This window comes from Photobacterium frigidiphilum (genome assembly GCF_003025615.1).
Classification (GTDB): Bacteria; Pseudomonadota; Gammaproteobacteria; order Enterobacterales; family Vibrionaceae; genus Photobacterium; species Photobacterium frigidiphilum.
The window spans coordinates 1-230,686 of the sequence record NZ_PYMJ01000006.1 but is presented as its reverse complement, the minus strand read 5'-3'; the positions used below and the strand labels follow the sequence as shown (position 1 = coordinate 230,686).

Genomic DNA, 230,686 nt, shown 5'->3' with positions numbered 1-230,686 from the left:
ATCTATTGGTCCTCTTTTTGCTATCGCTGGTGGATTCATAGCTGACAAATTTTTAGGTTCATACCGCTCTTTAACAATCAGTTATTTCGGATTTGCTCTAGGTTACACATTATTAGTATTAGGTGCTTCAACCAGTAATGTACCAATGAGCCTTGTTGGTATTGCACTCGCGAGTTACGCTCGTGGCCTTATGTCTCCTTCATACCCTAGTCTATTTAAGCGTACATTTAAAACTCAAGAAGAATTCGAAAATGGTTACCCAGTAAACTATTCAGTTAATAACATAGGTGCACTTTTTGGACAGTACCTATTCCCAATGTTCGTTCTCGCTATTGGGTTTAATGGCAGCTTTATGTTGTCAGCTTCTATGGCATTCTTTGCATTCATCATTTTAATTGTTTCTCATAAGCCTTTATTAACGGTTGGTGCTGAAATAGATCAACAACCTGTTAGCCCTAAAAATTGGCTTCTATTCAGCCTTGTTTCTCTTGGTATGATTGGTCTTGTTTTCTTCATGTTCTCAAACATGGATATTGGACAAAACATTGTTTATGCGATAGGCGCAGCTGCAATTTTATACTTCATTTCTTTAATGGTTAAAGCGAATAAAGCTGACGCGTTAAAGATGGGTACAATATTGATCATGACTGTACTAACAACAGCATTCTTTGTTTACTATGGCCAGATGATGACATCGATGACCATGGTAACAATCAATACTATGCGTGGTGATCTATTCGGATTTATCCCAATTGCACCTGAAGCGTCAATGGCAATGAACCCACTATGGTGTATTCTTGGTGGCCCCGTTATTGCGATGACTTTTACTTCTTTAGAAAAGCGTAATATCAACTTTTCAACGGCAACAAAGGTTGGCTTCGCCTTTATTCTAACCGCTATCGCATTTGGTATTCTTACCGTTGCTGTAATGTCTGTTGGCCCTGAAGCTGTTATTCGTCCTGAAGTATTCTTAGCAATTCACTTCTTCCAAGCGTTTGCTGAAGTAATTGTGGGCAGTATGGTTGTCGCTTTCATCCTCTCTGTTGCACCTAAGCATATTGAAAACTTCTCGGTAAGCTTATTCTCTGTCGCAATTGCATTAAGTGGTATCGTTGGTGCGGTATTCTCTACATCGATTGCGCTAGAAAAAGGTCAGGCGATTACACAAGAAATCGTACAAACAGTGTATGGTGACTACTTCAGCCTGCTTACCATGCTAGCTGTCGTGATGGTACTAGTGGCATTTTTTGCCTCTTTCATCATCCGTAAGATGCTAGAGAAAAGTGCAGAAGCTGAAAAAATGGTACTGTCTGAAGCTTAACAATCTAGGTTACTTTCAAAGTAATACGTCTTGTTGTTTCTTTTCGTATTAAAGATATTTTGTATTATAAGCCTCCAATTCGGAGGCTTTTTTAATGGGAGCATTATAATATACCCTATCTTGACCAACCCTCTTCGCTCAGCCTTTAAAACTTACTTGTTTATCCCCGTAGTAGCGCCTAATATATCGTTCTTAAATAAACGGGGTCTTATACCCAGAAATCTCTCATATCCGTTTATTATCTGCTGAAGTTTGAATACCAATACATCTACTGATGTCATTCATTAAAAGCATCATAAGTCGTGTGCATTTAGCAACCACGGCACTTCAACACAATGGACATTTAGCTATGCGCGCTTTTGTATTACGAGCCAGATCTGCCCCTACCAATAGTCAACTGCTATTAGAATCAGTCGGTCAAGAAGCCCACACTGAAATTTTGGCTCATACCTTGATGAACGCTATATTTGTGGCTCAATCGCACCGTGACGATGTTATTGTTCATTTAGTATTAGAAAGCACGCAAGATTTCTCTCGCACGATTAGCTTTACTTCAAGTGAAATTACTAACGTTGGTGGTTTCCACGAACAAGCCTTACTCACGAAAATTGCGAGAGCATTAGATTTGTCGCAAGGCATGTCTAAAGAGCAAGAACGTAAAGTTGAACCTGGTATTACCGTTCGTACCGTGAGCTTCGAAAGACTAGTTCAAGAATTAGCGGAAGATTACCAACTATTCATGATGGATAAAAAAGGCACTAATATTCGTGAGCAAGAATTCGAAGGCAATCCTTGCTTCTTATTAACCGACCATATTCCTATGCCCAAGAAAAGCTTTAACAGCTTAAAGCGCCTTGGTGCAACAAAGATCAGCCTTGGGCCTAAGATGCTGTTTGCATCGCAATGTGTGGTACTGATCCACAATGAATTAGATATTAATATGTAATGCTAGGGCGTGTTGACGTTTCAAATTCTAGCCTGTGAAATCTGAAAACGTCAACACACCCTAATGAACGGCATGTCTTGTCGTTCATATTTTGCTTTCACATATAAAACGCAGTTACACTTAATATACCTTCGTTATCTCTAGAAGCAGGGTTCATTAATATGCGTATTTTGGTTCTGCTCATTACCTTTTTGACTATTTTGTCTTGTTCTAGTACACCAAGACCAGCGATAAACTATTCAGCAACCCAACAAAGCTGTATGCACAAGCTAATCCAATTTAAGCAAACAGTTAAAACACAAGGTGTTCAAGATGCACAACTCTTCTGGAGCCCCGATTACCCTTCACTTGCTTTTGATCGCTTTAGCGTAGCATTAATCCCTCAGCTAACATCCGATCAAAGTAAAGCACAATGGTTAAACCATGTATCTCGACAAGCTGAGATCCAACGTAAAATCGAATACAAAAATGCATTAAACAAAGACGCAATCGATTTTGAAAACCAAGAAAACTGCGCCAAACAATTAACAACATCATTAGCCGAGAACAACCAGTTCTGGTCGCAACTACAGCAACACCCGCCAATTATCACGTCTAATTACCAAAACTGGCAGCGTATCATCGGTCTTTACCCTGTTAGTAAGCTTTTCGCGACCCCTTCTATTCATACAGAAAAAAAGCGTATATTAAGTGGGTTTATTGAGACTGTAGACGATGTCACTATCTCTTATGCTATGCCTGATAAACCAAGATTAACGCAGCAAGAAATACAAAGCTGGTTTGCACAAACAACGGCTCGTACTGATCTTCACTGGCCCTTGCTAACAGATGATCAACTCACCCAATTATTAGCTTTTTACACCCCTGAATTTCGTGTTGAATCGGTATCTCTTGATGATAAGCCCGGCTTAGTAACATATGTTTCAGATGATCAGGCAGCCGTTAATACCAACAAACCGATTGTTTATGTCGACCATAGCTTCACGCAGTTTCATGGAAGAATATTGATCCAATTGAATTACAGCCTCTGGTTTTCAAACCGTACGGCTAAATCCTCTTTGGACCCCTATGCGGGTAAATTTGATGGTGTACTATTCAGACTAACGCTGGATGAGCAAGGAAAGCCCTACATTCTCGATAGCATCCATCATTGTGGTTGTTACCATATGGTTTTTGCATTAAATGAAGAATTACAGTTTGCACCAACAAGTGCCAAGATTGAGTCCCCCACGAGCCTCCATATATACCGACCGAAAAATTCAGATATATTAAAAATCAGCTTATCAAATGGAGAGCACATGATTAACGATGTGCACTGGGGAGAAAGTAGCCCTTTCACTCGCCATTTAACCTCACTCAATTATCAAACATTACGTAGCTTACCAACGCCAAATGGACAAAACAAAAGCCTGTTTGATCAGAATGGAATGTTATTGAGCAGTGAACGATTAGAACGCTTCTACTTATGGCCATTTGGTGTGGCATCGCCAGGAACAACCCGCCAAATAGGTCAGCATGCTGTCACCTTTATTGGTGAAAGGCACTTTGATGATGCAAATATATTCGACACGCTATTTCTGAATCCGTAATGTTTTGAGTGTTTCACATGCCTATTAAATAGACTGGCATTCTATTTATAGTCATACCAAGTGTCTTGCAAACAATGCATAACTGAATTCGTTACATTTTATTTGCTATTTTCATCCCACTTTTGATAGAAATGATTACCATTTAATACAAAATACAATAAATAATCTAACCACATGTATTTATTGATAAATACAATAGTAATGTTATATACCAAAACAAAATTTCAAACAATGAGTCTATCTCTACACCCTCCTCAACATACTCACTAACAACAATCTTATCTCAAATAAAATACATTAAATAACAACAGTATAATTGTAAATCACACTGGAAGCGCTGACTGCAAAGTTTGAATTGAAGGCAAAAAAAGCTCCGTTCTGGGAAACGGAGCCATAAATGAAACTATCCTATACAACCGTAATAATTATATGCACAAAGTTTCATTTGTGCCTACATTTTAATACACACGTTAACTTTCGCAATTAAGCGCACGGTGAACTGTTATGACTAAGAAAGCCAATTTTAAAAAGAACGGTATTTATTGGGAATTGTATGAAAGCCCAGATGAAATCGTAAAATTTCTTGATTCTGATTCTGAGTTTGCGCAAACCGCAATGAAGATATCGTTAACCCATGCCTATTTACGTGTTAATGATGTGGCAGAGCTCGATAGAGATGCATTTGATATCTTAGATAACAAAAAGAAATTTCTTCTACTGAAAGAAATGAATCAAGAGCAAACAGACGAATTATCCCGATTTGTGATGGGGCATTTTTATCATTATATCTCCTAGAAAAAACACTTATGCGTAATGCAGTTCACTTAACGTGAGCAGCATTACGTGATGATGCCGATCGAAATTACATGAATAGATTATACCCTCTCAGGTTTAAACCTTGTGTACAGGGTAAACGGTGCTCTGAGGCACCGTATTCGCTTTAATCAATCATGTTCTAATATCTTACTGGGAACAAGTTCAAGATCTTGATGCTCTTTATACTTTTCATCTAATAAATCTAATTCTCTTTTCATTTCACATATCTCTTTTTCCATATAAGAGATATTACGTTTCAACATTTTACGTTCCATCATTCGCTCCTTAAACGATCAAGATAATACTTTAGGGTTAGGCTATCAAAATCTAAAAATAATTAAAGTGCGAATAACGACATTCACATTATTTTTCATCACGCAAAAACGCACTATTCAGGTTACATTAAGAATTGCTAGGAAACTTTTATCACTGATATTAAACGCAGTATGAAATTAACAAGACGAACCGAGATAATAAGTTCTCTATTCCAAATGAACTCAAGATACACTTACCAATTAGCTTACAATATAACTTCATTATGAATGATATTTTATAAATCACGCACACTTGATCGCCATAAACATGACGAAACATAATTGAAAAGTGGTAGAAAAATGACGATTATCGCTATCACCTACAAAATATATATAAAAAAATAATATTTTGCCATGAGTCGTAACTTTTCATATTATCATAAAATATTTTATGATAATTTGCGTGTCTTCTTTTCCATGCAATCAATCTAAGTATTATATGAATCAGCCTAAAAATATAATGTTACTGATACTATGCCTATTGGTAGGCCTTATCTTAGATATGGTTTGGGTAAAGAAAAACATTAATCAAACGACAATAAATACAATTCAAAACCTTGATATCGCTATTGATTCTTACCTCAATAAAATCAAAACAGATCTAACATTAGTTGATTCAAATACAACCCCTTGCGATAAAAAGAACAGAAAAGGATTAGAACAATTAAATTTCGACTCGCCAGTAATACAAGAAATCACCTATATAGAGAATGATATTTTTCTCTGCAGTGACCGTATTAAAAAATCAAATGTAAAAATAGAAAACAGTCACTTAGCAAAATTTGAAGAACAGAGTGGATACGTCATTTATAGAGCAACAAGTCAAAGAAGACGTATTGATGCATTATTTTTCATGGTACCAACACCTAACGGTTGGTACCGTATTATGCTTGATAGCCGCTATATTGATTATTGGATCAAGCAGTATACGAATAAAAACCAACTTTCTGGTTGTTTAAGTAATACTAAGGACGACTTCGTATGCTTGAATTCGTCGTTACCATTCAGTGATATCATTTTTAGCGAGCAGATACGATCAGAAAAATACTCTTATGTATTAACAGTTGGATATACTGAAGCATCATTTAGAAATGCTATTTTCAGGCAGTTACCTTATGCCGCTACCATTATCATTATACTATCGATATTAATTATATTATTACTTCATGTATCAGTGAATTTCCGACGTTCAATTAAGTCAGATATTCATCGTGGGATTAGAAACAAAGAATTTTACGCTTATTATCAACCGATTGTGAATTCTAAAAATGGCCATTGGATCGGTGCTGAATTACTTGTGCGCTGGCTACACCCCAAACATGGTGTAATTTCACCAGCTGAATTTATTCACACAGCTGAAAGCACGGGGCTAATAAATGCGATTACACTTCATCTGCTAGAACGTGCTGCTTATGAAAAAACGCAGATTCAAGCAGAAAATAATAATACTTATATATCGATCAATGTAACTGCATCGATGATTATTAATCCTCGATATGTCACTGAGTTAGTTAGTATTATTTCAAAGTACCCTAGTCTTCAGCACAATGTGGTTTTTGAATTTACAGAACGGGAAACATTTTCACCCACTGAATTAGTCGAGCTTAAACTTGGTATGCAACGCCTACGTGAAGTTGGGATTAGATGGGCACTTGACGACTTTGGTACAGGTTACGCGGGTTTATCAACACTGCAAAGTTTACGCTTTGACATCTTGAAAATTGACCGTACCTTTGTAGCTTCTTCTGTTACAGATGCAGTGACTCACTCTATATTAGATAATATTGCTGAAATGGGACATACATTACACTGTACGATGGTTGCTGAAGGTGTAGAAACTGCCGAACAAGCAGAATATGTGGATGATTTAGGTATTAAAGCCAGCCAAGGGTACTTTTACGCCAAACCGATGCCGTTTGACGATTATTTAAGTAAGCTCAGTAAGTCAGTGTCTACATCTCGGTCTGAAGTATTAAAGGCAAATGCACAATAGCGTATTTAATTCCTACTTCCCCCTACCTCACCTCAAAAAACCATGTTCTAATAGTCACTCATTTACGAAAAGAGACATATCAAGTACATGGAAACATCAAATTTGATTTCATATGACGACGTTATTGACGCAGCTTACGACATCTTTCTAGAGATGGCATCTGAGAGCTTAGAACCAGTAGACGTGATCTTATTCACCGCACAATTTGATGACCGTGGAGCAGCCGAAGCCGTTGAAACACGCGATGATTGGGGCAGCCACGTTGGTTTTGACGTTGATAAAGAATTGTACGCTGAAGTGCGTATTGGTTTAGTTAACGAAGAAAATGATCAGCTTGATGACGTATTCGCTCGTATGCTAATTAGTCGTGATCCTGAACACAAGTTCTGCCATATCTTATGGAAGCGTGATTAATACATCACAGCTAAATACAAAAAAGGCGATGCATTTCTCATTAGAAAACTCTAACTTAGAAAGCATCGCCTTTTTAGTGCCGTATCGCTAACGATCTAAACCATTAGTTGTATATTCCAATCGTTATACCAAAACGGGTGTATCTTGCTGACTACTACGTTTCACCCAAATCAGGCTCATTACAACCAGTATCGACATTACCGTCATTACAGATCCAACACTGAATTGATCATCTGCACGCATGAAAGATGCCGACAGCGTCGCAATACCTGCTCCTAAGTTTTGTAAACCACCTAGAATTGCCCCAGCCGTTCCAGCATGTTGTGGAAATGGTTGAATAGCTGCCGTCGTTGCCGCAGGAAACAAAATACCTGCGCCAATGAAGTATATAAATGCCCCACCAATTAACGAGCTGACTGTTACTAGCCCCGCCATACCAGGAATAAGTACAGTGACTGACCCTAAAATAATGGCTAACATGCCTAAATACATTACGCGGCTATTACCAATACGCTTAACTAACGCCGAAGACATCCAAGAACCCGCTAAATATCCCGGTAAAGGCAATACAAATAACCAACTTACCGTCTTTGAATCTAGCTTAAGTACACTGCCTAACAATACGCCTGCCGCTGCTTCAAAAACAGCGATGCCTGCAAAGGTAGCAATAAGGCAAAGTACATAACCTTGGAATCGACGATTACTCAACACATAACGGTAACTTACGAGTACACGCTCATTACGACGCTTTTCAACCGGAAGGGTTTCCGTAAACATAAACATCATCGCTAATGTCACGATAGCACCAAACACTAACAAGAATATGTAACTTGCCGACCAATCAAACATTGATGACAAATAACCGCCTAATACTGGTGCAATAAGGGGAGAAAATATAACCCCCATGCTGACAAGACTATTGGCTTTATGTAAATCTTCACCATCATAGCAATCACGCGTTACTGTACGGCACATTGCACCGCTACAACCTGTACCAGCGCCTTGAATAAAGCTGGCTAATAAGAACAATTCAAAACTTGGAGCTAACAATGCGCCAATGGTACCGATTAAAAAGATCACCATACCAACAATAATGACAGGTCGGCGACCAATACGGTCTGATAGCGGACCATAAACAAACTGAGACAATCCGTACGGGATTAAATAAGCCGCCATTACCGCTTGTAAATAAGAAGACTGAACACCAAAATCGTGTGCCATTGCAGGAATTGCAGGCACATACATTGTTTGAGTCATTTGGCCAGCAGCAGCCAAAACAATAATTAAAAATAGTAACTTTGCCATTTGGCTAGAAGAAGATTGCTGAGTCACAACCTGCGCCCTCAAAAAAAACAACAGAATAAAAAACAAGTGAGCATTCGGATGAATAATTCACTAATAGTATGAAAAGCCACGAACAAACAGGATAACAATAACTAAGACTAATTCTGGGTTAATGTATAGCGTCTAGCTCTGTCTTAAGTGCGGTGATAGTAATGGCGAATAGCCAATCAGGCAAGAAAATAGCGTGGTATTAAGCACTAAACTTTATCATGATTTGCATTAGAAAAAGTAATGAATAAATAGTGCCGATTTTATTTATTTTTCGCATACAAAAAAAGCCTCGAAAAACGAGGCTTTTGCTGAAGAACTATTTATCACAACGCCATGCATAACAATTACACAGAGCGCTTAATAGTTAATCAATCAAAATGAAAGCGATGCTTGCCGTGGCTAGCTTTCGTTTTCAGATAACTTTCATTACCGTCTTTTACGTGGGCTTTAGTGCCAACCACTTCAGTAATGATAATGCCGTTTTCTTCGAGCTCTCGAATCTTCTTCGGGTTGTTTGTTACCAAGCGAATTTCATTAAGACCCAATGCTTTAAGTATTAGAGCCGCTTCTGTAAAATCACGGAGATCGTCGCCAAAGCCAAGGTGATTATTCGCTTCATAAGTATTCATACCCTTACTTTGCAGTTCATAAGCATCAATCTTATTATATAACCCAATACCACGCCCTTCTTGACGTAAATAAAGAATCACCCCACCCATTTCACCCATTTTTTCAATGGTTTCATCTAACTGTTCACCACAGTCACAACGTGAAGAGTGGAAAACATCACCGGTTAAACACTCTGAATGCATACGTACCAATGGTACTTCCGGTTTCGTATCTGCAGCTTGGAAAATAACGGCTACATGCTCTTTACCAGATTCAAGACCATTGAAAGAAAGCAAATCAGCCGGAATGTTACTCTTCTGGCCAACTTTAAAAGGCACTCGTGCTCTTATATTTACCATGTTGTTCCTAAGTACGTCTTAATGCCTTTAGGGTCTAAAATTCAAAAACTATTACAACGAACATTGCGTGAGCGTTATGTTTGAACGTATACCCTATAGACTGATAATCTTTACAAAATACTCATGTGTCGCGCTTCATCTCAGCATAGATATAACTAAACGATAGTACGACAGATGAATATTCCTCTGCTTGTTGCTAGATAATATCTAAAATATTCACACTTAAAAAGTATAGTAAGAGTAAGGGTATTATTTTTTGACTACCTTAAGCCGCCTTACCTCACCTTATTTTGTTATATTATAACAAAACCAAACAAAAGGCATTATGCAACCTATTGCTAAGTGGGTAACTTTTTTTACTGACTCAAACCATAACGCTTTTCTAATAAAGGGTGTAAAAAAGCACAGGCCGACAGAATTGTAAAACCTATCACACCCAGCATAATTGCAGACATTCTCATCCAATCATCCCCCATCATCAACCGTTCTGACAACATTTGATAGGTCGCTTGCATCCAGATTATAACTGACACGCTAAGTGCAACTTGGGTGAATCTTGCTGCCCATCGTTGCTGAATCGATAATAACAATGGAAAAACAACCAAACCAATACACAAGACAACATTACCATTGCGTAAAAAATGCGCAGCTAACAACCAAAGACTCAATACTATGGGTAATAGTAAAAAGGAAAGTTTTAATGAACGCACAATATTCTCCACGTTAAGTTAAGCAACCCATAAGTTGTAATATGTATACACCTTAATTTTTATAACTTCGAGTAATTCGCATTTAAGTTTTAGCTTTGTGTTTGCTCTATCACTTCAGCCATAGATATAAGCTTATCGAGAATACGCTCACCATCTGCTCGTAAACCATTATGTTCATATTCATTCGTCATCCATGCTTTTGCATTGGGCATTAAAGCCAATGTTTCACGCGAATAATCAAACTCTACATACATATCTTCAACATAAACCGCAGCAGTAACTGGTACGGTATTCTTTGCTAATTGCTCAATATCATACAACTGCGGCCAATCTGCTTTCGCGGCTAACAAATTCGCCGCAACTTTTAATGGCTTGAGTGTTTCGAGTTGTTCGAACATCCACGGGTATACCATTTCACCAGTAAAGCAGAAATCTGCACCAGAAACATAATTGCATTGCGGATAGTGTTCACGAACACGGTGTGCAGACCACTGTGATGCATCTTGCTGACAATAAATCGATTCATGCAAAACGGCATAGATCGGGTTAGTCAGGTATGACTGCTCAGCTAACATCGCGGTTAAGAAACTGTAACTCAGTTCAGGTTGACTATTTACGTCAACAAAGGCATCTTCCAGCAAGTAATACATGGCTAACGCACCACCACTGCGACCAAGATTGATACCAATCAATTGGAATTGCTCTACAGTAAAACGCTGACCGTTAGGCAGTATAACTTCATTATTCAGCAAGTAATCGGCAATACGGTTACACATACCTTGTGCTGCAGGAAACGCATGGAAGAACTGTTGGGTTTTATCCAATACACGTTGATACGTTGCTTGATACACATCATCAGCATGACGCGTCATCGACGGAATACCGCCCGTAAGATAAGCACGAGACAAACTCTGCGGATAATAAGACAAATAATGTAACGCACAGAAGCCACCAAAACTCTGCCCTAGCAACGCCCACTGTTGAATACCCAACTGCTCGCGAATCGCTTCAGCGTCACGCACAATATTATCAGCACGGAATTGGCTCAAGTACGTGACTTGTTGCTCCGGTGTTTTACAGGCTAAAGTTTGATGGCTGATCACCGTACTTAATCCCGTACCACGTTGATCCAACAATAAAATACGGTATTGTTTTAAAGCACGCTTAAACCAGCCGCTGTTGCTATCTGGACGTGGAGCTGGGAAACCAGGGCCACCTTGCAAGTAAACAAGCCACGGTAAATCAGTATCTTGCTTATCTTTCGCGACAACCTCTCGTGCAAACACGCGGATTGTTTCACCATCTTGATCTGCATAATCCAGTGGTAACTCAAATTGGTGCTGGCGATAAAACAAATCATCAACATAAAAACATGCTTGCATCGGCTTCCTCCATGAAGAAAGTAAACTTAAATAACAGATGGTTATACTACAAACTCCCCCAGTACATTGCCAGCGTGCTGTTGCATTTAACAATATCTAACACACTTAATATTTGCCTACTTGAATCAAAAAAGCATCACACTTATGCGAGGTTATTATTATGCCAAGCCGATGCCGTTTTCAGATCTCGCCAATTACTGTACAAAGCAGATTCCGATTCAATTTCGTTAAGCGTCATTCAAATTTGCAATGTTTGTTTGATTATTTATCGCAACACACTCTCAGATAACGGCGTATAGTCACTTCATCGGCAGGTTACACACCGCGTCGAAGTCACAATAACCCACTTGTTATTATGACGGGAGATGATGTTCCTCCTTTAACTGCCTTACTGAAGTTTACCCTTCTTATAAGGATGATGACGTCTAACAACATTGGCATAGAATGGCCAGAGGAAGCTTTTTCATGGATCCCTACATCCATAGAAAGCTGCAGTTGTTAGATCGTAATTATCCTCTACCGTTCTCTGCCCTTTATTTAAAGCACAATCATTCAGTTTATACGGTTCAAATCGTTCGCCTTTATTAGACGCGATTTCACAATAACTACGAATTGAACGGTACAACGCTAGAACAGCAAATGAGGCAGAGTAATGCAATATTCAGCAGAAGTTCAAAACATGTGTCCTATCTCTCGCGGACCGCAACATGCGTCTTCCCCTATTCCTGTAGAAGGTCGCTGGGTTAGCCCGAAAGATGTTATTGCTATTTCCGGCGTTAGCCACGGTGTGGGCACATGTGCACCACAACAAGGCGCAGCAAAACTTACTCTTAATGTTAAAGATGGCATCATTGAAGAAGCATTGATTGAAACTATCGGCTGCTCTGGTATGACTCACTCTGCTGCGATGGCATCTGAAATAATTACCGGTAAAACCATCCTTGAAGCCTTAAATACAGACCTTGTCTGTGATGCGATTAACGTGGCAATGCGTGAGATTTTCTTACAGTACGTATACGGCCGTACGCAAACGGCTTTCTCACTTGATGGCCTACCAATCGGCGCAGGTCTTGAAGACTTAGGTAAAGGGCTACGTAGCCAAATTGGTACTCACTACGGTACGCGTGAAAAAGGCCCTCGTTACATGGAAATGGCAGAAGGTTATGTCACTAAGTTAGCACTGGATGACAACGATGAAATCATTGGTTATTCATTCGTTAACCTTGGAAAAATGATGGAATTTATCGGCAAAGGAACATCAGCTAAAGAAGCGATGGAACAAGCCAGCGGTCAATACGGTCGTTTCGACGAAACGGTTCGCACTATCGACCCTCGCCACCAATAAACGCTGTCATACCACGACTTACGCATCACACGCTATTACGCTGAATTTTGAGGATACCATCATGGCTCTATTTGAAAGTTACGACCGTCGCATCGACCAAATCACTCCAGTACTTGAACAATACGGTTTCGCGTCATTTGAAGAAGCACTTGAATATTGTAAAGAACGTAACGTTAACCCATATGACATTGTAAAAGAAACACAACCTATCGCATTTGAAAATGCTTCTTGGGCTTACGTATTAGGTGCAGCTATCGCACTAAAAGAAGAAGCTAAAAATGCAGCTGAAGCAGCAGACTATATTGGTCAAGGCTTGCAAGCCTTCTGTATTCCAGGCTCTGTTGCCGATCAACGTCAAGTTGGTTTAGGTCATGGCCGTTTAGCCGCACGTTTATTGAATAACGATACTCAGTGCTTTTGTTTCCTAGCGGGTCACGAATCTTATGCTGCAGCTGAAGGCGCAATCAAAATCGCAATGAATGCAAACAAAGTACGTCATCACCCTCTTCGCGTAATACTTAATGGTTTAGGCAAAGATGCTGCGTATATGATTGCCCGTATTAATGGCTTTAATTACATCCAAACTCAATTCAACTACGAAACAGGTGAATTGGATGTAGTATCAGAACGTCGCTTCTCAACAAGCCAGCGTGGTGAAATTAATTGCTACGGTGCAGACGATGTACGTGAAGGTGTTGCGATTATGCACCGTGAAGAGGTTGATATCTCAATCACTGGTAATTCAACCAACCCTACTCGTTTCCAGCACCCTGTTGCTGGTACATATAAAAAAGAACGTCTAGAAGCGAATAAAACGTATTTCTCTGTTGCATCAGGTGGTGGTACTGGTCGTACTCTTCACCCTGATAATGTTGCAGCAGGTCCAGCTTCTTACGGTATGACAGACACAATGGGTCGTATGCACTCTGACGCCCAATTTGCTGGCTCATCATCTGTACCTGCCCACGTAGAAATGATGGGGCTTATTGGTATGGGGAATAATCCAATGGTCGGCGCAACTGTTGCCGTTGCCGTTGCGATAGAACAAGCAAAATGATCAGATACTTATTTTAATTGTATAAAATCAAACACTAAATTCATATTTAGATAGCTTGAGTTAGGTGCGGATTTAACCAACTGCACCTTTAATTGCGCAACTTAATTGGTTATTTTGTAAAAAACCTCTAGAATTGCCCGAGTTTGATCACTTGCTCTGGCTTCATTTCAAGAAATTAAGCCACCAGGTTAGTCCCATTCAGTCTTACAGCAGGTTGTTGCTGTAATCGGCGCAGTAAAGGAAACATGATGATTCAAGTTGTAGGTCACAAAAACCCAGATAGTGATAGCATCTGTTCAGCTCTTGTAGGTGAAGCACTTCTTAAAGCTCGTGGTTTAGAAGCAAAAGCCGTTCGTCAAGGCGAGCTTAACCGTGAAACTCAGCACATCCTGAAAACTGCTGGTGTTGAGCAGCCAGAAATGTGTACTGGTGTTGCCGGTCAAAAAGTATGGTTAGTAGACTACACCGATCTTGCGCAAGCACCGGACGATATCGCAGAAGCTGAAATCGTAGGTATTGTTGACCACCACCGTTTGGGTGATGTGATGACAGTTAATCCATTAGAAGCATGGATTTGGCCTGTTGGTTGCACATGTACAATCATGTTTAACCTATTCAAGATGGAAGGTACTGAAATCACGAAGCCACTTGCAACATTAATGATGTCTGCAATTCTAAGTGACACAGTAGGTTTCGCCTCTCCAACATGTACTCAGAAAGATCGTGATGCAATTGCAGAGCTAACACCACTTGCTGGTGTTGAAGATCTTGACCTGTTCATCAAAGAGCTTCTAATCGCAAAAACTGACATTGAAGGTCTAACCGCTTCAGAGTTAGTTGAAAAAGATCTTAAAGCATACCCATTCAATAACCGTAATGTTGTTGTTGGTCAAATTGAGCTAGCAACACTTGAACAAGTTGACAGCATGATTGATGAGCTAAACGCAGATCTTCAACGTCGTTGTGACGAAGAAGGTTTAGCAATGGCAGCTCTAATGCTTACAGACATCACAACAAGTACGACACGCTTACTATTTAAAGGTGAGTGGAATGCGACATTAGACACATTCGCAGACAATGGCGTACTTACAATGGAAAATACGCTAAGCCGTAAGAAACAAGGCTGGCCTTGGCTACAAAAAGTACTTTCGTAATTTAGCTAAAGTATTAATTAATTCGAGTAGGGTAAAGTATTACTGTTTTATCCTCTCTAAAATAAAAACACAGCATTCGCTGTGTTTTTATTTATCACTTTTCAACGTTGTTTTTTCATTTAAAATATCGGCAAAGTGCTCTAAAAATTGACGCCCTATTACTTTCCCTTCTAGATAATCAACTTCTAGATCATCTTCACTACTCAGCAATGCACGACTTTTTAAGCTACTTTCAGGTGCAATTTGAATGACCTTCAAACCTTCAGGAAGATTAACTAAAAACGCATTTAAATCATTATATGTATAATAGTAACGCCTTAGCATATCCATCACTTCCGCACTTTTACTTTTTCCTGCCATTGATAAAAACCGTTCAATATTATTTGAAGCAAACAATGACCAATAAGGTGATTTGCTTTCATGAATAAGCTTTTCTTTATCGCTGCTCGTCGTATTTATCTTTTCTCTATCATTGAGTTGGTCAAATTTATTCATCATATCGAATACGCTCATATTACGATAATGACTATCTTCATTATTAACGCGAGTTTCTTTCCATGATTCAAATCGCAGGGTTAAATCGCTATGTATATTTTTAATTTTATCCATTGGTTCATTAAGGCTTAGCTTCTCAATATACTGCGGAAGTGTTGCTTCTATTCTTTCTCGCCAATCATCAAATACACCAGGTGACTTTTCAGCACTACCGTCTGAACTGGTTTGTATCAGATCTTCATTAATCGGCTCTGTTCTTATCACAACAACTAACTCAGCCCCTTGCCTCCACGCTTCTTTCACCGGTACAGCAGCAGCAACACCACCATCAACCCATTCAAGATCATTGATATTCACTGGCTGATTATAAAGAACCGGAATAGCACAAGTAGCACGTAATACTTCTCGCCAGTTTTCTTGATACATAGGAAGGTAAATATCTTGAAGGGTATCTTTACGCGTTGCACATGCATAAGCATTACGGTGAATTAATGTCTTACGTGCTTGCTGAAAATCAAGAGGAGTATCGCCACCCGGTGAAATAGCTTGTAACGCCCAATCAAGATTTAGTGGCTTTTGTTGGCTAAGGTATTTATAAAGGTTAAAAAATTCATCATTCGTCGTGTAATTAACAATGAAGTTATAACTGTAGTTAGGCTGGCGACTAAGAAAAGAAGATACCGTCAAGGCGCCAGCAGATGTGCCAATATACAGTTCAAAAGGGTCAAAACCGGCTTCCAAAAATGCATCAAACACACCCGCAGTGAATACTCCTCTTTGACCTCCACCTTGAACAACTAAAGCAATTTTCTTTCGACGCGACTGAGCAATCTGCGTCGAAAATTCGTTAATAGTATGTAAATCAATAGAGCTCAAGCTAAACGGCAGATGATTCGACATATTCCCTCTACAAAAAACTCACCAGAAATCATTGTAGTAAGAATATCATTCCATGTTTAACGTAAACGGAACGACAAACACAAAACATTAACTATTATTAATAAGTTACATATTTATCGCACAATATTACGCGCCAATTGCGGTTAATCCAAACCCAATCAGAATAGCAAAAACCACACCCGTTGTAATAAGTGCAAATTTTAGATCAGCTTCCATATCCCACATCCTTTTCGAACCAACTAGTTAACATATTATTAACTATAGTTTAGGGTGACTTCAAGATCCTTATCAATTTATAAGCACGTTTTTAAGATAGCTGTCACAATTAAACCCACAATTCTAAAGGATATAGGGAAAATGTATGAAACCATCAACGATTAGTACCTTAGTGTTAGGTATCATCGCATTTTTTTCCTCCCAAGTAGCCGCAGAGTACCCTGTACATATCACACCTTTTGTTGGTTATACATTTTCTGGTGATGTAACGGATGAAAATGGCATAAATATTCAGCCTGAAAACGACCTTCATTTTGCACTATCTGTTGAAACCGATGTTGACCCAGGAAGAGTTGGCTTATTTATTAGCTACTTACCCACAGAGACACAAGATTTTAAAAATGATACCTCTTTTACATACCTTCATTTTCAAAGCTCTCTCCGTTTCGAACTAATCCCTAGAATTGACACCTACTTTGGAGCCAGTTTAGGAGGTACTTTCGTAGATGCCGACTGGTCTGATAACAGTCTTTTATTCTCTGCTGGTCTGTTTGGTGGTGCCGAATACAAATTGCATAAAAATGCAAAAATTGTTTTTGAAACTCGATGGTTAGCAAACTTTGTAGATAGCAATACATCTTCAATCTGTACCCTGCCAACGGGTGATGAAACCTGTAAAATTCACGTAGACTCGAAGCTATTAAGTCAATTTCAAACAAATCTAGGACTTAGTTTTACCTTCTAAAAGGCAGGGCTAAAAGTTATGTAATATGGCTGATATTTTGCAAATCAGCCGCTACCTGCTAGTTTTCGCTTATTTTGCAGTCATTTTTACAACCATTATAAAATAAAATAAAACACTGCAAAATGAGCGATAGACAGTGATTAACTTCAATTATCAACCCGCCAACCGCCCTATTCAACAATCATTAGAGTAAAAAACCAAACGTTAACACCTTTATGGCAGGTTGTTAACAAAGGCACACTCTATTGATTTACATATTATCTCTGGTTAATCTCAACTCATCAGCGTGGCTTATCAAACCAGATGTCACGACTTAGGATTCTGATTTAGAGAATAAATCTCTAAGAATATTTAGTTTCATAGTGATTAAGTACATAAGGAGATGTTTATGAAGCGAGAACAATGGGGCTCTCGTCCCGGTTTTATCTTGGCAGCGGTTGGTTCAGCCATTGGCCTAGGTAACATTTGGCGATTCCCATACATGGCTTACGAGAATGGCGGCGGCGCATTTTTTATTCCTTACCTTTTCGCCATGATTTCAGCCGGTATTCCATTTATGATTATGGAATTCGCTTTAGGTCATAAACTTCGTGGTGCTGCACCTCGTGCTTTTTCTAAGCTAGGTGTAAAACTTGAGTGGCTTGGTTGGTTCCAAGTATTTATTGCTGCGGTTATTGCTGTTTATTATGTCGCAATTATCGGTTGGGCAATTTCATATTTAGGGTACTCGTTCACACAAAGTTGGGGGGCCGATACTAATGCCTTCTTCTTTAGTGAATACCTACAGCTAGGTGAAAATTCACCAAGTAAGCTAGGCAATTTGCAAATGCACATTGTTCTACCAATGGTATTAGCTTGGGGTATCACTTTTGCAGCAATCTTTACCGGTATTAAAGGCGGTATCGAACGCGCAAGTAAAATAATGATGCCTCTTCTATTCCTTATGGTTATAGGCTTAATTACACGTGTTGTTTTCCTACCTGGCGCACTAGACGGTGTTAACTACCTATTCGAACCAGACTTTAGCAAGATCACAGACCCTACGGTTTGGTCAGCAGCATATGGACAGATATTCTTCACGTTGAGTGTCGGTTTTGCCATCATGATTGCTTACTCAAGTTACTTGCCAGAGAAATCTGACATTAATAACAACGCATTCATGACTGTACTGATTAACTGTGGTTTCTCTATTACTTCTGGTGTGCTTATTTTCGCAGTATTGGGCTATATGGCTCAAGACCAAGCGAAACCAATAACGGAAGTTGTAACAGCAGGTGTAGGTTTAGCGTTTGTTACTATTCCAGCGGCTATTAACCTACTACCAGCACCGTATATTCTTGGACCACTATTCTTCTTGGCGCTTGTTGTTGCCGGTTTGAGTTCACATATCTCAATCATTGAAGCAGTAACGTCAGCCGTTATTGACAAGCTGAACTGGTCACGTAAGAAAGCAGCTTCTGTTGTTTGTGGTGTAGGTTTTGCCGTATCAATGGCATTTGCAACGAATGGCGGTCTACTGCTACTTGACCTAGTTGATTACTTCATTAACAACGTTGCACTACTTGCAAGCTGTCTAGTTGAACTTATCGTTATCGGTTGGTTGCTTAAGATTTCAGATATTCGCGATTACGCCAATGATATCTCTGACTTTAGCATTGGTAAGTGGTTCGAAATTTGTATCCGCTTCATCAGCCCAATAATGCTTGCGGTAATTCTTGCAACGAATCTTTGGAAAACATTCAACGAAGGTTACGGTGGTTATGAAATGTCTGACCTACTGATGCTGGGTTGGGGTTTGGTTGCTGCAATGTTTGTTGTCGCGGTTATCATCAACGTAACATCTAAATCACCAAGCCAACAGGAGGGTTAATTATGACTACAGGTGCAATTATAATGATGCTGTTTGGTTTTGGTATCACATGGGGCGGCGCAGCATACTGCATCTCCATTGCGATGAAAAAGAATCAAGAGTAATTCAGACATACGTAACAGCTAGAAAATAAATAAATGCCAATCAATTCGTTGATTGGCATTTTTGTTTTATCTTCACGTTACGCCCTCTTCTTTCTATTTCAATAATCAAGTTTGTTACTAGAATTTTAAGACAACATTAGTGCACAAGGAAGTAAGATGATAAGTCACATAGATCATATCGTTCTAACCGTTTCTGATATTGAAGTCACGTTGGGTTTCTACCGTCGAGTGCTACTTATGGAGGAAATAGCCTTCGGCAATGGACGCAAAGCACTAAAGTTTGGCGCTCAAAAAATCAATCTGCAAACACTAGGCCAAGAGCCAAGAAATAGAGCCCAAGTCGGCTCTGGTGATTTGTGCCTTATTACACAGTGGAACTTAAAAGAAGTAATTACTCACCTAATGAGTGAGAATGTAAAAATAGTAGAAGGTCCAGTAAGCAAATCAGGCGCTGTAGGAGAAATTGAGTCAGTATACTTTTTGGATCCAGATGAAAATTTGATAGAAATAAGCGTTTACAAGTAGTAGATAACAATCCGTTTTACTGACTCATCAAACGTCTGTTAATTCCCTCCATCATTTGGTCAGTGGTGGCCAAATTTTTTAATAACACTTCAATAATAACAACCCTAGGAAGAGCTAGAGTTGTTATTATTAGTAGAACAGTTAACACTGTGCCTATTATTTTCTATCCCTGTTGGTAGCTTTCTGCTGAAGCACCCTCAACATGTTCTGGCATTTTCTGTTCTTCTTCGACTTCAAGCTCAAGTTTATGCATGGCCTGAATTTCCATCACAGTAAGATGTGAGTAGTCTTCACGCATATAGCCAACGGTTTTATATAGCATATAAGAAGTTAACAGCAGAATCGGCAATGCAAAAATTAATATTGCTGATTGCATTGACTGTACGGGGGCATTAACCGTAATGAAGATTGTCGGTAATGCAACAATAATTAAGCACCAAAATATTTTTAAGTATGTAGACGGATTATTATTTTCATCGAGTTCTTTCTGAGTATTACATGCAACGGCAAATACAGAGCCATCAAGCGTCGTAACCAACAACAAGAACGTTGAAATAATGAACACCACTAGAATTACAGATGAAAGAGGTAAGGTATCAAGCGCCTTAACAATTGCTTCACTAGCTTGACCTTCAGAGACCATCTTGCCAATTTCAACTTTCCCGTCAAGCTGAGTCTTCATCATAAAAGAGCCAACAATCGAGAAAAGTGCTGCAATACCAGCAGTACCACCACCAATCATACAGATAATAACTTCACGGATAGTACGGCCTTTAGATACCTTAGTAACAAAGACACACATCAGCGGGATGAAGATCATCCAGTACGCCCAGAAATACGCAGTCCAAGACTGGGGGAACTTGGCCTGATTTATCGCATCAGTATACAAACTCATTTTAATAAAGTTCTGAGCCCAAATTGCAATGGACGAACTTGTATTTTCAAGGATGAATTGAGTCGGACCAAAAATCAAAATATATAATGCTAAAGCAACAACAAAATAAGTACCATTATTACTTATTTTCTGCATCCCTTTCTCTATACCAAAGAAAGAACTCGCTATTAATAACGCAGCCACAATAACAAGCATTGATAATTTCAAAGTTAAACTATCCGAAATGCCAAAAAGTAAAGAAACGGCAGCAGATATAATGGGAACCCCAAGAGACAACACTATGATCAATCCAAAAATTAATGCAATTGGATACATAACATCAATGACACGACCGACAATCTTTGCTGTCGTCTTATTTTTGATCATCGACATCACGACATCACTAATTTTGAGTGAGCGGTTTTTTCTGATATAGAAAGAATACATAACCGGAATTGCTGTAATAGCGTAGATAGCCCAAGCAATGATCCCCCAGTGATGAAGGCTATAGGTAACCGCCCATTCAGCCGCAGTGACCGAGCCAGCTTCAATCGCGAAAGGTGGTGTCTTGATATAATAAGACCACTCGAGGAAGGCCCAGTAAACTGTCCCAGAGCCCACTCCGGCTAATGCCATCATAGCAATATAAGAAAATGTAGAGAATTCAGGTTTCTCATTTCCCATCCGGATGTGACCATATTTACTAAATACAAAAAAGGCAGCAAGAATAACAAGCCCAAATGCGTACCAAAGAATTGGGGTACCAAAATTATATGCAATCAGTGTAAATATATTACCAGCAATCTTGATTGCTTGATCAGGGTTAGTTAAAAAGAATATTGATATTACAGATACAATAGCTAGTGAAGTAATGATACTGAATCTGTCAAAGTTACTACTTCCTGTCGTACTTTTCATCACGTCTTGTCCCATTTATTAGTAAAATCACTTCCACATTGTTTCAGTTGAAATATATGGAAGCGTAATTTCCATTGCTAACTAGAGTTATTGTTATAATTATTCGAAAATATAATGGCCTATCGCATTTTCACGGATAACATCCCAGTCCATCTCAATACCAAGCCCAGGTTTTTCTGGAGCATGAACATAACCATCTTTGTCTGTTCTAATAACGTTTTTGGAACCTAGCTCGAAGTTCTCGTATGGGTAAGCCTGTTCAAAAAATCGGCAGTTATTATGAGCCAATGCTACATGTAAATTGGCCGCCTGAGTAATGGTGTAACCCCAGCTTTGTATCTCTAAGTTTTTGCCATGAGCTTCGGCAAGCGCAAAACACTTGTTCAATGGCGTAATGCCACCACAAACCGTTGCATCCTGACGAACGTCAGACCATAGGTTATTTGCCAGAGCAAAAGCAACTTCCTGAAGAGTCAGAAGGCAATTACCATGACTAGAGATTTCCAGATTGGTTTCTTTAACAAGGCGCTGATAGCTTGCATAGTCATAATCAGATACAGGCGCTTCATACCATGCCCAATTGTACTCATCCAGCAATTTCGCCATATTCAACGCTTCTTGCTGATTGTAGAAAGTCGCGGTATCGAGCATCAGCGCAATTCCAGAATCTTGGTAACGTTCCTGTATGGCTTTAACCAACTTAAGATCTTTTTCATAGACACAATAGCAATGCAGCTTGATGGCCTTAAAACCATGGTCGATACAACCATCAATGAACGGGAAGTACTCTTCCACAGTATCAAACATGGGCGTAGAGGCATAAGAAAGCATTTTGTTACGTGCACCACCAAGCATCATGTACAACGGCATACCTGCTTTCTTTCCTTTGATGTCCCAGGCAGCAATATCAATTGGAGATTTAGCTATCAAGCCACCCCATGAGCAACGATTCATCAGCCAGGTATTGATTTCCTCGGTCATCAGAGCATTCTTGCCAATCAGCCCCGGAACAATGGTTCGCATCGCCTCTAAGATGCAGCGGTCGTAATCATTTTCGGTGTAGCTGATAGTCGCACCAACACCTTCTAAACCATCTTCGGTGATCAGACGAACAATGTTGTTAGTGTACAATAGTGGTTCTTGGTTATCGGCCCACGGCAGGCTCTCAGCATTACGATCTGCAACCGCGTATATTTCAACTCGCTTAATGATGGACTCTTTCATTACCTTTCCTCGGTTATAGTTTGCTGCCATTGGCAATCATTTCCTTGCGAACCTCATCAACAGAGATGTCGCGAATTCGAGTATTTTCATTGATAGCTTTTACTGCTGCGATTCCCGCTGCATGCCCGTACTCAAAACATTGTGCAGTAACGCGCGCAGAGGCAAGCGCTTCATGTTCAGCACTGAGGCACCTGCCAGCAACAATGATGTTTTCACCAACAACAGGAACTAACGTGTTAAACGGTACGTCATAATAATCATCAATCAACCAATGCAACTTCGGTTTGTCGCCTGAATGCAACTCAATTGGCCAAGGTGTTCGACAGATACTGTCCCCCCGCTTGCGGCAGTTGACGACATCGTCATTGCTAAGCATTTCAACTCCCACGATAGAGCGAGTTTGACGAATACCGACCTCAATACCTGTATCTACAACGTAAGAGGTCTCGCATCCTGGTACATAATTGTTGAGGAACTTTGCGTAACCACGAACCTGACGGCGACCAAAGACTTCGGCTTCGGTGAAATCTTTAGGATCGATAACGTTCAACATCCGGCCATCCTGTCCCGCCAGACGCGTTGCATTAACCATCAGCTCACCCGGACGAGTCGTCGGGAAAATCCAGATTTTATGGCGAGGAAGATCGTATTCACCTTTTTGGTTCGCCGACAGAATATTCTCTGTAACTTTCGGCGGGCAAATAGTGTCATCACCATAGTATTCAAGGTATTTATCCATATCGACACCAGCAATACGAAAGAACATGGTAGGGTTTTGGATACGACCATCATCGCCAAAATAATGATCCATCCCTGCCCGAGCAATGACTGCGGCATCACCAGATGCATCCACAATCATCTTGGTAAGGATCACGCTCTGACCAGCGTTTGATTCAATCACAACCCCTTCAAATGTATCACCATCCATAATCACACCTGTAACGGCAGTATGAAATAAGGTGGTAACGCCAGCATGCTCAAGGAAATCATCCGCAACTTCACGCCATATCAAAGGGTCATGAGTCACAGTATAGGTTTTGCCATAGCGCTGAGGCCCAGTCACTCCGCCTTTGTCAGCCAGTGCCTGACGAAAGCGCTCGGTAAAACCAAAAACAACCTGCTCGGGCTGTGTATCAGGGTCGTCACTTGCCATATACATTCCACAGATGGTACCTGATAGCCCCGCCACTGCCGCGCCACCACAGAATCCGTATTTTTCAATCAGCCAAGTGTTCTTGCCCATGCGTCCCGCAGTTTCCGCAGCTGCTACACCTGCAGCGCCACCTCCAATCACCAGGACATCAACTTCAGCCAATACCGGCAAATCCGGAACAGCCTCAAAGCGGCGAACAATTTTCCAATCTTTCATTACTACCTCACTAATAGACAACTAATAGATAACTGATAGTCATCTGATATATCAGCTGTGTGTCTTGAATATATTCTTGATCTTTGTGTGATACAATGGCAATTGTCCTGATCGTGAGATCGCTCACTAAAATATTGCCTGAAGGAATAAGACAACAATGACTATGGGTTCGGTAAATAAGACAGAGGTTGCATACAATCAATTAGAACGTATGATTATTTTTCGTGAACTGGAGCCTGGAAGCATGGTCAGCGAAAAACAACTCGCTGAAAGCTTAGGTCTTGGCAGAACACCAGTAAGGGAAGCGTTGCAGAGATTGTCTTATGAACGGATGGCAGAAATTCACCCTCGTCGCGGGATTCAAATTCCAGCAATATCTATAGAAAGCCAACTTAAAATCCTAGAAGTCCGCCGAGATATTGAAGCGCTGTGTGTTAGCTATGCTGCATCTCGTGCAACGGTACAAGAAAAGCAACAAATGCTCGAACTGGCGTCGAGTCTGGAAGAGTGTGCAAAAAATAAAGATGATTACACATATGCAGGGCTTCTAAAGCAAATCCATACATTATTAGTAAAAGCAGCAAGCAATGAATATCTGCAGCTTGCGATGGCTCCACTACAAGGATTATCACGTCGGTTCTGGTTTGCCTACAAAAATGATACGTCTGATCTAACTGAAGCTTCATCCTTACACGCGACAGTACTAAGAGCAGTAAGCCACACTGATACAGAAGAAGCTGTGGCAGCATCACATCGACTGAATGACTACTTGACCGATATGGCATTTCGAAGCCTGACCGTCAGGAAGTAGTTATTTGCAAGCCAGTCTGTTTAATATTGGTTTTAATAAACCCGCTATAAGCGGCAGGGTTTTCATTGCTCATCAGCATTGAAAATAAGATAGATACGATCTTATGTTGTTGCTGCATAGCCGTCCATATAGACAGTTGGGACTATAAAACACCAATTTTATACGCGACGAGAGGCTTTCGATAGCTCTACTCTACCCAACCCGTTCAGATATGGTCAAATCATCCTTTTGTCAGTTCAGGGGGAATACCGCTCATTTTTTTAGCGTTCCCTCTAATTTTTGAAGCGATACCCTGACCCATTCCACCACTAAAGTAGAAAATGACAACCCACTTCACTAGCTCACCTAACGTCTGTTGTTTCCTCCCAACAGTTTGTATCAGTATCAAAGCTTAGGGAAATCTTTGTTAGAAAATTAATAAAGCCGATAGCTTCTTTCGATAACACGGTATTTTTGCGAGTGAGAATGTAGTAAGCCTTATGATGCCTTACATGAAGCTCAGGAAAGGGAAGAATCAAATCATTTCGCTCAAGATGTTCTTTAACGAGTTCATAACCACAAAGAGCAACACCAAGCCCTGCCATAGCCATGGACATCACTGCATCTGACTCACCGGCTACATGTCCTTTCTTTATATCTATACCCTGTACTGGATGGTGCTTATGCCAATATTGCCAGTCGGTTGTATCCCTTTCATGAATAAGTACAGCTTTAGATAAATCAGAGGTAGTTACAAGATTATGTTCTTTGGCGTATTGTGGAGAACATACAGGAACATAATTTAATCCAAGCAGAAATTGCGCATCAAAACCATCCCAACTACCTTCACCCCATTTTATTGCTAATTCAGTTTCCGGTAGAAAATCTAGATGATGAGTCGTTAATACCTGCCTAACTAATACATAATTATGTTTATTTAGAAACTCGATTAAGTATTTACTAATAAATAATCGGCTAAATACAGGTTCAGTTTCAATATTTAAATTATAGCTATTAGAGTTTTCATTAAACTCATCAACAATATTTAGTAATGCATTAAATGGCATATTTATTTTCTCATATAAACGCTCTCCATCCTCAGTCATTACAACTTTTCTTGAGCTTCTAAAAAAAAGTTTGGTTTTTAATAATGATTCTAACTTTGATACTTGTTGGCTTATGGCTGGTTGAGTGAGATGTAACTCACGACTTGCCAATGTAAAACTTTGCTTATCCGCAACAGCTTTAAAGGCCATAAACCAGGAAAGATGCGGGACACGAGATACATACTTATTGCTAACTGGGTCATTCATAACGAAACGTTATAGATCTATAATATTATGTTGGTTGATGATACGTAACAGGTGGTTAAAAATCCACACCGAAGAATAAAAAGACTTAATCCATAACGTGTGTTTATTTGAGGTGTGAAATGTTAGATAACTCTGTGGTGCTACAACAGGATGAAATTCCTGCTGCAAAAAATGATAAAACGCTCATATCAATTAGTTTAGTATTTGTCTTCATTACAATTGCTTTGTTAATGATGTATCCAGACAGTTCTCAGGTAATGGCAAAGTCAATGTTCCATGGCTTAACCAGTAATATTGGCTCAATGGTTCAATTATTTGGGTTCATTGCGGTTTGTGTTGTTCTGTATGTTGGCACGAGTAGATTTGGAACAATTAAATTAGGAGAGGGAACGCCAGAATATTCAGATATGAGTTGGCTGTTTATGTTTATATGTGCAGGGTTAGGTTCCGCAACCATGTACTGGGCATTTATGGAGTGGGCTTATTACTACAATAATACTGGTTTAAATATTTCAGGACATACCAATGAATCTTTAAGGACGAGTCTGTCTTATGTTTTCTTTCATTGGGGAATAACACCATGGGCAATTTATGCTCTAGCTTCAATTACTATGGCTTATCATTTCCATGTAAATAAAGCGAAAGGTTTAAATCTGTCATCACTCGTTTCTTCTATCCTCAATTTAGATGAAAATAGTAACGTGAGCCGTATTATTGGCCGCACCTTAGACCTGACATTTTTATTTGCCACCTTTGGCGGTCTGATCCTAACCACTACCATTACCATTGGAACAGTCTCAACCGGATTTGCTTCGTTATTTGGTATTGAAAATACCTTCCTTCTCAAAGCGGTATTATTGGCATTTGTAACTCTTACCTTTACCTTAAGTTCTTACATCGGTATCAGCGAAGGTTTACAAAAAATCGCTCACATGGCCTGTGGTATGACATTCGTATTCGGTCTGGTTGTGCTATTTTTGGGTGACACTACATTTATTATCGATTTCTTCGTTAACTCTCTGGGACTCAGCTTGTCAAACTTTGTTGAAATGAGTTTGTTCACCGATGTCACTAATAATGGCACCTTCAACAAAGATTGGACAGTGTTCTACTGGTTGTATTGGATTACATATACTCCTGGCGTATCTATTTTCGTTACCCGTATTTCTAAAGGACGTACTATTCGTCAGGTCGTCTTCGGCTTAATTGCAGGTGGCTGTGTTGGTTGCTGGTTCTTCTTTGGTAGCTTGAGTGGTTATGCCGTTGATATGTTTAATTCAGGAGCCATTAATGTTCCTGAAATTTTAACGTCAACGAGTGGTGACTTAGCTATTGCTCAATTAATTAGCAATTTACCTATGGGAACTTTCCTTTCCATATTCTATTTCTTGTTGATGATGGTATTTCTTGCCTCTCATCTTGATGCCACGGCTTATACCGTTGCAGCAGTGAGCACAAAAGATTTACAACAAGGACAAGATCCTGAACGTTCTCTACGTCTTTTCTGGTGCATAATGTTGAGTCTGCTACCGCTTGCTATGCTTTATATCAATGCATCCCTATCGACTTTAAAAACAGCTGTAACTCTAACAGCAGCACCTTTTATCGTAGTCTTGATTCTTTGTATTTTTGGGTTAAAGAAATTCTTATCAAACCATAACTTTGGGAAATAAAATGAAAATCACCGATATTGAAGTTATTCACCTTCGCGTTCCTCGTGAGAATGAGGTTTGTACTTGGGGGGAAGATGCCGTCATTGTTAAAGTAATTACTGATAGCGGAATTGTCGGGATTGGAGAAGCAGATTCATCACCATCGGTGATAAAGGCTTGTATCGAGACACCGAACTCAAACTTATATTGTTATGGCCTTAAGTCATTGTTACTTGGCGAAAATCCTCTGGAAATAGAGCGCTTATGGAATAAAATGTATTGGGGATCGAACTACATGGGACGCCGTGGTGCAGGTATACATGCTATTAGTGCGATTGATATCGCGCTGTGGGATATTGCTGGCCAATATTACAATGTACCTACCCATACCCTACTTGGGGGAAAATACCGAGAGAAAATTCAAGCATACGGCACTTTCATTCCTGCTGATCGCCCTGAAGATAACCGTGAAATTGCTCTGAAGTTAGTACAACAAGGTTTTACTAGTATTAAATTCGGTGGTGGTGTTTTTGGTGATAATCCTGACGTTGATTATGAGATTGTTCGTCATGTTCGAGAAGCAGTAGGTGATGAAATTGAAGTACAAATTGACTTGGCTTCAAAGTGGGGAACTTGTGGTCATGCGTTAGAAATGTGTCGCAGGTTAGAAAAATTTAATCTCAACTGGATTGAGGAGCCAGTATTAGCTGATAACTTAAGTAGCTATGCCAAGTTATCATCGAAAGTATCGCAGAAAATCGCAGGTGGAGAGTCTTTAACCACGCGTTACGAGTTCAGTGATTTCCTCGAAAAATCTCATGTTGATATTGTACAGCCCGACATCACACGTTGTGGTGGTATCACTGAGATGAAAAAGATCTACGATTTGGCGCAAATGCATGGTACTCGTTTGATTCCACATGGTTTCAGTACTGGAATTTTACTATCTGCATCGGTTCACTTTCTTGCAGCTTGTGAACACGGCACCATGATGGAATATTCACAGAGTGATAGCCCATTATTTACAGATTTAGTCACTAATAAATTACCGTTTGAAAATGGATATGTATCTGTATCTGATATGCCTGGTCTCGGTATTGAACTCAACGAAGATCTAGTCGCTAAATACTTAGTTAATTAGCATCTAATTTAGCATTACTGAAAATAAGAACAGCCGCTTGTTAAGTAACGAGCGGTTTTGTTGCGATATCTTTCGTGTTTAACTCGAGCTGGTGAATATGTTCAGCATTCACTTGAATCAGACTACTGTTCTCTCCATCGTGAAATGATGAATAAGTGAACCATAGTTTTAGCACCAACGTAATCGATGATTCAACCTTCAAGTATTAAAACCTCTAAGACTTCGAGCATTACTATTGATGAATTGAGCATTTCGTCAACATTTCTTATGTTTTGTTCAGACATAATCAATCAAAACCACCAGCACTCATAATTATTGTATGTAAGCAGTTTAAGCGAGAAGTGGTAAGTACAACACAGTAGGCGTCTACAAGTTTTGCGATACACGCAGAATACTGTGTCCAGCTTCGTTAGCCATTCCTAAATGATAATTGGGATTAGACATGATAAATATACCAAATAAAGGACCCATCGAAATCGACTTAGGCCAGAGCACATTATAATCCAACAACGTTACGAAGCTGCTGGTGCCTTCAATGACTTACTTATTGCCGTCTGGTTTTTGATTGGTAGCTTTTTTTTCCTTTATGACAATCTTGTTACAGATGGCACATGGCTATTCATTGCTGGTAGTGCTCAACTTTTGACCAAACCAATAATCAAACTTGCCAGTTTGATACATGTCAACCGAACGCGAAAAAAATGGCTTAATTGCAAATAACTTGATAAGTAATTCTACCCTCGGGCAGTAATGATAATGGAGTATCAAATGTATAAAGGATCTTGTCTATGTGGCGCTGCTAAATTTGAAGTTTCAGGTGCTCTTGAAACAACAGATGCTTGCCATTGTAATCAGTGTCGAAAATGGACTGGGCACTTTTTAGCTAGTGCTGAGGTGTCGCGTGATTCATTATCAATTTATGGTTCTGAAAACTTATCTTGGCATCACTCATCAGAAAAAGTTAGACGAGGATTTTGTTCTAAGTGTGGTTCATCTTTGTTCTTTGATCCCCTTGATACAGACAAACACCATTGGATAGGCATATCTCTAGGGGCATTTGATACGCCAACAGGAACAAATCTTGGGCAGCATATCTTTGTTGCAGAAAAGGGAGATTACTATGAGATCACAGATGGTCTTCCTCAAAATGATCACTAAAAAAATCATCCAGACAAACATCAAGTTGACACATTTTACTCCGCAGTTTTAGTATGGAATTCAATGCGCTTGGTGAGTTAGCCGTAGCGCAATTTATATTCGGCGTTATAAGCACAAGGAGTTAGCTTTAGTGGAAAATTCAACAATAAAACTTGTTCCTCCATCAATGGAACGAGCCCATTCAATGCTTGAGGCAATCATTGAAAGTGAACACGAATTACGTCAGTTTCTTCCATGGGTAGATTATGCTCTTACTGAATCTGACTCAATAACAAATACCCAAGAGGCTATTAAGAATTTTGAAAATTTCACTGGCGAGCTTCGATATTCAATAATACGGAAATCAGATGACTATTTCCTAGGGGCTGTAGGTTTAATTATCAGAGATAAATCTGTTCCGTTTTTTGAAATTGGCTACTGGCTAAGAACAAGTGAAACAGGAAAAGGTTATGTGTCCGAAGCTATAGCTTTGCTTGAAAAATACGCTTTCGATGAATGTGGAGCAAACCGTGTTGAAATAACAGCGGCCTCAACAAATCTAAATAGCCGTTCTGTCGCTGAGCGATGTGGCTATCAACTCGATGCGAAGCTCGTGAATGCACGCCGTTTACCATCAGGAGAACTATCCGATACTATCGTATATTCAAAGACTGACTTATAACAATCAAGATAATGCGTTTTACTCGCAGTAGTTAGGTGTTGGTGATACTACCCCACCCCTTAATACGGGAAAGGTTTGACATACACTAACAACCAACACAGTCTTTGGATGTAATGACGATATTAATAATTAGATAAGGTACTAAATGGACAATTTACAATTATTAATTTCAATTATAGCGCTGTTTGTTTCAGGTTTAGCGTTATTTATTGGTTCCAAGAATTATTGTCGGTTGAAAGAGCTTGATGATAAGAACGAATACAAAGACAAGCGCATTTTGTCTCAAGAGTGTTTAGGTGAAGTTAAAGAGTTAATTGAAAGAATAACTTTAGAAACTGAAGAGTTATTTGTTCGTCGTAATAATTTTGATTTGCTTGATTCTCAATATATTGGTTCTTATGGCTTCCAGAAGGCACTTAACGAGTTTGATGGACACATTCGAGTAGTGCAGACACAACTCACTAAAACAAAAACAATTTATGGAAACCTGAGTAACTATGTAAAGCTTGATGATAAAGAAGCCTTTGATGAATGCTTAAATGCCAAAAATGAAATGAAAAACATATATTTAATCTATGTTAAGCATTACTCAAAAGCTAAGTCTCAGGTTGATTGTATTGAGCGACTGGCTAAGTTTCAAAAATAAAATTCGCAATAAAATCAATGCGTTAATTTTTTGAGGGTTATATGAAGAACATCGTACTATTGGCAGCAGTTTTATCACTACCCGTACAGGCAAGTTGCTTTGTCATTGGTGATCTTAAAGGGTACTCGGTAAGACAGAATGATAAGTTCATAATTGACAAAGACGGCATATCGTCGCAAAAATTTATTGTTGAAATAAACGGTGAACAAAGTAGCGTATCCCCAAACAATATGAACTGTTTTCAAGCTGGCTCTTTGACACTAATCTGTGCTGATATTCGTGACAGTGGTGAATCAACCATTGAAACTTGGGCAATATACCCTACTCATAAAAAAGCAGTTTATACAAAATCAATTAATGGTTTTAATGAATTTAATGGTGCCAATATGTTTGTTGGTACAATTAAGGGGACTTGTAACTAAACAGTTCAAATGTATAGAACTGTTTTGTATACACTAACAGCCTTCGTTCAAAGGGCTGCTAGCGTAGTCACTATCAATTTTTTAGTGTCATTCTCAATGCCCTTGCCGTTTTCATAATTAGTGATAGGTTGTGGCTATCCTGCTCTGCGCCTATTTCTAATATCGCAGTACCTTTTAATACTTTCTTAGAAGAGATACTCAATCCGTTAGGTGAAATTAAGTGTTCTTTGGCAATTCTCCACCCTATCCAGCTTTCGCTTATACCTACTTCTCTTCCTGTGTACATTCTCATTAGCCGTTTACATTCCGGTGGTATCTCTTGACCTCCATCCCATCGCGTGATGGTTTAAAACATAATGCGCACCTAGGGTATTAGACTCATTTAGAAGTGTCACATTGTTGAATCATCAGAGTCTATGAAATGTGATGCCTTGCAAGTTTACTCATTATAGAAGTGACAAAAATTAAGTAGATTCAGGATGAATGAATCATTCTGATAAAGAATCGTTTTCTTTATCACAATCATCTCGTTACAATTGGTACATAAAAACAAACATTGATCAATCAAGGATAGGCAATGAAGTTATCTGCTGTAATTCTTTCACTCGTACTTCTTCCAACAACGGCACTAGCATCAACAACTAGCTGTGAAAGCGACAAATACCACCAGTATGTCGATGCATCATTAAGCTGGTATCAGAGTTTGGTTGATTTGAGTATTAAACAAGATGAAAGCCTTAAAGAAGTGGGTGACTGGTTTTTAGCTGGTCGAAAGCATCACTTTGAATTAAATCGTGAAGCGGTTGATTGGTACTTAGAAAACGATAAAACCAAACTTGACCTTACCCAATCGGTTGAATCTTGGTTACAGCTAACTCAGCAAGACGTTAAAAAACTGTCAACACAACAAGATGAGCTTGGTCGTTATGCAAAAAAAGCATTTGATGACCGCCAAAGTACGCCTCATAAGAAAAACTATGAGCTACGCAGTGCCTTTGCTGACTTACTGACCCACCCTGTCAATATTGATAAGCCTCTGAATGCTTACAATGAAGAAATGACGAAAATTGCAGCTATCGAGTGTAATTAGCACGATTAGTCGTTACGTTATTTAATTGCTGAAATATAAAAACCCGCGACTTCGTTGTCGCGGGTTTTTTATTTACTCATATATACCCAACCTTAAGCTGTTCGTTTCAGCGAGAATCCTGCACCTTGAGGTGACTTGGGTATATAAGCATTAATTATCATTAACATCTTAATTATTCAGCTATGTTTTTGATATAATGTTAAATTTGTCATTTAACATTATATTGACATAGCGTATTCTTGCTTTGCGTATAAGAGCAGCACAAAGTAAAATTCAACTTGCATACTCTGTATGCCATATAAAAATATACGTTATATACCTTTTTATTTAACAGCATTGTTTTTCACAGGAGTGGTAATGAAGCCTCTTTCTATGGGTCTGCTTCTCGCAATGACCTCGACATCAGTTTGGGCTAATCCTTTAGCTCAGTGGGAGCAAGGATTCAGCGGCGATATTTCATTGCTTACGGGTTTTAGCAACACTAAATCACAATTCAATACCGATATTAAATCAACACCCTCTCTAGAAAGTTCTGGTGAATCTGATACTAAAGCACTTATCGCCCCGCTAGGTGCGATTCAATATACCTTCGCTTCAGATAAACAAGTTTTCATGGGTACTAGCCGATCTGATTTGGCATTAGGTCGTTTCCACATTGAGGCAGGTTACCGTCAATTATTCGAGGGTAATGGCATGGTGAGCTTAAGCTATGTACCTGGCATTATTGGGACTGAAACATGGGAAGACCCTTTTTTAGTAAATGAAAATCGAACTAAAACAGACACAAAAATTAAAGGGTTCCGTTTTCAATACAAAAATATACTGGGTTCTAACTTCTCAATGGAGACTTCTGTAGGGCAGCAAGAAATTGATTCTGAAAAAAGTGGTCAAAAACAAAACTTATCAGAAACAGAAATAGCCTCATTAGATCGTGAAGGAGACATCATTTATTTAGAGGGGGCTTACCGCCAATCTATCGCTCGAGGGCGATTCTTACGTGGTGCGTTAAACTATACCCGATTTGATGCTGATGGCGACGCGATGTCATATGATACCTATGGTGCACAGCTTAGTATTATACAGATGTTACCTAGCTCTAGCCTCGCACTAACGTTTGGCTATAAAAATGCACAATACGAAGCAGAGAACCCTGTATTTGATGAAAAGCAAAAAGATGACCTTTGGAGTGTCTTTTTAGCGTATGAATACAATGAGCCTTTTGGTTGGACAAATTGGGGACTAGTATCATTGATTGGTTATAACACAACAGACTCCAATATCAATTTCTACAACGAAGACACCCTAATGGCCACTGTGGGTATCAACTATAAATTTTAATATCAAAACATCAAAATAGTTAATTGGTGTAACTATATCGATGATCTTGAAGGTTTTTATGTGAACAGTTAGTAGCAAACATAGAAATATTTCGAGACATCGATGCCAATTTCTATTAAATTAGCATCAATTTGCCGAAGTTAATCAAAAGTAACAAGTCATTATGGCAGTGGATAATAGAAAAGCCGATGCGACTTTAGAGTCATTACATCGCATTTTTACGGTGCCGGAAGCACCTGAATCAACCCTAGGGCTGATCGAGCAAAAAATCTCACAAAACCTAAATGAATTTTTGGGTACGCATATTGCCGCGCGCGAAAAGCCGCTTATAGAGATTGAAAAGGATTTCTCATCTGCTGACATTCCAGAAAATCCTAGTTTTGTATCCGATCACACTCAATTTTTGCTGACTAAGCTTGTTGCTCAGTCGGTTCATACGTCTGCGCCAAGCTTTATTGGCCACATGACGTCTGCCCTACCGTATTTTTTGATGCCGCTATCAAAAATTATGATCGGTCTAAACCAGAACTTGGTGAAGATTGAAACCTCAAAAGCATTCACTCCCCTAGAACGCCAAGTTTTAGGCATGATGCACAACTTAATCTTCAATGAAGAGACAAGTTTCTATCAGCAGTGGATGCACAGTGCAAACCATTCATTGGGGGCTTTTTGTTCTGGCGGCACAATTGCCAATATTACCGCACTTTGGGTAGCACGAAACAATGTGTTAAAGCCAGATGGTGAATTTAAAGGCGTGGCAAATGAAGGTCTATTCCGTGCAATGAAGCATTACGGATATGATGACCTTGCAATACTTGTCTCTGAACGTGGTCACTATTCACTAAAAAAAGCAGCTGATGTCTTAGGTATTGGCCGTGATTGTCTTATTCCAATAAAAACGGATGACAATAACCGAATCCGAGTTGATGATCTAACTGCTACCCTCCAATCCTTAAAAGAAAACAACATTAAACCATTCGCTATTATTGGTGTGGCTGGCACAACTGAAACGGGAAATATTGATCCGCTAGACGAGTTAGCCGATATTGCACAAGCGCATGATTGTCATTTCCATGTCGATGCTGCTTGGGGCGGTGCGACCTTAATGTCGAACAAATACCGCTCTTTATTGAAAGGCATCGAGCGAGCAGATTCGATTACTATTGATGCGCACAAGCAACTGTACGTACCAATGGGGGCAGGCATGGTTATCTTCAAAAACCCAGCTTTGATGACATCAATTGAACATCACGCTGAATATATTCTTCGTAAAGGCTCTAAAGATTTGGGTAGCCATACTTTAGAAGGTTCACGTAGTGGTATGGCAATGCTACTGTTTGCAAGCTTGAATATTATTAGCCGACAAGGCTATGAAATGTTGATCAACAACAGTATTGATAAAGCAAAACATTTCGCAAATATGATTAAGCAAGAACCCGATTTTGAGCTAATTACCGAACCGGAATTATGCTTGCTCACCTATCGATATGTTCCCGCAGAAACGCAGCAAGCACTAACGATTGCGAATGCCGAAGATAAACATCTATTACATGATGCACTTAATGACCTTACGAAATTTATTCAAAAGCGTCAGCGTGAATCTGGTAAATCTTTTGTGTCACGTACGCGTTTAACACCTGAAAAGTGGGACCACAAAATTACAACCGTTTTCAGAGTTGTACTGGCGAACCCACTAACGACGGATAACATTTTGCAAGATGTTTTAATCGAGCAAAAAGAACTCGCGAAAGAAAGTGTACATAGCCTGCCACGTTTGTTGACTTTAACTAAACGTATTTTGGCAAATAACTAGCTATCAATTATACCCTGCGACCTCAAATATAAACCTCAAACAGTCTGAAAATTTCAGGCTGTTTTGGATATTACACTCTCAATTCTAATCAAATTCCCCCATCAACAGTCTGCATTATTTATCGATATATAATGCTATATTTCAATAATGTCATAACCGTAACATTTCGAATTATTTAGCTGTTACCATAATAATACGCATGTTAATGAATCGATATTTTGTGTAACTGCACCGTAAAGTTCATCGTAAAAAAATCAAAATCACAGCAGCATCATTTGGATTATCTATTAATGCTCTAAAAACATACAGTTAGTATTTATTCCTAAATTCAACAAAAGTTGATTGAAATCAACTAAAGTGCAGTTAAATCGCCATGAAAAAGCCGACACATAGAATGTGTCGGCTTAAATAAAGGCTCGTTTAAATGACTTTTTAGCCAGCCATTTTAACGTTCATTTTCGTGAATTTAATCGCCAGCAAACATGTAACCTTCACCATGAACGGTAACAAAAATTTGTGGATTTTTCGGGTCAACTTCCATTTTCGAACGCATTCTTCGAATCAGAACATCGATAGTTCTATCATTAGGAGCCTCTACACGATGGCTCAACATATTCAGAATTCGTTCACGACTTAATACAACATTTTGGTGCGAAGAAAACGCTACTAAAAGCTCATATTCAGCTTTAGTTAACTTCACTGGCTGACCGTTATGAGTCAATGCTCGTCTGTTAATATCAAATTGCCAATCACTGAAACGAATGATGTTATCTTCATGTATTTCAACTAACGTTTCACTGCGCGCTTTTTCGACTAACCCCATGCGCCATAATAAGTTTTTCACTCTTACAAGCAGTTCTCTTAGCTCGAACGGTTTCGTCACATAATCGTCGGCACCCATCTCTAAGCCCACGATACGATCGATGCTATCGGTACGACCAGTGACTAGAATAATACCCACCTCTGAGCGGCTTCTTAGTTCACGTGTAAGCAGTAAACCATTCTCACCAGGCAAGTTAATATCGAGCATAATGAGATCGATATTTTCGACCATCATTATCTCTCGCATCTGCTCGCCATTCTCTGCTTGGCTTACTTGGTAACCCTCGTTCTCAAAATACCCAACAAGTTTGGTTCGGGTAACAATTTCATCTTCTACAACAAGTACGTGATGACTCATTTTTATCTCTTTTATTGTGTTTTTATCGCCTGATAAAACGTTAGCACATCCCATTGCCATTCACAATTTTTCATAAACCGATGCTTACTGTTAATTCTTGCCGTTAACCTTATTCACATCGTGGACTTATTATCACCCCATAAAAATTTAACTACCTCCGTACTACGGAGGCAATTCTTTATTCATGGAATATTCCACATATGAAAAAACTTTGGCAAAAGTTGATAAAACCAAGCAGCAAGTATTCGATTCTTGCGTTGGTATTAGTCGGTATCGGTATCACGCTAGCGGGTACATTCACTGTACACAAAGGTTTTGAGTTTGCTTCAACCACAGAATTCTGTACCTCTTGTCATACCATGCAAGGCAACTACGAAGAGTATAAACAAACTGTTCACTTTAAAAATGCCTCTGGTGTACGTGCTGAATGTGTTGATTGCCACCAACCAAAAGACTTGCCAGGTAAACTATTCCGTAAGATGGAAGGCGCAAAAGATCTCTACCACCACTTCATTTCTAAGAAAGTGGATACGCCTGAAAAATTCGAAGACAACCGCTTAGAGATGGCACAAGCTGTTTGGGCTCGAATGAAAGGTCAAAACTCAAAAACATGTAAGAGCTGCCACGCTTACGAGTCGATGGATCACTCAAAACAATCGGCTAAAGCAGCGTTTGAAATGAACAAAGCAGCCGCTGACGATATGAACTGCATTGAGTGTCACAAAGGTATTGCCCACGAGTTACCTAACATGGCTGGTGGCTTCCAAAAAGATTTCGAAGAACTACAAACAACAGCTAAATCTCAAGGTGCTGCTGCTGAAAATCTTTACTCTTTGGGTGAAAAAGACCTTTTCGCTACCAACAGTGCTGACGCTAAACCAGAAGGTAAGTTATTACCGGCTTCTGAAGTTATCGTTCTTGAACGTAAAGACGACATGCTGAAAGTACAAATTGACGGCTGGTTAGAAAAAGCAGGCAAAGGTCGTGTACTAACTGAATACATGGGTAAACGTGTCTTTAAAGCAACTATTCGTGGCGACGTAAAAGCGGGTGAAAAGTTACTTGAAGAGCAAACTGACGTTTCAACCGATATTGTTTGGCAACACGTTTCTGTTGAAGCATGGATCAGCTCTGATGACATGATCGATAGCATTCAACCTATCTGGAATTACGCAGAAGACATGTATGGCTCAACCTGCAATGCATGCCATGCTGCTCCGGACCCTGCCCATTTTACTGCAAATGGCTGGATCTCAGGCCTTAATGCTATGAGTGCTTATTACCGTCTAACTAAAACAGAAGAGCGTACTTTACTGAAGTACCTTCAAAATCACGGTAAAGACACAGGCGGCGCTGGCGCCCACTAATTCCTAAGAGGCGGGTTAATACTTTTAGCCCGCGTTATTACACAGAATTTCAAATTTAAGGATCTCGTCGATGACGACTCAAATTCTAAATAAAGGTGTTTCACGCCGCCGCTTTTTATCTGGTCTGGTTACAGTCAGTGCAGCATCAGTTGTAGGAACAAGCTTACTTGCACCACGTAAAGCAATGGCAGCAACCGATAGCAAAGCCACGTTCACAGGCAATGTGCTGTCAGGCTCTCACTGGGGTGCATTCCGCGCCAAAGTTGTTGACGGTGTTTGGGTAGATACTGTTCCGTTCGAAAAAGATTTACACCCTACCCCTATGATTAACGGTGTACGCGAGGTTGTTTACAACCCTGCTCGTGTTAAATACCCAATGGTTCGTATTGATTGGCTAAAACATGGTTACAAGTCTGACACTACGCAACGTGGTGATAACCGTTTTGTACGTGTGCCATGGAGTCAAGCACTTGATTTCTTCTACCACGAACTAGAGCGTGTACAAAATAACTATGGTCCTAGCGCACTTTACGCAGGTCATACAGGTTGGCAGTCAGTCGGTAAGCTTCACTCTGCTGGCACTATGATGATGCGTGCTATTGGCCTACACGGCACTTACCTTGGCAAAATGGGTGACTACTCAACAGGTGCAGCACAGGTTATTCTTCCGTACGTTGCTGGTGCAATGGAAGTATACGAGCAGCAAACATCTTGGCCTTTGGTTCTTGAAAACTCAGACACAATTGTTATCTGGGGTTCAGATCCAATCAAGAACCTTCAAGTAGGTTGGTTAGTTCCAGACCACAGCCCATACGCTTATTACCAAGAACTGGCTGAGAAAGTAAAGAACAAAGAAATCAAAGTAATTTACGTTGATCCTGTTCGTTCTGAAACTCAGAAGTTTGTTGGTGGCGAGCAAATCGCTGTTAACCCGCAAACTGATCTACCGTTGATGTTAGCTATCGCGCATACCTTGTATACCGAGAACCTATACAACAAAGATTTCATTGCTGATTACACGACTGGCTTCAAAAAGTTTGTCCCTTACCTAACAGGTGAGAGCGATGGCGTTGAAAAAACACCAGAGTGGGCTGAAAAAATCTGTGGCATTAAAGCAGATGAAATTCGTGCACTTGCTCGTCAAATGGCATCTGGTCGTACTCAGATCATTGGTGGCTGGTGTCTACAGCGCATGCAACACGGCGAGCAATACGCGTGGATGCTAGTGGTAGTTGCTGCAATGCTAGGCCAAATCGGCTTACCTGGTGGTGGCTTCGGTTTCGGCTGGCACTACAACGATGCTGGTTCTATCACGTCTAATGGTCCATTAATGTCGGGCTTTAGTGGCGTAACAGGCGTTGACCCTATCCACAACGGTTCATACAAAGGCTACTCTACCTATATTCCAGTAGCACGTTTCGTAGACTGTATCGAGAATCCTGGCGAAACAATCCAGTGGAATGGTCACGAAGTTAAATTCCCTGAAATGAAGATGGCTATCTTCTGTGGTAACAACCCTTTCCACCACCATCAAGATCGTAACAAGATGATCAAAGCATGGCGTAAACTGGAAACGGTTGTATCAATAGAGCACCAATGGACCGCGACTTGTCGTTTTGCAGATATCGTTTTACCTGCAACAACAACGCATGAACGCCATGACATCGAACAATACGGTAACCACTCTAATGCAGGCATTATTGCCCTGCCTAAAGTCGTTGAGCCTATGTTTGAAGCGAAAGATGACTTCGATATTTTCCGTGAACTATGTCGTCGCTTTGATCGTGAAGAAGCATTCACTGGCGGTAAGACACAAATGGAATGGATTGAAGAAATCTATAACGGTGCACGTTTACAAGGCCGTGGCCTTGGCGTTCGTATGCCTAACTTCAAGAAATTCTGGGATGAAGAAGGTTTCATTGAGTTCCCTGAAGGTGCTGAATGGGTACGCCACGAATCATTCCGTAAAGAACCTGATCTAGAGCCTCTAGGTACCGCTTCAGGTCTTATTGAAATCTATTGTAAGACAATTGCTGACATGGGTTACGACGACTGTCAGGGTCACCCAATGTGGTTTGAAAAAAATGAGCGTAGCCACGGTGGGCCTCAATCAAACAAGTTCCCACTGAACATGCAAAGCACGCACCCTAACCACCGCTTGCACTCTCAGCTATGTTCATCAACAGAGCTTCGTGCAAGTTATTCAGTTGCAGATCGTGAGCCTGTTTACATCAGTGCTATCGACGCTAAAGCGCGTGGCATTCAATCTGGTGATGTTGTTCGTGTATTCAACGACCGTGGTGAAGTACTAGCAGGCGCAGTAGTGACTGAAGACTTTAAATCAGGTGTTTGTCGTATTCATGAAGGCGCATGGTATAGCCCTCTTGAAGGTGGTAAACCAGGCACGATCTGTACATATGGCGATCCAAACGTGCTAACTCAAGATGTTGGCTCATCAAAGCTTGCACAGGCAACAACAGCTGCATCGGCTCAAGTAGATATCGAAAAATACACTGGAAAACTTCCATCGGTAACAGGCTTTAATGGCCCTGTAGAAGTCACTGATATTAACCCTCTATTCCCAGCAATGGATTTAGAGTAATAAAACAATAAGCAACCAAGCGAATACTTGATGTGCGCATTGTTTTAGTGAACTGAATGATAGCCGCCTTAAATTTAGGCGGCTAATCAAAAATAATAAAAAGATAGGCGATCTGAAGCAATAACCTCACCTTTCTTTAAACAAAATAAAACCTATTCACATATAATCATTACAAATCTATGTTTTATGTGAATATGTTTTAAGTGTCTGGAGTGACCATGCAAGAATTTATTGCTTTCAACGAACAACGTGCTGAAATTTACTGGTGGATGTCTTCACTTTTGGCTCGCGAGTTGACGAATGAAGATGTAACCGAGTACCACGGTGACGAAATGTTCACTTTCTTGTCTGGTTTAGGAATGACACCTGAGCTTAAAGAACCTGTTGAAGCATTTCGCAATGCAATCAACACGCTAAAAACACGTGAAGATGCACAGCTTGAATTAGCAGCTGATTTCTGTGGTCTATTTCTGAGCACACCTAAATCAGGCGCATTACCTTATGCATCAATATATGTTGGTGAATCTGGTTTATTGAACGATAAACCCGCTCAAGATATGAATGCATTAATGGAAGAATACGGTATTGCACAACGTAAAGAATTCAACGAACCTGCAGATCATATTGCAGTAGAGTTAGACTTTATGGGCAATCTTATTATCCAAGCAAACCAAGAGTTGGATGAAGAAAAACGTGAAGCGTTGATGCAAGCGCAATTAGCCTTTGTTAATGACATGCTATTGAACTGGATTCCAGCATTTGCCCAATCGTGTAAAGCACGTGATGACTTCGGGTTTTATACTGCATCTGTTAACTTACTTGTTGCTTTCTGCCAACTCGACGCTGCTTTCCTGTTAGGGGAAGAATAGAACTAATCAATAATAATCGGTGTGCATGCATGTTGGTAGCTACATGATAATGCCACTGAAACACTATCTCCTTGCCGGTATTTAATACCGGCTTTTTTTTAAGTGTTCAGCTTTTAAACAGCCTTCATGACAGTCTTCTGACATAACTCCCCCTTCCGACATTTAACGTATACCTCATACTAAATAACAAGAGATATAAACATGTCTAGAATTATGGTGAAAGAACCTCTATTTAAATCCTTATTTGCAAAACTGCTTCTATCTTTTTCAATACTTGGCTTTATCGCAAGCGTACAAGTGAATGCGAGTGAAGTAATGGCTTCACCTGCTGTTGAACAGCAAAAACTGGCTAATCGTATTGGCGTAATTCAGCAAGAGTTAGCTGATATAAGAACACAAACCATGCAATCAAACCCAGCTCTTGTTGAACAGGTAAAAACATTCGAAGCAACGTTTGAAAAGAAAGCGAAAGAAATCAATTATCAACCAGAAGCTTTCCTTAAAACTGCACAAGAAATTCAGCAGCAAGTGCGAGATGAAAATACGACAGACGAACAACGTGCTGAGCTAATAAAATCATTCGCCAAAGAAAAACAAGCATTAGCTAAACAACGTGAATCTATCATGGCTGATCCTGAGCTTAGTAAACTCGAAATCGCACTACAGAAAGATACGCTCTCTGCAATGAAAAAACAGGACCCAAAAACAGAGACTCTCTTAAAAGAGCTCGACACTTTATTCACCCAATTTAGAAGCTAAGTCGACAAGCTAGACTAGTTCCCCCTAAGTTAGCGAGAAAGCGAGCAATAAAAAAACCTGTGGAAATCTGAGTAACTCATCAGACTTCCACAGGTTTTTTTGTATTACCTTTGTTGTATTACCACTATTTCGGCAATTACATTTCTACGGCTTCATTTACGCTAAGCTGCTTCATGCCTTTCACTATCTTCGCAAACCAAGCCACAATCGCTGCTAAGGCAATAACTGCACCAATAAATGGCAGTATATTCAGTACTGTATGAAGTACATTACTATGAACCCAATACTCAGCACCCGCTACCATACCCGTTGTAGTCGCCGCCGTTACACCCAAAACAACAAAAAATGTGAAGAACAAAAAGAAGCTTCGAATAATGGTGTAATAATGGCTGTAAGCCACTTCATCAGTACCTTTATTCAACTGATAGCCAGAATAAATAATGGCAACAATACCAGAGATTAGTAATGTGAAAGGTGTTAAAAAGCTTGCGATATAAGCAAACCATAAACCGTTTTTATTAGCCATAATATTGATCCGATATAAGCGTAAAGGTTGACGTAATTATCACACGTATTCGGGAGACATCAAGTTTCTCATTGGTATCTGATGATCATGATCAAGCGTTTAAAAAGCCTGTCTGTTATTGTCCGCAATAACACCCTATACAAACAAAGGCCTGAACCTCGGTTCAAGCCTTTTGCTTATTAACTGTACCAAGGTACTGTACTTTTAAACGTACTTTACTTATACCAAAGCATTGATATACCTTATAACTCTTCTGTTGGCGCTGTTACTTCGCTACCATCTTTAACGCGCTTATGACCTTCTGTTAAGTGAACAAAATCAACTAGGTCATCGCTGCTTACTTGGAATGCTTTACCAAAGCCTTTTACAAATAAACCTTGAGTCGGTTCAAGACGGAACATTTTAAAATCTTCTAATCCACTTAAGCCATCAACAATTTCTCCAAAACGCGCTGTTAGGCCCGCAACGGCTTCTTGCCAACGCGCTGTTTCACGTTCAACGATCACAACATTCGCTTCAAAAGTTAAGCGTTTACGTGCATAAATTGTTTTCGATGTCGCTTCATCTTCAATCATCATTAAAGATACTTTCGGATTTTCAAGCAAGTTACGTGCGTGTTTCGCAATTTGGCTAATCAACACATAATAACCATCATCTAATAATGCAAACGGGGCATAACTCACGTTTGGGTTACCATTCGCATCGACTGTCGCGAGCTGAATGGTTTGGCACGATTCACGAAATTCTTTAATTTCTGGACCTAAACGGTTTTGAAGGCGTTCTTGTTTTACCTGACTCATTTTTACTTTCTCCGTTTATACCTGTTTAGTCGGTATTTTAGGGTTATTTTTTAATATGATGACAGTACTTATAACTGTTGTTTATAAGTACTGTTTATAAGCTTTTTTATAAATACTGTGTTTTAAGTTGCTGGAATTTTTCAATTTGTTCTGGGAATAATTTACGGTGCTTGTCGCGCCCTAGATACACTTTAAATACACACTCGCCCGTTTTAGCAAAGAAGCCAATAAAATAACTTTCTTGCCCCATAAATGTTTTGCTGACTAAACCAATCTGAGCGACAAGATCTAAACGCAAGTGACCGTGCAATTCGCCGTCTTTACCCATCAAGTTATAATAACCACGCGCTTCCTTACCTTTAGGAAACGGTGCCTTCACCTCAAAAATTGAACCCATTGAGTGCACAATTGTTGTAACAGGGCCCCATGAAGGTAAATCTTCTAGAATGCTTTTCGCGACCTCACCAGGGAGTGTTGCGACGAACTCATCAGGGAAAGCGAATACAACTTCACCTTCGGTAACTTCTAATTTTTCGGCAATCGCACCAGCATGTAATTTTGGATCGTCAGCCAATACTGCCGCTACTTTTTCTTTCATTATTTCTAGTGAGTATGTTGAAAACACGGTGTTTCTCCATATTTATAAATGCGTTAATTAGCTTTTTAATTTTTATCTATGAAGGCGCTAGAAACGCTTCATGCCGCCGCTTGTGCGGGTAAAAAACTTTTGTAACACTTCAATCATTGCCTGAGCCAACGACACCGACCAGAATTGCCCTGCTAACGTTAGCGATAAATACTCATTATCGACATCAACCAACCCATGACTTTCCCACTTTTTAAACAAGGGTAAACAATAGTCATAAACATCAATATTCATGTACTGTGCTGGAATCTGGTTTACCATCACTTGCTGTGCAAGAGCCTTTCTAAGTAACGATGCAGACAATACCCCACGGTCAAAACTCGCTTTAATTTCTGCGTGTAGTGCAGCTAAAGGTGCAGACTTAGTCATCATCATTAAAGGCATCTCACCTTTACTTACAGACGCCATATACGTATCTAAGTTCCGATGCTGCATGAAACCATAACCACTAACATTGCCACCGGCCCCTGCACCTAAAGGTAAAACTTCTGCAGAGGTTTTAGCTAAGCTGTTGTAAACACTACGTTCACGATTATCTCTTGCCCAATGATTCACACTCAAACGACGCATATGGTGTTTGGCCATAAAATTTACACCATGTTCAAACATCGTCGCTTTTGTTGGGGTATCAGCAGGCTCTGGTAATCGACCATTCTCAACCAACCCCTTCATCGGTGTACCACCCATTTCGATGAGTTGATACAGATCGACACCATGCGCACCACTGTCTAAAAAGTCATTCAAATCTTGTTGCCACACCGTTAAGTCTTGGTACGGCAATCCATACAATAGATCGATAACGATAGGTGCTGATTCGCTTGAACTGAGCGCTAGAATTCTCTCTAATACCACGTCTTTATCATCTAAGCGCTTTGCTTTACGTCGTACTTGCGTATCGAAGCTTTGCACACCAAATGAAAAACGATTGAAGCCACCTTCTAGTGCTGAATCAAACATTTCATCAGTAAAGCGATTAATTCGCCCTTCCAACGTTAGTTCACAATCTGTTGTTAATGGGAAATGTTGACGAATCATTTGCCCTAAACGCTTAATTTGCGCAGCCGTTAAATCTGTTGGGGTGCCACCACCAATATATACCGCATGAAATGGTGCTGCTTGTGTCCAAGCTTGGCGTGCTTTCAGTTCAAGCTCTACCATCAACGCAGCAAAATAATCATCAATTAAACTTTGGCTCGATGCGTATTGGAAAAAATTACAATACGTACAGCGCACACGACAAAAAGGAATATGCACGTATAAACAACGCTTCCCCGATTGGCTTGGTGTTGTACTTAAAATTGCTTGCGCTATAGGCTGCTGTTCGCTCTCTGCAACCATTGATGTCATACCACCAGCATGCGCTGATCGTTTTTGACGAAATGCAAACCTCAGTGGATCAGGCGTATTTTCCCCGACAATATCAACACTCATGCTTTCAACATGTATTTTATCAATACTACGCAATTGTTCTTTATTCATAGATTTATGTGCTGGTTTAACCAACCACTCCTCGTATCGGTACTCTCACCAAAAATAGTGTGAGTTAAGTCATAAGGTGAGCACTTATCACTTAGCTAATGAGTCAACTTCAACGCTGTTTACTTTCTTTATGCATACTTTCTTATTAACTGACGATTCATGTGCATTTTTGTCATTTATCCAGATAACCAATCACACCGTGAATCCATTAAAGCAGTTGCATTCACAGACAGGTTGTTTACACGTAAAGCATTGAAATTATTACCTTTACCACAAAACAAACAGAAATGAAATGATAATCAGTCTTATTTGGTAGGCATCATATTCACCATCAAATGAGATTGCAAATGATAATTGATATTATTCGCTTTTAGTGGATAATAAGACTCATTCTTGATAGCGTGTTTATCTCAACATCTTTATTAACCCAAGTTCCGACGCTTTGGCGTTTATGGAAATATTACTTTTTCGAGCAGGTGATCTGTGTGAATACCAAGCGATACGTCATTGCGGGGGCTACATCCATTCTTTTTCATGGCATTTTGCTTTCTGCAATTCCAAATAAAAACGCAATGGCAATGCCTGTCGGGGCTGAATCTATTCGTGTATCTCTAAATTTGGTTTCATCACCTCAAGTTGCAGCCTCGCAACCGATCAAGCAAGACGTAATCAAACAAGCGGTACAAAAAACGCCGCCTAAAAAGGTATTGGAACCCGTAGAAACGAAAACAAAAAAACTGGTAAAAAAATCGGACAATAAACCGAAAGTAATTAAAAAAGTGAAACCTACCCCTCCTACAGAGAAGAGCACACCTAAAAAAGTGGTAGAGAAAAAAACACCTAAGAAAACCGAAACCGTAAAAAAAGCTCCAGCTAAAATCATCGACAAACCTACTTCAGAGGTTACAAAAACAGAACAGCAGGCAACAAAAAGTGAAGTATCGTCTGGGGCTAATTCGCCAGCGTTGGTATCAAAACCAACATTTGCAACACGTCCTAGCCCTGTGAAGTATCCGCGTTTAGCTAAACGCCGTGGTGTTCAGGGGGAAGTTATGGTTGAGGTATGGATAGATCAAACTGGCCGTCAAATTAAACAAACCTTACTCGCCTCTTCAGGCACAAGCATGCTGGATAAAGCCGCATTAGATGCCATCAAAAAATGGCAATTCTCTTCTCATATCGTCGATGGACAAGCAATTGCCCACCGAGTACAGATTCCTGTTCGTTTTCAGTTGGATTAAATAATGGACACCATCAATACTTTACAAAACCAATTTGGGCTAATGACATGGCCTCTTCTTATCTGTTCTGCGTTAACCATCATGATTTTGTTGGAAAGGTGCGTACAGGTACTCTTGTGTACCGGCGTGGGGAAAACAAAAATTAATGCCCTACTTGCCAAACAATATCGCGATGATGATAGTGGATTAGATGAGCTTGCCTCTGAATTAAAACAGCAGCGCCCTTTGTTATATAAAGGAGTAGCAATGCTAATTTCACACCGCCATTTTGATAAACCGCTTCGTGAAGATGCCGCTGGGATTTGGTTACAACAAAAGCGTACACAATTACGCTCAGGCTTACGTCTACTCTCACTGATTGGTGTTATCACCCCTTTACTCGGTTTATTAGGCACAGTATTGGGTTTAATCGAAATGTTTAAAGGCATTGCCGCCACAACAGGTTCAGTTACACCAAGCGATCTTGCTGATGGACTTGGGCTCGCCATGCGAACAACAGCTGCTGGTTTGATTATTGCCTTACCTGCAATAACAGGCGCTCAACTTCTAGGTTTATGGGCAGATCAGGTAACAGCAAAATTAGAACATACCTTAAACCATTGTAACCTTTGGCTTGAGGGGTTAGATCTTGACCCTGCTTGCAATAACCATTCAAAAAAAACGGGTGTAGAGCCATCAGCGGCCAACATAAACACATCGCCAACTAACATCAACACCTCTCTTTCCAGAACAGAGACAGCCTTATGATCAGCGTAAGCCATACATATAGAAATGATGATGAGCTTAAGCCCGACCTCACCCCTTTACTCGATATTATTTTCATCGTTATGGTTTTTCTGTTGCTCACTGCCAGTGTGAAATTGAAAGCACTCGATGTCGAATTACCGAAAACAGAAACACAGATACTACAAACAGCAGAAGCCGACCCTATCACGATCAATCTTGTCGCCAAAGAACCGTACTGGGCACTGCAAGGTCAATCATTTAAGACTTGGGATAGCTTTACCATTGCACTATTAAAACAAGTAAAAGATGGGCCTACACAGCCTGTCGTTATTGGTGCAGATAAAAATGCATCAGTAGAACAGATGCTCAAGCTATTAGCCTTCTTGCAACAACATGAAATTAAAGCCACACAACTATTGATGGAAGATAACGCGTAATGGAAAAGAGCATGAACAGAAAAATGAACAAGATGAAACTCGCTGTCTTAGCTAGCGCATTGGTTTTCTCTAGCAGTTCATCATGGGCAAGTGAACGCATTATTAGTGCTGGGGCTGCAATTACTGAAATCATCTATGCACTGAATGCTGAAAGCCAGCTGGTTGCTGTGGATCTAACCAGTAAAACGCTGGTTAAAGGCGCTTATCCATTAGTGGGTTATCACCGACAGTTGTCCGCAGAAAGCTTAATGTCTTTAACACCAGATCGCATTATTGGTTCAAATGAAATGGGGCCAAGCAGTACGTTAAAACTGCTTAAGCAAGGTGGAATTGATGTTGATGTCGTCAACTCGGGCGAGACAGTAAAAGACCTATTAGAACGTATTGATGAGGTCGCAGCTTTAACCAATAAAACACCAGTTGCAGCGTCATTAAAAGCTGAAGTAAGCAAAAAAGTAGAAGCGATACAAGCACACCTACTCACACAAAGCACACCTAAAAAAGTATTGTTCTTAATGATTCATGATGGACGCCCAGCGAATGTTGCCGGGCGTAATACGACAGCAGACACCGTGATCAGATTAGCCGGTGCAATTAATCCTGCCGCGAGTACCGTTGAAGCATACAAGCCAATCTCTGCCGAAGCGATGGTACAGATGCAACCAGACATTATTTTATTAAGTGGCCGAACATTAAGTTCAATTGGCACAATCGATGACTTGCTGAAAAAAATGCCTCTACTTGCAGCTACACCAGCAGGTAAAAACAAAGCATTGGCGACTATCGATGGTACTGCGCTAATTGGTGGTTTAGGTCTGAAGAGTATTGATGAAGCTGAACGTTTAAATAAAGTTTTCTATCAAGATTAAGTAAAGGTTACACATCACATGCAATCAAGACGTATGCAACTTCAGCGCTTACCCATTGAAACACTCTTACCTTTAGGTATTGGGTTATTATTTTTTGCGATAACTTCTTCAATTGTTATCGGTCCGATGGACATCAGTTTCATCGACAGTATTAAAGCATTGATACCGTGGGAAACAGATTTGCCCGTAAACATACAACTAGTGGTTAATCAAATTCGCTTACCACGCACATTATTAGCCATTGCCATAGGTGCTATTTTGGCACTATGTGGTGCCGTTATGCAGGGGTTGTTTAGAAACCCTTTGGCTGATCCTGGCATTATTGGGGTTTCAGGCGGTGCGGCATTAGGTGCGGCAATTGCAGTTGTTTTCTTTGCGCCTCTTGTTGTCAATTACCCACTTATTTTGACACTTGGTACTGTGCCTGTATTCGCTTTCATAGGCGGCGCATTAAGCACATTCTTTGTTTATTACCTTGGAACAGATAAGAACGGTACATCAGTCACCATTATGCTGCTTGCGGGTGTTGCAATTGGGGCACTTTCTGGTGCCGCCCTTGGTTTTATGAATTTCATCGCCGATGATCAAGCATTACGCGATTTATCATTATGGTCGATGGGATCATTAGCAGGTGCAACATGGCCTGGCATTACCTTAGCATTCACTACTTTAGCTATTTTGCTATGGCTATTTTGTCGCGACGCGAATGCACTGAATGCCTTTCTACTCGGTGAAGCTGAAGCCAAACATATGGGAGTGAATGTACAGATGCTTAAACGCCGCCTTATTTTATTATGTGCAGCCGGCGTTGGCGTTACTGTTTCTCTGACTGGCATCATTGGTTTTGTAGGTCTGGTTATTCCCCATTTAGGCCGAATGCTTTCAGGACCAAATCACAAAACATTACTTCCCATATCTGCATTATTAGGCGCTTTGATTCTATTGATTGCAGATATGATTGCGCGTGTAGTGCTCGCGCCTTTAGAGCTTCCTGTCGGTATTGTTACTGCCATTTTAGGTGCTCCATTTTTTATCCTCTTACTTGTTAAGCAAAAAGGTAGAATGTCATGAAATTTGCCTCGCAACCTAATAACCTAGAGCCATTAGTAAACAATCAAGCTGATAAGAAAAAAGTGGCCATTCGCGCCCAAGGTTTAAACCTCATCTTAGGAGGAAAAACCCTGCTTGATAACTTTGACATTGATATTCATGCGGGTGAAGTTACGGCATTACTTGGGCCAAATGGCGCAGGGAAAAGTAGCCTATTAAAAGTGTTGTGCGGTGAAATAGAAGCCACAGGAAACATCGAATTTTTTGGACAAAACAGAAAACAATGGTCAGCTAAAACACTCGCAAAACACCTAGGTATATTACCCCAGCACAGCACGCTAAATTTTGCTTTTTTAGCTCATGAAGTCGTTGAGCTTGGTGGATTGCCACTAGAGTTAAGTAATATACAAACACAACAGATTACTCAAGAAAAAATGGCGCTTGTCGACGTCTGTGCTTTAAGCCACCGCCTATACCCCTCCCTATCAGGCGGAGAAAAACAACGAGTGCATTTTGCCCGTATTCTTACTCAACTGAGCCAAGCAGGAGAGCAGTGTGTTTTAATGCTTGATGAGCCCACTTCTGCACTCGATTTAGCCCATCAACATAGAACCTTACAAGTCGCAAAAGAATTAGCCAGTAATGGGGCGGCGGTTATTATTGTCTTACACGACTTAAACCTTGCAGCGCAATATGCTGATCGCTTAGTTATCGTTAATCACGGATTAATACAAGTCGATGGAACACCGTGGCAAGCATTACAACCGAATATTATTGAACGAGTATACGGTTGGCCTGTGCATATATCCCCCCACCCAACAGGCGATTTCCCTGTCATTTTGTCGCATTAAGCCGCAAATATAAAAACGGAAATATCATACATCATATATTTAAGTTACCTCACGGTGCTCGTTTCAGCGACAGTGAGGTAACTTAGGTATTTTAGGCTTACATTTCAGATCGCCGCTATTGATCGTTACCGACAGTAAACAGCATATATACAAATAAACTCATAATGGGCATTTATAAAATAACGGTTATTACCATGCATACCTGTTGAAATTGCATTAATTTTGTTGATACCTATCAAGTAATTTATTCTTGAGAGCCAGAAAAGTTGCACTGTGCGCTACACTCAGTAAAATGTGAGCGCAAGCGATTAAATAATGTAACATACAAATTTTATGATGAAGCCGCGAGTTTTAATATGCGGCTTTTTTACGTTTAAGTACCAAATTGAATAAATAGACAGGTGTCCTCTTGCTACTTATTCAATTTGGTACTGCTCAAGTAGCATTCAGATCTCTGACTACAATTATTAGAAGAATAAATATGGCAACGATTAAAGATGTTGCACGTATGGCTGGTGTGTCGACCACAACTGTCTCTCACGTGATAAACAAAACCCGCTTTGTGGCAGAAGCAACTCAGAAAAAAGTATTGGCTGCAGTAGATGACCTTAACTACGCACCAAGTGCTGTCGCACGAAGCTTGAAATGTAACACAACAAGAACCATCGGAATGTTGGTTACAAAGTCAACTAACCCATTTTTCGCAGAAGTGATTCATGGTGTTGAAGAGTATTGCTATGGCGCTGGTTACACGCTGATTCTTTGTAATACTGAAGGTAATCTTGTTAAGCAACGAGATTACCTACGCATGCTTGCTGAAAAGCGTGTAGATGGCTTGCTCGTAATGTGTTCAGATCTTGATCAAGATCTACTTGATTTACTTGCTCGGAAAAGTGATTTACCAATGGTAATCATGGATTGGGGCCCAGAAAGTCCGCTAACAGATAAGATTCAAGACAATGCTGAACAAGGTGGCTATGTAGCGACCAAGCACTTTATTGATAATGGTCACGAAAAGATTGGCTGCCTGTCAGGTCATAGCGAAAAATCTACGTGTCGTGAACGCTTAAAAGGCTTCAATAAAGCAATGGCTGAAGCAAACATCACTGTTAATAACAACTGGATTATTGATGGTGATTTTGAGTGCGAGTCTGCCGTTGAAGCCGCAAATCAGTACATCGCAATGAAAGATCGTCCAACTGCTATTTTTTGTTTCAACGACATCATGGCAATGGCGTTAATAAGTACATTTGAACAAGCTGGAGTGCGTGTACCAGATGACATTTCTGTTATTGGTTACGATAATATTGACTTAGCGCCGTATTTTTCACCACCATTAACGACGATCCACCAACCAAAACGACGTTTAGGTAAGACTGCCATTGAGATCTTGATGGAACGAGTGAAAGATAAAAATCATGAACGTCGTGTTTTTGAAATGAACCCAGAATTGGTGATTCGTAAGTCTGTCAAAGACTTAAATTAAAATAAACCACACAAAAAACAGTGATACTTGATTCATAATAAACCGATAAGTTAATACTTGTCGGTTTTTTTTTAATTAAAATAATCTCTATAAAAAGAAGGTTACAATCTGAATCAAGTGCTTTTTGTTCATAAAAATGAAATAATGTACTGAAGCAACATCACATTTACGAAGTTTCCAAACCGGAACAAACGGGAACAAATTTACTATCTACGTTACAATCGTTATGTCACGAAACAAGGCAAACTATTCGAAAGAATAGGACGCAAAGCTTCCGACCTAAAAGGTATTATTTATGTCTTAAATAATAAACCTCATGGTAGCGGGGTTGCCGATGGATTAAAAAAAGTTTTGTCATAAATTTTACATACTTTTGACACAAATTATCTGTAGTTTGATAATTTGGATTCCTCGCTCTGATGTTAGGTGACTCATGGCATATCACCGAGAAGAAGCATGGATAAACCAGTACTAAAAGACGCACTAAAAATATTTGATTGTTTTGAGAGTGTTAAATCACGCTCAATGTTTGGTGGCTTTGGCATTTTTGCGGGTGAAACAATGTTTGCTCTTGTAGTAAACGATAAACTTCACCTTCGTGCGAATGCTGATAATGAAGAAGAATTTAAAAAATCGGGGCTAGAACCATACGTTTATAAAAAGCGTGGGTTTCCGGTTGTCACTAAACACTACGCCATTCCTGATGAGTGGTGGAATGATACAACCAAAATAATTTTGCAAGCTCAAGGGTCTTTGACCGCTGCTGAAAAAGATAAAGAGGCCAAAAGTAACACTGGTCCGAATCGTATTAAAGACCTTCCAAACTTACGTTTAGCTAATGAACGTATGTTAAAAAAAGCAGGCATATGTACGATTGACGATCTTTTTGATGCAGGGGCGCTTAGAGCGTATCAAGCTTTGCAAGATAATCATCAGAATTCATTAAGTATTGAATTATTATGGGCATTAGAAGGGGCAATAAGTGGGCAACACTGGTCTGTTATTACAGAGCAGCGCCGTACTGAATTGTTATCTGCATTGTCTTAATCTAGATATACTTTATCGAATGAAATTAAAAGAGGCGTTTACGCCTCTTTTTTATGGCTATAACGTAGTATTTGTCTCATCTAATCATTCCCTCTCCAACCTAGTACACTAGCGCACAAGCATGATGTTTTATATCAAACACTGTCCATTTTTCAATGTGTGGAAAATCCAGTGAACATCACATTTAAGACGACATTATTTACGTCAAAATTAAGTCAATAAATCACAAACATTGAAGCGACTCACAAAGCTGCTCATAAAAGCAGCTACAGGTTTTCATTCAGCACAGATACTTGTAAAATTACTGCGCATTCTATCAGAATGAATCTGAAGCTTAGGTTAATGACATTACATATACAACCAGCGCTGACACTCAAAATGGTTCATCAACAACACTGAGAAACGCAATGTCTTGTGCAAACCCTTTTACAGGGCAAGAAAGTCACATGTTTAAAGATAAGTTTTGTAAGTGGCCAAAGCTGCTACGCTTTCTTGTTTTTATCAGCCTAATACCGCCTTTAGGTATGTTCTATCTGGTATACAGTAACCTTGCTCCTGCCTACCTGTTAAATGAAACACTTACGATTGTAGGTTCCTTTAATCTTATATTGCTTACTTGGGGTTTATTACTAAAGATTAGAGCGAAGAAATATTGGTATCGAAGTTACCATATTGGAAAAACAATGCTTTTAGCATTAATTCCAATTTTAGCGTGTGGTTATCTACTTGCGACCGATCAAAACGCGCCTCGTGTTGCTCAGCAAGTTAAAACCCAATATGTAGAAATTTCCATCAACTAAACGTTTTTTAAGATATTTTTAGCATTTATTGAAATATTTTCGTAGGGTTCTCGGTCTTTGTTGTTAGTTTGGTATAAAAACCATATTTACAACTTTGATAAGGGCCACTAGTGCGTATTTCAACCAAGAAAAATTACTCATTTCTCATCAAGCCACTACTTTGGCTTCAAAAGCGTCATTATGGTGAAGTCTTAAACCCAGCCCTACTTTGGGGGCGCAAGCCTGCACTCTTTTGGCTCGTCGCGGGTTTCTTCGGCGTTCTAGATCGTAAATCATCCCCTATTACTCCCGTTATCCGTTCATTAGTCTGCGTGCGTGTTTCACAATTGAATGACTGCACCTTCTGTGTTGATGTCAACGGAATGAAACTTGCTGAACGCTGTGATTCGGTTGATAAAATCAAAGCGTTAGCACAGTGGCGACACAGCGATCAATTTTCTGAGCAAGAACGTATAGTGCTTACTTATGTTGAAGCGATGACGATCACAGGTCAGAAAGTTACTGAAGAAATGCTTAACGACTTAAAGCTGTCGTTTGATGAAGATACTATTGTTGAATTAACAGCCTTGGTAGCTTTTCAAAATCTATCCGCAAAATTTAATACTGCACTCGATGTACCTGCACAAGGTTTTTGCTCACTACCAATACAAATGGATGATAGCAACACACCGTCAACGTCGACACAAACTGAACGTGACTCAAACAGCTGAGGTGTTTCATGGATAGAAAAAAAGTCGTACTGCTTGTCACATTAATGATCCTTATCGGGCTTTGGTTTGCATTTGATCTAAGCCAATACTTCACTCTTGAACAAGCTAAGGCACAGCAATTAGCGCTACAAGATACAATTGCCGAAAAGCCATTTTTATCAAGTCTCGTTTACTTTGCGGTTTACATTCTTGTCACTGCCCTATCGTTACCGGGTGCTGCAATAATGACGCTACTTGGTGCCGCTCTGTTTGGTTTTTGGTGGAGCCTATTATTAATCTCTTTCGCGAGTACTATCGGCGCAACGTTAGCCTTTTTATTCAGTCGTTTTATATTACGCGATTGGGTACAAGCTAAATTCGGTAACAGAATTGCCCCAATCAATGCAGGCATTGAAAAAGATGGTCCTTTTTATCTTTTCACACTGCGTTTAATTCCTGTGTTCCCATTCTTTTTGGTGAACTTACTTATGGGGTTAACACCCATTAGTACACGTATGTTCTATTTAGTCAGTCAACTCGGCATGCTGGCAGGCACTGCGGTGTACATTAATGCGGGTACACAGCTTGGTGAAATTGAATCACTAAGCGGGATTATTTCAGCCCCTGTTTTAGTGTCTCTTGCTCTTCTGGGCCTTTTTCCTTTAATAGCGAAATTCATTATGAATATCATTACTCAACGTCGTGTATACGCCAATTGGAAACGTCCTGAAAAATTCGACCAAAATATGGTGGTGATTGGTGCAGGCGCAGGTGGTTTAGTGAGTTCTTATATTGCTGCGGCTGTTAAAGCTGAAGTTACGCTTATTGAACGCCATAAAATGGGGGGAGATTGCCTCAATACAGGGTGTGTACCTTCCAAAGCCATTATTCGTGCAGCCCATACCATGGCAGAGATTTCTCGAGCTCATGAGTTTGGTATTACTACCGATAAGCCTCAGGTTAACTTTGAAAAAGTGATGTCACGTATTCATAACGTGATCGATAAAATTGAACCGCATGACTCTGTAGAGCGTTACTCTTCATTGGGGGTTAACTGCATTTCGGGTGAAGCTCAGATTCTGTCACCGTGGGAAGTTGAGGTTAACGGTCAACGTATTACAACGCGTAACATTGTGATCGCGACAGGTGCTCGTCCACTTGTTCCAGGTATCCCTGGCTTACAAGATGTTAATTATTTAACGTCTGATTCTATCTGGTCGTTAAAAGTACAACCGAAGAAGTTACTTGTATTAGGTGGTGGCCCTATTGGTTGCGAACTTGCCCAAAGCTTTAGCCGTTTAGGCAGTGACGTTACCTTGGTTGAAATGGCAGAGCAACTGCTCATTCGTGAAGATACCGACGCATCTCTGCTCGTTAAAGAGAGCATGCACAAAGATGGGGTTGATATTAAACTCAACCACAAAGCCACACGCTTTGAATCTATTGCAGCAGAAGACGGAACACGTATTCAACGGGCGTACCTAGAATACAATGGTGAAGAAGTTATCGTTGAATTTGATGCTGTAATGTTGGCGTTAGGTCGTGTAGCAAACGTTCAAGGGTTTGGTCTTGAAGAACTTGGTATTACAACCACGCAACGTGGCACTGTTGATGTTAATGATTATCTACAGACTAAATACCCTAACATTTACGCTGTAGGCGATGTAGCAGGGCCTTTCCAGCTAACGCATGCCGCAGCTCACCAAGCATGGTACGCTGCTGTTAATGGGTTATTTGGGCAGTTTAAGAAATTTAAAGCCGATTATTCTGTATTGCCGGCAGCAACTTATACGGCACCTGAAGTCGCTCGGGTGGGTATTAATGAAAAAGAAGCTGAAAACCTCAATATTGAATTTGACGTAACACGCTATGGTATCGATGATCTTGACCGCGCCATTACTGATGGTGAAGATTATGGCTTTGTAAAAGTGATTACGCCTAAAGGTAAAGATAAGATTTTAGGCGTCACGATTGTAGGCAATAATGCGGGTGAACTATTAGCTGAATTTACCCTAGCCATGCGCCACGGGCTGGGCTTGAACAAAATACTCGGTACTATTCACCCTTACCCTACGATGAGTGAAGCCAATAAATATACTGCCGGCGTTTGGAAACAAGCCAATGCGCCACAGACATTGCTCGCTTGGGTAAAGAAATACCATACTTGGATGCGTAATGATAAAAGCCAAAAAATAACGCAACCGACAGCACCAAACACACAAGCTAAGCTCGAAGAAGAGCAGCATTAAGCGAATAAGGATATTCTGAAAAATGAAAAAACTAACAACAGCTTTGGGGTTAACGTTCGCGTTAGCCTCTGGCTTTTTTGCATCGAACTTTGCATATGCTGAACAGCAAACAAGTACCTATTCATCAGAAATAGTAAAAAAGTGGCAGCAAATACAAAGTAAAGCCGACGGACAAACAGTCTACTTTAACGCGTGGGGTGGAAGCCAAGAAATAAATGCCTACTTGCGCTGGGCAGCCAAAGAACTAAAGTCTCGTTACAACGTCACGCTAAAACATGTCAAAGTCGCTGATATTGCTGAAACAACACAACGTTTAGTAGCAGAAAAAACAGCAGGAAAAAATAGTGACGGCAGCGTCGATATGGTATGGATTAATGGTGAAAATTTCCGTTCAATGAAGCTCGGCAATCTACTTTATGGTCCTTTTGTGGAGCAACTGCCTAACTGGGAGTTAGTTGATAAACGACTTCCCGTTTTTAAAGACTTTACCGAATCGACTGATGGGCTTGAAGCTCCTTGGGGGGTTGGGCAGCTTGTCTTTATTCACGATAAGCAAACGTTAAATAATCCACCGCAAAGTTTTGCTGAACTATTAAGCCTTGCTAAAGCATTTCCCGGTAAGGTGAGTTACCCTCAACCACCAGAATTTCACGGTAGTAGTTTCTTAAAAGCCGCTTTAATTGAATTAACTGACAACAAGCCAGCGCTCTATCAACCGCTAGATATTCAAAAAGATAAAATTCTTTTTGATAACGTTACTGCCCCTTTATGGCAATATCTTGATCAACTTCACCCTGTTGCTTGGCAGCAAGGTAAACGCTTCCCATCAGGCACGACTGAAACGATCCAATTACTTGATGATAGACAATTATTGCTCGCACTCACATTCAACCCTAATGCGGCAAATGCAGCCATTGAACACGGTACACTCACAGAAACCGCTCAAGCTTATGCTTTCAAGCAAGGAGCATTGTCTAATATTCACTTTTTAGCGGTACCTTGGAATTCATCAGCTAAAGAAGGTGCACAAGTTGCCATTAACTTTTTATTAAGTCCAGAAGCTCAAACGCGTAAAGCTGATACCAGCATATGGGGCGATCCATCGGTATTAAAAGAAGAGTCGCTTGAAAATGGAAGCCATGGGTTTTCACTGTTTCAACCCATTGCTGAACCCCACCCAAGTTGGTTAACAGCCATAGAGCAAGAATGGCAACGCCGTTACGGTCACTAATAAAATCGAGGTGTCAGAACATAACGTTCGGCACCTCAAATTCACTATAATGAAAGGGTAATAAATCGGTTTATGCTGTCTTTTTCTCTGTATAACATTGTTGCTAGTAAGGCTTCGGAAAACACATGATTCGTTTGCTGTACTTAGTGACAATATTTATTTGCGCTTTACCTTTAATACCCGGTGTATTGGGTATTGTACTGCCTGCTTTTTCTTGGTTACCTGCCCTTGGTTTAAACACACCGAACTTTTCTGCTTTTAATACTGCTTTTCAATGGTCGGGGCTTTCTCAGTCAATTTTTTTAACGCTGTTTACGGGTATTGGCAGTACTGTACTCGCGATAACGCTTTGCTTTTTTATTCTTCGGGCTAATTGGAATAGCCCTCGCTGGCAACGTATCGAGCACTTAATTGCCCCTATGCTGGCATTACCTCATGTCGCATTTGCTATTGGCTTTGCTTTTACCTTTGCGCCTACAGGCTGGCTATTCAGATTACTCGAAAGTATCGGTATAGATACATCGTCGGCTTTTACCCTTATTCAAGATCCTTACGGCATAGGGCTATTATTCGCGCTCGCGATAAAAGAGACCCCTTTTTTACTCTTAATGAGTGTGTCTGTTTTACACCAAATACGTGTTAATCAATTGCAAGCCGTCGCAGCAGGCTTAGGTTATAACCATAATGAAAGCTGGTTAAAAGTCGTATTACCGCAATGGCTTCCTAAGATGCGTATGCCTATTTACGCCGTATTGGCGTACGGGTTATCAGTTGTCGATATTGCGTTAATTCTTGGCCCTACACGCCCCCCTACACTCGCAGTTTTAGTTTGGCAGTGGTTTAACGAACCTGATTTACTTTTAATTACCCGAGCAGCCGTCGGTGCGTTACTTCTTCTTACTGTTTCTTTCAGTGTTTTAGCACTTGCACGTACTATTGAGTGGTTTGCATTTGATATAAAACGTGAATGGCAGATTTCTGGCGCTTTTCGCCCTCAGGCTACAACTCCCCTCACGACCAAAAGCAATAAAAGAAAGAGACACACAGGCATAAGTGGACGACTGCATTGGCCATTTTTCATTGTACCGATTGTGGTTGTTCCCGTTTTACTGCTTTGGTCTTTTGCTCAACGCTGGCGTTTTCCTGATCCACTACCAAGTCGGTACAGTGCACGCTTTTGGCTACAAGAAAGTAATACACTGATTGAACTCGCCACCAGCAGTGCAATGCTGGCTTGTATTAGTGCTTGTCTGGCTTTGATTTTAGCCATTGGTTGTCTTGAATACCGGCAAAAGTATCAACGTGGGCTGCCTACGTGGTTAATTGCTTTACCAATGGTTATTCCTCAACTCTCTATTTTATTTGGTATGCAAATATCAACCTATTTCATTTCAGGTCAATACTATTGGTTTTGGGTAATATGGAGCCACGTGCTATTTGCTTTCCCGTATTTATACCTGTCTTTAGATGGCCCATGGCGCAGCTATGATATCCGGCTCGATCAATCAGCCCGTAGCTTAGGCATGAATGCATGGGCGACGTGGTGGAAAGTAAAACGCCCTCTCATGATGCCTGCTATTTGGTTAGCTATCGCTGTCGGCATGAGCGTAAGTCTTGCGCAATACCTGCCAACACAAATTTTAGGTGCTGGACGTATTTCTACCTTAACCACTGAAGCTGTCGCTTTAGCCAGTGGGCAAGATCGTCGCGTCAGTGCTGTTTACGGTTTACTTCAAGGGTTATTACCTTTGATTTTCTTCACTTTGGCACTGATTGCCAGTCGTTATTCGGGTAACTTTTCCCGTCGTACACAATCGATTAAACGACAAACACGGAGTACCAACACGGATGACCTTATCTGTGGAAAACCTCACTATAAATAACGCTAATATACCGCTTATTTCTTCTATCAACTTCAATGTTAATAACGGTGAAGTGATGACATTAATGGGGCCAAGCGGCTGCGGTAAATCTAGCTTATTAAGTGCTATAGCTGGTCATTTAAGTCCAGTATTCACCTTAGAAGGTCAAATACAGCTTAATAATACGATCATGAATGATCTTGAACCCGACCAGCGTCAAATTGGGATCTTATTTCAAGATGATTTGCTATTTCCTCATCTAAACGTGTGGGAAAATTTAGCCTTTGGACTACCCCGAACGATCACAGGATCAAACAGAAAGAACGAAGCAATTCAGACTCTGACACGCATAGGATTACACGATATCGCCTTTAACATGCCTAACGAAATATCGGGAGGACAACGCGCAAGAATCAGTTTAATGCGAACATTACTAGCAAAGCCAAAAGCGGTTTTGTTAGATGAACCCTTTAGTAAACTCGATAAAGCCTTACGCATTGAATTCAGGCTTTTTGTTTTTGAGCAAATTAAGAAGCAGAATATTCCCGCATTAATGGTGACACATGACGATGACGATATCCCTGAAAATGGACTGGTTTTACGCTGGCCATGGAACGACAATGATCGAGGGTTAGCCAATGCTTGATCGCTATGCTGTTAAAGTTATTCGTTGGCCGCTTAAAACACTGGCAGCCCTACCCGATAAACTCGGGATTACAGCTAACCAAGTAACGTTAACCGGCTTTTTAATTGGCTTACTTGCCTTACCATCCCTTATGCTGCAAGAGTATTATTGGGCACTTACATTCATCGTTATCAATCGAATATTTGATGGTTTAGACGGTGCTATTGCACGTCGGCAAGGCATTACAGATTGCGGTGGGTTTCTCGATATTACATTAGATTTTCTATTTTATTCGATGGTGCCATTTGGCTTTGTATTAGCAGACCCCAGTGCAAACGCCGTTGCTGGTGCGTTCTTGATATTTTCGTTTATTGGTACTGGCTCAAGTTTTCTATCTTTTGCCATAATGGCTGGAAAGCGAAACATCGAAAGCCCTATTTATAAGCAAAAATCTTTGTACTACATCGGAGGATTAACGGAAGGCACAGAAACCATTGCCTGCTTTGTACTGTTCTGCTTATTCCCACAATACTTTGCAATCATCGCATGGGTGTACGGCACATTATGCTGGATCACAACGGCTACACGTATCTGGGCGGGTTATCACACCTTGAAAGATACACCTGAAATAGAAGTTAATTAATAATAATCAAACCAAGTAACTAATTAACTAATAAATTAAAATGGCAAGGCAGAATGATTACTCGCTAGAGTATAAGATCATCCACCTTGCCGTTTTATAATTATGTATTCTTTCAATGCTGCAAGCGTATAGACCAAATAGGAAACAAAGTAGATTAGAAGCCTTCTAGAACCACTTTACCGATTGACTTACCTGATTCTATGTAAGCATGCGCTTTTATAAGGTTTTCAGCATTTATCTTGCCAAAATTCTGCCCTAGAGTTGTGACTAACTCACCATCATCAATCAATGAAGAGACTGCGTTTAATAACTGGCGCTGCTTATCCATATCAGCCGTTTGGAACATTGAACGTGTAAACATTAACTCCCAGTGAAGTGATAACGACTTACGCTTCAACTTCATAATGTCTATCGGTTCTTGGGGATCATCGATCAGTGCCAATTGCCCTTGAGGTGCAAGTGCTTCGACAATCTCATCAAAATGTTTATCTGTGTGTGTAAGACTAATGACATGCGTAACATCGCTGATTCCAATGCGTGCCAGCTCTTCTGTGAGTGATTTCGAATGGTTGATTACATAATCAGCGCCAAGGCTTGTTACCCATGCTTGGCTTTCTTTACGTGAAGCAGTACCAATCACTGTCGCATTCGTTAACTTAACCGCTAATTGCGTTAAAATTGAACCTACACCACCAGATGCACCCACGATCAGTAGACGAGTGTCTGTCGATTTATTTGCTTCATTGGAAGATTGGTCTGAAGCCGCATGGTTAATCACGTTAAATCCAAGGAGATCAAACCCAAGGCGATCAAACAGCAGCTCCCAAGCCGTAATTGCCGTTAACGGTAAGGCTGCGGCTTCTGTATTAGATAATGTTAATGGCTGCTTACCTACAATGCGTTCATCCACAAGATGGTATTCAGCATTGGTACCTTGACGCGTAATATCACCGGCATACCATACTTTATCACCCACCTTATAGTGCTCTACATCATCACCAATCGCGACAATTTCACCGACAGCATCCCAACCTAAAATTTTATGTTCACCTTCATTCGGTTGAGCATTACGACGAATTTTAGTATCGACAGGGTTAACCGAGATCGCATTAACGTTAACCAATACATCTCGCCCTGTTGCCGTCGGCATCGGTAACTCGATATCTAATAGTGCATCTGGTTGATCAATGGCTTTCGCTTCTAAGTATCCGATGGCTTTCATGGCTATTCTCTTTAATGTTTGAGGGCTATACCCAAGTTACCTCATGGTGCTCATTTCAGCGACCTGCATCTTGAGGTGCCTTAGGTATATATTATTGTTAAAGCAATAATAGAAGAGAATGACCTAATTAAAAACAGTATAATGATTTAAACTTTTTCAAAATAATATTGATAATAGGTGTCTACCATGAATACAGCAGACCTTGAGCTTTTTGTGCGAACCGCCGATATCGGTAATATTACTGCCGCTGCAGTGCAGCTCAACATTAGCCCAGCGGCAGCGAGTGCCGCCCTCAAACGACTTGAAAAACAATTGGGCACCGAACTCTTTATTCGTTCGACACGTCAGTTACGTATTACCGCTGAAGGTGAGCGTTTTTTACTTCATTGCCGCCAAGCACTGAATTCGCTGGATGATGCCAAAGCATCAATTTCGGAAATGAAGGGAGAAATAGCGGGTGAAGTGCGTTTATCTGTTTCTTCTGATTTAGGCCGTAATCTTATTTTACCGTGGTTAGACGAAGTCATGGATAACAACCCTAAACTCAGTTTTCAACTCAGTATTGGTGATTCGCTGGCTGACTTCTATATGGATAAAGTCGATGTTGCCCTACGTTATGGGCAGCCTGAAGATTCAACAATGGTCGCGTTTAAATTAGCCACAGTCGACCGTGTAATTTGCGCTTCACCTGACTATATTGCGGCATATGGCTCACCGAATAAACCTGAAGATTTACTGCAACATAATTGTTTGTTGTATCAACTAGGCAGCAAAACGTATAACCAGTGGGAGCTGTTAAGTAAAAACAGTGACGATACGATCTCGAACACTGATGTGTAGCGCGGCTAGCGATATGAACAAGAAACTCTAGGAAAATGAGCATTTATTTTTTTGCTCAATTACCTAGAGTTTTACAGCCTAATGATTAAATAGGTTGAAAAGATATGTTAGCGGAAGAACCTGAAGAAGATGTAGGTTTAACAGCAATCCATTTTTCAGACCCATCGACCGTGGCATTATTTATACATATCGTCCCTAATGGGATCTTAGTTAAGTCAATACTAGCCTTCAGATTAGCAGCAGTATCACTTGGTGGTAACCCAGGAGTATTCCAATATTCGAAAACCCCTTGAATTATATTTGTGTTAGCATTTAAAGGAATCAGAGTAGGATCACCATTCGGTTCGTAACCAATTGGCTCATCGAAACCTTCAAAAGTCCCATCAACACGATGATAGCAATGTGATTCTTTACCATCAGGACCTGCATTCGCGTATCTAACAGCATTTCTAGCATTGCCATTGTTTATGTGTTTATTGTCGCATCGCCACCTTTTACAGCCATTAGCCATATAAATATCGTCAAAAACACCGGGGGATACATACCCGTTCCCGCTAAAAAAGTTATCCAATACAACGACATCTACGCCACCAGAGCCAACCACACCTTGCTGCTGGTTTGCTAGAATCTGATTCCCTAAAACCGATATATGATCTATTGGCTTTCCTACTGCTCCGACCTCATGACCAATCCAAATGCCACGTTTATTGTGATTTATTTTTAATCCGGAGATGATTTTTTTTGATGTATTCCTACCTGATTTTTCAATGTAGATTGCTGCTTCAGTGTTATTACAAACTTCACCACTTAAAAAGCTCAAGTTCGATGCACCATTATCCCTAATCCCGTACGTGTTCATCTGAAAGTTTAATCGAGTAAATGTGATGTATTCGCAGTAGTTATCAACAAAAAGGCCGCTTACATTTCCAGCTCCACGAAGATTATCAAAATCATAACTACGCTCAACAAAAGTTAATTTACCAAGGTAAATACCATTAACCCGGCAATTATTTGAAAGTATGTCGGAGACTTCTATATTCTCAAACTCTCCAGTATGGTTAACGTCATCACCATTTAGGTAAGGATTTACTACATCACAACGAACTAAAAGCCCTGAACCCAACAAGTTATCATTGGTTGGGGATTGGTTTTTTTTATTGCCATCAACAGTAAACCCTTTCCACTTAACGTTCGCTATTTTTCTAACCTGATATTGTGCATAAAAGTCCAACACTGGGGCGTTTAGACCATCTTTAGCTTTAAAGTGGCAACTGGTATCCATTGAAGCAAATGCACGTCCTTTTACTGTGTCGCCAATAAGGTATTTGCGGCCACCAGCAACGTTTCCATAAAACTGCTTATCTTCGAAAAAATTCAAACAAGCTTGTACTGCTGCATGATCTTCATGAACAAGATCGCCGTAAGCACCTGTCATTTCTGGAGTAAGCATATTACCTAATAACGGTTTTAAAACGGCAAACAAACTTGGTGATGCTGAAATTTGAATGGAAAAATCTGAGGCTTCAGGGTTTTGAGTAATTTCCCAATCACAAACGACATCGGTGTTATAGAAATATGTTCTAACTTTATTCCCTTCTATAAAAGATGGGTATCTTGTCATTTCGTCAACTGAATGTAACTCAACCTTTTGATAACGAAACGTTACAAGAGCACCTTCAACTTGAGCTGATAGGTTTGTTAAATTAGAAACAGTTCCACTAGAAATTGGATCCATCAAGCATGGGTTGCCGTCAACAACAATATGAGTTATTGGCATACCGTCAACGGTATCTTCTTTCGCTGGTATTTCAGAACCATTTTCTATATTTTCCCCATGAAGATATGGAAATACTCGCGCGTTGTATCCTAGAGACTGCTCTAATTGCTTTCTGGATCTGGCTAACAATTGCAAATAACTAAATGCTTTCTCAAGGTGGTCATCATTCTCAGGGTCAAACGCTATCCCCTGAGACGTAAGCATATTCTGAAACTCAGCTATAACATGGTTAAACCAATCGGCGCCTGGGTAACTAGGGACGTTGTTCTCGCCTGTTTCAGTAAACCAACCAGGCGCACCAGATATTGGCTTACTGCCTGGGCGTTTCGTATCTTGACTGCCATTTTGTAAAGGATGCATTGCTAAACTCCAATTTTCAAACTTGTTTAAACGCCATTTAAAGTGCTTTTATTACTCGTTGGCGTAATAGAATTCGTAATACAAACCACCTAGCTTGTAACGATTTAAAGTACATTCAAGAACACCAGCATCAGAGGTTAAAAGCGGCGTCAAAACATTATCAAGACACGTCATGTAAGCACCTGGAATGCCATACACTGTAACGCGTAGAATGTAGCGGTATTTCTGCTCCCATAATGGGTAAGTACAAGAGCGTAAACAGTGGTGAGGAAACGTCTCATCAACCTCAACGGTAAACCCCAAATCTTCGGCTAACTTTTGGATATTCCAAGACTGCAAGCCACCCTTACGGCGATACTTTTCTATCACTGCAAAACGACGATACTCAAAGTTCGAATTAGGCTCTGCTACGCACTCAGGAAGCCCTAAATATTCTTCCCATTCTGCAAGCGTTTGATAAAGCGTTTCTGGGCGCATTTCGAGCAATAAATTGTTCGCATTATCTTCAGCTTGAACGAGCCTTGGTGCGTAACCTTGAGCGTATTTATATAAGTCAGAATCTGGTGCTCTTTGCCACAAAATACCCTTCGGCATTTGTGCCATTATCGAGCCTGTCCATGCTTCTACATCGTGCCCCATGTAATCACCCCTAAAGCATGAAGCTCACTAGATAGAGCAGGAACATTGGCACTAAGATCAAGAACGTAATCATCCACGCCAGGCGTTGAACCAATAGCGGTACGAACAGAACTTAGTTTTAGAGTTGAACCAGGGCTAAGCGTCTTAAAATAACCTTCAATACTGGTCTTAACGCTTTGTCTTAAATCGGAGCTGTCTGGGGATATGGTGATACCCAAATCCGTCTCTTTTAATTGAAGAGGAATATAGACAGCTTCAATGCCACCTGGTCGGCCAACGTCAGTACCTGTTGCAGGGTCTGGGTGGCGATAAATGTAATCAGTCATTGCCACTTGGTCGGTATAAGTTGGAATGATATCGGCGCGTTCGTCATAGACGAATGCATAGCCCACAGTGGCAGGTCCTTGATATAAGTCGATACACCAAGCACGAGTAACGCCTGATACTTCACGGCACCAAGCCACATAATCATGAAGCGCTCCACCCATTGGCGGGTTGCGCTTACGAAACAGCAAACGTTCAAGAACCTGTGCTACTGGCTCTATATCCGCACCGCCTGAAATCTCACCTGTAATACCGTTTGGTTGAATGCCTGGAACAGTAGAAACCAAAGTAAGTGTTTGGCCTGAATCTAAGTTACCTGCAACGCCAGCGTCTTCTGCTTCAACCTGAACAACCACGGTGCCACCAGACGGCGCATTTGATAGCGTCACTCGATACAAGCGGCCATCAGAATGCGTCATCACAGTGTCAACGGGAATAGGTACGTCACCAGTAAACGTTACGGGGCCAAAAGCATTGCTCGCAAGCTTTTGAAGCACACCTTCATAACGTGCGGTGTCGATAATGGTTTGGTCTTCAGATTCAGAAGAAGGAATGATTTGGCGAACAATCCACGTTTGATAATCATATAGATCGCGAATGCTGCCACTAACAGAAGCGTTTAAAGCCTGCTCAATACCAAACTTAGGCAGCAGAGTATCTAGTGAAGCCTCAATATCAATTAGGCCACTTTCGATTAACTGGCGTAGCGTAGGAACGTTAAACGGCACGTTGCGCCTCCCATCGTTTAGAAACCGTCAATGAAATCACTTCATCGTCTGGTTTAGTAATATCGATATTCAAGGCTAAGGTTTGAAAGCGAGGAATAGAACCCGTTACGACAACGCTTTTTGCCATCTGGCCATTACCGCTATCAACCAACATCCAAGCAAGTGCATCCTCTGCGTATTTCACCGCAAGATTACGTACATCTGTAGTTAGTTTTTCACGGTAAAGCAGCCAAATTTTAGAGCCCCATGGGGCATCGTAAAACGTGTCACCAGGCCAGCCTCTTAGGTCATTAGAGGAATCAGACAAAGTATCGGATTCATCAGCGCGAGCATCGGTAAACAACGAGATCAAAACGAGGGCTGAAACAGTGTCGCCATTGACACTTCCGCCCTCGATAATGATTCCTGTGTTTTTCATCATGTCGAACACGATGCTCACGCTCATAGTTAACCCACTAGTGCTGAAGTATTCCTGTTCTCTGCATCTTTGTGGAAGTGGCCAAGGTAGCTAAAGCCGCCTGCGGTTAAATCTGAACCGCTAACAACGCTGGCAGAAGTAATGCCGCCAGTAGCAAAAATACCTAGGTCTGTAGAAATCCCACCTGTTACATGCAAAGGGCCTTGAATCAATGTTTCAGGGGAAATAATAGTGAAGGAGTTAGCGGCTTCTAAAGTAACGTCGGTTGCTCTAATGAGCACCTTGCCATCTTTAGAAAGTTTGATGTGGTGTCCCTCAGCATGATAGACATAAACGTCTAAATCGTCACCATCTTTTGGCCTAACGTTTTTGTCCTCTACTGCAAGCACCACGATATCAGCAAGGTTGCCAGCAACGGCCACTGGTATCGCTTCAGCGTTCTTTGAAGGGTTAGAGCTAAAGCCATAATTCTGGAATCGTTCAACGTTATCCAGGGACTCATCATAATGAATCTTTATTTGTAGATTTTGGCGCTTAAGCGAGTCATTAATATCCGTCACTACCGCACGAGAAATCATGCCTACAAGACGTCGTCGAATGGGCGCAAGTAACTTTTGTACTAATCGCTCTGTTACCATTGGCCACCACCTAGTTTCGTTTGCTTTTCTGCTTCAGCAGGAATATCGAATGCTTCGGGTTTCACCACGCTAACCACCGCCAATCGGCCTGCATCGTCTTCGCTAAACATGACAGACGCAATCAGCATTTCTTCATCAATACCTAATATCTCATCGAGAACAGGGACAAGCGTATTGAAGTTCCAAAGCTTACCCGTTTGCGGAATTCTCCACCCCGTTACCGTGTATTCAGCGCCATTTGATATCGCTAAGCTTCGTTGTCGTTCCCACTGCCCACGCTTAGCTGCGCCTTCTGCGGTGGTTATTTCTTCATTGATAATAATCATTGGACGATAACGGCTAATCTCTTCGTCTTTTACTTCAGCCTTGATTCCACCTACCGTCGAAAGTGGCGCATCATCCCAACCACCGAACGAAGCACCAACAGCTTTAACCGTGAAGCTGCTATAACGATTACGCCAACTAAAACGACCACGGGCTGCTAAAACGTTCTCACCAAGAATTAAAGACACACCCGCACGTTCTTTACTTGCTCGTGTGATAACTAAATTTCCATACGTGTCACTGGTAAGAAGCACACCACGCTGACGAGCCAAACGCGAAAGCAGCTCATGCGGTGTTTCGCCTTGCTCTATTTGAACGCGAGGAAATGCCGCGCCCACATCTGTATTCACGATCACTTTAATGCCAAAGGGTTTGCAGATCACATTAGCAATCTGCGTCAAAGTTTGGTTATTGAACTGGCCTGAAGGATAGTCGATTGAGCAATCTACCAAGTCAGCGGTTTTGTCTCGGCCACTGACCGAAATCACCACTTGAGTTGCATCGTAACTAGGCACCCAATCATCAACATAACCAGTAATGACACGCTCCCCGCCAATCTCAACCATACAAGGCTGACCTTGCTTAATTGGGTCCATAAAGGATTTGTACTTATCTTCTGAGCCTTGCCATTTCCACGTCAGTTCCAAATCAAACGAGCCAGACATTGATTTGATTGAGCGCGTGACACTAATCTTCGTCCACCCACCGTAGACATTCCCGCCAGCCTTGAGAACAACATCACTCATTGATCACCTCGACCAAATCAGAAGGAAGAATGAACGAAGGGTTAGAAAACCCATTACGGCGAACAATGCTTTGACGCATCTCTGTATTCCCTGTTTCTTGCCATGCCACTAAAGACACAGGCACCGTGCTAATTGGTTTGTAAATACTTAACTGAGGCAATAACTCAGCACGAGATCGAGTATCTTCCAACACTGCCTGGCGAAGCACACGCAGCTGACGCCACACACTAGAATCTCCCACTTCAACCGCATCAGCAGAAAGGGCCGCAAGTTCATCAGCAATGCCGTAACCAATCTGTTTCAAGCGCTGGCCTGTCATGATGGTATTACGCTCAATGCCTGAAAGGCTTTCAACCACGTCAACTTGGTCGTTAAGATCAAAGCTAACATTGGCATTACCCATCGCCGCCGCTTTCGATACAGATGCTGAGTTTAAAATTAATCGTTTATAGGCGTTGGCATTATCTAGAATCGCTTGCTGTTTGGCTGGGTTGGCCACCGTGGACACTGAACTAGCAAAGCCATTGGCGCTATCGATATTGCGACTTAACCCGCCCGTTACAGCAAGCTCTGCTCGCATACCATCCCAACGGTTTTGCACGTTCTGGTAAACATCGAGTGCTCGAATAGGGTCTGTCACCACACCTTTCACATCTTCCAATAGTCCCATGGTTTCACGCGCTAGTTCACCAGGGTAGGCTAAAAGCTTGCCAATAGAATCTTTGGCGCGCATAAGGCGATCTGTCCACTCTCTAAGTTCACTAGGTAATGAAGGCAAACCACGGGTAAATTCATCCAAGTCATCTAAGAACTGGTCAACCATATCGCCCACGCCTTCCGTGGCCGTTTCATCGAAGTCTTCTTCAAAGGCAGCGTTCGCCGCGTCTTGTGACTTTTCAGATTCTGCTTTGACTTGATTGGCCGTATCGCTTTTAGCGTTAGGGAAGAGGTTTTCACCCACTTCAAAAACTTCAAAGTTAAAGGTGGCTAAGCCGTCTGTTTTGTTGACTAACTTAAAACTGCCTTTACCAACTTGAACTTTACGAATACCAAACCAAGGGTGGATCATTTCACACGGCCCTGGCGTGTTAATCGCTTCAATGATTTGTTTTAGCTTTTCAAAGTAGCCATCACCCACCGTACGGCCATTAATGATTTCTTGCTGGAGTACTTTACCATTATCTTCGGTATAGCCTTGTTCACGCTTAGGGTAAGCATGAGGGATAGCGCGGCGACCAAAGTCACCGCTTGCGTCATCTAGGAAAAATTCAACACCACGAATGGAGGCGTTTAAACGATCTTCAAATGCCATTTATAGCCCCTTTAATTTATTCCGGTATCTGGGTCGATTTGAATAGTTGGTGAAGATGATGTCACTGAAGCCGTTACTCTTTTATCAGACACATCGACTTTAACGTTTACGTTTCCACCTACAGGATAATTAGATTGACTACTAGGTTGGGCGTAATTCCCTGTCAAATAAGAAGGGCTGCTTTGATTTGATGGTTCATTCAAATAAGCATTTACCTTTTCTTCTGTTATGGCCTTATCTGAAGGCCCTCCAAACAAATCACCTAGCGTGGTAGATTTGGCCCACTTACCAAAACCTGTATCACCAATTAGAGAATCAAGCACAATATCAACAACCGGATAGATAATCGTCGCTGCCACAGCGCCTTTTAAAGCAGCGCCCGTTTTGCTTGGTTTAGTTCCACCAGGTCCTTTGCCACCATTTCCCTTTCCATCGGGAATATCACCACCTAAACCACCCATGCCGCCACCTGGCATATTCACAACAAAGACTGGCATAGCGCCTAAGTCTTGAAATCCACCTTTACCGCCTGCATCGCCACCTTTTCCTTTGCCTAGGAACCTTCCGGCAGCATTTACTACATCTAAACCTTTCTTAGCTACAACCAAACCACCTACAGCCCAAGCAGCCGCTTCCCCCCACCTCAACCAGTTCTGAATGGTTTCATCGTCAACGCTGTTAATTGCATCAGCGAGCTCTTCGATAGGTTCAGCAAGCCTTTGGTTGGCAAATTTATTGAATGAGTTATTTAGAGAGGTCATGGAGCTGTTTAAAGTAGCAGCGTTCGTAGCAGCAGCCTCTTGCGTAGATCCTAGTTCGCCAGTGCCAGATACCATTTGTAGCAACAGTTCTTTATTTTCCTGTGAGTATAGGGATGCCAAGCCTTGGATCGCTGTTTGATCAAATACATCACCTAACGCCATTGGGTTGTTATTTGCGGCTTCAAGAATTTCAAGTAAGAGTTCAGCTGGTTCCCTCAGCTCTTTTGTACCTTTTTTAAAAACTTCAATATCTTTTGAATCTAAAAACTCCACTTTTTTCTTATCTGAGAATGTATTAAACACCGCTTGGATAGATGTTAGCGATTCGTTTGCATTACCTTTTGCCTTTGCAAATAATTGAACAAGTGCAGACATCTGTGTAATCGCTTCAGGGCCTTTTGCTTGGTAGGTTGCAAAAAGCTGCTCTGATATCCCAGCCAAATCCTTAACACTCACACTACCAATAGCGAACTGGCCATAGAGTTCATCAATGGTTTGCATCACCGCTTCTGAATCACGAATACCTTTCTCGCGGAACTGAGCAAACAAAGCACCTGTCGATTCAGCATCAGCCCCAAATGCTTGCATGAACACACCCATGTTCTCAAGGTTATCCATAACGAATTCAAGATCACCTGTTTTACCAAGTAAGGTATCAACGCCTGAAGCCAGAGTTGTTGTATCGATTCGAATATCTGATTGAGTTGAAAAGTCTTCAATGGACTTGGTTAGCACGTCAACCTGCTCACTTGACAGCTTTGCGTTTGTGCCGATACGAGTCATCTGAGAATCAAATGCTGCCACATTGCGCACGGTTGCGCCTGTTGCAAATGCTGTCGCCATACCCACATAGCGATTGCCTAAAGCGTCGATACCTCGACCAGCTGCGGCTGTCGAGGTTTTAACGAGTGTCATGGCTTTTTTATTTTTCTTGGCGAAGTCACCCATCGAATTACCATACTGACGTGCCTTAGCCGCTAAGTTGCCCGCAAGGTTTAAGACAATATCGGTTTCAAGCTTCTTTGCCATTGGTTAACTCTCTCAGTTTTCGATAGGTTCTTAGCAGTCGCCGCAAGGGCATATTTGATGTGACGTTTAACGGAACTTTTGAACACATTGCGAGTTGCAAGCTTTCGCAAATCTCCGGCAACGCCTTAAGGTCGCCCCCTGCTTTCAAGCTCCTTGGCAATCAACTCGTCGAGCTCACTGGCTTTTTCTTGCAGCAGTTTAAAGTCGTCCTGGTGCAGCTTTCTTAACTCCTTGATAGAGAAAGGCCCCTGAACACTGCCGATGTATTCAACCTGACGAACAAGAAGCTCAATGCCATAAAGCACATCAGAGGTGTACGCCATGGCCACGCCATCATTCACGATCACTTTCTCTGCCGCTAACTGCGCATCGATGTAATCTCCAGAGATTAATTCTCTTAGACCAACTTCATGGTGGGCTATATCGCCCACCTTGAAACCATGATCCAATGCAAAGGTCATGATGGCCATTAGATTTTCTCCGCAGGGTTGCCAGTGAATGTGCCAGTAATTTCACCAGAGTCACTTAACACGAACGGGTCTTGTGGTGATGCACCTGTAATCATGTAACTAACACCATTGTCACCTTCATAAGTTAAGGTGGCATTTGAAATGGCATTAATATCTACAACGTCCACATCTTCGTCTGCCGCAATCACCACTGATAACGTTGAGGGAACGAAATCTTTAGAAAATCCCCAAATTCGCTTTGGCCCAGCATGAGGTGTATTTGTGTAGCCACCTGGATTCAAAGTAGAACCCTTCTTTGTTTTAAGTTGCTTGCTGTTAGCACGAACAACAACTTGACCAAGGATTTGTCCCATGGTGCGTACTCCCTATTAAAGTTTGAACTGCATTAGTGCGGCGAAGATGCGGAACTGGTTCACGATGTCTGGCTTGAACACACAGTTCAAACGGTTCTGATCGCCTGTATCTCGATAGACCTCTAAGGTTTCTTTGAAGCCGTTGAAGTCTTCCATCAAACCACTTGGCACCCAATCATTATTGGCAAGCTCTAACACGGCATTGCGCATAATCTTTGGTGTCACCACTGGCTGACCAGGGTCAAGGCGATCAAGTACATCGTCACCTGCCAGTTTGTGGCGAGGGAATCGGTTTGTGACCATGGTGCGAAGTGAATAACGCAAGTAGCCCAAGGTCGCTGGGGTGGTGATGTCTAAATAGCTTGGGTCTGGGTCGCCATAGGCATTCTCGCGATACATCGAGATTTCACGTTCAATCGCAATTTCATTGCCTGGCGTGACCATGTAGGTTGCAATGCCGTCATGCAGTAGCAAGTTACGCTCTGTCATATCCCACTGCTTGGTTTTAGCCGGTGGCAGCAAGCTTGTTAGTACTAGCGTTTGAAGAGGTCGCGCAGGGTCAATACCCAGCGAATAAGAAGCACGGCCAGCATAAGCGGCGGCAAATTCCCAAGGCGAATTTGGCGAGCTGTTCGTACCCATACACGTAAACAAGAAATCATTACGCGCAGAGCCGAACGCACCTGTTTCAGCAAACGTGCCACGGAACGCGGTATAAGCAATGCCTTCAATCATCTTGAGTGGGCCCCAACGATTAACGAGTTCGTCACGTAGGTCGTTCATAGATTGAGTATCGTTAAACGGCATCACGATATGGTTGTACCACTCGTTTGGAATAGCCGCGATAACTGCGCTCATGTCTGGCGTTCCTGCTCCGCCTGTCATATCGGTAATCGCAACGGTCACACCACTAGGCAAAAACTCACCATCGTAATAGTTGTAACGAATATCGATATCGTCGCCCGTGATACCTGTCCACTTACAAGTCAGCTCTACAATATCAGTAGACGCCGCTTTCAATGCTGCGGTCACAGGCAAGGTTTCGTTTTCAGTGACTTTAGCAATGATGGCTGTTGCAATAGAGTCTGCATCGTCAGTGTCTTTCACTGTCACCTGAACGCTAACACCAGCAATCAATAACGCGATCACACCTGCTTTAACGGTTGCTGTGGTAACGGCAATTTCACCCTTAGCACTCGATGCGGCTAAGTCAGCTACGCCCAATGCATACACATCTGTATATTCATTGGTGTTGCGGAACTTCTTAAGCGTAAGAGAAAGCATTGAACCTTTGCCATAAAGGTCGTCGATTTGGCTTTCACTTGTGGTAATACGATTCAGCGTAAGCGCATCTGCATTGCCCGTCGCCAGTTGTTGGCCAAGTACTAATACTTTTTGAGCCAAAGCGGGGGTGCCTGAATTCGCTTCGCTGTTGTCGATCTCGATATAAACGAGTGGTACTCGAATATCGTTAGGAATAGAGCCCAATGACATGCTTATTCTCCTTCAGCTTTAGTCGTTGATGCATTGGCTTTCGCCAGCGCTTTCTTTTGTTCTGCGAGTGCTTTGGCTTTGCCTTCTGCCCACGCCTTCTTGATTGCATCGGCTTCTTTTTCAGGCACTAGAACCACATCGCCATCATTAATTCTGCGTAACCAATAGCCAGAGCGTTCAACGTCCTCCCCAGCCGCGTCTACAAAACCACCTTCAGGTTTGCGCACGGGTACTTCTGCTTTCTTTGGTTTTATGAAAACCTGTTTCTTTTCTAACGACATGGTTGAGTCCTTCGTTGTTTATTGAGGCAATGTCACTTCACCATCAATGGTGGGTGCGCCGTCTGCGATTTCACCTTTCAGGCCAAAGGTAACAAAGTCATCTAACGTACTGAGATCAATCTCTTCATCTAAGTACCATTGCTGCGACCAAGTGACCGACCAAATAGCAATGCCAAGTTTGTCTATTTCACCGCTGTATAAATTGTCACTGCGTAGGTTTTCCACGCGTCCATAGGCGGTTGGCAGGGCGCTTCTGTCTGCTAACTCTCGTACTAACTTTCCTACAACCACTTCAGCGCGTAAGTCTTTTTCGTACCCGAACTGGTCAGTAGTAAACACATAGGCCACAAGGTTAACGTTACCAATTAAGCGATTGCCCACCGTTTCATATTGCGGGACACGCAGTGCAGCAATGCGAACGCCCCCATCACGATTAGACATCCACCGCTTAATATCATCAGCCTTATCAAAGCGGCCAATGTGACGTTCTACGGTTTGAATCTTTTCTATCTCACGCACTCCACCTTCAAGCTTTGGCTTAAGGTACTGAACGATTTCATTCACCGCCCAAACGGTAGAACCACTGGTGGTAAAGTCGGGTCTAGACATTCATTAACTCCTGCCAGAAGTCACCGATAACCGCATACACTTCAGCTTGGTTGTCGCTACTTAACCCTAAGTATTCGCGCTGTGGGATGTTCATCATGCGGGTGAAAGCCCCTACAGACTGATAGACCGGAAATGCCAACGCTTTACCAAAGGCTTGTGTGATAAGGCGCGTATGAGCAGAGACTTGAACCGGACCAGAAAATCCATCTTGATGAACGCCAGAGTAGGCCAATGGCGATCCAATTCGAACTTGGTTTCGCTGCACTTGGTACTGGATGGAATCGAGCAAGTCACCATCGCCTTGCAAGAGAGACTGGTTTCCATGTCGAGTCTTCGCATAACTGCTAGACCAATCATCCCAACGCTGACCATCAGGTGACGTTTTTTCATCGGCAATTCTTCTTCTGGTTTGGCTCTCTACAATGCCACCCAATGCATCAAGCAATTCAACTTTGTGCTTGGGGTCGCTTAGGGTTTCAAGCAACTGTTGATAGCGCTTAAGCTCTTCTGTGCCCGTTACCTGAACGCTAATGCCCATTACAGAACGCCTCTTAAGCTGTTACGAGTGAACAGGCGTTCGTTCTGCTGTACCAGCTCAACTTTTCCTACCGCACCTTCTGCAGGAGTATCGATAGTGGGAAGCCCCAGTTCGCGCTTGCCGTCGGCGATTTCTCGCAGCTGTTTCAGCACCATTTCATAACGTTTTTCTAGCAAGTTGGTGGCTTGCTGGTCGCGGTCTGCCAGCCAATAGAACGCAATGGTGATGGCAATCTTGCTCAACATGCTTGGCACTGTCGGCAACGGCAGTACAAAGCGACGCCCCAAAAACGAGTTGATTTCATCGTCAGCTTGCTCAAGGGCTTGATTGATGTAGGTGTCGTTCAGCTGGTTGGTATCGCGATCAAGGGCGACGTTCCAAAGCATCTGTTCGTCACGATCTATCAAGTCTTGTTTAGTTGCGTAGATTGCCATTGGACTTACTCCATCAGTTCATCAATATCGACGGGCTCAACAATCAAGTGGGGCTCATTATGTACATGCTTGGCTAGTTCAGCTGACATGAGCACAATGGTATCTGGCTCATGACCTTTAACATCCAGCGCCTGATACCCACCTTGTGGCATTTCATCCACCACAACGACCAGTGTCTTTTGTAAGCGGTGGAACTTAACGCCACTGCGCCAAAATCCGGCATCTGATTTCGAGCACACTTCAAAGGCACCAAGAACTTCAAGGGCGAGATTGCCAGCCGCACAATCAAGATTGTTAGTTGTTTCAACTTCTTCAGCATTAACGCCTCCGACATTACTTAATGCATTGGTATCTACTAACGGTTTGGGTGCCGCTTTTGACTGGGTAGTACTTTTTCCCACATCGCCTTTAGCATTTCCGGCGGTAAGCTGCTTGGTGGCAGCGTCGGCTTTGACTTTTTCACTCACAGTAAACTCCCTTTAAATACGGTTTAAACGGCGATTAATCGGCAGCATAACCATGCTGCCTATATTTATTTTGCAATAAATGTGGACACAACAATGTCAACATCCTGGTAGTAGATGTTTGAATCACCACCATTTTTAAGCATCATGCCAATTAACTTACGCGCTGCTGCTTCATTGTCAGGGCCCACAACAATTTTGGTGGCACGGGTGCCAATCGGTGTGCCATCGGCTTTTTTCATTTTACCTAACAGCTTTTTAGCGGCTTCGTAGTTAGCTTCGTTCAGCGTATCTTTAGAGCCGATAGCCAACTGAGGGAATGAGAAGCCGACATTACAACGACCATCCACACCCGCTGCATACTTGTTGTTGAACCAGGTGTACTCTTCGGTTGGGTTCATGTTTTTGAACACAAACGGTTTGCGGTCTTGATACACGATTGGCTTGAGCACTTTGGTGTCATCAATCAAGAACCAGGGTTCGCCCGTGTCTGTTGCTGGGTCGCCAATTACATTGGAAAAGGTCGTTGCAGGTGTCGTATCTAACGGGTGGTCAGTATCAAAGTAGTTCTGACCGTCGTAACACAAGGTTGTAAAGCCTTCAGCTAACAGCGGATAAGCTAGGGTGTCAGGGAAGATAGCCACTTGCTCGCCGTAGTTTTTGGCAATAACCGAATATTGACCAATTTGATCGTCATCCACTTCATCACGAGAAATCGAGATTGAACTTTCAAATGTTTTGTTTTCAATCGAATAACCATGCTTGCCTAGCGTGGCTAGCTGTCGGTCACCCACCCATTCTTTAATGCCAGGTAGATCTTTTATCCAACCGTAATAGTTGGCCGCACCTGAGCTGGGTACACGCGTAGCAATCATTTGCCACTGTGGCTTTGAGCCGCTCAACCCTTGTGTATAGGCGGCAGACATGGTGACTTGCAGGGCTTCAATGACTTGTGCTTCTGTTGCCATGATTACGCTTCCTTCTTCATTGATTCTTTAGATTTGATGAAATCTTCCTGCGAGATACCCATATTGCGGCACATAGCAACTTCATGATCTTCAAGCTTGCTGTTTGTAGCGGTGTCTTTCGGCTGCTTTGTTGTCTTGTCATCAACAATGGCCGCTGCTGCCCCCACAAATGCTTTGAATTGTTCGCGACCTTCTTCTGTGCGACACAAACCCACGTACATATCTTTATTCGCAGGAGAGACCTTCCCTTGCTTGATTGCGTCATCAACCAAGGCTTCCTGCTCAGTAGCCTCAATACCCGCCACCTTGGCTTCAGCTGTTTCGGCGCGATTCAGCGCGACTGTGTATGTTTCTTTTGGCACGAACTTACTGAGGTCAGGGTTTTTCGCTCGGTTCAGCGCCACTTGTTTGTCATTCTTTAAGGCGTTTATCGCAACAACACCTTCTTCTTCCGTTGCAGTTTTCGGCAAGCCCAGCGCAGCAGCAATGAGTTCAGCGAGAGTCATGGTGTTATCCTCCATTCGGTTTAGGGCAGGTACATAAAAATTAGGTTTATTAGTCAGGCCAGCACTGCTCATCGAGGTGATAACGCCTTGCAGGTCGTAATTAAAAGCAGGGGAGTAATACAGATATAACTTGTCGGTGATCTTATAGCGGCCAAGATAGTTCCATTCGACTTGCGCCCAAATTTCACCCTTACGATTTTCAAGCGCCAAAATCCAACCACACGCATCTGCGGCTTCACCTTTTGGCCCTAGAATCTCAGTAGCATGTTCAACATCAAAGGGCAGCTTTGCATCAAAGGCTTCAACAATGGCATCTGGCTCTGAGTTACTCCACATGCGACCATCACGGCCTTTCACTTCACCCGATGGGATCATCGGCAACCAAACGGCGGCTGAACCTTCCACTTCGCCAAGGCCATCAATCACGCTGGTCGATAAGTTGAAACACATTGCCAGGTAAGTTTTTTTCATTACTCGCTCCGTTAACTGAGGGCTACATAACAACCTCCTTAATGTAGGGGGCGGTAAATAACATCTCGTTGTGGAGTTAATAATGCACGGATGTGCGAAGGCACTGAGAGTAATCTCGGTTGATGTAATTAAAATAAGATTATTGGCAGAGGTGGAGCAAGGGGAGGCTTTATAGGTTACAGATAAAAATCAGGCTGGCAAGTGGTGAGTCACTAACCAGCCATAAATATCTGTCACAACCGTGTTTAAACCCTGTTTAAATCGCGCTGTGCGTGTTTAACTACTTTTCGGTCTCGCCATTGTATTACTACGCAGTTACAAGCCCGTAGACAAGTTCTGACGCATTGCTGTCTCTTTTTTGAGAAGGTCTGCATTTAAGGCTGATTGGCGTGCTTTCCCTGGATTGTAATTCCATCCTGGCTCAATCCCTTCGGGCAAGGTTTCAACTTCACCTGTTCGCTTGTTTGTCCATTGTTTGTCTTTGCCTGGCGGGGCGGTTGTGCTGATTGTTCCTTTCTTGGTTAACGTGGTCGCTTCATATTTTGAGACCTGGCGTATCCAGCAGTTGCACCCCCAACCATTAGGCGGCATGTGATTAAACCACCATGGGTCATCAACAGGCAGTAAAGTACCGTTCCATTTCTCGTGCTGTACGCGGTGCTCTCTTGATGGACCTAACTGGTACAGCAAATAAGGCATGGCGCGTTTGGTGCGCTCAATGCGCTCCCACTGACCTGCGGCACGGGCAGTACGCATGTTGGTTCTGTAAATGGTTTTTATGCGACCTTCACTGCCCAATTGAACCAGCTTGGTTTCTTGGGTTTGTGGGTCATCCATGGTTTGGATACCCCACCAACCGGACTTAACCAGCATGGGCTTTAGTACATCACGAAACTGCGCGAAGGTTTGGCCTTCTTCAATGGCTTGTTCAACCAGTTGCTTGACTTCGACCAGCAAGTCGGCATTCAACATCTTAGCGACAGTGAACGCATTGGCGTGTTCTTCTTTCCAGACGTCACGATAATCAAAGGCTGGCTCAATGCCTTTGCGCTTGAACCAAGCCAATGCTTCTTTGGGGATAAGTATATCTGAAGGGTTATACATCCCGTGCGTCTCCTAATCCCCGCGCTTTAAACATATATTCAGCCATCGCATGGGTAAAGTCGTCAGCATTAAGCGAATCTTGCAAAGCAGCAAGACCAGCCACAAAATCGTCATAGTCATCTGACTGAGCTGCCAGTTCGATGATCGGGTTCATAAACTGCTCGGCGTCTTCGACCCAATCACTCATCGCCTCATCAGTCATGCCGTTGAGCTCTGCATCAACTGATAGCTGCACGCGATTCACCGCAAGGCGACGATTCAGCCCCGCCTCTGCACCAACCGCTGGCTGCGCTTGTTTAATCGGGTGCAGAACACGCTCACTGTCGCCAGCCGCTTTTAGTCCAAACTTATTTAAAATGGAATCTTCCGACACACGCACACCGCGATCGATTGCAGGCACAATCGCATCCATGAATATTTTTAAATCTTCTGGCTCTGGTATTTTAATCCGAACCTTCGGATAGTTTTCTTGCACGCCCCAATTAAGAATAATAAATGGCTTAACCAAATATTCATTTAGGCAAGCCCCTAGCTGCTGTGCATCCCACTTAGCAATATCAAGGCGCACTTCATTGTGTACAGTGGCTTGTGATTGAGAGCTGCCATTATCAGCCGTCATGGTTTGACCCAGTACTGCCTTACTGGTTTGCTCATCACACCAACGCGCCTGATTTTCGAACAAGGTCTCCCCGCCGTTACCCTTGACCGTCTCAATCAGCTCTAACTTCATTGATTCAGGGATAACCGCGCCTGCATCACTGGCGATACGGCCAATAGCATTAACCAGGGTTGCAATATCATCCTTGCTTGCGTTCGGTCCGTATTTACCCACACGAACCGGAATGCCAAACACCTCAGCAAACGCCCACCAATCACGTACGGTGAATGATTTAAGCATGTACATCACAGCGACTAATCGCGCTAGGCCATTGCGCCATACACTGCCGGATTTAGATCGCGGGGTATGAACCATGAATTTATTCGGTTCTAACGGACTGCCACTTGGCGCATCATCACTGATTAACAAGATCTCAGATAATGTTTCCTGGTCTTGTCGCAGATAGCGAGGGTCTACCCATTTATAATCTTTGGGCTTCCACGGTGTAGCTTTAACATCCCATAAGATTTGAACAACTGACAAGCCTTTACCTAGGCCATCAAGCAAGTCAAAAAGTAGCTCGGGGATTTGGTCATCATTCATGACCTCACGTACACGCTCAGCCATCAACACATCATTTTTATCATCACTGTGTGGTTCAACACTTGGCGTGATAGCGGCAACGGCCAGCTTACGGGTTCGTAGTTGAGCAGCGTAATGTAAATCGCGCTCTTCCATTTCTTCGGCCAGTGTCATGAATGCTTCGGGATCATTACCATCAATGACCGAACGCAGCAGACCCGCTAAACGATGCGGTGTAAGCGTTGATGCCACGCTGGCGGGGCGCGGGTTGCGCACACTGGTGGTATAGGCCCTGGCGATATCATCAGACAGCACTTCTTTCTTTTGATTAAGAGGCTGCCCGCTAACATCCACAATTTCTCTCATAGTCGGATCCCTTTGCCGCGCAGGTCTTGATGCAGCATGTCGTCAAATTGGTTGTTTTCTTCAGCAGTTGCATAAAAGCTACGGTGTGTTTCATTACCCTGAACTTTGATGGTATATAAACCGTAACGGGTTAAGTCGGCTTTCGATGCTAAGTACGCGAGCCATATTGCGATGGCGCTATCACCATGTCGCTTGTTCCCGTTTGCACCTTGGGTTCTTGAATCATCGATACATGGCACACCTGCTTTGTATTGAATCTGCCCTAAATCGGTAATGACATCTTCATGCTTCGGAAGCAGTATTTCATCATCTTCAAAGGCAGCTTTAAATGCTGGCATATTTAGACGGTAGTAAGATACGGTCAGCATGACTTCAACCACTTCTTCGCCGTACTTATATCTTGCTTGCTCTGCTAAGTATTGGCCATTACCACGCGCATCAAGAAATATTCCGTCACGGCGAGGCAGTTGATCACAGATATAATAAAGTGCTTGTTCTTGTTGTTTAAATGGCACATTAGCAAGCTCAACCAAGAACGGAACTTCACGACGAGTATCATCATGGATTGCCATTGGCGCAAAAACAGTCAAGTCACCAGTACGGGCGAAATCCTCCCCTAGAGAATGTCGCAGTTTAGGATCCAACTTATCAAGCTCTGGCTGAACATGTTCGTCCAACCACTCTTTCATCTCTGCTTCACGAATGTGTTCTGGCGCTTCGTTAAATTCGAGTGAGCCAGTAAACGTAAGTACAGGCGCATCGGTTAATCTTGCTGCACGCTCTCGACGGCTTCGGCTAATATAGGCACCACCGCCATTTTTAGGCACGCACTGGTATTCTTCCAGTGCATCCTCTTCAGTGGCGGTATCTTTCAGTAAGCCTGCCTTCCATTCATTTTCGGCTTCTTGCGTCCACTCGCGCTTCTTCACCTGACAAATACGCTTATACAGGCCATCTTCACAGGCTTGGTCTAACGTGATGGTGTGAACCGAATAGCGTTTCTTGCCTGCGCGGCTATCTTGAATCAATGTATTAAAGAGGTTATCAATACCATTATGGGTACTGATTAAACGTACTTTAGAGCCCCACATGGTCAATGCCAGTGCTGCTTTTAGCACTTCGGCCAAGCGCTCGTGGAATGCGGCCTCATCGATAATGACCGTTCCCTGCATACCACGTAGGTTTGAAGGGTTACTTGATAAGGCTTTGACTTTAAAACCAGACGCAAAGTTGATCATGTAAGTGAGAATATCTTTATCTTCATCATCGAAGACCTCTTCAATCACATCATCACACGCACAATTATAGGCTTTGGCCCACATTGCACAGGCATCTATGAACTCACGCGCCATATCTTTGGTCGAGCCGACATAGAACACGTCTTCACCTCCTTCAGAGGTAGACTTTGACGCGGTTAATGAAGAGTCAGCAGCTTCCGCCCAGGTTAGACCCGTTCGACGGGATTTCTCACCAATCTTGAGCTGTGAGTCATCCGCTATCCATCGACGCTGATAAGGTAACAACACTTCTGATGGATCAAATTCACTGCCTAAGATGGCAGTGGCACTTTGATTATTCAGTAACTGATGTTCTTGAGTGGCTAACATTATTTACCCCCCAATTGCGCTCTTACCGCGCAATCTTTTGCTTCAAGCAATTTACGTAAGCAAACCGAACGCTCTTCATTGTCTGGTAATGTGTCCACTACGTGATTCGCGGTATCACAGAAAGGCTTACTGACTACCTGCAAGTGTTTAGGTAAATGCTCATATGCAAAAAAAGTGAGAATGTTCATTATGCAATCCCCAAAATCTGACGTTTGATATCGGCAGCAGTGGCTGCGGTGATACCTGCTTGTTTAACAATCTTCTCGGTTTGAGTGGCAGCTTCTTCTGCAAAGGCTTTGCGGATTTCCTTTTCAACCTTCTGGCTCACCATAGCGGCTTGCTCGATACGCTGAATGACCAGCGCCAACTGCCCAAGGGCTTTGGGTGGGATTGGCTTTTCTGTTTTTTCAGCTTCATCCATCAAATGCATGGAGGTTTCAAATGCCATGGTGCGCACAAACTCTTGAAGTAACTTACCGACATCAGACACTGGTGCATCACCGAGCTTAGTTGTCCAGACCTCGGCAACTTCTCGTGCTTGGCGAACGCGGGAGCCGATATTTTCCATGCGTCGGTGGTAGCGATTCATGCTGGTATAACTGACCGTTGCGTCATCCGGCAGGCCTGCTTCTTTTATCTTGGCATTTAGTGCGTCCAACAATTCCGTTTGCTGCATTTCACCCGAGCGAATAACGGCATTAATCCACTGCTTGATTTCAGGGGGGAGAAGCTCGATTTTAGACTTGCGAGACTTCGCTTTATTGTTTGCCATGGCGATATTCCTATTGTGCGCGAGGGCGCTTAACACCAGGAACAACTGCCTGACCCGTGGCAACATCTTCACCGCGACCCGTGAGCGTTGCAATTTTGTAGTCACCCAGATCGCGCAACGAAACAAGCGCCATCTCTTCTAACCAACTTAAATGCATACGCACCGCATCACGGCTTACCCGATGGCCCCACCCATCCAGACAGCAGTCAATGATGGATTCATTTGCTTCATAACCTGGCATCTCTTGCAGAGAACGCAGAATCACCAAGCGCTGATCTTCTTTCATGAACTTCTCAAGTTCCATACCACTCCCGTTTACTTTTCGACACTCAACTGCTGCTCTAGCAGCAACTGCGCTAAATGATCGACTGGCTTTAATGCCGCCCGTAATTCTTTCATCTCGCCCCGCATTTCTGTTATTTCTACCTTCAATGCATGGAGCTCTTTATCTGTTGGGAGGGATTTAACGTCCTCCCTCAACTTACTGACGTCTTGCTTTACTTCATCCAACTCTTCACGACGGACATACGTCTTAGAGAGCAAGGTCAGTAATATTTGTGCGACAGTAATAACGCCAGCCCACACCATGGGCCACCATGTTTTAACCAGCTCTTCCATGTTATGTGTGTTCCTTACCTGCTTGACACGGCACGCAGCGAACGGCATTGGGCGCAGCTTCAAGACGGTCTAGTGGGATAGTTAACCCGCACGATAGGCAATAACGACCATGTTCATCTTCATCGGGCAACTCTTGTGGTCGTGATGCGAGCTGATGACGTAGCGACTGATCACGGTATAGGGTTTCAAACTCTTGAGCCTGATCTAATGCTTCGGTCATTTTCGCCCCTTGATCACACTTCCAAGTACACCCGCAATTTTGTCACCGCTTGATTTTGAATACGGTGCAAAGCCATCAGCAGTACGCAACCCAAAATAGGCCATCGCATACACACCAATACCTGCGGCCATGTACGCATCAGCCCCATCGCCATAACCAGCTACTTTCAGCCCTTCAAACGCAAAGATGTACAACACAGAAAGGGCAAACGAACGACGGGCAATGGTCGGGCGTGTATGCCTAATTACCTCATCACTGGCAGCATCACCTCCACGAATAGTTTGCTGGGTTTCATGGTGATTGGCTTGGGTGTCTTCATAGGCAAGTTGTCGTCGGCGAGTTGTTTCTTTTTCCAGTTCGACCTTTAGGCGCTCAAGCTCAACCCAGCTTTCGGATGGCAACTTGGCAAGCTCTTGTTGAATCGCGCTTGCCTTCTGGTCTTTATTTGCACCGAACAAACCGTCAGCCTTTTCAACAATATCGGCAACGGTATCGGCAGTTTCTGAACCACCAAATAAACCAGACACGCCACGAATAACGGCTGGACCAAGCTCAAGCGCCATAGAGGCAACGGTAGTAATTAGTGCAAGTGACATTGGCGTAAACTCCTGAGCATGGATAGACGGTTACTTGATAAGGCGATGGACTTTTTAGGGTGGCAATGCTGTTGAATGTCGATTGCAGAAACGCCATTCCATGATTGATTATAAAAATGCTGCATGGTGCCGTCGTGGCTATGAAGTGGTGGGCTACTGGGCACAGACTCGCCACCTTGAAAGGCGGTGAGTTCTGCATTTAGCCGATCGTCTCGACCTTTGGTTTTTGAGAAATCCCAATTTCTACCCATTACGCAGCCAACTCCCAAGCAGCATCGGTTAAATCAGCAAGGCGGTTATGCCATCCTTCGATATAACGCGTTTGTGAGTAGTTGTTTTTTAGAATGCGGGTGTAGTAGCGAGCACGGCGCAAACCGTAACGTGATACCAACCATTCAGTATCACTGATGTTAACGGCGGAAATGGTATTGGGGCCCACTCTGCCATCTACTTTTGTACCTGCAATTTCTTGCAGCAATTTAATGGCAGTGATAGCCCCGTGCTGAACGGCAGAATCCATTTGGTACAGCGCAACATTGCCTGCAAACTCGTGGCAATATGCCGCTTTCCAATAGTTGGTGTAATAAATTCGTACCGCACGGTTAATATCTAATGCGGCAATATCGACACCAGGGAAGGCGCGCTTGCTGATGCCATACTTGGTTTCGCCGCCAGGGTCTTTGGGGTCGTTAACGTAACCGCCATCAGCACGCAACCCACCTTCTTTTTCAAGAATGAAGTGTACGGCATGGCAGAATTGGGGCGTGTAGCCCTTAGTGGAGAATGGATATTTGAAAGGCATTTGGCACAACCGAATGATTTAGTGGGTTTATTCGATTGTGCTATTTATTTAGATTGGGTGAGATTAACGCGGATTATTGAAAATTAACGTAAATGCTTTCTTTCTTATCGTTAAACCAATCAACAGTAAAGTCAATAGTTCCTTGTTGTCCATCACGCTCCCACGCAACACGACAATACCTAGATTCAGCCGACATATCATAGTTTGTCTGACCAAAGTCAGAAAAAGTATAACCATCACCGTAGTTATCTTTCGTTATATCTTTCACTAGCTGTATAACTTCCATACTGTCACAAGTTGAAACGTCACCACCAATATAATCCTTATAAGTAAGCCCTAAAACAAATATGGCCGCAAGGGTAAGAATGATTTTTTGCCCATTTGTTACAGTTTCCGCATTAGGATTTTCTTGTGCTTTTTCAATGAAACTATTGCGCTTAAATAAGTAATATGGGAAGCAAACTATCCACACAAATAAGCATCCAAGGGTCATCTTAAACGGTGATGGAGTGTTTGACTCTACACTGCCTAATTTATTCGCCTTAGCATCAAGCAGTACCCAGCATGAGCTAGCAATAATTACAATCGGTATAATAAAAACTTCCATTTTTTCCCCTAAAACAATTCTGGTTGATGTTTTTTAATTTCACGTTTGCGCATTTTAGCAATCACGCGGTAAACATGCTGCATGCTTACGTCATATTTTCTAGACAACTGCACAACATTATCACCTGTGAAGTCATTCCATATATTTAAATGGATGAGCATCACTTCAAGGTGATGGCCGCGAGGCAAGTAAAATTGCATTCCACCAAACGTTTTACAGATTTCGCTAAGTTGCTTTATGGCGATGGCTGGGTCTGCGCCCTCATTCTCTAATTGACGCTTTAGTAGATCGTGCATGTCTCGCATCGCTTCCGGCCATCGGTTACTGTCTTGCTCTTCTGTTAACTGCTCAATATCAGATAAAGAGACGCCTTCAAAACCAAACATATCAACGGTGGCGTCATTATTATCAATTTGCTTGTCCATGGTTAATCCTCTCGCATTCAATCAATTACGAAAACTGTAACCGATTAAAGCGGTGATGTATCAAGATTACCTTTGGATTATTTTTTATTTGTTACCTCTTCATAGCATATTAAGACTGATGCATAACTTTTTGCAGCACGAATTTGCAGTAACTTTTCGTGACCATTTTCCACCATCCATTCTCGCAACGCGCGGGTATGCCACTTTTTTAATGACTCTAAAACAGCATAGGCTTGATGGCTATCCATCCAACCAACATGATCAATGTTTGTTGTCATGCGTCTTACATAGGCATCTAGTGCCGTTTCACTTTTGTCTTGCACGATACCGTGCTGATACATAGTGATCCAAATCGCACGTATTTTATCAATCTCGGCATGTTTGGCTTTACCAGAACGCGGACTTAAACGACGTTTAAAGCCTGTTTTACCAACCTTTGCTTGGCGTTTAAATCCTTTAGCTTCCATGTGAGCCACTACCAATTCAAGCTCTTTGATACTCATCTTGGAGCATGACACTTTACTCGCCACTTCTTGTAGCATGGCGCGATACGTTTCATCATCCAAACCAAGCTCTCGCTTGCCGACGTGGATCAATTGAATTAGGCGATTGCGATTATTCATAACTACCTCTCAAAAAAAATGGCGGCGCTTTCGCGACCGCCGGACTCCTGATAAGTTATTGGTGCGAAACAAACACTTAAAGGAGATAAAAATGTCAAATAGCAACAATGCTCAGCTAGAGTTAGATCTAGCCACATTCACCTTATCAGCCAATACATTAGTCAAGCTGGTTAAGAGACAAGTACTAACTGTTGATGATGCTCTTGAATGCCTTGAAACAACCCGTTTGACTCTTAGCAATAAGGAGGACCTGCTTAAAGAAACCCCAAACTGCGTGCTAGATGTTGATTGGCACCTAGATAACATAACGGCTATTCTTGAGGCGCTCCGCCTTCGACAAAAAGATTAAATACACAGACTGCATCTTTTGCTGAAATTCTCTCATCAGCGTGCAACCCTAGCTCGCGACGGATAATATTGTCGCGAGCTATATTATTGAAATATTTTATTTCATCTTCAAGGCGACCAACATCTCGATCAATCTCACGCATCACACGCCTAAATGACCAATCTTCATCTACAGCCTGTTCGATAACGCTTTTAAGCGTGCCAATAAGATCGCGCTTTTCAGCTTCACGATCAAAACTCATCAGTGGAAACTTTTCCATTTATAACTCCTTGGTAAATATAATGGCTGCTCATCAGTGCCTAGCCGCCATGCTAGGCAGACAAACAAGGGGTGGCCTTGTTTGTTTCGCTTAATTTACTGCGTCAAAAATGCGGCTTTGACCAACTCTAATCCCTCTAGCTTTTTAAACTGACGACACAGCACAGAGGCTTTCGGGAAATATGGTAGATAAAAGCCATGGCGATCATGAAGTTTTGGAAATTCTTTTTTTGCACGACGCTTGCCGAATATCTTTTCTATCTCTTTAACTTTTTTCGGCGTGTAATACGCCTTTGTTTTGAGCTTCCACACATCACGAATAATTGTGGGCAATCCTTCAACTTCATCTTGCTCGGCATTGGTTCTTGCGCTCATCCAACTACCACAAATGGTGCCATCGATATAAACGGCTAGTTCTGTTTTTCCCTCACCAGAACGTACACGGTTAATACTGACCAAATAGCCGTTAAGCTTAAATTCAACATCTACCCAATAACCTGCCATTTCTTCTTCAAGGTTTTCCCACTGTTCTTTCGTGATTGCTGATTTTGTTGTTGCCATGTCATTCGCCTTCGTTGATTACTGCTAGTAACTTTCCATCCAATATCGAGCGGTATTCTTCTTCAACCGAAGAGGGCTCTTTTCCCATCATCCAGCGAAGGGCGGCGGCATAGCCATCTTCAAAAGAATCGTCTGGATAGGCTGTGCCGACTTCTTCCAATAAACCTTCTGCACAAAATATTTCATTCTCAATCGCGCCAATACTGTGTACGGCAATGAATGACTTATTACGCATATTATTCACCTATCCAATTGATACATTTACAAATGAGAGTAAGTACAAGATAAACTCTATAACTACCCACCCAACAATCGCACAGATGAATCCAAACGTAATAATTACCGCACCCCAACCTGAACCGTCCATTTTTTACCATCCTCACTACCAGTTAACTTACTCATGCGCCTTGCACGCGCATGGTGAAAGCTAACTACACCAAAGGCTTAATTTCGTAATCACATATATAAGCGCCGTGCGCCAATTCATTACCGTCTTCATCGGTATGCCGTATATTCGTTTTGGTTGATACGCCATGAGTGCGCCCAATCATTACGTTCTCTACACCTTCATCCCATACATCACCCAAATAACATTGAATATCGTCATTCGAATGCAACCTTGCTTCTTCTTTCGTTTTGAAAAACAGAAATGTGTCGCCATCTGGGTCATGGGAAAACCACGGGTATTCTTGCGATGGTGAGTGTTGATAATTCTTTTCAGAACCATTTATATATTTAATCGTATTATTACTGTTTACTAATACAGGGGCAGTAAATGGCAATTCAATGACGCCATCCTCGACATTAAAATCAATGACACTGCCATCCATATCCGTTATTACCAAGCCTTCAGATATCACCGCTAAGTGCGTAGCTAAAATGCTGGTTACATCGCTAACGTCTAGGCCGCAGTCTTCAATCGCTTTGATTAAGTTTTTGTTCATGTAGCTAACTCCTTGCTGTTATTTAAAGCACCACAATACAAACTCAACAACTGACCACTGAAAAACAAATGCAGCCATTACGAGCAAAGTGAAAATCAACCCCCATCCATAAGCTTTTATTTTTTCCATATCGATAATTCCTTATAGCTTGCTGATATCGAGTGATATTTGCTTGTATTGCCCGTTGCTCTGACGCTCATACAAACGCAAGTACGTGCTTGTCCCTGAAATTTGAATAGAGTCAGCAATGGCATCCATTGCTTCCATCCAGTCGGCATCGTCGATGTCTAGCGACCGCAAGCTTAATACCTGGTTAACATCAATATGACCTTGTTTGCTCACGCGAAATGCATGCTCAACCAACGCTTTAATGTGATCGTTTGCCCCTTCTGACCAGCGATGAATACAGGCATCAATCTTTGCTTTTGCGGCCTGTATACGCTCATCAAAAACGCGGTGCTCGCCAACTGCACGTTGCAGCTTGTATTTACCATCGAATGACATGAGTGAAACGTTGCCCTTGGTTCCGCCATAATTAACGCCATACTCTTCAGCGCTCAAGTCAACAAAGTCGGCGATGTTACTCATAGCCGCAGCTTTGAATGCAGCAAGGCGCTGCTGCTCAATACGGGCATCCTCAACGATTTTTTTAACGACATCATCACGCAATAGGTCGATGGCTTTTATTTGACTATCTGGTACAAGGTGGCCCATTGCATTTACACGGTAACCATCAGGGATTTGATTAGTGGAATGAGGCATTGTTTGAGTCCTTTTTTGGTTCGAGAAAATCTCTAGCAGCAGCTGCTACCGTTCTTGGAAGATGCAGCGCAACATGGTGAGCTAGACCATTTAATAACTCTGACTTCCCTTGAATTTCTGAACACGCAAATTCAAACTGACCATTCGCGTGTTCTTTAATGGTTATAATTACTTTTGCCTTGATTGCTGGCTTCGCCATGACTCATTCCTTTTCCGTTATATTTAAGGCATCGGTATTGCGCTCGACACCCATTGAAATCAACATACTTTCTACGTTTTGGGTAATCTGAGAGGTGACTGCATCCACCCCCGCATCCCCCGTAAACTCTGCTAACCCTTTAAACCCAATGCGCCCATCAGGGGTGCGGCCAAACTCCAGCGTAATCTTTGCCATATCAAGCCCCTCCAATGGATGCGCAGCGCAGCAGCCTGTGAAAGGCCCTTGATACCGCATCATCGTTTTTATATTGCTGTGCGCGAGTATTTGCTGCGCGTTGTTTTTTGGGGATGGGCTCCTTCGCACCCTCAACCTTGCTAATCCATGCGCCTTTTAAGTTGCGGCAGTAATTACATACACCGCCAGTCAACACCCAACATGGCCGCACTCGACGGCACGCAGGGCAGGGAATAAATAACCCAACCTCTGTCACTAAGGTGTACACATAAGGCTTTCTGTTTGAACGGGTAATAAACCCCCTGGCAATAAGCATTTGTAATCGCCCGTGAACACCTCTTTTTGATGCGCCACCAACACTAACGGTTAGTTCAGTTCTCGTGGCTGGGTGGTCGCGCAACTGCTCAATAATCTTTTCAACAAGCATGTGGTAATCCTTATCAAAAGTTTTTAGGCCACACCGAATTGGTGGCAGTACTGTACTCATTAAGATGGCTAACGAGCGCCTTGCATTGTTCGGTTTGCGCTTCTGGTAAACCATCGGTCCAGCGGATAACACAGCTATTAAAGCGTGCGACATAAATGGTGCGACTTGCAGCACCACCAACACGCTCAACGATGGCGACCGCTTTCTGTGAAAGGCGAACGGTTGGAAAGTTAATTTCAATGACTGGACGTGAGTACGAAAGATTAAAAGCAACTATTTCGCTGCCTGCTCTACATAGCAGTGCTACGGCATTTTTCACTGCGCGACGGCGTTCATTAAGCTTCATCATTTATGTAATCCTCTTTTACAGCTGACCAGTGTTCATCCAAATCACCACATACGATATCGAAGAGCACATGACTCATAGTTACCACCAATGCAAAAATTGTTATTTCAACGCTAGCTTCTTTATTGAGACTATTGATCTGAAAACACAAAAAATAATCACCTTCGTCAACGTCAAATTGAATACAAGAGAAAGGCACGCTAACACTCCCATTAATGAGTAAACATTGAAGAGTTTCTGGAGCAATAGTGACAATGCCTTTGAAGTTGGTATCAATACGCCCATAATGTCGAAACATTGCTATTCCCCCTTACACAGCGAGCTATGAGGGCAGCCGCTTCGGCATGACCGATACATTTGAACGCGCATTGGGTTTGTCACTGAAAACTTTCGGTTTTGATGGCTTTGACACACATCTAACGTGATATCACCTAGCATTGGACAATCTACTGTTTTACCAAGTAGCGCACCTTCAACACGTTCTCTCACTCGCTCAATATTTCCGTTGCTGTATTTCCCGTTTAGTACCTGGCTAATGACCGCTTTGCTGTACCCAATACGTCTGCTAATTTCAGCCTGTCCGTGTTGTTCACATTCTGTTTTTAATGCTTCAATCCAGCACATAAACAACCGCCTTATTTAAATCAAAAACACATCGCTCTTTTGTCCAATGACGCGGCGCATGCGGACCTGTATTTCTCAGTAAGCGATACATAGCAAAAGGGCCATTTTTACTTGGGTCTTTTTTGAGATAACCCGCTCTTCGTAGTACACCCACAAACACACTTGCATAGTTCAAGCTAACCTCGGCGGTTTGTGCAATATCTGACGGAGTGAACACACCTAAAATACGCATGGATTGCCACATCTTTTGTTTTGAGTTGCCAGATTGATAAGTAGCTTTTACGCCCATAATTAATGCCCTCGCTTGGTTGGCCGATGACCAAGGAAGAAATCACGTTTAAACTGCGATTTACCAATCATTGAAAGCCCTTGGATTTTTGCTTCTTGCTCAATCTGCGCCAGACCAACAACAAGACGTCGAATCTCTCCACGCGTCGCTGCAATCAGCTCATTAAGTAAGTCATCTTGAATCTCGACCTCGCACATTCCCTTAGCCATCGTTACTGCATCGTCATGGTCACAAGGTGCAAACTCAATCCAGTGCATAATTCTATTTTCAAGTTGGGCATAGCGAGCAATCTTCTTGCGCATCTGCCCCATACCTATCATTAATACAGGCACGGTTGAGAGATCGTGAATGTCACGCAATGTCTCCATCATTTGTTCATTACCAACAATATGATCGGCTTCATCAACAAAGAGGGGGCGCTGCGTTTCAGCTAGCTTTTCTATTACACGCATTTCAAGAGCGGCACGGGTTCCTTTCGTATCTAGGTCCAATTCTTCTGCAATGGCACGTATCATTGCAGATGCGTTCCATAGGGCTAGCGCGCGAACGTAAACACCGTTACAGCGGTTAATTAACCACGTCGTGGCGGTTGTTTTCCCTAGCCCTGAGTCTCCCCAGACCAACCCCATACCCGGTGTATTAAAAGGTCGGTCTTCGAGCGCCTGATAAGCACTGGCTAAACGGGCTACATTCTTGACAGGAATAATTTTATGCTTCATAGTTTTCTCCGTAGTTGTTTTTTGGCGGCAGTGTTACTTAGCGGAATGCGCTGTCGCCGAAATCTTCCCAGACCATGTAACGGCCTTTAAATTCAGGAGTGGTTTCATAGCGTTTTTTCCAGTGTGTATTAACCTCATCTAGCTGTTCCCCAACTTCCACCTTGTCGTTCAACTCCAGCCACCGTAAAAAACGTGTCTCTTCTGTTTCATTTTCTTTCTGAGACTCACGATGTAAATCCCGCAGGATATCGAAATCCTTTTGCGTCAACTGTGGGATATCTGACTTCCCTTCATTTTCTAGCGCCTGTGTTGCATCAGCGGCACCTTGAAGGGAGGCGTTATTAAAAAATTCGGTTCTTTTTGGCATGGCGACTACACTCGCAACTTGCTCTTTAGCGTGATCAATAATGCGGTCAGCAACATCTCGGGTTTTATATTTACGCTTAGATCGGTTGATAGCTTTCTTGGCCTCACTTAATGCCGAACGCTGTAGACGCTTCGCTTCAGCAGCAACATCTGCACGGTTAAGGCCTTCGTATTCAGGACTGTTTGCAATGCAGATAAACGTGCCGTCGAGCTCGCTTAAAATCACACGTCCTAGGTCATCTTTGTCGTAACGCGTTTGAACTTGATGCCCGATATACAGCGACAACTCAGGAGCACTGTAGTGGATACCGTCAATCCTGATACCTTTCTTACTAACAGAGCGAATACCACCACTGGTCGGTACAGATAACAGCTGATCTAACGCGCGCTCATTTTCAACGCGAACAATCGCACCGTTATAGCTATTGACCTTCTCAAATGGACTGGTATTTAAGGATCCATGTTCACGATGCATGTAAACGCTGTTAACCCAATCATCACAAAATACTTGAAGCTCTTCTGGTGTCATATTGACGCGAATGACTTCTCTATCTTTATCCTTTTTCTTTCCTTTCATTAAACGGTCAGCAAAAGATTTACGCGCCTCTATATCTTTACGCTCTGAAACATTGTGACCGACAAAGCCAGGCTTTAACTCTAAAAGGTCGTGGCTAAAGCTACGAAAGAAACGTTCAATATGCGGCTTTTCCCACGGGCTAAAGGGGGTACATATGTCATAGGTAATATCGAGTGCATCCAAAACGCAGAGCATTCCTCGCGATACATAATCAGAACCATTATCCAACTTGACGCCCGCAGGTTTTCCGAATTCAAGAATGGCACGGCGCATCAAGGCCGCATTCGATTCCGTTCTTGGTGTCTCTGTAACCATTAGCATTGGGCGTCGAGACCATACGTCGATGAGACCTGTGAGGTGATAACGACGCTCACTACCATCTGGCAAAGTACACAATAAATCCGCAGGGGTAGCATCTAGCTCCCACAACTGATTCAATTCATTAATGCCATCACTAATACAGCCAAATGCTGCCATGTACGTACTGCGCCATTGGTCTGGGTTCTTTATGCTCATATAAAGACTGGCATTTTCTTCCTTCCATCGTTTCAACCAACGCTGAGTTGACGTTAAAGAAGGAATATCGAGGGAAGTCCCACTAAATTGCGCCATAATGGCCTTTCGCATTTTCATGCCTTCTGCATGTGGGAATTCAGCGATAAATGCCACCGCGAACTCTTTCATGTCAGGCTGAACCTCAATGATGAACGCACCCTTATTTGATGCTTTACGAGAATCTAAGGCTGCTAGACCGCCTTCTCTATACCACTTCCTCCAACGACGAACAGAAGCATCACTAATAGAGCCCCCCAGCACAGCATATGTACCTTCATCTAACTCAAGCTCTTTCGAATTAAAGAGACAAACAAAATCTTTTGTTGCTTGGGTTCGTCCTTCTTCGACCTTCGATATATAGATATCGCAAGCACTGAGAACTTCTGCACGAGCAAGGCATCTAGCTTTGCGCGCACCAGTTATGCTATTCATTGCCAGTGCTTTTTCGTCGGGTGAAAGTGAGTCTGCTTCCTCGGCATTTTTCATTTGCTTAAGAACGCTAAACTTTTCCCGTGCGGCGGCAATTTCTTTCTTTGCTTGCATCTCACGAAGGTATTGTTGCGTCTTGGTTGGCAAGCAATCGATATGATATTCAAATGCTTTTGAACCTTGGCGCTTGCGAAAACTCTCGCCAGCAGCCAAACCGATCTCTCTCGATGATAATTTATCTAACTTGGCTCTTATATTATGAACATTCGTCGGCATATCTGGCAGACCAGTACATTCTTTTGCTGTTAACCACATACATACACCTACGCAATTTTCTTGTCATAACGACTAGGCCAGATTGACTCAGGCTTTTCATTAAGTGCATCAGCAATAATTCGCTCCCCTTTTGGCCATCGCATACGGAATACATTTCGCAATGTTGCTGGGGCTAAATCATTCGCTCTTGCTAATGCCGAAAGATTTGTCCCTAGCTTCTCTAGAGCGCATTTCACATCAGCGTCATGCCAGTCATGATCATTTGTTTGCATTTTGATATCCTTGCGGGTTACACGCCCGAGTAAATATATCGTGTTGCTTGTTGGTGTAATTAATATAGCGACGAAAAATCCGGATGTCAACACCACTACGGATTTTTCTCCTTGTGTTTTATTTAAGGGTTTCTAATGACAAAGCTAGATGTACCAACGAGTTCCGGAGAAAAATCCTTAATCTCGCAAAATAATCCCTTAGGGATTATTCCTAGCGAACAAATAATCCCCTTTAAAGAAAGGTTAAAAGAGGTTATTGGTAATGACTCAATAATGTCGTTCGCTAGAAAGTGCAACCTTTCGGATAAGACTTTAAGGGATTACATGAGCGGCAAGTCTTACCCAACTCTAGATAGACTTGCGCTAATAGCAGAGGCATCAGGTAGAAATATTAGCTGGCTAGCAACAGGAATAGAATCTGCCGCCATCAAGGTAGAAAGGGTTAACGAATTAATTCACGTTCCCCAGTATGATTTAAGAGCCAGCGCAGGCACTGGCTGCCTTGTGGTATCGGAGACACCTATTGCTGAGTTTTCTTTTTCAAAGGAATGGTTGATAAGCCAAGGCCTCAATGGAGCGAAACTGTCCGTGGTTCCCGTTTATGGAGACTCTATGGAACCTACTTTGGTAGATGAAGATCTAATGTTGGTTAAGTTAATCGATGATCCTAGAGAGGGGCGCGACGGCGTTTGCGTAATTAGGATAGATGATGAGATAATGGTGAAGCGGATTCAGTATGATTTCATGAAACAAGGCTACTATGTTCGCAGTGACAATAGTGCTTACAGTCCGTTCTTTATCGAGAAAGAAGAACTTAAGAGGTTTCATGTTATAGGTCGCATGGTAAGAGTTCTTCAAAGGGCCAAGCAAACACCTGTAAGTTAACTCAAAAGGGCTCGTTTAATTTGCTCATCTTGCGAGCCCTGTAATTATTTTGTGGTCACTTCTTGTGATTTTATCATTTTCTTGTTCTCGGTCTAAAAATTCGCTCAGCCCTTGTACTCATTGGGATAACCACTTATATCCAAGGAACACCGCTTATAACACAGTTTGGTCATATAGGTAGCCTCGTTACATGATGACAGTATTAAATCCAAATATAAAATCAAAGTGAGCAGTAATCGCAAATGTAACGATGGCGATATTGTTAAACGTTGGGCCGTTGCTGGTAAAGGCATAGCGCTAAAATCACGTTTAGATTTAAGCCATGATCTAAATGCAGGTCGAGTAATCGAGCTAATGCCCGATTACTATGTAAAACCAACAAGTTTATGGCTAATGTGCCCAAGTCGAAAACAGGTTACTCCTGCTATTTTACTATTACGAGATTTGCTAAGAGAAAAATGCCAAGCACTGTTAACGACTACAAAATAGGCAAACTAAAATAAAGCACTTATATAAAGTCTACCAATTTTAACGCATCCATTCGCGGTGAAGCTGCTCACTATCACCCAGATAAGCGAGTAGCCATTCAAGTGCAGGGTTTACGCATTCAGTATTCCATGCAAGGCAACATGGGCTAACCGCGGGTTTATTCACTAACTGCTTTTCGACTAATTCACCCGATTCAATCCGAGGAATTGCCATATGCGTAGGTACAACACTGATCCCCAACCCTGCTTTTAAACACTGTAGCGCACTGTACCAATTAGGTACCATGATTCGGCGCTGGTTATCCATTATCCAGGTAACACGTTTAGGCAACGTACGCGCCGTATCTTCAAGGCAAATTGCCGGATACTGAACTAACTCTTCTGCGGTAAGTTTATGTTCTACGTTTGCTAAAGGGTGATCTTTACTCACCACAAATTTCCACGTGAGCGTTCCCATATCACGATAATCGAACGCACCACCCACAGGAACAGCAGCGGTAGCACCAATAACTAAATCTGCTCTGCCATCAGCGAGGGCATCCCAGACACCATTAAACACTTCCATACTCAAATGCAATTCCACATCAGGAAAGGCAACGTAAAAATCACGCACTAAGGTATTTACTCGGCTTTCCCTTACCACGGTATCTAAAGCAACAGAGACACTTTGCGACCAACCATTCGCTACACGCTGTGTTTGCAAGCGCATCAATTCCATTTGCTTAATTAATTTGCGTGCTTCTTCGACAAAATACTCGCCAGCTGGCGTTAATTTGACCTGCCTGTGCAAGCGAACAAATAAATCGACAGCTAAACGCTCTTCGATTAATCGAACAGTGTAACTAATTGCACTTGGTACTTTATGTAATTCTTCTGCCGCAGCGGAAAAGCTGCCACGTCTAGCGACAACATCAATAACTTGCAGATCATTGTATGAAAACATATCACATCAAATTTTTTGAAAGCAATGTTGAAATATTACCGTTTCACAGCAAGTAAAACCACCATTAAACTTGCCGCAATGTTATTTGATTAAAAGAAAAGCGTAATGAAAAACCAACCATCAAAAATCACCCTAGCCTGGTTTGCATGCCTTAGTATGTTAGGGTTTCTCGCAACAGACATGTATTTACCTGCATTTGCAACAATTCAAGAAGAGTTTGGTACAACACAATCACTTATTGGTCTCTCTTTAAGTATCTTCCTTCTTGGTATGGCGTTAGGGCAGTTAATCTACGGACCACTTTCAGACCGCATTGGACGTATTAAAGTCTTAATTGGCGGTATGACATTATTCAGTGTCGCTTCGGTATTATGTGCTTTTGCACCGAACGTAGAAATGTTTCTTGTAGCACGTTTTGCACAGGCTTTAGGTGCATGTAGTGCAACCGTTATTTGGCAAGCAGTTGTGGTTGACCGTTACGAAGGTAAAGTATCTGAACGCGTGTTTGCGACAATCATGCCGCTAGTAGCCTTATCTCCGGCACTTGCTCCTCTAGCGGGTGCAATGCTTGAAGGTCAATTCGGCTGGCGTAGTATTTTTGTCTCTCTTGTTGGTTTTGGTGCTGTTTTAGCGATTATGTCACTGAAAGAGACTGAAAGTGCACCAACCGCTAAAAACCATGAAAAAGTATTCGTCCAGCTAAAGAAAGATTACAAGCAAATCTTAAGTTCAAAAAAATTCATCGGCAACATGCTAATTTTTGCAGCATGTTCTGCAGCGTTCTTTGCTTATTTAACAGGCTCACCGTTTATTATGGGAGCAATGGGTTATTCAGGCGCTGATATCGGCTTAAGCTATGCCCCACAAACAGTTGGTTTTATTGTTGGTGGCTACGGTTGCCGTACACTATTAGCTAAATATGAAAGCAAGAAGATTTTGCCATGGTTACTAACGCTATTCGTTACCACGGTAGTGATGATGTTCTTGATTTCACTAAGCACATCACCAACATCAATTTGGCCAATCTTGCTTCCATTCTGCTTCTTAGCGGTAGCAAATGGCGCGATTTACCCAATCGTAGTTAGCCAAGCGTTATCAGAATTCAGAAACTGTAGTGCGACAGCAGCTGGCTTACTTAACTTTATGCAAACAATGGTTTGTGTTGCAGCAAGTGCATTAGTATCAGCATTCACTGCACATGGACTAATTACGGTAACAACAGCCATGTTCGTAACAGGTTTTGTCGCTCTGATTGGTTTCAGCCTTGTTGTACAAGCGCGTAATGAAATACCACAAGACGCACAAACTGCTTAACGTTACATAGCGTATAACGTTATTGATATTAAGTTGATGTTGTAAGTGCTAAATGTAATAAATACGAAAAGTCGGCCACAAGGTCGACTTTTTTGTATCTGCAATATGGTATGACAATCTCGATTAACGGCTAGTACGCGAATAAGACAACGAATACATGATTTACATCACTTTTGAAATTGCCTTTAAAATATCTTTAGGTGAAATAAGGGAAGGAATAGCAACCCATGTTCCTTGAGGCTCATTCCCATAAACCAATATACCTGCATGTTGCGTTTTATCCGCATCCACTATCGGGTCAAGGTCATAAACACCTAACTTACGCCTAAGCCTTTCTATATCGTCATACTCTCCTGTTAAAAATAACCAACCGGGTTGCGCCGAAAATACGTCAGCATAACGTCTAAGACGTTCAGGAGTATCAAATTCAGGATCCAAAGTGATTGAATAAAAATAAATATCTTTACCCAGTTTATCACCTAGCTCTTCCTGTACTCTAGCCAACCTTGAAGTCGTAGGAACACAAATACCGCCGCAATTTGTATAAATAAAATTAATAAGTACCACTTTATCTTTGACTAAATCGTCATAAAATCTCACAGGCTCATTAAATTGATTTATCAGTTCAATATTGGGTAAATAGCCTTTCATTCTTACGGACGGAAATGTTGATGTCACCTCTTCGGCAACAGTATTGTTAAACCTGTTTGTCTGGGTCTTTGCAAAATATTCAAAGCCCCCAATCAAGCCTACCCCAACAACCATTAAGATCAGTAAAACTTTCATTCACTATTCCTCTGGCTTAACATCAAATCGTGCCATCATCCGCATATCCTCATGTTCAAGGTTATGACAATGAAATACCCACGGACCGGGGTAATCTCTGAATTTAATGAAGACTTCAACCTCGTCATTTGGACCAAGAATAATGGTATCTTTTCTCGCCATACCATCTCTTTCTTCTAAAGGCGGCCTTTTACCGTTACGGCTGATCACTCGCATAAATTCAAGATGAACATGGATAGGATGCCACCAGCCACCAGATTTATTAATAAAGCGCCAGATAACAGGTTGGTTCATCACAGGGCTTACCATTGGTCTTGAGAGATCAGCCAACTTTCCGTTAATCGTCCATGCGCCTTGTTTCTTGTCAAACTCAAACTCACTGACTTTGGCGCGTTTCAACTCTGCTTTAGAAATAGGATCAAAGGGTCGTAGGCTATTAGGAACAAGACTGTTATCTTCAACGTCCCCTCCCTCAACGATAAATTTAAGTAACCGAGGTCCTTTATTGGGGGTATCAGGTCGTAAGAAGTCACCTTTTGGACCGCGTCCGTCTTCTTGTCGCAATCTATTTTCAATAAAGATTACAGTTCCCGCTTCGAATTGAGAAAAGTCGAAAATAATCTCTCGGCGCTCTGCCGATCCTAATAATATTGACTCTCGACCTCTGATAGGGGATGAAAATAAACCACCGTCAGTCGCAATTATGTCAAATGGATAAGTATTTCGATCTTTGTCAGTTATAAATAATTGATAAAACCTTGCGTTAGAACCATTTAATAAGCGAATTCGATATTTCCGGCGTTGTACACGATGAAAAGGCTGAATCATTCCGTTGACCAAAAACTTATCCCCTAAAAACCCGTTATGATCGAAAGAGTTATAAAGTAATGAGCCATCACGTGCGAATTGTTTATCTTGAAATGCAAGGGGTAAATCAAATTCACCACTCGGTAGTTGCAATCCGCTGGTATCATTTTCATCACCAGTATCAAGCTCATCAAAGATAAGAAAAAAACCAACAAGACCACGGTAAACATTGGGTCCGGTAAAATCAAAAAAGTGATCGTGATACCAAAGTGTCGATGGACGATCAAAGCTATGTGCTTCATCTGTTGAATAACCTGGATCTTCCATATCATAGCGATAATCATAAAAACCACCGCGTTCAAATATTGGATGAAAACCTAAGTTATCAATATCTTCCGGAAATCCATCAGAGCGGGATTCAATATGCCCACCATGAAAATGAACCGTGGTATGTGTTAAGCCAAACCCTTTATGGTCTATTGGTAAGTGATTATTGAAACGCACACAAATAGGCTGTTTATCGGCTCCCATTTTAACCATAAAAATCGGTCCGAGGGCTGTAGCATTACTTGGCTCAACATTTGTGTCTCGATAGCGCCATATCGATGTTTCAGGTAGGTCACTGTGCATACTTACCATTGCCTGCTCTTCAATCATCTCAAAATGCCTTGCATTGGCAGGTACATCTAATTGATGTTGATTACCCACATCTAGCGGTGGGAAAGGTAAAGGCAGCGCATCTTTGAAGGGGGTTGTTGCTGGGCTAGCAATATTATCATCATCAGAAGACCCTTTACCTTTTGCTCCAAAGTTATAATTGGTATAGAACAAAGTAAGCGTTCCTATACTCGAAATACCTATCTGTATCAGGCGTCGTCTTGTTACCATAAAAGTACTCCATCAAACATGTGTAAGAATAAAATGTGTTTATTTAATCCCTTACAAATCAACGTTTGCTGGCGGCATGTTGTTACAGATATTACTTGTGAACATCGACGCTTATACAAGCTATTTTTTATAGATGTCTATGTAATAAACACTCTGTAAAACGTATTTCTGAAGACAATTTCAATATGTACGCTGATCAAAATTTGTCTAACAATCCTTTTCTTCCTATCCAGAAAATATAACCAAACCGATCAAACTATAGATTCAAATGCAGTATTTTGCATCTAGCAATATACCCAATCAACTTGAAGATGCAGAATTTAGCACCTGAAAGTTATCATTAAGCCGAGACGTCAATGAGCCGGCGATCTCTGGAAGAGTGACAGTAAAAAATTGGTCTATAGCTTCCCTGAAGTCACGTTTACTCTTGAAGTATTCATAGATAAGTCTCCAATGTGTCAACTTATCTCAGGACGGGACAGTTGATATAAAAAAGCCGCTAAATAATAGCGGCTTCCTTCTCACCCAAATTAGAGGTAATACCAACCTAAATAAGTACCTGTTCATTCTTGCTGGTTAAAATCGATAATAACAGCGTTAGAAATTTTATAATTAGAACCACTAGTTACTTCAATTTCTGCCTTGTTCTTACCGATTTTTCTTGCGCAAATTTATGACCATTTACTTATCCAGATTGGTATAGGTTGTTTCTTCCTGAAACGATTAATTGTCTACATTTCTATTTTTATTATTTACCTGACTTTACATCATGGTATTAGCGCTAACGCTCTAAGTGCACCAGTCCCCACTTTTTAGCAATACGTTCGAAAAAACCCTGCGTCTTTTTTAACTCAACCCAATGGTTAATATAATTTATCCATACTTGGTCATCACGTGGTAACAACATCGCGATGGGTGTTGGTCTACGCATTCCTTTTACATCTGCAATTTTGAGTTGAGAGAACTTGCGCGTTATTGTTGCCGCTTCTACATTAGACGTCACAATAACCGTTGCTCTGTTCGCTAAGAGCTCCTGATAGTCTCGAACCTCTGAATCAATCACATTATGTTTTGCTTTAGGAAAGAATTCTTTAACCATACTTTCTTGTACTGTGCCAAGTGAAGAAGCAACAGTTACTGAAACATTATTGAAATCATTCCATTTATTAAAACGCGTCATGTTCTTTTCTTGAATAACAGGAACAAATGCCAAGTAAAAATAGGGCTGACTATAACCTGCCACTCTGGCTCGATGCATATTCAGCGAGGCACTGCCCGTCATATCATATTTATCTGTCACTACACCATTAACGAGATTTTTCCATTCAGCAGCAACATACTCAACCGTTACACCAAGATCTTTAGCAAGCTCGGTTGTAATATCTATATCGTATCCTTTATAAAAATTTGTTGCGGGATCTCGGATAGTCATCGGGTTCCAATCCCCCGTTGTCCCAACTTTTAATACACCACGATCGATGATTTGTTGCAGGCGACTTGAAGCAGCATCAACTTGTTGTGAAAGCATTAATCCTGGAATAGCGACCAGTAATGCACATACTTTACTGATGGACCAAGTCTTCATGATCACCTCGTAATTTATATTGATGATGTTGAAACACACAAAATAAACATAGCAGTAAAATGTGATCTGAAAGGCAAAAAAATGCTCAATAGTATGCTAGGTAGCTCTATTTTTCATTTATCTTAAAAGTAAGAATTTTTAGGCATTATTCTCAAAAATGAGTCATCAAAATGAGCTATCTGATCAGATAAGCTGACATTTAATTGCATTAACTACCGTTGTGATTTGGAATCACAAAAGATTAAAACAAAAAATCCCACACTTGCTTATTATCGGAATAAGTAAGTATGGGCAGTATTAAACTGAACTGTCGTGTTCGCTAATTAATCATCACGCTTATCTAGAACGGTATACCCTTTTTTCTCTAAACAATTACGAACAACGTAATCAGCATCATTCAAATCTTTACTTCGACCAGCAAGACCACCACTTACGGCACCAGTTGCACCACCAATGGCTGCACCTTTAGCAATACCTTCACCCGTAGCAGCTCCTGCTACCGCGCCTAAGCCAACACCTAGCAGAGCACCATTACGACGGGCTGCAACTTTACTACCTGTCGCTTCATCGGCAAAACCAAGGCACTCTTGATATGCCGTATCATAATTTTCATCTTTATCCATCACAACAGGCTTCGTGTTATACGACAAGGCACCATGACCAGAGCACCCCATTAAACCGAGAGAAATAACTATTGTTGCTGCAATCGTTAGCTTTTTCATACCGTATAACCCTTATGCTGAGCAGATGAAATAATTAGAGAGTCTCCATGTCTCGTTGCCAATATTCATTGCAAACATTGACGTCCTTGGTATGCGGGTAATTTAACCAACTGCAGCATTTCTAGCTAATCACTAATTCTTAACCAATTGATAAGCGTTACTTATGATTCAGTATTTTTATATAAGAAAAGCCCATTATCTCTTTACTAACGGCAAGAGATGATGAGCCTTAACATTTACTACACAGCTAACACGAGTAACGAAATTGAAAATCTATGCTTTAACTTCATAGCCAGCTAAGAAAAGATCCACACAGCTATTTAAATAGGTTCTGCGTTCTTCTTCTGTTTCTCCATTGCTCTCACCTAAGTAAGACCAATAAACGATTCTTCCATGCCACATTAGTAATAGCTGCATCGCAGCTTCATGAACCGGTATAGGCACATTCAGTACACCTTTATCGATAAAATATTGAATATAATCAGCCAACATATCGGCTGTCGCTTTAGGTCCAGCGCTAAGATATACCTTCGCGAGTTGGGGGTGGCTATCTCGTTGGCTAATAGCCGTTTTGTACGTATGCTGGGCTTCTTTCGTTAACAACATGCTTTGAAAAGAAAAAGCAAAATCACACAAGACTTCACGAATCGGCCTTGGGTCATCGATCAACCTTCCATCTAACTGATTTTCTGAACATTTTGCTTTTATGCACGTTTCAAAAAGTTCATCTTTCGTTTTGAAGTGTGAATACACTGTTTGTTTCGATACTTGCGCTTTTACTGCTATCGCATCCATGCTGATCGCATAACCTTGCTCACAAAACAGCTCTCCTGCTGCTTGTAAAATTTGTTGTCGTTTTTGCTCACTTCTTGGACTCAACACTACGGTCACCATTAATAAAACAACTTATTATCACTTTTAGTACAATCAAACTGGACAGTCTAGTTCCGATCGTATATTTTTTACTCATGTGGACTGAGAAGTCTAGTTTGATTCAAATGCTCTGTGATCGAAACCTGAATCAAATATGTATATAGACTAGACCGTCTAGTTTTAGAGTAATCCCAATTAGGAAAAATTACCATGCCACGGATATCATCGCGATATACATTACACGTACTGATACTTGCTGCATTTCTGGGTGGATGTAACAGTTCGAACTCTGAGCCAGCAGCACAAGCAGAGCAACTACATATCGTCAGTGTCAATGCAATGACCTTAGTGCCATCAAATCATTATATGGTTACTCGTGAATACGTGGGCATTGTTCAGGCAGGTCAGCAATCCAATTTAGGTTTTGAACTCGGTGGGAAAATAGCGCAGATTTTTGTTGATGTCGGCGACAAAATTCAAGAAGGTGATCCACTCATAGTATTAGATACTCAGCTGTTAAAAACCTCTGCAGATCAGTTAACTGCACAGCAAGCGCAGATTACCGCCCAACTAGAATTAGTTAATGCAAACCTAAAACGCCAAAATACATTAAAGAAAAAAGGGTTCAGTGCTGAATCTGAAATCGATAACTTGAACAGCCAACGTAATGCTTTGCGGGCAAATTATCGTCAAGTGGGGGCTACCTTAGCGGCGAATCGATTACAACAAGAAAAATCAACGATTTACGCTCCTTATAGCGGCACCATTGGTGAACGTTACATCTCTAAAGGTGATGTTGTGAATACGGGTTCACCTACCCTAACGCTGCTTTCAAGTAATCGTAAAGAGGCACATGTTGGTATTCCCGCCAAGCAACTTGCACGTATTAACCAACTATCTCAACCCTCGTTTATAAATACTAAAAACCGCGATAATACAAAGACGAATAGTGATGGTAAGAAGCAATGGATTCTACGTATTGGTGATAAGAGTTACACAACAACACTATTAAACCCTGGTGCCAGTGTAAATCTGAATTCTCGCTCTATTACCCTGCGTTTCGAACTGCCTGACTCTGTTACTGCTATCGATGGTGAATTAGCATATTTACAGCTCGACGACAAACACGCTGATAATGGGTACTGGGTGCCGCTTTCAGCGATGACCGATGGGCTTAGGGGCGTATGGAATGTGTATGTTCTCAGTGAAAAGTCAGCAGATGAAAACAATGCATTAGAAAGTTCGAAAAAAACACTTCGCGTTGAGCGCCGTTCAGTACAAGTTTTATATGCAAATGGCAAACAAGCGTATATCAGCGGCGCGGTTAATGCTGGCGAAAAATTAGTGTCTAATGGACTACACCGTTTAGTGCCGGGGCAAACTGTCGTTATATCTGAAAAGAGCTGGCTGCCAAAAAAGCTGCCACTCCCACTGATTGATAGCGAGGTTTAAGAATGAAACATATTCTTGGTAATACTCGGCTGCTCATTCTCGCTGTTGCATTACTGATTGTGAGTGGTCTTTCAGCATTAAGTGCACTACCTCGTGCTGAAGATCCTATCATCAAAAATAGAATTGGCAGTGTTGTTACACATTATCCCGGCGCAACAGCTGAGCGTGTGGAAGCATTGGTGACAGAAAAAATTGAAACCAGCTTACGCCAACTTAATGAAATAAAAACATTATCATCAGTATCTCGCCCTGGTATCTCGGTGATTACAATCGAGCTGAAAGACGAGGTGATGGATTCTGACCCCGTTTGGTCGCGAGCGCGAGATCAGCTCTCTGACGTTGTACCTGTACTACCTCAAGGTACTTCAGCCCCTGATTTAGATACCGATCATGCTTATGCCTTCACCATTATTACTGCACTCACTTGGCAAGGTAATACTGAACCCGATCTTCTTACTTTACGACGTTATGGTATTGAATTAGGTAATCGCTTACGCACACTTAGCGGCACAGAGTTTGTCGATGAGTACGGTTTACCTGATGAAGAAGTTCTTGTGAGTATGGATCCTATTATCGCGAATGCATTAGGTCGTTCAGCAATATCAATTGCTGAAGCAATCAGCGGGGCTGACGCAAAAAACTCAGCAGGAGAATTGGTAAATGGCAGTAACAGATTCGCACTAGAAGTCTCTGATTCTCTCGATTCCTTAGATCGTATTCGCCGTGTACCTGTCGCAATCGATGATAGTGGGCATGTTATTCGCTTAGAAGATATTGCTGATGTAGAACGCCGCCAAGCCTCTCCTCCTGCAGAGATGGCAATCGTACAAGGTCAGCCAGCCGTTATTATAGCAACACGTATGCAACCGCATTTACGTGTTGATCTCTGGTCTAACCGTGTGCATACCTTCTTAGATGCTTTCCAGCAAGAGCTACCAAGTAACGTTAAAATCAACATCCTGTTTGAACAACAAAGTTACACAGAAACCCGCTTATCAGATCTGTCTCGAAGTCTATTAATGGGTTTCACGATCATCTTAATTGTTTTGCTGCTAACGTTAGGTGTTCGTTCAGCCATTATTGTGGCTCTTTCATTACCACTAACGAGCTTACTCACCTTAGCAATGATGAAGTTTACAGGGCTGCCCATCAATCAAATGTCGGTAACAGGCTTGATTGTTGCCCTTGGTATTATGGTCGATAATGCAATTGTGATGGTCGACACCATTCAGCATTACCGTCAACAAGGCATCGATAAAATCAATGCAGCGATGAATGCACTGAACCATTTATGGGTACCACTGCTAGGCTCAACCTTAACCACTGTTTTAGCTTTCACCCCTATTATTTTAATGCCAGGACCAGCAGGCGAGTTTGTTGGCGCCATTGCGATTACCGTATCGTTCTCGTTAGTGGGTTCTTATCTTGTCTCTCACACCATTGTGGCAGGATTTGCATCACGTTGGTTACCATCTGGAGTAAATAGCCATCGTTGGTATCACAGCGGTGTTACTCTACCTAGGTTAAGTAAAAAATTTGAAAAAAGTGTCCGTATTGCAATTAAACACCCGCTAATCACTGCATTGTTAGTGTGTGTTTTACCGCTTACTGGCTTTTGGAGTGCCTCACAATTAACGGAGCAATTCTTTCCACCATCAGACCGTGATATGTTTGAAATTAAGTTGTATCTTCCCCCGCAAGCCAGCATTTTTGCCACAGCAGAAGCAACAAAATCGGTTGATCATATTCTGGCCGAATATGACGACATCGAAAATGTTAATTGGCTTGTTGGCGGCAACTTTCCTTCGTTCTATTACAACATGGCTGCACGTGAAAAAGGCGCGCCCTATTTTGCACAAGCGATGGTAAAGGCGAAAGATTTTTCAGCCGCCAATGCCATGATTCCTGACTTACAAGCCAAATTAGATATAGAACTACCTCAAGCACAAATCTTAGTCAGAAAACTAGAGCAAGGCCCTCCGTTTAATGCGCCACTTGAGGTGCGCTTATACGGTGCTAATCTCGACACATTAAAATCAATCGGTGAAGATATTCGCTTGATTATGACAGAAACGCCCTATGTCACTCACACCCGTGAAACCCTGCAGCCCGGTACACCCAAAGTTTGGGTAAACGTTAATGAAGAAGCGAGCCAATTAAGTGGCTTAACATTGAGTAAATTCGCTAATTTACTGCAAGCCTCTTTAACAGGTAAAGTCAGTGGAAATATTATTGAAGCATCTGAATCAATTCCGATAAGAGTGCGCGTTAAAGATGAAAACCGTGAAAATATGTCTCACCTCAGTAATCTTCGTTTACCCGTTATCTCTGAAGATGTGTTTACTGGATTGCCCGTTTCCGCCCTTGCAGAGCTTTCCTTAACGCCAAGTAGAGGCGCAATACCACGCCGTAACGGCCAACGTGTGAATGTTATTGAAGGTTACCTTCGTGCAGGAGTACTACCGCAAACAGCACTTGATCATTTTCAAGCCAATATCACCGAATATCAAAAGACAGTTCCAGCAGGTTATCGGATCGAATTGGGTGGTGAATCAGCCGAGCGAAATGAGTCGGTTAGTAACTTGCTTGCTAACTTATCAATGGTCATAACACTACTTGTTATGGTAGTGGTCATTTCGTTTAACTCATTCCGCTTAAGTCTTATTATCTTTACTGTTGGGTTACTTGCCGCTGGGCTAGGCCTGTTATCTGTCTGGACATTCAGCTATCCCTTTGGGTTTACCGTTATTATTGGTTTACTTGGTTTAGTCGGCCTTGCCATTAATGCCGCTATCGTCATCTTGGCTGAACTAAAAGCCGATGCAGATGCGATAAACGGTGATAGCGACGCAATTCTTGCAGCTGTAATGAGTTGTACGCGTCATATAACCTCTACAACGATCACAACGATTGGTGGGTTCATGCCATTAATCTTAGCGGGAGGTGGCTTCTGGCCGCCGTTTGCGGTCGCTATTGCTGGCGGTACACTGTTAACAACGATGATCTCGTTTTACTTTGTACCCGCCGTGTTTAGATTGGCGGTATATAAAAAGCCACTGTATAAAAACCAATCTGTCGCTGTCAGTTAGACATAAATAACGTTAGCTGCAATCACAATCAGGAGAATAAGAGGTTATGCTTTTGCTTTATACCCAAGCTACCTCTTATTCTTCCTTTAATGATCATCAGATGGAAGAAACACATGCATTATTTAATCTACCGAACGCTTCAGAAAAACCAGTATTCGAAAAGTATTCTTCATTGAGGAGCAAACTTTTACTATCAGACCAATTCACCGCAGAAGACCCTTTGCCATAAGGAATGTCATAGACAATAAAGTGGCGCTCTTGTCGATCAAAAATCATGTTTGCAGACAAACGTCGCGATCTAACCGTCTCATTCAAATAATATTCAAAGCCTGAGTCACAACTTTTCACAATATAAGAACCTTTATCACTGCGCACAGCAATATAAGGTTTCTGACTATTCTCGTAAAACTTTAGCTGCCACTGACCAATAACCTTGTCTATTTGAATACGTGCGATAGGCGCTGGATCTATAGCCAAAACAACCGTTGTATCGACTTGATTAGCAATAGGGTTATTGACTACATCTAACGGATTCACATCCACGATGGTAGCAATAGCATTAGGTTCTATATCTTGATGATTAAACCATGCGAATACTGCCTGCCAAGGGGCTTTACCTGCACTTAGCAGCAACACAGCAAGCATAACTGGTACCAATAGTACTAACCCCACTCGCTTAGCGTTGAAGTAGCCTAATGACTTAATTTGAGAGGCAACTTTTTGTGTCAGTACCGTGGGATCAACCTTGTTATTTCCGGTGGTAGACACGGCATGAGATTGATTATTCACTGCTAACTCTCGCCTTGCTTCCGCTAATAATTGGGTTAACCTAATGTTCTCTTCTTGAAGTTTACCTACATCATTACTGGCAGTATTTTTCATATTATGAATGTGCATAGAGCTATCAGCAAAAGCTTGCTTAGCTTCCTTTTGAGCGCTAGCTAATTTCTTAACGAGCGTATCTCTTTCCTCTTTCAGATGCCGGTAATCATTTTGAAGGCGGTGAATCTGGCTCAAGTACTTCTCAACAGATTTCGTTTGAACATAATCAGTATTAAACGCTTCTTGTTGTCCCTTTCCTTCACTAACATATTTATAGGCTTCAGAAATAAGCTGCATCAATGCTTTAGAGCCACCTTTATCTGGGTGAGAGCGATTAGATAGGTGTTTATAGCGACGTTTTATATCACTTTGAGGGCTATCTTGATTTGTACCTAAAATATCATGAAATGAAGTCATTAACGGATGCTATTCCTGAATGCAATGAGAAACCCAATCACAGTTATTATCTATATAAAGCTAACTGTATTTGTAGTGATGAAAATAAATGCCATTATTTACGCTATGTGCAGATTATAATATGCATTATATTTTATATGAAATACTATTAAAAACAATCCCAATTGACTAAAAAACAACCAGAAAGATTTCTATCCCTACATTGGGGTTATATATCGGCTAAGGAAAAGCAAACTTTATAACATTGAGCTGATTCTTAATAAAAAATGACGTAAGAGGCATGATATTGAAAGATAATTCTACTTTATATGAAGATTAAATATCTATTGAATAATGATAATGAATGAAACGGTATCATTGCAATACCGTTAATTCACATCATGTTTTTTTAATCTAAATTCGCCCGGAGAACAACCAATGTGTTTTTTAAATACACGAGAGAAATAGGAAACATCTTTAAAACCCGCAGACGTTGCGACCGAAGATATTTTCTCTCGATCAGAGATTAACAAACCACAAGCTAAATCCAATCGTTTTTTAATGATGTACTGTTTAAGGGTTACACCCATGACATTATGAAATAAACGTGAAAAATAGGTTGGTGAATATTGACAGGCATTAGCAAGATCTTCTTCACGCAAAGGCGCACTTATATTTTGATCGATGATGATCAAAGCAGGTTTAATGGATAATTCACGCTGTTCATATGCACCACTTTCAACATTGACAGTATGGGTATGAAGACGGGTAAAACACTCATCTAATTGTTGCCGATTTGAATTTACGCTGATGACATCATCACCACCAGCACGTAACACATTCAGTGCTAAATCTGCATCAAGTTCATGATATACAATAACGACTTTCGTTGCTGCATGGCGTTGTTTAACAGCTCTTAGTAATTCAAACCCTTCTGAACTAGAGTTTTTTACTTCAAGGAAGATCAACTCATGCCCTGTCATTGTCGACAGAAGTTCAAAAGGAGAGACATCAACAACGTTATGAAAATGCTTTAGATTTTCTTTCGCTTCAATGTGTTTATTATGATGATTGCAGCTAACCCAAATCACATTTCCACCTTATTGCTAGGGTTATAACGTCATGTATTTCAGCTCAAACTTAGAGCATAAACATGCCAAATTATACATAACGACTCATATATAAATGACTTATGAATACGCTTTGTACCGACGTTCCCTGTCAATGATGTATAAATATTTATACAAATCTATCGCTATATTTTTTCTTATTTATAAATAATTAACGCTTAAATAATCAAATAAATCCAGTTTTATAACCTTGTCTCATTTCTAAAAAGTAATTATTTAAATTTCTGCTATTGATTAAATAATCAACTAATTTCAACATTAAATTAGTTAAAACACGTGCCTTTTATATTCAAAAATAGAATATCAATGCTCACTATTATTCCTAAAGCATCTATTTGTTTTTTTTCGCGTATACAAGGAAATTAAATTTATAACGACAAAATAATGATATTGGCTACTTTCATAAGATAGTAAACTTCATGCTTATGACAAATATACCCAAGTCACCTCAAGATGCAGGATTTAGAGCATCTTGAGGTGACTTGGGTATATGTGTATTAATCTTACATCACATTTTTTTGATTATTTACGCCATTTTTTTGCAGACAATCACATTTTTATCAATTAATATTGCGGCTGAAAAATTGAGTTCCGATGAAGATAGCAGGAGAGTGGCATATTATTCGCTAGCAGAATCATTCTGATACGAGTATAAGCCCGCCGAAGAAGTAAGCGTTCTTAAACCGTTTGTTACTGTTCAAACACAAGACGTTAATCTTTCAGGCACTGGATTACATACCTTTTAACAAGGTATCCGGTATGGACTGTTATTGGAGGAGCCTCTGGAGAGACCCGTTAAATCGGGCGCCGAAGGAGCAAGCTTTCCTTTTTGCTGTTTTAACATGCATGGAAAGTGAAACTCTCAGGCAAAAGGACAGAGGAGATAAGATCAACAGCCCAGAAACTATTTCTGTACACACTTGTTTCTGTTGTTCTATGTCTCTTCCTTTGAAGTTTAAAAGGAGGAATAATGAATCCGCTACATGATACGCTACAAAATACACTTCAAGTTATTGATAACCTTGTTTGGGGACCGCCACTACTAATCTTATTAGTCGGTACTGGTCTTTACCTAACAATACGTCTTGGTTTTATCCAAATTCGTTACTTACCTCTTGCGCTAAGCTATGTATTTTCAAGTAAACATCGTACGAAAGGTGATGGTGATGTATCGAGCTTTGCTGCACTCTGCACTGCCCTTTCTGCCACTATTGGTACTGGTAATATAGTTGGCGTAGCGACAGCAATCAAAATGGGAGGGCCCGGCGCACTATTCTGGATGTGGCTAGCAGCCCTATTTGGTATGGCGACCAAATATGCAGAATGCCTGTTGGCTGTGAAATATCGCGAGCAAGATGCTAACGGTCAAATGATCGGTGGCCCAATGTATTACCTAGAAAAAGGCGTCGGCAGTAAAACACTGGCTAAACTTTTTGCCTTTTTCGCCCTCGGTGTTGCGTGTTTTGGTATTGGTACATTCCCACAAGCTAATGCGATTGTTGATGCTGCTTATCTTTCTTTTGAAGTACCCAAAGAATACACCATTGTGATTTTAACGTTGCTAGTAGCAACGGTAACGCTTGGTGGAATAAAATCGATTGCGAGTGTAGCCAGTAAGATTGTACCTGTAATGGCTGGCTTCTATATTTTGGCTTGCCTACTGGTATTAACGACTCAAATGCACGCTCTACCTGAAGCCGTCGCTTTAGTGATTAGCTCGGCATTTACTGGTCATGCTGCAGCAGGTGGTTTTACCGGTGCAGGTATCATGCTTGCGATACAATCTGGTATTGCTCGCGGTGTATTTTCAAATGAATCGGGTCTTGGTAGTGCACCTATTGCAGCCGCGGCTGCGAAAACAGATTCATGTGTTCGTCAGGGGTTAACATCAATGACGGGCACATTTTTTGATACCATCATCATATGTACCATGACAGGGCTTACACTTATTGTTACGGGTGCATGGCAGAGTGAGTATGCTGGTGCAGCAATGACAACCTATGCGTTTGCTGCTGGTTTAGATTCAGCGTATTGGGGACCATTGATGGTATCGATAGGGCTGATGTTCTTCGCGTTTACCACCATCATTGGTTGGAACTATTATGGCGAACGCTGCATTACTTACCTTTTTGGTGTTAAAGCAATTCTACCTTATAAAATTGTCTTTTTAGTATTAGTGGCAAGTGGCGCGTTCTTAAAGCTGGATATGATTTGGCTAATTGCAGATATTGTAAATGGCTTAATGGCTGTACCTAACTTGATTGGTTTAGTCTTGTTACGTGGTGTTGTTATTTCAGAAAGTAATATTTACTTTGAGCAGCTAAAAGTACTAACAGCCAAAAAAACACAACACGCTTTATAACATTACACATTATCATGAAGGTAAGCCGAGAGATTTTCTGGTACTCACCTGCTCTGAAGTTCTTGTGCTTCACCTTCATGTTAATCACTAATAGCTAATTTATTCCAAATAGCGCGTCAGCTGTTGGTATAAATCAAAGCTACTGTCTTCTAACCAGCAATCTGTCATTAGCCCATCTTTCATTTGAAATAGCACCATTCCTGTCATTTTCACACTCTGGTTCTTTCCCGGTATTTTAATCCAACCACCATGATATGTGGCTTCACACTGGTACAGTGCCACCGTTTTATGTTCTTCCGTAATAACTTGAGAAATAGTGAAACGAACATTATTGAAACGTTGCTGCCAAATATTGACAAAGGAAAGATAATCTTCATGTGTCAGTGAAAAGCTTCGTCCTCCTGAAGTATGAAAATTAAAAGGATTAGTCGCACATTCAGCCAGTAACTGAGCGTTTCCCTTCCCCCATACTTCATGAAACCAAGCTTTTATCCATTCTTCTTTATTCATCTACAGCCTCCAATGCAAAAATCTCGAAGTGCCCTCCCCTCACGAAAAAATAAGCGAGGTTTATTGCATTTTTATATGTTAATAATTTGCTTGACTGACACAACTACAAGATTAGACTCAAAATCACAAAAATGCTGCAAGGTTGCTCATAAGTTTCATCAAAGGTTAATACGGAATAGAAAACTAAATGCAGGAGGGTTAGAGGCGAGCTACCATCATCACTTATACGTATACATCAATGATGATGGTCAATTATTACACTTACTTAGATATAATAAGCATCGTTCCGAATATCGCTCGGTAATAACGTTTTACAGCGATAATTGTGAAAAAACGGATTGGTAATGCGTAAAGTTAGGTATCTGAGTATGGTGTTTAACACCTGTACCCACTGCTACAAAATCATAACCGAGCTCTTGGGTGGCATTTTTATTCCATTCACCATCGCCAAAAAATACACGGCGATCAAATGTTTCACCTGTATCTTGTTTTGCCCTGAATGCTGCAAGTGCCATGATTTCAGTACGGCTCATAGCATCAGATGAGGATGTAAATGTTATATTTGATGTATCAATACCAACAGCTTGTAATTTCAATTTAGCAGCAGATTCCCACGCCCCCGTAGCAATCGCAATATGCGTATCTTCACGATCTTGCATTTGATCAATAAACTTCTTTGCACCTTTAATTTCATGCATTTCTGACGGATTGTTATTTAAGTATTCACGTATACATTCTAAATAGCGCGCTTCAACTTTACGATGAATAATCGAACGACTTTCACTGATATTATTCTTTAATAATATTTCATCTATAATGCCAGAATCCGTGACTTTCTGATATTGACTCCAATTACCATCAGTAGAGATACCCAGAACATCTTCAATTGCCAACGTTAAACAATGTTGATCAATTTCATCAGAATCAACCAAAGTGCCATCTATATCTAAAAGAAATAAGTTCATTTTCTCTACCTTTATTGTTTTGTCTGGTGGTATCGCGCACACAGCATGCGCTTGTAAACAAGATGTTGCAAGTTAAGAATTGATACAATCTATGTATTCTTATAAAATGATCAATCCCTGTTTAGTCAAATGCTTACTGTTAACAAAGAGCGTTCTTCTGGTCTAATAAAATGAAATCCATTACACAAACTACGTGATCATGTGGACAATTAAGAAAGATAACTTTGCTAGATCGCATAATTCATTCCAAACTTATGAACTGATATCCTTACTAGTTCGTATAATGTTTGAATCACAGAGCATTAAAGTAACGTTATAAAAAATAGAAAATCACAATAAATATTATTAAATAAGTAATGTCGTTAAAAAGGATAATCCATGAAAAATCACCCTACACGTAGACGTTTTCTAAAACTTGGACTTGGTGGCGTAATCGGTGTCACTCTTGGTGGTACGGATTTAATCAAACCAGTACATGCAGCAGATATTCCTCACCTCGCTGAAGATGATCCACAAGCCGCTGCATTAAAATATGTTCATAAATCACCTGACGACAGCAAGCATTGTTCTGGCTGCTTACTGATTCAAGGTACTGACGGCGATGAATGGCGCCCTTGTAGTGTATTCCCTGGCAAGCTTGTTTCAGCAACAGGCTGGTGTTCTGCGTTTGCGCCTAAATAGTTAATCACCCAAATAAGAAAGCCGATAGCCTATTTCTAATAAAAGGCTATCGCTTCATTCAGCATTCACACTATATAAATCACTTCTAGCGGAAACAATGTTCTGCCCAGCGTGCTAAACCTGCTGTTACAGAACCAAAATAGCTGCCACTAACAACGGGGACATTGGGTAATTGTTGCTCAATACAAGCACGTAATATAGGTGAACGCGCTGTACCGCCAGTCATATAGATTAGATCTGGCTTTTTACCCGATTGGTTTACGGCTTCAGTCACCAATTCACTCATCTTGGCTTTTGGCGTTTCAATTGCATCAGCCATCTGACTTTGAGAAATAGAGACTTCTAGCAACTCAGACAAAATATGCATTTGTACCTGACTGCTTTTTGCTTCAGATAAGGCAATCTTACTTTCTTCTGCTTTTCTGACGATATGGTAGCCTAGCGTATCGTGATATGCATGAATCAGGCGTTTCAGCTTTTCAGGTTCTGATGCATCACGTCGAAGTTGATCTAACGTACGTATATTTGCAGAGCTATAAAAATCTGTTTGGGCGATAACGTTATTAATGGCAATAGGGTTCCAAAATTGGCTAATTGGCATATCGATACCACGCAGCGTTTTACTGCCTAATCCAAACAATGGCATTAATTGGTTAAAGGCTAAATGGATATCCAAATCGTTACCACCAACACGTTGACCACTATGGGCAAGTAAACTATCGGTACGATCAGCTTTTCCGCACCAATCAGGGCCCATTTCAATCAATGAACAGTCCGTTGTACCACCACCGATATCAACCACCAGCACAGTTTTATTTTCCGTTAGCGTACTTTCAAACTCTAAACCTGCGGCTACAGGTTCAAATTGAAATTCAATATTGTTGAATCCCGCCCGCTTTGCCGCTTGCGTTAAAATAGATTCAGCTTGCTCATTGGCTCGTTCGCCACCAGTACCCTGAAAATTAACAGGACGTCCAATAACGGTATCTGTAATTATTTGCTGAGTTGTCTCTTCGGCTTTGGTTTTAATGTTACTCATCATCGCGCAAACAAGATCTTCAAAAAAGCTTATCTGTACATCACGTAGCCCATTAGCACCAAGAAAAGATTTGGGAGATTTTACGTAATACACTTCTTCAGGATCTTCAAGATACAAATCCAATGCCGCCTGACCGAACTGTAAATCCCCTTTTTCAACACGAATATCTTCTTCGCGGTTCATTGCAATGGCGCGACGAAGTACTTGCTCACCGACAGTGTTAAGCGGAGATATACCCATGTGACGGTATAAGTGCTCACTAACGGCTTCACGAGTTGGTGCGCATAAAGTAGATGGTATGTACTGATTGCCATTTTCTAACGGCAACATACGTGGCTTCCCTTGCTCCATCATTGCAACTGAGCAATTTGCTGTCCCGTAATCAAATCCGATGTACATCCCGAGTATCCACTTAGAAAAAGGTCGGCGATTTTATACTGATTTACCTATAATACCAAGAGGCTTTGACTGAATATCTCTACGAGATAATGCTCAAATTTGATTTAAAATCAGTTATTTTTTGCATGAGCAGGCATAATCACCCCTTCATAAATAACCAGACAGACAGATTAACTATGAAACAGTATTTTAAACCCGCTTTAGCTTTACTATTTACCATGGTCGCCTTAGTGGGTTGCAACGACACTAACACCCCTAAAGAAGGTGAGAAGTACACGCAAATATCAACGCCGATCACCGATATGCCGATGGTTGTCGAAGTATTTTCTCTTTCATGCGGGCATTGCCGTAGCATGGAAACCATGTTGCCAGAGATAAAGAAAATGGCAGGCGTAAATATAGATAAAGTACATGTGACATTTAATGAAAGCGCACAGGTCGCAGCTTATATTTTTTATACCGCCTCTATTCAGACTGATGGTAAGCCTAGTGATAAGCTGATGGAACAATTATTCGCTTACACGCAAGACACACCAGAAGCGGCAACTGAAGCAGAAAAGAAAGTAATCTTAGAAGAAATCTTTACGTCAAATAATCTGCTTAGTCCTTATGGCTTAAGTGAAGAGCAACACAAACAAGTGTATAAAAAAATGACGGAAGCTGAGTCTATCGTTGCAAACTCACAATTAGCGTCTGTACCAGCGTTTATTGTGAATGGTAAATACATGGTACAAAGCGATGCACACCAAAGTTTGGATGATATGGCAAATACCATCAAGTACCTAACAACGCTGAACTAATACTGTTTCATCTAAGTTACAAGGTATTGATACGTCTAAGCCAGCATATTTATGCTGGCTTTTTTACACCTTATGAACAATACAGACAAAGAAAGCTTAAGATCCTTATTTCTCCCCTCGGGCACATGCTGCTTATCTAGCCCGCAAAATCCAAGATATGTAAACCCAACACACGAAAGCTTAACCTAAAAAACACACACCAAATACATGAGAGCCACATCACAATTAACTCGCCAGTGATTTAATCATCAATAAATTCAACTTAAGCCTTTATTTTAAAATGATTATTTTTATATTTTCATCTAAATGATTCTTTAAATTTAGAAGAATTAATAACTATAAAACAAAGTGCATATTGAGACTAACTTGTTGAATCTATTTTGATTAATTACGTCTAAATCTCATGAAACCTAAAATTTACATTTTCTTTACAAGATTTTACTTACGCGTGTTGATTTTTCAGCTTTAAATAGTTCTACGCATTTGGAGTAAATGCCGTAACAACATGAATATTTAAAGGAATTATAATAATGAATAAGAAAATTATCGCATTAGCGGTGGCAGCAGCAGTAATTTCAACATCAGCTTCAGCAGCAACAGTGTACCAAGATGGCGCATCTAAAGTGACCATCGGTGGTCGTTTAGCTGTCCGTGCTGAATATACAGAAAGCGTGAATGACCAAGACAGCACAACCAAGCTAGAAAACAACAGTTCGCGTATTAACTTTGGCTTTGAGCATGAAATGGTTCCAGGCTGGATAGCTGGAGCTAAAGCAGAATGGGGCTACGATGCACTCGCAAGTGGCAGCCAAGACTTCAGCAACCGTTTAGGCAATGTGTACTTCCTTAACGAGCAAGTGGGTACAATTACACTCGGTAAGCAATGGTCAACGTACTACGACATCACCGCTTGGACGGATGTGTTCTGGATCTATGGTGGTGAAGCGTCTGGTACCTACGATGGTCGTGCAGAAACAGACGGTCACGGTGATTCAGGTACAGGCCGTGCAAATGAGGCATTATCTTACCGTAAATCCATTAATGGCCTGAATATTGGTGTGCAATACCAATTTGAAGGCGATGATATTAAAACAGGGGCTAGCACAACTCACCGTGAATACGGCCTGCAAAGTGCCCTATCGTACGACTTTGATTTCGGTATTAGTCTGGGTGGTGCATACAGCCTTACAAAGTATGAAGGCCAAGCCGACGATACAACATGGACATTAGGTGCTTTATACCAATCAGATATGCTTTATGTTGCGGGCCAGTACGGTCAGTACGAAAACCACACTAGTGTAAATGGCAACCTGAAAAATGTTACTAATAAAGCGGGTGTAAGTGGCGTTGCTGAAAATGCAACTGGTTACGAATTCATTGCAGCTTATCTTGTTAGCGGTGGTGAGTACCAAGTATACGGTGGTTACAACGGTCTAGAAGATGATGACACTAAAGCAGAATACTCATATGGCCTAATTGGTGCAGCATGGACACCTGGTAGCATGATTTTCTCTGCTGAATATAAGTTAGGCGTAACAGATAAAGATAACTTCGGTAACGATTCAGGTGCTGATCAATTTGCAGTGCTAGCGCGTTACAACTTCTAAGCAATACCTAACCGAATCCACTTTTATTTTTTTTGCTTTATTTCGGCACTCTTTTGAGTGCCTTTTTTTATTGCTAACTTTTAACACTAGCCCATCAAACCATTACTTCAAGTTATATATGCACAAACCAATCATCACGCACGATAATGCTTATTTCTTAAATATTTACGTGAGTCTGGTTACCTTTTTATAAATATCCGGACTAGAGTTTATTTCACGAAGTTAGTAACTTTTTTTCCGTAAAAGCTTCGAGGAGTAACAAAATTATTCTAGTTAAGGGATGACAAAAATGAATATGAAATTCATTGCCATCGTAGTGGCAGCGGCAACCGTTTCAATTCCAGTTTCAGCAGCAACAGTATATCAAGATGACAACACAGTCTTTAACGTCGGAGGTCGAGCAGAAGTTCGCGCTAATATTTCAGATGCTAACAAAGAATTTAATAACGCAGGTATAGAAACCAACGACAGTACGTACAAAGATAAATCTCGCGTTCGTTTAACTGTCGATGGTAAACAAACATATAATTCAGACATTACTTTCGTCGGTAAATATGAATTTGAGCTGACAGAAAAAACTGATGGCGGCTCTGATGATGTAGCAATGAATACTCGTCACTTATATGCTGGTGCCGAAACCAGTTTTGGTGATGTTTTTTATGGTCACCAGGTAAATGCCGTTACCTATATTACTGACTGGACAGATGTCGCCGAAACATTCAGTGGTTACACCAACGAATATAACGTCGCGACAGCTGACCGAGCTAAAAATATGCTCCGTTACGCGACAACCACCAGCTATGGATTAACATTCCAAATTGATGGTAATTTTAATTCTGATAGCCAAAGTGATGGTTATGGTGCGATTGTTGCCTATGAACTACCTATCGGATTAGAACTCGGGGCTGGCTATGCCGCAAGTGATCAAACTTATGGTAATCAGTTTGATACTGACTCATCAGACACTTACCTACTAGCCGCTAAATATGCCAATGATGGGATCTGGCTGGCAGCCATGTATCAAGGTGGTGATATTTCGTTCGATGGCACCAGTGATTCTGATTTCAGTGCCGTAGACCTGTATGCGGGTTACTCATTTGGCGATAACACCATCAACATGACATATAACTACTACTCAGCTGATGACATTGGGGCGTTAGATATCGACTTCATCGGTATTGAATATGCTCGCTACATGGGCAGTGTTGCTCTCTTTGGTAGCTACAAATTCAATTTGCTTGATGAAGGTGAAGGTGGCGAAGGTGATAATGATGAAGATGAATTACAGCTTGGTTTGCGCTACGGCTTCTAAATCTGCTGCATTTAATCACCGTCGCATTTGATCACAGTCGCATTTGAAAGCACTCACACTGAGTGCTTTTTTGTTTCAAAAAACTATTCTAATCACACCTTTTCCTCTCGACATTCTGTATTATTTTCTCTGCCATTTATTTACAAGGCACAGTTATCAAACATTGAAAAAACAAGCCCGATCGTTTCATGTAACACTATACTTACAATCGCAGATATAGTGGCTGTCAAGACTAGAAGATCATCATATATTGTGTTTTCATCTGTCGCCTCAACATAAGAGGCAACCACGTATTGGCTCTTAAACACACATAATGCAGTCTGGATGACGCATTAAACTGTGTCTGTTGTGCTTGAATTACAACAAACATAAAGGTGCATTCATAATGGCGAAAACCTCAACAGCTTCTGAAGTATCTCAAGCAATCGATATTGCATACCAATCTACCTCGATGGAGATCTGGGACAGTAAATATCGTCTCAAGACTAAGCATGGAATCGCTATTGATGAGACTGTGGATGATACCTTCAAACGTGTTGCTCGCGCGTTAGCTGATTTAGAAAAAGATAAAGTCAAAGAACATTGGTACAACGAATTCTTATGGGCACTGCGTAACGGTGCCATCCCTGCTGGTCGTATCACCTCGAATGCTGGTGCTTTTGAACACAAACCTGCTACCTCAACCATTAACTGTACCGTATCAGGCACTATCGAAGATTCGATGGATGATATTTTAGGTAAAGTTCACGAAGCGGGTCTTACCTTAAAAGCAGGTTGCGGTATTGGGTATGATTTCTCGACACTTCGCCCACGTGGTGCTTTTGTATCTGGCGCGGGGGCTTATACGTCTGGCCCACTGTCTTTCATGGATATCTATGACAAGATGTGTTTCACCGTGTCTTCTGCGGGTGGTCGTCGTGGCGCACAAATGGGCACCATGGATATTCGTCATCCAGATATTATCGATTTCATTCGTGCTAAGCGTGAAGATGGTCGCCTACGCCAATTCAACTTGTCGCTATTAATTTCTGAAGAATTTATTCAAGCCGTTAAGAACGATAAAGACTGGAGCCTTGTCTTCCCTGTAACCGCAAAAGAAGCGAAACAGGATAACCTCGAACTACATACTGATTCTTCAGTCATGTGGACAGATTGGCCGCTGGCTGAAGGTTTCGTGGAAGACAAAGACGGTCGCGTCGCATGTAAAATTTACCGTACCTTACCTGCGCGTAAGTTATGGAACGTTATTATGACGTCAACCTATGACTATGCTGAACCGGGTTTCATTCTGATTGATAAAGTAAACCAGATGAACAACAACTGGTTCTGTGAAGAGATCCGTGCAACTAACCCTTGCGGTGAACAGCCTCTTCCACCTTATGGCGCGTGCCTTTTAGGCTCTATCAACCTCACAAAATTTGTGCGAGCCCCCTTCACGAATACCGCTGCATTTGATTGGGATGGTTTCCGTCGTGTTGTTGCTATTTTCACGCGTATGTTAGACAACGTAGTAGAAATCAATCAGCTTCCGCTTGAAAAGCAACGTCATGAAATTATGCATAAACGTCGTCACGGTATGGGTTTCTTAGGGCTGGGCTCTACAACAACCATGCTAACGCATAAGTACGGTAGCGCAGCATCAATTGCCTTTACAGAACAAGTAGCACAAGAACTTGCGATTACAGGCTGGAAAGAAGCCCTAAGCCTTGCCAAAGAAAAAGGCGCAGCGCCTGTCATGGAGCAAGAATTTACCATTACCGCCAAAATGATACGTCAACGCCCAGAAATGGCAGATGATGGCATCAAGCTAGGCGATAAAATAAAAGGTAAAGTACTGCACGCTAAATACAGCCGCTACATGCAACAGGTTGCCGAAATTGAACCAGAACTGATAGATGCCTTATCAACAGTCGGGGCGCGTTTTACCCACCATAGTTCCATTGCGCCAACGGGTACGATTTCATTATCATTAGCGAATAACGCAAGTAACGGTATTGAACCAAGCTTTGCACATCACTACACGCGTAACGTCATCGTTACTGGTAAGAAAACAAAAGAAAGTGTTAATGTATATAGCTTTGAATTACTGGCCTATCGCGAGCTAGTGAATAGCAAAGCAATGCCATACAGCACAGGTGAAGAAACTCAACTGCCAGAATATTTCATTACCGCAGATGATATTACACCAAGCCAGCATGTCGATGTTCAAGCAGCAGCTCAACGCTGGATTGATTCTTCAATTTCCAAAACCGCCAATATACCAACAGACTTCCCTTTCGAAGACTTTCAAGACATTTATATGAATGCCTACGATAAAGGTTTGAAGGGTTGCACTACTTTCCGCTTCAATCCTGAAATATTCCAAGGTGTACTCGTAAAAGAAAGCGACCTTGAAAATACAACGTACGTTTTCAACTTAGAAGACGGTTCAACAATTGAAGCTAAGGGCAACGAAGAGATTGAATATGACGGTGAAACACACACCGCAGCCAATCTTTACGATGCGCTTAAAGAAGGTTACTACGGTAAGTATTAAGTTAGAAAGGTTAACTATCCATGGTTCAGAAAATTAACAGTAAAATCGTGGGCTTTAAAGTAAAAAGCCAAGAGCCAGAAGTACAGGCAGAGCCAGTACAACCTGAAGTAATTGTTGAGTACATGCATGAAAACATGCCTCGTCCTGACATTCTTTTAGGCACAACATACAAGCTGAAAACACCCGAGCACATCTCTGAGCATTCTTTGTTTATTACCATCAATGATGTGGTTTTAAATGAAGGTACAGAGCATGAAGTACGTTGCCCATTCGAAGTTTTCATTAACTCGAAAAGCTTAGAGCACTACCAATGGATTGTTGCCCTGACCCGCATTATGTCTGCTGTATTCCGTAAAGGTGGAGACTGTACTTTCTTAGTAGAAGAGTTACGTTCAGTGTTCGATCCAAAAGGCGGTTACTGGAATAAAGGCAAATATGTGCCTTCTTTAATTGCTGAAATCGGTAATATTATCGAACAGCACTTAACGAAAATTGGCATGATGGGTACGCCTGAAGTGGATGTACACCAGAAAGCATTTTTAGACGCTAAAAAAGCAGAGCTTACAGCTAAAGTAGCTGAAGAAAAAATTGCTGAAAACGCTGAATCTGAAAGCAACGGCAGTTTTCCGCCTAGTGCCACCTTGTGCTACAAGTGCCACACTAAAGCGATGATTATCAAGGATGGTTGCCAGACTTGTTTAAATTGTGGCGACTCTAAATGCGGTTAATATACTTAACCGTATTATAAGAAATAATCACCACCACACTGAAGGGGCTTTAAGCCCCTTTTTTATCCATCATTACTAATTCATCCCTTTCAACGCTAATCCCCAACTAATCGCCACAACGCAACACAAATAAAACAGAGGAGTAACACCACCGTAACCATCACCGTCTTTATCTTGGTTAACTGCACAGTTATCAGTCTAAACACTTAAATGTATGATAAATATGCGCTAATAATATGAACCATAGATACAGAAAAGCCGATACACCAGCTGTAGGCATCAACTCCCTATTCACTCCTTTCACTTAAGTGAAATCTGTCCTTACTGAGTTCCTCTTCACTACCTCTGGCGCAGACTTTTCACCGATTTTTTCGGAGAATAACTATCGCAACGATTTTGTTTAATAAAAGCTAGGAGACTCACGATGAGTGATATTGCACTATCTATCAGCATATTAGCGCTGGTTGCAGTGCTAGGCTTATGGATTGGGAATTGGCGTATTTGTGGTGTTGGATTAGGGATTGGCGGGGTGCTGTTTGGCGGCATTTTTGTTGGTCACTTTACTGACTCATGGGGCGTCGCTCTTGATTCACATACCTTGCACTTTATACAAGAATTCGGGTTAATACTGTTTGTATATACCATTGGTATTCAAGTCGGGCCAGGGTTCTTTGCTTCACTAAGAAGCTCTGGACTTAAGCTCAACGCCTTTGCTGCATTGGTCGTTTTACTAGGCTGTATTGTTGCTATCGGTTTATATAAAATATTTGATGTTCCACTACCTGTTATTCTCGGTATTTTCTCGGGTGCTGTCACTAATACCCCCTCACTCGGTGCTGGTCAGCAGATACTCACTGAACTTGGTGCACAAGAAGGTATGCTTGACCTAACAGGCATGGGTTATGCCGTTGCGTACCCTTTTGGTATTTGCGGAATTTTATTAACCATGTGGATTTTACGCTTGGCTTTTCGTGTCAATGTTGACAAAGAAGCGGAAGAGTTTGAACTCCAAAACGGTCATAAAAAACAAAACTTACACACCCTTAACGTTGCAATTCGTAATCCCAATTTAAACGGTTTACAGCTTAAAGATGTGCCAGCATTAACTGAAGGTGACATTGTTTGTTCGCGCTTAAAACGGGGCGAGAAATTGCATGTTCCCCGACCTGATACGCGAATTGAAACGAATGACCTACTCCATTTGGTCGGGGCTAAAAATGCCCTCGAAAAAGCACGGTTAGTGATTGGCGAAGTTGTAGATGCATCGCTATCAACCCGAGGAACAGATTTAAGGGTTCAGCGATTAGTGGTAACCAATGAAATCGTTTTGGGTAAAAAAATTAGCCACCTTGATCTCAAAGAAAAATATGACGTTGTGGTATCACGCTTAAACCGATCTGGTGTTGAATTAGTACCGACAAGTCAAACGACATTACAATTTGGTGATATTTTAAACCTTGTTGGGCGCCAAGAAGCCATTGAATCTGTTAGTGGTATTGTAGGTAATGCCCATCAAAAGTTACAACAGGTACAAATGCTGCCAGTATTTGTGGGCATTGGTTTAGGGGTTTTATTAGGGTCGATTCCTTTCTATTTACCGGGGTTTCCAGCCGCAATTAAGCTTGGCTTAGCAGGCGGACCGTTACTTGTTGCACTCGTACTTGCACGTATTGGTAGTATTGGTAAGCTATATTGGTTTATGCCACCCAGTGCTAACTTGGCATTACGAGAAATGGGTATTGTGTTATTTCTTGCCGTTGTTGGACTAAAATCTGGTGGTGGCTTTGTTGATACACTGGTAAACGGTGACGGTTTAAGTTGGATGGGCTACGGTATTGTTATCACCTTAGTACCTCTACTTACTGTCGGATTTCTAGCTCGCATTGTGGGGCAGCTTAATTACCTTACTATCTGCGGCATGCTTGCGGGCTCAATGACCGATCCACCAGCTCTTGCTTTTGCCAATGGCTTACATCCAACAAGTGGGGCTCCAGCGCTATCGTACGCAACAGTCTATCCATTAGTGATGTGTTTACGAATATTATCACCACAAATACTCGCCTTATTATTATGGGCAGTTTAATGCATATTAAATAAATCATTTAAACCAAGATACCTCAATATAAAAGCCACAATACGTGGCTTTTATACTTTTATTGCAATGCAGAAGCTAATTTGAATAATTATTTAATATTTATTTGTATTTTAATTTAAACATTAACCTAATTGTAATTTTTTCATTAGCAGAAGCAGAATCACGCTTTTAATAGGAAGTAAATATTGCTGAAGAGACATAATGTATTGACTGCCTAATTAAGCGCATATAAAAGCTCGAGTTTACAGGCATCAGAATAACCATACATATAAAATGGCTATCATAAAAACGGCATTAAACAGTAAACTTTCAACACGCCCTGCCGATATAGATTAAAGATATAGAAGAGAATTAAATTATTATAAATACAAATACGAAACAGGATCCATATTATTATGAACAAACTCAATTTAAAGAGCAAGTTACTGCTGCTCAGTTTGCTACCAGTGTTTATTATCATGAGTGTCGCGATTGGCATTGTTCTTAATTTAGAAAATAAAGCATTAGATGTACAAGTAGAACATTTCAATAACAAATTAATTAGTGAACGAAAAAGTCAGCTTAAAGATGCAGTTAACATCAACAAACATGCTGTTGAGAATATCCTCACCGCCAATAGTGATAAAAAGCTGGCTATTCAACAAATTCGGAAGCTGCTGCTTCCGCTGAGATTTGCAATTAACAATACCGGCTACATTTTTATCTATGACAAGGATGGCAACAACATTGTTCATGCCGCAAGTCCGGAGAAACAAGATAAAAACCATCGGGGTATGACAGATCCGAACGGCGTCAAAATTCTTGAGAAACTGTACCAAGCCGCGCAACAAGGTGGGGGGTTCGTCAACTATGTTCATCCGAAAAACGGCAATCCTACCCCACAGCCTAAACTCAGTTACGCCGCTTCAATCAAAAACACAGACTGGTTTATCGGTACGGGTGTATATATTGATGATATTAATAACGAAGTCTCTGAATACCAGTTAGCGGCTCAAAATGAAATGAATGAGCGTTTTAATATTGTTCTACTCACTTCGGGCATTTTAGGTATATTGTCGATTTTTACAATTATTTTCACTGCAAATCGTATGATACGTCCGGTACAGAATATGGTTGAAACATTGAATGATATTGCCGACGGTGAAGGTGATTTAACCCGCCGGCTTGAAGTCAATGGTCATGATGAAATTGCGCAATTGGGTAATGCGTTCAATCGTTTTGCTACTAAATTACAAAACATCATCCGACAAGTCTCCACTGTAACCGATCAAGTATCCGGTGCTGCGAGTAATATTAACAACCAAACAGCCAGCCTTACCCGCCAGCTCCAAGAACATAACAACGAAACAGAACAAGTTGTCACTGCTGTTACTGAGATGAGCTCAGCGGCAAGTGAAGTGGCAATGAATGCTAATGAAGTTTCAAGCGCTACCAGTGATGCAAGCCAAGATTCTATCGTCGCCCAACAACGTGTCGATACATCTGTTATTTCAATCTCTGCATTAGTTGAAGAAGTCGATCAGGCAGCACAACATATTCATTCGTTAAACCAGCAATCTCAAAAAATCGATAATGTATTAAAAGTGATCGGTGAAATTGCAGAGCAAACTAACCTACTCGCTTTAAATGCAGCAATTGAAGCAGCACGGGCTGGCGAGCAAGGCCGTGGGTTTGCTGTCGTTGCAGATGAAGTGCGTGGGTTAGCAAGCCGTACTCAATCAAGTACCAAAGAAATTAAAGAAATGTTAGATGAACTGCATCGATTAGTGGCGCAGGCAGTAACCTCGATGGATCATAGTCAATCAACCTGTACTGAAGCGGTGGATGCTGCAAATTTAATTACAGATAGCCTTTCTTCTGTTACGGGCGCAGTTGAATCAATTAATGACATGACAAGTCAAATCGCGACGGCTGCAACAGAACAAAGTTCGGTCACAGATGAAATCAATCGTAATATGGTTTCTATACAAGATATCGTGACCGATTTAATTCATTCGAGCAGCGACTCTGAAAAAATAGTTAATGAGCTTAACCATGCCGGTAGTGAGCTGAAAAGTTTGGTTGGGCAGTTTAAAGTATAAAGACATCAATTATTTATATTCCATTCACATTAAATGGCAGCCCTTAGGTTGCCATTTTTGTATTCAAGCCTGCCAAAATCAACATCTACCCTCTCTTCGAGCTTTTGATACAACTAACATTTTTGCACTGATAATCTATGTAAACTGCCGCACACTTTTAGTATCACGAAGAATGAACCACTTTTATGGCAACGATTAAAGATGTGGCAAAACTGGCTGGAGTCTCTACTGCAACGGTTTCTCGAGTAATCAATAACACCACATATGTTGAACCCGTCACCCAAGAGCGCGTTCAAAAAGCAATGAAAGAACTGAATTACCACCGTGATGCTAGAGCCGCAGCATTAGCCAGTCGTTCTAACAACACCCTAGGCTTATTAACCGGCAATCTTGCCGATCCATTCTTTGCATTAATCGCTAAAAGTGTCGAAGAAGTCGCGCGTTCACAAAACTGTCAGCTTGTTGTGGTCAGCGGTGGTCATAATGCCCAACGAGAAAAAGAAGGCTTAGACTTTCTGATCAGCCAAGGCTGTGAAGCCATGGTAGTACACTCAAAAATGCTGGATGACGCGACACTGCTTCGTTACAGCGCACAACTACCCGCCATGGTATTAATCAACCGTACTATTCCTCAGCTTGCTCATCGGGCAGTTTGGGTCGATAACCGTGCAGGAGCCGCTAAATCCGTCGACTATTTGATCGCATCGGGTCACCGCAAAATTGCTTGCGTTACCAGTGACCTCCCTATTGAAGATCGAACAGAACGACTTGAAGGCTATCGCCAAGCAATGGCGTGTGCCAATCTCACCATTCAGCCCAATTGGGTTATCAACCAACCCTTTAGTGAAGAAGGTGGAGAAGCCGCAGGTAAGCTTCTGATCAAGCAATGCCCAGAAGTAACAGCCGTTGTCACATTTAATGATGTAATGGCGGCAGGCTTAATGGCAAGTTTGTATGAACAAGGCTATAAAATCCCAAATGACTATTCCATTGTCGGCTTTGATGATGTGTTATTAGCACGCTACCTCTACCCTCGCCTTTCTACTATGCATAACCCTATCGATTTGATGTCGACACATGCCGCAAAATTGGCCTTACAGCTACGTGAGCAAAGTGATGTTTTACCTTCAACAAACCGATTTGATGCCAATTTGGTATGCCGCCAAAGCGTTTCTATACCCCGACAAGCTTAAAACCGTGATCAGGTTCAAATGTGAAGATCTCATGTAACCGCTTACATGAAACGGATACATGAGTCTCATTTTACCCAGTGTGTACCTCTTATTATGGCGACGTTGAAACAACCTACGATTATAAAAAATTCTGTACGACTTTACTTTTAAGAGGACAAATCAATGACGAATAATAAGCCTCTGCCATCTTTAGCATTAGCGATTGCACCTATCGCTGTTATGTTTGGCTTACTCGTGATCGGCTACGGCATGCTGGGTTTACGCATCGAACCGCTATTACTTATCTCTGCCGTATTCACGGGCGGGATAGCCTATAAAATGGGGTATAACTGGGATGACATCATGGGCGCTATCGTTGAGAAGTTAGCGAAAGCCATGCCTGTTATTTTGATTCTCGTTTCAGTGGGCGGCTTAATTGCCAGCTGGATGGTAAGTGGTACGATTCCTTTCATGGTGTATTGGGGCTTAAAAGTCATCAGCCCTGAATACATTTTGATTGCTGCGTTCTTCGTGACGTCGGTGGTATCTGTATGTACGGGTACATCTTGGGGATCTGCGGGTACCGTCGGCGTTGCATTAATGGGTGTAGCTGCTGGGCTTGATGTATCGTTGGCCGCTGCTGCTGGTGCAGTCGTATCTGGTGCATACTTCGGTGACAAACTATCCCCTCTTTCTGATTCAACCAACTTCGCGCCCGTTGTGTCAGGCACGACCCTTTATGAGCATATCCAACACATGCTTTACACCACGATTCCAGGTTTTGTTATTGCCTCAATCGTGTTCTTTATTGCTGGTCAACATGGTGATGTCGCCAATGTCAGCGAACCTCAAAAAGTTGTCGATATTCTTACGGGTATTGAAAGCCTTTATAACCTGAACATTGTATTAGCCCTTCCTCCTATTCTGATTCTTTGGGGTGCAATAACCAAAAAACCAGTTCTTCCTCTTATGCTAACAGCATCTGCATTAGGGCTTGGTTTGGGTATGGCTGTACAAGGCTTTAGCCTACAGCAAGGTTTTCAAGCATACGTTGATGGCTTTAACATCAGCATGCTAAGTGATAATGGCCATACTATCGATGGTCTAGTACCAGACATTGCAAAGCTGCTTAATCGTGGTGGTTTATTCTCGATGATGAGCACTATCTTACTGGTATTTTGTGCTTTCGCTTTTGCAGGTATTTTGAGCCTTACGGGTGCACTTAACGTTGTGCTTGGTCGCTTCTTACACCTCATTCGCACTACAGGTCAGCTAATTCTATCTACCGTTATTGCAACCATTACAGTGGTATTCACCACATCTGACGGCAAGCTTGCATTGTTAATTCCTGGTGAGTTATTCCAAGACGCTTATCGCAAGATGGGCTTAGACACCAAAAACCTTTCTCGTACATTAGAAGATGCGGGCACGATCATCGAGCCATTGGTTCCATGGACTGCAGCAGGTATCTATATGGCTAGTACATTAGATGTACCAACACTTGATTACTTACCGTGGGCAGTTCAGTGCTACACCGGTGTTATCTTCGCGATTATTTACGGTTTCACTGGTTTTGGTATCGCTAAAGCGAAGCCTATCGGTGCAGAAGAACAAACAGTCAATATGTCTCCTGCTGACGTTAAATAAATTAAAAAGCAAAATAAGGTAAACGCAATGACTACACATTTTGATCAAGTAAACGATCGCCATAATAGTGGTTCATTGAAATGGGATTTCATGGAACAAAAGCTCGGATTACAAGAAGACGGGCTACTACCAATGTGGGTTTCAGACTACGATTTTAAAGCACCACCAGCGGTGCTAGAAGCATTAAGTTCACGCATTGAACACGGTATATTTGGCTACGCTGAACGCAATAATGAATACTACCAAGCCATCATTAGTTGGTACAAAACACGACACAACATCACGCTACCGCAATCTTGGATTACCACCGTGCACGGCGTATTACCTGGGTTGTCTATTGTTATTCAGATGCTCACCAATATTGGTGATGGCGTCGTAATGCAAACACCAGGCTATGGTTCGTTTCGTAAAATCACAGAGCTGAATGATCGCCATATAATTGAAAATCCATTACTCGAAAATAATGGTTATTACACCATGAATTTAGACCATCTAGAGTCATGCTTTAGCGCTGGTGCGAAAGTAATGATTTTGTGTAATCCGCACAACCCCGTTGGGCGAGCTTGGTCAGAAAGCGAAATGATCGCGGTTGCTGAGCTATGCAAAAAATACAATGTATGGCTATTAAGTGATGAGATCTGGGGCGATTTAACGATGCCAAATCATTGTTACTTCTCTGCCCTATCTTTACCGAATGAATTACAGCAGCAATTAGTGGTAGCGACAGCCGCAAGTAAAACATTTGGCTTATCGTCAATGCGAATATCTAATTTCATGATTCCAAATGAAGCATTACGTAGCCAGTTTACACGCCGTTTAGACTCACATGGCATGGATGTCTATAACAGCATGGCAATGTGCGCAGCAACCACTGCTTATCAAACATCGGCGCAATGGTTAGATGAATTAAAGAGCTACTTACAAAGCAATATTGAGTACCTTGATACCTTTATTGCCACTCAATTACCGATGCTGAAATTTCAACAGCCGGAAGCCGGTTATTTGGCGTGGGTTGATTGCCGTCAATTAGGTTTAGATGATAAGCAATTAGAAAAGCAGATGGTCAGCGCTGGCATTGTACCAAGTATGGGCATTGCATTTGGAGAAGACGGTAAAGGCTTTATGCGCCTTAACCTTGGCTGCCCAAGAGCAACGCTCATTGAAGCCTGTCAACGAATGAAGCAAGCACTGAACGAATAGAATCGAACCTGTTAAAGTAAGTAAGGCCGTTTATATATGGCAGCTATATTTAGCTGCCATTTTTCATTTAGTTCCCGCTATACTCCAGCCTCGTCGCACTAATAATTACAAATAGTTTCACTCGATAGCATCACAATTAAGTCATCTTTGATAAGACAAAATTTGAAACAAAAACAGGTCTGAAAATCATTTCAGACCTTAAGTCTATCGTGCTTAACTCATGATCAACGCTCACTCATGAACAGTGTACTAGGTGGTTTTATCAGCCAGCTTTATTAGCTAAGTTTCTTAAGTGCTTCTTCTACAATCGGCTTTAGCTGATCGTAAGGTAAATAACCCGGTAAGATTTGATCACCAATCAGCATGGCTGGTGTGCCATTTAAACCCAACTCACTGAATATTTGGTAACTCTTATCAATGGTTGGCTTTAATGTATTCGAGGCATCGAGCAACATCTGAGTTTTCGTTACCTGTGCTACACGCTCTAGCGATGATTTATCATGGCGACCATTCTTCCGAATTAAATAATCATGCACTTTCATGTAACCATCTGGGTCATTCTTCCAAACATTCAATGCGTACTGTGCTGAATTAGTATCAATACCCGCAACCTCTCGTTGTTGCAGGGGAACAAAAACATTCACTACCCGTACCTCTGGGTTTTCTTCAGTTAAACGTTGTAATACAGGGTCTAAACGCTTGCAGTACGGGCAGTTAAAATCAGTAAAGTTGATAATGGTTAATTTAGGGTTGTCTGTGCCAAACGCGGCTAAATCAGGGTTGTTGTATAACCAATCATGATACTTCTTCAACGTTACTGCTGTTTTATTTTCTTGGTCAATATACATATTCAGACTAGTTAATAAACCATCAATCAATTCTGGCTTTTGCTCCAAAATGGTTTGAATCTTAACTAAGTTATCTTGCTGATCTGAGGTTAAAGGTGCAGCTTTTGCTGGTATAGCAGCCACAAACAATACAGCAGAAACAGCTGCTGCAATTAAAGAAAGTTTTTTCACAATAAAATCCTGTAGTAATAATAAAGAACGTATTAATTCATTTTTTATACCAATCTGGATAAGTAGATGATCACAAGCTTGCGCAGCAAAAATGAATAAATACTTATTTAGGTTGGTATTACTTCAGGGGTTACTCCAGAAAAACACAATTATGTAAGTGGGTGCGATATTGAGGCAATGCAGGAGAACATGGCTGCCAATGCAAGTAGAAACGGCACGCCATACATAACGTAAGTAACAGGGAAAATGAGAGTAGAATTACGGCTAAATAGTTGTCTGTTTTTACTTCAGAGCAGCTTCTAACAAGGTGATCAAGTAATTGACATGTGCCTGTGGGTACTGGTACAGGTACAGCAGAAAAAGTATCATTGGTTTGATTAATCGGTGATGGTACAGATCTCATGCACACTAAAAGCATCATCACAAGCAAGATGACAAAACTTGTCACGCGTTGCTTAAGCGCATTATGTGTGAGAGAAAAAGAAACCATGATGAATTAACTTAACCTTACGTTCTGACTAACTTGGATATAGTTAGAATGGCACTCTCTCTATTAGTTCATTTTATTCGCGAAACAATTTGAAACGTCAACACGTCCTAGTCATTAAAAATCAGGCAACTCCGCCCTTCATGCTCAATACGTTGAACTTGCGTCGCAAACGTAGATTCAAGCTGCTCTACTGTCATTACATCAGAAGGTCTCCCTTTCACCACGCACGACCCATTATTCAATAACAGCACTTTGTCTGCTTCTCGCAGCGTACGATTCAGATCATGATTCGCCATCACAACGGCAATACCTTGCTCAGCCATGCGTCGAACCAGCTTATACATCGCGGCTTCTTGACCAATGTCTAATGCTGCTGCAGGTTCATCTAATATTAACAATGTAGCTTCGGGGTTTATTGCGGGCCATACCTGTAAACAAGCAGCAGCAAGACGAACACGTTGCCATTCACCGCCAGAAAGCGTTTGGATATTTCGATTTAATTTATCGGTAATATTCAATGCTTGGCAGATTTCATCTAGCGCGTGTTGAACGTGGTCTGCCTGCGGGTTATTCAAAGCCGATAACGATAAGGCTAAATAATGGTAAACTGCTACCGAAAACGCTGGGCGATCTTGCTGAGAAAGGTAACAACGCATTCGAGCTAACGATGGTAAATCATAGTCAGACAATAGCTGTCCCATGAAAGTAATCTCACCCTGCCCTTCGAATAAACCCGATAACATCGAAATAGCGGTACTTTTACCACTTCCGTTTGGTCCAATAAAATGCACAATTTCACCCGCATCAATGGTAAATGAAACAGGTAATAACCGAGGTGGCATTGCCAAATTTTTCGCATCAAGAATCATCGTATTAATCTTGGTTATCTATCTTGTTAATCAATATGTGAACGCAGAAGCATCCACACAAAAATGGGGGCACCAATCGTTGTTGTAACCACCCCTACGGGCAATTCAGCAGACGGTAGAATGACACGAGATAAGGTATCGGCTAATGCTAATAACAATCCACCGCATAAAGCAGACAATGGTAATAAGTAGCGATTTTCAGCGCCCAAGCTCATACGTAATAGATGTGGAATAACCAAACCAACAAAACCAATCACACCGCCTAGCGCAACAGATGCTCCCACTAACAGCGATACAATTAAAATAAATCGCCAGCGTAACGCTGCGACATCTAAACCAAGTTGTTTGGCTTGAATTTCACCCAGCATCAGTAGGTCGAGTTTCTTACCTTGTAAACATAACCAGACTAAAACAGGTACAACAAAAAGTAAGACTGAAAGCTGCTGCCAGCTTACCCCACCCACGCTACCCATTAACCAGTACATTAACTGGCGCAAGTTTAAATCATCACTAAAGTAAAATGCCCACGTGACGACTGAACCCGATAAAATGCCCAACGCCACACCAATAAGTAATAGGCGTGCAGTCGATACTTTTCTACGCCGAGAAAGTCCGACTAATATCAGAGTAAAAATAAGGGCGCCTAACATGGCCGCTAACATTGTGAGCAACGGTGTAGGCACAAAAGGCAATGCAAACAGTAGAATGACTAACGCTAGACTTGCCCCACCCGAAATACCCAATACACCAGGTTCAGCTAAAGGGTTGCCGAGCAGCACCTGCAATACCGCACCAGACGCCGCCAAAGAAGCACCTATAGCCAATGCCGCGATTAAGCGTGGCATACGAAGCTGGGTAAGCAGTTGCTGCTCTAATGCGCCATCTGGTGACCATGGCAATATCCACATCTCACCAATCGAGAGTGATAAAATACACGTTGCCACCATTAAAATGGAAACAACCAAGAAACTGGCTTTCCAGCGGGTTTGTTGACGTTGAATTAGGTCGTTTAGAAGCATCGGCTGAATGGATAGGAAATATAGCGCTTACAATACCTTTTCAGTTCCAAAATAGAAAGAAGACCGTGATTAAACAGTCTCCTTTAAGTCACATCGCACTCATTTTCCGTTATCTTTCATCAAGAAAAACCAAATAACCCAAAAGGCTGAATTGATTCACTTAGCAATAGTCACTTGCTCGCCAAAAATCACGTCCGTTTGTTGTACCAATAAACAAGCTCGCTGCCCGATAGCCACATTGGGATTCGGAAATACAACCGCTTCGCCACCTTCTAATGAATAATATTCGACCCCGCAATCTTGAGCTAATAGTTTGCCATGCTCGAAGAAAGTGAAGTTCGCCTGATTAGAAGGAAACGTAAACGAAAAATCGTCCGACTTTTTCGCCAAGCTACGTGTTACGCGATAGACACTTGTCGCTGAATCATCCCAACTAACCGGCAACGTTTCACAGCAGACAAGTTGCTGCATCACGTCAGAAAAAGGCGCTAGGCGAATTAAATCATTCTCACCTAAGCGTGCCACCTTACCCAGTTCCATCGTTAAGCCTTGAGCGCCATAATTTTCAGCACTGTACCAACTGAATGTTGGCGATGGTGCGCTAGACAACAAAATGGCTTCTATATCTGCTTGTTGTAAGAATGAAAACAAAGCACCGCTTCGAGTGGATTTTTCGCTATACGGACTTACGGCAAAGGTATAATGAACTGAATCTCGAATTGCACAATGAAGGTCTAAATGCCAACGATCGGGTAATACCTGATCATGCTGAAGAGTTAACAGAGGTGACTCTTGATAAAAATCATCGACGGCATACTGCAACTGGTTAGCATTAATACGGTCAATATTCGTCTCATCATTCCTTTCAGCAAAAAGACGATTCATATTTTCATCGATGAAACGCGTATGTGCATTAATAGCTTGAGGATGCCCAATAATAAGCAGTAACCGATGAGCGGGCACTAACTTACCCTGCAACAGGCTTTGCGCCATTTCCTGAACTAATTCTATTGGCCCAGTCTCATCCCCGTGAACACCAGCAGAAATGATAATATCTTTCGTTAATGCACTCACTTTTGGCGGAGTGATCGTTAAAATACCACGGTGAGATAAGTCAAATGCTACCCCAGATTCCAGATTCCATTTACCAGCCTCAAAGGGTAATGTTAAATCCAATGTAGCCGTTAAGAAGCCGCCCTCTTTTACTGATTGTAGCGATGCCATTTATAACCTCCGTGTTTATGTATAACTGGCGTACATCCACGGTGTTTTATAAGCATTACATAACGCAAAACACAGTGAAACAAACTGCATTCACTATACAATTTAGCTACATACTTGTAACTTAAATGTTTTGGCAATATATCGCAAAATGAAATAAAAGTAAGAACTTGATGATGGGAAAAGGAGTTTAAGCAGGTATCTTGGCTATAGATTGCGGGGGATTTAGACAAAAGAAAACCCAAGCGAATCTTCACATTCCGCTTGGGTTCATTATTATGTATTAAGCAGTAAAACTAAAAACTCTTATTTTTCGATTTCTATGCTTTCAACGCGAGCTTTTAATTTTTGACCTGGACGAAAAGTAACGACACGACGTGCAGAGATAGGAATATCTTCACCCGTTTTTGGATTTCGGCCGGGGCGTTCATTTTTGTCGCGCAAATCAAAATTACCGAAACCTGATAATTTTACTTGCTCGCCATTTTCTAGAGCCTTTCTGATTTCTTCAAAAAAGACTTCCACCGTATCCTTGGCGTCCCGCTTGCTTAATCCAACATTCTCAAACAGGTCCTCAGCCAAATCGGCTTTTGTGAGCGCCATAGATAACTCCCTCAAGACTATGCTGAATGGGTAGTGCACACAATTCAAAGTTAAAGGTTCTAACGATGAATCACTTGTGTCACTGCGAATAAGTTTTGCTAAGGGGAAGCGTTCATACCAATGAATCAATATGTAATTCAAGTGGCGTTTCAAGCGCTCTCCTCAACTAGAGTCAAGTTTAAGCCAACTTGCTGATTTTCGCCAACTTTTTTAAGTTAACTTCATGTCAATTTATTGATTATTCGCTCTGTAAAGTAGGTATTTAAATGCACCTTGTTGTGTGTCAAATTTAATACTACCAACAATAAACCCTACAAAAACAACTAGATATAGAATAAAAAACCAAGATAACAATACCTAGGAGAAAATATCACTATCAATCAAAATGTTAGAAAGTTTTCTATTTAGACAAAAAAAAAGCAGCCTTTTTGGGCTGCTTTCTTAAAACAATGACTTAAATGTGCACTGTCTCTCACTTTCTTTGTTCAGGTTAAAAGCCGATCGTTCATAGAGCGTTAACTCTAGTCGCGTAAACTAGCACCGAAACGTTCAGCAAGCACAGCAACAATACTGTCTACTGCACCTGAAATATCTGCATCTTCAAGTGTACGTTCAACTGACTGAAGGCTTAGCGCGATAGCAAGGCTCTTCTTGCCTTCCTCAACGCCTTTACCAACGTAAACGTCAAACAGTTTAGCGTCAGTTAAGAATTCACCGCCCGCAGCAATACATGCTTTTACGATGTCGCCAGAAGCCGCTGCGTCATCAACAACAACCGCGATATCACGACGGTTTGCAGGGAACTTAGATACAGCCACTGCTTCTGGAAGAACGCGAGTATTGATTGCTGCCCATTCGATTTCGAATACGACCGTACGACCATTTAGACCAAACTTACGCTCTAATTCTGGGTGAACAGTACCAATAATACCCACCTCTCTCTCTGTTTCAAGACCAGCATCAACGACGATTGCCGCAGTTTGACCAGGGTGCAGTGCTGGGTGCTTAGCCGCCTTGAAGCTATATGCATTTTCGTTCGCAGTCAGCTCAAGAATCGCTTCTAGGTCACCCTTAAGGTCGAAGAAATCAACAGTATTAGTGTCGATATCCCAATGTTCTTCACCACGAGTTCCGGCGATAACACCCGCTAGCATCATTTCTTGACGCATGCCATTTTCAGCACTTACTTCAGGAATGAAACGTAAACCAGATTCGAATAAACGAACACGAGATTGCTGACGCTTTTGGTTGTGAACAACCGTATTTAGTAGCCCTTGGATTAGGCCAAGACGCATTGCTGACATATCCGCAGAAATCGGGAATGGCAGAATTAGCGGCTCAACACCTGGAACAACCAATTTCTGTTGTTCTGGCTCTACGAAGCTGTACGTAATTGCTTCGTGGTAACCACGGTCAACAAGAAGATCACGAACACGCTTAAGCGGTTGGTTTGCTTCTTTGTGATCATTCATCTTAAGTGCAGCTACTGGCGCTTGGTTAGGAATGTTATCGTAACCATAGATGCGACCTACTTCTTCGATTAGGTCTTGCTCGATTGCGATATCAAAACGCCATGCTGGAGATGTTGCTGTCCAACCTGCATCTGTTGTCTCCGAATCATCTACAACAGAAACGTTACAACCTAGACGAGTTAGGATCTCAACCACATCTTCAGATGGGATTTCGTGGCCTAGCAAGCTGTCTAGCTTAATGCGACGTAATGCAACAACGTTTGCTTTAGGCAGATCAGTTTCAGACTCGCTACCATTAATAGGTGCTACTTCACCACCGCAGATTTCAACTAGAAGCTGCGTAGCGCGCTCCATTGCTGCTGCTTGTAGTGTTGAATCTACACCACGCTCAAAACGTAGAGAAGAATCAGTGTGAAGGCCGTATGCACGAGCGCGACCACGAATGTGATCAGGTGCGAAGAATGCAGCTTCAAGCAGTACGTCTGTAGTTTCAGTTGTTACACCTGAGTCTTTACCACCAAAGATACCAGCAATTGCTAGTGCTTTGGTGTGGTCAGCAATAACTAATGTCTTACTGTTTAGCTCAGCTTCGTTGCCGTCTAGAAGTGTCAGTTTTTCACCTTGCTCAGCAAGACGAACCACAATACCACCGTCAATCTTAGAAAGATCAAATGCGTGCATTGGCTGACCTTGCTCAAGCATTACGAAGTTCGTAATGTCAACAATCGGGTCGATTGAACGGATACCACAACGACGCAATTTTTCTTGCATCCAAATTGGAGATTCCGCTTTCACGTTTACATTCTTAACCACACGGCCAAGGTAACGTGGACAAGCGTCAGTCGCTTTAATTTCAACTGATACTGTATCGTCAATACTTGGAGCAACTGCCTCTATAGCAGGCTCTGTTACGTCAGCACGGTTTAGAACACCAACTTCACGAGCTAAGCCACGAATGCTGAAACAGTCAGCACGGTTAGCCGTTAGATCTACGTCGATGGCAACGTCGTTAAGCTCTAAAAGCTCACGAACATCCATACCTAAAGCTGTACCTTCTGGTAGCTCAAGAATGCCGTCAGACTCAACATCGATACCTAGCTCAGAGAAAGAACAAAGCATACCGTGAGAAGGAACACCACGTAGTTTTGCTTTCTTGATTTTAAAGTTACCAGGAAGAACTGCACCTACCGTTGCAACAGCAACTGTAAGGCCAAGACGACAGTTAGATGCACCACATACGATGTCTAAAAGCGCTTCTTCACCGATATCAATTTTTGTTACTTGCAGTTTATCTGCATCTGGGTGCTGACCGCACTCAACAACTTTACCCACTTTAACGCCGGTAAACTCACCCGCAACGGGAGCAACTTCATCAACTTCCAAACCAGCCATTGTGATTTGGTGAGCTAGTTCTTCGCTGTTAATAGCAGGCTTAACCCACTCGCGTAGCCAAGATTCACTGAATTTCATATTGTACTTCTCCTGACTTACTTGAATTGCTTAAGGAAACGAAGGTCGTTCTCGAAGAACGAACGAAGGTCATTAACGCCATAACGAAGCATTGTTAGACGCTCAACACCCATACCGAATGCAAAACCAGAGTATTTCTCAGGATCAATACCAACAGAACGAAGTACATTAGGGTGAACCATGCCACAACCTAAAACTTCTAACCATTTGCCATCTTTGCGCTTCACGTCTACTTCAGCAGAAGGCTCTGTAAACGGGAAGAAAGAAGGACGGAAACGAACTTCAACTTCTTCTTCGAAGAAATTACATAGGAATTCGTTCAAAATGCCTTTAAGTTGCGCAAAGTTTACGTTTTCATCTACTAGCATACCTTCCACTTGGTGGAACATTGGCGTATGCGTTTGATCGTAATCGTTACGGTATACACGACCTGGTGCAATGAAACGGAATGGTGGTTTACCATGTTCCATGGTACGGATCTGTACACCAGAAGTGTGCGTACGCAGCATCAAATCAGGGTTGAAGAAGAACGTATCGTGATCAGTACGAGCTGGGTGATCGTCTGCAATGTTCAATGCATCAAAGTTATGGAATGCATCTTCAATTTCAGGACCAGACTCAGTGCTAAAACCAAGTTCACCAAAGAACTGTTCAATACGCTCAACTGTACGAGTAACTGGGTGAAGACCACCGTTTTCGATACGACGACCAGGAAGGCTCACATCGATAGTCTCTGCAGCTAGCTTTGCTTCAAGCTCTGCACGTTGAAGTGCATCTTTACGTGCTGCGATCGCTTGTTGAACGGCGCCTTTCGCTTTGTTGATCTCTTGACCAGCAGTACGACGCTCTTCCGGTGGTAATTTACCTAGGCTTTGTAGTTGCGAAGTTAATTCGCCTTTTTTACCTAAGTACTGAACACGCACTTCATCAAGTGCGACTAACGAATCAGCTGTTTCAATCGCTGTCGTTGCGTTGGCTAGGATCTCGTCTAGTTGTAGCATCATTTCCTCATCCACCCACAGGTGGCGTCCATAAGGGAGATATAAATTCGCGTAACGATACATACTAAAGAAACACGCGTCTAAATCCAAACTGAATCGCAATAAAAAGGCGGTATTGTGTGAAAAAAAGTCTGCTTTCAGTGTACTTATCTTAAATAGCATAAGCATCTCATCACTAAACAGGAATCCAATGATACGATTAACAAGTGTCAAAGATGCACACTTTTTATCTCACTATATTCAAGACTGAAAAGCTTTCGGGTTAAAGACATCATAATCAATGAAATTGGATACGATAAAGATAACGCTATGCAGAATGGCTAGCTCACCCATAAAGATTGTTAGCTTGCAGTTTAAAGATCGGCGAGTGTTTGGAAAGTATTCGTTAGATGAAACGAAAAAAGGAGAGCCGAGGCTCTCCTTTTCACTTAAAACTAAACTGTATTACAGTGCAGCTTTTGCTTTTTCAACAAGTACTGTGAAAGTAGCTTTGTCAAATACAGCGATATCAGCAAGGATCTTACGATCGATTTCGATAGACGCTTTCTTAAGACCGTTGATTAGACGGCTGTAAGACATACCATTTTGACGTGCAGCAGCGTTGATACGAGCAATCCAAAGAGCACGGAAAGTACGTTTCTTCTGACGACGGTCACGGTAAGCATATTGACCAGCTTTAGTAACAGCTTGGAAAGCTACGCGGTAAACACGTGAACGTGCTCCGTAATAACCTTTAGCTTGTTTAAGAACTTTCTTGTGACGTGCACGCGCTTGTACACCACGTTTTACGCGAGGCATAGGAGACTCCTAACTAATTAATAAAAAATAAAACTAAAAACGATTAAGCGAACGGAAGCATACGAGCAACTGCAGCCACTTCACACTTAGGAAGGATTGCATTTGGACGAAGCTGACGTTTGTTCTTAGTAGTACGTTTAGTCAGGATGTGACGTTTTGTAGCGTGCTTAAACTTAAAGCCACCAGCAGTTTTCTTAAAGCGCTTAGAAGCGCCCTTGTTGGATTTCATCTTAGGCATGATGAGACTCCGCATTGTTGATAGTTAATAATCATAGTAATCAGGCGAACAAAAGCCCTGCCGGAGCAGCGCTTTTAGCTACTTTAATGCCGTAATTACTTCTTTTTTGGAGCAAGCATCATAGTCATTTGGCGACCTTCAACTCGATGTGGGAAGCTCTCGCAGACCGCTAGGTCTTCAAGTTCTGCCTTAATACGATTCAAAAGATCAATACCAAGATTCTGATGGGCCATTTCACGACCACGGAAACGTAGTGTGACTTTACCCTTGTTGCCCTCTTCTAAAAAGCGAATCAGGTTGCGTAGTTTTACCTGATAGTCGCCTTCGTCTGTACCAGGTCGGAATTTAACTTCCTTGATCTGGATTTGTTTCTGCTTTTTCTTTTGCTCTTTAGCAGCCTTGCTCTTTTCGAACAGGTACTTGCCATAGTCCATCACGCGACAAACTGGTGGCTCGGCATTTGGGCTGATTTCAACTAAATCCACACCTGCATCATTAGCAATGCGAGTTGCTTCTTCAAAAGATACAACACCGATGGACTCGCCATCTATACCTGTTAAACGAACTTCACTAACGCCGTGAATTTCACCGTTTAAACGGTGTGCATTTTGTTTAACTGGTGCTTGAGTTCTTTTTCCGCCTTTAATACCTTAGTCCTCCAAAACATTGAGCTTGCGACTGCTAATTTCTTGCTGCAAGAATGCAACAAGTTCATCAATCTTAAGTTTACCCAAATCTTTACCCTTGCGAGTACGAACTGCTATTTCGCCTGCTTCGACTTCTTTGTCGCCACAGACCAGCATGTAAGGCACTCGCTTCAAAGTATGTTCGCGGATTTTAAAGCCAATCTTCTCATTTCTCAAGTCCGCATTGACTCTAATTCCACATTTTTGTAATTTTTTAACTATTTCTTGTACATATTCTGACTGACTGTCAGTAATGTTCATCACAACAGCTTGCTGAGGCGCCAACCAAGTAGGGAAGAAGCCCGCATATTCTTCGATAAGAATACCGATGAAACGCTCTAGTGAACCAAGAATAGCACGGTGAATCATAACTGGGGTATGACGTTCGTTGTCTTCACCCACATATGTTGCACCTAAACGCTCTGGTAATGCAAAATCTAGCTGAACAGTACCACACTGCCATGCACGATCTAGACAGTCATGCAGTGTGAACTCGATCTTAGGACCGTAGAATGCACCTTCGCCTTCTTGAATTTCAAATGGAATGTCCATTGATTCAAGTGCGACTGTTAGGTCAGATTCAGCTTTATCCCACATTTCATCAGAGCCTACACGTTTTTCAGGACGTGTAGAAAGCTTAACAACAATGTTGTCGAAGCCAAATGTCTGATAAGTATCATACACCATTTTAATACAAGAAGTAACTTCTTGTTGCACTTGGTTTTCAGTACAAAAAACGTGCGCATCATCTTGAGTGAATCCACGAACACGCATTATGCCATGAAGAGCACCTGATGGCTCGTTACGGTGACATGCACCAAACTCAGCCATACGTAATGGTAAGTCACGGTATGATTTCAAACCTTGGTTGAAGATTTGTACGTGACCTGGGCAGTTCATTGGCTTGATAGCGTATTCACGGTTCTCTGAACTTGTTGTGAACATTGCATCAGCGTATTTGTCCCAGTGACCAGAACGTTCCCAAAGAACGCGATCCATCATTAATGGACCTTTCACTTCTTGGTACTCATATTCTGTTAGCTTTTCACGAATAAACACTTCTAGCTCACGGAAGATTGTCCAGCCATTGTGGTGCCAGAAAACCATACCCGGCGCTTCTTGCTGCATGTGAAACAGATCAAGATGCTTACCAATCTTACGGTGATCACGCTTTGATGCTTCTTCTAGACGAGTAAGGTGCGCTTTTAGCAACTTCTTATCTTGGAAAGCAGTACCGTAGATACGTTGCAGCATCTTATTGTCACTGTTACCACGCCAGTAAGCACCAGCAACACTTAACAGTTTAAAGTGCTGACAGAAGCCCATGTTAGGAACGTGAGGACCACGACACATATCGATGTATTCTTCGTGGTGGTATAGACCTGGACGATCATCGCGAGAAACGTTCTCGTCTAGGATTTCAATTTTGTAAGTCTCGCCACGCGCTTCAAATGCATCACGCGCTTCCTGCCAGCTTACTTTCTTCTTAACAACGGCATACTTTGTTTTCACAAGCTCTTTCATGCGCTTTTCGATCGCATCAACGTCGTCTTGTGTTAAAGATTGCTCAAGGTCGATATCGTAGTAGAAGCCATTGTCGATGGTTGGACCAATCGCCATTTTCGCGTCAGGATAAAGTTGCTTGATTGCGTGACCTAGTAGGTGAGCACAAGAGTGACGGATGATTTCCAGACCGTCTTCGTCTTTAGCTGTGATGATTGCTAGGCTTGCATCGTTTTCAATTAAATCGCACGCATCAACACGTTCGCCATTAACACGGCCAGCGATACATGCTTTCGCAAGACCAGGACCGATGTCAGCAGCAACATCCATAGTTGAAACAGCGTTATCGAATTGACGTTGACTACCGTCAGGAAGAGTAATTACAGGCATTAAAATGTCCTTCACAGTGGTGCCACATACCAAGTAGCACATGTTGAATTAAATAAAGCTTTAGAGAAGCTTTGATGAAAATTTCGAAAGTTTGTAAGCCGGCTCCGCAATACTGAGCAGCACTCGGGGTTACAAACGAAGGCGAACTATAACAAACGCCTACGGGACAATGCAAAGCTACAGACATATTTATTATTTAATACGCTTAATTAGTATCTAATTGAACATATCTTGTGCTTCTTCCCTTTTCCTTTTATTCAAACTTTCTTGTAAACTATTGGGCTGTTTTGTCTCACTCTCATCATGGATTCATCATTTTGCATACACTTTCTCAGCTAAAATCTGGCGAACTAGCCGGTACTCAGCGCTTAAAATTGTCAGAAAATTTAACGTCATTTCCACTAGAAATTTTATCTCTGGCTGATAGCTTAGAAATCCTTGATTTATCCAACAACCAATTAACGTCTTTACCGCAAGAATTAGCACAGCTTAAAAAGCTTAAAATTATCTTTGCCTCAAATAACCAATTTGAAGTACTGCCTGAAGTACTCGGTAAGCTACCGCATTTAGAAATGGTCGGCTTTAAGGCGAATAAAATACATTCAGTTCCAGAGCATTCTTTACCAACTCAGTTACGCTGGCTTATTTTGACTGATAACCAAATCAAAACGTTACCCAATTCGTTAGGTGAACGCCCACGCTTACAGAAATTAGCGTTAGCAGGTAACTGTTTAACACACCTACCTCAGTCAATGTCGCAACTAGACAACCTAGAGTTAGTACGTATTTCTGCCAACCAACTAACAGAATGCCCAGAACAGCTGCTTTCATTGCCTAAGCTTGCTTGGTTTGCCTTTGCAGGTAACCCGTTTAGCCAAACAAATAGCGCAATTCAATCAGTACCTGTATTGCCATCTTCCAGCTTCACCTTACAAGACGTTTTAGGGCAAGGCGCATCAGGCGTTATTTCTAAAGCGACGTGGAATAATAAGCAAACAGACTTCCCTGAAGATATTGCCGTTAAAGTGTTTAAAGGCGAAGTAACAAGCGATGGTTATCCTGATGATGAATTACAAGCCTGCTTAAAAGTCGGTAACCACCCCAATGTCGTGCAGTCTTTGGCACAAGTGAATGAAGACGGTTATTTAGCCTTAATCATGAATTTAATCCCTTCTCACTTCCGCAATTTAGGGCTACCACCCTGCTTTAATAGCTGTACCCGCGATACTTTTTCACCAGACTTCACTTTGTCGGTTGAACACATAGATAAAATCGTTAAGCAGATGGAAGAGGTTTTTGTACATTTGCATTCAAATCAGGTCTGTCATGGCGACTTATACGCACATAACACCCTTTATGATGAAGAAGCGAATATCATTTTTGGCGATTTCGGGGCTGCGAGCATGTATCACATGCTAACTGAAGCGCAACAAGCATGTATCAAGCAGATTGAACACCGTGCACTGTGTCATTTCATTGATGACCTGTTAAGTATTTGTGCTGAAGGTAATAGAGACGAGAAAACGTTTGATTTACTAAAACAGAAATTAAGCCACTAAAAGAAAAGATAGCATCTGGAAGTAAGTCGACATACTTACTTCCAGTAATCTTATACCGCAATTTGTTCAGAGCTAAGCAACTAGCTTATAAGACACAACATAAAGCTGTTTGATGCCAGGATAAATATCTTGAATAACATCCTTTAAAACGGGCAGAGTCATATTTTCTTGATCTGCATGAAATTGAGTCAGCTCATCAAACAAGATTGGCTCAACCGATAAAATTTCTAACTCACAAAACTCACGCCCTTCTTCAAGCGTTGATACTTTTACTGTAGTGCCCGGTACATAGTAACGTTCAGATTCATCACGAATTGTTATCGTTTTCTTACTTGATAAAATATCGTGTTCAAAACGGGCGAAAAATGTCATTTCAGTTGGGATAGTCATTGTCATTCTTTTACTCATTATTACGTATCGCCGTTAAGGGCATTACGAGTAACACATATACAGTTACTCTTGTTTGATACTTATTCTACGCATTCTTATCTGTAGTCCTACATATAAAATGACCAATACAAAATATTTACTTGAAATACCGCGATAAAATTGCTTTTATTTGTATAGGCAATTATGGAATTACACTCATGGCTCAATCTCCTCGTTATTTGCAAATCAAACAGTATTTAAATGATAAAATCCAAACAAGAACTTGGCCGCCGGGTTTTAAAATACCGACTGAAATTGAGCTATCAGAGCAATTTTCAGTGAGCCGAATGACAGCAAATAAAGCGATCCGCGATCTGGTGGGTGATGGTTTATTAAAACGTACGCCAAGATTAGGCACGTTTGTTTGTCATAAAAAAGCTGAATCACCATTGATGGAAATTCGAAACATTGCCGATGAGGTACGTAACCGTGGTCATGACTATTCAAGCCAAATAATAAGCCAAAATAGTGTAGAAGCAAAAGACGACGTCGCTTTACGTATAGGCGTAAGAAACGGCACAATGATTTACTTTACCCAAATAGTACATTATGAAAATGGTGTGCCTATTCAGCTTGAAGAACGCTGGGTTAACCCCGATTTTGCTCCTCAATATCTCGATCAAGATTTTACAGCACAAACACCCAATGAATATTTGGTTCAAACCTGCCCTCTTAGTGATATAGAACATACCGTGGAAGCCATTATTCCCATTAACCGTATAACATCTTTACTTGAAATGAACGAAGGTGAACCTTGTTTATTGCTTAACCGTCGTACGTGGAGCGACAAAAATTTGATTAGCACTGCATTGTTATATCACCCAGGTAATAAATATAAGTTGAGTTCTCGCACTAAGGTGTAATCTGTATTAGCTCTAACTTGTGACAAGGTAAAATGGTCACTATTGGGGCTATTACCTCTACTGTTAAGCCGCTTTCCCAACCGATCACTCTCTAACTTTTCCGTTACTGTCAGTTAATAATTACAACATTGATCACAACTTCTTTACATTGCATCTTGAGTTTCACCTCAAAATCGCCTATTTATTTGTATATACATATTGCTTTTGTATCTTGCACACAATCAAAGAAGCGAATTATTAATGGAACGAGTGCTTACCAACCTTAGATTAGTCACCCTGTCGTCAGAGACATCAGCCGATAATAACGGCTATCAGATCATCGAAGACGGCATGGTTGGAATAACAAACGGAAAGATCATGTTTGTCGGTTCTGCATCTGATAGTCCTCTGGCATGTCATAACGACCTGCATGGCCATCCTGACGTAATTGATTGTGGTAATGCATTAGTAACCCCAGGCTTAATTGATTGCCACACCCATCTTGTCTTTGCAGGTAATAGAGCAAACGAGTTTGAACAACGCCTAACTGGTATGCCTTACGAAGAAATAGCCAAACGAGGTGGCGGTATTATCTCTACCGTTCAAGCGACCCGTGAAGCAACAGAAGATGAACTCTACCAACTCGCGATTAAGCGGTTAAATGGATTGAAACGTGACGGCGTCACAACCATTGAAATCAAATCAGGTTATGGTTTAACACTGGACGATGAATTAAAAATGCTTCGTGTGGCTCGACGCATTGGAGATATGCCAGATATTAAGGTTTCAACTACGCTTTTAGCCGCTCACGCTGTACCTCCTGAATATAAAAACCGTGCTGATGATTATATTGAATATGTTTGCCAACACATTATTCCTGCGGCAGTAGAACAAGGGCTCGCAGATTATGTTGATGTCTTCTGCGAAGGCATTGGATTCTCTACTCAGCAATGTCAGCGCGTATTTGAAACAGCCAAACACTACGGACTGGGTATTAAAGGTCATACCGAACAATTATCCAATTTAGGCGGCAGTGCACTTGCGGCAAGAATGGGAGCCACCTCTGTCGATCATATTGAATACCTCGACCTCGATGGTGTAGCTGCACTTGCTGCGAATAATACTGTCGCAACCTTATTACCTGGGGCTTATTATTTCTTGCGTGAAACGCAACGTCCACCCATCGAACATTTACGTAAATTGCAGGTTCCTATGGCAATTTCAACCGACTTTAATCCGGGAACATCCCCTATCGCTTCGCTCCGTACCATGATGAATATGGCATGTACATTCTTCCGACTTACACCCGAAGAATGTTTACGAGGAGTTACCTGCAACGCTGCTCAAGCGTTAGGGCTGGAAGCATCACGTGGGAAAATTAACGTCGGCATGGAAGCAGATCTCGCACTTTGGGACATTGATACGCCCGCTGAATTATCTTACCGGCTAGGTGTGCCCGATCTTATTGCACGTATTGTGGACGGAGAGATTTTCTATGCCAAATAACCAATTTTCAAACGCAATCAACATGAGCGCTTGGCAAGGGCGCGCCGATCCTGAAGATGGCGAACTGGGCATGCGATGGCACCAAAAAGTGCTACCTGCCGATCAAGCCAATGAAGAAGGCATTATGTTGCTAGGCTTCGCCTGTGATGCTGGTGTCGCGCGTAATAAAGGCCGCACAGGTGCTTACGGTGCCCCTATTGCTATCCGACGCGTACTGGCAAATTTAGCTTGGCACCATCAAGAGCCAATTTATGACGGTGGCGATATCAGCTGTGATGACGGTAACTTAGAGTTAGCACAACATCGCTTAGGTGAAGATGTCTGCCTTGCTTTGCGCCAAAAACATAAAGTGATTGTCTTTGGCGGTGGTCATGAAATGGCATGGGGAACATTCCAAGGTATTGGCGCTTATTTACTGCAAAAACAAGAAGCCACTGAAAGCATTAGAGCACCGCTTAATTTGAGTGAAGAAAAGACTGCGGAACCAAATGTGAAAGGCACGGCTATGCCCACACCTCGAGTTGGTATTATCAACTTTGATGCACATTTTGATTTACGTAATCCACCATCTGGTCCACAAGCGAGTGCAGGCAGCTCAGGCACACCATTCCACCAAATCGCTCGTTTTTGCGAATTACAACACTGGCCATTTAATTATGCTTGTCTTGGTTTAAACCGCGGCAGTAACACACAAGCATTATATGAAAAAGCCGATCGGCTTGGGGTTTTATACCGAGATGATACGGAATTAACACACCGAACCATCGAACAAACCCAAGCGGCACTTAATACATTTATTGCTGAATGCGACTACTTATACCTCACAATTGATTTAGATGTTTTTCCAGCCTGTGTCGCACCCGGTGTAAGTGCACCTGCGGCTCGTGGCGTATCGCTAGAAATAATCGAACAGTTAATGGAACCCATTTTAACCGCTAAAACAGAGCAAGGTGATTCAAAGTTACTTGTCGCTGATTTAGCAGAGTATAACCCTCGTTTTGATATTGATAACCAAACTGCACGGTTAGCAGCAAGACTGACCTGGACAATAGCCCGTGCCATTCGTTAAACCCGCTATCGCTTATTTACTTTAAATAACAGTGAACGATATAACCACTACGACGAATAGCACAGCAAGGAGAGCTACATGACACAATCAACAATTCCAAACCCTCGTCTGGATGAATCACGCACAATCATTGCACCGACTGGTACGCAATTAAATGCTAAATCATGGCTAACAGAAGCCCCACTTCGCATGTTAATGAATAACTTGCACCCTGACGTTGCTGAACATCCTCACGCATTAGTTGTGTATGGTGGCATTGGCCGCGCTGCACGAAATTGGGAATGTTATGACAAGATTGTTGAAGTATTAAAGCGTCTTGAAGACGATGAAACCTTGATGGTGCAATCAGGTAAACCTGTTGGTGTCTTTAAAACACACACCAATGCACCACGTGTATTAATTGCCAACTCAAACCTTGTACCGCATTGGGCAAACTGGGAGCACTTCAACGAGCTCGATAAAGAAGGTTTGATGATGTACGGTCAGATGACAGCGGGTAGCTGGATCTACATCGGCTCACAAGGCATTGTTCAAGGTACTTACGAAACATTTGTTGCCATGGCTCGTCAACACTTCAACGGTGATGCAAAAGGCCGTTGGGTACTGACTGGTGGGCTTGGTGGTATGGGTGGCGCTCAACCACTCGCGGCCACTATGGCTGGCTTTTCAATGCTAGCTGTAGAGTGTGATGAATCACGTATCGACTACCGTTTACGTACCGGTTATGTCGATAGTAAAGCAACGACCCTTGATGAAGCATTAGCGATTATTGAAGAATCAAAGCAAACCGGTAAGCCAGTATCAGTCGGCCTATTGGGTAATGCCGCAGATGTATACGCAGATATCGTTAAGCGTGGCATTGTACCAGACGTAACAACAGACCAAACCTCTGCGCATGATCCGCTTAACGGTTACCTACCTCAAGGCTGGTCAATGGAGCATGCTGCTGCAATGCGCCTTGAAGATGAGGCGGTTGTTGTAAAAGCGGCAAAACAATCAATGGCTGTTCAAGTTCAGGCAATGCTAGCACTACAAGAAGCCGGTTCTGCCACGGTTGATTATGGTAATAACATTCGTCAAATGGCACTAGAAGAAGGTGTTGAAAACGCGTTTGATTTCCCTGGTTTTGTTCCGGCCTATATTCGACCTTTATTCTGTGAAGGTATTGGACCTTTCCGTTGGGCTGCTCTTTCTGGCGACCCTGAAGATATCTATAAAACCGACCAAAAAGTAAAAGAACTGATTCCAGATAACCCGCACCTGCATAATTGGTTAGATATGGCACGTGAGCGTATTCAGTTCCAAGGTTTACCTGCGCGAATTTGTTGGGTTGGCTTAAAAGATCGTGCCCGTCTTGGTAAAGCATTTAATGAAATGGTCAAAAATGGTGAGCTTAAAGCCCCTATCGTCATTGGACGAGATCACCTTGATTCGGGATCTGTTGCCAGCCCTAACCGTGAAACAGAAGGCATGATGGATGGTTCAGATGCAGTGTCTGATTGGCCTTTATTGAATGCCCTTTTGAATACGGCATCTGGTGCGACATGGGTTTCTCTTCACCACGGTGGCGGTGTAGGCATGGGCTTTTCGCAGCATTCCGGCATGGTAATTGTGTGCGATGGCACTGACGATGCAGCCGAACGTGTAGGCCGTGTTCTTCGTAATGACCCAGCAACTGGTGTAATGCGTCATGCCGATGCGGGTTACGATATCGCCATTAACTGCGCTGAAGAGCAAGGCCTCGACCTACCAATGGTCAATACAAAAAACACTCATTCGCAAAGCAGTCTTTCAAAAAACATTCACTCTAAATAAACAACCGATAGCGAGAAGTAATCATGTACCAATTAGAAATTATTCCAGGCAAGCTATCGCTGAAACAACTTCGTGAAGTTAGCCGTCAGCCTACTCAATTATCTTTAACGGAAGATGCACTGCCTGAAATGCTAATTAGCGCAGAAGCGGTTGCACAAGTCATCAGAGACGACAAAGTTGTTTATGGCATAAATACAGGGTTTGGTTTGCTCGCCAATACCCGTATTGCCGCCGAAGATCTTGAAACATTGCAACGTAGCATTGTGCTTTCACACGCTGCAGGCATCGGTACATTTATGGATGATGCCACTGTACGAATGATGATTGTATTGAAAGTAAATAGCCTTGCTCGCGGTTATTCAGGTATTCGCCCATTAGTTGTTAATGCATTAATGCAACTGGTTAACGCTGAAGTATACCCATGTATTCCGAAGAAGGGCTCTGTGGGTGCATCTGGCGATCTTGCCCCTCTTGCACATATGAGTACCGTGCTATTAGGCGAAGGTGAAGCCCGTTACCAAGGCAAAATAATTACTGGTGCCCAAGCGCTTGAGATTGCAGGATTAGAGCCTATTACCCTAGCCCCTAAAGAAGGATTAGCGCTGCTTAATGGCACGCAAGCATCGACCGCATTTGCGTTAGAAGGCTTTTTTGCGGCAGAAGATTTATACGCAGCAGCAACAGTTTGTGGCGCAATGTCTGTTGATGCCGCACTGGGTAGCCGTCGCCCATTCGATCCTCGCATTCACCGTGTTCGTGGTCACCGTAGTCAAATTGACGCGGCAATGGGTTACCGCCACATGTTAGGCCAAAACAGCGAAATTGGTTTATCGCACCAACAATGTGAGAAGGTACAAGACCCTTACTCGCTGCGCTGTCAGCCACAAGTGATGGGCGCTTGTTTACAGCAAATTCGTAATTCTGCCGTCACTTTAGAAGTTGAAGCAAACGCAGTATCCGATAACCCACTTGTTTTTGCAGATGATGGCGACATTATCTCGGGCGGTAACTTCCACGCAGAACCTGTTGCAATGGCAGCAGATAACCTTGCATTGGCTATTGCCGAAATTGGCAGCTTGTCTGAGCGTCGTATGGCTTTATTGATCGACAGCGGCTTAAGCAAGCTTCCACCATTCTTAGTAGATAACGGCGGGGTTAACTCCGGTTTTATGATTGCACAAGTAACCGCAGCTGCATTAGCAAGTGAGAATAAATCGCTTGCTCACCCAGCCTCTGTGGATAGCTTGCCAACATCAGCTAACCAAGAAGATCACGTTTCAATGGCTACATTCGCAGCACGTCGTTTAACCGATATGGCTGAAAACACACGTGGTATTCTTGCTGTTGAATTGCTAGCGGCATCACAAGGTCTCGACTTTAGAAGCCCTAACAAGAGCTCTGAATTAATCGAACAAGCAAAAATGCAACTACGTGAACGTGTCTCTTTCTATGATAAAGATCGCTACTTTGCGCCAGACATCGCAAAAGCAAATCAACTATTAAAAGAAGCGACATACAATGCCTTAATGCCAGCTACATTACTCCCAAGCTTGTAATGTAACGTTGTAACCATTACTTGCTTTGTAAAACGATATAAATCGAAACTGACCTTTAGCATTATGGTGAGTTTCGATTTTTCTATTTTCATCCTTTCCCACCTTTGATATCCCCTCTCTTCTAACGTTGATTTACAAGCTTTTTCACACAATGAATATTGCATACAAAGTTCAAACCTTGATAAATGCACGGTTATATCTGTCTTAAATGGTCTAAGATGTTGATGAGACACTACTATTATTCGTCGCTATTCATATTAACGTGGGTAGCTGTTTAACTGATTGTATTGTTCCAACACGGAGGATGCTATGTGGCAGGCCATTTCTCACCAACTATCAGATATATTGGGTAAACCGTTTAAAATCAGCGAACGAGAGGCTCTCGAAGGTGGAGATGTCAATCAATGTTATTGCGTTGGTGATGGTGATGAGCGCTTTTTTATCAAAATCAATGATAAAGAGCAGCTTGCCATGTTCAAAAGTGAAGCTGAAAGTTTACGCATTCTAAACGAGGCTAATTGTGTTCAAGTACCACAACTATTGCACCTTGGTACATGCCGTGAAAAGTCTTTCTTAATTCTCAATTATTTACCAACAAAAACAGTCGACAGCGATTCTGCCTTCAAACTTGGTCAGCAGCTTGCTGAATTACACCAATGGGGAGAGCAAGCAGAATACGGTTTTGATTTTGATAATTATGTTGGTATTACTCCGCAGCCTAATAAATGGCGTCGTCGTTGGTGTCGATTCTTTGCTGAGCAGCGTATAGCATGGCAACTTCAACTGTGTGAAGAAAAAGGGATTCAATTTGGGAATATCGATACCATTACGGGTAATGTTATTTCGTTATTGATGCACCACCAGCCAACCCCCTCTTTGCTTCATGGTGATTTGTGGCATGGTAATACAGCGCTGACGGTCACAGGGCCTATCATTTTTGATCCCGCTACATACTGGGGAGATAGAGAATGTGATATCGCAATGACCGAGCTCTTTGGTGGTTTTCCTGCCAGTTTCTATGAAGGGTATCAGTCTATTTTCCCATTAGATGATGGATATCAAGAACGTCGTGACCTTTATAATTTATACCATATCTTGAATCACTGTAATCTATTCGGCGGTGAGTACTTAGCCCAAGCAGAACATATTATAGAAAAGCTAAAACTCGCTAAATAGTGTATCTGACCATATACCGTGCTAAAGCACGTATCATGGTAAATGTCAGAATAAAGCAGAATCAAAACATTAGCCCGATAATTGAGCTAATGTTTTTTTTGCTCAAAATACAGTAATCTCGACAGTCGTTATGTGTATACCCATCTTGATAAGTAGATAATCAAATATTTATCAAGATTGGTATAAACTTTATAGGTATAAAAAAATCATGTTAAAAGCAGCAGTATTTGATATGGATGGACTACTCGTCGATTCAGAACCGTTTTGGCAACAAGCGCAAGTCGAAGTATTCTCATCTATCGGCGTTACCATTGAACAAAAAGATACATTGCAAACAATGGGTTTACGCATTGACCAAGTCGTCGACTTTTGGTTCAAAAAGCAACCATGGCAAGGCCCTAATTGTGCAGAAATAACCGCTTTAATCGTTTCTCGCGTACAAGATTTAGTGAAAGAACATAAGCCTGTACTACCTGGTGTGTTCGAAGCCATTGCAACTTGTAAAGCAATGGGACTAAAGGTTGCCCTAGCCTCTTCATCACCACTAGGTTTAATTGAAGCAACATTAGAAGCATTAGAGCTAGAAAATGAATTTGAAGCCGTTTTATCGGCTGAACACCTTCGTTATGGCAAACCCCACCCAGAAGTGTACATCAACGCTGCAGATGCATTAGGTGTAGAACCACAAGCATGCGTCGCCTTTGAAGATTCAGTCAATGGTTTACTTTCGGCCAAAGCGGCGCAAATGAAAGGAATCGCCGTACCTGAAGCGGAATATGCCAATGATGCTCGCTGGGCGATTGCAGATAGAAAACTTTCGTCGCTTCACGAAGTAAATCAGCAATTATTAAATAGTCTATAAACAAAAAACAATTCAATTGTTGGTGTTACAAAGGGCTAAACTGAGTTACATCAACAATTCTTACTGTTCAATTATATAAATGTTTCATTTTTGACGTTTTATAAAACAACCTGAAAGTTATAAAGCACTTCATATCCATCAAAAAAAGACAATACTGAGAACCCCCACTTAATAATTATTCAGTTCTTCTTATCAATTCAAAGTTTGTAGTTAATTTTCAGCAAAAACCAATGCGAAACGCTAGGATTTAGTTATACCAGTAAATCACCTGACAAGTGTATTCATAATGATTCTTACGTCAGGAGCATCAAGTGGTAACACTGGTTCTGTGAATTTTTGTATCTGTAGAGGTGCATCATACCAAGGAGTATCAAATGAAGAATTATTCAGAGCAGAGTGTCTCTTGCCCGCATTGTGGACATATTATCAAGATAACTCTTGATACGAGTGGTGGTAGCCAAGAATTCTACGATGACTGCCCGTCGTGCTGCCATGCAGTGCATTTAAACATGCAAATTGATGAGGTTCATAAAACCATCAATTTATTCATTGATGCTGATGATGAACAAATCTTTTAACTTTCGTCATAAACAAAAGTGAGCCTAAGCCTATATCACCATTCAATAGGCTTAACTTAATAATAAATTTATTACTGTGTGTTACTCGATTGATTCATAAGTACTCGCTCGACGGTATCAACAATCGCTTGAGTTTGTGGATCAATTTCAATGTTAACCACATCACCTATTTTACGGGTACCAAAAAGTGTTCTTTCAAGTGTTTCAGGGATCAGGTGTACGCAGAATCGATTGTCCTTAACCTCACCGATGGTTAATGAACAACCATCAATACCAATATACCCTTTCGTTAACACATACTTCATCGACGGCATTGGCATCGTAAACCAAATTGTACAATTGTTAGCGGTATTAATCACATCAGAAATGGTCGAACACAGATTGATATGGCCCGACATAGAATGTCCGCCAATTTCATCACCAAATTTTGCTGCACGTTCAATATTGACGTTATCGCCTTCTACTAACAAGCCGAGATTAGTCACTTTTAAGGTTTCTTGCATTAAGTCAAAAGAAACGAAGTCACCTTCTACTTTAGTAACCGTTAAACAACAACCGTTATGCGCAACGGATGCACCAAGCGTTAATCCTTTTCGCAGCTCTTGCGGCATTTCTAACACATGTGTCTGAAAATTTTCTTTTTTTAATATTTTAACGACACGTACTTTACCTTGAACAATTCCTGTAAACATCAGTATCCCCGAGTATTATTTTTAATATCAGTTGGTTAGTCATCGCATTATATATCCAAACTCACAAAAATGCAGGTTCCAGCGTTATTTGAACCACTCCATTCCTGTATACGCAGTTAGGCGCTAAAAGGGCTATGCAGAGCCACTTCAATTACCCCATTCTGAGGTTATTTAGACTGTGCTCGATGATATTGTGGCAATCGTATCTCTGCGCAAAGGCCACCTTCACTGCGGTTTCGTAAAACTAACGATCCGCCATGGGCTTGAATAATCGAGCGGCTAATAGACAAGCCCAACCCCACACTTGATGAACTAGTATCTCTGGCTTTTTCTAATCGTACAAAAGGTTTAAAAACATCCTCTAATGCGCTTTCATCAATACCTGTACCACGATCACAAACCTGTACAACAGTATACTGCTCATCATTAAAACAGTTTAATTCAATCGGAGAAGGTCGACTCGTATTCTCAAACTGCTGTCCATAACACAAACTATTGTTCAGTAAATTTTCAATTACTCGCCTAAAGGCAATAGGCGCCAATCGACAGATGACTTTATTAGCTGCAATAAAGTGTATGACATCGCCTCGGTCTTGATAATCATCGGTAATTGTTTGCAATAAACTGGTTAGCTCAACGGTTTGGCTTGGCTCTTGTTGAGCATCGTCTCGCGCAAAGTTCATTGTAGCTTCAATCATCAATTCCATATTAGTCAGTGTTTTTAATAATTGTTTTTGATCCTCATTGTGCTCAATAAATTCTAGTCGTAAGCGCATGCTGGTAATGGGGGTACGTAAATCGTGAGAAATAGCAGCAAGCATCTTTGTTCTATCATCAACAAACTGCGATAGTTGTGTTTGCATCTGATTGAATGCTGCAATTGTCGGTAAGATCTCTTCTGGCCCTGAAAGTTCAAGCGGGGTAAAGTCTCGTTCTTGCCCCAATTTTTGTGCGGCAACAGCCAGTTTTTTAACCGGAAGTAACGATCGTTTAACCACCCAATACATCGCACTCAGCGTAAATAATGCCACTAAAATTAACCCAACAATTGCGGACCAAGACCAGCGTAATGCTTGCTGATCAATCGCTGAGCTAAAATTTAACCAATAATTATTTGATAACTTTACCGAGCCAATCAGCTGCGTTTTATATTCAACCATCGGCTGCTGCATCATTGGCATATGTTTCATCGACATATGCATATGCCGCATCATCTTGCTCATGTCTGCTTGTTGTTCATTATGCTGCTGCGAGATAACAGATTGGATCTTTACTTGATGAGGAAGAGGTGCTGAAAAAGACCGTGCCAATTGTGCAGACAAATCTGCTCGTTGGTTTCCGGTTACAACCGCTGTATTATCGAGCGACAACGTTAAACCAGAGCTTTGACTAGCTGCCAATATTTCATCATGTAGTTCTACAGACGTTCGATCAATCACATTAACCAAGGCAGCCACACGCTCTAAGGTACTATTACTTGTTGTTAAATTAAGCATCTGAACGCGTTCGTTCGTAAATATTTGAAGGGCAATCAGTAGCTCAAACACTAAACCAAGTACCATGATGATACAAATTTTACCAATAAGACTAGAAGGTAAAATACGTTTAATCATGTTTTACCTCGCACACCAGTTGATACCCCCCACCCCAAATAGTTTTGATTAATTCAGGCTTTTTATGGTCGATCTCTAACTTCTTCCGTAACCGGCTAATAATAGTATCAATAGAACGATCATATACATCTGTCTCTCGCCCTTTGGCCAAATCCAATAGCAGCTCTCGGCTTAATACTTTTCTTGGGTGCTCAACAAATACTTTCAATAATGTAAATTCTGCACTCGTTAATGAAACAGCAATACCATCGCGATCTGTTAATTCACGCTGACCAATATCAAAACACCAACGATTAAAATGATAAACATAGCTTTCTTTATCTTGCGTCTCTTCAACAGAATCCACTTTCGACTGAAGTACTGACTTACCTTCAGGTATCGCATTAAAACGACGAATCACAGCTTTTACACGGGCTAATAATTCGCGTGGATTAAACGGCTTAGGCAAATAATCATCCGCGCCCATTTCGAGCCCTATGATTTTATCTACCTCCTCGCCCATCGCTGTCAGCATTATCACCGGTATATTCGAATGAACGCGCAATTCACGGCATAAGGTTAATCCGTCTTTTCCGGGCAGCATTAAATCCAACACGATCAAATCGATCGAATTGTCTCGAAGGCATTTCTCCATTTCATTCCCATCTGCGGCAACAGAAACCCGATAATTATGCTGGCTTAGAAAACGCTTTAACAAATCACGGATCTCGCTATGGTCATCAACGATTAATAGATGAGGTAGTGACGGTAAAGCGGAACTGTCCATAAAAATCCACAATATAATACGAATGAATAATGACTATACGCCATTAACCTATTGAGTTCTTGTCAATGTATGTCAATGAGTTGAGTACAATTCAAACTGACATAATTTGGCATAAATGAATTCATTTCTGACAAATCTGCGACAAACTTTTTTGTTTTAATAGCCAGGTCAAAACAAAAAACATTAAAGGTGATCAAATGAAACGTTCAATTTTATTAGCAGCAAGTCTAGTCATTCTTCCTTCTCTTGCAATGGCTAACAACGCTCACCATGAAACAAACCAAGATAGTGCTCATATGGTAGGAATGCATTCTGAAATGATGCAACAAATGATGAATAACCCCGAGCAGATGCAGGCCATGATGACCGAGATGCAATCAAACCCAGAGATGCAAAAAATGATGAAAAAAATGGGGTGTCAGGGAAATATGACAACAATGATGAAAAACAGCCCTGAACAACAATAACGCTGTCATTGAGTTCATTAATACACATTTACCTCAGGAGATACTATGCACACGATGAGTATGATGCCATTTTCAATGATTTTCATGTGGATTCTTATGATTGCCTTCGTATACCTAATAATAAAGGCGATCAAACAAGACAATAACCCCGCCTCTAGCTCTGCAATTGACATTGCAAAATGCCGCTTTGCTAATGGCGAAATTACACAGGAAGAGCTAAAGGCTATAAAAAAAGAACTGTAAATAATGATGTTATCAGATGTCCTACCATCATGAGGTAGGGCATCTAAAGCAACAGTAAGTCGTTATCTCCTAACCAGCAGTATCATAGACTTCCCTATCATAGTGTCATCAATACGTATCATATTTATTAACACCCCAAAAACAAAAAACACACCGCGTAAACTATTCATAAAATATGCTAATGTATCTGCATATTAAACAACACTGCTGAATAGTCGTCATTCGATAGCAATATTGATTGTCTCTTCTTATTGAATCGCTATAATCACCGCGCTTTACTCTATACATTTATTCATTATTTCTGCTTTTAGGAGCATGCTCTGTGCATAATTACAGGCGTGAAACACGTCAACTTCTTACTTTAGCAATACCTGTTCTTATTGCATCTGTTGCCCAAACATCAATGGGATTCGTTGATACCGTTATGGCTGGTGGTGTCAGTGCTACCGATATGGCTGCCGTTTCTGTTGCTTCTAGTATCTGGTTACCTGCCATTCTTTTTGGTGTTGGGCTATTGATTGCCCTTGTACCAATCGTGGCGCAACTAAATGGTTCAGGCAAAAAAGATAAAATTCCTTTTGAAGTACAGCACGGTTTTCTTCTCGCCTTGATCATATCAGTTCCCATTATGGCCATTTTATATAATGCTGGTATGTTGATTGACTACATGGATGTCGAACCCATTCTGGCTGAAAAAACCATTGGTTATTTACATGCTGTTGTATATGCCGTGCCCGCTTTTCTACTCTTCCAAACCCTAAGAAGTTTTGCAGAAGGGTTATCTTTAACTGTGCCAGGTATGGTTATCGGTTTTATAGGTCTAATGGCAAATATTCCGCTTAACTGGATTTTTGTTTACGGTAAATTCGGTTTCCCAGAAATGGGCGGTGTCGGTTGTGGGGTAGCTACAGCCATTGTTTATTGGCTAATGTTCTTCTCTATGTTGGTTTATGTATTAGTAAACAAACGCCTTAAACGTGCTGGATTGTTTGAAGTTTGGTACAAACCACAGCCTAAAGCAGTACTTCGACTGTTCAAGCTAGGTTTCCCTGTTGCCGCTTCAATGTTTTTTGAAGTGTCATTATTTGCAGTCATTGCTTTAATGATTTCACCGTTGGGCTCAATTATTGTTGCCTCACACCAAGTCGCGATTAATTTCTCGTCGTTGGTCTTCATGTTACCTATGAGCTTAGGGATCGCATTAAGTATTCGAGTGGGCCACATGCTTGGTGAACAAGATTTAGTCGGCGCTAAAATCGCAAGCCATTGCGGTCTTATTGTTGGGTTAATCATGTCGTTAATGACTGCTATTTTAACCATTATTTACCGTAAAGAAATTGCCCTTCTCTATACTGATAATACCGATGTTATTGTACTTGCCGGCCAGCTTCTATTCTTAGCTGCCGTTTACCAATGTAGCGATGCGATTCAAGTTGTCGCTGCGGGTGCCTTACGTGGTTATAAAGATATGCGAGCAATCTTTATTCGTACATTCATCGCATACTGGATGCTTGGTTTACCTGTTGGCTATATTCTGGGTATGACAGACTGGATTGTAGAGCCGATGGGGCCACATGGTTTCTGGATTGGTAATATTGTTGGTTTATCCGCTGCAGCGATTATGCTTGCTATGCGCCTACGTTGGATTCAGCGCCAAAGCGATGAATTCCAAATAGCAATGTCACTTAAATAAGCGTCAAGATAGATTACAAATAAACCGCATATATTGTCAGCGACAAAGTTGCCTCTGTATGCGGTTCTTTTATACCCTTTCAGTAAAAACAGAAATGAGCTGGTGATTCAAAAAAAGATGTTACCTTTGCTTTGCTATTCAGCAAGTAAAGGAAATCACTCGCACATATTAATATTGACAACATTCAACCTTGCAAATAAATTCATCTTTATTCCCCGCAAAAAACAGCTAAATATTTCAAAAATTAATCTTTTTACAAAGCAGTCAGGTTTAATAACTAATTAAACTTACACTTACAGCTAATAATAAAAAACGGCCTCGGTGGTTCAAGTACAAACAAGGTTATATATTGAAGTGGCTATGCACTTGATGTAGAACGAAACTGAAGTCAATCCTAAGCAATAAACACTAATCGTTCATCGTGAATAGCACAATGAAACAAACAACATAATTGTTTATTAAAGGAATACTAACATGTTTAAATTCCGACACTTAGCAATATTACTCAGTTTCGCCCTTGCCACTAACAGCTTTGCTATGAATATTCAGCCAGACCCCAATAACCCGGGTGGCTATGTTGTACCTCGGGCTGATATTGAAGCTGCAGAGCAAGCTAAAACAGCCGACCCAATGTATGACACCTGGGCAAAAGCACTTGAAACACTTCCTAATCAGCAAGTTGAAGCTATTTTACCAGGCTTAGCCTCTAACCCAAGTAACGTCATTCGAGCTGAACGCGTATTTCCAGAAACGGAATGGATCTACCTAACGCAAATGGCTGCATCTGAATACACCTATACCCGATTCCTTCGTGCAATAGGAAAATTCCCAGCGTTTTGTGGCGAATATACTGATGGTCGCGATTCCGACGCTATTTGTAAACGATCTATCGTTACCTCTTTTGCCCATTTTGCTCAAGAAACAGGTGGGCATATTGCCATCGACAATACTTGGGACAATCCGAAAGGTTTAGAAGAGTGGCAACAGGCACTGGTTCACGTTCGTGAGATGGGTTGGTCTGAAGGCCAACCCGGCTATACCACTGGATGTGGTCAAAACGATTGGCAAAATAAACGCTGGCCATGTGCAGAAGGGCAAGGCTATTTTGGCCGTGGCGCCAAGCAGCTTTCATACCACTTTAACTATGGTGCCTTTTCTGAAGTCATGTTCGATGGTGATGCAACTGTCTTGCTTAACAACCCAGGACGTGTTGCAGACTCATGGTTAAATTTAGCCTCTGCGATATGGTTTTTCCTAACACCTCAATCACCAAAACCTGCCATGCTGCACGTTATTGATCGCACATGGAAGCCATCTCAGCTAGAAACCGAAGCAGGGATTGGCTACGGCTTTGGTACCACTATCAATATTATTAATGGTGGTATTGAATGCGGTGAACAAAATAAAGATAAAGGGCAACCCGTTAATCGCATCCGCTACTGGGAAGGATTATCAGATTACTACCAAATATCTATTCAACCAGATGAAAAAAACACATGCTGGCAGCAAAAGCCATACGGTAGCCTTAATCTGAATGGTGCGACCGATGTACTTTATACAAACTGGGATGGTGACTGGACGTATCATGCTGATCGCCCAGGCGGAGTCTCTTTTGAGTGTAAACTGGTAGGTTATCAAACCGCCTATTCTGCATTGGTTAAGGGCGATTACGAAAAGTGTGTCACTAATTTCTATGAATCTCACGCTAATTGGCCAAGCGTCCGCGTGGTTGATCAATTAGACCCACCGATTAATCCTGAACCGCCAATAGGTGGCAACTACCCAGCATGGAATATAAACACTGAATACACTGTCGGTGAAAAAGTGAGCTACAACGGTGCTTCTTATGAAGCAAAATGGTGGTCACAAGGTAATGACCCGAGCAAAGGAGATCCGTGGAAACTGATTTCTGATACTCCCGTCAATCCGGTACCACCAGTTGAACCATTACCGCCAACAGGTGCCACTCAATGGATTGCAGGGCAAACAAATGTAAATAACGGTGATAAAGTGACGAATATCGGTAAGTGCTTTATTGCCAAAAACAACCCAGGTGTTTGGGAAACCCCGACCAGTACAAATTGGTACTGGGATGAAGTTTCATGTAAATAAAGATATGCACGATTCTTAAATATAAGCCCTAACATCTTCTAGTAATAAGATAAACGTTAGGGCTTTTCAGGTAGACACTTATTTTACTCGAGTACAAATGTTCTGATTGCTAGTAAAAATCCAGAGCTAATTTCATTCCGTTGAATTAGCGTTATGAAAAGCCTATGAAATTTAAATACTTTCTTAAATTAGCCTCTCTTTTTTATTCTTATCGACCTAATGATCAATGGTAAAACAAACTGCAACCTTTATCTTTCACTCTGAAATATATTGATAGGGACATTATTATGAAAAAATCGTTAATAACATGCTCGCTAATCGCCAGTTTTAGCGTCATGGGTCAAGCCTATGCCGTAGATTGCTCTCAACTCGCCAGTTGGGAACAAGACACCGCATACAATGGCGGAACCAAAATACAAAGTAGTGCCATCGCTTATCAAGCGAATTGGTGGAGCCAAGGTAATGACCCAGCAAACCATTCTGGTCCGGGGCAAGAATGGACAAATATCGGTAATTGCAGTGGTAACCCAGGTAATCAGCCCCCCATCGTTACGGTTACCTCTCCTCTCAACAATGCACAATTTACGGCAAATGATGTCGTTGTATTAACGGCAACAGCCAGTGACCTTGATGGCAGTGTCGACAATGTTGAATTTCTCTTAGGTACTCAATCTCTCGGCACTGTTTCCGTTTCTCCATACACTTTGGATTGGGTTTCTGTGGTCGGTAATTACAATATTGAAGCACGTGTTACCGACAACCAAGGGGCGAGCACAAGCCACAATGTAGCAATCAGTATCGTTAGTGCCACCAACAATTTACCGCCCGCTGTAAGCCTAACTAGCCCAACACCGTCCTCTCAAATTACCGCTGGTGATAGCGTATCAGTTACTGCTAATGCTTCCGATGAAGATGGATCAATCTCGCAAATCGATTTCTATGTTAATGACCTGCTCATTGGTAGCGATAATAGCACCCCATACGAATACTCATGGACCGCTATAGAAGGAGTGAAAACCTTCAAAGCAAAAGCAACCGATAACGAGAATGCCACAACATTCAGTGAAGTTATCACCGTTGCTATTGCAGGTGGTTCTGTTGGTGGCGGCTGTGCAGGTGTATCGGCCTACACTGCGGGAAACAGTTATGGTACAGGTGATACGGTTCAAAACCTGAATAACAAATATCGCTGTGAAATAGCTGGTTGGTGCTCATCTGATTCATCTTGGGCTTATGAACCAGGCAATGGGTTGTACTGGACTGACGCTTGGAGTGACTTAGGCATTTGCGCTATCGTTCCTGAAGTTAATATTACATCACCAGCAGATAACAGCATTGTTCTTGCCGGTAGTGACGTCGAAATTCAAGCCACAGCAACGGATGCCGACGGTACAATAAATCAAGTACACTTTTTTGCAGGCAATACAGACTTGGGAATTGATACTACTGCCCCATACTCTCTGAATTGGTTAGCAGTAGAGCTTGGTGAAACCTCATTGAAGGCAATCGCAACCGACAACGAAGGCAACAGTGCGGAATCATCGATATTAGTTAGTGTAAGTGACCAAGCATTAGTGACCAGCTTAACCTCACCAACCAGTGGCACCACTGTCAGCTTGGGTAAAGCCTTTAATCTTTCAGCTACGGCATCATCACTCAATAGTGCCATTCAACAAGTGGACTTTTTGGTCAACGGTAATGTGGTTGCCACAGATACTACCCAGCCATATTCTGCGAATTGGACGGCAGGCTCAGCAGGTAGTTACACCGTAACAGCGCTTGTAACCGATACCCAAGGCAGCACCGCACTATCAACGGCCGCCACGGTAAAAGTTGTCGAACAGTCTGCGACAAAACATCAGCTTATAGGTTACTGGCATAATTTTGTAAATGGTGCTGGTTGCCCTATTCGTTTACGCGACATTTCACCCGCTTGGGATATCATCGATATAGCTTTTGCTGATAATGACCGTAATAGCAATGGTACTGTTCATTTCAATCTCTATGCTGGAGATATACACAGCACCTGCCCGGCATTAAGCCCTGAGTTATTTAAACAAGATATACGTGAGTTACAAGCTCAAGGAAAGGTTATTGTTCTATCTCTTGGTGGCGCAGAAGGCACTATCACGCTTAATAACGGTACCGACGAAGCCAATTTTGTCAGCAGCTTAACTTCTATCATTCTAGAGTGGGGATTTGACGGTTTAGATATTGACCTTGAAAGTGGCTCAAACCTACTTCACGGTACTCAAATTCAAGCTCGTCTACCGCTGGCACTAAAACAGATCGAAACCAATATTGGTGGTGATATGTACCTAACAATGGCACCCGAACATCCTTATGTTCAAGGTGGCATGATAGCCTATTCCGGAATTTGGGGGGCATACATCCCTATAATAGATCAACTCCGCGACATGCTTAACCTATTACACGTACAACTATACAATAATGGCGGGTTAGCCAACCCTTATACTTCAGGTATTGCCCCTGAAGGCTCTGTTGATATGATGGTTGCATCTTCACGTATGCTGGTTGAAGGCTTTGAACTAGCAAACGGTACCATGTTCCAACCATTGCGCGACGATCAAGTCGCTATTGGTTTACCATCTGGCCCAAGCTCTGCCAATTCAGGGCAAGCTCCGACTCAAAACATTGTTAATGCCCTTGACTGTCTAACGCTTGGTACAAGCTGCGGAACCATTTCACCCACTAAACTCTATCCAAATTTTGGTGGGGTGATGACATGGTCTATCAATTGGGATGAACATGATGGTTATAATTTTTCAGGCCCTGTTGGTGACAAGCTAAAGGCAATGAACGGAAAATAGCAGCAATAGGAAATAACAACAGCGGAAAAAAGCCATAATAAGTGTCGGTTATTTTTCGTTTACTATAAATCCCCTCTACCATGATGGTAGAGGGCATCTTTGATACTAATACTATTAATAAGAATTAAGTTTCAACAATAAAATCATTATCCTCATATAAATTAAGATTAGTGTCATATTTACAACACTCAATCTTTAACATGATAAATTCTCACGTTAAACAAATATACTCACACAAAGAAATATAACTCACCAATAATAATTAGAATATAAAAAATATTACTTTCAATTTAATTTCTCACTTTAGAAACCAAAAAATCAAACATAAAAACACTATATTTTATATTTATAATGATATCGCAAAAATGATAAATAGTTTTTACATTTATCACTCATTATTAATTGGCAAGGAATAAAACTCGACCATTGTTAATTGTGTTAAAAATAAAATTAAAACACTAGGAGCGCGTAATGAGTAATAGAACGAATAAAAGACGTTCACGGCTCGGTGCTGTGATAGCAGCTACAACTATATTTGGCTTATCGACAGGGTATGTTTATTCAGTAGAGCCAGTTGTTGTTGAACCTCCATCTATTGGTTCATTAAAAGGAATAGAACCAGCTGCAGTTCCAGGCATTGAAAAATATATCAAGAATAAGAATGCTGCTATTAAGCTAGGTAAAGCCCTATTCTGGGATATGCAAACAGGTAGCGAAGGACAAAGCTGTGGTAGTTGTCACTTCAGTGCTGGTGCGGATCCCCGGGATAGAAACCAACTTAGCCCTGGTTTAAACCACACGGATCCAAATAAAAGAGAGGTATTCAACTCAACTAAATCTGGCGGTAGTGGTGGCCCTAATTACACCCTTACACTTGATGATTACCCATTTACCCAGTTTAATGACCCTAAAAATCGCAATTCTGGAATTTTATTTGAAACCGATGATGTAACGTCCTCCCAGGGTATATTTAATAGTCACTTTAATGGATTAAATATTGTTAAGGAATATAATGACTTTACTGATGGCATTGAAAATTGCGACAAAGTAGATGATATATACCATGTTGCGAATGTAGGTAGTCGAAAAGTTGAACCACGTAATACACCTACCATGATCAACGCAATTTTTAACTTCAGAAACTTTTGGGATGGTCGTGCAAATAATGTATTTAATGGTGTAGACCCATTTGGTCGTCGAAATGAAAACGCACGAGTTGTTTATTATAACCAATCAACAAGCAGTACAACCCTTGAAGAAGTTAATCTAATTAACTCAAGTGCAGCATCACAGGCTGTTGGTCCTCCTTTAAGTGATTTCGAAATGTCTTGTGGCGGAAAGTCATTTAAAGAACTTGGTCGTAAAATGCTAAAACTTAAGCCGCTCGCATTACAGGAAGTCGACCCTACCGATAGTGTGCTTGGTTCATCAGCTGTATTTGGTGGCAAAGGTTTAATGGTTGATTACCGTAAACTGATTATTGATGCCTTCCAAGACGGTTATTGGAAGAGCCCATATAAGTCAGACGATGGCTATAACCAGTTTGAAATGAACTTTTCATTATTCTGGGGGCTAGCAATCCAAATGTATGAAAGTACATTGATTTCAGATGATTCTCGATTCGACCGCTTTATGGACGGTGCTTCTAGTGAATTAACCAGTGCTGAACAGGCAGGTATGGGCATCTTCCTTGGAAAAGGTAAATGTGCAAACTGTCACAGCGGTCCTGAGTTTTCGAAAGCTGCGACTCACCTTGTACCAGAAAACGAAGAAGATGGTTTAGTTGAACGTATGCTTATGGGCAACCAGCTTCCAGCTGCTTACGATAATGGATTCTACAACATTGGTGTTCGCCCATCTGAAGAAGACTTGGGTGTAGGTGCTGATGGACCATTTGGACACCCTCTATCCTTCACACGTCAAGCTCAGGTTGTAGCCGGTGGCGGTAATGCACCAGACGATTTTGAGGTAGATCCAGATACGTTCGAAGTTAACCCAGGCGTACCGCTCACAGCGTATGAACCTAACGCAGTAGATGGCGCATTTAAAGTACCGGGTCTACGAAATGTAGAACTAACGGCACCTTATATGCACAATGGTGGTATGGCAACCCTAGAGCAAGTTGTTGAATTTTATAACCGAGGTGGTAACCGCCAAGGTACTGATACACATAATACATCAGGCTTTGGATCTCACGATTCTAACCTAGACCCTGATATAAATAGCTTAGAACTATCATACGAAGAGCAAGCCAACCTTGTTGCCTTCTTAAAATCACTAACTGATGACCGTGTTCGTTGGGAGGCAGCACCATTTGATCGCCCACAGCTATTTGTAGCAATCGGTCACCCTGATGATGAGAACTCTGCATCAGATCGCGGCGATGGTCTAGCAGTTGATGAATGGTTAGAAATTCCTAAAGTGGGTGCGCAAGGTAGAACAGCTAAAAATCTACCAGCATTGGTTGGATTCTTAGAAGAAGCAGAAGACCTTTCACCTGATGCGGTAGACGACTATGCGACAACAAAACGTTATAGAACAATCACCCTTCGAGTGCTTGATAATGACGTAGTTAATGGTGCAGCTATCGATGCTAAAACAGTTGTTGCTACTAACCTTCCAGCATCAAGTAAAGCAGCTATCACAGTCAGAAATGACGGTACGATATCGTACTTTGCTAAAAGAAAAGGAACATTTACCTTTAACTACACTGTTAATGATGCAAACGGTAATACTTCAAACGTAGCAACAGTCACTGTAACAGTGAACTAATTCCCCTACGAAAAACTTAAAGCAACAAAACCCAGATCGAAAGATCTGGGTTTTCTTTGTATTGTACCTTCATATGGGCTGTTGCCTTTTCGCACCTTCGGCACAGACAATGTGCTTTCGCTTCGCTCAGGAGAACCCAATCTAGGATTCTGCATCCCTATCTTATTTGGTAAAGCCCATACGTAAGAAAACCGCTAACAATGTAGCGGTTTCTTTGAATATGGTGGAGTGTTCTGGGTAAGGCGGATTTGGCACAAATACCTCTAGCCACAAATGCTAGAAGCAAAAAGGGCGCTGATAAGTCAGCGCCCTTTTCTAAATGTGGCGGAGAGATAGGGATTTATTACTCGCAAGCTCGTACCCTTCGGGCTATTGCCTTCTCGCACCTTCGGCACGGGCAATGTGCTTTCGCTTCGCTCAGGTGAACCCAATCTAGGATTCTGCATCCCTATCTTATTTAGTAAAACCCAGACGTAAAAAAACCGCTAACAAAGTAGCGGTTTCTTTGAATGTGGCGGAGAGATAGGGATTTGAACCCTAGAAGGGCTATAAACCCTTGCCGGTTTTCAAGACCGGTGCTTTCGACCACTCAGCCATCTCTCCGTAGGCGGCAGATAATACGTATCTTCCTCTTTGCTGTAAACTTTTTTTGTTAACTATTGGCTCGACTGCGCAAATTATATATAAAATGATTAAAAAATCGTTCTTTGGCAGAAATTTCACTTATTAATGACAACTTTTGTGTTTCTATATGTCCAATTATTGAATTTCTTAATATTTACATGTAGACCGATATGCTTAGCAACATTAGACGTTTTGCAGTTTACTGCTCATTATTTGCTTGCTTACCCTTTGTAAATCTAGCAAAAGCAAACTCGATATCTCCTTCAGGTAATTCGTTATGCACAGTTGAAATATCAACGACGAATAGCGTGTGGAAACAACTTAACAATACTTGTGATATTGGTGCTGGGTTATGGGGGAAAACACCAAAATCAAGTACTGGTAGTTTTTGGGTTCAATGTAACTACAGCAGCGCAATTCCAAACAAAAGCTTTTCACGAAAAGTGAACCTCTTATTTCCTGACAATGCTTATTTGATAGAAGATACTGGTAAGTATCGTTGCCTTATTGGTCCCTACTCGACGCATATCAAGGCTATGGGGGCAAAACAGCAACTTGAAACCCAAAAAATAACAAGCACATTCATACGGCAAACAACAAAAACAATATCTGGTTTAGTTAAGGTGCCTACATTAAAGACCGTATCAAAGTCCAAAAATACGCAAATAACGCCATCCAAAGCACCGAATAATCCCAAGCTAAACACGCTTGTTGAAAATAGAGTTGTACTTAACTCGATTATTTACTCTTTTACATTTAATGGATTGCAGTATCACCAGCCCAAAGATATTTACTCGACTGAAAATATGCCACCAATGTTCATCAATGAACAAGACAACTATTGGTCGCGTATAAATATTAATAGCGCTCAAAAATGGTGTCGCAATTATGGATTACGGCTTCCTACATATGAAGAGATTGAACTGCTACAAAGCCATGGCAGACACCTCCTAATGCGATATCGCTGGCCAACAGAAATCAGCTATTGGACTTCATCCGTCAATCCTATCACCAACGAAATAAAGACGTTAAATTTGCGAAGTGGTCAGTATGATGAATATCGCCCGCCTGCGCTTTTATATACAACGTGTGTTAAATAATAAGCCGATGACAAATAATAGAGTTAACTAATCCGCGTTAACTTTATTATTTGTTCCACATTTTTTTGCTTTGTTATCGTGCAGTTGCCACATAAAGGAAGCAACAAAACTCTTTAATTACTCATCTGTAAGAAATCAAAAAACGCATATAACTGCATAAAAGCAACGTAACTGCATAGCATTGTTAACATCACTTCATTTGAGTATTTAGCCCTCATCCCATTATTAATTAAACCCAAAATATTAGAGCAAACCCTCAATAAAACCTTTTCTTTCCAGTATTATCACTATCCTTATTTCTCAATATCACTCTGCCTTTTACCATTCCTTCATTATAAACATCGCAATTACCCTCATTCAAGAAAGATCAAAACAAGCTGAATAATAACGTACGCACAAACGCATATAAATTCACAAAAGCAGATTGGTATATAACTTGCTAATTATAAAGAATTAACGAAAACGTGATCAGAAACCATCATAACAATAGACGTTAAGGATTCTGTTTCTATACTTATATTTGTTAACAAGTTATTTACATTAAAGTAGCTATACATTCAAAACAAACACAACATGAATTTTTACATTAAACAAGGACGGCAATAATGGCTAAAAAATCATCAGTACTATTTGCGGCGATAGCCACTACATCAGCACTTTTCGCGGTTAATGCATCAGCAGCTAACACGACCCTAGAAAAGGTAATGAAGCAAGGTTATGTCCAATGTGGTGTGAGTGCTGGCTTACCAGGCTTCTCAAATCCAAACTCTAAAGGGGAATGGGAAGGGCTTGATGTTGAATTCTGCCAGGCAATCGCAGCAGCAACTGTCGGTGATAAAACAAAAGTTAAATATATTCCATTAACAGCAAAAGAACGTTTTACAGCACTTCAATCAGGCGAGATTGATGTGTTATCTCGAAATACAACATGGACTCTACATCGTGATAGTGCTCTAGGCTTGAACTTTGCTGGTGTGAGTTATTATGACGGCCAAGGGTTTATGGTCAAAAAAGAACTAGGTGTCTCTAGTGCCAAAGAACTCGATGGCGCTGCAGTATGTGTTCAATCAGGTACAACGACAGAACTTAACCTTGCCGATTATTTCCGTGTTAATGGCATGAAATATAGCCCCGTTGTATTTGATACAGCTCCTCAGACATCTAAAGGTTTTGACTCTGGCCGATGCGATGTATTAACCACAGACCAATCAGGATTATATGCACTTCGTCTAAACCTTGCCGAACCTGCTTCTGCGGTTGTTCTTCCTGACGTTATTTCTAAAGAGCCGCTAGGACCTGTTGTTCGACAAGGCGATGATCAATGGTTCAATATTGTTAAATGGACATTAAGTGCAATGCTTAACGCTGAAGAATACGGTGTTACATCTGCAAACGTCGATAAAATGAAAGAATCAAAAGATCCTAATATTCGTCGCCTAATTGGTTTAGATGGACCTAAAGGTAAAGGACTTGGTCTAAATGATGATTGGGGATACCAAATCGTTAAACAAGTGGGCAACTATGGTGAAAGTTTCGAACGTACTGTCGGTACAGGCTCACCTCTTAAAATCGAACGTGGCTTAAACGCGCTTTGGAAAGATGGCGGTATTCAATACGCAGCACCTATTCGTTAATCTTAAATCAATCTACATATTATGAAACGGAGGCAGTGGCATTATTGCTGCCTCCCAACATCTCAATAGGAACTGAGGTTGTTGTATGGCTCCTAAAACAGCAAAAGCGTTAAATACATCGGATGTAGCAAGTCCACCTAAGAAACAAAATCTTTTTTATAACCCCACTTTTCGCGCCATTGTTTTTCAACTAATCGCGGTATTGGGCTTACTTTTCTTTTTTTACAACGTCATAAATAACGCACTGGAAAATCTTGATGCACGTGGTATTGCAACAGGATTTGGATTTCTCCACCAAGAAGCTGGTTTTGGTATTGGCTTAACACTGATCGATTACGATGAAACATATACTTATGGTCGTACCTTTTTTGTCGGCTTACTAAATACAGCGTTAGTGTCTGTTTTAGGTATTTTTTTAGCGACAATTATCGGCTTCACCGTTGGTATTGCACGTCTTTCTTCAAACTGGTTAATCAGTCGCTTTGCGGCACTTTATATCGAAATATTTCGTAATATCCCCCTCTTATTACAAATTTTCTTTTGGTACTTTGCAGTACTTCAAGCACTACCGTCACCGCGTCAGAGCCTAAGCATAGGCGAAAGCCTTTTTATTAATGTACGTGGGCTTTATCTTGCCGGCCCTGTCTTTAACGATGGTTCAGGTTGGATATTTTCTGCATTAGCTTTAGCGATTGTGCTATCCATTATATATGCCATTAGATCACATAAAAAACAGCAAGATACAGGGGAGCAATCGCCCATATTACTCACAACCATAGGCATGGTAATTGGTTTACCTCTTATTGCTTTTTTCGCAGCAGGTATGCCTGTATCGATTGAATATCCAGAACTAAAAGGGTTTAATTTTCGTGGTGGTATCTCGATTTTACCGGAACTAGCTGCTTTGCTTGTTGCACTTAGCATCTATACCGCCTCTTTCATTGCTGAAATTGTGCGTTCAGGTATTAATGCCGTCAATCATGGGCAAACAGAGGCATCACTTGCTTTAGGTTTACCACGAAGTAAAACGTTGCGCTTGGTCGTTATTCCTCAAGCAATGCGAATCATTATTCCACCTCTTACTAGCCAATATTTAAACCTTACCAAAAATTCTTCATTAGCGATGGCTATCGGTTATCCCGACCTCGTCTCTGTTTTTGCTGGCACAACGTTGAACCAAACAGGTCAAGCCATTGAAATTATTGCTATGACTATGGGGGTTTACCTAAGTTTAAGCTTAATTACGTCATTCTTTATGAATATGTACAACAAGAAAGTCGCTTTGGTGGAGAGGTAATATAATGAGTCATCATAATTTTCAGCCTGACTTACCACCACCAGCAAATACTGTCGGTATTATTGGATGGGCTCGTCAGCACTTATTTTCATCGATAACAAATTCTATCGTAACCCTTTTCCTCGCTTATTTTGCAATAACGGGATTATGGGCTGTTATCCAATGGGCATTTATAAACGCCGATTGGATTGGAGATACACGTGATGCATGTTCTAGTGATGGAGCATGTTGGGTATTTATTAATGTCCGTTTTGATCAATTCATGTTCGGATTCTACCCTGCCGACCAACTTTGGCGACCAAAGCTGTTTTATTTTACGCTCGCAATTTTCATTTCATTACTTGTGATTGAAAAAACACCGGGTAGAAAATGGATTTGGTTATTCTTTGTTAATGTTTATCCTTTCTTTGCTGGCTTCTTGTTGTACGGCGGTGTATTTGGCTTAGAAGTTGTTGATACCCACTTATGGGGTGGTTTGCTCGTCACACTGGTTATAGCGATTGTAGGCATTGTGGTTTCACTGCCTATTGGAGTAGCACTCGCCCTTGGTCGACGTTCTGAAATGCCAATAATACGTAGCATATGTACCGTTTATATCGAGATATGGCGTGGTGTCCCCCTTATTACCGTATTATTCATGGCTTCTGTACTACTGCCATTATTTTTAACCTCAGAAATGGAAATGGATAAGCTTTTTCGGGCATTAATCGGCGTGGTGTTATTTAGCGCCGCCTATATGGCAGAAGTTATACGGGGTGGGTTGCAAGCAATACCTAGAGGTCAATACGAAGCGGCAGATGCGCTGGGGCTCTCTTATTGGAAAAGCATGTACCTGATTGTGTTGCCGCAAGCCTTAAAGATTACCATCCCTTCAATTGTGAACACCTTTATTGGTCTATTTAAAGACACCAGCCTTGTATTGATCATCGGTATGTTCGATGTGTTAGGTATTGGCCAAGCCGCTAACAGCGACCCCGAATGGTTAGGCTTTTCGACAGAAAGTTATGTTTTTGTCGCGCTCGTTTTTTGGACTTTCTGTTTCAGTATGTCTCGTTACAGCATTTTTTTAGAAAATAAATTGCACACAGGTCATAAACGATAAGCAAGGATAGCACTATGACAAGCAGTACGTTGATTGCAAGTAGTAACCTTTCTGGTGGTGAAGCCACTTTGGACGAAACAACAAAGTCGGATCAATCTATTATGACCGATACAATGATTGAGCTATCTAACGTTAATAAATGGTATGGGCAATTTCACGTACTAAAAGACATCAACCTAACCGTAACTAAAGGTGAAAAAATCGTTATTTGTGGTCCTTCTGGCTCAGGCAAATCAACCTTGATTCGCTGTATTAACCGCTTAGAAGAACATCAGAAAGGTCAGATAGTTGTTGCTGGTAACGAACTAACCGATGACCTTAAAAATATCGAATTAGTGCGTAAAGAGGTCGGTATGTGTTTTCAGCACTTCAACCTATTCCCCCACCTTACCGTATTAGAGAATTGTACCCTTGCGCCTATTTGGGTGAAGAAAATGCCTCAGAAAGAAGCTGAAGCATTAGCGATGAATTACCTTGAACGCGTTAAAATACCCGACCAAGCAGATAAGTACCCTGGTCAACTTTCTGGTGGGCAGCAGCAACGTGTCGCGATTGCACGTTCGCTATGCATGAACCCGCAAATCATGCTCTTTGATGAACCAACTTCAGCGCTAGACCCCGAAATGGTACGCGAGGTGTTAGATGTTATGGTTGAATTGGCTCATGAAGGTATGACCATGATATGCGTAACGCACGAAATGGGGTTTGCCCGTCAGGTTGCCGATCGCGTTATCTTTATGGACCGTGGTGAGATCATAGAAGAAAACAATCCTCATGATTTCTTCGACAACCCACAATCTGACCGTACGCAGTTATTCTTAAGCCAAATACTGCATTAAATTTAATCGAGCACTAAAAGCGAAGCTTTATTCAGCTTCTGTTTTGCTGCATGATGTAATCTACGAATAAAGCTGAACAGTTTGCATATAGAAAATATCTGCATAGCGAAAGGGTTTATTCGTAATCACTCGATGAGTGTTACAATGTGCAGCTTGAGGATTTATAACCTCATACGAATTTATCGTACGAATGACACTGAAATATTTATTTACATTTTTACCAAAAAAGATAATGAATTGTTAAGTATCATTCGACTCAAGAACTTAGATAGGATGTGTTTGGTCAGTAAATGGTTTTATTACAAGTTAATAGCTTGCAATTATGAACGTTTGCCCTCATATATGTCTTAACAAATATCACATAACTAACCCTAAGGGGACACTTATGAACGATCGTATAGTGAATCGTACTGGATCTTACGATAGCGTACTTTCAACCAATAAGGTTTTAAGAAACACGTACTTCCTACTTTCTCTAACATTGCTTTGGTCTGCGGTTATCGCTGGTACCGCTATGGCAATGAACCTGCCTTATCCAGGAATCATCATTACGTTGGTTGGTTTCTACGGTCTAATGTTTTTAACTGAAAAGAACAAAGACAGTAGCCTTGGTATCGTATTTACATTCGCATTAACGGGTTTCATGGGTTATACCCTTGGGCCAATTCTGAACATGTACATTGGCGCTGGTATGGGGCACGCAATTGTTCCTGCTCTAGGCGGTACAGCTCTTACATTTATGGCTTGTTCTGCATATGCACTAACAACTAAGCGTGATCTATCATTCTTGAATGGTATGTTAATGGCTGGTTTTGTTGCGATTATTGTTGCGGTTGTTGCAAACATCTTCCTACAAATACCAATGCTTTCATTAGCAATCAGCGGTATGTTTGTTCTGTTCTCTTCAGCGGCGATTCTGCTTACTACGCAGTCAATCATCCGTGGTGGTGAAACAAACTACATCTCTGCAACTGTTACATTGTATGTCTCTATCTACAACCTATTCCTAAGCTTGCTACAAATCTTAGGTATCATGGGTAACAACGATTAATCACTTCTTATTAGTGAATCGTTAAATAGATGATAGAAAGCGTCCGAAATGGACGCTTTTTTATTGCCTGCAATTTACATGATTTTTTCATTTCTACTTGCAGCACCGTGTTCGAATCACTATCCTTTCTGCGATCCGAATACCGAGGCGCACCATGCTTGAACTTAATGGCAAACAAATAGAAACCGACGCTCAGGGTTACCTTAAGAACGTTGATGATTGGTCGAGAGATATTGTTCCCCTTCTCGCTCAAGATGAAGGTATTGAATTATCTGAGGCACATTGGGAAGTGATTCTCTTTGTAAGAGAATTTTATTTAGAATTTAACACTTCACCCGCTATTCGTATGCTTGTAAAAGCAATGGCGAAAAAATACGGTGAAGAAAAAGGTAGCTCTCGTTATCTTTACAAGCTCTTTATCAAAGGGCCAGCGAAGCAAGCAACAAAACTTGCTGGCTTACCAAAACCCGTAAAATGTATCTAACACCTTTGCTGGATACATGAATAAACACTAAAAACAGGGCGCTAAGTTATTCAATCAGCCCTGTTGTTTCTTTTATTCCACCCTCTTAATTTCCACTCGCACTATTTGTTTAATCTATAAAAACCATGTTATTTGATTTCGAATCCATCAATATGTCGCCATTCAATGATTTCAGCGTCGATATTGTCAACCCTTGACGTTTTAGGCCCACTTTCTAACCAAGCCAGCAACTTATTCACGTTAGCTTCACTTCCACACGCTAGCACTTCAACGCTTCCATCTGGTAGGTTCATCGCATAACCACTCAAACCACCTTGTAAACCTTCATGAGCGGTATGAAATCTGAACCCAACCCCTTGAACTATTCCTTTAACGCTTGCCTTTACGCAAATCTGTGACATATATCACCTCAAGGATTTTATAAACCAACCGATAACGACTTATATAGTAAATTGTCATTAGACAGTCGTATTCTTCGTTAATCAGGACACCAATATGAAAGAAGTCGCGTTTCGATGGATTGATAAGTACCTCATTCATTTAAAGATACAAGAAAAGTTTTATCTTTTATTTCTTCTGCCTTTAATTGCTATTATCAGTGTTAGTGCCATTTTAGTCGATGCAGCTAATGAACAACGTATTGAAATCACGACAAACCAACTCAATACAGCAACAGCATTATTATCAAAATACAATGTTAGCCAATCAGATGCTGTCTCATTACTTGCTAATAGTGGATTAAAAATTGGGAATGGTGAAATTTCTTCAACCGTTTCTAACATGAACTATGTAATATCAGCGATTGATCCGTCCAGTATTTATAGCTACCTGTCTACCACACAAATCAGCTTTACGATTCTGCTGCTTGTTGTTGTATTAGCCTGTGTCTATTTCATAATGACATTCATCGGTGGCGCGATGTTCACCATGAACAGAGCCCTCGCTAATTTGGCCGATGGCGACTTAACACAGCGTATGAACTTCTTTCAAGTACGCGACGAGTTCAGCACCATTGCCATTACCATAGACCGCGTAGCTGATCGTGAACAAAAATTGGTTCAAGCCACACAAGAAGCAACAGCAATGATGCAGCAAATTAGTAGTGACCTGCGTCAACGTAGCCATCAAAGTGAAAACCTTTCAGCAAGCCAGCAGCAACATTTAGATTCATTAGCCAGCGCAACAGAAGAAATGGCGACATCAATCCGTGAAGTGGCTACTCACGCTCATCAAACATCGGATCAAACCCGAGAAGCACAAGAAATGTCTGAGCTTGGTCGCACACAAGTGGGTGAAACAAAATCGGCCATTTCTACGCTTTCGAGTGAAATTAATTTAGCAGCGAGTGCTGTCTCTGAACTCGACAATAATGCAACAAAGATAAACGATGTTGTCACAACAATTAATGGCATATCTCAACAGACGAACCTATTAGCATTAAACGCAGCAATTGAAGCGGCACGTGCTGGTGAGCAAGGTCGTGGCTTTGCTGTTGTTGCTGATGAAGTACGTACCCTTGCAGGACGCACACAAAGTGCAACCGTTGAAATTCAACAAATGATTGAATCCTTACAGCAAAACAGCCAGCAGTTAATGTCGGTAATGCATAATACCGTTCAAAATGCTCAGCAAAGTGAGCAGTTAATGGATTCTGTCGATAATGAAATCAGCCAAATTACAGAACGTAATCAGCAGATATCTGATCGCAGTACAGAAATTGCTGCCGCCGCAGAACAACAAGGTGCAGTGGCAGATAATATTGCCTCTAGCGTTGAGCAAGTACGCGAGCAGTCACGTCAGGTTTGTAACGTGATTTCTCAATCAAGTACAGAGATTGATCGACTCAACCAACAAGCAGAAGTGCTTGAATCTTTGATGAGCGGTCTTAAAGCTTAATAAACTGTAACTGTTTATCTCAAGCCGCCTATTTTGGCGGCTTTTTCATTTGCTTTTAATGATTAGCAGCAACATAATACGCCCCCATTCGATTTCCTTAACTGGGCATGTCATGACTGCTTCTATTTATCTTGTTAAAGGCCGTGAAAAATCACTTCGTCGCCGCCACCCTTGGGTTTTCTCTCGCGGTATCGATCGCATTGAAGGGAATAAACCTTCAATGGGTGAAACTGTTGAAATTTACGACAACAAAGGCGAATGGTTAGCACGTGGTGCGTATTCTCCACAATCACAAATTCGTATTCGTGTTTGGACATTCGATAAAAAAGAAGTAATCAACGTCGATTTCTTTGTTAAGCGCCTTAAAGCTGCACAAGCTTTACGTGATGTATTAGCAGCACGTGACGGTTTAACAGGCTACCGTTTAATCGCCGCTGAATCTGATGGTTTACCAGGTATCACCATTGACCGTTACCAAAACTTTTTGGTTTGTCAGCTACTAAGTGCTGGCGCTGAAGAACAGAAAGATGCACTGGTTGAAGCATTAAATATCTGTTACCCAGAATGTAGTGTATACGAACGTTCTGATGTAGCAGTTCGTAAAAAAGAAGGCCTAAAACAGCGTACAGGTGTTCTTTCAGGCGAAGAGCCACCTAAGTTTGTGACTATCGAAGAAAACGGCATTAAAATCAATGTTGATATCGTCGGTGGACATAAAACAGGTTTCTACCTAGACCAACGCGATAGCCGCCAAGCCGCCGTTAAATATGTGAATGGTAAGCGTGTTCTAAACTGCTTCTGTTACACTGGTGGTTTCGGACTTTACGCTCTTAAAGGTGGTGCTAGCCAAGTCGTTAACGTTGATGTTTCACAACCAGCGCTAGACACAGCACGATTAAACACAGAAGCGAACGGTTTACCTGTTGAAAACGCAGAATTCGTAAATGCTGATGTGTTCAAACTTCTGCGCGAATACCGTGAGCGTGGCGAATTCTTTGATGTTGTTATCATGGATCCACCTAAATTTGCTGAATCTAAATCACAGCTGGTAGGTGCATGTCGTGGTTATAAAGATATCAACATGCTGGCGATGCAAATTCTTAATCCCGGCGGCATATTATTAACATATTCTTGTTCTGGTTTGATGGACAACGGTTTGTTCCAAAAAATTGTTGCAGATGCAGCCCTTGATGCGCACCGTGAAGTACAGTTTATTGAACGTTTTGGCCAAGCAGCTGATCACCCACTAGACAGTGCTTACCCTGAAGGTTTCTACCTGAAAGGTTTTGCTTGCTACGTTAAATAAAAGCGAGCAAACAACCATTGCTACGCTAAACAAAAAGCCTGATTCTGTCAGGTTTTTTTGTTTCTAAAACATTAATGCCGCTATACAACCGCATAAGGTCATTATAAATAAGAACCACTTGAGGGTGGCTGGTTGTGCTTTAATCGCCATATTAACGGCAATATGAGCACCAAACATAGTACCAAATGCCAAAATCAACCCTGGTACCCACATCACTAATCCTTCAGCAATGAATAACCCTAATGCGACAACAGTAAATACTAATGTACATAGCATTTTGAGTGCATTTGCTCTTACCAAGTCATAACGTAATGTGCCAGCTAACGCTGCAATTAATACAAACCCCACTCCAGCTTGAATAAAGCCACCATAAAAACCAGCAATACCCAGCCCCCACCACGAACTCGGAGTATCCCTTACTTTATTAACTAGCGTGCCTGGCTCTGGGGCAATAAAAGAAGGCTTCACCAGCATCACTGCCGCCATAGTCAGCATTGTACCTAATAGTACGGGCTTTATGTATTCAGTTGGCATATACGCAGCAGCAGCAGCTCCGATTAAGCCACCGATAACAGAAGGAATAAGAATAGGGATTATATCGTCAGAATCCATCTTACCATGACGTTTAAACCCTGATACAGCAGTCACCGCCTGCATAGCAACCCCTACCCGATTAGTGGCATTTGCCACTTCTGCAGGCATCCCCATGATCATTAGTGCAGGTAAGGTTAAATTAGAACCGCCACCAGCCAGTGTATTGATAATACCGGCTAAAAAGCCTGTTATGAGTAGCAGACAAACATGTAGAAGCGTTATGTCCATATAATGCTTGTATCCTATGTTATGTGGAAGCTGGGTATAGTTATTAACTATGATGAACGTTACGCTAGCACAATAAATAAACAAGATTAGCGAAAAATGATGTAAACCTGATATTTAGTACAGCATTGATATCAAAAGGCACTATAAATTGATTACGGGTACATCTGGTTCAGTTTAGATTCAGGTTTCTGGCTTCAGACTCAAGGTCGCTGGGTATACAATGTAATACTTTGTCACACTTACATTCGCTTTATCTTAATTCGTCATTAGAATTCGAAAGGAATAAACATGAAACTACGTACCGCCATCATCGCTCTAACAGCTTGTGGACTAAGTTTTCCAACATTAGCAGACGTAAACCTTGAATTACCTAAAAGTGCTGAACTTGTACTGGTCAACGGTGTTGATGCTGAAGGTAACGCTGCGCTTACTTTGAAAGATGGTAAAAACCAAATCGCATTCCGCATTGAACAAAACTACCGCGAAAATGGCGATTACAATCTATTCAAGTCAGATATCGTTATCATGACGTTTGACGGTCAAGATGCTAATTATGTATTAACACTACCTAAAATCACATCAAGCCTTGAGGGTGAAAAGTTTAACCGCAACCCTTCACTAAAACTAAAAAATAAATCAGATAGCTCTGTGAATTTTGAGCAGGGTAAGCTAATGAAAAATGGCGTACAGTTTGGTCGTGATTTAGAAAAAGAGATGGCAGTCTACAACCAATCATCTCAGCCAGCGGCCTATGCAATGGCAACAGGTGCAATCGCTGTAACACTACCAGCCACGATTAACCCTGCTGATTACCCTGCACTTCAAAATAAAAATGGCGACAAAACAACGGTAGCTGGTCAAATGCTAGATTACTGGTACAGCCAAGCAGATGAAGCAACACGTGCTAACTTTAAAGCGCGCATTGCGAAGTAAGCTCTTTTTTCTATTTTATTAGAGTGGGAATACAAAAGGCTTTGTATAAACGAAGCCTTTTTAGCCGCTCATTATAATTAATGTAAGTAACTGTTATTGCGTACTTCACGGATCATTTGATTATACAAACGCCCAACCAAATCCGGCGAAATATCATTCCCTTCCGTTACACTATAAAGTAACTGCCAATCAGCCTGCTCAAAGGCGATAACACTTTCCAGGTATTTTTTAAGATCATACTCTTGCCCTAATAAGGCTTTTTTAATTTCATCATTAACCTTCAGCATATCTAACGCTTCTTGAATATCTAAACCTAAAATATCGGGAAGGTTTGAAAATAGTCCAACCAAAAAAGCCCTATCGATAAATGTTTTATTTTTACCTGTATTTATTGCAACCAACTCGCAAAAACGTGCCCGACTGACCGCTTTCGTATAAATATCAGTCGTTCTTGTTTGCGTTAATTCTTGAGCCGTTAATAACGATATAAACTTCCGCATATTATTCTCACCCATAAAGCATACAGCTTGCTTTATCGAACCAATCGTACCCTGTCTGCCATACAAAGACGTATTCAGAAAAGAAATCAATTTATGCGTTAATTTAATATCAGATTCAAAAATATTCGTTAGCTCTTTGTAACAGTAATTATCTGTCATAACATGTTGAAATACATTAAGTAAAATACCTTCATTCAAAGTATTTGTTCTAACTTCAACAAGATTTTGCTTTGAAAACACATCGCCTTTGAAAAAATCCACCTTACACAAAGAGTACTGCTTAAACTCTTCATAAGAAGAGATATCATCAAGAATAATACGCAAATTGAATCTTTTTGCCTTATTGATCAATGATTCAACTAGTGATCTTTTTTTGTTTGTAACCGATATCTTCACATGGCTTATATTTTTCAGGTAGTTTTCAAAGCCGTTATAAAGAACACGATCATCCATCATTAAAAAGTAGTTATTACGAGATGCTTTTTGGACTAAGTCTAATAACTCCGTATCAAGGACTTCTTGTTTTGATAATTCAATAACTAAGCCACGTGAAGAAAAGAAATAATCGATAATATTTTTAAATGTATTTTTCTCAAACGTAATAATCAACACTTTATTGTCTGAGTACTGATTGAGACCTGCATGAACCAATAAATCGTTCAATTTACGAGGATCAGATCTGTCTGAAAAAACAGACATCGGAATACACTTGTCAGAAAACTGCGTTTTATTCATAAAGCTTATTTGGTAAGCAACCTTATTTTGCTGACGATTAAAAACAGGTTGTCTTACAACAGAAAAATCCATTTACTCTTACTCTTTTCTAAATATCGATATAATCGTGGAAATCGGCACATTCTATGAAGCAATGTCACACTTTATTTATAACATTATCCTGCTATTAATCATTCTTTAAATTTCATTTTTGCCAATTCAACCACAATTAACCTTAACATTGTAAATACATCGAAACCAACCCATTCACAAGTGAAATGAATAAAAGGTATTTATTTTCAATCTAAATATGCTCTCTAACCTCACACATACCACAAATCTTTCTTGCTTAGATTGGCATTCAAATTAGTTCTCGGTGCAAAATAAGATCATTTCCGTTACATAAAAACGACAGTTATTTGCGATTTGGTATGTAAAACAAGACAAACGATTGTGCGCATTTTGTCATCAACCCTATAGTTGTTTTTGTTCAGAACAGAAGTTTTCTGGTCAACGTGATTTTATCAATTCAATGAAACAATGTGTTAAGGATGATGACATGCACCATTTGAAACAAAGGTCGATATCTAAACCCTTATTTACGCTCAGTACCCTCACGGTTTCTTGTTTACTTGCATTTAATGCGCAGGCAGCTATAGATTGCAGCAGTATAGAAGAATGGAACTCAAGCTCTTCCTATTCTGGAGGAGCGCAAGTACAAGAAAATAATATTGCTTATAAAGCAAATTGGTGGACTCAAGGGCAATCACCATCTACCCACTCTAATGCCTCTCAAGAATGGTCTTTACTCGATAGCTGTAAAACCGATGGAGGTATAGGCAACGAAGCACCAACGGTTTCGCTAAGCTCACCATCAGCTTCTGATATTATTACAGAAGGTGATACTGTTTCGATTACTGCCAATGCAGCAGATGCAGATGGCGCAGTGGTACGCGTCGATTTTTATACTAACGGCACGTTAATCGGTTCTGATTCATCAGCCCCTTTTGCTTTGTCATGGATGGCAAGTCCAGGCCAACACAGCGTAACAGCGAAGGCAGTCGACGATAAAGGCGCTGAAACAACCAGCTCAGCTGTCATTATTACTGTTGATGCTGCCCAAGGTGGAAATGAATTACCAACAGTAGACCTAACCCTCTCAACCAATAGCGTAGACATTGGTGCAACAGTCGCACTGACTTCAGTTGCTGCCGATTCTGATGGCACAATCGATAAAGTCGACTTCTTTGCCAATGGGGCATTAATTGGTACAGCCGCGACGTCACCATACACTCTCACATACACTGCGACTCAGTCTGGAAGCATCAGCTTTTTTGCTCGTGCTACTGACGATTTAGGAGCCACCTCTGACTCTGTGATTAGTCAACTTACAGTATCTGGTGGTCCTGTTGCCGGTAATTGTCGCCCTGATGGTCTATATCAAACAGAGGGGGTAACCGTACCTTACTGTAGTATTTATGACGAAGATGGACGTGAAGTCATGGGCGCAGATCATCCTCGCCGTGTGATTGGCTACTTTACAAGTTGGCGCGCAGGTGATGATGCGCAAACCTCATACCTTGTAAAAGACATCCCTTGGGAGCAACTCACTCACATTAACTATGCTTTTGTGAGTATTGGTGCTGATGGCAACGTGAATATCGGAGACGTTAACGACCCGACTAACCCAGCAGTGGGTATGGAGTGGAACAACGTTGAAATTGATCCTACGTTAGGTTTTAAAGGGCATTTTGGTGCACTCGCGACAGCCAAGGCTAAGCATGATGTTAAAACGCTCATTTCAATCGGTGGGTGGGCTGAAACAGGTGGTCACTTTGGTCCAAACGGTGATCGTATTGCCGATGGTGGCTTCTACACCATGACAACCAATGCTGATGGCAGCATAAACCATGCTGGTATCGAAAAATTTGCAACGTCTGCAGTTGAAATGATTCGTAAATACAAGTTCGATGGTGTCGATGTCGATTACGAATACCCAACCAGTATGTCGGGCGCTGGTAATCCTGACGATATAATTTTTGCCGAAGCTCGCCGCCCTTACCTCATGCGTTCATACCATGAGTTAATGCGTGTACTGCGTGAAAAATTAGATAAAGCCAGTGCTAATGATGGCATTCACTATATGCTAACCATCGCAGCTCCATCTTCTGGCTACTTGTTACGCGGTATGGAAACAATGGAGATCACTAAGTATCTCGATTATGTCAATATCATGTCTTATGATCTGCACGGTGCATGGAATGAACACGTAGGTCATAACGCAGCCCTTTACGACACAGGTAAAGATTCAGAGCTTGCTATGTGGAGTGTCTATGACACTGCAGCTTATGGTGGTATTGGTTACCTGAATACTGACTGGGCATATCACTACTTCCGAGGCTCAATGCCTGCAGGGCGCATTAATATTGGGGTTCCATATTATACGCGTGGTTGGCAAGGTGTCACAGGCGGAAATAATGGGCTTTGGGGTAAAGCACCACTGCCTAATCAAGCAGAATGTTTAGCGGGTACAGGTGAAGGCGAGAAAAATAAATGCGGCAATGGTGCAATGGGCATTGATAACTTGTGGCACGACAAAGGGGCTGCCGGTAATGAAATGGGCGCAGGCTCGAATCCAATGTGGCATGCAATGAACTTAGCACAAGGCATTTACGGTACTTACACGGCTGCTTATGGGCTCACGCCATCGAGTAATCCACTTGTGGGTACTTACGCGCGCAATTACGATGAAGTGGCTGTTGCGCCTTGGTTATGGAATGCCGAGAAGAAAGTATTCCTATCTACTGAAGATAAAGAGTCCATTAACGTTAAAGCTAATTACATCGTCGATAAAGAAATCGGTGGCATCATGTTCTGGGAGCTAGCAGGTGACTATAACTGCTATGTGCTCGATGCTAATGGCCAACGTACCAGTATTGATGCAACAGAAAATGCCTGTAAGACCGGAAACGGCGAATACCATATGGGTAACACAATGACAAAAGCTATCTATGATAAGTTTAAGTCTGCTACACCGTATGGAAATACTGTCGCAACAGGTCCGATACCAACAGAAGCCGTCGATATTACAGTATCAATCAGTGGCTTTAAGGTGGGCGACAAAAACTACCCTATCAACCCTAAGTTAACCTTTACGAACAACACTGGATCTGAACTTCCTGGTGGAACGGAATTCCAATTTGATATTCCAACATCAGCGCCAGATAACGCTACCGATCAATCTGGTGGTGGTTTAGCGGTTATAGCATCAGGACACGCAGCTGCGAATAACATTGGCGGACTACAAGGTGAAATGCACCGTGTTGCCTTTACCCTACCGTCTTGGAAGAATTTACCCAATGGCGGCACGTACGAGCTGGATATGGTTTATTACCTCCCAATATCTGGACCTGCTAATTATGCCGTTAACATTAACGGTAAAGAATATGCACTCAAGTTTGAATATCCAGATCTACCGCTAGGTGATATTGGCTCAGGAAGTGGTGGTAATGGCGGCGACTGTAATATTACAGGCATAAACACTTACCCTAACTGGCCACAAACAGATTCGGGCGGTCAGCCTAGCCACGCTAATCAAGGAGACAAAATCATTCACAACGGCGTAATCTACCAAGCAAACTGGTGGACAAGCTCAACACCTGGAGGCGATGGCAGCTGGGCAACGGTTTGCTCAATTTAAGCTAATCGACATCATTAATTTGAAGCGCAGATAGTATCTGCGCTTTCATTTACAAAACAAACAATCAACAACCAATCATCGGCAAAACATATAAACCAACTGCATATTGGGTTTCATCCCTCACAAAAAATGAGATATTGTGCTCATTTTTTAGTCAAACAGTTCAACGGGCTATTTTTAACTTTGTTAGATAAATACAGATAATTTTATTAATAAATAACAATACTTTATAATGTGAGACTGAAACTTAGTTTCACCTTTATATTCAATTTTGTAACCTTGGGTTTAAAGCCTAATTAAACGATGTTTAGTAAATAAGCACCTGTTATTAAATTAATTATTACGCCATCGTCTCAAACAACGCTTACGTGGTGAAAATATTATATACATTCCTTTACGCTTTAAGCACTAAACTTTATTATTTTTTATGTTAAAGTCTGCATCCCGTTAACACAAAGAATAAAAAGAGTGTTCAGTAAGTAAAATGAAAAAAGCAATTTGCCTATGCATTTTGATTTTCTTTTATTTGCCTATTCAGGCATCTGCAAGTAATGTCAAAAGTAGTTCATATTCTAATAATAATGCTGATATTGTAGTAAAGTACGTTTACAAGAAGACAAAGCTTGAAGGCGTTATTGATTATGCAATTTTCAAACAAGGATTTAACGCATACACCAATACTAAGGGAAAAAAGAAGTCGCTACTTACGATCATTGATTACAGTAAGCCTTCAACTGAAAAAAGATTCTTTGTTATTGATTTAAAAAACCATACATTACTGTACAGCACGTATGTTTCTCATGGTGTAAACAGCGGTGGTAAAATGGCGAAAAATTTCTCTAATACTGTTAATTCGAGAAAAAGCTCGTTAGGTACATATCTGACGTCAACGACCTATAACGGTGGCAATGGTTACTCGCTAAAGTTAGATGGACTTACTGCTGGCATCAATGATAATGCACGTCGTCGCTACATTGTGATTCATGGTGCTGACTATGCGACAGAGACTTTTATAAAGCGAAACGGTTACTTAGGTCGCAGTTGGGGTTGCCCGGCTTTACCTAAAAAATTATCGAAGAAAATCATTGATACCATCAAAAATGGTAGTGTTATCTTTGCACATGCTTAATACTTTTTAAATTATGGTCGATGTCATTTGATTTCGACCATAATGCATTAAAAAAACAAATAGTGATTGATTTCAAACATACAACTTTCATTCATTACAATGTGAATAAACCTAATAACAATAACCACTTATATATTAAACCGCCCTCTCTCCTTCCTAATTATTATAGTTTCAACAATCAAAGCTAAATAATTTACACTTAAGATAACTACACATCTTAATCTCTTTGATTTAATAGTAATATTTCTCGTAAAGAAAGGTGATTAAGTTCTATACCCAAGTCACCATAACAAATCCATTATTATTGCGTATGTCGAGATAAAGACAATAAACAACGTGCTAAACATAGTAATGAATTTTAATTTATAAAGATAATTCAAACGCTTGAAGGTAAGAGAGTTGCATTCAAGAATAGTAAATAACAACAAATGTAATGAACAATAACGATCATAGAATAATGATTAACGATTGTATTAACCGGATAGGTTCACAAAGAAGCAGTATAACGATATAAAACCATTCGTTTATTTGTTAGACCCAAGTTATCTCAAGATGCTTGGATATATAACCTAATGAAGCTAAAAAAAATCCCTACCGAAGTAGGGATTTCATAATGTTTGAAGTAACTTTATTTAAGCAATCGCTTTATCTGCAGCAACAAACTCTAGGTCTAATGCAGATGCAACACTCTCACAAGTGATTTGACCACGGTAAACGTTTAGACCGTTTAGTAGGTGCTTATCATCTTGAAGCGCCGCTTTGTAGCCCTTATCAGCTAGCTTAAGAATGTAAGGTAGCGTTGCGTTGTTGAGTGCGAATGTTGATGTACGCGCAACAGCACCCGGCATGTTAGCAACACAGTAGTGAACAACATCATCAACGATATATGTTGGATCGCTATGCGTTGTTGCGTGAGATGTCTCAACACAACCACCTTGGTCGATTGCAACGTCTACAATCGCAGAGCCCGGCTTCATTTTCTTAATCATTTCAGCTGTAACCAGTTTCGGAGCAGCAGCACCTACTACTAATACACCACCGATAACAAGGTCTGCCGCTAGTACATGCTTTTCAATCGCTTCTTTCGTTGAATAAACACACTGAACCGTACCACCAAATTGCGCGTCTAAATCACGTAATACATCGATATTACGGTCAAGAACAACAACGTTAGCACGTAGGCCTACAGCCATTTGTGCAGCGTTTGCACCAACAACACCACCACCGATGATAACAACTTTTGCAGGCTCAACACCTGGTACACCAGCTAGAAGCATACCGCTACCGCCTTTAGATTTCTCTAGAGCGAAAGCACCGGCTTGAATAGACATACGACCTGCCACTTCTGACATTGGTGCTAGTAAGGGTAAGCGTCCTTTGTCGTCTGTTACTGTTTCATACGCAATACATACTGCTTTGCTGTTTACCAAATCTGTAGTTTGCTCTGGATCCGGTGCCAAGTGAAGGTATGTGAATAGAATTTGACCTTCACGCAGCATAGCGCGTTCAACTGCTTGAGGCTCTTTTACTTTGACAATCATTTCTGCTTCAGCAAATACCGCTTCAGCAGTTGGTAAAATTTGTGCACCAGCGTCGATGTAATCTTGGTCACTGAAACCAATACCTGAGCCAGCCAGAGTTTGCACGTATACAGTATGACCATGAGAAACAGCTTCGTTTACTGAAGCTGGAACCATACCTACACGGTACTCATGAACTTTAATTTCCTTAGGTACACCAATAATCATCTTAATTTTCCTTGCTGACTTGTTTAGGAGTTATATACACAATAATGAATTCCTCGTGGAATGTGTCACCGTTTTTTAACCAATATTCAACAAATGACTCTGGTATTTTATTCCAAATCAGTATAATCAACCGATCTTGAGCTTCGTCACACTATATAAGTTCAATATAAATAGCCAAAGCAGACCAGTTAACTAACTTTATCACCTAAAGTAGCGGTTAAAACCATAACTAAAACAAAAAGCAGGTGTAAACACTAACAAAACACCTCGCATATAAGTGATATCAAGGTGTTAAAGGCATATTTAAAGGATTAGCTATAGAACAAAGCACTATTTATATGAATTACCGCTCATTAAAAACTAAAGCAAGCCACAGATCAAAATCGCACAAGAAAGCACACTTAATTAACAATAACGCAACCAAATAAAGTGTTAGAGGCAGACTTAAGATAATAAGATCACAAAAACGGAGGCTGCAGCTTTTATACCCGTGACAAATATCACAGTTAAAGTCAGTGCATTTAGCATTAGAGGCGTTATATCATTTTAGGTGAGTAAATATTCTGACGTTCTTGTAAGGAGAGCAAAACTTAGCTTTAAGTGCAGCAAGGTAGGGGGGATATAGCATAAAAAAAACCGCAAAAAGCGGCTTTCTTTCAAAACGACTATCGATTGATATCAACGCTTAGCTTTTTATTAACCTTAGTCTTCAAATTCCCAAGGCATATCAGGTAATGACGTTAAGTTTTCACTGTAACGCTTAAGATCAAATGTACCTTCATTTTTGGCCACATCAAAAACTTCGATAGATAATGCACAAGCAATCATTTGAACGGCTTCTTCACGCGGCGTGCCTGACATTACTAGGCGCATCAATGTTTCTTTCACCTTAACTGGATTTCCATCAGTTAATTGATTTTCAACGATTTCCACTAGCATATCGCCAGTCATGATTTCTTCGTTCTGCATCTTTATTGCCTGTATAATAAATTCTTGAGTATTTTACTCTATTTATATACTACCTGCAGAGCTTTACGTCCACTGAACTAACAGTGAACTAGTACTCAGTGTATTTAATTGAACGTGTCACTAAATTCAATACCGTTTGATGTGCTTGATGCATTGAATCAAAAGAATAATCCAATGCAAGCTGCTCATGTATTGAGGTGTCTATAGAAGAGTCGATAACATCAATATCGCTCACTAGTACTGTTTTTAACCCAGCAGATAATGATGATTTTATACCCGTAACACTGTCTTCAATCGCTAAGACTTCATGAGGATTAAAACCCAATGTGGCACACGCTAGCTGGTATATATCGGGGGCAGGTTTGTTAGAGGCAACATCTTCGCCACAAAAAACGTGATCAAATAATTCAAGCCAACCATGACGTTGTAAAATACCTTCAACATAGATACGTGGCGCACCAGTAACGACCGCTAAAGGCACTTTTCCCGAGAGCTCATGCAGTAATGTACTCACACCCAACTTAGCCGGAATATTATCAAGCATTAGCGCTTTTTCTGTTATTGCTTCCATTTGTTGCAACATGTGTTCTATAGGCATACTAATGGAAAAGCGAGTAAAAAGATCTATCGCTACTTTATCCCATGTTACACCAGCATACTGCTCTAGAAATGCCCCCATTGAAAAGTCGATATCTAATGTCTTTAAAAAACCAGACCAATTTTCTGCATGGAACACTTCAGAATCGACAAGAGTGCCATCAAAATCAAAACAAATAGCCCGCATTTTACTTCCCCAACAAACTGAAGCGGCTATAGTAGAAGTTAGTTATTCTGAAAGCAAAAAATTCACCAACACATCGTTATTAATGTGTTGATGAATACTTATACCCAAGTTGCCTCAAGATGCCATCGTGCGATGTTATAAAGCGGTTTCTACCTTAGGGTGTGCAGGTAAACGAATAGAAATCACCGTTGTTATGGCTAAGAAAACAAAAGAGACCCATAAGCAAGCAGCAAGCCCGTACTCTTGATACATCCAACCCGATAAAATGGTACCAATTAAACGCCCCATCGCATTTGCCATGTAATAAAAGCCAACGTCCAGCGATACCCCGTCATCTTTGGCATAACTAACAATCAAGTATGAATGCAGTGAAGAATTAACCGCAAATACTGCACCAAAAATTAATAGGCCAACGATAATAGTCAGCTCTGGCTGCCAATTAAACTGTACACCAAGCGCTATGATTGCGGTAATAACAGCAAGCAAAGCAGCCCAGCCCAGCGCAGCTCGTCCATCTGGTACAATACCTTTCGCTTTACCCGTTAACCGAGGAGCAAAACCTTGAACCACACCATAAGCAATAACCCAAGTAGCAAGAAAGCCACCAACCATTACATGGTCCCAGCCAAATACTTGTCCTAGGTAAATAGGCAATGCGACAACAAACCACACATCGCGAGCGCCAAACAAAAACATACGAGCAGCAGAAAGGATATTGATACTCTCACTTTTTGAAAATATCTGACTAAATTTTATCTTGTTCTTGGCTTTCCCCATGTCTTTCTCAAGCCAAAGCAAACTCATGCAAAATACAATCGCCAGCACAGCAGCCATTACCAACACAGAACCTTGAAAACCTAATGCCGCCAACAATAAACCACCGAGAAAAAATCCGGCTCCTTTAAGCGCATTTTTTGAGCCCGTTAGAATTGCAATCCACTTATACAATGCACCTTGCTGATCGCTAGAAACTAAAGTTTTAATGGCACTTTTAGCGCTCATTTTATTTAAGTCTTTGGCTATACCCGACATCGCTTGTGCCAGCATCACCCAAGCAACAGTAAGATAAGCCGTCGGAATGGCAAGCATGACCAAGGCAATAACCTGCATAGCAAGTCCAATATTCATCGTGCGGTTTAACCCGACTTTCGCACCAAGCCAACCACCAATAAGGTTGGTCACTACACCAAAAAATTCATAGAACAAAAATAGTGATGCAATTTCGAGCGGTGAATAGCCTAGCTGATGAAAATGCAGTACCACCAGCATGCGTAACGCACCATCGGTGATAGTAAAATTCCAATAGTTAAACGTCACCAGCATGTACTGCTTTACATCTTTCGACAGATTTGAAAACGCTGCAATCATTTCGATATCTCTATCTAATGCTCCATATTTATCACTGATGAATAAATACGGAGTCATTTTCTTTGTAAGCGATCATCAACACAATCAATGACGATGCTAAATATGACTAGGCTGAGCCAACTTGACGAATAAGCTCTGAAGTACGCGTCGCGTAACCCATTTCATTGTCGTACCAAGCGTAAATCTTCACCATGCGATCATTAACAACCATGGTAGATAATGCATCAACAATTGTTGAACGTTGATCACCTTTGTAATCAATAGAGACAAGTGGACGATCTTCAAAGCCCAGTACGCCAACCATTTCAGTTTCTGATGCTTCTTTTAGCAGTGCGTTAATTTCTTCAGCCGTTGTATCTCGGCTAACATCAAAAATAATATCAGTTAGCGATGCGTTAGCTAAAGGTACACGAACGGCATGACCATTAATTTTATCTTTTAATTCAGGGAAAATTTCAACAATAGCAGTCGCTGAACCCGTAGTGGTTGGAATCAAACTTGAGCCACATGAACGTGCACGACGAAGATCTTTATGCGGCGCATCAAGAATGGTTTGGGTGTTGGTTAAATTATGAATTGTCGTAAAAGAGGCTTGATCGATACCGATCTTCTCATGAATCACCTTAACAATCGGTGCAATACAGTTGGTAGTACATGATGCTGCTGTAACGATACGGTGCTTTTCTGGATCAAATAAATGATCATTCACACCCACCACTACATTGAGTACACCTTCTTCTTTTACGGGTGCAGATACAACAACACGTTTTACCCCCTGAACGAGGTACTTTTGCAGCAATGATGTTTCACGATGAACACCCGTAGCTTCAAGAACAACATCACAGCCCGACCAATCGACAGCATCAATATCACGCTCTTGGGTACATGTGATGCTTGCATCGCCAATCAACAGCTGATCAGCTTCGACAGTAACGGCATGATTCCAACGACCTTGAATCGAATCGAACTCAAGTAAATGCCCCAGTGTTTTTGCATCACCAGCCACATCATTTATCTGAACAAATTCTAATTCTTCCCAATCAAAGGCTGCGCGAAGTGCTAAACGTCCGATACGACCAAAACCATTAATACCGACTTTAATTGTCATGTTCTTACCCTTATTCATTCAATGTTAATGTAAATTAGCAGTATATTCGATTACCCATATATACGACATTTCATATATTAGTAAAACTCAGCGTGATTGACCAGCTATTTATGAAAAAAGCCCCTTAGTGCATTGTAGTTCTTGCACTAAGGGGCTTAATTTTTAATCATCTAAGAGCTGAAAAATGCCCTAACTATTAGAAATAGTTTATTTAGCAAACTGTTGAATATAATCAATATGTGGTTGACGTGTAAATGCACCCGGACGAAGTGCCTGAATTTGTGCAATCGTAGATTCTAATTCAACACCACGATCTAACATCAAACGTGCGGCGATCAATCCTGTTCGACCAGACCCCCCCATGCAATGAATAGCTAATGACTCGCCATTATCTAATATTGCTTGTGCAGCGGTATTGGCAGCTTCCCAATTTGTATCAAATGCTTCGCCTGGGGCACAATCATCTTCAATAGGAAGGTGAAACCACTTAAGCCCTAGCGTCTTACATTCTTGTGTTAACAGTTCAAGTCCGCCATCAGGTAAGTCACTTTCTTGCAATGCCGTTAAAACAGCGGTTGCCCCTGCCTCTTTTAATTGTACTAATGAATCATGCAAATTTGCTTCTTTCTTTCCAGGGCAAGGCGTTAGCAGAAGTTGTGCGCCTTGGCTGCCCGAAGTTGCATCTAGAGAAAGAGCCCAAAATGGATGTGTCTTTGACATTGTGTGTACCTATAATTTTATTGTTTTGAAATGACTAAGACCTTGAGAGATCAGTGTCCATAAAACTTATTTTTTCTGACTAAATCCTGGCTTTTTTCTGTCTTTAATCTGGCTGAGCTTTAATTTTTCATTATTGATTAGCCCAGGATTACCATTGCGTACCGTTGTTAATATGTGGTGGATCCAAACCGGTAAATTCTCAGGTAAACGATAGAAAACCCATAAACCTTCACGTTGATCTTTCAAAATCCCTGCATCACGCAATAGAGCAAGATGACGAGAAACTTTTGGCTGACTAACAGACAAGGCTTTCGTTAAATCGCCCACAGAAAGGGCAAACTCATCTTCAATCAACATCAAGATACGAAGACGAAGCGGATCACTCATGATCTTAAAAAGTTCAACAGGACCAACAGCATCACTTTGATCTTCACCATTTAACATCAAAAATAATGCGATTTTTACTTTAAGCCCTTCATAGGTATCAACGAAACCCTGATCCCCCTCTAGTGGTTTAGGATCTTTAAAATCCCAATGGATCAACGCATCAGATTCAGGGAATAATCCACACTCGTTACTCGCCTTATCACATAGTGTTATAACCACATCAAAATGCTGATCATGTAATGACTCAGCTGAAACACTTTGAAGATTGTCACTATTCACACCATTTTGAGTTAAAACAGTATAAACGCGCTCATCAACAGTTTCGGGGCTCATACCCGCACTCATCACTTCATAACTATCATCAGCCATGTGTCGCATTAATGCCTCAGCCAGTTGAGAACGTGCCGAATTGCCAGTGCAGAGAAAAAGTATTTTTTTCATATGAGTCTTGATTTTCGATATTTGAAATCATTATATACGACTAAGCATATATATCAAAAGTCAGATGTAGCGATTATTGATATAAAAATGCCACCTTGTGCATAGACAAAGGTGGCAAAAGATTAACTTATACATGAGCGTTCAAATGCTCGTCGTTTTTCAACAATCAGAACGTAACGGGTCTTCACTTAGGTCAAAGGGGTGAATCGTATTATCTAGGATCCATTCTTTGATTTTCGACATGATAAGGGGATGAGAAAGCAAATCGAGATGGTTTATTCCCTCGCCTATCCACTTATGCTTAGGTGGGAAATCTAACCCAATATGTCCTGTTTCCGCATCACCTAATGCACTTGATACAGGTACAAGCCCATCGCCTAACATTTGGCTTTTCTCATCGTAAAAATTATTCCCAAGGCAGCTCGCTATCGCATAACATGCGACCCCTTCTGGCAACGTAGGTCTCTTTTTAAGTACCTTTCTTGTTTCTTCATCTTGCTGCCAATCACTATGGCAAATAAAGCCATGGCTTAGGTCTCTTGTCCCGCTACTGCGGATTTCCGTTACTTTACTTAACACCTTTAAATACGGTGCATCTGCAATTCTTTCATCAACCCAGCTTGCCAGCTTAGCCAATGGGGCACCATTATGTGGTGTGCCTAATGTAATAAACGTGGTTAATTTATCTAACCAATCCACATTAAGCTGCTTGCCATAATAACAAGCACTGCGAGTAACCAACCCGCCCATACTATGACCTACTATCACTAACTCAGTGACCGCACATGGCCAAGCGGCTAATAACGCCTCAAGCTTTAAGGCAAACTCTTCGCCGTTAGCTGAAATATGCATGCCAGTGTTATAACGAAGGTAGATGGGGGTATAACCAAATGTTGCCATGAAACGACCATGATCATGCTCTTTACGTAACCATTGCACATCATTCATGCACCAACCGTGTACGCAAAGTATAATTCTGTCTGTCGCTTCTGGCAGTTGAAGAGATAACAAAGCCGGATCGTCACTTAGTGTTTGCAGCTGATCTCGAAATTGCATTTTTTGAGCAAAACGGCTGTCTCGCTGTTCAAGAGAATCACCTACCATGCCATTTAAGGTAGCTATCACTGCATCACTCTGGACGGGTGGTAGACCCTGCTCGATAAATTCTGTGACTTTATCTTTAGCGACTCCGGTGTTCTCAACCATTTTAGAAGAAATTTCATCGATCAATGCTTGGAATTTCTGACTCAGGTTGTTCCTTGAAATCATATTCACACCCCGATTTGTGGTTCTAAATGCTTTCATATAGCGATACATCTTTCTTAATATGTTAGCAGCCTATTAGCAATAGACTTATTATTCAATATCAATACAATCATACATTGTATTGACAATACATATTTACATAACATTTTAGTAAATTTAACTGAAATGAAAAAAGCAGGGAGGGAAATAATATAACACTTGAATTGAAATGAAAAAAATATAACATTAAAAATCAGACGTAAGATTATAATAAATAAAATTAGAATAATCACCCTAACTTTCACTTTAAGCATAAAAAGGCTGAAATAATTCAGCCTTTTTATGCTTACAAATAATACCATTAAGCTTTTGTTGTTTTTTTTTCCTTTATTTCGGCATTAACATTATTATAATCAGCCAAAATCATATCAGCTGCTTTTTCAGCAATCATAATGGTCGGCGCATTGGTATTACCACCAATTAACGTAGGCATGATTGATGCGTCTACAACACGTAGACCGTTAAGACCAATAACCTTTAGCGCTGGGTCAACAACCGCTTGATCATCGACACCCATTTTACACGTGCCAACTGGATGGTAAATCGACTCCGCTTTTCGGCGAATGAATGCTTCTAACTCTTCGTCTGTTTGAACCTCTTTCCCTGGAAATACTTCAACGCCTCGGTAATGATCAAAAGCTGGTTGCTTCAAAATTTCACGAGACATTTTTATGCCTTTTATCATGATTTTGATGTCTTCTTCGTTCTCTAAATAACGCGCATTAATCAAAGGAGGAACAGCGGGATCTGCACTTCTTAATGTCAGTTCTCCTCGGCTTTTAGGGCGAAGATTACACGCATGTAATGAATAACCATGCCTAACTGTTTGCAATAGATTAAGACCATGATTATCAAGAAAACACGGTGAAAAGTGAAATTGGACATCAGGTACAGCAAGGGAGGGATCACTCTTTACGAAGCCACCAGCCTCCGCAATGTTTGTGGTGAAGTTACCCTTTCGAAATAATAAAAAGTCAAAAATACCTTTAATCGAACGCATTAGGGCAACAGGCGAAAAACCAACCGAGTGAAATGTACGTTCGCGGGTTACTGCCAGTACATCAAGGTGATCTTGTAAATTCTTACCAACGCCATCAAGCTGACAAACTTGCTCTATACCATGCTGTTTTAAAACATCTTTACCACCAACACCAGAGACTAACAAGAGCTGAGGGCTGTTGATCGCTCCCCCACTAAGAATCACTTCTTTCATTGCGATTATCGTATGTTTTCGACCATCTTTAAGGTAATCAATACCTACTGCTGTTTTACCATCAAAGTTAATTTTTGTCGTCAGTGCATCGGTAATAACGGTAAGGTTTTCTCTTTGTTCGACTGGCCGTAAATACCCAACTGCAGAGCTACAACGCTGACCATTTTTTTGCGTTACCTGATAATAGCCGACACCTTCTTGATCTTCACCGTTAAAGTCATCCGTTAGCTTATGCCCAGCTTGCTGCGAAGCGTTAAGAAACGCTTTTGATAATGGATTTTTTGTCCGTAAATCAGCGACATTTAACGGACCACCCGCACCATGATAAGTACAAGCACCACGCTCTTGGTGTTGTGCCTTTTTAAAGTAAGGAAGCACATCACTATAACCCCAGCCGTCATTACCTAATGTTACCCATTCATCGTAATCACACGCATGCCCACGGATGTAACACATCGCATTAGAAGCACTACTACCTCCTAGTGTCTTACCACGAGGCCAAAATAACTTTCGTCCGCCAAGGTGTGATTCTTGCTCGGTATAATAACGCCAATTCATTTTTTTTGAATGCATCATTCCAATCAAACCCAATGGAACATGCACCATTATACTTGAATCTTTTGGCCCTGCTTCTACCAAACAAACTTTTATCTTTTTATCGGCTGACAACCTATTAGCAAGTACACACCCTGCAGATCCTGCACCTACAATTATAAAGTCATACATAACACCCTCTCACATTCATTGTAATGATAATTGCCAGCCAAATTTATTAAAAGTTAATATTGTTATTATAACTAAATGTTGATTTTAATATAAAATCACTCTTTTCTACTATTATGAATCATAGTGTAACTTCCAAAAAAACTTATTAAATTTTTCATTTGAGATGAAATAAGGCCGTTAATTTAAATAAAAAGGTGATCTGTTTAATAGTTTCAAAGATTTAGTGACGACAAGAGCTCTGACCAGTGTATTTTGTATTTCTAAAAGGAATGTTATTAGATCAGTTGTATATTAAGGAGAGAACATGGCATATTTTTTGACTGGCGGAACAGGTTTTCTTGGCCGAAACCTCATCACCAGACTTCTAAAACGAGAAGGCACGATTTACGTCCTTTGTCATAATGAACAATCACAAGATATACTCGAAGCTTACATAGAAGAAAAGTCTATTCCGGCGGGTCGTATCTTACCTATCACAGGGGATTTAACGCAGGCTGGTTTAGGTTTAGCCAAAGAAGATATTAAAAAATTATCTGGCTCTATTACGCATTTTTTCCACCTTGCGGCTATTTATGATTTAAATGCCACAGCCGAAATACAAGAAGCTGTTAACATCGAAGGGACACAAAATGCTGTCGATGCGGCTGAAAATTTACAAGCAGGTTGCTTCCACCACATCAGCTCAATTGCAGCAGCTGGCTTGTACGAAGGTCACTTCCGCGAAGATATGTTCGATGAAGCAGAAAATCTAGATCACCCATACTTCTCAACCAAACACTTATCAGAGAAAGTGGTTCGCGAAAAATGTAAAGTCCCCTTTCGTGTGTACCGTCCTGGTATGGTTGTGGGCGATTCAAAAACGGGGATTGCAGATCGTGCCGATGGGCCGTACTACTTCTTCAAAATGCTACAACGCATTCGTAATGTATTGCCTGCATGGGTACCCACTATTGGTTTAGAAGGCGGACGTCTTAATATCGTACCCGTTGATTACGTTGTTGATGCACTAGACTATATTGCGCATAAAGATGGCTTAGATAATCGTTGTTTTCACCTAACTGATCCTAAACCTTACCGCTCAGGTGAAGTGCTTAATATTTTTGCTGAAGCGGGCCATGCGCCTCGTATGGCATTACGTTTAGATGCACGCTTATTTGGCTTTATTCCCAATCAAATGAAGAACGCTATTTTATCGTTACCAACGATTAAACAAATTAGCGACGTAACGATGAAAGATCTTGGTATTCCTTCATCAGCATTACAATTCTTCACCTACCCTACAGAGTTTGATTGCCGTGAAACGCAAAAAGCTCTAAAAGGTTCTGGCATTGAGTGCCCTCGCTTACCAAGCTATGCCCCTGCCATTTGGGATTATTGGGAACGTCACCTTGATCCAGAGATCTCGGGTGATCGCAGCCTTAAAGGTCGCGTAGAAAATAAGATCATTTTGATCACTGGTGCAAGCTCAGGGATTGGGCAAGCAACAGCGTTCAAACTTGCCGAGAATGGCGCACAGATGATTTTAGTTGCTCGTGATGAAGAGAAACTGGCTAACACTAAAAAAGAAGTAGAAGATCTTGGTGGTATCGCGCATACATACCAGTGCGATTTATCCAATATAGAACAAGTAGATACGCTTGTTGAGAATATATTGGCTGAACATGGCCGTGTTGATATCTTAATTAACAACGCTGGTCGCTCGATTCGTCGCTCTGTTGCAAACTCCGTTGATCGTTTCCATGACTATGAGCGCACAATGCAGCTTAACTACTTTGGCTCATTGAAACTAACCTTAGGCTTACTACCAAGTATGGAAGCACAAGGTGGTGGCCATATCATTAATATTTCATCCATTGGCGTACTGACTAATGCCCCTCGTTTCTCTGCTTATGTCGCTTCAAAAGCAGCGATGGATGCATTTACGCGTTGTGCAGCCTCTGAATATTCAGACATGAACATTAACTTCACAACGATCAACATGCCTTTAGTGGCAACACCAATGATCGCACCAACGAAGATCTACAAATCGGTACCAACGTTATCACCAAGCCAAGCTGCTGATTTGTTAGCAACGGCAATCATTGATAAGCCAAAGCGTATTGCGACTAACTTAGGTATTTTCGGTTCCGTGATTCATGCCCTTTTCCCTAAACTTGCTGAAATAATCATGAACAGTAGCTTCCGCATGTTCCCTGATTCGAAAGAAAGTGAGCAAGGTAAAGAAGATAAAACAGAAAAAGCATCATCAGCAGAGCTAATGGCATTCTCTGCACTACTACGTGGTATCCACTTGTAGTTTAAAAAACCACCTTCATCGGTGGCTAGGTATTAACAACTTTATAATTTTAATTAAGGATAGAAAATCATGGCAGATTTAAAAGCAAGCTTTGAACAAGCACAGTTAGACGTTAAGAAACTGACTCAGCGCCCAACAAACGATGAATTGCTTACAATGTATTCTTTGTTCAAGCAAGCCACTGATGGTGACGTACACGGCAAGCGTCCTGGTATGTTTGACTTTAAAGGGGCGGCAAAATACGAAGCATGGGAAAAGCAAAAAGGAATGGATGCTGAAACTGCGATGCAGAAGTATGTTGACCAAGTAGAAAAAATGGCAGCAACTTACGCATAATCTATGCATAGCTAAGATACTATAAGACCGCACTTGATGCGGTCTTTTTTTATGCACAGCATTTATCCGTCATCAGGGTAGTACACAATAACAAGTAACAAAGACAAAAGTGAAATATTGCTCTAATAAAAAACCGCAACCTATATGTATAGATTGCGGCAATAAGGGGAAGGAACGTCTTTCTTATTATGCTGCGTTATGATGAAGCTGATGTACTTTTTGGAATGATATCGATAGCAACTGATTCATTCATTAGCTCTTCATTTATCGGCTTAACCGCAGGATCAATCTCGATTGTTTTAGAAAGCATGGCAGTTAACTGTGATAATTGCTTTTCCAGTTTCTCTACTCGCTGCTGTTTCTCTATATACAAACGTTCAAATTCAGCATCATCTGGCGTAAGAGCTTCTCGTGCTGCAAGTACCGCCATTTCAACCGCCACAGTCTCGCTATCATGGCTTTCCATCTGCTCAGATACTGCTGACACTGCTGTATCCATGATATCTTGCTCTAACTCACTTAAAGCTTCTTCCATATACCCTGCAATTACCTCAAATCCTGGTAAAGACTGGCTACATGCAACCAATGAGTAGTACATCTTCCCGGCATTACTAAAGAATGTAATATTCAACGTTTGCCCAGGCATAAGCAACGATACTGGGTACTGCTCTTTCACTTCTGCACCCATGAAATACAAGGTATCTTTCACACCCGGTACATTAGAGATAAGTATGTTACTTGCAGGTGGAATAAACCCATTTAAGCCAAATTTACCGCTAATTAAAGACGCACCATTAACAAGTAAAGAGTAATTAACATAAGCATCAGGTGAAATATTTAAGGCTTCATTTTTTAAATCAACTGTTGCCTGCTGAATCGCTTCTAATCGCTCTAATGACGTTAAGTGCGCTCGACCCAGCTCAACATGCCCGATAGACATCTTATTGCCTTTACTTGCAACCTCCCCTTTACTACGAAGGTTAATTGGCATCATGGCAACTAACGGTTTTCTTAAAGGTAACGAGCGATCATTTAAGTAACGATTCAGAGCAATATCACTTACAGTAAAGAGTACATCATTCATTGATGCACCAGTAATACGGCTAAGTTGATTCAATTTACCCATAGAAAAATGGCCTAAACTCACCGCTCGGCTACGCTTAGGGCTCAAATTGAAAGGCGTTTTGGGTGCGGTAAACGGCACCTTCAAATCACAGTCAGCCAGTTTTACTGCTTTCAATGCAAGCTTGCTACCCAATCGGAACATAGATGGAATAAGCGATATTTGCTTTGATGCCTGCGAGGCTGTTTTTATTACCATGTCGGTAAGGTGTGTTTCTGCACGGCGTTCTGATGCCGTTTTACGTAAATCACATTGCCAAATAGGCTTAGTAAATGATTCTTCAGGGTTTGTAGCACAACTGCGGGTAAATAAACTGCTGGCACGAACACCATCCGCCATTGAATGGTGGACTTTAAATACAATCGCCACACGATTATTTTCAAGACCACCAATCACCCATACTTCCCACATTGGTCGACTTCGATCCAATACTTGACCATGTAAACGACCAACAACTTGTTGTAACTGTTGGTCATTTCCTGGCGATGGAAGCATAGTGATACGTAAATGATCTTCTAAATTCACTTTCGGAAGTGTTTGCCAGCTTGGTTTGCCCGTAAACGACCACTGAAGCTTCCAATTAAAAGGTGCTGTCACGTCAGTTTGCTGTAAAAATTCACCATAGAGATCTTGCGCATACGTAGCCGCATGCTCTTTAGGCGGTTCTAATATAACCAAACCAGTTACATGCATTGGTGTTTTGTCAGATTCAAAAATAATGAAACTTAAGTCGAGAAGAGACAAACTAGGCATAGATGTTCCTCTTATTTTTGCAAAAGCTTATCAACAGCTGCCGTTAACGTATCAATACGCTCTTCAAGGCCTGATAATTTAGTGCGGTCGATACCGCTTGTACGGCGAATAACATAATTTACCTGCTTTTCGACGTTACCTAAAACGACTTTTTTGGTGGAATCAATACGTTGCTTGCTCTCGGTTTCAACATATTCACCTTTATCAACTAAAGCGCGGAACTGGCTACTTAACAAACCTTGAGTTTGCTGTTTTTGTTCCATACCTTTGCTATAAGCACCTAGACCCGCTAAATAAACAGTGCGAGCAGTCTCTTCACCAACAGAAGTAACAGATTTAACACTTCCGATTATATTTTTGAGCATCATAATTAATTCCCTTATTTATTATTAGCCTGCTTCTTATTACGAAAAACAAATAAAAGAAACAATGGCATCTATCATTAAAATAAGGTTAGCAATTAAAATTAGATCATTCTTTCTAATTTTATAATTAGAACACCACTGAGTTCACAAAAACAAAACAACAATAATTTTATTTAAAATCAAAAGCTTAAGCCAAACAATAGCCCTTCTCTTTTATTTTAGAATCCTCAACCTAATTCTCTTGACTTATTTCATCCAACTATCTGTGATTGGGTTCAACTTATTGAAATAAAATTCAATTTTCAATAGACAACTAGAGTCATAACTCTATCCTTTAAAAGTATAAAGATAATAATAAAACAACTTAGCAAACACTCGCCACCAATAGTAAATATAGTGAAAAAGGAATTTGTCATGTCTGTACTTGAATTTATAGATACACCTATTTACCCTTCTGCTCTTTCTCCTAGTCATTCCGATGACCAAGCATTGAATACAGAAAGCGAAACAAAATCGGCTGCGCAAACATTGGCGACACCAGATGAACTTGTTGATCAAATAATTGCGCAAGTTGGAAAGAAAATCGTTATCGGCGTACCTCTTGCTATCGGAAAACCCATTGCTTTTATCAATGCGCTTTATCAACGAGCGAAAGCCGATCCTTCTATTTCACTTCGTATAGAGACGGGTATTACGCTCGAAAAACCTATTGGTAAAAGTACGTTAGAGAAAAATTTTTTAGGGCCATTCGTCGAACGCGAATTTGCGAATGTACCCGATATTGATTATATCTGTGGTCTTCGTAAAGGCGATATACCTAGCAATATCTGCGTGAATGAATTTTTCTTCAAAGCGGGCAGCTTTTTAAATAGCACACAGCAATTAAATTACACCAGCACAAACTATACACATGCCGTTCGAGATCTATTGGATAAAGGGGTGAATGTTGTCGCACAAATTGTTGCCAAACGTGTCATTGATGGCGTAACAACGTACAGCTTGTGCAGTAACTCTGATTTAGCGTTAGATTTCATTCCTGAAATGGATCGATTGAAAGCAGAAGGCGTTCCTATGGCCATTGTTGGTGAGGTTAACAACAATATGCCATTCATGCGTAACCATGCAGAAGTAGCAGACTCAGAATTCGATTTCATTCTTGATGGCAACCTGAACGAAAAACATGAAGATTACGCACTATTTGCAGCACCAAATGCCAGTATTTCCCAAGAAGATCATATGATTGGGCTATATTCGAGTGCGCTGATTAAAGATGGCGGTACATTACAAGTTGGTATTGGTTCACTCAGTAGCGCATTAACGTACAGTACTATGCTACGTCATCAGAATAACCCTGTTTACCAACAAATACTTCACGATCTACAAGTTGCAGAGAAATTCCCTCTTAGTTGTGTTATTGGTGAAACGGGCACATTTGAAGAAGGCTTGTACGGCTGTAGTGAGCTGATGGTTGATGGCTTCATGCACTTATTTAAAGCCGGCATTCTCAAGCGTGAAGTATTCGAAGATTTAACAATACAAACCCTACTGAATGAAAAGAAAATCACGCCGAAAGTTACTATTTCAACACTACTCACTTTGCTTGAGCATAACGCAATATCTTCAGTATTAAACAGTGATGATGTGGATTATTTAAAACGTATTGGCGTATTTAAGTCATCGGTTCATTACCACAATGGGTTGCTTAATATTACTGATAGCAGCTATTTAGGTAATTTGAAAAATGAAGAAGCCTTACAATGGATAACCAAACATTGCTTGAATTCAGCATTATGCGGCGGCGTAGTCATGCACGGTGCATTCTTCATCGGGCCTAAAGATTTTTACGAAGCACTTAATACAATGACAGATGCCGAGCATGATCAATTCTGTATGACGAGTGTGAACTATGTGAATGAGCTTTATGACCATTTCCTTGGTAGCCAGCAGCTCAAGCAAGCACAACGTAAACATGCACGTTTCATTAACTCAGCCATGATGGTGACGTTAAATGGGTCTGTTATTTCAGATGCCTTAGAAAATGGACAGGTCGTTAGTGGTGTAGGCGGTCAATATAACTTTGTCGCACAAGCCCATCAATTACCCGGTGCACGTTCTATTCTAAAATTACGCAGCTGTTGTGTACGTGGCGGTAAACTTCAATCAAATATTTTATTCAATTACGGACACACGACAATACCTCGTCATCTTCGCGATACGGTTATTACTGAATATGGCATTGCAGATCTTCGCAGTAAGTCAGATCACGTTGTATATACAGAACTGATTAAAATCGCAGATTCACGCTTCCAGCAAGAATTACTAGAAAAAGCCAAATCAGCAGGAAAAGTAGCAAAAGATTACCAAATTCCTGCTGAATTCTGTAATAACACCCCAGAAGCGATTGCACAGGTATATAACAAATATACAGCACAAGATTTCTTTGGCCCTTTCCCCTTCGGTTGTAGCTTTACTGAAGAAGAGCTCAAATTAGGTAAAGCATTAAAGTCACTAAAAAACAAAACAGCAACAAGAAAAGGCAAAGCACAGTGTTTATGGCAAGCACTATCCGCTCCAAAGCCAACAGCCGCTATTGAACCACTATTAAAACGTATTGGTATGAATGAGCCAAATAACTTACAAGACCGTATAACAAAGCGCCTATTAACAGCAGAATTAAGTAAATAATTAAAATATCTGTGAGCAATCATTGAGCGAGGTATGAGTGGATGGCAACAAAAAGTAAAGAAATGGCATTATGCCCCTATGCTGCAGTATGGGGATGCCCTAAATGTCCAGTTAAGCGGATATGTCCGGGTAAAACAACGATTGGTGATCAGCCAATTAAGCCCAAAGACAAACCGAAAGATTAATTAATTTGAAATAAAACGGGTCACTATTCCTAGCTAGTGACCCGTTTTTCTTTCTTATAAAAACAGCACAAGTAGCTAAGCCACGAAGCAATACCCCTTCCATTCACAAAATCACTGCCGAATCCAAGAATCTACACCACGACTCATCTCTGCTAAATTGTTATAAACCGTTTCAAATTCAGCTGAAATTTCCATTTCAAACATGCAGTTCTTCTGCATAAATATTTCACATTCGAATTCTGATACTATAAATAATATACAGGCACAGTAATGTCATATTACATTCACTAAATAGGTAGTAAACAGCATTTTATGATAGAACTAAGAATGGCGACACGAGATGACATTAGCCAAATTTCACTTTTACATGCCGTGAATTGGCAAGATATATATCGCGGTATACTGTCTGATAAATATCTAGATAACGACATATTTGAAGATCGTCAAGCAGTGTGGCTGCAACGATTTGACACACCAGAGAGTCATCAACTTATTTTAGTTGCGTGCGAAAATAATACCCTTTGTGGTTTTATCTGTATTTATATAGATAACCACCATCAATGGGGAACATTAATTGAAAACCTGCACATCAGCGAACACTATAAAGGGCAAGGAATGGGTAAAACGTTACTCACCGCTGCATCCCAAATAGCTTACCAACACGCACCGACTAATGGGCTTTACCTTGAAGTCTTGACGGGTAATGTTGCAGCCCAGCAATTTTATCAGAAGCTAGGGGCATTCAATGAGAAAACTCAGACATGGCAAGCACCCGATGGTAGCCATGTTCAAGAGTTTGTTTATCGTTGGGAAACCATTAAAGAACTGCTATAAGTTTTCTGGTTTCATTATGTGAAACTGGGAGCAGCAAATACAATACATCGCTGAATCTTGTGGATATTGGTATCTATAACTATCCAAATTCCAGATACAAAAAAACCAGCACTTGGCTGGTTTATTATGATGGTAACTTACCATCGAACACACTGATTAAATCAATATGGAGGCGCGTCCCGGAGTCGAACCGAGGTACACGGATTTGCAATCCGCTGCATAGCCACTCTGCCAACGCGCCATATTTATCGCTAAGTCATAACTTAGCTTTATCGCTTATGGTAACGATAAATAATAGATGGTGCCCCGGGCCGGACTTGAACCGGCACAGCGCGAACGCCGAGGGATTTTAAATCCCTTGTGTCTACCAATTCCACCACCAGGGCACGCAATTCTTTATTGCGATGCTCCTAACCATGTGCTTTATAAAAAGCGGTCAGACACCATCTTTATAACAGTCTGCCACTGTAACATGACTGCTAGTACAAAATTCTTTTTCTCTAGAGCGGTTTACCCTGAGAACGAGACGTACTTTAACTGATTGCAAAAATGAGTCAATAATAAATTTTATGAATTTGATCCAAGTGCTTTAAAAGCGTACGTTGACGATTACTCCTCCAACATATCGCACAATAATGATATATAAAACAGTCTGAATAGCGCAAGTCACAATACTTATCGCATAGGAACTATTACCGGCTTTTATTTGGCTTGATAAATACATCAAGCCAATATTTAAAGTAACTAAGCAGATTTAACAGGGATCACTTGAATTGATGTTAATGAAAAGCTAATCGCCCCCACCGGGCATAACATCCGGCACTTCCCACACCCATTACACTTTTCTTTATCCACTTCAGGGCGTTTTTCTTTTAGCTCAATGGCTTGCTGCGGGCACTCGACAGCACACATATCACAATGCCCATACAACAAGCTACGCTAACTCTACGTACTGCAACAAAGACTGCTTGACCGACTCAGACGCAAAAGAGTGCTTAACACTGATCCTATAGATATTAAAATAATCTTCGCGGCTTAGATTAAACTCCTCCACCACCTTACGTACTTCATCGGTCATTGTGGTATTAGAGACGGTACGGTTGTCAGTATTGATGGTGGTCATCAACCCATCGTTGTAAAAAGTTTTTATTGGATGGCAGCTAAGATCTGCCACCGCTTTAGTATGGGTATTACTGCTAGGGCACGTTTCCAAGGCAATAAGCTCATTTTTTACTAAGTTGTAAGCAAGCTTGTGTTCCTTTATAGCGATGCCGTGCCCAATACGTTGTGCGCCTAAGAGTGAAATAGCATCATACACGTTCTGTCCATTTCCTTGCTCACCAGCATGAATGGTAATCTTATACCCCTTTTCTATCGCATATTGTGCATAAGGAACATACTCATGACAAAATCCATCCAGTTCGCTAGCTGCTAAGTCAAATGCCACAACGCCATGATTCAGGTATTTTACACCAGCATCAATAACATCGTTAATTCTATCTTTAGGTAAGGTTTTTAATATCGACAGAATATAATTACCTTGTATTTCATACTGTGCTTCAGCTTTCTTCATACCTCTAACCGCACTACCAATTATCTGATCAAACGTTAGCCCCTTTTGAACATGAAGTTGAGGACCGAAGCGCACCTCTAAATATTTCACATTCTCCCTAGCAGCATCTTCAAACAACTCAAATGAAATACGTTCGATACTCTCCTCTGTTTGCATTACTGAAATCGGTAGTTCGAATCGCTTAATGTACTCCGTAAGATTTTGACATGTCTCTGGCACCACCATTAACGCTTTAATGTCATGGATATTTTCACTTGGTAGCGATAAATTTTGCTGGTGAGCAAGGTCAATCAGCGTTTCTGGACGGACACTACCATCTAAATGGCAATGCAGATCGATTTTGGGAAGTTGAAAGTAATCCATGCGTCTCTACCTTAAATATATAAAAATTCGAGTTTTAGTTAGAACTGGCAGCCACAGCCAAATAGTTGTCAAAGCTGCCGTATATCTAGCAAAGAAATCACTACGATCGCCAAAATTCATAGCATCACTTGATATTCTTAAAAACTCTTGATTAAGTTGACATATTAGTCGCAGATGAGTTAATACAATCAGGACATTTGTCTGGATTGGGCTGACTGAAGTCTCAGAATGAGTCATAGGTGATAAAAAGTGAAAACACTCAACCAGTTAGCAACTCAAGGTTATGAGTTATTATGCCAACTGATAGAAAAACATAAACTTAAAACAAAGCAGCTACAGCCGGGTGACTACTTACTAAAGCAAGGTCAAGAAATCACAGAGCTTTACTGGGTAGAAATGGGTCAGTACACCGTTGGTTATACTGCAAACAATGGTCGACATTTTAGTTTGGGGCTTTATTTTGCAGATAACTGCTTAATTGGTGAAATTGAGCTACTAACAGATACCCCATGTCAGTTTGATGTATGTGCGAATGAAATCATTACAGCGAAAGTCGTGCCTATCTACCTACTCACTGAAATGATGCAGCAAACTCCTGAATTAGCTATTTGGCTGAGTCAGTCACTATCTATGAAGTATCAGGGCACAATGACAACTACATTGAACCGCATCTTACATCCTCTTATCTACAATATTGCCTGGGATATTGAACAGCGTTACCTTGAAGCTAAGGCTCAGGTTAATTTTACTCAAGTATATAAAGAAGCTGAACGATTTGGCTGCTCTGAGCGAGTATATCGCCGCGTGGTTAACCAGCTGCTAGAGATGGGGCTGGTCGAAAAACTTGATAATCAGTTAGAAGTTAAGAGCATTGATAAGTTATCTGATTTTTTAGGGTCTTAACCCGTATCCAGCTCCGTGAAACAAGATCATAAGCTCGTTATGCTTACGTAATTATTCAATTTGAATTTTACGTCAGAAATGTCGGTTATTGGAAGGTGATAACTAAGAAGAAGCTATTTGAAATACAAGCATAAAACAAATTTGTGATGAAAAAACGGGGCATACCACTACATAGATTGTATTTGGAGCGACACACGAGGCTCCCGATCTTCGAGAAACTAGCCTCAACCTTGACAAGGTTGTACTCTACCAGCTGATCTAGTGTCGCATGCTGAACTCTCTCTTTTCAGAGAATCTCAGACTTAATAGATGGTGCCCCGGGCCGGACTTGAACCGGCACAGCGCGAACGCCGAGGGATTTTAAATCCCTTGTGTCTACCAATTCCACCACCAGGGCACGCAATTCTTTATTGCGATGCTCCTAACCATGTGCTTTATAAAAAGCGGTCAGACACCATCTTTATAACAGTCTGCCACTGTAACATGACTGCTAGTACAAAATTCTTTTTCTCTAGAGCGGTTAACCCTAAGAACGGGACGTACTTAACTGATTAAGATAATGAGTCAACAAGAAGTTTTATTGATTTGATTCAAACGGTTAAAAAAAAGCCAGGGAAGTAGAAATGCACACCACAAAGCTCAAAATTGATCCAGTACAAAAAACAATTAGCACAGAATTAAGACGGTATATGAGATAAATTTATTTCACTCATTAACGAAGTTTAATCAATGGAATAACAGTTTAGATAATGCTTTGTACATTAGATTGGGATACTGGCTACAAGAGTTTATTGACACGTTCTAACGCTAGTTTGTAAAGCTCATTGGCTCGCTTGATCTCTTCTTTTCTCGGTCTTGTATCATTACAGCAGACCCAATTACATGACGAAATCACTCCCTTGATATTTGCAGTTTTCAAAAAGGAAGGCGTCGCTAATGCTGTCAGTTCAAGAATCAAAAAACATAGATGATAATGAAAAGGTACCATATGAAAAGCTCTATAGGCGTCTTCTAACGCCCCTATTGCATTATTACTGTTACGTTTTTCAAAGGCTTTTTCTACCAGCTCACCTCCTTCTTTTAAGCGCTGGTTAATTTCAACATGGCAGGCTTCAAGCAGCTTAACCTGGCTTTGTATTAATACATCATCATCTGATTTCCAACATAATCCTCTCGCGATCTGCATCGTTTTTTCATATTGTTCAGGCATGCCACAAAAGCCATACAAGCGAGCAATATTCAACACCGTGTAATAATCATCAATAGGCTTTTCTTGAAGGTTAATTTTACTAACTATTGTGAAAGAATCTTGGATTTCGCCATGTAAACAAGCCAGAATGGCGACTCCAACCAATGAACCGATCTCACTCTCATAACGTTCTTTCTCTGTATCACCATGTATATTCTGTTCGTAAATATTGTGTCTTGCCTCATTCAGCAATTCGGTATATTCAGAATTGTCATCGGTATATATACTAGCAAGCATTAGTGAAACAGAAATATTAGAATATACACCGAAGCTATAACGGCTTGTCCCTGTAACCTTTTGAATAAAACGCAAATATCCAATCGCTGCTTTCTGATGTTGTTGAAGAACAGCATAAAGGTTAGCAATGATGAGTTCTCGTAGTGGGTTTGCTGAATTAACTTTGTGCAGAAGGTGAAACTGTTCAAGGGCTTCCGGCAACCGTTCACTCGCTATCAAACATCCAGCCAAATGCTTTCTCGCTAATGGCTGCTTCGGGTATTTTGCCAAAATGTCTCGAAAGACAGTCTCTGCTCTTTTCAGTTCACCTAAACCTTTAAGAGCCTGCCCAAAACCAATTCTTGGCCATAAATGATCAGTATGCTTACAGGCATTTTCATAGAAAACTTTGGCTTCTAGATGCCGCTCTGAACGTAATAAACAATCTCCGTTTATTCTATCGATATAACCTATATACAACGGGTGATCCGCTCTATATCTCTTACAAAGGTCAGTCGCTGTTTGATAATCCTTATTATCAACAGCCAGTAATAAAGGATACAAAGCCGATTTTCGTGCTAATACCATCTCAATCCGATTTATAAATATGGCCGCAGAGAAAGGTTTTACCAAATAATCATCAGGTTCCAGTTCAATGAGATGAGTAACCACCTTCTGAGTACTGTCACCAGTCACACACATGAAGACACCATCGCTTGAAAGAAGTCTACGTTGTTTTACTTCGTCAAAAATGAGACCTCCATCGATATGATGGTGCATATTATAATCACAAATCACTATATCGTAGGAGTGGGCAGCTAATAAGCGGATAGCTTTGAGGCTATCCATCGTACTATCGATACTATTATTAGAAATACCAGCCACATTGAGCATAGATCGCATGATTGAGATGGCGGTATTGGAGTCATCTATCAATAAATATTTCTTTTCTATCATCATCTTCAGCCCCTACATGGCTACACAAGTCAAATGATAACACCGACTAAACCTATTGCATATGAGCTCTACAAAACAATCATAGTAAAAAAAAGAAATATAGAAAATTTGATGTGGGAATATTCTGATTCAAGGCAGCAACAAACTGCTGTGCGTGCCGCTGGGCAGGTGACATATTGATGATGAAATTGGCGCGGATCTAATTTCAGATAAATAAAAAGCCCTAACATTTCTGCTAGGGCTTCGTATTTGGAGCGACACACGAGGCTCCCGATCTTCGAGAAGCTAGACATGACCTCAACCTAAAATTTAACTTTATTAATCAATCAATTAAAAAGCAAACTGTACTGTGCGAGTGGCGATCAGTTAGCACAAAGATTGCACATGACCAATTTGTACTAACCATTCATATCCATTAACAAAAAATGCTCTCTCATTGGTATCCAGAGTTACAGAGCTCGTTCAGACGCTTAAACCTGAACCTTGAATTGATTAAATACAGTAAGACATCTATTTACCACCTTTAGTGGCATTTAATATTGTCTCATTGGTTGATATACTGCCACACTTAATTAATTTCGTTGCAAAAAGTATACTAATAATGCGAAATACAGATGATTTTTTAATCTTTTACCATTTAATTGAGCAAGGCTCATTCAGCAAAGCCGCCGATCAAGTTGGGCTAACAAAATCTGTCGTTAGTAAGCGGATAACCCGTTTAGAACAAGATCTTGGCGTGCAGCTGGTCTATCGAACGACTCGTAAGTTAACGCTTACCGAAGCGGGCGAGGTTTTTTTCGGCCATGCGAGAGAAGTTTATTATTCGGTCCAAAATGCTGAAGAAGCCATGAGCGGATTAGGAGAAAGCTTAACTGGCACCATTCGTCTTACCGTTCCAACTATTTCTGGTGAACTGCTATTACCAAAAGCAATATCAGAGTTTAGTGCTAAATACCCAGAAATTCACATTGATATGGATTTAGACAATCGGTTTGTTGATATTGTGAAAGAAGGATTTGACCTTGCGATCCGAACGGGTGAATTGCCAGATTCAAGTTTTATAGCCAGAAGACTCGTTGATGCTCATTGGGTTATTTGTGGTGCACCTGAATACTTTGCTCGCAATGGGGTACCAAAAGTAGCATCTGAACTGGTCAATCATAATTGCCTCGCTTATAGCTACCAAGAAACTGGGGCAAAAGAATGGCTGTTCAAAGGTAAAAATAAACCTTATACCATTAAGGTGAATGGTAATTTTACGACTAATAATGCATCTGCATTACGTCGCGCAGCTTTGTTTGGGCAAGGGCTTGTTTATGTCCCTAAAGTGCTGGTTGCGGAAGATTTAAAAGCAGGTAGTTTAATTGAAGTGCTACAAGAGCAAGTCGCTAAGTGCTTAGGTATTTATGCCATGTACCCTTACACTCGGCACCAGCCGATCAAAGTAAAATTATTTATAGAGCACCTTTATCAGTGTTATCAGAAACACGAAGATAACTTTTAGTCCTCGATCATAAAGAAAAAGCGAGATGATCGAAACTATCACCTCGCTTTTTCCATTAGGTCTGATGCGTTTACACTATGGTACTCATGATTGCAGCCACAATGCCGTAAGCAATCATCGGAACGACAGTACGCTTAATAATAAAGCCTTCTTTATTGGCGATACCTAAAATGGTTGATACGGCAATGATGTTATTGATACACACCATGTTACCCATAGCCCCACCGACTGACTGCAAGGCTAAAATTGTGGTTTGTGGCAAGCCAACATTAATTGCAATTGTTTGCTGAATAGCACCAAAAGTCAGGTTAGACACAGTTGCAGAGCCTGAGAAGAAGGCACCAAGTGCACCTAAATAGGCACCAACATATTGCCAACTTGTACCCATAAGATCAGAGAAGGCTTGACCTGCAGTCATGATCGGTGAGTTCTCACCACCAGTCATCATCAGCTTCACCATAATTAATGCACCAACCAACGCGATAAATGGCATTTTGATTCGGCTCGCTGTTTCAGAAAACATTTGCTTAACGATGTTTCCTTGCAACTTGAACAGCGGGATAGAAATCAATACCACCAGAAGGAAAGGTATCAGTGCTGGTACATAAAGTGTCTTATAAGCCCAAGATACATCGGTTCCAAGAATATGGCTCAGTTTAACAATCAATGCCTTACTTAGGCTGAAGTCACCTAGTGGGCCAAATGATAGAGAAAATATTTCTGTGCTATCAGTCAGTATCGACTTAATACCGAATTGCTTAATACGAGTAACAATAAGAATGACAATAAGTAAAATCGTTGGCGTCATCGCTTTAAAAATTTGTGCCGACGACACACTTTGACTTTGTACGCTTTGTTTCTCTGATGAACGGGTTTCTGTCGAGCGAGAATCAGTAGCTGTCATATTAACTGCGTTCACTTCACCAAAAGCTGCAGCATCACCAGCAAAAACAGTTTGGGTAACACTGTGCTGTTCTTTTGCTAAACCTAAGCCGAAACGCGCAACAATAACTGAAACAATCAAACCAATAGCGCCACCAACAAGTGCTGGGAACTCATAATTCCATTGTGCAAGTAGGAAATATGGAACAGTGCATGACAAAGTACTAATTAATACAAACAGATAATTTTTGCGGATATCATTCCAACTAACGATGAAACGAAGCGCCATTGGCGGAATGATAAATGCGGCTACAAAATGGATTAAAGCAGTGGTTTTACCTATATCAAGTAAGGTTGCATCATCTAACCCTAGGTTGGAAAAACCAAACCATGTTGGCGTACCTACAGCACCGAATGATACAGGCACAGAGTTCATGACTAGGGCCAACATGGCAACCTTTAATGGATTAAAGCCTAAGCCCACTAGAATCGGGGCAGCAATTGCAGCTGGGGTACCAAAACCGGATGCACCTTCAATCATGAAAGCAAATGCCCAACCAATAATCATTAGCTGAGCTACTTGGTTTCGACTGATCCCTTCGAGCCAACGACGAATGATATCTTCAGAGCCTGAAAGATAGATCATTCTGTTTAATAAAATAGCGCCAGCAACAATAGAAATTGGAGTTATAGCAGAAAGAATACCAGCAATGATGTTGGCGCTAATTAATGTGATGTCTGTACCGAAGTAAAAAAGTTGTATTGTTCCTACCATTAGAGCGGTAACTGGTAAGGCAATGTGCGAAGGTAATCCATTTTTCTTTGTCATCATCCAAATCAAGATGACAATAGGTATAACGGATAAAAATAAGGACGTCATGATCTTCCACTCCATGTGTTTGGCTAGCTAGTTACCCGGTAAATTAGGATATTTCTTAAGTTAGCTGCCATGTTTATAATTTTGTTATTTTCATTACAGGCTGTATTTAGAATAGTAATTTTCTATCAGCTGTTTTATGTGGGGAAGATATTCTAAAGCGAAAAAAAGTAATGGCTATGCCTCTTTTTTGCTACAGGAGGCATTAGTAAATATAAGTTATTTTGTTAAAAAATATATAATTTGCCACAAGACCTTTGATAACAAGGCTGCAATAAACAAATAGTATAAATATCGCCCTCTTATTATACATAAACAGGAAACAATCATGTTCTATATCTTTACTAATAAATAAAAGTGATAACTTAAAATTTTACTATTTCTAGACTTTTCAAGTTATAAGTAATTATCATTACTATATGTAATGGTGTTATATTACAACAAAATATATCATAAAATGATAATACGCAACTTACTCGTTATTTAATTACAAAACTAACTGTATGATTATTGATGAATATCACAAGCTCAATTAATACCCTCCCCCCCTCGTAGCCTCACGTAAATGCCACATCAGAATAAAACACTCTCTATTTATCGTCTGTTTTGGCTCAAAATATAATTTATCAGTTATTATTTATTTGCACTTTTGAAACTTACCGTTGCAAAATAATGAATAGTCAGTTGTTAACATTAGCTGAACATCTAGCTACCTTGTTGTATCTTATAAATAAAAAATTAAATTTCGTAAGCATTACATAATTTTAAATTCATGTAAAAAACACATCCGAATATATTCATCGTAGATGTACGGATGAATAAATGTTTACACTATTACAACTTAAGACACACTGTAGTAAAGGATTGTTATGGAAAACCATACGCTAATAAAGACGTTCCAATCACTTGTTGGAACAAAAAACGTTTTAACCCGCATTAAAGAAACCGAATATTACCGTTCAGGTTTTCGTTCGGGGAAAGGCGAAGCCCTTGCAGTTGTATTTCCGACAACTTTACTAGAACAGTGGAATGTCATTAAGTCATGCGTTGAATCAAACTGCATTATTATTATGCAAGCGGCAAAAACTGGACTAACAGAAGGTTCAGCACCAAGCGGCAGTGATTACGACAGAGAAGTGGTAATCATTAATATTACTCAAATGAAACAGATTCATCTTTTAGATGGCGGCAAGCAGGCTGTATGTATGCCGGGCACAAGCCTACACAGCCTAGAAAAAGAACTAAAAAAAGTAAAGCGTGCGCCGCACTCTGTCATTGGATCCTCTTCTATTGGTGCAACAGTTGTTGGTGGCATTGCCAATAACTCTGGTGGTGCACTGGTTAAACGCGGGCCTGCTTATACTGAATTGTCGTTATTCGCTCAAGTAGATAAAGAAGGTAAATTACACCTCGTTAACCACTTAGGGATTGACGGACTAGGTGAGACGCCTGAGGAGATCTTAACCAACATTCAAAACGGCAACATTAAACTGGAAAACATCCAGCATGATGTAGGTATGGCTTCTGACCGTGAATATGAAGCGCGCGTTCGTGATGTAGACTCTGATATTCCATCGCGGTTTAACGCTGATGAGCGCCGACTATACGAGGCCAGTGGTTGTGCTGGTAAGTTAGGAATTTTTGCTGTTCGAGTAGACAGCTACCCAGTTACTGAAAAAGAGCAGGTTTTTTATATTGGTACTGATGACGCCGAAAAACTGACTCAGCTAAGAAGAGATATTTTATCTAAGTTTGATAATTTACCAGAAATGGGTGAGTACATGCACCGTGACATTTTCAATCTTTCAGAAAAATACGGTAAAGATGTTTTCCTTTCAATCAATTACTTAGGCACCGAAAGTCTACCGAAATTCTTTGCACTAAAAGCCAAAGTAGAGAACTTTTTAGGTCGTATTCCTTATGTGAGCAAATACTTACCTGATACCATTTTGTACTACGTGAGTAAATTGTTCCCTCAGCACCTGCCAAAACGCATGCTGGATTTCCGTAACAAGTATCAACACCACCTAATATTAAAAATGAGTGATGAGGGAATTGAAGAAGCAAAAGCTTACCTAGAAAAGAACTGGGGAGAAGGCTCAGGTGGTAGCTACTTTGCATGTACTGCAGACGAAGGAAAAAAAGCACTGCTACATCGTTTTGCAGCAGCAGGAGCAGCTATTCGTTACGAAACTATCCACAGAAATGAAGTTGAAGAGATAGTCGCACTTGATATAGCGCTTCGCCGTAATGACCGTGGATGGGTAGAAGAACTACCAGAAGAGATAACCAAAAACATGGTGACATCACTTTATTACGGTCATTTTATGTGTCATGTATTCCATCAAGACTATATCTTCAAGAAAGGCACTGACACCAAGAAAATGAAGAAAATGATGTTGGAATTGCTTGAACAAAAAGGGGCAAAATATCCTGCCGAGCATAATGTTGGTCACCTTTATGAGGCTGAAAACACATTGCAGGAGTTTTATCATAAGTTGGACCCAACCAACACCTTTAACCCAGGGATTGGTAAGATGAGTAAATACAAACGCAATTGTAGCTGCTGCCATTAAAACGTAAAGCCAGAGCATTATGCTCTGGCTTTTTATTAAGTTCCCTACTGCTATTAAGAAATAGGTTGAGCCTAGCAATGTTATGACGCCAGCTTTTCTTTCGGGACTTTGAAATTTTGATGAATTGGTTATGGAAGTATTCTGATTCACGACAGCAACAAACTGCTGTGCGTGCAGCTGTGCAAGTGACACATTGAAGATGTGTATAGACTCTACTCAAATTTTAAACAATAAAAAGCCCTAACATTTCTGCTAGGGCTTCGTATTTGGAGCGACACACGAGGCTCCCGATCTTCAAGGCTTAGGCGTGACCTCAACCTTGGCAAGGCTGCGATCGACCAGCTGAGCTAATGATTGTTGAGATAACGCGTCGAGACTCTTTTTAATATGCTACAAACGTCAAAAAGCCCAATCATTTCTGATTGGGCTTTTCAATTTGGAGCGACACACGAGGCTCGAACTCGTGACCTCAACCTTGGCAAGGTTGCGCTCTACCAGCTGAGCTAGTGTCGCATGCTATATCTTTCGATATAGACTTTAATAGATGGTGCCCCGGGCCGGACTTGAACCGGCACAGCGCGAACGCCGAGGGATTTTAAATCCCTTGTGTCTACCAATTCCACCACCAGGGCACGCAATTCTTTATTGCGATGCTCCTAACCAATGTGCTTTATAAAAAGCGGTTAGACACCATCTTTATAACGGTCTGCCAATGTAACGTGACCGTTAGTACAAAATTTGGAGGCGCGTCCCGGAGTCGAACCGAGGTACACGGATTTGCAATCCGCTGCATAGCCACTCTGCCAACGCGCCATATTTTTCAAGCTAATACTTCGTTAAGAAGTAAGCAATCTTTCAATCGCTAACCGTTAATGGGTTACCCCGTTGCGGTATGGCACGTACTTTACTTGATTCAGAAAATGAGTCAATAGGAAATTTTATTGTTTTAATTCAACTGATTATTTTTTATCTAAACCTGCTAAAAACAACGCTAAATTCGCTTAAATTAACGCCGCCATTGGGGAATTAGAAATAAAGCCCCTGTTACAGCCAAAAATAACGTTTTCAAAAACATAAAAAAAGACCGTTTACCGATCTTCTTTATATTAATGGGCTTAAACGTTAGTACTTAAACGTTTATGACACCGACCATTGTGACAAAGATCGTTTAAAATCGTCGTAACCGAATTCATTCAGTTTATCTATTTCACCATTTGCACGTTCACAGTAAATAGATGGCATCTTCAAACCATTAAACCAGTTTAATTTCACCATTGTGTAGCCTGCACTATCTGTGATGTGTAAACGCTGTCCAATCTTCAATGGCTCATCAAACTGGGTTACACAAAACTGATCACCGGCTAAACAAGAACAACTACCAATAACATACTGGTGCCCACCCTGCTCGCTGGCTTCTGCAATCGAGGCTGGTTCATCATAAATTAGCGTATCTAAACGGTGTGCTTCTGTTGCACTGTCTACAATTGCCGTTTTTATTTCATTTTCAACAATATCTACTACTGTCACCACAAGATCGGCGGTTTTTGTAATAATGGCTTCACCGGGTTCAAGGTATAACTGAACACCATGCTTTTCAGAAAACGTTTTCAGGGCAGCTGCAAGCTTTTCGATGTTATAACCCGGCCAAGTAAAGAATACCCCACCGCCAAGACTCACCCAGTCTAGTTTATCTAAATGCTTACCAAACTTATCTGAGATATCATTTAATAATCCAATGAATGCGTCTTCATCTTTGTTCTCACAGTTCATGTGGAACATAACACCGTCAAGATTATCAAAGACAGCGGCATCAATATGATCCCACTGCACCCCAAGGCGTGAATATTGACGCGCAGGATTAGCTAAATCTTGCCCTGCATAGCTAACACCAGGGTTTAGGCGTAAACCTAGAGATGCCTTGCCTTCAACCAAATGACGATAAGCTGCTAACTGATTTTGCGAGTTGAAAATCATCTTATCGCAGATTTCCGCGACGTCTTTCACATCATCTTCACTGTAACCCACGCTGTAAGCATGTGTTTCACCGCCAAACGTTTCATAGCCTAGCTTTACTTCATAAGGACCACTGCTCGTCGTGCCATCAAGGTACGGCTTAATAAGATCAAACACACCCCATGTAGAAAAGCATTTCAGTGCCAATACCAACTTCACACCCGAAAGCTCTTTTAACAGCTTTGCTTTTTCTAAATTAGCTACAAGCTTACTTTCATCAATCATAAAGTAAGGCGTTTTTAACTCATTCTTCTGCATTTTTACTACCCGCGTAGACGGAATAAAGCCGATGCTTACACACCGGCTCTAATGATTAATTCAATATAACGGCTATATACCCATGTTACCCCAAGGTGCTTTGTCAGGCACAAGCGCGGAGACCAGAACAAGGCGCACCAATCTGCGTTATTTCAGAATCTTAATCTCAGGCTGTGCTACTGGCAATTCCTGTACATGCCAATCAAGGCCGATTGTTGGCATTAGTTCTAGGAATGGGTCTGGGTTCAACTGTTCCATGTTGAATACACCTTTACCGCTCCACTCGTTACGGAAGTACATAAGTGCCGCTGTAATGGCTGGTACACCTGTCGTGTAAGAGATCGCTTGGTGTTCAACATCTTTGTAAGCAACTTCATGATCGGCATTATTATAGATGAAGACGCTGCGTGGCTCGCCATCTTTAATACCTTGAACCCAAGTACCGATACACGTTAAACCGGTGTAACCCGGTGCTAATGATGTTGGATCTGGCAAAATAGCTTTCAGTACTTTAAGCGGCTCTACAACAGTACCATCTTGCAGCGTTACTGGATTTGGACTTAACAGACCAATATCACGCATACAGTTAAAGTAAGTCAGGTAAGTATCACCAAAGCCCATCCAGAATTCGATACGATTCGCAGGAATAAACTCTTTCATTGAACGCACTTCATCGTGCGCCATTGAATACACTTTCTGGTTGCCACAGTTAGGGAAATCAAACTCAAGCATACGTGTATGACAAGGTACTTGTTTCCACTCTTGGTTTTCCCAGTAGAAAGAATCACCTTGAATTTCTAGCATGTTTGTTTCTGGGTCAAAGTTCGTTGCGAATTTCTTACCGTGATCACCGGCATTCACGTCCATTACATCGATTGTGTCGATTTCATCGAACAAATGCTTAACCGCGTAAGCAGCAAATACACTTACAACACCTGGATCAAAACCAGCACCAAGAATACCTGTGATACCCGCCTCTGCGAATTTTTCACGGAATGCCCACTGTGGGTCATAAGCTTCAGGAACTTGCTGACCTTCACTGCACAGATCGACCGCTACAGATGTATCAAGGTAAGATACTTTGGCTTGGTAACACGCTTCCATAATGGCAACGTTAACCCAAGGAGGACCCGCATTAATCACTAAATCAGGCTGAACTTCTTTGATCAGTGCAACTAGTGCATCAACGTCATCTGCATTTACTGCACGTGATTCTAGTTTTTTAGTCGTGTCTTTTAGGTTATTACGCCCTTTAATTGACTCGATGATTTTTTCACACTTGCTAACTGTACGAGATGCAATGGTGATATCACCCAATACGTCATTATTCTGAGCCGCTTTATGCGCGATAACCCAACCAACACCACCTGCACCAATTTGTAAAATAGCCATATTCTTTGTATTCCGTCTATTTGTTCTTTGAAATATGTTCGGCAACGTATATAAGTCGCCTGATATCATGATGTTTCCCCTCACCGATAAAAGTGAGGAGAAATGCTTTATCTGTTTCACGTTATAACGTTAAAGCCAACTGATTGATATTATTTAGCAATAACTCAAAATCAGCCATAGTTAAACAAGGATTTAGAATCGTGAACTTTAACGCAACCTTACCGTCGACAACCGTTTCGCCCAGTACAGCAACACCTTTAACGAGTGCCTCTATACGGAGTTTTTTGTTCAATGCGTCGATATCGGTATCTAGCTTTTCACCCACATAACGGAATAGCACCGTTGATAATGCAGGGTCTGCCAGTAATTCAAATTCATTGCGATTATTGACCAAGTCGGCAACTTGCTGTGTTTGCCCTAACAGGTGATCATACATACCACCAAGGGCTTGCGTACCAACACACTGCATTGTCATCAATACTTTTAATGCATCGAAACGCTTCGTTGTTGCAATCGATTTATCAACAAGGTTTGGCAGTAAATCATCTTCACGATTCAGATAATCGGCATGATGTAATAAGTACTTAAAGTTCTCTTTGTCTTTAAGCAATACTGCACCACAGCTGATTGGTTGGAAGAATAATTTGTGGAAGTCCACACTCACGGAATCTGCTTTTTCAATACCGTGTAAACGTGTTTTGTGACGACTAAGAATCAGTGCACCACCGTAAGCCCCATCAACATGCAGCCACAGGTTATGTTGTTCTGCAATGTCAGCCATATTGGCTAAATCATCAATCGCGCCGTGATCAGTTGTACCTGCTGTGCCAACTAAAGCGAATGGCAATAAGCCTTCATTCTTTAGTGTTTCTACCGTTTTTATCAAGGCTGCAATCTTAATGGTGCCATCAGGGTTGGTATCAACACACTCTACTGCGTGTTCACCTAGCCCCATTAATGACGCTGATTTTTGCACGGTGAAGTGTGATTTTTTCGAGCACAATATGCGCATTTTCGATGCATACTCTGGCAAGCCATCTTTCTGGATATTGTGACCAGAAATAGTATCTGCCGCCCAATCACGGGCTAATAGCAGCCCCATCAAATTACTTTGAGTGCCGCCACTGGTGAATACACCATCCGCTTGTTCACCCAGGTTATAAACACCACATAACCAATCGACAACTTTTTGCTCTACAAATGTTGCTGAACTCGCCTGATCCCATGAATCCATCGATTGGTTTAACGACGCAATAAAGGCTTCAGCGGCAACTGCCGACAATAAAGGTGGCGTATGTAGATGAGCAATACAATGTGGATGTTGCACCATGATTGAGTTTTTAGCGATAAGCTCGCCAGTTTGCTCAATAACCGTTTCAATCGGAAGCTGCTGGTGATCAAGATCGATGTTATAAATCATCGATTTCAAGACTTCAGGATCTAACCCTGAATAGGGTGCCGTTGTCCCTTCAAATACATTTTTCAGAACTTGTGTCGTCTGATTCAGTACTTTTTCAAACTGATCAGCACCACCTTCACCGGTATGGATGAAGTATGAACGCCAATCGTCTTGATCATTAGCCGTTACAGGCTCAACAATTTTAGCCGGACCAGCCGTTGCAATAATCGCTTTGCTTAACGCATCAAGCACAAAGTCAATTTGCTCGAAAGTAATAATAAGAGGAGGAAGGAAACGCAGTACAGAGCCCTGGCGACCACCTTTTTCGATAATCAATCCACGTTCAAGAGCTGCACGTTGAATGTTAACCGTTAATTCTGGATCAGCTTCAGGTTCACCAAATTTATTCTTAGCGCCGTTAGGTTTTACAATTTCAACACCTAACATCAAGCCTTTACCACGAACTTCAGCAATACAATCCGTGTATTGAGCTATGCGTTCGATGCCTTCGCGTAAATACTGCCCAGCTTTTTGAGCATGATCGACCAAATTATCACGACGAATGATTTGTAATGCTGTCGCACCTGTTGCCATCGCAAGCTGGTTACCGCGGAATGTGCCTGTATGTTCACCAGGAAGCCAAGTATCGATCGACTTATTAAAAATAAGTAGCGACATAGGTAGTCCGCCACCAACGGCTTTAGACAAACACAGAATATCAGGCGTTATGCCAGCTTCTTCAAAGGCAAAATTATGGCCTGTTTTACCAATACCGCATTGAATTTCATCCAAAATAAGTAGGATGCCCTGCTCTTTAGTAATGCGGCGTAATTCTTGTAACCAGAATGCAGGGGCAGGAATAACACCACCTTCGCCTTGCACGGGTTCAACGATAATTGCAGCAGGCTTTTGAACACCACTTTCATCATCGCTCAGCATACGCTCGATATAACGTAAACTTTGCTTGGCACCTTCGTCGCCTTTTAAACCAAACGGACAACGTAGGCTATATGGGAATGGTAAAAAATGGACATCTGACATCAGCCCCTGACGACGTGATTTGGTACTTAGGTTACCCATCATTGCCATCGTGCCGTTTGTCATACCATGGTATGCACCATGAAACGCAGCCATCGTGTTTCGACCAGTTGTTTGTTTCGCGAGTTTAATAGCTGCTTCAACAGCATCAGCACCCGATGGACCACAGAATTGGATACACGCATTATTCGCAAATTCATCAGGAAGGAAGCTCATGACTTCTCTGATAAATTTATCTTTTGTGGGTGTTGTTATATCCAACGTCTGATAAGGCAAACCCGCTTGTAGCTGGTCAATAATCGCTTGATTAATTTCTGGATGATTATAACCAAGCGCAAGTGTGCCAGCACCAGCAAGGCAATCAATAAAGAGTTGACCACGGGTGTCTTCAACCATAACACCAGCCGCTTTTGCGATAGCTAGAGGTAAGCGTCTTGGATATGAACGCACCTCTGATTCATAATGCTCTTGGCTAAGCAAAAGTTCATCGGGTGTTAAGTCATATAACTCGTGAACGACAGGGATATTAGAAGCTAGCTTCAGTTCGTCTAAATCAAACACATTGTTCATTTTCATTTCCATTAAATCATCACGTTACGCATCGAATAATTCATATCGTTATATGTATTCGAGTTCTTATCGAGATCTAATAGAGATACAAACAATCGAGAGAGATGCTGAACGTTCAGGCATAACGAAAGTGGTATTCCTAGAGGATCGAATGAACTTATGCGTATAAATTTCACCAGAAAAAGCTGATAAAAAGTTCTTCTGCAACAATCAATAATTCATAAGATACTGATTTATTGATGCACTTAACCCGCATCATCATTGGAATATTGAAAAAGCCTTTTTAAGAGACAATATTCAATTGTGCCAATATGCGAATTAACAAAGAGAGTAAGTTACTCGTGTTTTTTAAGGAAAGATCAAGGCTCAGTAATAATACTGCAGTTAGGCAAGACGAATGTAAGTTGCATAGATAATGTTGGTATATTCACTGTTGGGTTCCTTCAATATGCACCTGCTTTATTTTATGCAGGTTTGCTCTATTAATGCCCTTCTACTAACGATTGGTTCGTTAGTACCTACGGCACGTTACGACACACTTATTTGATATCGTCATAACGCATGTGTCTCAGTACAATTCACTCGAGATTGGGCAGAAAGTAACACAATCACGATTTAAAAAACAAGTGCTATTTATATAAGAACTCAATATTTCAATCGCATCAATACAAAACACCACCAAATAGCACACTGATGACTAATTCAGCAGCATTTACCCATAAAACTCAGTATTACTTTCCAACAAGTAAAAGATACTCAGCCTAATCAACCATATGAACCCACACTTATATCTATGAGTTTTACGGAATATGAACTAGCTCAAAAACCAACCAACTTGCTTGTGCTACGGTAGCTCTATTACACAATACCCTTTTGTTCTTCACGCAATGTATTCAAACATGGTGACGCATATGAACATATATTGAGTCAATATTGATGCTAGCAGTTTGCGCAGCTATCTCTTTTTAATTTCACCTCTGTACTACCCTATTCGTTTTATTCCGTCTGGTCCTGACCCTGGTCGCATTTCTCATTTTCAGCCTCTCTATAAATCTATATCAATATAGCAACTCGCAGCGTTAAGCGAGGTTGCTAGGTGAATATCACCTGTAAATGGTGTTATTCATATCAGAAGTCGCTTGTATGGTAAGGAAAGACCATGGAAATTTTATTAGGAATTACAGCACTTTTAATGGCTCTGGCATTATTTTCACTTTTTAGCTTTAAAGCACCCCACGGTAGTGCAGCAATGAGTGGGTTAGCAGATGCCGCTATCGCGACATTTCTCGTCGAAGCTATTCATAAGTACGTTATGGGTAACTTATTAGGCATTGGTTACTTAGCCGAATTTGGTAACCTCGTTGGTGGTATGGGAGGTGTCGCTGCGGCCACATTAGTCATGCTCCGTGTAGGTGTACAGCCTGTCTTTGCGATGGTTACAGGTTTGGCAATGATACATTTAGGTATTCTAGAAGGCTTCATTGTCGGCTATTTATTCTCGTTCATTGCCCCTCTATTTAAAAAATATTTAGCAGAAGGTATCGACGTTATTCTAGGTGTGTTAATTATTGCCCCACTAGCACGATTAGTCGGCTTCTTTATTAGTCCAGCCCTTGATTTACTGATGGGAACGTTGGCTAACATGATCACTGAAGCAACCTCATTGTCACCGCTGATTATGGGCTTCTTATTAGGTGGGCTTATTAAAATGGTATGTACTTCCCCGCTAAGTTCAATGGCATTGACCGCTATGCTCGGATTAACAGGGCTACCGATGGGGATTGCGGCAATGGCCTGTGTTGGTGGTTCGTTTACCAACGGTTATGTTTTCCATACTCTGAAATTGGGTAAATCATGCAATACAGTGAGTGTAATGTTAGAGCCTTTAACTCAGGCACATATAGTTACCCGTAATCCTGTACCTATTTTCATGTCGAATTTCATAGGTGGTGCCTTCGCTGGCACAATCGCCGCGTATTTCGGCATCATCAATGATGCACCCGGCAGTGCTGCTCCTATTCCCGGTTTATTAGCCTCAATTGCTTTCAACCCACCATCAACCTTATTCATGGCCGCATCTGCTGCTGCTGTCGCAGGTTTATTGGGTGGTATAATTGGCGTGAGGATTTACCGTACGTTTTTACAAGAACGTGTACCTTTGCAGCAGTTTGTTAATGGATAATTTTTTAGCACCTCAACCTTGGCAAGATTGCGCTCTACCTGCTGAGCTAATGATTGTTGAGATAACGCGTCGAGACTCTTTTTAATATGCTACAAACGTCAAAAAGCCCAATCATTTCTGATTGGGCTTTTCAATTTGGAGCGACACACGAGGCTCGAACTCGTGAC

At 41.3% G+C, this 230,686-nt stretch carries 211 protein-coding genes, 8 tRNA genes, 1 other RNA gene, 1 pseudogene and 3 riboswitches (1 of these 224 cut by a window edge); of the genes and pseudogenes, 98 read left to right on the top strand and 123 right to left on the bottom strand.

The window, feature by feature from the left end; translation table 11 throughout:
• From C9J12_RS08700 to C9J12_RS08685, 4 genes are all read left to right on the top strand, one after another.
• Positions 1 to 1,321, top strand: the 3' portion of a protein-coding gene (locus tag C9J12_RS08700; protein WP_107242337.1) for a peptide MFS transporter. 149 nt of this gene lie to the left of the window's left edge; the window shows 1,321 of its 1,470 coding nt (coding positions 150-1,470); its start codon lies beyond the left edge, outside the window; it ends in the stop codon at positions 1,319 to 1,321.
• 349 nt (positions 1,322 to 1,670) lie between these two features.
• Positions 1,671 to 2,267 carry a tRNA (pseudouridine(54)-N(1))-methyltransferase TrmY gene (gene trmY / locus C9J12_RS08695; RefSeq protein ID WP_107242336.1) on the top strand — a complete coding sequence of 199 codons (597 nt, stop codon included), beginning with the start codon at positions 1,671 to 1,673 and terminating at the stop codon, positions 2,265 to 2,267.
• 161 nt (positions 2,268 to 2,428) lie between these two features.
• A complete protein-coding gene (locus C9J12_RS08690) occupies positions 2,429 to 3,856 on the top strand; it encodes a hypothetical protein (protein WP_107242335.1) in 1,428 nt (475 codons plus the stop codon).
• Positions 3,857 to 4,360: 504 nt separating this feature from the next.
• The gene (locus tag C9J12_RS08685) at positions 4,361 to 4,651 is read left to right on the top strand and encodes a hypothetical protein (protein ID WP_011218256.1); all 291 of its coding nucleotides are present in this window, start codon (positions 4,361 to 4,363) and stop codon (positions 4,649 to 4,651) included.
• 149 nt (positions 4,652 to 4,800) lie between these two features.
• Here the strand turns inward: C9J12_RS08685 and C9J12_RS30640 are convergent, their stop codons facing one another.
• Positions 4,801 to 4,947 carry a hypothetical protein gene (locus tag C9J12_RS30640; protein ID WP_170111734.1) on the bottom strand — a complete coding sequence of 49 codons (147 nt, stop codon included), beginning with the start codon at positions 4,945 to 4,947 and terminating at the stop codon, positions 4,801 to 4,803.
• A gap of 478 nt (positions 4,948 to 5,425) precedes the next feature.
• Between C9J12_RS30640 and C9J12_RS08680 the strand changes: the two genes are divergently transcribed.
• Positions 5,426 to 6,979 (top strand): EAL domain-containing protein, encoded by a 1,554-nt coding sequence (locus C9J12_RS08680; protein ID WP_107242334.1) that lies wholly within the window; start codon positions 5,426 to 5,428, stop codon positions 6,977 to 6,979.
• Between the two features lie 87 nt (positions 6,980 to 7,066).
• Positions 7,067 to 7,393 carry an HI1450 family dsDNA-mimic protein gene (locus tag C9J12_RS08675; protein ID WP_107242333.1) on the top strand — a complete coding sequence of 109 codons (327 nt, stop codon included), beginning with the start codon at positions 7,067 to 7,069 and terminating at the stop codon, positions 7,391 to 7,393.
• 123 nt (positions 7,394 to 7,516) lie between these two features.
• Here C9J12_RS08675 and emrD read toward each other — a convergent pair whose 3' ends face one another.
• The 4 genes from emrD to C9J12_RS08655 all read right to left on the bottom strand — a co-directional run bounded on the left by emrD (position 7,517) and on the right by C9J12_RS08655 (position 11,788).
• Positions 7,517 to 8,725 carry a multidrug efflux MFS transporter EmrD gene (gene emrD, locus C9J12_RS08670; RefSeq protein ID WP_107242332.1) on the bottom strand — a complete coding sequence of 403 codons (1,209 nt, stop codon included), beginning with the start codon at positions 8,723 to 8,725 and terminating at the stop codon, positions 7,517 to 7,519.
• A gap of 371 nt (positions 8,726 to 9,096) precedes the next feature.
• Entirely contained in the window at positions 9,097 to 9,696 is a 600-nt protein-coding gene (locus tag C9J12_RS08665; RefSeq protein ID WP_107242331.1) for a GTP cyclohydrolase II, read from the bottom strand.
• A gap of 356 nt (positions 9,697 to 10,052) precedes the next feature.
• Positions 10,053 to 10,406 carry a hypothetical protein gene (locus C9J12_RS08660; RefSeq protein WP_107242330.1) on the bottom strand — a complete coding sequence of 118 codons (354 nt, stop codon included), beginning with the start codon at positions 10,404 to 10,406 and terminating at the stop codon, positions 10,053 to 10,055.
• An 89-nt stretch (positions 10,407 to 10,495) separates the two neighbouring features.
• Positions 10,496 to 11,788 carry an alpha/beta fold hydrolase gene (locus C9J12_RS08655; protein WP_107242329.1) on the bottom strand — a complete coding sequence of 431 codons (1,293 nt, stop codon included), beginning with the start codon at positions 11,786 to 11,788 and terminating at the stop codon, positions 10,496 to 10,498.
• 352 nt (positions 11,789 to 12,140) lie between these two features.
• Positions 12,141 to 12,223, top strand: a riboswitch (Fluoride riboswitch).
• 217 nt (positions 12,224 to 12,440) lie between these two features.
• Between C9J12_RS08655 and C9J12_RS08645 the strand changes: the two genes are divergently transcribed.
• From C9J12_RS08645 to C9J12_RS08635, 3 genes are all read left to right on the top strand, one after another.
• Positions 12,441 to 13,133 (top strand): iron-sulfur cluster assembly scaffold protein, encoded by a 693-nt coding sequence (locus C9J12_RS08645; protein ID WP_107242327.1) that lies wholly within the window; start codon positions 12,441 to 12,443, stop codon positions 13,131 to 13,133.
• A gap of 61 nt (positions 13,134 to 13,194) precedes the next feature.
• Positions 13,195 to 14,190: a GGGtGRT protein gene (locus tag C9J12_RS08640; RefSeq protein WP_107242326.1), complete on the top strand. Its 996-nt coding sequence runs from the start codon at positions 13,195 to 13,197 to the stop codon at positions 14,188 to 14,190.
• 248 nt (positions 14,191 to 14,438) lie between these two features.
• Positions 14,439 to 15,344, top strand: coding sequence for a manganese-dependent inorganic pyrophosphatase (locus tag C9J12_RS08635; RefSeq protein ID WP_107242325.1), 906 nt, complete (start codon positions 14,439 to 14,441; stop codon positions 15,342 to 15,344).
• 87 nt (positions 15,345 to 15,431) lie between these two features.
• On the opposite strand, the gene C9J12_RS08630 is transcribed toward C9J12_RS08635, so the two are convergent.
• Positions 15,432 to 16,739: a patatin-like phospholipase family protein gene (locus tag C9J12_RS08630; protein ID WP_107242324.1), complete on the bottom strand. Its 1,308-nt coding sequence runs from the start codon at positions 16,737 to 16,739 to the stop codon at positions 15,432 to 15,434.
• Positions 16,740 to 16,865: 126 nt separating this feature from the next.
• Positions 16,866 to 16,955, bottom strand: coding sequence for a cytochrome bd-I oxidase subunit CydH (gene cydH, locus C9J12_RS08625; protein WP_041394124.1), 90 nt, complete (start codon positions 16,953 to 16,955; stop codon positions 16,866 to 16,868).
• Between the two features lie 145 nt (positions 16,956 to 17,100).
• On the opposite strand from cydH, the gene C9J12_RS08620 reads away from it, so the two are divergent.
• From C9J12_RS08620 to C9J12_RS08605, 4 genes are all read left to right on the top strand, one after another.
• Complete coding sequence (locus C9J12_RS08620) at positions 17,101 to 17,700, top strand: hypothetical protein (RefSeq protein ID WP_107242323.1); 600 nt, start codon at positions 17,101 to 17,103, stop codon at positions 17,698 to 17,700.
• A 388-nt stretch (positions 17,701 to 18,088) separates the two neighbouring features.
• Positions 18,089 to 19,570 carry a sodium-dependent transporter gene (locus C9J12_RS08615; RefSeq protein WP_107242322.1) on the top strand — a complete coding sequence of 494 codons (1,482 nt, stop codon included), beginning with the start codon at positions 18,089 to 18,091 and terminating at the stop codon, positions 19,568 to 19,570.
• Positions 19,571 to 19,572: 2 nt separating this feature from the next.
• Positions 19,573 to 19,674: a MetS family NSS transporter small subunit gene (locus C9J12_RS08610; RefSeq protein WP_006232190.1), complete on the top strand. Its 102-nt coding sequence runs from the start codon at positions 19,573 to 19,575 to the stop codon at positions 19,672 to 19,674.
• Positions 19,675 to 19,830: 156 nt separating this feature from the next.
• Positions 19,831 to 20,199 (top strand): VOC family protein, encoded by a 369-nt coding sequence (locus tag C9J12_RS08605; protein ID WP_107242321.1) that lies wholly within the window; start codon positions 19,831 to 19,833, stop codon positions 20,197 to 20,199.
• Between the two features lie 163 nt (positions 20,200 to 20,362).
• Here the strand turns inward: C9J12_RS08605 and C9J12_RS08600 are convergent, their stop codons facing one another.
• The 3 genes from C9J12_RS08600 to C9J12_RS08590 all read right to left on the bottom strand — a co-directional run bounded on the left by C9J12_RS08600 (position 20,363) and on the right by C9J12_RS08590 (position 24,584).
• Positions 20,363 to 21,991, bottom strand: a complete 1,629-nt coding sequence (locus C9J12_RS08600; RefSeq protein ID WP_227876308.1) for a BCCT family transporter — start codon at positions 21,989 to 21,991, stop codon at positions 20,363 to 20,365.
• Between the two features lie 99 nt (positions 21,992 to 22,090).
• Complete coding sequence (locus C9J12_RS08595; RefSeq protein WP_227876305.1) at positions 22,091 to 23,245, bottom strand: mandelate racemase/muconate lactonizing enzyme family protein; 1,155 nt, start codon at positions 23,243 to 23,245, stop codon at positions 22,091 to 22,093.
• Positions 23,229 to 24,584: an FAD-dependent oxidoreductase gene (locus C9J12_RS08590; protein ID WP_107242319.1), complete on the bottom strand. Its 1,356-nt coding sequence runs from the start codon at positions 24,582 to 24,584 to the stop codon at positions 23,229 to 23,231. The genes C9J12_RS08595 and C9J12_RS08590 overlap by 17 nt, the downstream gene beginning before the upstream one ends.
• A gap of 157 nt (positions 24,585 to 24,741) precedes the next feature.
• Here C9J12_RS08590 and C9J12_RS08585 point away from each other — a divergent pair, with 157 nt between their 5' ends.
• Positions 24,742 to 25,395, top strand: coding sequence for a GntR family transcriptional regulator (locus tag C9J12_RS08585; RefSeq protein WP_107242318.1), 654 nt, complete (start codon positions 24,742 to 24,744; stop codon positions 25,393 to 25,395).
• A 341-nt stretch (positions 25,396 to 25,736) separates the two neighbouring features.
• On the opposite strand, the gene C9J12_RS08580 is transcribed toward C9J12_RS08585, so the two are convergent.
• On the bottom strand, positions 25,737 to 26,687 hold the full coding sequence (locus C9J12_RS08580; protein ID WP_107242317.1) for a LysR substrate-binding domain-containing protein: 951 nt from the start codon (positions 26,685 to 26,687) through the stop codon (positions 25,737 to 25,739).
• Positions 26,688 to 26,806: 119 nt separating this feature from the next.
• On the opposite strand from C9J12_RS08580, the gene C9J12_RS08575 reads away from it, so the two are divergent.
• From C9J12_RS08575 to C9J12_RS08545, 7 genes are all read left to right on the top strand, one after another.
• Positions 26,807 to 28,360 (top strand): BCCT family transporter, encoded by a 1,554-nt coding sequence (locus tag C9J12_RS08575; protein WP_107242316.1) that lies wholly within the window; start codon positions 26,807 to 26,809, stop codon positions 28,358 to 28,360.
• Position 28,361: 1 nt separating this feature from the next.
• A complete protein-coding gene (locus C9J12_RS08570; RefSeq protein ID WP_107242315.1) occupies positions 28,362 to 29,480 on the top strand; it encodes a mandelate racemase/muconate lactonizing enzyme family protein in 1,119 nt (372 codons plus the stop codon).
• Positions 29,481 to 30,041: 561 nt separating this feature from the next.
• The gene (locus C9J12_RS31600; protein ID WP_265416142.1) at positions 30,042 to 30,200 is read left to right on the top strand and encodes a YrhK family protein; all 159 of its coding nucleotides are present in this window, start codon (positions 30,042 to 30,044) and stop codon (positions 30,198 to 30,200) included.
• 48 nt (positions 30,201 to 30,248) lie between these two features.
• Positions 30,249 to 30,638: a GFA family protein gene (locus tag C9J12_RS08560; RefSeq protein ID WP_107242313.1), complete on the top strand. Its 390-nt coding sequence runs from the start codon at positions 30,249 to 30,251 to the stop codon at positions 30,636 to 30,638.
• A gap of 130 nt (positions 30,639 to 30,768) precedes the next feature.
• Entirely contained in the window at positions 30,769 to 31,299 is a 531-nt protein-coding gene (locus tag C9J12_RS08555; protein ID WP_107242312.1) for a GNAT family N-acetyltransferase, read from the top strand.
• A 145-nt stretch (positions 31,300 to 31,444) separates the two neighbouring features.
• Positions 31,445 to 31,945, top strand: a complete 501-nt coding sequence (locus C9J12_RS08550) for a hypothetical protein (protein WP_107242311.1) — start codon at positions 31,445 to 31,447, stop codon at positions 31,943 to 31,945.
• A gap of 41 nt (positions 31,946 to 31,986) precedes the next feature.
• Entirely contained in the window at positions 31,987 to 32,367 is a 381-nt protein-coding gene (locus C9J12_RS08545) for a hypothetical protein (RefSeq protein ID WP_107242310.1), read from the top strand.
• A 73-nt stretch (positions 32,368 to 32,440) separates the two neighbouring features.
• Here the strand turns inward: C9J12_RS08545 and C9J12_RS08540 are convergent, their stop codons facing one another.
• Positions 32,441 to 32,653: a DUF3653 domain-containing protein gene (locus C9J12_RS08540; RefSeq protein WP_227876304.1), complete on the bottom strand. Its 213-nt coding sequence runs from the start codon at positions 32,651 to 32,653 to the stop codon at positions 32,441 to 32,443.
• Positions 32,654 to 32,944: 291 nt separating this feature from the next.
• Here C9J12_RS08540 and C9J12_RS08535 point away from each other — a divergent pair, with 291 nt between their 5' ends.
• The 3 genes from C9J12_RS08535 to panP all read left to right on the top strand — a co-directional run bounded on the left by C9J12_RS08535 (position 32,945) and on the right by panP (position 36,608).
• Positions 32,945 to 33,457 (top strand): hypothetical protein, encoded by a 513-nt coding sequence (locus C9J12_RS08535; RefSeq protein WP_107242309.1) that lies wholly within the window; start codon positions 32,945 to 32,947, stop codon positions 33,455 to 33,457.
• A 357-nt stretch (positions 33,458 to 33,814) separates the two neighbouring features.
• The gene (locus tag C9J12_RS08530; RefSeq protein WP_107242308.1) at positions 33,815 to 34,795 is read left to right on the top strand and encodes a DUF2860 domain-containing protein; all 981 of its coding nucleotides are present in this window, start codon (positions 33,815 to 33,817) and stop codon (positions 34,793 to 34,795) included.
• Positions 34,796 to 34,958: 163 nt separating this feature from the next.
• Positions 34,959 to 36,608 (top strand): pyridoxal-dependent aspartate 1-decarboxylase PanP, encoded by a 1,650-nt coding sequence (gene panP, locus C9J12_RS08525; protein ID WP_107242307.1) that lies wholly within the window; start codon positions 34,959 to 34,961, stop codon positions 36,606 to 36,608.
• A 466-nt stretch (positions 36,609 to 37,074) separates the two neighbouring features.
• Here the strand turns inward: panP and torR are convergent, their stop codons facing one another.
• Complete coding sequence (torR, locus tag C9J12_RS08520) at positions 37,075 to 37,788, bottom strand: two-component system response regulator TorR (protein WP_107242306.1); 714 nt, start codon at positions 37,786 to 37,788, stop codon at positions 37,075 to 37,077.
• 200 nt (positions 37,789 to 37,988) lie between these two features.
• On the opposite strand from torR, the gene torC reads away from it, so the two are divergent.
• The 4 genes from torC to C9J12_RS08500 all read left to right on the top strand — a co-directional run bounded on the left by torC (position 37,989) and on the right by C9J12_RS08500 (position 43,385).
• Positions 37,989 to 39,155, top strand: coding sequence for a pentaheme c-type cytochrome TorC (gene torC, locus C9J12_RS08515; protein WP_107242305.1), 1,167 nt, complete (start codon positions 37,989 to 37,991; stop codon positions 39,153 to 39,155).
• 70 nt (positions 39,156 to 39,225) lie between these two features.
• Positions 39,226 to 41,757 (top strand): trimethylamine-N-oxide reductase TorA, encoded by a 2,532-nt coding sequence (gene torA / locus C9J12_RS08510; RefSeq protein ID WP_107242304.1) that lies wholly within the window; start codon positions 39,226 to 39,228, stop codon positions 41,755 to 41,757.
• A gap of 218 nt (positions 41,758 to 41,975) precedes the next feature.
• Complete coding sequence (torD, locus tag C9J12_RS08505; protein ID WP_107242303.1) at positions 41,976 to 42,626, top strand: molecular chaperone TorD; 651 nt, start codon at positions 41,976 to 41,978, stop codon at positions 42,624 to 42,626.
• A gap of 201 nt (positions 42,627 to 42,827) precedes the next feature.
• Complete coding sequence (locus tag C9J12_RS08500) at positions 42,828 to 43,385, top strand: hypothetical protein (protein ID WP_107242302.1); 558 nt, start codon at positions 42,828 to 42,830, stop codon at positions 43,383 to 43,385.
• Positions 43,386 to 43,521: 136 nt separating this feature from the next.
• Here C9J12_RS08500 and C9J12_RS08495 read toward each other — a convergent pair whose 3' ends face one another.
• The 4 genes from C9J12_RS08495 to hutW all read right to left on the bottom strand — a co-directional run bounded on the left by C9J12_RS08495 (position 43,522) and on the right by hutW (position 46,836).
• Positions 43,522 to 43,911, bottom strand: coding sequence for a hypothetical protein (locus tag C9J12_RS08495; protein ID WP_011218224.1), 390 nt, complete (start codon positions 43,909 to 43,911; stop codon positions 43,522 to 43,524).
• A gap of 242 nt (positions 43,912 to 44,153) precedes the next feature.
• Positions 44,154 to 44,711, bottom strand: a complete 558-nt coding sequence (gene hutZ, locus C9J12_RS08490) for a heme utilization protein HutZ (RefSeq protein ID WP_107242301.1) — start codon at positions 44,709 to 44,711, stop codon at positions 44,154 to 44,156.
• A gap of 106 nt (positions 44,712 to 44,817) precedes the next feature.
• Positions 44,818 to 45,336 carry a heme utilization cystosolic carrier protein HutX gene (gene hutX / locus C9J12_RS08485; protein WP_107242300.1) on the bottom strand — a complete coding sequence of 173 codons (519 nt, stop codon included), beginning with the start codon at positions 45,334 to 45,336 and terminating at the stop codon, positions 44,818 to 44,820.
• A 60-nt stretch (positions 45,337 to 45,396) separates the two neighbouring features.
• A complete protein-coding gene (hutW, locus tag C9J12_RS08480; RefSeq protein WP_107242299.1) occupies positions 45,397 to 46,836 on the bottom strand; it encodes a heme anaerobic degradation radical SAM methyltransferase ChuW/HutW in 1,440 nt (479 codons plus the stop codon).
• Positions 46,837 to 47,321: 485 nt separating this feature from the next.
• Between hutW and C9J12_RS08475 the strand changes: the two genes are divergently transcribed.
• The 15 genes from C9J12_RS08475 to C9J12_RS08405 all read left to right on the top strand — a co-directional run bounded on the left by C9J12_RS08475 (position 47,322) and on the right by C9J12_RS08405 (position 62,642).
• The gene (locus C9J12_RS08475) at positions 47,322 to 48,077 is read left to right on the top strand and encodes an energy transducer TonB (RefSeq protein WP_107242298.1); all 756 of its coding nucleotides are present in this window, start codon (positions 47,322 to 47,324) and stop codon (positions 48,075 to 48,077) included.
• 3 nt (positions 48,078 to 48,080) lie between these two features.
• Positions 48,081 to 48,824 carry a MotA/TolQ/ExbB proton channel family protein gene (locus tag C9J12_RS08470; protein WP_107242297.1) on the top strand — a complete coding sequence of 248 codons (744 nt, stop codon included), beginning with the start codon at positions 48,081 to 48,083 and terminating at the stop codon, positions 48,822 to 48,824.
• A complete protein-coding gene (locus C9J12_RS08465; protein WP_107242296.1) occupies positions 48,821 to 49,240 on the top strand; it encodes an ExbD/TolR family protein in 420 nt (139 codons plus the stop codon). The genes C9J12_RS08470 and C9J12_RS08465 overlap by 4 nt, the downstream gene beginning before the upstream one ends.
• Positions 49,241 to 49,251: 11 nt before the next feature.
• A complete protein-coding gene (locus C9J12_RS08460) occupies positions 49,252 to 50,109 on the top strand; it encodes a heme/hemin ABC transporter substrate-binding protein (protein ID WP_170111732.1) in 858 nt (285 codons plus the stop codon).
• A 33-nt stretch (positions 50,110 to 50,142) separates the two neighbouring features.
• Positions 50,143 to 51,180, top strand: a complete 1,038-nt coding sequence (locus tag C9J12_RS08455) for a FecCD family ABC transporter permease (protein WP_227876306.1) — start codon at positions 50,143 to 50,145, stop codon at positions 51,178 to 51,180.
• Positions 51,177 to 52,010 (top strand): heme ABC transporter ATP-binding protein, encoded by an 834-nt coding sequence (locus tag C9J12_RS08450; protein ID WP_193944652.1) that lies wholly within the window; start codon positions 51,177 to 51,179, stop codon positions 52,008 to 52,010. Before C9J12_RS08455 ends, C9J12_RS08450 begins: the two co-directional genes overlap by 4 nt.
• A 481-nt stretch (positions 52,011 to 52,491) precedes the next feature.
• Positions 52,492 to 53,496, top strand: coding sequence for an HTH-type transcriptional repressor PurR (purR, locus tag C9J12_RS08445; RefSeq protein WP_107242293.1), 1,005 nt, complete (start codon positions 52,492 to 52,494; stop codon positions 53,494 to 53,496).
• Between the two features lie 230 nt (positions 53,497 to 53,726).
• Positions 53,727 to 53,832, top strand: a riboswitch (cyclic di-GMP riboswitch).
• 120 nt (positions 53,833 to 53,952) lie between these two features.
• A complete protein-coding gene (locus C9J12_RS08440) occupies positions 53,953 to 54,543 on the top strand; it encodes a TfoX/Sxy family DNA transformation protein (protein ID WP_107242292.1) in 591 nt (196 codons plus the stop codon).
• Between the two features lie 446 nt (positions 54,544 to 54,989).
• The gene (locus tag C9J12_RS08435) at positions 54,990 to 55,343 is read left to right on the top strand and encodes a hypothetical protein (protein WP_011218803.1); all 354 of its coding nucleotides are present in this window, start codon (positions 54,990 to 54,992) and stop codon (positions 55,341 to 55,343) included.
• 110 nt (positions 55,344 to 55,453) lie between these two features.
• The gene (locus tag C9J12_RS08430) at positions 55,454 to 56,053 is read left to right on the top strand and encodes a carboxymuconolactone decarboxylase family protein (RefSeq protein ID WP_107242290.1); all 600 of its coding nucleotides are present in this window, start codon (positions 55,454 to 55,456) and stop codon (positions 56,051 to 56,053) included.
• Positions 56,054 to 56,061: 8 nt separating this feature from the next.
• Positions 56,062 to 58,281, top strand: a complete 2,220-nt coding sequence (locus C9J12_RS08425; RefSeq protein ID WP_107242289.1) for an FAD-dependent oxidoreductase — start codon at positions 56,062 to 56,064, stop codon at positions 58,279 to 58,281.
• Between the two features lie 22 nt (positions 58,282 to 58,303).
• Positions 58,304 to 59,512, top strand: coding sequence for an ABC transporter substrate-binding protein (locus C9J12_RS08420; protein ID WP_107242288.1), 1,209 nt, complete (start codon positions 58,304 to 58,306; stop codon positions 59,510 to 59,512).
• A 125-nt stretch (positions 59,513 to 59,637) separates the two neighbouring features.
• Positions 59,638 to 61,395: an ABC transporter permease gene (locus tag C9J12_RS08415; RefSeq protein ID WP_107242287.1), complete on the top strand. Its 1,758-nt coding sequence runs from the start codon at positions 59,638 to 59,640 to the stop codon at positions 61,393 to 61,395.
• Positions 61,361 to 62,020: an ATP-binding cassette domain-containing protein gene (locus tag C9J12_RS08410; protein ID WP_107242286.1), complete on the top strand. Its 660-nt coding sequence runs from the start codon at positions 61,361 to 61,363 to the stop codon at positions 62,018 to 62,020. The genes C9J12_RS08415 and C9J12_RS08410 overlap by 35 nt, the downstream gene beginning before the upstream one ends.
• Positions 62,013 to 62,642 carry a CDP-alcohol phosphatidyltransferase family protein gene (locus tag C9J12_RS08405; RefSeq protein ID WP_107242285.1) on the top strand — a complete coding sequence of 210 codons (630 nt, stop codon included), beginning with the start codon at positions 62,013 to 62,015 and terminating at the stop codon, positions 62,640 to 62,642. Before C9J12_RS08410 ends, C9J12_RS08405 begins: the two co-directional genes overlap by 8 nt.
• A gap of 154 nt (positions 62,643 to 62,796) precedes the next feature.
• Here C9J12_RS08405 and C9J12_RS08400 read toward each other — a convergent pair whose 3' ends face one another.
• Positions 62,797 to 63,864, bottom strand: coding sequence for a zinc-binding alcohol dehydrogenase family protein (locus C9J12_RS08400; protein ID WP_107242284.1), 1,068 nt, complete (start codon positions 63,862 to 63,864; stop codon positions 62,797 to 62,799).
• Between the two features lie 186 nt (positions 63,865 to 64,050).
• Between C9J12_RS08400 and C9J12_RS08395 the strand changes: the two genes are divergently transcribed.
• A complete protein-coding gene (locus C9J12_RS08395) occupies positions 64,051 to 64,704 on the top strand; it encodes a LysR family transcriptional regulator (protein ID WP_227876303.1) in 654 nt (217 codons plus the stop codon).
• An 85-nt stretch (positions 64,705 to 64,789) separates the two neighbouring features.
• Here the strand turns inward: C9J12_RS08395 and C9J12_RS30950 are convergent, their stop codons facing one another.
• The 32 genes from C9J12_RS30950 to C9J12_RS08235 form a co-directional block, all read right to left on the bottom strand.
• Complete coding sequence (locus tag C9J12_RS30950; protein ID WP_193944651.1) at positions 64,790 to 66,841, bottom strand: hypothetical protein; 2,052 nt, start codon at positions 66,839 to 66,841, stop codon at positions 64,790 to 64,792.
• Between the two features lie 51 nt (positions 66,842 to 66,892).
• Positions 66,893 to 67,480: a YmfQ family protein gene (locus C9J12_RS08385; protein ID WP_107242283.1), complete on the bottom strand. Its 588-nt coding sequence runs from the start codon at positions 67,478 to 67,480 to the stop codon at positions 66,893 to 66,895.
• Complete coding sequence (locus C9J12_RS08380) at positions 67,465 to 68,532, bottom strand: baseplate J/gp47 family protein (RefSeq protein WP_107242282.1); 1,068 nt, start codon at positions 68,530 to 68,532, stop codon at positions 67,465 to 67,467. Before C9J12_RS08380 ends, C9J12_RS08385 begins: the two co-directional genes overlap by 16 nt.
• The gene (locus C9J12_RS08375; protein WP_227876302.1) at positions 68,522 to 68,953 is read right to left on the bottom strand and encodes a phage GP46 family protein; all 432 of its coding nucleotides are present in this window, start codon (positions 68,951 to 68,953) and stop codon (positions 68,522 to 68,524) included. The genes C9J12_RS08380 and C9J12_RS08375 overlap by 11 nt, the downstream gene beginning before the upstream one ends.
• 26 nt (positions 68,954 to 68,979) lie before the next feature.
• A complete protein-coding gene (locus C9J12_RS08370; RefSeq protein WP_107242280.1) occupies positions 68,980 to 69,588 on the bottom strand; it encodes a phage baseplate assembly protein V in 609 nt (202 codons plus the stop codon).
• The gene (locus C9J12_RS08365; protein ID WP_107242279.1) at positions 69,582 to 70,658 is read right to left on the bottom strand and encodes a phage baseplate assembly protein; all 1,077 of its coding nucleotides are present in this window, start codon (positions 70,656 to 70,658) and stop codon (positions 69,582 to 69,584) included. The genes C9J12_RS08370 and C9J12_RS08365 overlap by 7 nt, the downstream gene beginning before the upstream one ends.
• Positions 70,651 to 71,970 carry a DNA circularization protein gene (locus tag C9J12_RS08360; RefSeq protein ID WP_107242278.1) on the bottom strand — a complete coding sequence of 440 codons (1,320 nt, stop codon included), beginning with the start codon at positions 71,968 to 71,970 and terminating at the stop codon, positions 70,651 to 70,653. The genes C9J12_RS08365 and C9J12_RS08360 overlap by 8 nt, the downstream gene beginning before the upstream one ends.
• Before the next feature lie 11 nt (positions 71,971 to 71,981).
• A complete protein-coding gene (locus C9J12_RS08355) occupies positions 71,982 to 73,760 on the bottom strand; it encodes a phage tail tape measure protein (RefSeq protein ID WP_107242277.1) in 1,779 nt (592 codons plus the stop codon).
• 125 nt (positions 73,761 to 73,885) lie between these two features.
• Entirely contained in the window at positions 73,886 to 74,230 is a 345-nt protein-coding gene (locus C9J12_RS08350) for a phage tail assembly protein (protein WP_107242276.1), read from the bottom strand.
• Positions 74,230 to 74,583, bottom strand: coding sequence for a phage tail tube protein (locus tag C9J12_RS08345; protein WP_107242275.1), 354 nt, complete (start codon positions 74,581 to 74,583; stop codon positions 74,230 to 74,232). The genes C9J12_RS08350 and C9J12_RS08345 overlap by 1 nt, the downstream gene beginning before the upstream one ends.
• A 15-nt stretch (positions 74,584 to 74,598) precedes the next feature.
• Positions 74,599 to 76,077: a phage tail sheath subtilisin-like domain-containing protein gene (locus tag C9J12_RS08340; protein ID WP_107242274.1), complete on the bottom strand. Its 1,479-nt coding sequence runs from the start codon at positions 76,075 to 76,077 to the stop codon at positions 74,599 to 74,601.
• Positions 76,078 to 76,079: 2 nt separating this feature from the next.
• Positions 76,080 to 76,358: a DUF2635 domain-containing protein gene (locus tag C9J12_RS08335; protein ID WP_107242273.1), complete on the bottom strand. Its 279-nt coding sequence runs from the start codon at positions 76,356 to 76,358 to the stop codon at positions 76,080 to 76,082.
• Between the two features lie 18 nt (positions 76,359 to 76,376).
• A complete protein-coding gene (locus tag C9J12_RS08330; RefSeq protein ID WP_107242272.1) occupies positions 76,377 to 76,967 on the bottom strand; it encodes a hypothetical protein in 591 nt (196 codons plus the stop codon).
• On the bottom strand, positions 76,960 to 77,505 hold the full coding sequence (locus C9J12_RS08325; protein WP_107242271.1) for a phage virion morphogenesis protein: 546 nt from the start codon (positions 77,503 to 77,505) through the stop codon (positions 76,960 to 76,962). Before C9J12_RS08325 ends, C9J12_RS08330 begins: the two co-directional genes overlap by 8 nt.
• Complete coding sequence (locus C9J12_RS08320) at positions 77,505 to 77,939, bottom strand: gp436 family protein (protein ID WP_107242270.1); 435 nt, start codon at positions 77,937 to 77,939, stop codon at positions 77,505 to 77,507. Before C9J12_RS08320 ends, C9J12_RS08325 begins: the two co-directional genes overlap by 1 nt.
• Before the next feature lie 5 nt (positions 77,940 to 77,944).
• Positions 77,945 to 78,406, bottom strand: coding sequence for a hypothetical protein (locus C9J12_RS08315; protein WP_107242269.1), 462 nt, complete (start codon positions 78,404 to 78,406; stop codon positions 77,945 to 77,947).
• A gap of 65 nt (positions 78,407 to 78,471) precedes the next feature.
• A complete protein-coding gene (locus C9J12_RS08310; protein ID WP_107242268.1) occupies positions 78,472 to 79,371 on the bottom strand; it encodes a Mu-like prophage major head subunit gpT family protein in 900 nt (299 codons plus the stop codon).
• A 2-nt stretch (positions 79,372 to 79,373) separates the two neighbouring features.
• Positions 79,374 to 80,348, bottom strand: a complete 975-nt coding sequence (locus C9J12_RS08305; RefSeq protein ID WP_107242267.1) for a phage protease — start codon at positions 80,346 to 80,348, stop codon at positions 79,374 to 79,376.
• A 315-nt stretch (positions 80,349 to 80,663) separates the two neighbouring features.
• Positions 80,664 to 81,452 (bottom strand): phage head morphogenesis protein, encoded by a 789-nt coding sequence (locus tag C9J12_RS08300; RefSeq protein ID WP_107242266.1) that lies wholly within the window; start codon positions 81,450 to 81,452, stop codon positions 80,664 to 80,666.
• Positions 81,445 to 82,998, bottom strand: a complete 1,554-nt coding sequence (locus tag C9J12_RS08295) for a DUF935 domain-containing protein (RefSeq protein WP_107242265.1) — start codon at positions 82,996 to 82,998, stop codon at positions 81,445 to 81,447. The genes C9J12_RS08300 and C9J12_RS08295 overlap by 8 nt, the downstream gene beginning before the upstream one ends.
• Positions 82,995 to 84,605: a terminase large subunit domain-containing protein gene (locus C9J12_RS08290; protein ID WP_107242264.1), complete on the bottom strand. Its 1,611-nt coding sequence runs from the start codon at positions 84,603 to 84,605 to the stop codon at positions 82,995 to 82,997. The genes C9J12_RS08295 and C9J12_RS08290 overlap by 4 nt, the downstream gene beginning before the upstream one ends.
• The gene (locus C9J12_RS08285; protein ID WP_107242263.1) at positions 84,605 to 84,793 is read right to left on the bottom strand and encodes a hypothetical protein; all 189 of its coding nucleotides are present in this window, start codon (positions 84,791 to 84,793) and stop codon (positions 84,605 to 84,607) included. The genes C9J12_RS08290 and C9J12_RS08285 overlap by 1 nt, the downstream gene beginning before the upstream one ends.
• The gene (locus tag C9J12_RS08280; protein WP_107242262.1) at positions 84,793 to 85,377 is read right to left on the bottom strand and encodes a DUF3486 family protein; all 585 of its coding nucleotides are present in this window, start codon (positions 85,375 to 85,377) and stop codon (positions 84,793 to 84,795) included. The genes C9J12_RS08285 and C9J12_RS08280 overlap by 1 nt, the downstream gene beginning before the upstream one ends.
• Before the next feature lie 10 nt (positions 85,378 to 85,387).
• Positions 85,388 to 85,681, bottom strand: a complete 294-nt coding sequence (locus C9J12_RS08275) for a VpaChn25_0724 family phage protein (RefSeq protein WP_107242261.1) — start codon at positions 85,679 to 85,681, stop codon at positions 85,388 to 85,390.
• Positions 85,682 to 85,692: 11 nt separating this feature from the next.
• Complete coding sequence (locus C9J12_RS08270) at positions 85,693 to 85,995, bottom strand: DUF2730 family protein (RefSeq protein ID WP_107242260.1); 303 nt, start codon at positions 85,993 to 85,995, stop codon at positions 85,693 to 85,695.
• 1 nt (position 85,996) lies between these two features.
• Positions 85,997 to 86,215 (bottom strand): TraR/DksA C4-type zinc finger protein, encoded by a 219-nt coding sequence (locus C9J12_RS08265; protein ID WP_107242259.1) that lies wholly within the window; start codon positions 86,213 to 86,215, stop codon positions 85,997 to 85,999.
• Positions 86,212 to 86,811 (bottom strand): hypothetical protein, encoded by a 600-nt coding sequence (locus C9J12_RS08260; protein ID WP_107242258.1) that lies wholly within the window; start codon positions 86,809 to 86,811, stop codon positions 86,212 to 86,214. Before C9J12_RS08260 ends, C9J12_RS08265 begins: the two co-directional genes overlap by 4 nt.
• Positions 86,796 to 87,062 (bottom strand): hypothetical protein, encoded by a 267-nt coding sequence (locus C9J12_RS08255; RefSeq protein WP_107242257.1) that lies wholly within the window; start codon positions 87,060 to 87,062, stop codon positions 86,796 to 86,798. Before C9J12_RS08255 ends, C9J12_RS08260 begins: the two co-directional genes overlap by 16 nt.
• The gene (locus C9J12_RS08250; protein ID WP_107242256.1) at positions 87,062 to 87,613 is read right to left on the bottom strand and encodes a glycoside hydrolase family 108 protein; all 552 of its coding nucleotides are present in this window, start codon (positions 87,611 to 87,613) and stop codon (positions 87,062 to 87,064) included. The genes C9J12_RS08255 and C9J12_RS08250 overlap by 1 nt, the downstream gene beginning before the upstream one ends.
• A gap of 73 nt (positions 87,614 to 87,686) precedes the next feature.
• Positions 87,687 to 88,220, bottom strand: a complete 534-nt coding sequence (locus tag C9J12_RS08245; protein ID WP_107242255.1) for a hypothetical protein — start codon at positions 88,218 to 88,220, stop codon at positions 87,687 to 87,689.
• 8 nt (positions 88,221 to 88,228) lie between these two features.
• Complete coding sequence (locus C9J12_RS08240) at positions 88,229 to 88,645, bottom strand: Mor transcription activator family protein (RefSeq protein WP_107242254.1); 417 nt, start codon at positions 88,643 to 88,645, stop codon at positions 88,229 to 88,231.
• A 77-nt stretch (positions 88,646 to 88,722) separates the two neighbouring features.
• Positions 88,723 to 89,268 carry a gp16 family protein gene (locus C9J12_RS08235; protein ID WP_107242253.1) on the bottom strand — a complete coding sequence of 182 codons (546 nt, stop codon included), beginning with the start codon at positions 89,266 to 89,268 and terminating at the stop codon, positions 88,723 to 88,725.
• 91 nt (positions 89,269 to 89,359) lie between these two features.
• On the opposite strand from C9J12_RS08235, the gene C9J12_RS08230 reads away from it, so the two are divergent.
• Entirely contained in the window at positions 89,360 to 89,617 is a 258-nt protein-coding gene (locus C9J12_RS08230) for a hypothetical protein (RefSeq protein WP_107242252.1), read from the top strand.
• Here C9J12_RS08230 and C9J12_RS08225 read toward each other — a convergent pair.
• The 16 genes from C9J12_RS08225 to C9J12_RS08150 form a co-directional block, all read right to left on the bottom strand.
• On the bottom strand, positions 89,580 to 89,876 hold the full coding sequence (locus C9J12_RS08225; protein WP_107242251.1) for a hypothetical protein: 297 nt from the start codon (positions 89,874 to 89,876) through the stop codon (positions 89,580 to 89,582). The two genes, C9J12_RS08230 and C9J12_RS08225, sit on opposite strands and share 38 nt — an antisense overlap.
• 20 nt (positions 89,877 to 89,896) lie before the next feature.
• Positions 89,897 to 89,968, bottom strand: an RNA gene (locus C9J12_RS08220) — hammerhead ribozyme type II.
• A gap of 3 nt (positions 89,969 to 89,971) precedes the next feature.
• Positions 89,972 to 90,436 (bottom strand): hypothetical protein, encoded by a 465-nt coding sequence (locus tag C9J12_RS08215; RefSeq protein WP_107242250.1) that lies wholly within the window; start codon positions 90,434 to 90,436, stop codon positions 89,972 to 89,974.
• A 1-nt stretch (position 90,437) separates the two neighbouring features.
• Positions 90,438 to 90,671 (bottom strand): hypothetical protein, encoded by a 234-nt coding sequence (locus C9J12_RS08210; RefSeq protein ID WP_107242249.1) that lies wholly within the window; start codon positions 90,669 to 90,671, stop codon positions 90,438 to 90,440.
• A 196-nt stretch (positions 90,672 to 90,867) separates the two neighbouring features.
• Positions 90,868 to 91,380, bottom strand: a complete 513-nt coding sequence (locus tag C9J12_RS08205) for a hypothetical protein (RefSeq protein WP_107242248.1) — start codon at positions 91,378 to 91,380, stop codon at positions 90,868 to 90,870.
• Positions 91,381 to 91,521: 141 nt separating this feature from the next.
• Positions 91,522 to 92,142 (bottom strand): DUF3164 family protein, encoded by a 621-nt coding sequence (locus C9J12_RS08200; RefSeq protein ID WP_107242247.1) that lies wholly within the window; start codon positions 92,140 to 92,142, stop codon positions 91,522 to 91,524.
• Positions 92,126 to 92,341, bottom strand: coding sequence for a hypothetical protein (locus tag C9J12_RS08195; RefSeq protein ID WP_107242246.1), 216 nt, complete (start codon positions 92,339 to 92,341; stop codon positions 92,126 to 92,128). The genes C9J12_RS08200 and C9J12_RS08195 overlap by 17 nt, the downstream gene beginning before the upstream one ends.
• A 3-nt stretch (positions 92,342 to 92,344) precedes the next feature.
• Positions 92,345 to 92,536 (bottom strand): hypothetical protein, encoded by a 192-nt coding sequence (locus tag C9J12_RS08190; RefSeq protein WP_107242245.1) that lies wholly within the window; start codon positions 92,534 to 92,536, stop codon positions 92,345 to 92,347.
• 1 nt (position 92,537) lies between these two features.
• On the bottom strand, positions 92,538 to 92,963 hold the full coding sequence (locus C9J12_RS08185; RefSeq protein ID WP_107242244.1) for a hypothetical protein: 426 nt from the start codon (positions 92,961 to 92,963) through the stop codon (positions 92,538 to 92,540).
• 13 nt (positions 92,964 to 92,976) lie between these two features.
• Positions 92,977 to 93,312: a hypothetical protein gene (locus C9J12_RS08180; RefSeq protein ID WP_107242243.1), complete on the bottom strand. Its 336-nt coding sequence runs from the start codon at positions 93,310 to 93,312 to the stop codon at positions 92,977 to 92,979.
• On the bottom strand, positions 93,299 to 93,607 hold the full coding sequence (locus C9J12_RS08175) for a hypothetical protein (protein ID WP_107242242.1): 309 nt from the start codon (positions 93,605 to 93,607) through the stop codon (positions 93,299 to 93,301). The genes C9J12_RS08180 and C9J12_RS08175 overlap by 14 nt, the downstream gene beginning before the upstream one ends.
• Positions 93,608 to 93,609: 2 nt before the next feature.
• Positions 93,610 to 93,933 carry a helix-turn-helix domain-containing protein gene (locus tag C9J12_RS08170; protein ID WP_107242241.1) on the bottom strand — a complete coding sequence of 108 codons (324 nt, stop codon included), beginning with the start codon at positions 93,931 to 93,933 and terminating at the stop codon, positions 93,610 to 93,612.
• Positions 93,920 to 94,222 (bottom strand): hypothetical protein, encoded by a 303-nt coding sequence (locus tag C9J12_RS08165; RefSeq protein ID WP_107242240.1) that lies wholly within the window; start codon positions 94,220 to 94,222, stop codon positions 93,920 to 93,922. The genes C9J12_RS08170 and C9J12_RS08165 overlap by 14 nt, the downstream gene beginning before the upstream one ends.
• A 2-nt stretch (positions 94,223 to 94,224) precedes the next feature.
• Positions 94,225 to 94,941, bottom strand: a complete 717-nt coding sequence (locus C9J12_RS08160) for an AAA family ATPase (protein ID WP_107242239.1) — start codon at positions 94,939 to 94,941, stop codon at positions 94,225 to 94,227.
• Between the two features lie 37 nt (positions 94,942 to 94,978).
• Positions 94,979 to 97,183 (bottom strand): Mu transposase C-terminal domain-containing protein, encoded by a 2,205-nt coding sequence (locus C9J12_RS08155; protein WP_107242238.1) that lies wholly within the window; start codon positions 97,181 to 97,183, stop codon positions 94,979 to 94,981.
• A gap of 8 nt (positions 97,184 to 97,191) precedes the next feature.
• The gene (locus C9J12_RS08150) at positions 97,192 to 97,416 is read right to left on the bottom strand and encodes a helix-turn-helix domain-containing protein (protein ID WP_107242237.1); all 225 of its coding nucleotides are present in this window, start codon (positions 97,414 to 97,416) and stop codon (positions 97,192 to 97,194) included.
• A 135-nt stretch (positions 97,417 to 97,551) separates the two neighbouring features.
• On the opposite strand from C9J12_RS08150, the gene C9J12_RS08145 reads away from it, so the two are divergent.
• Positions 97,552 to 98,301, top strand: coding sequence for an XRE family transcriptional regulator (locus C9J12_RS08145; protein WP_107242236.1), 750 nt, complete (start codon positions 97,552 to 97,554; stop codon positions 98,299 to 98,301).
• Positions 98,302 to 98,502: 201 nt separating this feature from the next.
• Positions 98,503 to 98,790 (top strand): LysR substrate-binding domain-containing protein, encoded by a 288-nt coding sequence (locus C9J12_RS08140; RefSeq protein WP_322348868.1) that lies wholly within the window; start codon positions 98,503 to 98,505, stop codon positions 98,788 to 98,790.
• Between the two features lie 39 nt (positions 98,791 to 98,829).
• Here C9J12_RS08140 and punR read toward each other — a convergent pair whose 3' ends face one another.
• The gene (gene punR / locus C9J12_RS08135; protein ID WP_107242235.1) at positions 98,830 to 99,732 is read right to left on the bottom strand and encodes a DNA-binding transcriptional activator PunR; all 903 of its coding nucleotides are present in this window, start codon (positions 99,730 to 99,732) and stop codon (positions 98,830 to 98,832) included.
• Between the two features lie 105 nt (positions 99,733 to 99,837).
• Between punR and punC the strand changes: the two genes are divergently transcribed.
• Positions 99,838 to 101,046 carry a purine nucleoside transporter PunC gene (punC, locus tag C9J12_RS08130; RefSeq protein ID WP_107242234.1) on the top strand — a complete coding sequence of 403 codons (1,209 nt, stop codon included), beginning with the start codon at positions 99,838 to 99,840 and terminating at the stop codon, positions 101,044 to 101,046.
• Positions 101,047 to 101,208: 162 nt separating this feature from the next.
• Here the strand turns inward: punC and C9J12_RS08125 are convergent, their stop codons facing one another.
• The 6 genes and pseudogenes from C9J12_RS08125 to C9J12_RS08100 all read right to left on the bottom strand — a co-directional run bounded on the left by C9J12_RS08125 (position 101,209) and on the right by C9J12_RS08100 (position 106,728).
• Positions 101,209 to 101,832 (bottom strand): SCO family protein, encoded by a 624-nt coding sequence (locus C9J12_RS08125; RefSeq protein WP_107242233.1) that lies wholly within the window; start codon positions 101,830 to 101,832, stop codon positions 101,209 to 101,211.
• A 3-nt stretch (positions 101,833 to 101,835) separates the two neighbouring features.
• Positions 101,836 to 103,527: a multicopper oxidase family protein gene (locus tag C9J12_RS08120; protein ID WP_107242232.1), complete on the bottom strand. Its 1,692-nt coding sequence runs from the start codon at positions 103,525 to 103,527 to the stop codon at positions 101,836 to 101,838.
• Between the two features lie 300 nt (positions 103,528 to 103,827).
• Positions 103,828 to 103,962, bottom strand: a pseudogene (locus C9J12_RS08115) (IS630 family transposase); the annotation flags it as partial.
• 346 nt (positions 103,963 to 104,308) lie between these two features.
• On the bottom strand, positions 104,309 to 105,055 hold the full coding sequence (locus tag C9J12_RS08110; RefSeq protein WP_170111736.1) for a transporter substrate-binding domain-containing protein: 747 nt from the start codon (positions 105,053 to 105,055) through the stop codon (positions 104,309 to 104,311).
• 380 nt (positions 105,056 to 105,435) lie between these two features.
• Complete coding sequence (locus tag C9J12_RS08105; RefSeq protein WP_107242230.1) at positions 105,436 to 105,834, bottom strand: YMGG-like glycine zipper-containing protein; 399 nt, start codon at positions 105,832 to 105,834, stop codon at positions 105,436 to 105,438.
• Between the two features lie 273 nt (positions 105,835 to 106,107).
• Positions 106,108 to 106,728, bottom strand: coding sequence for a TetR/AcrR family transcriptional regulator (locus C9J12_RS08100; RefSeq protein WP_107242229.1), 621 nt, complete (start codon positions 106,726 to 106,728; stop codon positions 106,108 to 106,110).
• A gap of 189 nt (positions 106,729 to 106,917) precedes the next feature.
• Here C9J12_RS08100 and C9J12_RS08095 point away from each other — a divergent pair, with 189 nt between their 5' ends.
• Positions 106,918 to 108,159, top strand: coding sequence for an efflux RND transporter periplasmic adaptor subunit (locus tag C9J12_RS08095; RefSeq protein ID WP_107242228.1), 1,242 nt, complete (start codon positions 106,918 to 106,920; stop codon positions 108,157 to 108,159).
• A gap of 2 nt (positions 108,160 to 108,161) precedes the next feature.
• Positions 108,162 to 111,248: an efflux RND transporter permease subunit gene (locus C9J12_RS08090; protein WP_107242227.1), complete on the top strand. Its 3,087-nt coding sequence runs from the start codon at positions 108,162 to 108,164 to the stop codon at positions 111,246 to 111,248.
• A 96-nt stretch (positions 111,249 to 111,344) separates the two neighbouring features.
• Here C9J12_RS08090 and C9J12_RS08085 read toward each other — a convergent pair whose 3' ends face one another.
• Both C9J12_RS08085 and C9J12_RS08080 read right to left on the bottom strand, forming a co-directional pair.
• Positions 111,345 to 112,487, bottom strand: a complete 1,143-nt coding sequence (locus C9J12_RS08085) for a DnaJ domain-containing protein (RefSeq protein WP_107242226.1) — start codon at positions 112,485 to 112,487, stop codon at positions 111,345 to 111,347.
• 368 nt (positions 112,488 to 112,855) lie between these two features.
• The gene (locus C9J12_RS08080; protein WP_011218821.1) at positions 112,856 to 113,557 is read right to left on the bottom strand and encodes a helix-turn-helix domain-containing protein; all 702 of its coding nucleotides are present in this window, start codon (positions 113,555 to 113,557) and stop codon (positions 112,856 to 112,858) included.
• Between the two features lie 811 nt (positions 113,558 to 114,368).
• A riboswitch (glycine riboswitch) is annotated at positions 114,369 to 114,484 on the top strand.
• 82 nt (positions 114,485 to 114,566) lie between these two features.
• Between C9J12_RS08080 and C9J12_RS08075 the strand changes: the two genes are divergently transcribed.
• The gene (locus C9J12_RS08075) at positions 114,567 to 115,958 is read left to right on the top strand and encodes an alanine/glycine:cation symporter family protein (protein ID WP_107242225.1); all 1,392 of its coding nucleotides are present in this window, start codon (positions 114,567 to 114,569) and stop codon (positions 115,956 to 115,958) included.
• Positions 115,959 to 116,057: 99 nt separating this feature from the next.
• On the opposite strand, the gene C9J12_RS08070 is transcribed toward C9J12_RS08075, so the two are convergent.
• Both C9J12_RS08070 and C9J12_RS08065 read right to left on the bottom strand, forming a co-directional pair.
• A complete protein-coding gene (locus tag C9J12_RS08070) occupies positions 116,058 to 116,468 on the bottom strand; it encodes an ester cyclase (RefSeq protein WP_107242224.1) in 411 nt (136 codons plus the stop codon).
• A 311-nt stretch (positions 116,469 to 116,779) separates the two neighbouring features.
• Positions 116,780 to 117,433 (bottom strand): HAD family hydrolase, encoded by a 654-nt coding sequence (locus C9J12_RS08065; protein WP_107242223.1) that lies wholly within the window; start codon positions 117,431 to 117,433, stop codon positions 116,780 to 116,782.
• Between the two features lie 378 nt (positions 117,434 to 117,811).
• On the opposite strand from C9J12_RS08065, the gene C9J12_RS08060 reads away from it, so the two are divergent.
• Positions 117,812 to 118,114 (top strand): high-potential iron-sulfur protein, encoded by a 303-nt coding sequence (locus C9J12_RS08060; RefSeq protein ID WP_107242222.1) that lies wholly within the window; start codon positions 117,812 to 117,814, stop codon positions 118,112 to 118,114.
• An 85-nt stretch (positions 118,115 to 118,199) separates the two neighbouring features.
• On the opposite strand, the gene yegD is transcribed toward C9J12_RS08060, so the two are convergent.
• Positions 118,200 to 119,552: a molecular chaperone gene (gene yegD / locus C9J12_RS08055; protein ID WP_107242221.1), complete on the bottom strand. Its 1,353-nt coding sequence runs from the start codon at positions 119,550 to 119,552 to the stop codon at positions 118,200 to 118,202.
• 176 nt (positions 119,553 to 119,728) lie between these two features.
• Here yegD and C9J12_RS08050 point away from each other — a divergent pair, with 176 nt between their 5' ends.
• From C9J12_RS08050 to C9J12_RS08005, 10 genes are all read left to right on the top strand, one after another.
• Positions 119,729 to 120,352, top strand: a complete 624-nt coding sequence (locus tag C9J12_RS08050) for a thiol:disulfide interchange protein DsbA/DsbL (protein ID WP_107242220.1) — start codon at positions 119,729 to 119,731, stop codon at positions 120,350 to 120,352.
• A gap of 530 nt (positions 120,353 to 120,882) precedes the next feature.
• Positions 120,883 to 121,959 (top strand): porin, encoded by a 1,077-nt coding sequence (locus C9J12_RS08045; protein WP_107242219.1) that lies wholly within the window; start codon positions 120,883 to 120,885, stop codon positions 121,957 to 121,959.
• A 289-nt stretch (positions 121,960 to 122,248) separates the two neighbouring features.
• Positions 122,249 to 123,271, top strand: coding sequence for a porin (locus C9J12_RS08040; protein ID WP_107242218.1), 1,023 nt, complete (start codon positions 122,249 to 122,251; stop codon positions 123,269 to 123,271).
• A 385-nt stretch (positions 123,272 to 123,656) separates the two neighbouring features.
• The gene (locus C9J12_RS08035; protein WP_107242217.1) at positions 123,657 to 125,807 is read left to right on the top strand and encodes an adenosylcobalamin-dependent ribonucleoside-diphosphate reductase; all 2,151 of its coding nucleotides are present in this window, start codon (positions 123,657 to 123,659) and stop codon (positions 125,805 to 125,807) included.
• Positions 125,808 to 125,827: 20 nt separating this feature from the next.
• The gene (locus tag C9J12_RS08030; protein WP_107242216.1) at positions 125,828 to 126,535 is read left to right on the top strand and encodes a TSCPD domain-containing protein; all 708 of its coding nucleotides are present in this window, start codon (positions 125,828 to 125,830) and stop codon (positions 126,533 to 126,535) included.
• 424 nt (positions 126,536 to 126,959) lie between these two features.
• On the top strand, positions 126,960 to 128,618 hold the full coding sequence (locus tag C9J12_RS08025) for a putative transporter (RefSeq protein ID WP_107242215.1): 1,659 nt from the start codon (positions 126,960 to 126,962) through the stop codon (positions 128,616 to 128,618).
• A 407-nt stretch (positions 128,619 to 129,025) separates the two neighbouring features.
• The gene (locus tag C9J12_RS08020) at positions 129,026 to 130,711 is read left to right on the top strand and encodes a methyl-accepting chemotaxis protein (protein ID WP_107242214.1); all 1,686 of its coding nucleotides are present in this window, start codon (positions 129,026 to 129,028) and stop codon (positions 130,709 to 130,711) included.
• Positions 130,712 to 130,896: 185 nt separating this feature from the next.
• On the top strand, positions 130,897 to 131,904 hold the full coding sequence (locus C9J12_RS08015; protein ID WP_107242213.1) for a LacI family DNA-binding transcriptional regulator: 1,008 nt from the start codon (positions 130,897 to 130,899) through the stop codon (positions 131,902 to 131,904).
• A 162-nt stretch (positions 131,905 to 132,066) separates the two neighbouring features.
• The gene (gene nhaC, locus C9J12_RS08010; RefSeq protein ID WP_107242212.1) at positions 132,067 to 133,530 is read left to right on the top strand and encodes a Na+/H+ antiporter NhaC; all 1,464 of its coding nucleotides are present in this window, start codon (positions 132,067 to 132,069) and stop codon (positions 133,528 to 133,530) included.
• Positions 133,531 to 133,557: 27 nt separating this feature from the next.
• Positions 133,558 to 134,730 (top strand): MalY/PatB family protein, encoded by a 1,173-nt coding sequence (locus tag C9J12_RS08005; RefSeq protein WP_107242211.1) that lies wholly within the window; start codon positions 133,558 to 133,560, stop codon positions 134,728 to 134,730.
• A gap of 275 nt (positions 134,731 to 135,005) precedes the next feature.
• On the opposite strand, the gene C9J12_RS08000 is transcribed toward C9J12_RS08005, so the two are convergent.
• The 12 genes from C9J12_RS08000 to thrS all read right to left on the bottom strand — a co-directional run bounded on the left by C9J12_RS08000 (position 135,006) and on the right by thrS (position 147,509).
• A complete protein-coding gene (locus C9J12_RS08000) occupies positions 135,006 to 135,749 on the bottom strand; it encodes a DsbA family protein (RefSeq protein ID WP_107242210.1) in 744 nt (247 codons plus the stop codon).
• Positions 135,750 to 135,879: 130 nt separating this feature from the next.
• On the bottom strand, positions 135,880 to 136,239 hold the full coding sequence (locus C9J12_RS07995) for a hypothetical protein (protein WP_107242209.1): 360 nt from the start codon (positions 136,237 to 136,239) through the stop codon (positions 135,880 to 135,882).
• Between the two features lie 107 nt (positions 136,240 to 136,346).
• Positions 136,347 to 137,108, bottom strand: coding sequence for a vitamin B12 ABC transporter ATP-binding protein BtuD (btuD, locus tag C9J12_RS07990; protein WP_107242208.1), 762 nt, complete (start codon positions 137,106 to 137,108; stop codon positions 136,347 to 136,349).
• A 26-nt stretch (positions 137,109 to 137,134) separates the two neighbouring features.
• Positions 137,135 to 138,127 (bottom strand): vitamin B12 ABC transporter permease BtuC, encoded by a 993-nt coding sequence (gene btuC, locus C9J12_RS07985; RefSeq protein WP_006232261.1) that lies wholly within the window; start codon positions 138,125 to 138,127, stop codon positions 137,135 to 137,137.
• A gap of 156 nt (positions 138,128 to 138,283) precedes the next feature.
• Positions 138,284 to 139,351, bottom strand: a complete 1,068-nt coding sequence (locus C9J12_RS07980; RefSeq protein WP_107242207.1) for a succinylglutamate desuccinylase — start codon at positions 139,349 to 139,351, stop codon at positions 138,284 to 138,286.
• A 303-nt stretch (positions 139,352 to 139,654) separates the two neighbouring features.
• Positions 139,655 to 139,951 carry an integration host factor subunit alpha gene (gene ihfA, locus C9J12_RS07975; protein WP_006232263.1) on the bottom strand — a complete coding sequence of 99 codons (297 nt, stop codon included), beginning with the start codon at positions 139,949 to 139,951 and terminating at the stop codon, positions 139,655 to 139,657.
• A 521-nt stretch (positions 139,952 to 140,472) separates the two neighbouring features.
• Complete coding sequence (gene pheT / locus C9J12_RS07970; RefSeq protein WP_107242206.1) at positions 140,473 to 142,893, bottom strand: phenylalanine--tRNA ligase subunit beta; 2,421 nt, start codon at positions 142,891 to 142,893, stop codon at positions 140,473 to 140,475.
• A gap of 17 nt (positions 142,894 to 142,910) precedes the next feature.
• On the bottom strand, positions 142,911 to 143,894 hold the full coding sequence (gene pheS, locus C9J12_RS07965) for a phenylalanine--tRNA ligase subunit alpha (RefSeq protein ID WP_107242350.1): 984 nt from the start codon (positions 143,892 to 143,894) through the stop codon (positions 142,911 to 142,913).
• Positions 143,895 to 144,338: 444 nt separating this feature from the next.
• Positions 144,339 to 144,692 (bottom strand): 50S ribosomal protein L20, encoded by a 354-nt coding sequence (gene rplT / locus C9J12_RS07960; RefSeq protein ID WP_006232268.1) that lies wholly within the window; start codon positions 144,690 to 144,692, stop codon positions 144,339 to 144,341.
• Positions 144,693 to 144,735: 43 nt separating this feature from the next.
• Entirely contained in the window at positions 144,736 to 144,930 is a 195-nt protein-coding gene (rpmI, locus tag C9J12_RS07955) for a 50S ribosomal protein L35 (RefSeq protein ID WP_006232269.1), read from the bottom strand.
• A 95-nt stretch (positions 144,931 to 145,025) separates the two neighbouring features.
• Positions 145,026 to 145,577 (bottom strand): translation initiation factor IF-3, encoded by a 552-nt coding sequence (infC, locus tag C9J12_RS07950; protein WP_081450113.1) that lies wholly within the window; start codon positions 145,575 to 145,577, stop codon positions 145,026 to 145,028.
• A gap of 3 nt (positions 145,578 to 145,580) precedes the next feature.
• The gene (gene thrS, locus C9J12_RS07945) at positions 145,581 to 147,509 is read right to left on the bottom strand and encodes a threonine--tRNA ligase (protein ID WP_107242205.1); all 1,929 of its coding nucleotides are present in this window, start codon (positions 147,507 to 147,509) and stop codon (positions 145,581 to 145,583) included.
• A 317-nt stretch (positions 147,510 to 147,826) separates the two neighbouring features.
• Here thrS and C9J12_RS07940 point away from each other — a divergent pair, with 317 nt between their 5' ends.
• On the top strand, positions 147,827 to 149,068 hold the full coding sequence (locus C9J12_RS07940; protein ID WP_107242204.1) for a leucine-rich repeat-containing protein kinase family protein: 1,242 nt from the start codon (positions 147,827 to 147,829) through the stop codon (positions 149,066 to 149,068).
• A gap of 72 nt (positions 149,069 to 149,140) precedes the next feature.
• On the opposite strand, the gene yqfB is transcribed toward C9J12_RS07940, so the two are convergent.
• Positions 149,141 to 149,458, bottom strand: coding sequence for a N(4)-acetylcytidine aminohydrolase (gene yqfB / locus C9J12_RS07935; RefSeq protein ID WP_107242349.1), 318 nt, complete (start codon positions 149,456 to 149,458; stop codon positions 149,141 to 149,143).
• A gap of 197 nt (positions 149,459 to 149,655) precedes the next feature.
• Between yqfB and hutC the strand changes: the two genes are divergently transcribed.
• From hutC to C9J12_RS07895, 8 genes are all read left to right on the top strand, one after another.
• On the top strand, positions 149,656 to 150,360 hold the full coding sequence (gene hutC / locus C9J12_RS07930; protein ID WP_107242203.1) for a histidine utilization repressor: 705 nt from the start codon (positions 149,656 to 149,658) through the stop codon (positions 150,358 to 150,360).
• Positions 150,361 to 150,600: 240 nt separating this feature from the next.
• Positions 150,601 to 151,845: an imidazolonepropionase gene (gene hutI, locus C9J12_RS07925; protein ID WP_107242202.1), complete on the top strand. Its 1,245-nt coding sequence runs from the start codon at positions 150,601 to 150,603 to the stop codon at positions 151,843 to 151,845.
• The gene (locus C9J12_RS07920; protein ID WP_107242201.1) at positions 151,835 to 152,914 is read left to right on the top strand and encodes a formimidoylglutamase; all 1,080 of its coding nucleotides are present in this window, start codon (positions 151,835 to 151,837) and stop codon (positions 152,912 to 152,914) included. The genes hutI and C9J12_RS07920 overlap by 11 nt, the downstream gene beginning before the upstream one ends.
• A 78-nt stretch (positions 152,915 to 152,992) precedes the next feature.
• Complete coding sequence (gene hutU / locus C9J12_RS07915; protein WP_107242200.1) at positions 152,993 to 154,729, top strand: urocanate hydratase; 1,737 nt, start codon at positions 152,993 to 152,995, stop codon at positions 154,727 to 154,729.
• A gap of 23 nt (positions 154,730 to 154,752) precedes the next feature.
• Entirely contained in the window at positions 154,753 to 156,285 is a 1,533-nt protein-coding gene (gene hutH, locus C9J12_RS07910; RefSeq protein ID WP_107242199.1) for a histidine ammonia-lyase, read from the top strand.
• Positions 156,286 to 156,594: 309 nt separating this feature from the next.
• Entirely contained in the window at positions 156,595 to 157,461 is an 867-nt protein-coding gene (locus C9J12_RS07905; RefSeq protein WP_107242198.1) for a fructosamine kinase family protein, read from the top strand.
• A gap of 208 nt (positions 157,462 to 157,669) precedes the next feature.
• On the top strand, positions 157,670 to 158,323 hold the full coding sequence (gene hxpB, locus C9J12_RS07900; RefSeq protein ID WP_107242197.1) for a hexitol phosphatase HxpB: 654 nt from the start codon (positions 157,670 to 157,672) through the stop codon (positions 158,321 to 158,323).
• A gap of 374 nt (positions 158,324 to 158,697) precedes the next feature.
• Positions 158,698 to 158,901, top strand: coding sequence for a CPXCG motif-containing cysteine-rich protein (locus tag C9J12_RS07895; RefSeq protein ID WP_041394354.1), 204 nt, complete (start codon positions 158,698 to 158,700; stop codon positions 158,899 to 158,901).
• 71 nt (positions 158,902 to 158,972) lie between these two features.
• Here the strand turns inward: C9J12_RS07895 and C9J12_RS07890 are convergent, their stop codons facing one another.
• From C9J12_RS07890 to C9J12_RS07880, 3 genes are all read right to left on the bottom strand, one after another.
• Entirely contained in the window at positions 158,973 to 159,593 is a 621-nt protein-coding gene (locus C9J12_RS07890; RefSeq protein WP_107242196.1) for a riboflavin synthase subunit alpha, read from the bottom strand.
• 167 nt (positions 159,594 to 159,760) lie between these two features.
• Entirely contained in the window at positions 159,761 to 161,206 is a 1,446-nt protein-coding gene (locus C9J12_RS07885; protein ID WP_107242195.1) for an ATP-binding protein, read from the bottom strand.
• The gene (locus C9J12_RS07880; RefSeq protein ID WP_107242194.1) at positions 161,199 to 161,972 is read right to left on the bottom strand and encodes a response regulator; all 774 of its coding nucleotides are present in this window, start codon (positions 161,970 to 161,972) and stop codon (positions 161,199 to 161,201) included. Before C9J12_RS07880 ends, C9J12_RS07885 begins: the two co-directional genes overlap by 8 nt.
• Positions 161,973 to 162,169: 197 nt before the next feature.
• Here C9J12_RS07880 and C9J12_RS07875 point away from each other — a divergent pair, with 197 nt between their 5' ends.
• The 6 genes from C9J12_RS07875 to C9J12_RS07850 all read left to right on the top strand — a co-directional run bounded on the left by C9J12_RS07875 (position 162,170) and on the right by C9J12_RS07850 (position 172,090).
• On the top strand, positions 162,170 to 162,439 hold the full coding sequence (locus tag C9J12_RS07875) for a hypothetical protein (protein ID WP_107242193.1): 270 nt from the start codon (positions 162,170 to 162,172) through the stop codon (positions 162,437 to 162,439).
• 45 nt (positions 162,440 to 162,484) lie between these two features.
• On the top strand, positions 162,485 to 162,682 hold the full coding sequence (locus C9J12_RS07870) for an SHOCT domain-containing protein (protein ID WP_107242192.1): 198 nt from the start codon (positions 162,485 to 162,487) through the stop codon (positions 162,680 to 162,682).
• 322 nt (positions 162,683 to 163,004) lie between these two features.
• The gene (locus C9J12_RS07865; protein WP_107242191.1) at positions 163,005 to 164,375 is read left to right on the top strand and encodes an MATE family efflux transporter; all 1,371 of its coding nucleotides are present in this window, start codon (positions 163,005 to 163,007) and stop codon (positions 164,373 to 164,375) included.
• A 474-nt stretch (positions 164,376 to 164,849) separates the two neighbouring features.
• Complete coding sequence (locus tag C9J12_RS07860; RefSeq protein ID WP_107242190.1) at positions 164,850 to 166,487, top strand: chitinase; 1,638 nt, start codon at positions 164,850 to 164,852, stop codon at positions 166,485 to 166,487.
• 287 nt (positions 166,488 to 166,774) lie between these two features.
• The gene (locus C9J12_RS07855) at positions 166,775 to 169,318 is read left to right on the top strand and encodes an Ig-like domain-containing protein (protein WP_107242189.1); all 2,544 of its coding nucleotides are present in this window, start codon (positions 166,775 to 166,777) and stop codon (positions 169,316 to 169,318) included.
• Between the two features lie 471 nt (positions 169,319 to 169,789).
• Positions 169,790 to 172,090 carry a cytochrome c peroxidase gene (locus C9J12_RS07850; RefSeq protein ID WP_107242188.1) on the top strand — a complete coding sequence of 767 codons (2,301 nt, stop codon included), beginning with the start codon at positions 169,790 to 169,792 and terminating at the stop codon, positions 172,088 to 172,090.
• Positions 172,091 to 172,602: 512 nt separating this feature from the next.
• Here C9J12_RS07850 and C9J12_RS07845 read toward each other — a convergent pair.
• Positions 172,603 to 172,693, bottom strand: a tRNA-Ser gene (locus C9J12_RS07845).
• A 191-nt stretch (positions 172,694 to 172,884) separates the two neighbouring features.
• Here C9J12_RS07845 and C9J12_RS07840 point away from each other — a divergent pair.
• From C9J12_RS07840 to C9J12_RS07810, 7 genes are all read left to right on the top strand, one after another.
• The gene (locus tag C9J12_RS07840) at positions 172,885 to 173,814 is read left to right on the top strand and encodes an SPOR domain-containing protein (RefSeq protein ID WP_227876300.1); all 930 of its coding nucleotides are present in this window, start codon (positions 172,885 to 172,887) and stop codon (positions 173,812 to 173,814) included.
• Positions 173,815 to 174,419: 605 nt separating this feature from the next.
• A complete protein-coding gene (locus C9J12_RS07835) occupies positions 174,420 to 175,448 on the top strand; it encodes an amino acid ABC transporter substrate-binding protein (protein WP_107242187.1) in 1,029 nt (342 codons plus the stop codon).
• Between the two features lie 85 nt (positions 175,449 to 175,533).
• A complete protein-coding gene (locus C9J12_RS07830; RefSeq protein WP_107242186.1) occupies positions 175,534 to 176,745 on the top strand; it encodes an amino acid ABC transporter permease in 1,212 nt (403 codons plus the stop codon).
• A 4-nt stretch (positions 176,746 to 176,749) separates the two neighbouring features.
• Complete coding sequence (locus tag C9J12_RS07825) at positions 176,750 to 177,847, top strand: amino acid ABC transporter permease (RefSeq protein WP_107242185.1); 1,098 nt, start codon at positions 176,750 to 176,752, stop codon at positions 177,845 to 177,847.
• Between the two features lie 101 nt (positions 177,848 to 177,948).
• On the top strand, positions 177,949 to 178,686 hold the full coding sequence (locus C9J12_RS07820; protein ID WP_407675674.1) for an amino acid ABC transporter ATP-binding protein: 738 nt from the start codon (positions 177,949 to 177,951) through the stop codon (positions 178,684 to 178,686).
• Between the two features lie 385 nt (positions 178,687 to 179,071).
• Complete coding sequence (locus C9J12_RS07815; RefSeq protein WP_011218877.1) at positions 179,072 to 179,737, top strand: Bax inhibitor-1/YccA family protein; 666 nt, start codon at positions 179,072 to 179,074, stop codon at positions 179,735 to 179,737.
• 154 nt (positions 179,738 to 179,891) lie between these two features.
• Complete coding sequence (locus C9J12_RS07810; protein ID WP_107242184.1) at positions 179,892 to 180,221, top strand: TusE/DsrC/DsvC family sulfur relay protein; 330 nt, start codon at positions 179,892 to 179,894, stop codon at positions 180,219 to 180,221.
• Positions 180,222 to 180,349: 128 nt separating this feature from the next.
• On the opposite strand, the gene yccX is transcribed toward C9J12_RS07810, so the two are convergent.
• Positions 180,350 to 180,622 (bottom strand): acylphosphatase, encoded by a 273-nt coding sequence (gene yccX / locus C9J12_RS07805; RefSeq protein ID WP_011218879.1) that lies wholly within the window; start codon positions 180,620 to 180,622, stop codon positions 180,350 to 180,352.
• 94 nt (positions 180,623 to 180,716) lie between these two features.
• Between yccX and C9J12_RS07800 the strand changes: the two genes are divergently transcribed.
• Positions 180,717 to 182,117 carry a methyl-accepting chemotaxis protein gene (locus C9J12_RS07800; RefSeq protein WP_107242183.1) on the top strand — a complete coding sequence of 467 codons (1,401 nt, stop codon included), beginning with the start codon at positions 180,717 to 180,719 and terminating at the stop codon, positions 182,115 to 182,117.
• Positions 182,118 to 182,229: 112 nt separating this feature from the next.
• Positions 182,230 to 183,423: a class I SAM-dependent methyltransferase gene (locus tag C9J12_RS07795; protein WP_107242182.1), complete on the top strand. Its 1,194-nt coding sequence runs from the start codon at positions 182,230 to 182,232 to the stop codon at positions 183,421 to 183,423.
• A 63-nt stretch (positions 183,424 to 183,486) separates the two neighbouring features.
• Here the strand turns inward: C9J12_RS07795 and C9J12_RS07790 are convergent, their stop codons facing one another.
• Positions 183,487 to 184,245, bottom strand: coding sequence for a sulfite exporter TauE/SafE family protein (locus C9J12_RS07790; RefSeq protein WP_107242181.1), 759 nt, complete (start codon positions 184,243 to 184,245; stop codon positions 183,487 to 183,489).
• A gap of 288 nt (positions 184,246 to 184,533) precedes the next feature.
• Here C9J12_RS07790 and C9J12_RS07785 point away from each other — a divergent pair, with 288 nt between their 5' ends.
• A complete protein-coding gene (locus C9J12_RS07785; protein WP_107242180.1) occupies positions 184,534 to 185,178 on the top strand; it encodes a DUF2057 domain-containing protein in 645 nt (214 codons plus the stop codon).
• A 77-nt stretch (positions 185,179 to 185,255) separates the two neighbouring features.
• Here the strand turns inward: C9J12_RS07785 and C9J12_RS07780 are convergent, their stop codons facing one another.
• Positions 185,256 to 186,485 carry an EAL and HDOD domain-containing protein gene (locus C9J12_RS07780; RefSeq protein WP_107242179.1) on the bottom strand — a complete coding sequence of 410 codons (1,230 nt, stop codon included), beginning with the start codon at positions 186,483 to 186,485 and terminating at the stop codon, positions 185,256 to 185,258.
• A 466-nt stretch (positions 186,486 to 186,951) separates the two neighbouring features.
• Here C9J12_RS07780 and C9J12_RS07775 point away from each other — a divergent pair, with 466 nt between their 5' ends.
• On the top strand, positions 186,952 to 190,092 hold the full coding sequence (locus C9J12_RS07775) for a chitinase C-terminal domain-containing protein (RefSeq protein ID WP_107242178.1): 3,141 nt from the start codon (positions 186,952 to 186,954) through the stop codon (positions 190,090 to 190,092).
• Between the two features lie 484 nt (positions 190,093 to 190,576).
• Positions 190,577 to 191,221, top strand: a complete 645-nt coding sequence (locus C9J12_RS07770; RefSeq protein WP_193944650.1) for a murein L,D-transpeptidase catalytic domain family protein — start codon at positions 190,577 to 190,579, stop codon at positions 191,219 to 191,221.
• A gap of 632 nt (positions 191,222 to 191,853) precedes the next feature.
• Here C9J12_RS07770 and ald read toward each other — a convergent pair.
• The 9 genes from ald to C9J12_RS07720 form a co-directional block, all read right to left on the bottom strand.
• Positions 191,854 to 192,969, bottom strand: coding sequence for an alanine dehydrogenase (gene ald / locus C9J12_RS07765; protein WP_006232307.1), 1,116 nt, complete (start codon positions 192,967 to 192,969; stop codon positions 191,854 to 191,856).
• 702 nt (positions 192,970 to 193,671) lie between these two features.
• Positions 193,672 to 193,938: a hypothetical protein gene (locus C9J12_RS07760; protein ID WP_107242177.1), complete on the bottom strand. Its 267-nt coding sequence runs from the start codon at positions 193,936 to 193,938 to the stop codon at positions 193,672 to 193,674.
• An 88-nt stretch (positions 193,939 to 194,026) separates the two neighbouring features.
• Positions 194,027 to 194,722, bottom strand: coding sequence for an HAD family hydrolase (locus tag C9J12_RS07755; protein ID WP_107242176.1), 696 nt, complete (start codon positions 194,720 to 194,722; stop codon positions 194,027 to 194,029).
• 135 nt (positions 194,723 to 194,857) lie between these two features.
• The gene (gene arsJ / locus C9J12_RS07750; RefSeq protein ID WP_107242345.1) at positions 194,858 to 196,090 is read right to left on the bottom strand and encodes an organoarsenical effux MFS transporter ArsJ; all 1,233 of its coding nucleotides are present in this window, start codon (positions 196,088 to 196,090) and stop codon (positions 194,858 to 194,860) included.
• Between the two features lie 106 nt (positions 196,091 to 196,196).
• Positions 196,197 to 197,198: an ArsJ-associated glyceraldehyde-3-phosphate dehydrogenase gene (locus C9J12_RS07745; RefSeq protein WP_107242175.1), complete on the bottom strand. Its 1,002-nt coding sequence runs from the start codon at positions 197,196 to 197,198 to the stop codon at positions 196,197 to 196,199.
• Between the two features lie 207 nt (positions 197,199 to 197,405).
• The gene (locus C9J12_RS07740) at positions 197,406 to 197,918 is read right to left on the bottom strand and encodes a phosphatase domain-containing putative toxin (RefSeq protein ID WP_107242174.1); all 513 of its coding nucleotides are present in this window, start codon (positions 197,916 to 197,918) and stop codon (positions 197,406 to 197,408) included.
• Between the two features lie 66 nt (positions 197,919 to 197,984).
• Positions 197,985 to 198,746, bottom strand: coding sequence for a metalloregulator ArsR/SmtB family transcription factor (locus tag C9J12_RS07735; protein WP_107242173.1), 762 nt, complete (start codon positions 198,744 to 198,746; stop codon positions 197,985 to 197,987).
• 159 nt (positions 198,747 to 198,905) lie between these two features.
• Positions 198,906 to 200,015: a GPI inositol-deacylase gene (locus tag C9J12_RS07730; RefSeq protein WP_227876299.1), complete on the bottom strand. Its 1,110-nt coding sequence runs from the start codon at positions 200,013 to 200,015 to the stop codon at positions 198,906 to 198,908.
• Positions 200,016 to 200,352: 337 nt separating this feature from the next.
• Positions 200,353 to 201,990, bottom strand: a complete 1,638-nt coding sequence (locus C9J12_RS07720; protein ID WP_107242170.1) for a GMC family oxidoreductase — start codon at positions 201,988 to 201,990, stop codon at positions 200,353 to 200,355.
• A gap of 304 nt (positions 201,991 to 202,294) precedes the next feature.
• Here C9J12_RS07720 and C9J12_RS07715 point away from each other — a divergent pair, with 304 nt between their 5' ends.
• Positions 202,295 to 204,286: an SDR family oxidoreductase gene (locus C9J12_RS07715; RefSeq protein ID WP_107242169.1), complete on the top strand. Its 1,992-nt coding sequence runs from the start codon at positions 202,295 to 202,297 to the stop codon at positions 204,284 to 204,286.
• A gap of 69 nt (positions 204,287 to 204,355) precedes the next feature.
• Positions 204,356 to 204,622, top strand: coding sequence for an acyl-CoA-binding protein (locus tag C9J12_RS07710; protein WP_011218901.1), 267 nt, complete (start codon positions 204,356 to 204,358; stop codon positions 204,620 to 204,622).
• Positions 204,623 to 204,818: 196 nt separating this feature from the next.
• On the opposite strand, the gene C9J12_RS07705 is transcribed toward C9J12_RS07710, so the two are convergent.
• Positions 204,819 to 206,498: a wax ester/triacylglycerol synthase family O-acyltransferase gene (locus C9J12_RS07705; RefSeq protein ID WP_107242168.1), complete on the bottom strand. Its 1,680-nt coding sequence runs from the start codon at positions 206,496 to 206,498 to the stop codon at positions 204,819 to 204,821.
• 11 nt (positions 206,499 to 206,509) lie between these two features.
• Positions 206,510 to 206,866, bottom strand: a complete 357-nt coding sequence (locus C9J12_RS07700; RefSeq protein ID WP_107242167.1) for a phasin-related domain-containing protein — start codon at positions 206,864 to 206,866, stop codon at positions 206,510 to 206,512.
• Positions 206,867 to 207,277: 411 nt separating this feature from the next.
• On the opposite strand from C9J12_RS07700, the gene C9J12_RS07695 reads away from it, so the two are divergent.
• From C9J12_RS07695 to C9J12_RS07690, 3 genes are all read left to right on the top strand, one after another.
• A complete protein-coding gene (locus tag C9J12_RS07695; protein ID WP_107242166.1) occupies positions 207,278 to 209,548 on the top strand; it encodes an acetyl-CoA hydrolase/transferase C-terminal domain-containing protein in 2,271 nt (756 codons plus the stop codon).
• Between the two features lie 41 nt (positions 209,549 to 209,589).
• The gene (locus C9J12_RS30635; RefSeq protein ID WP_006232327.1) at positions 209,590 to 209,733 is read left to right on the top strand and encodes a hypothetical protein; all 144 of its coding nucleotides are present in this window, start codon (positions 209,590 to 209,592) and stop codon (positions 209,731 to 209,733) included.
• A gap of 312 nt (positions 209,734 to 210,045) precedes the next feature.
• Complete coding sequence (locus C9J12_RS07690) at positions 210,046 to 210,567, top strand: GNAT family N-acetyltransferase (protein ID WP_107242165.1); 522 nt, start codon at positions 210,046 to 210,048, stop codon at positions 210,565 to 210,567.
• Between the two features lie 167 nt (positions 210,568 to 210,734).
• Here the strand turns inward: C9J12_RS07690 and C9J12_RS07685 are convergent.
• From C9J12_RS07685 to add, 4 genes are all read right to left on the bottom strand, one after another.
• Positions 210,735 to 210,808, bottom strand: a tRNA-Cys gene (locus C9J12_RS07685).
• A 58-nt stretch (positions 210,809 to 210,866) separates the two neighbouring features.
• Positions 210,867 to 210,953 (bottom strand) — tRNA-Leu (locus C9J12_RS07680).
• Positions 210,954 to 211,311: 358 nt separating this feature from the next.
• The gene (locus C9J12_RS07675) at positions 211,312 to 211,479 is read right to left on the bottom strand and encodes a 4Fe-4S binding protein (protein ID WP_107242164.1); all 168 of its coding nucleotides are present in this window, start codon (positions 211,477 to 211,479) and stop codon (positions 211,312 to 211,314) included.
• 22 nt (positions 211,480 to 211,501) lie between these two features.
• The gene (add, locus tag C9J12_RS07670) at positions 211,502 to 212,503 is read right to left on the bottom strand and encodes an adenosine deaminase (RefSeq protein ID WP_107242163.1); all 1,002 of its coding nucleotides are present in this window, start codon (positions 212,501 to 212,503) and stop codon (positions 211,502 to 211,504) included.
• Between the two features lie 249 nt (positions 212,504 to 212,752).
• On the opposite strand from add, the gene C9J12_RS07665 reads away from it, so the two are divergent.
• Positions 212,753 to 213,406: a Crp/Fnr family transcriptional regulator gene (locus tag C9J12_RS07665; RefSeq protein ID WP_107242162.1), complete on the top strand. Its 654-nt coding sequence runs from the start codon at positions 212,753 to 212,755 to the stop codon at positions 213,404 to 213,406.
• 183 nt (positions 213,407 to 213,589) lie between these two features.
• Here the strand turns inward: C9J12_RS07665 and C9J12_RS07660 are convergent.
• The 3 genes from C9J12_RS07660 to C9J12_RS07650 form a co-directional block, all read right to left on the bottom strand.
• A tRNA-Asp gene (locus C9J12_RS07660) sits at positions 213,590 to 213,674 on the bottom strand.
• 42 nt (positions 213,675 to 213,716) lie between these two features.
• Positions 213,717 to 213,803 (bottom strand) — tRNA-Leu (locus tag C9J12_RS07655).
• A 381-nt stretch (positions 213,804 to 214,184) separates the two neighbouring features.
• Positions 214,185 to 215,831, bottom strand: a complete 1,647-nt coding sequence (locus C9J12_RS07650; protein ID WP_107242161.1) for a response regulator — start codon at positions 215,829 to 215,831, stop codon at positions 214,185 to 214,187.
• 598 nt (positions 215,832 to 216,429) lie between these two features.
• Between C9J12_RS07650 and C9J12_RS07645 the strand changes: the two genes are divergently transcribed.
• Entirely contained in the window at positions 216,430 to 217,332 is a 903-nt protein-coding gene (locus tag C9J12_RS07645; RefSeq protein WP_107242160.1) for a LysR family transcriptional regulator, read from the top strand.
• 70 nt (positions 217,333 to 217,402) lie between these two features.
• On the opposite strand, the gene C9J12_RS07640 is transcribed toward C9J12_RS07645, so the two are convergent.
• Positions 217,403 to 219,094, bottom strand: coding sequence for an L-lactate permease (locus C9J12_RS07640; protein WP_107242159.1), 1,692 nt, complete (start codon positions 219,092 to 219,094; stop codon positions 217,403 to 217,405).
• 866 nt (positions 219,095 to 219,960) lie between these two features.
• On the opposite strand from C9J12_RS07640, the gene dld reads away from it, so the two are divergent.
• Positions 219,961 to 221,667 carry a D-lactate dehydrogenase gene (gene dld / locus C9J12_RS07635; protein ID WP_107242158.1) on the top strand — a complete coding sequence of 569 codons (1,707 nt, stop codon included), beginning with the start codon at positions 219,961 to 219,963 and terminating at the stop codon, positions 221,665 to 221,667.
• Between the two features lie 437 nt (positions 221,668 to 222,104).
• Here dld and C9J12_RS07625 read toward each other — a convergent pair.
• The 6 genes from C9J12_RS07625 to C9J12_RS07600 all read right to left on the bottom strand — a co-directional run bounded on the left by C9J12_RS07625 (position 222,105) and on the right by C9J12_RS07600 (position 228,337).
• Positions 222,105 to 222,180, bottom strand: a tRNA-Gly gene (locus C9J12_RS07625).
• A 32-nt stretch (positions 222,181 to 222,212) separates the two neighbouring features.
• A tRNA-Leu gene (locus tag C9J12_RS07620) sits at positions 222,213 to 222,299 on the bottom strand.
• 107 nt (positions 222,300 to 222,406) lie between these two features.
• Positions 222,407 to 222,480 (bottom strand) — tRNA-Cys (locus tag C9J12_RS07615).
• Between the two features lie 324 nt (positions 222,481 to 222,804).
• Positions 222,805 to 223,938: a carboxynorspermidine decarboxylase gene (gene nspC, locus C9J12_RS07610; protein ID WP_107242156.1), complete on the bottom strand. Its 1,134-nt coding sequence runs from the start codon at positions 223,936 to 223,938 to the stop codon at positions 222,805 to 222,807.
• 147 nt (positions 223,939 to 224,085) lie between these two features.
• The gene (locus tag C9J12_RS07605; RefSeq protein ID WP_107242155.1) at positions 224,086 to 225,330 is read right to left on the bottom strand and encodes a carboxynorspermidine synthase; all 1,245 of its coding nucleotides are present in this window, start codon (positions 225,328 to 225,330) and stop codon (positions 224,086 to 224,088) included.
• Between the two features lie 121 nt (positions 225,331 to 225,451).
• A complete protein-coding gene (locus C9J12_RS07600) occupies positions 225,452 to 228,337 on the bottom strand; it encodes a pyridoxal phosphate-dependent class III aminotransferase (RefSeq protein WP_107242154.1) in 2,886 nt (961 codons plus the stop codon).
• 1,159 nt (positions 228,338 to 229,496) lie between these two features.
• Here C9J12_RS07600 and C9J12_RS07595 point away from each other — a divergent pair.
• The gene (locus C9J12_RS07595; protein WP_107242153.1) at positions 229,497 to 230,519 is read left to right on the top strand and encodes a PTS sugar transporter subunit IIC; all 1,023 of its coding nucleotides are present in this window, start codon (positions 229,497 to 229,499) and stop codon (positions 230,517 to 230,519) included.
• Positions 230,520 to 230,686: the final 167 nt, after the last annotated feature.

Excerpts from the sequence above, each read along its gene's own strand:
- C9J12_RS07980 (WP_107242207.1), bottom strand. The coding sequence starts at position 139,351 with ATGGCATCGCTACAATCAGTAAAAGAGGGCGGCTTCTTAACGGCTACA.
- C9J12_RS08090 (WP_107242227.1), top strand. The coding sequence starts at position 108,162 with ATGAAACATATTCTTGGTAATACTCGGCTGCTCATTCTCGCTGTTGCA.
- C9J12_RS08465 (WP_107242296.1), top strand. The coding sequence starts at position 48,821 with ATGATCAGCGTAAGCCATACATATAGAAATGATGATGAGCTTAAGCCC.
- btuC (WP_006232261.1), bottom strand. The coding sequence starts at position 138,127 with ATGCTTCTAAACGACCTAATTCAACGTCAACAAACCCGCTGGAAAGCC.
- C9J12_RS07715 (WP_107242169.1), top strand. The coding sequence starts at position 202,295 with ATGGCATATTTTTTGACTGGCGGAACAGGTTTTCTTGGCCGAAACCTC.
- C9J12_RS07720 (WP_107242170.1), bottom strand. The coding sequence starts at position 201,990 with ATGTATGACTTTATAATTGTAGGTGCAGGATCTGCAGGGTGTGTACTT.
- C9J12_RS08560 (WP_107242313.1), top strand. The coding sequence starts at position 30,249 with ATGTATAAAGGATCTTGTCTATGTGGCGCTGCTAAATTTGAAGTTTCA.
- C9J12_RS08290 (WP_107242264.1), bottom strand. The coding sequence starts at position 84,605 with ATGTTAGCCACTCAAGAACATCAGTTACTGAATAATCAAAGTGCCACT.
- C9J12_RS08375 (WP_227876302.1), bottom strand. The coding sequence starts at position 68,953 with ATGATGAAAAACACAGGAATCATTATCGAGGGCGGAAGTGTCAATGGC.
- C9J12_RS08385 (WP_107242283.1), bottom strand. The coding sequence starts at position 67,480 with ATGGGGCACGATGTAGAAGCATGGACAGGCTCGATAATGGCACAAATG.
- C9J12_RS08335 (WP_107242273.1), bottom strand. The coding sequence starts at position 76,358 with ATGTCGTTAGAAAAGAAACAGGTTTTCATAAAACCAAAGAAAGCAGAA.
- C9J12_RS08165 (WP_107242240.1), bottom strand. The coding sequence starts at position 94,222 with ATGGGCGTAAAAGCTACTTATCAATCTGGCAACTCAAAACAAAAGATG.
- C9J12_RS08620 (WP_107242323.1), top strand. The coding sequence starts at position 17,101 with ATGAAACCATCAACGATTAGTACCTTAGTGTTAGGTATCATCGCATTT.
- C9J12_RS08210 (WP_107242249.1), bottom strand. The coding sequence starts at position 90,671 with ATGCGTAATAAGTCATTCATTGCCGTACACAGTATTGGCGCGATTGAG.
- C9J12_RS08655 (WP_107242329.1), bottom strand. The coding sequence starts at position 11,788 with ATGCAAGCATGTTTTTATGTTGATGATTTGTTTTATCGCCAGCACCAA.
- C9J12_RS08100 (WP_107242229.1), bottom strand. The coding sequence starts at position 106,728 with ATGGTGACCGTAGTGTTGAGTCCAAGAAGTGAGCAAAAACGACAACAA.
- C9J12_RS08495 (WP_011218224.1), bottom strand. The coding sequence starts at position 43,911 with ATGGCTAATAAAAACGGTTTATGGTTTGCTTATATCGCAAGCTTTTTA.
- C9J12_RS07755 (WP_107242176.1), bottom strand. The coding sequence starts at position 194,722 with ATGCGGGCTATTTGTTTTGATTTTGATGGCACTCTTGTCGATTCTGAA.
- C9J12_RS08440 (WP_107242292.1), top strand. The coding sequence starts at position 53,953 with ATGGATAAACCAGTACTAAAAGACGCACTAAAAATATTTGATTGTTTT.
- C9J12_RS07820 (WP_407675674.1), top strand. The coding sequence starts at position 177,949 with ATGACCGATACAATGATTGAGCTATCTAACGTTAATAAATGGTATGGG.
- rplT (WP_006232268.1), bottom strand. The coding sequence starts at position 144,692 with ATGCCTCGCGTAAAACGTGGTGTACAAGCGCGTGCACGTCACAAGAAA.
- C9J12_RS08340 (WP_107242274.1), bottom strand. The coding sequence starts at position 76,077 with ATGTCATTGGGCTCTATTCCTAACGATATTCGAGTACCACTCGTTTAT.
- C9J12_RS08685 (WP_011218256.1), top strand. The coding sequence starts at position 4,361 with ATGACTAAGAAAGCCAATTTTAAAAAGAACGGTATTTATTGGGAATTG.
- C9J12_RS07745 (WP_107242175.1), bottom strand. The coding sequence starts at position 197,198 with ATGACAATTAAAGTCGGTATTAATGGTTTTGGTCGTATCGGACGTTTA.
- hutH (WP_107242199.1), top strand. The coding sequence starts at position 154,753 with ATGTACCAATTAGAAATTATTCCAGGCAAGCTATCGCTGAAACAACTT.
- trmY (WP_107242336.1), top strand. The coding sequence starts at position 1,671 with ATGCGCGCTTTTGTATTACGAGCCAGATCTGCCCCTACCAATAGTCAA.
- ald (WP_006232307.1), bottom strand. The coding sequence starts at position 192,969 with ATGATTATTGGTGTACCTAAGGAAATTAAAGTTCATGAGTACCGTGTA.
- C9J12_RS08455 (WP_227876306.1), top strand. The coding sequence starts at position 50,143 with ATGCAACTTCAGCGCTTACCCATTGAAACACTCTTACCTTTAGGTATT.
- C9J12_RS08365 (WP_107242279.1), bottom strand. The coding sequence starts at position 70,658 with ATGAGTGATGTTGTTCTCAAGGCTGGCGGGAATGTCTACGGTGGGTGG.
- C9J12_RS08595 (WP_227876305.1), bottom strand. The coding sequence starts at position 23,245 with ATGGCAGCAAACTATAACCGAGGAAAGGTAATGAAAGAGTCCATCATT.
- C9J12_RS08540 (WP_227876304.1), bottom strand. The coding sequence starts at position 32,653 with ATGTACACAGGAAGAGAAGTAGGTATAAGCGAAAGCTGGATAGGGTGG.
- C9J12_RS07830 (WP_107242186.1), top strand. The coding sequence starts at position 175,534 with ATGGCTCCTAAAACAGCAAAAGCGTTAAATACATCGGATGTAGCAAGT.
- C9J12_RS08545 (WP_107242310.1), top strand. The coding sequence starts at position 31,987 with ATGAAGAACATCGTACTATTGGCAGCAGTTTTATCACTACCCGTACAG.
- C9J12_RS07835 (WP_107242187.1), top strand. The coding sequence starts at position 174,420 with ATGGCTAAAAAATCATCAGTACTATTTGCGGCGATAGCCACTACATCA.
- C9J12_RS08190 (WP_107242245.1), bottom strand. The coding sequence starts at position 92,536 with ATGGCAAAGATTACGCTGGAGTTTGGCCGCACCCCTGATGGGCGCATT.
- torD (WP_107242303.1), top strand. The coding sequence starts at position 41,976 with ATGCAAGAATTTATTGCTTTCAACGAACAACGTGCTGAAATTTACTGG.
- C9J12_RS08060 (WP_107242222.1), top strand. The coding sequence starts at position 117,812 with ATGAAAAATCACCCTACACGTAGACGTTTTCTAAAACTTGGACTTGGT.
- pheS (WP_107242350.1), bottom strand. The coding sequence starts at position 143,894 with ATGCTACAACTAGACGAGATCCTAGCCAACGCAACGACAGCGATTGAA.
- C9J12_RS08120 (WP_107242232.1), bottom strand. The coding sequence starts at position 103,527 with ATGGTAACAAGACGACGCCTGATACAGATAGGTATTTCGAGTATAGGA.
- torC (WP_107242305.1), top strand. The coding sequence starts at position 37,989 with ATGAAAAAACTTTGGCAAAAGTTGATAAAACCAAGCAGCAAGTATTCG.
- C9J12_RS07890 (WP_107242196.1), bottom strand. The coding sequence starts at position 159,593 with ATGTTTACAGGAATTGTTCAAGGTAAAGTACGTGTCGTTAAAATATTA.
- C9J12_RS08280 (WP_107242262.1), bottom strand. The coding sequence starts at position 85,377 with ATGGCAAACAATAAAGCGAAGTCTCGCAAGTCTAAAATCGAGCTTCTC.
- C9J12_RS08225 (WP_107242251.1), bottom strand. The coding sequence starts at position 89,876 with ATGGAAAAGTTTCCACTGATGAGTTTTGATCGTGAAGCTGAAAAGCGC.
- C9J12_RS08370 (WP_107242280.1), bottom strand. The coding sequence starts at position 69,588 with ATGGTAACAGAGCGATTAGTACAAAAGTTACTTGCGCCCATTCGACGA.
- rpmI (WP_006232269.1), bottom strand. The coding sequence starts at position 144,930 with ATGCCTAAGATGAAATCCAACAAGGGCGCTTCTAAGCGCTTTAAGAAA.
- C9J12_RS08265 (WP_107242259.1), bottom strand. The coding sequence starts at position 86,215 with ATGACCGAAGCATTAGATCAGGCTCAAGAGTTTGAAACCCTATACCGT.
- C9J12_RS08205 (WP_107242248.1), bottom strand. The coding sequence starts at position 91,380 with ATGAACAAAAACTTAATCAAAGCGATTGAAGACTGCGGCCTAGACGTT.
- C9J12_RS08325 (WP_107242271.1), bottom strand. The coding sequence starts at position 77,505 with ATGGGCATTAGCGTTCAGGTAACGGGCACAGAAGAGCTTAAGCGCTAT.
- C9J12_RS08070 (WP_107242224.1), bottom strand. The coding sequence starts at position 116,468 with ATGAATAAAGAAGAATGGATAAAAGCTTGGTTTCATGAAGTATGGGGG.
- C9J12_RS08645 (WP_107242327.1), top strand. The coding sequence starts at position 12,441 with ATGCAATATTCAGCAGAAGTTCAAAACATGTGTCCTATCTCTCGCGGA.
- C9J12_RS07850 (WP_107242188.1), top strand. The coding sequence starts at position 169,790 with ATGAGTAATAGAACGAATAAAAGACGTTCACGGCTCGGTGCTGTGATA.
- C9J12_RS08610 (WP_006232190.1), top strand. The coding sequence starts at position 19,573 with ATGACTACAGGTGCAATTATAATGATGCTGTTTGGTTTTGGTATCACA.
- dld (WP_107242158.1), top strand. The coding sequence starts at position 219,961 with ATGGAAAACCATACGCTAATAAAGACGTTCCAATCACTTGTTGGAACA.
- C9J12_RS08530 (WP_107242308.1), top strand. The coding sequence starts at position 33,815 with ATGAAGCCTCTTTCTATGGGTCTGCTTCTCGCAATGACCTCGACATCA.
- C9J12_RS07695 (WP_107242166.1), top strand. The coding sequence starts at position 207,278 with ATGTCTGTACTTGAATTTATAGATACACCTATTTACCCTTCTGCTCTT.
- C9J12_RS30635 (WP_006232327.1), top strand. The coding sequence starts at position 209,590 with ATGGCAACAAAAAGTAAAGAAATGGCATTATGCCCCTATGCTGCAGTA.
- C9J12_RS08425 (WP_107242289.1), top strand. The coding sequence starts at position 56,062 with ATGGATAGAAAAAAAGTCGTACTGCTTGTCACATTAATGATCCTTATC.
- C9J12_RS08110 (WP_170111736.1), bottom strand. The coding sequence starts at position 105,055 with ATGCTTTCACAACAAGTTGATGCTGCTTCAAGTCGCCTGCAACAAATC.
- C9J12_RS07700 (WP_107242167.1), bottom strand. The coding sequence starts at position 206,866 with ATGATGCTCAAAAATATAATCGGAAGTGTTAAATCTGTTACTTCTGTT.
- C9J12_RS08295 (WP_107242265.1), bottom strand. The coding sequence starts at position 82,998 with ATGAGAGAAATTGTGGATGTTAGCGGGCAGCCTCTTAATCAAAAGAAA.
- C9J12_RS08275 (WP_107242261.1), bottom strand. The coding sequence starts at position 85,681 with ATGGAACTTGAGAAGTTCATGAAAGAAGATCAGCGCTTGGTGATTCTG.
- C9J12_RS08470 (WP_107242297.1), top strand. The coding sequence starts at position 48,081 with ATGGACACCATCAATACTTTACAAAACCAATTTGGGCTAATGACATGG.
- C9J12_RS08030 (WP_107242216.1), top strand. The coding sequence starts at position 125,828 with ATGGTTCAGAAAATTAACAGTAAAATCGTGGGCTTTAAAGTAAAAAGC.
- hxpB (WP_107242197.1), top strand. The coding sequence starts at position 157,670 with ATGTTAAAAGCAGCAGTATTTGATATGGATGGACTACTCGTCGATTCA.
- C9J12_RS08460 (WP_170111732.1), top strand. The coding sequence starts at position 49,252 with ATGAACAGAAAAATGAACAAGATGAAACTCGCTGTCTTAGCTAGCGCA.
- pheT (WP_107242206.1), bottom strand. The coding sequence starts at position 142,893 with ATGAAATTCAGTGAATCTTGGCTACGCGAGTGGGTTAAGCCTGCTATT.
- C9J12_RS08570 (WP_107242315.1), top strand. The coding sequence starts at position 28,362 with ATGAAAATCACCGATATTGAAGTTATTCACCTTCGCGTTCCTCGTGAG.
- C9J12_RS08585 (WP_107242318.1), top strand. The coding sequence starts at position 24,742 with ATGACTATGGGTTCGGTAAATAAGACAGAGGTTGCATACAATCAATTA.
- C9J12_RS08235 (WP_107242253.1), bottom strand. The coding sequence starts at position 89,268 with ATGAATAATCGCAATCGCCTAATTCAATTGATCCACGTCGGCAAGCGA.
- C9J12_RS08040 (WP_107242218.1), top strand. The coding sequence starts at position 122,249 with ATGAATATGAAATTCATTGCCATCGTAGTGGCAGCGGCAACCGTTTCA.
- C9J12_RS07645 (WP_107242160.1), top strand. The coding sequence starts at position 216,430 with ATGCGAAATACAGATGATTTTTTAATCTTTTACCATTTAATTGAGCAA.
- C9J12_RS07870 (WP_107242192.1), top strand. The coding sequence starts at position 162,485 with ATGCACACGATGAGTATGATGCCATTTTCAATGATTTTCATGTGGATT.
- punR (WP_107242235.1), bottom strand. The coding sequence starts at position 99,732 with ATGTTTTCATACAATGATCTGCAAGTTATTGATGTTGTCGCTAGACGT.
- C9J12_RS08590 (WP_107242319.1), bottom strand. The coding sequence starts at position 24,584 with ATGAAAGATTGGAAAATTGTTCGCCGCTTTGAGGCTGTTCCGGATTTG.
- C9J12_RS07885 (WP_107242195.1), bottom strand. The coding sequence starts at position 161,206 with ATGATTAAACGTATTTTACCTTCTAGTCTTATTGGTAAAATTTGTATC.
- C9J12_RS08635 (WP_107242325.1), top strand. The coding sequence starts at position 14,439 with ATGATTCAAGTTGTAGGTCACAAAAACCCAGATAGTGATAGCATCTGT.
- C9J12_RS08355 (WP_107242277.1), bottom strand. The coding sequence starts at position 73,760 with ATGGCAAAGAAGCTTGAAACCGATATTGTCTTAAACCTTGCGGGCAAC.
- C9J12_RS08180 (WP_107242243.1), bottom strand. The coding sequence starts at position 93,312 with ATGATGAAGCTTAATGAACGCCGTCGCGCAGTGAAAAATGCCGTAGCA.
- C9J12_RS08195 (WP_107242246.1), bottom strand. The coding sequence starts at position 92,341 with ATGGCGAAGCCAGCAATCAAGGCAAAAGTAATTATAACCATTAAAGAA.
- C9J12_RS07650 (WP_107242161.1), bottom strand. The coding sequence starts at position 215,831 with ATGATGATAGAAAAGAAATATTTATTGATAGATGACTCCAATACCGCC.
- C9J12_RS07675 (WP_107242164.1), bottom strand. The coding sequence starts at position 211,479 with ATGTGTGCTGTCGAGTGCCCGCAGCAAGCCATTGAGCTAAAAGAAAAA.
- C9J12_RS08230 (WP_107242252.1), top strand. The coding sequence starts at position 89,360 with ATGTCAAATAGCAACAATGCTCAGCTAGAGTTAGATCTAGCCACATTC.
- C9J12_RS08160 (WP_107242239.1), bottom strand. The coding sequence starts at position 94,941 with ATGAAGCATAAAATTATTCCTGTCAAGAATGTAGCCCGTTTAGCCAGT.
- punC (WP_107242234.1), top strand. The coding sequence starts at position 99,838 with ATGAAAAACCAACCATCAAAAATCACCCTAGCCTGGTTTGCATGCCTT.
- hutW (WP_107242299.1), bottom strand. The coding sequence starts at position 46,836 with ATGAATAAAGAACAATTGCGTAGTATTGATAAAATACATGTTGAAAGC.
- C9J12_RS08500 (WP_107242302.1), top strand. The coding sequence starts at position 42,828 with ATGTCTAGAATTATGGTGAAAGAACCTCTATTTAAATCCTTATTTGCA.
- C9J12_RS08400 (WP_107242284.1), bottom strand. The coding sequence starts at position 63,864 with ATGAAAGCCATCGGATACTTAGAAGCGAAAGCCATTGATCAACCAGAT.
- C9J12_RS08345 (WP_107242275.1), bottom strand. The coding sequence starts at position 74,583 with ATGGGACAAATCCTTGGTCAAGTTGTTGTTCGTGCTAACAGCAAGCAA.
- C9J12_RS08075 (WP_107242225.1), top strand. The coding sequence starts at position 114,567 with ATGAATCCGCTACATGATACGCTACAAAATACACTTCAAGTTATTGAT.
- purR (WP_107242293.1), top strand. The coding sequence starts at position 52,492 with ATGGCAACGATTAAAGATGTTGCACGTATGGCTGGTGTGTCGACCACA.
- C9J12_RS08300 (WP_107242266.1), bottom strand. The coding sequence starts at position 81,452 with ATGTATAACCCTTCAGATATACTTATCCCCAAAGAAGCATTGGCTTGG.
- C9J12_RS08410 (WP_107242286.1), top strand. The coding sequence starts at position 61,361 with ATGACCTTATCTGTGGAAAACCTCACTATAAATAACGCTAATATACCG.
- C9J12_RS08240 (WP_107242254.1), bottom strand. The coding sequence starts at position 88,645 with ATGGACAAGCAAATTGATAATAATGACGCCACCGTTGATATGTTTGGT.
- C9J12_RS07730 (WP_227876299.1), bottom strand. The coding sequence starts at position 200,015 with ATGATTTCAAGGAACAACCTGAGTCAGAAATTCCAAGCATTGATCGAT.
- C9J12_RS08665 (WP_107242331.1), bottom strand. The coding sequence starts at position 9,696 with ATGGTAAATATAAGAGCACGAGTGCCTTTTAAAGTTGGCCAGAAGAGT.
- C9J12_RS08170 (WP_107242241.1), bottom strand. The coding sequence starts at position 93,933 with ATGTGCTGGATTGAAGCATTAAAAACAGAATGTGAACAACACGGACAG.
- C9J12_RS08045 (WP_107242219.1), top strand. The coding sequence starts at position 120,883 with ATGAATAAGAAAATTATCGCATTAGCGGTGGCAGCAGCAGTAATTTCA.
- C9J12_RS08215 (WP_107242250.1), bottom strand. The coding sequence starts at position 90,436 with ATGGCAACAACAAAATCAGCAATCACGAAAGAACAGTGGGAAAACCTT.
- btuD (WP_107242208.1), bottom strand. The coding sequence starts at position 137,108 with ATGATTCTTGATGCGAAAAATTTGGCAATGCCACCTCGGTTATTACCT.
- yqfB (WP_107242349.1), bottom strand. The coding sequence starts at position 149,458 with ATGACTATCCCAACTGAAATGACATTTTTCGCCCGTTTTGAACACGAT.
- C9J12_RS08690 (WP_107242335.1), top strand. The coding sequence starts at position 2,429 with ATGCGTATTTTGGTTCTGCTCATTACCTTTTTGACTATTTTGTCTTGT.
- C9J12_RS08095 (WP_107242228.1), top strand. The coding sequence starts at position 106,918 with ATGCCACGGATATCATCGCGATATACATTACACGTACTGATACTTGCT.
- C9J12_RS07860 (WP_107242190.1), top strand. The coding sequence starts at position 164,850 with ATGTTTAAATTCCGACACTTAGCAATATTACTCAGTTTCGCCCTTGCC.
- C9J12_RS07640 (WP_107242159.1), bottom strand. The coding sequence starts at position 219,094 with ATGACGTCCTTATTTTTATCCGTTATACCTATTGTCATCTTGATTTGG.
- C9J12_RS08395 (WP_227876303.1), top strand. The coding sequence starts at position 64,051 with ATGAATACAGCAGACCTTGAGCTTTTTGTGCGAACCGCCGATATCGGT.
- torR (WP_107242306.1), bottom strand. The coding sequence starts at position 37,788 with ATGAGTCATCACGTACTTGTTGTAGAAGATGAAATTGTTACCCGAACC.
- C9J12_RS08630 (WP_107242324.1), bottom strand. The coding sequence starts at position 16,739 with ATGTCGAATCATCTGCCGTTTAGCTTGAGCTCTATTGATTTACATACT.
- hutC (WP_107242203.1), top strand. The coding sequence starts at position 149,656 with ATGGCTCAATCTCCTCGTTATTTGCAAATCAAACAGTATTTAAATGAT.
- C9J12_RS08600 (WP_227876308.1), bottom strand. The coding sequence starts at position 21,991 with ATGAAAAGTACGACAGGAAGTAGTAACTTTGACAGATTCAGTATCATT.
- C9J12_RS07785 (WP_107242180.1), top strand. The coding sequence starts at position 184,534 with ATGAAACTACGTACCGCCATCATCGCTCTAACAGCTTGTGGACTAAGT.
- C9J12_RS08250 (WP_107242256.1), bottom strand. The coding sequence starts at position 87,613 with ATGCCTTTCAAATATCCATTCTCCACTAAGGGCTACACGCCCCAATTC.
- C9J12_RS07735 (WP_107242173.1), bottom strand. The coding sequence starts at position 198,746 with ATGAAAAAAATACTTTTTCTCTGCACTGGCAATTCGGCACGTTCTCAA.
- C9J12_RS08005 (WP_107242211.1), top strand. The coding sequence starts at position 133,558 with ATGACTACACATTTTGATCAAGTAAACGATCGCCATAATAGTGGTTCA.
- C9J12_RS07690 (WP_107242165.1), top strand. The coding sequence starts at position 210,046 with ATGATAGAACTAAGAATGGCGACACGAGATGACATTAGCCAAATTTCA.
- hutU (WP_107242200.1), top strand. The coding sequence starts at position 152,993 with ATGACACAATCAACAATTCCAAACCCTCGTCTGGATGAATCACGCACA.
- C9J12_RS07760 (WP_107242177.1), bottom strand. The coding sequence starts at position 193,938 with ATGCAGAACGAAGAAATCATGACTGGCGATATGCTAGTGGAAATCGTT.
- C9J12_RS30640 (WP_170111734.1), bottom strand. The coding sequence starts at position 4,947 with ATGGAACGTAAAATGTTGAAACGTAATATCTCTTATATGGAAAAAGAG.
- C9J12_RS08580 (WP_107242317.1), bottom strand. The coding sequence starts at position 26,687 with ATGAATGACCCAGTTAGCAATAAGTATGTATCTCGTGTCCCGCATCTT.
- C9J12_RS07815 (WP_011218877.1), top strand. The coding sequence starts at position 179,072 with ATGAACGATCGTATAGTGAATCGTACTGGATCTTACGATAGCGTACTT.
- C9J12_RS08270 (WP_107242260.1), bottom strand. The coding sequence starts at position 85,995 with ATGGAAGAGCTGGTTAAAACATGGTGGCCCATGGTGTGGGCTGGCGTT.
- C9J12_RS08435 (WP_011218803.1), top strand. The coding sequence starts at position 54,990 with ATGTTTAAAGATAAGTTTTGTAAGTGGCCAAAGCTGCTACGCTTTCTT.
- C9J12_RS08605 (WP_107242321.1), top strand. The coding sequence starts at position 19,831 with ATGATAAGTCACATAGATCATATCGTTCTAACCGTTTCTGATATTGAA.
- add (WP_107242163.1), bottom strand. The coding sequence starts at position 212,503 with ATGGATTACTTTCAACTTCCCAAAATCGATCTGCATTGCCATTTAGAT.
- C9J12_RS07905 (WP_107242198.1), top strand. The coding sequence starts at position 156,595 with ATGTGGCAGGCCATTTCTCACCAACTATCAGATATATTGGGTAAACCG.
- C9J12_RS07705 (WP_107242168.1), bottom strand. The coding sequence starts at position 206,498 with ATGCCTAGTTTGTCTCTTCTCGACTTAAGTTTCATTATTTTTGAATCT.
- C9J12_RS08255 (WP_107242257.1), bottom strand. The coding sequence starts at position 87,062 with ATGGGTAGAAATTGGGATTTCTCAAAAACCAAAGGTCGAGACGATCGG.
- C9J12_RS30950 (WP_193944651.1), bottom strand. The coding sequence starts at position 66,841 with ATGCATCCTTTACAAAATGGCAGTCAAGATACGAAACGCCCAGGCAGT.
- C9J12_RS08305 (WP_107242267.1), bottom strand. The coding sequence starts at position 80,348 with ATGAAAAAAACTTACCTGGCAATGTGTTTCAACTTATCGACCAGCGTG.
- C9J12_RS08020 (WP_107242214.1), top strand. The coding sequence starts at position 129,026 with ATGAACAAACTCAATTTAAAGAGCAAGTTACTGCTGCTCAGTTTGCTA.
- C9J12_RS07825 (WP_107242185.1), top strand. The coding sequence starts at position 176,750 with ATGAGTCATCATAATTTTCAGCCTGACTTACCACCACCAGCAAATACT.
- C9J12_RS08150 (WP_107242237.1), bottom strand. The coding sequence starts at position 97,416 with ATGCAAACAAATGATCATGACTGGCATGACGCTGATGTGAAATGCGCT.
- C9J12_RS07840 (WP_227876300.1), top strand. The coding sequence starts at position 172,885 with ATGCTTAGCAACATTAGACGTTTTGCAGTTTACTGCTCATTATTTGCT.
- C9J12_RS07875 (WP_107242193.1), top strand. The coding sequence starts at position 162,170 with ATGAAACGTTCAATTTTATTAGCAGCAAGTCTAGTCATTCTTCCTTCT.
- hutZ (WP_107242301.1), bottom strand. The coding sequence starts at position 44,711 with ATGAGTCAGGTAAAACAAGAACGCCTTCAAAACCGTTTAGGTCCAGAA.
- yccX (WP_011218879.1), bottom strand. The coding sequence starts at position 180,622 with ATGTCACAGATTTGCGTAAAGGCAAGCGTTAAAGGAATAGTTCAAGGG.
- C9J12_RS08175 (WP_107242242.1), bottom strand. The coding sequence starts at position 93,607 with ATGTTTCGACATTATGGGCGTATTGATACCAACTTCAAAGGCATTGTC.
- C9J12_RS08200 (WP_107242247.1), bottom strand. The coding sequence starts at position 92,142 with ATGCCTCATTCCACTAATCAAATCCCTGATGGTTACCGTGTAAATGCA.
- ihfA (WP_006232263.1), bottom strand. The coding sequence starts at position 139,951 with ATGGCGCTCACAAAAGCCGATTTGGCTGAGGACCTGTTTGAGAATGTT.
- panP (WP_107242307.1), top strand. The coding sequence starts at position 34,959 with ATGGCAGTGGATAATAGAAAAGCCGATGCGACTTTAGAGTCATTACAT.
- C9J12_RS07775 (WP_107242178.1), top strand. The coding sequence starts at position 186,952 with ATGCACCATTTGAAACAAAGGTCGATATCTAAACCCTTATTTACGCTC.
- C9J12_RS07595 (WP_107242153.1), top strand. The coding sequence starts at position 229,497 with ATGGAAATTTTATTAGGAATTACAGCACTTTTAATGGCTCTGGCATTA.
- C9J12_RS08330 (WP_107242272.1), bottom strand. The coding sequence starts at position 76,967 with ATGTCTAGACCCGACTTTACCACCAGTGGTTCTACCGTTTGGGCGGTG.
- C9J12_RS08285 (WP_107242263.1), bottom strand. The coding sequence starts at position 84,793 with ATGAACATTCTCACTTTTTTTGCATATGAGCATTTACCTAAACACTTG.
- C9J12_RS07780 (WP_107242179.1), bottom strand. The coding sequence starts at position 186,485 with ATGGATTTTTCTGTTGTAAGACAACCTGTTTTTAATCGTCAGCAAAAT.
- nspC (WP_107242156.1), bottom strand. The coding sequence starts at position 223,938 with ATGCAGAAGAATGAGTTAAAAACGCCTTACTTTATGATTGATGAAAGT.
- C9J12_RS08260 (WP_107242258.1), bottom strand. The coding sequence starts at position 86,811 with ATGTCACTTGCACTAATTACTACCGTTGCCTCTATGGCGCTTGAGCTT.
- C9J12_RS07855 (WP_107242189.1), top strand. The coding sequence starts at position 166,775 with ATGAAAAAATCGTTAATAACATGCTCGCTAATCGCCAGTTTTAGCGTC.
- C9J12_RS07600 (WP_107242154.1), bottom strand. The coding sequence starts at position 228,337 with ATGAACAATGTGTTTGATTTAGACGAACTGAAGCTAGCTTCTAATATC.
- nhaC (WP_107242212.1), top strand. The coding sequence starts at position 132,067 with ATGACGAATAATAAGCCTCTGCCATCTTTAGCATTAGCGATTGCACCT.
- C9J12_RS08185 (WP_107242244.1), bottom strand. The coding sequence starts at position 92,963 with ATGCTTGTTGAAAAGATTATTGAGCAGTTGCGCGACCACCCAGCCACG.
- C9J12_RS08015 (WP_107242213.1), top strand. The coding sequence starts at position 130,897 with ATGGCAACGATTAAAGATGTGGCAAAACTGGCTGGAGTCTCTACTGCA.
- C9J12_RS08675 (WP_107242333.1), top strand. The coding sequence starts at position 7,067 with ATGGAAACATCAAATTTGATTTCATATGACGACGTTATTGACGCAGCT.
- C9J12_RS08155 (WP_107242238.1), bottom strand. The coding sequence starts at position 97,183 with ATGTGGTTAACAGCAAAAGAATGTACTGGTCTGCCAGATATGCCGACG.
- C9J12_RS08640 (WP_107242326.1), top strand. The coding sequence starts at position 13,195 with ATGGCTCTATTTGAAAGTTACGACCGTCGCATCGACCAAATCACTCCA.
- torA (WP_107242304.1), top strand. The coding sequence starts at position 39,226 with ATGACGACTCAAATTCTAAATAAAGGTGTTTCACGCCGCCGCTTTTTA.
- C9J12_RS07795 (WP_107242182.1), top strand. The coding sequence starts at position 182,230 with ATGACTGCTTCTATTTATCTTGTTAAAGGCCGTGAAAAATCACTTCGT.
- C9J12_RS07770 (WP_193944650.1), top strand. The coding sequence starts at position 190,577 with ATGAAAAAAGCAATTTGCCTATGCATTTTGATTTTCTTTTATTTGCCT.
- C9J12_RS08125 (WP_107242233.1), bottom strand. The coding sequence starts at position 101,832 with ATGAAAGTTTTACTGATCTTAATGGTTGTTGGGGTAGGCTTGATTGGG.
- C9J12_RS07895 (WP_041394354.1), top strand. The coding sequence starts at position 158,698 with ATGAAGAATTATTCAGAGCAGAGTGTCTCTTGCCCGCATTGTGGACAT.
- C9J12_RS08680 (WP_107242334.1), top strand. The coding sequence starts at position 5,426 with ATGAATCAGCCTAAAAATATAATGTTACTGATACTATGCCTATTGGTA.
- C9J12_RS07710 (WP_011218901.1), top strand. The coding sequence starts at position 204,356 with ATGGCAGATTTAAAAGCAAGCTTTGAACAAGCACAGTTAGACGTTAAG.
- C9J12_RS08310 (WP_107242268.1), bottom strand. The coding sequence starts at position 79,371 with ATGGCAACAGAAGCACAAGTCATTGAAGCCCTGCAAGTCACCATGTCT.
- C9J12_RS08320 (WP_107242270.1), bottom strand. The coding sequence starts at position 77,939 with ATGGCAATCTACGCAACTAAACAAGACTTGATAGATCGTGACGAACAG.
- C9J12_RS08065 (WP_107242223.1), bottom strand. The coding sequence starts at position 117,433 with ATGAACTTATTTCTTTTAGATATAGATGGCACTTTGGTTGATTCTGAT.
- C9J12_RS08575 (WP_107242316.1), top strand. The coding sequence starts at position 26,807 with ATGTTAGATAACTCTGTGGTGCTACAACAGGATGAAATTCCTGCTGCA.
- C9J12_RS07605 (WP_107242155.1), bottom strand. The coding sequence starts at position 225,330 with ATGGCTATTTTACAAATTGGTGCAGGTGGTGTTGGTTGGGTTATCGCG.
- C9J12_RS08405 (WP_107242285.1), top strand. The coding sequence starts at position 62,013 with ATGCTTGATCGCTATGCTGTTAAAGTTATTCGTTGGCCGCTTAAAACA.
- C9J12_RS08035 (WP_107242217.1), top strand. The coding sequence starts at position 123,657 with ATGGCGAAAACCTCAACAGCTTCTGAAGTATCTCAAGCAATCGATATT.
- C9J12_RS08420 (WP_107242288.1), top strand. The coding sequence starts at position 58,304 with ATGAAAAAACTAACAACAGCTTTGGGGTTAACGTTCGCGTTAGCCTCT.
- C9J12_RS08615 (WP_107242322.1), top strand. The coding sequence starts at position 18,089 with ATGAAGCGAGAACAATGGGGCTCTCGTCCCGGTTTTATCTTGGCAGCG.
- C9J12_RS08105 (WP_107242230.1), bottom strand. The coding sequence starts at position 105,834 with ATGAAAAAGCTAACGATTGCAGCAACAATAGTTATTTCTCTCGGTTTA.
- yegD (WP_107242221.1), bottom strand. The coding sequence starts at position 119,552 with ATGTACATCGGATTTGATTACGGGACAGCAAATTGCTCAGTTGCAATG.
- C9J12_RS08145 (WP_107242236.1), top strand. The coding sequence starts at position 97,552 with ATGACAAAGCTAGATGTACCAACGAGTTCCGGAGAAAAATCCTTAATC.
- C9J12_RS07880 (WP_107242194.1), bottom strand. The coding sequence starts at position 161,972 with ATGGACAGTTCCGCTTTACCGTCACTACCTCATCTATTAATCGTTGAT.
- C9J12_RS07995 (WP_107242209.1), bottom strand. The coding sequence starts at position 136,239 with ATGGTTTCTTTTTCTCTCACACATAATGCGCTTAAGCAACGCGTGACA.
- C9J12_RS08360 (WP_107242278.1), bottom strand. The coding sequence starts at position 71,970 with ATGGCATTTGAAGATCGTTTAAACGCCTCCATTCGTGGTGTTGAATTT.
- C9J12_RS08415 (WP_107242287.1), top strand. The coding sequence starts at position 59,638 with ATGATTCGTTTGCTGTACTTAGTGACAATATTTATTTGCGCTTTACCT.
- C9J12_RS08085 (WP_107242226.1), bottom strand. The coding sequence starts at position 112,487 with ATGACTTCATTTCATGATATTTTAGGTACAAATCAAGATAGCCCTCAA.
- hutI (WP_107242202.1), top strand. The coding sequence starts at position 150,601 with ATGGAACGAGTGCTTACCAACCTTAGATTAGTCACCCTGTCGTCAGAG.
- C9J12_RS08450 (WP_193944652.1), top strand. The coding sequence starts at position 51,177 with ATGAAATTTGCCTCGCAACCTAATAACCTAGAGCCATTAGTAAACAAT.
- C9J12_RS07920 (WP_107242201.1), top strand. The coding sequence starts at position 151,835 with ATGCCAAATAACCAATTTTCAAACGCAATCAACATGAGCGCTTGGCAA.
- C9J12_RS07810 (WP_107242184.1), top strand. The coding sequence starts at position 179,892 with ATGCTTGAACTTAATGGCAAACAAATAGAAACCGACGCTCAGGGTTAC.
- C9J12_RS08050 (WP_107242220.1), top strand. The coding sequence starts at position 119,729 with ATGAAACAGTATTTTAAACCCGCTTTAGCTTTACTATTTACCATGGTC.
- C9J12_RS07800 (WP_107242183.1), top strand. The coding sequence starts at position 180,717 with ATGAAAGAAGTCGCGTTTCGATGGATTGATAAGTACCTCATTCATTTA.
- C9J12_RS08025 (WP_107242215.1), top strand. The coding sequence starts at position 126,960 with ATGAGTGATATTGCACTATCTATCAGCATATTAGCGCTGGTTGCAGTG.
- C9J12_RS08350 (WP_107242276.1), bottom strand. The coding sequence starts at position 74,230 with ATGGCCATCATGACCTTTGCATTGGATCATGGTTTCAAGGTGGGCGAT.
- C9J12_RS07740 (WP_107242174.1), bottom strand. The coding sequence starts at position 197,918 with ATGTCAAAGACACATCCATTTTGGGCTCTTTCTCTAGATGCAACTTCG.
- thrS (WP_107242205.1), bottom strand. The coding sequence starts at position 147,509 with ATGCCTGTAATTACTCTTCCTGACGGTAGTCAACGTCAATTCGATAAC.
- C9J12_RS08550 (WP_107242311.1), top strand. The coding sequence starts at position 31,445 with ATGGACAATTTACAATTATTAATTTCAATTATAGCGCTGTTTGTTTCA.
- arsJ (WP_107242345.1), bottom strand. The coding sequence starts at position 196,090 with ATGATTGCAGCGTTTTCAAATCTGTCGAAAGATGTAAAGCAGTACATG.
- cydH (WP_041394124.1), bottom strand. The coding sequence starts at position 16,955 with ATGGAAGCTGATCTAAAATTTGCACTTATTACAACGGGTGTGGTTTTT.
- C9J12_RS08245 (WP_107242255.1), bottom strand. The coding sequence starts at position 88,220 with ATGGAAGTTTTTATTATACCGATTGTAATTATTGCTAGCTCATGCTGG.
- C9J12_RS07790 (WP_107242181.1), bottom strand. The coding sequence starts at position 184,245 with ATGGACATAACGCTTCTACATGTTTGTCTGCTACTCATAACAGGCTTT.
- C9J12_RS08535 (WP_107242309.1), top strand. The coding sequence starts at position 32,945 with ATGAAGTTATCTGCTGTAATTCTTTCACTCGTACTTCTTCCAACAACG.